At 40.6% G+C, this 230,686-nt stretch carries 205 protein-coding genes, 1 tRNA gene, 1 other RNA gene and 1 riboswitch (1 of these 208 only partly in view); of the genes, 127 read left to right on the top strand and 80 right to left on the bottom strand.

Features of this window, described 5'->3' with window-relative positions; genetic code table 11:
* The first annotated feature begins 63 nt into the window (after positions 1-63).
* From QVH07_RS05195 to QVH07_RS05165, 7 genes are all read left to right on the top strand, one after another.
* Positions 64-1,179, top strand: coding sequence for an exo-beta-N-acetylmuramidase NamZ family protein (locus QVH07_RS05195; RefSeq protein ID WP_289999345.1), 1,116 nt, complete (start codon positions 64-66; stop codon positions 1,177-1,179).
* Positions 1,180-1,193: 14 nt separating this feature from the next.
* On the top strand, positions 1,194-2,117 hold the full coding sequence (gene fmt / locus QVH07_RS05190) for a methionyl-tRNA formyltransferase (RefSeq protein WP_289999089.1): 924 nt from the start codon (positions 1,194-1,196) through the stop codon (positions 2,115-2,117).
* Between the two features lie 76 nt (positions 2,118-2,193).
* A complete protein-coding gene (locus QVH07_RS05185) occupies positions 2,194-3,120 on the top strand; it encodes a DUF4412 domain-containing protein (protein WP_289999088.1) in 927 nt (308 codons plus the stop codon).
* A gap of 58 nt (positions 3,121-3,178) precedes the next feature.
* Complete coding sequence (locus QVH07_RS05180) at positions 3,179-3,682, top strand: dihydrofolate reductase (RefSeq protein WP_289999087.1); 504 nt, start codon at positions 3,179-3,181, stop codon at positions 3,680-3,682.
* Positions 3,683-4,468 (top strand): SDR family oxidoreductase, encoded by a 786-nt coding sequence (locus QVH07_RS05175; RefSeq protein ID WP_289999086.1) that lies wholly within the window; start codon positions 3,683-3,685, stop codon positions 4,466-4,468. It begins immediately after the preceding gene.
* Positions 4,469-4,471: 3 nt separating this feature from the next.
* Positions 4,472-5,728 carry a competence/damage-inducible protein A gene (locus QVH07_RS05170; RefSeq protein ID WP_289999085.1) on the top strand — a complete coding sequence of 419 codons (1,257 nt, stop codon included), beginning with the start codon at positions 4,472-4,474 and terminating at the stop codon, positions 5,726-5,728.
* A gap of 85 nt (positions 5,729-5,813) precedes the next feature.
* The gene (locus tag QVH07_RS05165) at positions 5,814-7,133 is read left to right on the top strand and encodes a dihydrolipoamide acetyltransferase family protein (protein WP_289999084.1); all 1,320 of its coding nucleotides are present in this window, start codon (positions 5,814-5,816) and stop codon (positions 7,131-7,133) included.
* 13 nt (positions 7,134-7,146) lie between these two features.
* Here the strand turns inward: QVH07_RS05165 and QVH07_RS05160 are convergent, their stop codons facing one another.
* Genes QVH07_RS05160 through QVH07_RS05140 form a run of 5 tightly spaced genes read right to left on the bottom strand, consistent with a single transcriptional unit; the run spans position 7,147 to position 15,075 of the window.
* The gene (locus QVH07_RS05160; RefSeq protein WP_289999083.1) at positions 7,147-10,017 is read right to left on the bottom strand and encodes a PAS domain-containing hybrid sensor histidine kinase/response regulator; all 2,871 of its coding nucleotides are present in this window, start codon (positions 10,015-10,017) and stop codon (positions 7,147-7,149) included.
* Positions 10,014-11,009 carry a PDC sensor domain-containing protein gene (locus tag QVH07_RS05155; RefSeq protein WP_289999082.1) on the bottom strand — a complete coding sequence of 332 codons (996 nt, stop codon included), beginning with the start codon at positions 11,007-11,009 and terminating at the stop codon, positions 10,014-10,016. The genes QVH07_RS05160 and QVH07_RS05155 overlap by 4 nt, the downstream gene beginning before the upstream one ends.
* 23 nt (positions 11,010-11,032) lie before the next feature.
* Positions 11,033-11,272 carry a hypothetical protein gene (locus tag QVH07_RS05150; protein ID WP_289999081.1) on the bottom strand — a complete coding sequence of 80 codons (240 nt, stop codon included), beginning with the start codon at positions 11,270-11,272 and terminating at the stop codon, positions 11,033-11,035.
* Positions 11,269-11,688 carry an OsmC family protein gene (locus QVH07_RS05145; RefSeq protein ID WP_289999080.1) on the bottom strand — a complete coding sequence of 140 codons (420 nt, stop codon included), beginning with the start codon at positions 11,686-11,688 and terminating at the stop codon, positions 11,269-11,271. The genes QVH07_RS05150 and QVH07_RS05145 overlap by 4 nt, the downstream gene beginning before the upstream one ends.
* Positions 11,689-11,703: 15 nt before the next feature.
* Complete coding sequence (locus tag QVH07_RS05140) at positions 11,704-15,075, bottom strand: methylmalonyl-CoA mutase family protein (RefSeq protein ID WP_289999079.1); 3,372 nt, start codon at positions 15,073-15,075, stop codon at positions 11,704-11,706.
* Between the two features lie 295 nt (positions 15,076-15,370).
* Between QVH07_RS05140 and QVH07_RS05135 the strand changes: the two genes are divergently transcribed.
* A complete protein-coding gene (locus tag QVH07_RS05135) occupies positions 15,371-16,705 on the top strand; it encodes a sugar porter family MFS transporter (RefSeq protein WP_289999078.1) in 1,335 nt (444 codons plus the stop codon).
* A gap of 1 nt (position 16,706) precedes the next feature.
* The gene (locus QVH07_RS05130) at positions 16,707-17,594 is read left to right on the top strand and encodes a carbohydrate kinase family protein (RefSeq protein ID WP_289999077.1); all 888 of its coding nucleotides are present in this window, start codon (positions 16,707-16,709) and stop codon (positions 17,592-17,594) included.
* Here the strand turns inward: QVH07_RS05130 and QVH07_RS05125 are convergent.
* The 5 genes from QVH07_RS05125 to rsmA form a co-directional block, all read right to left on the bottom strand.
* Positions 17,591-17,986 (bottom strand): HIT family protein, encoded by a 396-nt coding sequence (locus QVH07_RS05125; RefSeq protein WP_289999076.1) that lies wholly within the window; start codon positions 17,984-17,986, stop codon positions 17,591-17,593. The genes QVH07_RS05130 and QVH07_RS05125 overlap by 4 nt on opposite strands.
* 38 nt (positions 17,987-18,024) lie before the next feature.
* A complete protein-coding gene (gene greA / locus QVH07_RS05120) occupies positions 18,025-18,495 on the bottom strand; it encodes a transcription elongation factor GreA (RefSeq protein WP_289999075.1) in 471 nt (156 codons plus the stop codon).
* 141 nt (positions 18,496-18,636) lie between these two features.
* Positions 18,637-19,569, bottom strand: coding sequence for an NAD(P)-dependent oxidoreductase (locus QVH07_RS05115; protein ID WP_289999074.1), 933 nt, complete (start codon positions 19,567-19,569; stop codon positions 18,637-18,639).
* A gap of 11 nt (positions 19,570-19,580) precedes the next feature.
* Positions 19,581-20,948: a magnesium transporter gene (gene mgtE / locus QVH07_RS05110; RefSeq protein WP_289999073.1), complete on the bottom strand. Its 1,368-nt coding sequence runs from the start codon at positions 20,946-20,948 to the stop codon at positions 19,581-19,583.
* A complete protein-coding gene (gene rsmA / locus QVH07_RS05105; RefSeq protein ID WP_289999072.1) occupies positions 20,935-21,720 on the bottom strand; it encodes a 16S rRNA (adenine(1518)-N(6)/adenine(1519)-N(6))-dimethyltransferase RsmA in 786 nt (261 codons plus the stop codon). The genes mgtE and rsmA overlap by 14 nt, the downstream gene beginning before the upstream one ends.
* A gap of 103 nt (positions 21,721-21,823) precedes the next feature.
* Between rsmA and pdxA the strand changes: the two genes are divergently transcribed.
* The 7 genes from pdxA to accC all read left to right on the top strand — a co-directional run bounded on the left by pdxA (position 21,824) and on the right by accC (position 27,416).
* On the top strand, positions 21,824-22,849 hold the full coding sequence (gene pdxA, locus QVH07_RS05100; protein ID WP_289999071.1) for a 4-hydroxythreonine-4-phosphate dehydrogenase PdxA: 1,026 nt from the start codon (positions 21,824-21,826) through the stop codon (positions 22,847-22,849).
* 93 nt (positions 22,850-22,942) lie between these two features.
* Positions 22,943-23,485 carry a YceD family protein gene (locus QVH07_RS05095; protein ID WP_289999070.1) on the top strand — a complete coding sequence of 181 codons (543 nt, stop codon included), beginning with the start codon at positions 22,943-22,945 and terminating at the stop codon, positions 23,483-23,485.
* 24 nt (positions 23,486-23,509) lie between these two features.
* Positions 23,510-23,701: a 50S ribosomal protein L32 gene (gene rpmF, locus QVH07_RS05090; protein WP_289999069.1), complete on the top strand. Its 192-nt coding sequence runs from the start codon at positions 23,510-23,512 to the stop codon at positions 23,699-23,701.
* Positions 23,702-23,914: 213 nt separating this feature from the next.
* Positions 23,915-24,913, top strand: a complete 999-nt coding sequence (locus QVH07_RS05085; protein ID WP_289999068.1) for a beta-ketoacyl-ACP synthase III — start codon at positions 23,915-23,917, stop codon at positions 24,911-24,913.
* 22 nt (positions 24,914-24,935) lie between these two features.
* A complete protein-coding gene (gene efp, locus QVH07_RS05080) occupies positions 24,936-25,499 on the top strand; it encodes an elongation factor P (protein ID WP_289999067.1) in 564 nt (187 codons plus the stop codon).
* Between the two features lie 73 nt (positions 25,500-25,572).
* Entirely contained in the window at positions 25,573-26,043 is a 471-nt protein-coding gene (accB, locus tag QVH07_RS05075; RefSeq protein WP_289999066.1) for an acetyl-CoA carboxylase biotin carboxyl carrier protein, read from the top strand.
* A gap of 26 nt (positions 26,044-26,069) precedes the next feature.
* Positions 26,070-27,416: an acetyl-CoA carboxylase biotin carboxylase subunit gene (accC, locus tag QVH07_RS05070; RefSeq protein WP_289999065.1), complete on the top strand. Its 1,347-nt coding sequence runs from the start codon at positions 26,070-26,072 to the stop codon at positions 27,414-27,416.
* 107 nt (positions 27,417-27,523) lie between these two features.
* Here accC and QVH07_RS05065 read toward each other — a convergent pair whose 3' ends face one another.
* The gene (locus QVH07_RS05065) at positions 27,524-27,949 is read right to left on the bottom strand and encodes a hypothetical protein (RefSeq protein WP_289999064.1); all 426 of its coding nucleotides are present in this window, start codon (positions 27,947-27,949) and stop codon (positions 27,524-27,526) included.
* 281 nt (positions 27,950-28,230) lie between these two features.
* Here QVH07_RS05065 and QVH07_RS05060 point away from each other — a divergent pair, with 281 nt between their 5' ends.
* The 7 genes from QVH07_RS05060 (at position 28,231) to QVH07_RS05030 (ending at position 37,705) form a co-directional block, all read left to right on the top strand.
* Positions 28,231-30,543, top strand: a complete 2,313-nt coding sequence (locus QVH07_RS05060; RefSeq protein ID WP_289999063.1) for a PSD1 and planctomycete cytochrome C domain-containing protein — start codon at positions 28,231-28,233, stop codon at positions 30,541-30,543.
* A gap of 1 nt (position 30,544) precedes the next feature.
* On the top strand, positions 30,545-31,999 hold the full coding sequence (locus QVH07_RS05055) for a DUF1501 domain-containing protein (RefSeq protein ID WP_289999062.1): 1,455 nt from the start codon (positions 30,545-30,547) through the stop codon (positions 31,997-31,999).
* 1 nt (position 32,000) lies between these two features.
* Entirely contained in the window at positions 32,001-34,130 is a 2,130-nt protein-coding gene (locus QVH07_RS05050; protein WP_289999061.1) for an FN3 associated domain-containing protein, read from the top strand.
* Positions 34,130-34,870 (top strand): SIS domain-containing protein, encoded by a 741-nt coding sequence (locus QVH07_RS05045; protein ID WP_289999060.1) that lies wholly within the window; start codon positions 34,130-34,132, stop codon positions 34,868-34,870. Before QVH07_RS05050 ends, QVH07_RS05045 begins: the two co-directional genes overlap by 1 nt.
* Positions 34,871-34,986: 116 nt before the next feature.
* A complete protein-coding gene (locus tag QVH07_RS05040) occupies positions 34,987-36,129 on the top strand; it encodes an acyltransferase family protein (RefSeq protein ID WP_289999059.1) in 1,143 nt (380 codons plus the stop codon).
* 27 nt (positions 36,130-36,156) lie between these two features.
* Positions 36,157-37,155, top strand: a complete 999-nt coding sequence (locus QVH07_RS05035; RefSeq protein WP_289999058.1) for an endonuclease/exonuclease/phosphatase family protein — start codon at positions 36,157-36,159, stop codon at positions 37,153-37,155.
* Between the two features lies 1 nt (position 37,156).
* Positions 37,157-37,705, top strand: a complete 549-nt coding sequence (locus QVH07_RS05030; protein WP_289999057.1) for a DUF4287 domain-containing protein — start codon at positions 37,157-37,159, stop codon at positions 37,703-37,705.
* Here the strand turns inward: QVH07_RS05030 and QVH07_RS05025 are convergent.
* Positions 37,702-38,268: a DUF3109 family protein gene (locus QVH07_RS05025; RefSeq protein WP_289999056.1), complete on the bottom strand. Its 567-nt coding sequence runs from the start codon at positions 38,266-38,268 to the stop codon at positions 37,702-37,704. The genes QVH07_RS05030 and QVH07_RS05025 overlap by 4 nt on opposite strands.
* A gap of 317 nt (positions 38,269-38,585) precedes the next feature.
* Between QVH07_RS05025 and rnpB the strand changes: the two genes are divergently transcribed.
* Together rnpB and QVH07_RS05015 are read left to right on the top strand one after the other, a co-directional pair.
* An RNA gene (gene rnpB / locus QVH07_RS05020) (RNase P RNA component class A) lies at positions 38,586-38,997 on the top strand.
* 18 nt (positions 38,998-39,015) lie between these two features.
* Positions 39,016-40,173: a sigma-54-dependent transcriptional regulator gene (locus QVH07_RS05015; protein ID WP_289999055.1), complete on the top strand. Its 1,158-nt coding sequence runs from the start codon at positions 39,016-39,018 to the stop codon at positions 40,171-40,173.
* 186 nt (positions 40,174-40,359) lie between these two features.
* Here QVH07_RS05015 and QVH07_RS05010 read toward each other — a convergent pair whose 3' ends face one another.
* Complete coding sequence (locus QVH07_RS05010; protein ID WP_289999054.1) at positions 40,360-41,352, bottom strand: LuxE/PaaK family acyltransferase; 993 nt, start codon at positions 41,350-41,352, stop codon at positions 40,360-40,362.
* 65 nt (positions 41,353-41,417) lie between these two features.
* Between QVH07_RS05010 and QVH07_RS05005 the strand changes: the two genes are divergently transcribed.
* Complete coding sequence (locus tag QVH07_RS05005) at positions 41,418-42,092, top strand: hypothetical protein (RefSeq protein WP_289999053.1); 675 nt, start codon at positions 41,418-41,420, stop codon at positions 42,090-42,092.
* Between the two features lie 54 nt (positions 42,093-42,146).
* Here the strand turns inward: QVH07_RS05005 and QVH07_RS05000 are convergent, their stop codons facing one another.
* A complete protein-coding gene (locus QVH07_RS05000; protein WP_289999052.1) occupies positions 42,147-44,561 on the bottom strand; it encodes an alpha-ketoacid dehydrogenase subunit alpha/beta in 2,415 nt (804 codons plus the stop codon).
* Positions 44,562-44,985: 424 nt separating this feature from the next.
* Here QVH07_RS05000 and ald point away from each other — a divergent pair, with 424 nt between their 5' ends.
* The 28 genes from ald to QVH07_RS04865 all read left to right on the top strand — a co-directional run bounded on the left by ald (position 44,986) and on the right by QVH07_RS04865 (position 74,418).
* Entirely contained in the window at positions 44,986-46,110 is a 1,125-nt protein-coding gene (gene ald, locus QVH07_RS04995) for an alanine dehydrogenase (RefSeq protein ID WP_289999051.1), read from the top strand.
* A 136-nt stretch (positions 46,111-46,246) separates the two neighbouring features.
* A complete protein-coding gene (locus tag QVH07_RS04990; RefSeq protein WP_289999050.1) occupies positions 46,247-46,930 on the top strand; it encodes a YggS family pyridoxal phosphate-dependent enzyme in 684 nt (227 codons plus the stop codon).
* Positions 46,931-46,933: 3 nt separating this feature from the next.
* Entirely contained in the window at positions 46,934-47,317 is a 384-nt protein-coding gene (locus tag QVH07_RS04985; protein WP_289999049.1) for a DUF423 domain-containing protein, read from the top strand.
* Positions 47,314-48,603 carry a D-alanyl-D-alanine carboxypeptidase/D-alanyl-D-alanine-endopeptidase gene (locus QVH07_RS04980; protein WP_289999048.1) on the top strand — a complete coding sequence of 430 codons (1,290 nt, stop codon included), beginning with the start codon at positions 47,314-47,316 and terminating at the stop codon, positions 48,601-48,603. The genes QVH07_RS04985 and QVH07_RS04980 overlap by 4 nt, the downstream gene beginning before the upstream one ends.
* Positions 48,604-48,697: 94 nt before the next feature.
* Positions 48,698-49,738, top strand: coding sequence for a S66 peptidase family protein (locus tag QVH07_RS04975; protein WP_289999047.1), 1,041 nt, complete (start codon positions 48,698-48,700; stop codon positions 49,736-49,738).
* A gap of 81 nt (positions 49,739-49,819) precedes the next feature.
* A complete protein-coding gene (locus QVH07_RS04970) occupies positions 49,820-50,437 on the top strand; it encodes an SGNH/GDSL hydrolase family protein (RefSeq protein ID WP_289999046.1) in 618 nt (205 codons plus the stop codon).
* Between the two features lie 3 nt (positions 50,438-50,440).
* On the top strand, positions 50,441-51,127 hold the full coding sequence (locus QVH07_RS04965) for a DUF4377 domain-containing protein (protein WP_289999045.1): 687 nt from the start codon (positions 50,441-50,443) through the stop codon (positions 51,125-51,127).
* Between the two features lie 7 nt (positions 51,128-51,134).
* Positions 51,135-51,746, top strand: coding sequence for a fumarylacetoacetate hydrolase family protein (locus QVH07_RS04960; protein ID WP_289999044.1), 612 nt, complete (start codon positions 51,135-51,137; stop codon positions 51,744-51,746).
* Positions 51,733-53,604, top strand: coding sequence for a M23 family metallopeptidase (locus QVH07_RS04955; RefSeq protein WP_289999043.1), 1,872 nt, complete (start codon positions 51,733-51,735; stop codon positions 53,602-53,604). The genes QVH07_RS04960 and QVH07_RS04955 overlap by 14 nt, the downstream gene beginning before the upstream one ends.
* Before the next feature lie 22 nt (positions 53,605-53,626).
* Positions 53,627-54,076 (top strand): thioredoxin-dependent thiol peroxidase, encoded by a 450-nt coding sequence (bcp, locus tag QVH07_RS04950; RefSeq protein WP_289999042.1) that lies wholly within the window; start codon positions 53,627-53,629, stop codon positions 54,074-54,076.
* A gap of 14 nt (positions 54,077-54,090) precedes the next feature.
* Positions 54,091-54,942 (top strand): transketolase, encoded by an 852-nt coding sequence (locus tag QVH07_RS04945; RefSeq protein WP_289999041.1) that lies wholly within the window; start codon positions 54,091-54,093, stop codon positions 54,940-54,942.
* A gap of 18 nt (positions 54,943-54,960) precedes the next feature.
* Positions 54,961-55,929 (top strand): transketolase family protein, encoded by a 969-nt coding sequence (locus tag QVH07_RS04940; protein WP_289999040.1) that lies wholly within the window; start codon positions 54,961-54,963, stop codon positions 55,927-55,929.
* 375 nt (positions 55,930-56,304) lie between these two features.
* Positions 56,305-56,520 (top strand): helix-turn-helix transcriptional regulator, encoded by a 216-nt coding sequence (locus tag QVH07_RS04935; RefSeq protein ID WP_289999039.1) that lies wholly within the window; start codon positions 56,305-56,307, stop codon positions 56,518-56,520.
* Positions 56,520-58,478 carry a site-specific DNA-methyltransferase gene (locus tag QVH07_RS04930; protein WP_289999038.1) on the top strand — a complete coding sequence of 653 codons (1,959 nt, stop codon included), beginning with the start codon at positions 56,520-56,522 and terminating at the stop codon, positions 58,476-58,478. The genes QVH07_RS04935 and QVH07_RS04930 overlap by 1 nt, the downstream gene beginning before the upstream one ends.
* A complete protein-coding gene (locus tag QVH07_RS04925; RefSeq protein WP_289999037.1) occupies positions 58,475-60,943 on the top strand; it encodes a DEAD/DEAH box helicase in 2,469 nt (822 codons plus the stop codon). The genes QVH07_RS04930 and QVH07_RS04925 overlap by 4 nt, the downstream gene beginning before the upstream one ends.
* A 267-nt stretch (positions 60,944-61,210) precedes the next feature.
* Positions 61,211-61,957 (top strand): hypothetical protein, encoded by a 747-nt coding sequence (locus QVH07_RS04920; protein WP_289999036.1) that lies wholly within the window; start codon positions 61,211-61,213, stop codon positions 61,955-61,957.
* Between the two features lie 266 nt (positions 61,958-62,223).
* Positions 62,224-62,793, top strand: coding sequence for a hypothetical protein (locus QVH07_RS04915; RefSeq protein WP_289999035.1), 570 nt, complete (start codon positions 62,224-62,226; stop codon positions 62,791-62,793).
* Positions 62,794-63,119: 326 nt separating this feature from the next.
* On the top strand, positions 63,120-63,314 hold the full coding sequence (locus tag QVH07_RS04910; protein ID WP_289999034.1) for a hypothetical protein: 195 nt from the start codon (positions 63,120-63,122) through the stop codon (positions 63,312-63,314).
* Between the two features lie 1,150 nt (positions 63,315-64,464).
* The gene (locus tag QVH07_RS17720) at positions 64,465-64,647 is read left to right on the top strand and encodes a DsrE family protein (RefSeq protein WP_353890980.1); all 183 of its coding nucleotides are present in this window, start codon (positions 64,465-64,467) and stop codon (positions 64,645-64,647) included.
* Positions 64,648-64,687: 40 nt separating this feature from the next.
* Positions 64,688-65,896 carry an MFS transporter gene (locus tag QVH07_RS04905; RefSeq protein WP_289999033.1) on the top strand — a complete coding sequence of 403 codons (1,209 nt, stop codon included), beginning with the start codon at positions 64,688-64,690 and terminating at the stop codon, positions 65,894-65,896.
* A 212-nt stretch (positions 65,897-66,108) separates the two neighbouring features.
* The gene (locus QVH07_RS04900; protein WP_289999032.1) at positions 66,109-66,639 is read left to right on the top strand and encodes a GNAT family N-acetyltransferase; all 531 of its coding nucleotides are present in this window, start codon (positions 66,109-66,111) and stop codon (positions 66,637-66,639) included.
* 55 nt (positions 66,640-66,694) lie between these two features.
* Positions 66,695-68,218 (top strand): glycoside hydrolase family 99-like domain-containing protein, encoded by a 1,524-nt coding sequence (locus QVH07_RS04895; RefSeq protein WP_289999031.1) that lies wholly within the window; start codon positions 66,695-66,697, stop codon positions 68,216-68,218.
* 75 nt (positions 68,219-68,293) lie between these two features.
* A complete protein-coding gene (locus tag QVH07_RS04890) occupies positions 68,294-71,530 on the top strand; it encodes a S41 family peptidase (RefSeq protein WP_289999030.1) in 3,237 nt (1,078 codons plus the stop codon).
* Positions 71,531-71,627: 97 nt separating this feature from the next.
* Positions 71,628-72,128, top strand: a complete 501-nt coding sequence (locus QVH07_RS04885; RefSeq protein ID WP_289999029.1) for a DUF937 domain-containing protein — start codon at positions 71,628-71,630, stop codon at positions 72,126-72,128.
* 36 nt (positions 72,129-72,164) lie between these two features.
* The gene (locus QVH07_RS04880; protein ID WP_289999028.1) at positions 72,165-72,560 is read left to right on the top strand and encodes a hypothetical protein; all 396 of its coding nucleotides are present in this window, start codon (positions 72,165-72,167) and stop codon (positions 72,558-72,560) included.
* Positions 72,557-72,952 carry a hypothetical protein gene (locus QVH07_RS04875; RefSeq protein ID WP_289999027.1) on the top strand — a complete coding sequence of 132 codons (396 nt, stop codon included), beginning with the start codon at positions 72,557-72,559 and terminating at the stop codon, positions 72,950-72,952. The genes QVH07_RS04880 and QVH07_RS04875 overlap by 4 nt, the downstream gene beginning before the upstream one ends.
* Before the next feature lie 60 nt (positions 72,953-73,012).
* Positions 73,013-73,846 carry a cyclase family protein gene (locus tag QVH07_RS04870; protein WP_289999026.1) on the top strand — a complete coding sequence of 278 codons (834 nt, stop codon included), beginning with the start codon at positions 73,013-73,015 and terminating at the stop codon, positions 73,844-73,846.
* Between the two features lie 161 nt (positions 73,847-74,007).
* Positions 74,008-74,418: a DUF4399 domain-containing protein gene (locus tag QVH07_RS04865; protein ID WP_289999025.1), complete on the top strand. Its 411-nt coding sequence runs from the start codon at positions 74,008-74,010 to the stop codon at positions 74,416-74,418.
* 68 nt (positions 74,419-74,486) lie between these two features.
* On the opposite strand, the gene QVH07_RS04860 is transcribed toward QVH07_RS04865, so the two are convergent.
* The 3 genes from QVH07_RS04860 to QVH07_RS04850 form a co-directional block, all read right to left on the bottom strand.
* Entirely contained in the window at positions 74,487-75,707 is a 1,221-nt protein-coding gene (locus QVH07_RS04860) for a M14 family metallopeptidase (RefSeq protein ID WP_289999024.1), read from the bottom strand.
* A gap of 54 nt (positions 75,708-75,761) precedes the next feature.
* Positions 75,762-77,102, bottom strand: coding sequence for a Gfo/Idh/MocA family protein (locus QVH07_RS04855; RefSeq protein WP_289999023.1), 1,341 nt, complete (start codon positions 77,100-77,102; stop codon positions 75,762-75,764).
* 63 nt (positions 77,103-77,165) lie between these two features.
* Positions 77,166-77,927, bottom strand: coding sequence for a 3-keto-disaccharide hydrolase (locus QVH07_RS04850; protein WP_289999022.1), 762 nt, complete (start codon positions 77,925-77,927; stop codon positions 77,166-77,168).
* Between the two features lie 124 nt (positions 77,928-78,051).
* Here QVH07_RS04850 and QVH07_RS04845 point away from each other — a divergent pair, with 124 nt between their 5' ends.
* The 3 genes from QVH07_RS04845 (at position 78,052) to QVH07_RS04835 (ending at position 82,530) form a co-directional block, all read left to right on the top strand.
* Entirely contained in the window at positions 78,052-80,595 is a 2,544-nt protein-coding gene (locus tag QVH07_RS04845) for a M14 family zinc carboxypeptidase (protein ID WP_289999021.1), read from the top strand.
* Positions 80,596-80,728: 133 nt separating this feature from the next.
* A complete protein-coding gene (locus tag QVH07_RS04840; protein WP_289999020.1) occupies positions 80,729-81,934 on the top strand; it encodes a DUF2254 domain-containing protein in 1,206 nt (401 codons plus the stop codon).
* A 146-nt stretch (positions 81,935-82,080) separates the two neighbouring features.
* Positions 82,081-82,530: a cold-shock protein gene (locus QVH07_RS04835; RefSeq protein ID WP_289999019.1), complete on the top strand. Its 450-nt coding sequence runs from the start codon at positions 82,081-82,083 to the stop codon at positions 82,528-82,530.
* Between the two features lie 26 nt (positions 82,531-82,556).
* Here QVH07_RS04835 and QVH07_RS04830 read toward each other — a convergent pair whose 3' ends face one another.
* From QVH07_RS04830 to QVH07_RS04805, 6 genes are all read right to left on the bottom strand, one after another.
* Positions 82,557-82,994 carry a lipocalin family protein gene (locus QVH07_RS04830; RefSeq protein WP_289999018.1) on the bottom strand — a complete coding sequence of 146 codons (438 nt, stop codon included), beginning with the start codon at positions 82,992-82,994 and terminating at the stop codon, positions 82,557-82,559.
* 78 nt (positions 82,995-83,072) lie between these two features.
* On the bottom strand, positions 83,073-83,483 hold the full coding sequence (locus QVH07_RS04825; RefSeq protein WP_289999017.1) for an energy transducer TonB: 411 nt from the start codon (positions 83,481-83,483) through the stop codon (positions 83,073-83,075).
* Between the two features lie 29 nt (positions 83,484-83,512).
* Positions 83,513-84,937, bottom strand: coding sequence for a M56 family metallopeptidase (locus tag QVH07_RS04820; protein WP_289999016.1), 1,425 nt, complete (start codon positions 84,935-84,937; stop codon positions 83,513-83,515).
* Positions 84,934-85,308, bottom strand: coding sequence for a BlaI/MecI/CopY family transcriptional regulator (locus QVH07_RS04815; protein ID WP_289999015.1), 375 nt, complete (start codon positions 85,306-85,308; stop codon positions 84,934-84,936). Before QVH07_RS04815 ends, QVH07_RS04820 begins: the two co-directional genes overlap by 4 nt.
* A gap of 109 nt (positions 85,309-85,417) precedes the next feature.
* Positions 85,418-86,266 carry a DUF4249 family protein gene (locus tag QVH07_RS04810; RefSeq protein ID WP_289999014.1) on the bottom strand — a complete coding sequence of 283 codons (849 nt, stop codon included), beginning with the start codon at positions 86,264-86,266 and terminating at the stop codon, positions 85,418-85,420.
* 1 nt (position 86,267) lies between these two features.
* Positions 86,268-88,676 carry a TonB-dependent receptor gene (locus QVH07_RS04805; RefSeq protein ID WP_289999013.1) on the bottom strand — a complete coding sequence of 803 codons (2,409 nt, stop codon included), beginning with the start codon at positions 88,674-88,676 and terminating at the stop codon, positions 86,268-86,270.
* A gap of 134 nt (positions 88,677-88,810) precedes the next feature.
* Between QVH07_RS04805 and QVH07_RS04800 the strand changes: the two genes are divergently transcribed.
* From QVH07_RS04800 to dprA, 13 genes are all read left to right on the top strand, one after another.
* Complete coding sequence (locus QVH07_RS04800) at positions 88,811-89,776, top strand: VWA domain-containing protein (protein WP_289999012.1); 966 nt, start codon at positions 88,811-88,813, stop codon at positions 89,774-89,776.
* The gene (locus tag QVH07_RS04795; protein WP_289999011.1) at positions 89,776-90,414 is read left to right on the top strand and encodes a tetratricopeptide repeat protein; all 639 of its coding nucleotides are present in this window, start codon (positions 89,776-89,778) and stop codon (positions 90,412-90,414) included. The genes QVH07_RS04800 and QVH07_RS04795 overlap by 1 nt, the downstream gene beginning before the upstream one ends.
* Positions 90,404-91,015, top strand: coding sequence for a hypothetical protein (locus QVH07_RS04790; protein ID WP_289999010.1), 612 nt, complete (start codon positions 90,404-90,406; stop codon positions 91,013-91,015). Before QVH07_RS04795 ends, QVH07_RS04790 begins: the two co-directional genes overlap by 11 nt.
* Before the next feature lie 26 nt (positions 91,016-91,041).
* Positions 91,042-92,217, top strand: coding sequence for an acetyl-CoA C-acyltransferase (locus QVH07_RS04785; RefSeq protein WP_289999344.1), 1,176 nt, complete (start codon positions 91,042-91,044; stop codon positions 92,215-92,217).
* A gap of 88 nt (positions 92,218-92,305) precedes the next feature.
* Positions 92,306-93,340, top strand: a complete 1,035-nt coding sequence (locus QVH07_RS04780; RefSeq protein WP_289999009.1) for a toxin-antitoxin system YwqK family antitoxin — start codon at positions 92,306-92,308, stop codon at positions 93,338-93,340.
* A gap of 57 nt (positions 93,341-93,397) precedes the next feature.
* Positions 93,398-94,339 carry a phosphoribosylaminoimidazolesuccinocarboxamide synthase gene (locus QVH07_RS04775; protein ID WP_289999008.1) on the top strand — a complete coding sequence of 314 codons (942 nt, stop codon included), beginning with the start codon at positions 93,398-93,400 and terminating at the stop codon, positions 94,337-94,339.
* 8 nt (positions 94,340-94,347) lie between these two features.
* The gene (locus QVH07_RS04770; RefSeq protein WP_289999007.1) at positions 94,348-94,740 is read left to right on the top strand and encodes an STAS domain-containing protein; all 393 of its coding nucleotides are present in this window, start codon (positions 94,348-94,350) and stop codon (positions 94,738-94,740) included.
* Complete coding sequence (locus QVH07_RS04765) at positions 94,737-95,657, top strand: ribonuclease Z (RefSeq protein ID WP_289999006.1); 921 nt, start codon at positions 94,737-94,739, stop codon at positions 95,655-95,657. Before QVH07_RS04770 ends, QVH07_RS04765 begins: the two co-directional genes overlap by 4 nt.
* Positions 95,654-96,445 (top strand): queuosine precursor transporter, encoded by a 792-nt coding sequence (locus QVH07_RS04760; RefSeq protein ID WP_289999005.1) that lies wholly within the window; start codon positions 95,654-95,656, stop codon positions 96,443-96,445. The genes QVH07_RS04765 and QVH07_RS04760 overlap by 4 nt, the downstream gene beginning before the upstream one ends.
* A gap of 241 nt (positions 96,446-96,686) precedes the next feature.
* Entirely contained in the window at positions 96,687-98,417 is a 1,731-nt protein-coding gene (locus tag QVH07_RS04755) for a DEAD/DEAH box helicase (protein WP_289999004.1), read from the top strand.
* 94 nt (positions 98,418-98,511) lie between these two features.
* Positions 98,512-99,222, top strand: coding sequence for a 16S rRNA (uracil(1498)-N(3))-methyltransferase (locus QVH07_RS04750; RefSeq protein WP_289999003.1), 711 nt, complete (start codon positions 98,512-98,514; stop codon positions 99,220-99,222).
* Positions 99,223-99,301: 79 nt separating this feature from the next.
* Positions 99,302-99,658, top strand: a complete 357-nt coding sequence (locus QVH07_RS04745; RefSeq protein WP_289999002.1) for a MerR family transcriptional regulator — start codon at positions 99,302-99,304, stop codon at positions 99,656-99,658.
* The gene (dprA, locus tag QVH07_RS04740; RefSeq protein WP_289999001.1) at positions 99,627-100,754 is read left to right on the top strand and encodes a DNA-processing protein DprA; all 1,128 of its coding nucleotides are present in this window, start codon (positions 99,627-99,629) and stop codon (positions 100,752-100,754) included. Before QVH07_RS04745 ends, dprA begins: the two co-directional genes overlap by 32 nt.
* Here dprA and QVH07_RS04735 read toward each other — a convergent pair.
* The 5 genes from QVH07_RS04735 to QVH07_RS04715 all read right to left on the bottom strand — a co-directional run bounded on the left by QVH07_RS04735 (position 100,751) and on the right by QVH07_RS04715 (position 104,212).
* On the bottom strand, positions 100,751-101,308 hold the full coding sequence (locus QVH07_RS04735; RefSeq protein ID WP_289999000.1) for a PepSY-associated TM helix domain-containing protein: 558 nt from the start codon (positions 101,306-101,308) through the stop codon (positions 100,751-100,753). The two genes, dprA and QVH07_RS04735, sit on opposite strands and share 4 nt — an antisense overlap.
* Positions 101,309-101,310: 2 nt before the next feature.
* Positions 101,311-102,159 carry a hydroxymethylglutaryl-CoA lyase gene (locus tag QVH07_RS04730; RefSeq protein ID WP_289998999.1) on the bottom strand — a complete coding sequence of 283 codons (849 nt, stop codon included), beginning with the start codon at positions 102,157-102,159 and terminating at the stop codon, positions 101,311-101,313.
* Between the two features lie 100 nt (positions 102,160-102,259).
* On the bottom strand, positions 102,260-102,760 hold the full coding sequence (locus QVH07_RS04725) for a fasciclin domain-containing protein (protein WP_289998998.1): 501 nt from the start codon (positions 102,758-102,760) through the stop codon (positions 102,260-102,262).
* Positions 102,761-102,838: 78 nt separating this feature from the next.
* Entirely contained in the window at positions 102,839-103,693 is an 855-nt protein-coding gene (locus QVH07_RS04720) for an anti-sigma factor (RefSeq protein WP_289998997.1), read from the bottom strand.
* Positions 103,694-104,212: an RNA polymerase sigma factor gene (locus QVH07_RS04715; protein WP_289998996.1), complete on the bottom strand. Its 519-nt coding sequence runs from the start codon at positions 104,210-104,212 to the stop codon at positions 103,694-103,696.
* A gap of 139 nt (positions 104,213-104,351) precedes the next feature.
* On the opposite strand from QVH07_RS04715, the gene QVH07_RS04710 reads away from it, so the two are divergent.
* Positions 104,352-105,605: an aminotransferase class V-fold PLP-dependent enzyme gene (locus QVH07_RS04710; protein ID WP_289998995.1), complete on the top strand. Its 1,254-nt coding sequence runs from the start codon at positions 104,352-104,354 to the stop codon at positions 105,603-105,605.
* Between the two features lie 2 nt (positions 105,606-105,607).
* Here QVH07_RS04710 and QVH07_RS04705 read toward each other — a convergent pair whose 3' ends face one another.
* From QVH07_RS04705 to QVH07_RS04680, 6 genes are all read right to left on the bottom strand, one after another.
* Positions 105,608-106,345 (bottom strand): energy transducer TonB, encoded by a 738-nt coding sequence (locus QVH07_RS04705; RefSeq protein ID WP_289998994.1) that lies wholly within the window; start codon positions 106,343-106,345, stop codon positions 105,608-105,610.
* A gap of 19 nt (positions 106,346-106,364) precedes the next feature.
* Positions 106,365-107,318 (bottom strand): methylenetetrahydrofolate reductase [NAD(P)H], encoded by a 954-nt coding sequence (gene metF, locus QVH07_RS04700; protein ID WP_289998993.1) that lies wholly within the window; start codon positions 107,316-107,318, stop codon positions 106,365-106,367.
* Positions 107,315-110,011: a methionine synthase gene (gene metH, locus QVH07_RS04695; protein ID WP_289998992.1), complete on the bottom strand. Its 2,697-nt coding sequence runs from the start codon at positions 110,009-110,011 to the stop codon at positions 107,315-107,317. The genes metF and metH overlap by 4 nt, the downstream gene beginning before the upstream one ends.
* 4 nt (positions 110,012-110,015) lie before the next feature.
* Complete coding sequence (locus QVH07_RS04690; protein ID WP_289998991.1) at positions 110,016-111,062, bottom strand: homocysteine S-methyltransferase family protein; 1,047 nt, start codon at positions 111,060-111,062, stop codon at positions 110,016-110,018.
* A 49-nt stretch (positions 111,063-111,111) separates the two neighbouring features.
* A riboswitch (SAM riboswitch) is annotated at positions 111,112-111,211 on the bottom strand.
* 67 nt (positions 111,212-111,278) lie between these two features.
* Positions 111,279-112,601, bottom strand: coding sequence for a hypothetical protein (locus QVH07_RS04685; RefSeq protein ID WP_289998990.1), 1,323 nt, complete (start codon positions 112,599-112,601; stop codon positions 111,279-111,281).
* Positions 112,602-112,663: 62 nt separating this feature from the next.
* A complete protein-coding gene (locus QVH07_RS04680) occupies positions 112,664-114,967 on the bottom strand; it encodes a PAS domain-containing hybrid sensor histidine kinase/response regulator (RefSeq protein WP_289998989.1) in 2,304 nt (767 codons plus the stop codon).
* A gap of 166 nt (positions 114,968-115,133) precedes the next feature.
* Between QVH07_RS04680 and QVH07_RS04675 the strand changes: the two genes are divergently transcribed.
* Positions 115,134-115,454 carry a YbjQ family protein gene (locus tag QVH07_RS04675; RefSeq protein WP_289998988.1) on the top strand — a complete coding sequence of 107 codons (321 nt, stop codon included), beginning with the start codon at positions 115,134-115,136 and terminating at the stop codon, positions 115,452-115,454.
* 12 nt (positions 115,455-115,466) lie between these two features.
* Here QVH07_RS04675 and QVH07_RS04670 read toward each other — a convergent pair whose 3' ends face one another.
* The 3 genes from QVH07_RS04670 to QVH07_RS04660 are packed head-to-tail and all read right to left on the bottom strand — an operon-like array spanning position 115,467 to position 117,652.
* Positions 115,467-115,709, bottom strand: a complete 243-nt coding sequence (locus tag QVH07_RS04670; RefSeq protein ID WP_289998987.1) for a (2Fe-2S) ferredoxin domain-containing protein — start codon at positions 115,707-115,709, stop codon at positions 115,467-115,469.
* On the bottom strand, positions 115,709-116,962 hold the full coding sequence (locus QVH07_RS04665) for a DUF819 family protein (RefSeq protein WP_289998986.1): 1,254 nt from the start codon (positions 116,960-116,962) through the stop codon (positions 115,709-115,711). The genes QVH07_RS04670 and QVH07_RS04665 overlap by 1 nt, the downstream gene beginning before the upstream one ends.
* 57 nt (positions 116,963-117,019) lie before the next feature.
* Complete coding sequence (locus tag QVH07_RS04660; RefSeq protein WP_289998985.1) at positions 117,020-117,652, bottom strand: NUDIX hydrolase; 633 nt, start codon at positions 117,650-117,652, stop codon at positions 117,020-117,022.
* A 391-nt stretch (positions 117,653-118,043) separates the two neighbouring features.
* Here QVH07_RS04660 and aceK point away from each other — a divergent pair, with 391 nt between their 5' ends.
* The 4 genes from aceK to QVH07_RS04640 all read left to right on the top strand — a co-directional run bounded on the left by aceK (position 118,044) and on the right by QVH07_RS04640 (position 123,619).
* Positions 118,044-119,792 carry a bifunctional isocitrate dehydrogenase kinase/phosphatase gene (gene aceK, locus QVH07_RS04655; protein ID WP_289998984.1) on the top strand — a complete coding sequence of 583 codons (1,749 nt, stop codon included), beginning with the start codon at positions 118,044-118,046 and terminating at the stop codon, positions 119,790-119,792.
* Positions 119,793-119,867: 75 nt separating this feature from the next.
* Positions 119,868-120,992: an alpha/beta hydrolase gene (locus tag QVH07_RS04650; RefSeq protein ID WP_289998983.1), complete on the top strand. Its 1,125-nt coding sequence runs from the start codon at positions 119,868-119,870 to the stop codon at positions 120,990-120,992.
* A gap of 1 nt (position 120,993) precedes the next feature.
* Positions 120,994-122,412, top strand: a complete 1,419-nt coding sequence (locus QVH07_RS04645; RefSeq protein ID WP_289998982.1) for a leucyl aminopeptidase family protein — start codon at positions 120,994-120,996, stop codon at positions 122,410-122,412.
* Positions 122,402-123,619, top strand: a complete 1,218-nt coding sequence (locus tag QVH07_RS04640; protein WP_289998981.1) for an ATP-grasp domain-containing protein — start codon at positions 122,402-122,404, stop codon at positions 123,617-123,619. The genes QVH07_RS04645 and QVH07_RS04640 overlap by 11 nt, the downstream gene beginning before the upstream one ends.
* Here QVH07_RS04640 and QVH07_RS04635 read toward each other — a convergent pair.
* From QVH07_RS04635 to QVH07_RS04625, 3 genes are all read right to left on the bottom strand, one after another.
* Positions 123,616-124,380: a TIGR02757 family protein gene (locus QVH07_RS04635; RefSeq protein WP_289998980.1), complete on the bottom strand. Its 765-nt coding sequence runs from the start codon at positions 124,378-124,380 to the stop codon at positions 123,616-123,618. The two genes, QVH07_RS04640 and QVH07_RS04635, sit on opposite strands and share 4 nt — an antisense overlap.
* Positions 124,380-124,934, bottom strand: a complete 555-nt coding sequence (locus tag QVH07_RS04630; protein WP_289998979.1) for a hypothetical protein — start codon at positions 124,932-124,934, stop codon at positions 124,380-124,382. Before QVH07_RS04630 ends, QVH07_RS04635 begins: the two co-directional genes overlap by 1 nt.
* Before the next feature lie 87 nt (positions 124,935-125,021).
* Positions 125,022-126,203, bottom strand: a complete 1,182-nt coding sequence (locus QVH07_RS04625) for a LysM peptidoglycan-binding domain-containing protein (RefSeq protein WP_289998978.1) — start codon at positions 126,201-126,203, stop codon at positions 125,022-125,024.
* Positions 126,204-126,396: 193 nt separating this feature from the next.
* Between QVH07_RS04625 and QVH07_RS04620 the strand changes: the two genes are divergently transcribed.
* The 15 genes from QVH07_RS04620 (at position 126,397) to QVH07_RS04550 (ending at position 141,237) form a co-directional block, all read left to right on the top strand.
* Positions 126,397-127,752 (top strand): NfeD family protein, encoded by a 1,356-nt coding sequence (locus tag QVH07_RS04620; RefSeq protein ID WP_289998977.1) that lies wholly within the window; start codon positions 126,397-126,399, stop codon positions 127,750-127,752.
* Between the two features lie 24 nt (positions 127,753-127,776).
* Positions 127,777-128,151, top strand: a complete 375-nt coding sequence (locus tag QVH07_RS04615) for a globin domain-containing protein (RefSeq protein ID WP_289998976.1) — start codon at positions 127,777-127,779, stop codon at positions 128,149-128,151.
* The gene (locus QVH07_RS04610) at positions 128,144-128,881 is read left to right on the top strand and encodes a lysophospholipid acyltransferase family protein (RefSeq protein WP_289998975.1); all 738 of its coding nucleotides are present in this window, start codon (positions 128,144-128,146) and stop codon (positions 128,879-128,881) included. The genes QVH07_RS04615 and QVH07_RS04610 overlap by 8 nt, the downstream gene beginning before the upstream one ends.
* Positions 128,868-129,155 carry an Asp-tRNA(Asn)/Glu-tRNA(Gln) amidotransferase subunit GatC gene (gene gatC, locus QVH07_RS04605; RefSeq protein WP_289998974.1) on the top strand — a complete coding sequence of 96 codons (288 nt, stop codon included), beginning with the start codon at positions 128,868-128,870 and terminating at the stop codon, positions 129,153-129,155. Before QVH07_RS04610 ends, gatC begins: the two co-directional genes overlap by 14 nt.
* Positions 129,155-131,920, top strand: a complete 2,766-nt coding sequence (locus QVH07_RS04600; RefSeq protein ID WP_289998973.1) for a hypothetical protein — start codon at positions 129,155-129,157, stop codon at positions 131,918-131,920. The genes gatC and QVH07_RS04600 overlap by 1 nt, the downstream gene beginning before the upstream one ends.
* A gap of 79 nt (positions 131,921-131,999) precedes the next feature.
* Positions 132,000-132,716: an ABC transporter ATP-binding protein gene (locus QVH07_RS04595; protein WP_289998972.1), complete on the top strand. Its 717-nt coding sequence runs from the start codon at positions 132,000-132,002 to the stop codon at positions 132,714-132,716.
* Between the two features lie 52 nt (positions 132,717-132,768).
* Positions 132,769-133,320, top strand: coding sequence for a cob(I)yrinic acid a,c-diamide adenosyltransferase (locus QVH07_RS04590; RefSeq protein WP_289998971.1), 552 nt, complete (start codon positions 132,769-132,771; stop codon positions 133,318-133,320).
* A 31-nt stretch (positions 133,321-133,351) separates the two neighbouring features.
* Positions 133,352-134,419: a branched-chain amino acid aminotransferase gene (locus QVH07_RS04585; RefSeq protein WP_289998970.1), complete on the top strand. Its 1,068-nt coding sequence runs from the start codon at positions 133,352-133,354 to the stop codon at positions 134,417-134,419.
* Between the two features lie 38 nt (positions 134,420-134,457).
* Positions 134,458-134,964, top strand: coding sequence for a hypothetical protein (locus QVH07_RS04580; RefSeq protein WP_289998969.1), 507 nt, complete (start codon positions 134,458-134,460; stop codon positions 134,962-134,964).
* A gap of 65 nt (positions 134,965-135,029) precedes the next feature.
* Positions 135,030-136,131, top strand: a protein-coding gene (gene prfB, locus QVH07_RS04575) for a peptide chain release factor 2 (protein WP_289998968.1) whose coding sequence is annotated in 2 segments (ribosomal slippage) — positions 135,030-135,089 and positions 135,091-136,131 — 1,101 coding nt in all. Because the reading frame shifts where the segments join, the coding sequence is not laid out codon by codon here.
* A 229-nt stretch (positions 136,132-136,360) separates the two neighbouring features.
* Positions 136,361-136,894 (top strand): hypothetical protein, encoded by a 534-nt coding sequence (locus QVH07_RS04570; RefSeq protein ID WP_289998967.1) that lies wholly within the window; start codon positions 136,361-136,363, stop codon positions 136,892-136,894.
* 285 nt (positions 136,895-137,179) lie between these two features.
* Positions 137,180-139,000, top strand: a complete 1,821-nt coding sequence (locus tag QVH07_RS04565; protein ID WP_289998966.1) for an ATP-binding protein — start codon at positions 137,180-137,182, stop codon at positions 138,998-139,000.
* Positions 139,001-139,130: 130 nt separating this feature from the next.
* A complete protein-coding gene (locus QVH07_RS04560) occupies positions 139,131-140,063 on the top strand; it encodes an RHS repeat domain-containing protein (protein ID WP_289998965.1) in 933 nt (310 codons plus the stop codon).
* Between the two features lie 185 nt (positions 140,064-140,248).
* Positions 140,249-140,773, top strand: coding sequence for a GNAT family N-acetyltransferase (locus QVH07_RS04555; RefSeq protein ID WP_289998964.1), 525 nt, complete (start codon positions 140,249-140,251; stop codon positions 140,771-140,773).
* 152 nt (positions 140,774-140,925) lie between these two features.
* Positions 140,926-141,237 carry a phosphoribosylpyrophosphate synthetase gene (locus tag QVH07_RS04550; RefSeq protein WP_289998963.1) on the top strand — a complete coding sequence of 104 codons (312 nt, stop codon included), beginning with the start codon at positions 140,926-140,928 and terminating at the stop codon, positions 141,235-141,237.
* A 102-nt stretch (positions 141,238-141,339) separates the two neighbouring features.
* Here the strand turns inward: QVH07_RS04550 and QVH07_RS04545 are convergent, their stop codons facing one another.
* The gene (locus QVH07_RS04545) at positions 141,340-144,918 is read right to left on the bottom strand and encodes a hypothetical protein (RefSeq protein WP_289998962.1); all 3,579 of its coding nucleotides are present in this window, start codon (positions 144,916-144,918) and stop codon (positions 141,340-141,342) included.
* A 487-nt stretch (positions 144,919-145,405) separates the two neighbouring features.
* Here QVH07_RS04545 and QVH07_RS04540 point away from each other — a divergent pair, with 487 nt between their 5' ends.
* Positions 145,406-146,572: an MFS transporter gene (locus QVH07_RS04540; RefSeq protein WP_289998961.1), complete on the top strand. Its 1,167-nt coding sequence runs from the start codon at positions 145,406-145,408 to the stop codon at positions 146,570-146,572.
* Here QVH07_RS04540 and QVH07_RS04535 read toward each other — a convergent pair.
* The 5 genes from QVH07_RS04535 to QVH07_RS04515 all read right to left on the bottom strand — a co-directional run bounded on the left by QVH07_RS04535 (position 146,569) and on the right by QVH07_RS04515 (position 151,763).
* Positions 146,569-147,921 (bottom strand): M24 family metallopeptidase, encoded by a 1,353-nt coding sequence (locus tag QVH07_RS04535; RefSeq protein ID WP_289998960.1) that lies wholly within the window; start codon positions 147,919-147,921, stop codon positions 146,569-146,571. The two genes, QVH07_RS04540 and QVH07_RS04535, sit on opposite strands and share 4 nt — an antisense overlap.
* A gap of 55 nt (positions 147,922-147,976) precedes the next feature.
* Positions 147,977-149,344 carry an MATE family efflux transporter gene (locus QVH07_RS04530; RefSeq protein WP_289998959.1) on the bottom strand — a complete coding sequence of 456 codons (1,368 nt, stop codon included), beginning with the start codon at positions 149,342-149,344 and terminating at the stop codon, positions 147,977-147,979.
* Between the two features lie 4 nt (positions 149,345-149,348).
* Positions 149,349-149,891, bottom strand: coding sequence for an NUDIX domain-containing protein (locus tag QVH07_RS04525; RefSeq protein ID WP_289998958.1), 543 nt, complete (start codon positions 149,889-149,891; stop codon positions 149,349-149,351).
* Positions 149,892-149,944: 53 nt separating this feature from the next.
* The gene (locus QVH07_RS04520; RefSeq protein ID WP_289998957.1) at positions 149,945-150,427 is read right to left on the bottom strand and encodes an Lrp/AsnC family transcriptional regulator; all 483 of its coding nucleotides are present in this window, start codon (positions 150,425-150,427) and stop codon (positions 149,945-149,947) included.
* Positions 150,428-150,635: 208 nt separating this feature from the next.
* Positions 150,636-151,763, bottom strand: coding sequence for a tetratricopeptide repeat protein (locus QVH07_RS04515; protein ID WP_289998956.1), 1,128 nt, complete (start codon positions 151,761-151,763; stop codon positions 150,636-150,638).
* A 147-nt stretch (positions 151,764-151,910) separates the two neighbouring features.
* On the opposite strand from QVH07_RS04515, the gene QVH07_RS04510 reads away from it, so the two are divergent.
* Positions 151,911-152,558, top strand: coding sequence for a sulfate ABC transporter permease (locus QVH07_RS04510; RefSeq protein ID WP_289998955.1), 648 nt, complete (start codon positions 151,911-151,913; stop codon positions 152,556-152,558).
* Here QVH07_RS04510 and QVH07_RS04505 read toward each other — a convergent pair.
* Together QVH07_RS04505 and QVH07_RS04500 are read right to left on the bottom strand one after the other, a co-directional pair.
* Positions 152,521-152,697, bottom strand: a complete 177-nt coding sequence (locus QVH07_RS04505; RefSeq protein ID WP_289998954.1) for a DUF2256 domain-containing protein — start codon at positions 152,695-152,697, stop codon at positions 152,521-152,523. The two genes, QVH07_RS04510 and QVH07_RS04505, sit on opposite strands and share 38 nt — an antisense overlap.
* Positions 152,694-154,166 carry an FAD-binding domain-containing protein gene (locus QVH07_RS04500; RefSeq protein WP_289998953.1) on the bottom strand — a complete coding sequence of 491 codons (1,473 nt, stop codon included), beginning with the start codon at positions 154,164-154,166 and terminating at the stop codon, positions 152,694-152,696. The genes QVH07_RS04505 and QVH07_RS04500 overlap by 4 nt, the downstream gene beginning before the upstream one ends.
* A gap of 39 nt (positions 154,167-154,205) precedes the next feature.
* On the opposite strand from QVH07_RS04500, the gene QVH07_RS04495 reads away from it, so the two are divergent.
* The gene (locus QVH07_RS04495; protein WP_289998952.1) at positions 154,206-154,490 is read left to right on the top strand and encodes a TIGR03643 family protein; all 285 of its coding nucleotides are present in this window, start codon (positions 154,206-154,208) and stop codon (positions 154,488-154,490) included.
* A gap of 16 nt (positions 154,491-154,506) precedes the next feature.
* On the opposite strand, the gene QVH07_RS04490 is transcribed toward QVH07_RS04495, so the two are convergent.
* The 4 genes from QVH07_RS04490 to QVH07_RS04475 are packed head-to-tail and all read right to left on the bottom strand — an operon-like array spanning position 154,507 to position 156,818.
* Positions 154,507-154,839: a rhodanese-like domain-containing protein gene (locus QVH07_RS04490; RefSeq protein ID WP_289998951.1), complete on the bottom strand. Its 333-nt coding sequence runs from the start codon at positions 154,837-154,839 to the stop codon at positions 154,507-154,509.
* A 59-nt stretch (positions 154,840-154,898) separates the two neighbouring features.
* Positions 154,899-155,159, bottom strand: a complete 261-nt coding sequence (locus QVH07_RS04485) for a hypothetical protein (RefSeq protein WP_289998950.1) — start codon at positions 155,157-155,159, stop codon at positions 154,899-154,901.
* The gene (locus QVH07_RS04480) at positions 155,135-156,010 is read right to left on the bottom strand and encodes a sterol desaturase family protein (RefSeq protein WP_289998949.1); all 876 of its coding nucleotides are present in this window, start codon (positions 156,008-156,010) and stop codon (positions 155,135-155,137) included. Before QVH07_RS04480 ends, QVH07_RS04485 begins: the two co-directional genes overlap by 25 nt.
* A gap of 1 nt (position 156,011) precedes the next feature.
* Positions 156,012-156,818, bottom strand: coding sequence for a sulfite exporter TauE/SafE family protein (locus QVH07_RS04475; RefSeq protein ID WP_289998948.1), 807 nt, complete (start codon positions 156,816-156,818; stop codon positions 156,012-156,014).
* Positions 156,819-157,003: 185 nt separating this feature from the next.
* On the opposite strand from QVH07_RS04475, the gene QVH07_RS04470 reads away from it, so the two are divergent.
* On the top strand, positions 157,004-157,807 hold the full coding sequence (locus QVH07_RS04470) for a universal stress protein (protein ID WP_289998947.1): 804 nt from the start codon (positions 157,004-157,006) through the stop codon (positions 157,805-157,807).
* Here the strand turns inward: QVH07_RS04470 and QVH07_RS04465 are convergent, their stop codons facing one another.
* Entirely contained in the window at positions 157,808-158,464 is a 657-nt protein-coding gene (locus QVH07_RS04465) for a Crp/Fnr family transcriptional regulator (protein WP_289998946.1), read from the bottom strand. It abuts the gene before it with no gap.
* Between the two features lie 185 nt (positions 158,465-158,649).
* On the opposite strand from QVH07_RS04465, the gene QVH07_RS04460 reads away from it, so the two are divergent.
* The 9 genes from QVH07_RS04460 (at position 158,650) to QVH07_RS04420 (ending at position 168,613) form a co-directional block, all read left to right on the top strand.
* Complete coding sequence (locus QVH07_RS04460; RefSeq protein ID WP_289998945.1) at positions 158,650-161,061, top strand: TonB-dependent receptor plug domain-containing protein; 2,412 nt, start codon at positions 158,650-158,652, stop codon at positions 161,059-161,061.
* Between the two features lie 89 nt (positions 161,062-161,150).
* The gene (locus QVH07_RS04455; protein WP_289998944.1) at positions 161,151-161,777 is read left to right on the top strand and encodes a hypothetical protein; all 627 of its coding nucleotides are present in this window, start codon (positions 161,151-161,153) and stop codon (positions 161,775-161,777) included.
* 42 nt (positions 161,778-161,819) lie between these two features.
* Positions 161,820-162,074: a FeoA family protein gene (locus QVH07_RS04450; RefSeq protein WP_289998943.1), complete on the top strand. Its 255-nt coding sequence runs from the start codon at positions 161,820-161,822 to the stop codon at positions 162,072-162,074.
* Positions 162,074-164,206: a ferrous iron transport protein B gene (feoB, locus tag QVH07_RS04445; RefSeq protein WP_289998942.1), complete on the top strand. Its 2,133-nt coding sequence runs from the start codon at positions 162,074-162,076 to the stop codon at positions 164,204-164,206. The genes QVH07_RS04450 and feoB overlap by 1 nt, the downstream gene beginning before the upstream one ends.
* A gap of 156 nt (positions 164,207-164,362) precedes the next feature.
* Positions 164,363-165,832 carry a lipopolysaccharide biosynthesis protein gene (locus tag QVH07_RS04440; protein WP_289998941.1) on the top strand — a complete coding sequence of 490 codons (1,470 nt, stop codon included), beginning with the start codon at positions 164,363-164,365 and terminating at the stop codon, positions 165,830-165,832.
* A 398-nt stretch (positions 165,833-166,230) separates the two neighbouring features.
* A complete protein-coding gene (locus QVH07_RS04435) occupies positions 166,231-167,151 on the top strand; it encodes a universal stress protein (RefSeq protein WP_289998940.1) in 921 nt (306 codons plus the stop codon).
* Between the two features lie 78 nt (positions 167,152-167,229).
* Positions 167,230-167,778, top strand: a complete 549-nt coding sequence (locus QVH07_RS04430; RefSeq protein WP_289998939.1) for an RNA polymerase sigma factor — start codon at positions 167,230-167,232, stop codon at positions 167,776-167,778.
* A gap of 31 nt (positions 167,779-167,809) precedes the next feature.
* Positions 167,810-168,163 (top strand): hypothetical protein, encoded by a 354-nt coding sequence (locus QVH07_RS04425; protein ID WP_289998938.1) that lies wholly within the window; start codon positions 167,810-167,812, stop codon positions 168,161-168,163.
* Positions 168,164-168,172: 9 nt separating this feature from the next.
* A complete protein-coding gene (locus QVH07_RS04420; RefSeq protein ID WP_289998937.1) occupies positions 168,173-168,613 on the top strand; it encodes a hypothetical protein in 441 nt (146 codons plus the stop codon).
* Between the two features lie 29 nt (positions 168,614-168,642).
* Here the strand turns inward: QVH07_RS04420 and mscL are convergent, their stop codons facing one another.
* Complete coding sequence (gene mscL / locus QVH07_RS04415) at positions 168,643-169,056, bottom strand: large-conductance mechanosensitive channel protein MscL (RefSeq protein ID WP_289998936.1); 414 nt, start codon at positions 169,054-169,056, stop codon at positions 168,643-168,645.
* A gap of 138 nt (positions 169,057-169,194) precedes the next feature.
* Between mscL and QVH07_RS04410 the strand changes: the two genes are divergently transcribed.
* From QVH07_RS04410 to pfkA, 3 genes are all read left to right on the top strand, one after another.
* Positions 169,195-171,255: a S9 family peptidase gene (locus QVH07_RS04410; protein ID WP_289998935.1), complete on the top strand. Its 2,061-nt coding sequence runs from the start codon at positions 169,195-169,197 to the stop codon at positions 171,253-171,255.
* Positions 171,256-171,360: 105 nt separating this feature from the next.
* Positions 171,361-171,753: a methylglyoxal synthase gene (locus QVH07_RS04405; protein ID WP_289998934.1), complete on the top strand. Its 393-nt coding sequence runs from the start codon at positions 171,361-171,363 to the stop codon at positions 171,751-171,753.
* Positions 171,734-172,720: a 6-phosphofructokinase gene (gene pfkA, locus QVH07_RS04400; protein WP_289998933.1), complete on the top strand. Its 987-nt coding sequence runs from the start codon at positions 171,734-171,736 to the stop codon at positions 172,718-172,720. Before QVH07_RS04405 ends, pfkA begins: the two co-directional genes overlap by 20 nt.
* Before the next feature lie 320 nt (positions 172,721-173,040).
* Here the strand turns inward: pfkA and QVH07_RS04395 are convergent, their stop codons facing one another.
* The 4 genes from QVH07_RS04395 to QVH07_RS04380 form a co-directional block, all read right to left on the bottom strand.
* Positions 173,041-174,612: an alpha-amylase family glycosyl hydrolase gene (locus tag QVH07_RS04395; protein ID WP_435367054.1), complete on the bottom strand. Its 1,572-nt coding sequence runs from the start codon at positions 174,610-174,612 to the stop codon at positions 173,041-173,043.
* 83 nt (positions 174,613-174,695) lie between these two features.
* Positions 174,696-175,757: a class II fructose-bisphosphate aldolase gene (gene fbaA, locus QVH07_RS04390; protein WP_289998932.1), complete on the bottom strand. Its 1,062-nt coding sequence runs from the start codon at positions 175,755-175,757 to the stop codon at positions 174,696-174,698.
* Between the two features lie 11 nt (positions 175,758-175,768).
* Complete coding sequence (locus QVH07_RS04385) at positions 175,769-178,561, bottom strand: alpha-amylase family glycosyl hydrolase (protein WP_289998931.1); 2,793 nt, start codon at positions 178,559-178,561, stop codon at positions 175,769-175,771.
* Positions 178,562-178,630: 69 nt separating this feature from the next.
* Positions 178,631-179,674 (bottom strand): SusE domain-containing protein, encoded by a 1,044-nt coding sequence (locus tag QVH07_RS04380; protein ID WP_289998930.1) that lies wholly within the window; start codon positions 179,672-179,674, stop codon positions 178,631-178,633.
* A 335-nt stretch (positions 179,675-180,009) separates the two neighbouring features.
* On the opposite strand from QVH07_RS04380, the gene QVH07_RS04375 reads away from it, so the two are divergent.
* The 4 genes from QVH07_RS04375 to QVH07_RS04360 all read left to right on the top strand — a co-directional run bounded on the left by QVH07_RS04375 (position 180,010) and on the right by QVH07_RS04360 (position 185,930).
* Entirely contained in the window at positions 180,010-181,041 is a 1,032-nt protein-coding gene (locus QVH07_RS04375; protein WP_289998929.1) for a LacI family DNA-binding transcriptional regulator, read from the top strand.
* 182 nt (positions 181,042-181,223) lie between these two features.
* Positions 181,224-183,656, top strand: a complete 2,433-nt coding sequence (locus QVH07_RS04370; RefSeq protein ID WP_289998928.1) for a glycoside hydrolase family 31 protein — start codon at positions 181,224-181,226, stop codon at positions 183,654-183,656.
* A gap of 29 nt (positions 183,657-183,685) precedes the next feature.
* Positions 183,686-185,008: an MFS transporter gene (locus tag QVH07_RS04365; protein WP_289998927.1), complete on the top strand. Its 1,323-nt coding sequence runs from the start codon at positions 183,686-183,688 to the stop codon at positions 185,006-185,008.
* A gap of 52 nt (positions 185,009-185,060) precedes the next feature.
* Entirely contained in the window at positions 185,061-185,930 is an 870-nt protein-coding gene (locus tag QVH07_RS04360; RefSeq protein ID WP_289998926.1) for a type 2 periplasmic-binding domain-containing protein, read from the top strand.
* Between the two features lies 1 nt (position 185,931).
* Here the strand turns inward: QVH07_RS04360 and surE are convergent, their stop codons facing one another.
* From surE to dnaG, 4 genes are all read right to left on the bottom strand, one after another.
* Positions 185,932-186,717: a 5'/3'-nucleotidase SurE gene (surE, locus tag QVH07_RS04355; RefSeq protein WP_289998925.1), complete on the bottom strand. Its 786-nt coding sequence runs from the start codon at positions 186,715-186,717 to the stop codon at positions 185,932-185,934.
* Positions 186,717-187,367 (bottom strand): hypothetical protein, encoded by a 651-nt coding sequence (locus QVH07_RS04350; RefSeq protein WP_289998924.1) that lies wholly within the window; start codon positions 187,365-187,367, stop codon positions 186,717-186,719. The genes surE and QVH07_RS04350 overlap by 1 nt, the downstream gene beginning before the upstream one ends.
* A 76-nt stretch (positions 187,368-187,443) precedes the next feature.
* A complete protein-coding gene (locus QVH07_RS04345; RefSeq protein WP_289999342.1) occupies positions 187,444-188,658 on the bottom strand; it encodes a bifunctional 3,4-dihydroxy-2-butanone-4-phosphate synthase/GTP cyclohydrolase II in 1,215 nt (404 codons plus the stop codon).
* Between the two features lie 78 nt (positions 188,659-188,736).
* On the bottom strand, positions 188,737-190,674 hold the full coding sequence (dnaG, locus tag QVH07_RS04340; protein ID WP_289998923.1) for a DNA primase: 1,938 nt from the start codon (positions 190,672-190,674) through the stop codon (positions 188,737-188,739).
* 142 nt (positions 190,675-190,816) lie between these two features.
* On the opposite strand from dnaG, the gene QVH07_RS04335 reads away from it, so the two are divergent.
* From QVH07_RS04335 to QVH07_RS04310, 6 genes are all read left to right on the top strand, one after another.
* Positions 190,817-191,911, top strand: coding sequence for an Mrp/NBP35 family ATP-binding protein (locus QVH07_RS04335; protein ID WP_289998922.1), 1,095 nt, complete (start codon positions 190,817-190,819; stop codon positions 191,909-191,911).
* 3 nt (positions 191,912-191,914) lie between these two features.
* Complete coding sequence (locus tag QVH07_RS04330; RefSeq protein WP_289998921.1) at positions 191,915-192,163, top strand: NifU family protein; 249 nt, start codon at positions 191,915-191,917, stop codon at positions 192,161-192,163.
* Positions 192,164-192,173: 10 nt separating this feature from the next.
* Positions 192,174-195,242, top strand: a complete 3,069-nt coding sequence (locus tag QVH07_RS04325; protein ID WP_289998920.1) for a T9SS-dependent choice-of-anchor J family protein — start codon at positions 192,174-192,176, stop codon at positions 195,240-195,242.
* 126 nt (positions 195,243-195,368) lie between these two features.
* Entirely contained in the window at positions 195,369-196,115 is a 747-nt protein-coding gene (locus QVH07_RS04320) for a PASTA domain-containing protein (protein ID WP_289998919.1), read from the top strand.
* Positions 196,108-197,943, top strand: a complete 1,836-nt coding sequence (locus QVH07_RS04315; protein WP_289998918.1) for a T9SS type A sorting domain-containing protein — start codon at positions 196,108-196,110, stop codon at positions 197,941-197,943. The genes QVH07_RS04320 and QVH07_RS04315 overlap by 8 nt, the downstream gene beginning before the upstream one ends.
* 2 nt (positions 197,944-197,945) lie before the next feature.
* A complete protein-coding gene (locus QVH07_RS04310) occupies positions 197,946-198,242 on the top strand; it encodes a rhodanese-like domain-containing protein (protein WP_289998917.1) in 297 nt (98 codons plus the stop codon).
* Positions 198,243-198,250: 8 nt separating this feature from the next.
* On the opposite strand, the gene QVH07_RS04305 is transcribed toward QVH07_RS04310, so the two are convergent.
* Complete coding sequence (locus QVH07_RS04305) at positions 198,251-199,360, bottom strand: site-2 protease family protein (protein ID WP_289998916.1); 1,110 nt, start codon at positions 199,358-199,360, stop codon at positions 198,251-198,253.
* Positions 199,353-199,982, bottom strand: a complete 630-nt coding sequence (locus QVH07_RS04300) for an HAD family hydrolase (RefSeq protein WP_289998915.1) — start codon at positions 199,980-199,982, stop codon at positions 199,353-199,355. The genes QVH07_RS04305 and QVH07_RS04300 overlap by 8 nt, the downstream gene beginning before the upstream one ends.
* Before the next feature lie 101 nt (positions 199,983-200,083).
* Between QVH07_RS04300 and QVH07_RS04295 the strand changes: the two genes are divergently transcribed.
* The 3 genes from QVH07_RS04295 (at position 200,084) to mmuM (ending at position 202,617) form a co-directional block, all read left to right on the top strand.
* Positions 200,084-200,157, top strand: a tRNA-Ile gene (locus QVH07_RS04295).
* Positions 200,158-200,338: 181 nt separating this feature from the next.
* On the top strand, positions 200,339-201,697 hold the full coding sequence (locus QVH07_RS04290) for a S41 family peptidase (protein WP_289998914.1): 1,359 nt from the start codon (positions 200,339-200,341) through the stop codon (positions 201,695-201,697).
* On the top strand, positions 201,694-202,617 hold the full coding sequence (gene mmuM, locus QVH07_RS04285) for a homocysteine S-methyltransferase (RefSeq protein ID WP_289998913.1): 924 nt from the start codon (positions 201,694-201,696) through the stop codon (positions 202,615-202,617). The genes QVH07_RS04290 and mmuM overlap by 4 nt, the downstream gene beginning before the upstream one ends.
* On the opposite strand, the gene QVH07_RS04280 is transcribed toward mmuM, so the two are convergent.
* The 4 genes from QVH07_RS04280 to QVH07_RS04265 form a co-directional block, all read right to left on the bottom strand.
* A complete protein-coding gene (locus QVH07_RS04280) occupies positions 202,606-203,397 on the bottom strand; it encodes a CPBP family intramembrane glutamic endopeptidase (RefSeq protein ID WP_289998912.1) in 792 nt (263 codons plus the stop codon). The two genes, mmuM and QVH07_RS04280, sit on opposite strands and share 12 nt — an antisense overlap.
* 131 nt (positions 203,398-203,528) lie before the next feature.
* Positions 203,529-204,368 (bottom strand): LytR/AlgR family response regulator transcription factor, encoded by an 840-nt coding sequence (locus QVH07_RS04275; RefSeq protein ID WP_289998911.1) that lies wholly within the window; start codon positions 204,366-204,368, stop codon positions 203,529-203,531.
* 54 nt (positions 204,369-204,422) lie between these two features.
* On the bottom strand, positions 204,423-205,199 hold the full coding sequence (locus QVH07_RS04270) for a bestrophin-like domain (protein ID WP_289998910.1): 777 nt from the start codon (positions 205,197-205,199) through the stop codon (positions 204,423-204,425).
* Positions 205,200-205,327: 128 nt separating this feature from the next.
* Positions 205,328-205,999: a hypothetical protein gene (locus QVH07_RS04265; RefSeq protein WP_289998909.1), complete on the bottom strand. Its 672-nt coding sequence runs from the start codon at positions 205,997-205,999 to the stop codon at positions 205,328-205,330.
* Between the two features lie 269 nt (positions 206,000-206,268).
* On the opposite strand from QVH07_RS04265, the gene QVH07_RS04260 reads away from it, so the two are divergent.
* From QVH07_RS04260 to QVH07_RS04240, 5 genes are read left to right on the top strand one after another with little or no spacing between them, the layout of a single operon-like run.
* Entirely contained in the window at positions 206,269-206,685 is a 417-nt protein-coding gene (locus QVH07_RS04260; RefSeq protein ID WP_289998908.1) for a DUF3052 domain-containing protein, read from the top strand.
* A gap of 18 nt (positions 206,686-206,703) precedes the next feature.
* A complete protein-coding gene (locus QVH07_RS04255; RefSeq protein ID WP_289998907.1) occupies positions 206,704-207,102 on the top strand; it encodes a hypothetical protein in 399 nt (132 codons plus the stop codon).
* Positions 207,103-207,119: 17 nt separating this feature from the next.
* Positions 207,120-207,716 carry a YdeI/OmpD-associated family protein gene (locus QVH07_RS04250; RefSeq protein WP_289998906.1) on the top strand — a complete coding sequence of 199 codons (597 nt, stop codon included), beginning with the start codon at positions 207,120-207,122 and terminating at the stop codon, positions 207,714-207,716.
* 42 nt (positions 207,717-207,758) lie between these two features.
* Positions 207,759-208,385, top strand: a complete 627-nt coding sequence (locus QVH07_RS04245) for a DUF998 domain-containing protein (RefSeq protein ID WP_289998905.1) — start codon at positions 207,759-207,761, stop codon at positions 208,383-208,385.
* Positions 208,369-208,839 (top strand): ClbS/DfsB family four-helix bundle protein, encoded by a 471-nt coding sequence (locus QVH07_RS04240; protein ID WP_289998904.1) that lies wholly within the window; start codon positions 208,369-208,371, stop codon positions 208,837-208,839. The genes QVH07_RS04245 and QVH07_RS04240 overlap by 17 nt, the downstream gene beginning before the upstream one ends.
* Positions 208,840-208,960: 121 nt before the next feature.
* Here QVH07_RS04240 and QVH07_RS04235 read toward each other — a convergent pair whose 3' ends face one another.
* Both QVH07_RS04235 and QVH07_RS04230 read right to left on the bottom strand, forming a co-directional pair.
* The gene (locus tag QVH07_RS04235; RefSeq protein WP_289998903.1) at positions 208,961-211,567 is read right to left on the bottom strand and encodes an FtsX-like permease family protein; all 2,607 of its coding nucleotides are present in this window, start codon (positions 211,565-211,567) and stop codon (positions 208,961-208,963) included.
* The gene (locus QVH07_RS04230; protein ID WP_289998902.1) at positions 211,557-211,898 is read right to left on the bottom strand and encodes a PadR family transcriptional regulator; all 342 of its coding nucleotides are present in this window, start codon (positions 211,896-211,898) and stop codon (positions 211,557-211,559) included. The genes QVH07_RS04235 and QVH07_RS04230 overlap by 11 nt, the downstream gene beginning before the upstream one ends.
* A gap of 123 nt (positions 211,899-212,021) precedes the next feature.
* Here QVH07_RS04230 and QVH07_RS04225 point away from each other — a divergent pair, with 123 nt between their 5' ends.
* Complete coding sequence (locus QVH07_RS04225) at positions 212,022-212,951, top strand: NAD-dependent epimerase/dehydratase family protein (RefSeq protein WP_289998901.1); 930 nt, start codon at positions 212,022-212,024, stop codon at positions 212,949-212,951.
* 182 nt (positions 212,952-213,133) lie between these two features.
* The gene (locus QVH07_RS04220; protein WP_289998900.1) at positions 213,134-213,721 is read left to right on the top strand and encodes a DUF4136 domain-containing protein; all 588 of its coding nucleotides are present in this window, start codon (positions 213,134-213,136) and stop codon (positions 213,719-213,721) included.
* 21 nt (positions 213,722-213,742) lie between these two features.
* On the opposite strand, the gene QVH07_RS04215 is transcribed toward QVH07_RS04220, so the two are convergent.
* The 10 genes from QVH07_RS04215 to QVH07_RS04170 form a co-directional block, all read right to left on the bottom strand.
* Positions 213,743-215,083 carry a TolC family protein gene (locus tag QVH07_RS04215; protein ID WP_289998899.1) on the bottom strand — a complete coding sequence of 447 codons (1,341 nt, stop codon included), beginning with the start codon at positions 215,081-215,083 and terminating at the stop codon, positions 213,743-213,745.
* Positions 215,076-215,759, bottom strand: coding sequence for an ABC transporter ATP-binding protein (locus QVH07_RS04210; RefSeq protein WP_289998898.1), 684 nt, complete (start codon positions 215,757-215,759; stop codon positions 215,076-215,078). The genes QVH07_RS04215 and QVH07_RS04210 overlap by 8 nt, the downstream gene beginning before the upstream one ends.
* Positions 215,760-215,775: 16 nt before the next feature.
* Positions 215,776-218,175 carry an ABC transporter permease gene (locus QVH07_RS04205; protein ID WP_289998897.1) on the bottom strand — a complete coding sequence of 800 codons (2,400 nt, stop codon included), beginning with the start codon at positions 218,173-218,175 and terminating at the stop codon, positions 215,776-215,778.
* Positions 218,176-218,371: 196 nt separating this feature from the next.
* The gene (locus QVH07_RS04200) at positions 218,372-219,721 is read right to left on the bottom strand and encodes a Gfo/Idh/MocA family protein (protein ID WP_289998896.1); all 1,350 of its coding nucleotides are present in this window, start codon (positions 219,719-219,721) and stop codon (positions 218,372-218,374) included.
* A gap of 16 nt (positions 219,722-219,737) precedes the next feature.
* Positions 219,738-220,400, bottom strand: coding sequence for a 3-keto-disaccharide hydrolase (locus QVH07_RS04195; protein ID WP_289998895.1), 663 nt, complete (start codon positions 220,398-220,400; stop codon positions 219,738-219,740).
* 93 nt (positions 220,401-220,493) lie between these two features.
* A complete protein-coding gene (locus QVH07_RS04190) occupies positions 220,494-222,902 on the bottom strand; it encodes an ABC transporter permease (protein WP_289998894.1) in 2,409 nt (802 codons plus the stop codon).
* 55 nt (positions 222,903-222,957) lie between these two features.
* Complete coding sequence (locus QVH07_RS04185) at positions 222,958-225,402, bottom strand: ABC transporter permease (protein ID WP_289998893.1); 2,445 nt, start codon at positions 225,400-225,402, stop codon at positions 222,958-222,960.
* A gap of 25 nt (positions 225,403-225,427) precedes the next feature.
* Complete coding sequence (locus QVH07_RS04180; protein ID WP_289998892.1) at positions 225,428-227,899, bottom strand: ABC transporter permease; 2,472 nt, start codon at positions 227,897-227,899, stop codon at positions 225,428-225,430.
* Positions 227,900-227,922: 23 nt separating this feature from the next.
* Positions 227,923-230,283, bottom strand: coding sequence for an ABC transporter permease (locus QVH07_RS04175; RefSeq protein WP_289998891.1), 2,361 nt, complete (start codon positions 230,281-230,283; stop codon positions 227,923-227,925).
* Positions 230,284-230,501: 218 nt separating this feature from the next.
* Positions 230,502-230,686: the 3' end of a hypothetical protein gene (locus tag QVH07_RS04170; protein WP_289998890.1), read on the bottom strand. The gene runs 379 nt beyond the window's last position; the window shows 185 of its 564 coding nt (coding positions 380-564); its start codon lies off the right edge, out of view; the stop codon is at positions 230,502-230,504.

Here is a 230,686-nt window from a genome sequence, read left to right as displayed (position 1 = left end):
CCTCACTATAAATTGAAAAACAACTTCATAAGAAACTTCTTCTTCGTATTCTTTTTGCCCTATATGGCCTTGGCTCAATCCGGTAATATAATGGTGGGTGCAGAACGTTCTGAACTTTATCTAAATGATTTAAAGGGAAAGTCGGTTGGAGTCGTGGGAAATCAAACCAGTATACTTCCCGGCATGAATAATATGCACCTGGTGGATTATCTGCTTTCCGAAAATATAAATGTGGCCAAGGTATTTGTTCCTGAGCATGGATTTAGAGGCCAGGCTGATGCAGGTGAGGTCATAGACAACTCGGTGGATGAAAAAACTGGTCTACCAATTGTATCACTTTATGGATCAAACAAAAAACCTTCTTCAGAGCAGCTGGAAGGGCTTGATATAATCATTTTTGATCTTCAGGATGTGGGAACCAGGTTTTATACCTACATAAGCACAATGCACTATATCATGGAGGCTGGAAGTGAAAATGGGGTTGAAGTGATGGTAATGGACCGACCAAATCCAAATGGTGATTATGTGGATGGCCCCATTCGGAAGGAAGGGTTTAAAAGCTTCGTTGGCATGCACCCGGTACCCATAGTCCATGGTCTTACTGTGGGCGAGCTAGCGCAAATGATCAATGGTGAAATGTGGTTGAAAGATGGAATTCAAGCAGATTTGACCGTGATTCCGATAGAAAACTGGAATCACTCGATGCCTTACTCTTTACCCGTGAAGCCTTCTCCAAACCTACCAAATGACCTTTCGATCCGACTTTATCCGAGTACTTGTTTTTTTGAAGGAACAAATTTTTCAGTGGGTAGAGGTACCTATTTTCCTTTTCAGGTCTATGGATACCCGAATTCAGATTATGGCGATTTTGAGTTTACCCCAGTAAGTATTAACGGGATGGCCAAATCCCCAAGATACCAAGATCAAACCTGTTATGGAGTGGATTTGAGAAATGAACCCTTAACCTCAAAATTCACCTTGTCTTACATATTAGACGCTTATAACAGAAGTCAGGAAAAGGATAAATTTTTTACAAATTGGTTCAACACACTTGCTGGTACAGATGAATTGATGAAAATGATCAAAGCTGGAAAGAGTGAAGAGGAGATACGGGCTTCATGGAAAAAGGAACTGGATGAATTCAAAAAACTCCGTGAAAAATATCTGATTTACAACTAGACTATCCTTCGATCATGTCAAAAGATTTGAGAATTATTTACATGGGTACTCCGGAGTTTGCTGTTCCTTCTCTGGAGAAACTTGTCGATGCTGGCTGGAACGTTGTGGCTGTAATTACCGCACCTGACAAACCAAAAGGAAGAGGCCAGAAACTGATTCCTTCGCCAGTTAAGGTTACTGCTGAAAAATTGAATATCCCTGTCCTTCAGCCAAAAAACCTCAAATCAGAGGGTTTCCTGGAAGAGCTTCGTTCCTATCATGCAGATTTACAAATTGTAGTGGCTTTTCGAATGCTTCCTGTTGTAGTCTGGGATATGCCCAGACTTGGAACTTTTAACTTACATGCCTCTCTTCTACCTGATTATCGAGGAGCCGCTCCGATTAACTGGGCCATCATTAATGGTGAAAAAGAAACCGGTGTCACTACCTTCTTTCTGAAACATGAAATAGATACAGGAAGTCTACTGCTTCAGGAAAAAACCCCAATTGGATCGGATGAAAATCTAGGTGATCTTTATGAAAGATTGATGGAAATGGGTTCAGACTTGGTGCTAAAAACAGTGGAAAACATTGCCACAGGCAAAGCTAATCCTATTCCACAGGACGAGTCTAAAGCAAAAAATCATGCACCTAAAATCTTCAAAGAAACTTGTGAAATAAACTGGTCTAAAAATGCCAAGGATATACATAATCTAGTGCGGGGCCTTTCCCCATTCCCATCTGCTTTTACGAAAATAAATGGTAAAAACTGCAAAATTTTTCGAACCGCTTTGGAATCAGGCTCCTTGGCTAATTCAAATCCTGGAGAATGGGAAACTGACCAAAAATCATTTCTGAAATTTCAAACAGGAGATGGTGTAATAAGTGTTGAAGAACTACAATTGGAAGGAAAAAAAAGAATGAAAATTCAAGATTTCCTCAGAGGTAATTCCCTTTAGGCCAAGTCAATAGGAATTTTGAATTCGAATCCATTTTTAGGATATTTATACTTACACCACTAATTCATTTTTAGCCATGAAACTTAAATTCATTTCATCTTTCCTGATTTTAATATTTTTATCTGTTTTCAACCCTTCTTCGGCGCAGTTCATTAAAAAGCTGAAAAAAGCAGCTTCCAGAGGCGTGGAAAATGCACTTGAAGAAAAGGTCGAAGAAGAAGTCAATAAATACGTCCAAAAGCAGCTTGAGAAGCAACTTGCAGGCCTTTATAGCGAAGATGGCGAAAGCACACCTGTCACGCTTGACATGAATAAAATTCTGGCAGGTATAGGAGAAGAGGTACCCACAAAGGATTCTTACTCTTTTAATGGTTTCTCCAGAATGGAGGTTCAAACCACGGAAAAAAACGGGAAAGCTGACGAGCCGATGGAGTTAATTTCATTTCTGACAGAAGAACCTACCTACACTGCCATGCAAATTGAAGATGTTGATGATCAAAATAATACGGTGATAATGATTTTTGATCTTGATAACAATGCCAATATCCTATTAATGGAAAATGAAGGTCAAAAGTCATCTTTCGCTTATGGTTTGGATCTTGAGGCCGCCATAGATGAGGCTGTGGAGGAAAACCCTGAAGAATTTGAAATGGAAAATTTCTCAATTGAAAAAACGGGAAATACCAAGGATATTTTGGGTTATGCTTGTGAAGAGTTTGAGGTGAAAACCGAAGATGGTGAGGGAACTTACTGGATGACCGTAGATCCTATTGAAGGCTTTTCTTCTTTCTGGGGAAAGAACAGTCCTTTTGTCACCACAAAAACTCGCCAGATGTATGGTGACCAATTTTCAAATTTACCAGAGGGAAACTTCATGGAGATGGATTTTAAATCAAATGATGGAAGTAGCATGACTATGAAAGTTTTAGAGATCGATTTAGACTCTAAGAAAGAGTTTGTCATGGCTGAATATCCTAACCTGATGACTTCCCAGCAAAAATAAAAGCCTCTATATTTACTAAAGACTTGTCTCAACCATACATACTATACGCAATTCTTTAATGAAAATATCATTAATCGCAGCTGTTGCTAAAAATGGGGTAATCGGGAAAAACAACGAATTGCTTTGGAGGCTTCCAGATGATTTCAAAAGGTTTAAGAAACTCACAGAAGGGCACCATATTCTTATGGGTAGGAAAACATTCGAATCCCTAGGTAGAATCCTTCCCAACAGAACACACCTTGTAGTTACCAGAAATAAGGATTTCAAAATGCCCGAGGGGCATCATGTGTTTCATAGTATCCAAGATGCTTTTATTTTTGCTCTTAAACAGGACCTTAAAAAGCTTTATGTCATAGGTGGAGGTGAAATTTACAAGGAATCAATCGATGTAGCAGATCAGCTCGAGCTCACCCTAGTGGATGCCGAACCTGATGGCGACGCTTTTTTCCCAGAATGGAATGAGGAAAGCTGGGAAGAAACCTTTAGAGAATTCCATCCTGCAGATGATAGGCACGACCACTCTTTCACTTTTTTAGATTTAAAAAGAATCAATCATGATTAAATGAATGACAAGGTAATTTGGATTACAGGTGCGTCCTCAGGGATTGGTGAAGCCTGCGCAAAAAAATACATTGAAGAAGGCTGGAAAGTAATTCTTTCAGCAAGGAATGAGCGGGAACTAGATCGAGTGAGATCCGAATCTGCACACCCTGAAAATGCCAAGGTGTTAATTTTGGACCTAACCGAAACCGAGGAAATTGTAGAAAAAACTACCATAGCAATTGAGCTTTTCGGGCATATTGATGTCGTTTTGCATTCCGGAGGGATCAGCCAAAGGTCATTGATCAAGGATACAACAATAGAGGTAGATCGGAGACTAATGGAAGTAAATTTCTTTGGGACTGTTGCACTTTCCAAAGCTATTTTGCCTCATTTTTTAGATAGAAAATCTGGAGCCTTTGGTATAATAAGTTCGCTAGTTGGGAAATTCGGGACTCCTTATCGGAGCTCGTACTCTGCCTCTAAACATGCCCTGCATGGATTTTTCGACACCTTAAGAGCTGAGCTTTACAAGGATAAAATACAGGTAACCATAATCTGTCCTGGCTTCATCAAAACGAATGTTTCTGTTAATGCCTTGACAGAAGATGGGAGTCCTTTGAATAAAATGGATGATGCACAAGCCAACGGGATGAGTCCTGAAAAATGTGCGGAGAAAATATTCTCAGCTATGAAAAAGAAAAAACGCGAGGTATATATTGGTGGCAAGGAAGTCTTTGGCGTTTATGCCAAACGCTTTTTCCCAGGATTATTTAGCAAACTAATCCAGACGGCCAAAGTTAGATAAAGCATGAATCAAGTCAGAGCAGAAATTATTGCCATTGGTGATGAGCTACTTTACGGCCATATAATTGATACAAACAGCCATTGGATTAGTCAGGAGCTAAGCCAAGTTGGAGTTAGGGTGGTTAGGAGAACTACAGTTGGAGACAATCGATTAGATATTTTAAGTGCATTTAAAGAAGCAGAATACAGGGCAGATATCATTCTCATCACAGGCGGTCTGGGACCTACCAATGATGATCTGACTAAACCACTACTCGCAGAGTATTTTAATACGGAAATCGTGGAATTTCCAGAGGCGGTGGAAGCGATCACGGCTTTTTTCAAAAGTCGGGGAAGAGAAATGACACCTTTGAATACCCTTCAAGGTCACCTTCCAAAAATATGTAAATATGTCCCAAATGAACTCGGCACTGCACCGGGAATGTGGTTTGAAAGAAATAAAACCTGCTGGATGAGTATGCCAGGGGTACCTCATGAGATGAAAAAACTCATGCTTGATTTTGTTCTGCCAAAATTAGGTGAGGTATTTTCTCTTCCGGTTATATCTCATAAAATGATTAAAACCGTCGGAATTGGAGAAAGCTGGCTTTCCGACTTAATCAAGGACTGGGAATTGGGACTTCCAAAGCATATCAAACTTGCATACCTCCCCTCTCTTGGTCATGTAAAACTGAGATTGACGGCTTTTGGACATAATAAAAAGGAGCTCGAAAGGGAAATAGATTTAGAAATCGAAAAGGTCTTTCCCACCATTTCCAAATATGTTTATGGGTATGATTCGGATACCCTAGAGCAATCAATAGGCAAATTACTCAAGGAAAGGAAAAAGCGAGTAGCTGTCGCAGAAAGCTGTTCTGGAGGCTATGTAGCTCATCAAATCACCAGTATTCCAGGAAGTAGTGAATATTTCGATGGAGGAGTGATTCCCTATCACAATCAATTCAAAGAAAAAATCATAGAAGTCAATTCTGAAACCTTGAAAAATCATGGTGCAGTAAGTGAAGAAACTGTGACAGAAATGGCCCGAGGAGTGAAAAAGTTGTTTTCTTCAGACTTTGGATTGGCTAGCAGTGGAGTCGCAGGTCCAGATGGTGGATCAAAAGATAAGCCAGTTGGAACAATCTGGATTGCCTGTGCTACTGATGAGTTTATCAAAACCAAAAAACTTCAGTTGACACAAGATCGAATATTGAATATTCGGCTGACAAGTGTAGCTTTGTTAAACCTCCTGAGAATTTGCATTCTCGAATCCAGCAAATAAAATTTTATCGATATGGTTTGGGATAGTCTTATTTAGAATATAATTTTATAGGAAGAATAAATACCCAATTTAATTATAGAGTGTTATGGCAAGTGTAGAAATGCTGATGCCCAAAATGGGAGAAAGTATCGTAGAAGGAACCGTACTTACCTGGCTTAAAAAAGAAGGTGATTCGATCGAAGAAGATGAATCAGTTTTGGAAGTGGCTACAGATAAGGTAGACACGGAAGTTCCAGCCACCCATCAGGGCACCCTTAAGAAAATTTTGGTGAAGGAAGGTGAAGTAGTCGCCGTAGGAGCTCCGATCGCTGTGATTGAAACTTCGGGAGAAGCTTCCTCAGAACCAGAAAAAAATGTTGAGATTGCTGAATCTGATTTAAAGGATGAACTTCTGGAAGCTGTTCCTGAGGGAACAGCGAATCTACTAGGTTCAACTTTGGCGGAGCCAAAAGAAAAAGAATCTTCTACAGATGAGCGCTTCTACTCTCCACTAGTAAAAAATATAGCGAAGAAAGAAGGGATAGGTGCGGCAGAACTCGCTTCCATTCCAGGAACCGGTAAAGATGGTCGAGTGACCAAAAAAGATATGCTCGACTATTTAAAAACTAGAAACGAGCCTAAGGCTACTCCTTCACAGGGTGCAAATCCTAGTGCACCCTCCATTTCGCAGCCTCAAGCCAAATCAAGCATTTCTGCTCAGGACGAGATTATAGAAATGGATCGAATGCGAAAAATGATTGCTAACCGAATGGTAGAATCAAAACGCATTTCACCTCATGTCACCTCATTTGTGGAGGCAGATATGACAAATATTGTGCTTTGGAGAAATAAGCACAAGGAAGCATACAAAGAGAAATTTGGGGAGCCAATTACGTTTACTCCTTTCTTTATTGAGGCTATTGCGAAAGCAATAGGGGATTTTCCAATGATTAACATTTCCGTAGATGGAGAAAAGATCATAGTCAAAAAGGATATAAATATCGGAATGGCTGTGGCACTTCCTTCTGGAAACTTGATCGTCCCTGTGATCAAAAATGCCGATCAATTAAACTTGGTTGGAATTTCTAAAAAGGTAAATGACCTCGCTTCAAGAGGAAGAGCAAATAAACTCTCAGCAGACGATTTAGCGGGCGGTACTTACACCGTATCCAATGTGGGCTCCTTTGGTAACGTAATGGGTACTCCGATCATTGCACAGCCGCAAGTAGCGATAATGGCTGTAGGAGCGATTGTCAAAAAGCCAGCAGTTGTGGAAACACCTACCGGCGATGTGATCGCCATTAGGCATAAAATGTTCCTTTCCCATTCCTACGATCATCGTGTGGTAGACGGGTCGCTCGGCGGCATGTTTGTACGAAGAGTAGCAGATTATTTGGAAGGCTTCGATATCAACACTGGCCTATAAAAAAAAGCAAACTTTAATGTTCGCTTTTACTCTTTTGCTCACCTTCTAGAGTCAAATATGTATTCTTAAGGATTTTGGCCAATTCAGCCAATCGTATAGGTTTGGTCAAGTAAAAATCCATTCCCATCTCTTCTGCTTTTTTAAAGTCTTCATCAAAAACATTTGCCGACAAGCCAACAATGATCACATCCTTTTGGATTTGGCCTTGTCTAATTCTTTTTGTTGCCTCAAGTCCATTAAGCAATGGCATTTGAACATCCATTAGAATGACATCGAATGCTTTTTGGTCCAAAGAGCTTAAAACGTCCAGTCCATTTCTTGCCACATCAAATTCATAATTTAGCTGTTCAAGCATCAGGCTCATCAGCTCTAAATTCAGATCATTATCCTCAGCCAATAAAATACGAAGCGGATACTCCTGCCCTTGATTCGAATCGATATCCTCATCTACCAATTCTACCACCCCGGAATCATTAAATTGATTCTCAGATTTACCCAGAAGGACACTAAATGAAAAAACAGATCCCTCTCCGACCGAACTCTCTATATTCAAATCACCTCCCATAATTTGAATAATCTTTTTGGCTATGGCCAAACCTAATCCTGTACCCTGATAGGTCCTGTCAGAAGCACTTTCCACCTGGAAAAATGGATCAGTCAAAAATGGAATTTCCTCGGGAGAAATACCTATTCCAGAATCATGGACCTCACAATTAATGAAATAGGCCGAATCAGTTAGGTATTCGGTACTTAATTTTACCAAAATTTCTCCTCCTTCTGGGGTGAACTTGGTAGCATTTCCCAAAAGGTTCATTAGGACTTGCTGCCACTTATCCTTATCTCCAATAAACCATCCATTTGCTTCCTCCTCAATTTCGTAAACCAGGTTTATTTTCTTCTTCTTTGTTAGACCAAGGAAGATATCGATCATTTTTATGAGCTCAATCCCAGGACTGAACTTTTGATCATTTAATTCAATTTTACCAGCCTCTATTTTTGAGTAATCAAGAATGTCCTTGATGATTCCCAAAAGACTGTTTCCTGAGTTCTTAATAATACTTAAATACTGTTTTTGCTGATCATTAAGGTCCGTCTGTTCTAGTAAATCGATTATCCCAAGAAGACCATTGAGCGGGGTTCTGATCTCATGGCTCATATTGGCTAGAAACTCTGATTTGGCTTGATTAGCCTTTTCTGCTGCATTCATCGCTTCCACCAATCCCTTCTCCCAAATCTTTTGAGTGGTTATGTCCTTGGATAAGGACATCATTTGGCTATCATCAAGAGGGAAAAACCGAACTTCAAAATATTTTTTAGTATCATCAATACGAATCGGCCACTCTACAGTCTTTATTCTACCGGTTCGCCTGGATTCTGAGAATGCTTTTAAAACTTCATCCTTCATCTTTGTCCCTACCAGCTCATCTAGCCTTTTCCCTACAAACTCGCTCGAATTCGCCACAAATTCTGATTGATCTTTTACGTCAAGTGATAAAATTTTACCACTATTATCATAAATCGAAATCACATCAGGGATATTCCTAATTACATTTCGAAGTCTATTTTCACTATTTATCAGTTCTTTTCGAGCCTCATACTGGTTGGTGATGTCTGTACATATCCCATTTCCCCCCTTGAAATTTCCCTCTTCATCATAAACTAGTTTTTCGAAAATCCTGAGCCTTAATTTTTTTCCATCCCTTCGTAGATAGTCATATTCAAAATCCAGATAGGGAAGCTTGTTATCAACTGCCTTAAGAACAAAATTCCTGACTCTCTTGACGTCTTCATACGGGCTGTTTTTTTGAAATGCTTCATAAAATTCATTTAGATCTCTTCCCAGAATAGCTTCCATCTCTTGTGTGACTCGCGTAATTTTTCCTTGATAATCATGAAAAAAGACGAAACCCCTTAGCTCCTGCAAAAGAAGACTTTGTCGCTCAAAGAGATCTGAAATCTCTTCTGTTTTCTGCATTAATTCTTTCCTGGATTTTTCGTTATTCCCGATCGAAAGAGAGAAAATAACTATCGTTCCGATAAGAATCAGAATCAAGACACAGAACAAAAAGAAATAGGTTGAATAAATCCCGGAGTTTAAATCATCAGTTTTCAAAAGGAAAACCAGTGAAGCATCTCGTTCTATATCTCCAAAATCAAAAGGATACTGGGCTGCTTGGGCCATACCTTCCATTCCTGAACTTATCCAGTTTACAGAATATAGTCCTTTCAGTCCTTCCGAAACATCCTTGAAAATTTCATTTCTTGATTCTTCAGCAATGGAAATAGGTTCTTGGGAGAATCCAGAATTCAGATAAATAATTGAATCCCTGATTATTAGAAACTTAGATCCATTCGGATCAAGGTAAAAGTCCTGTACAAATCTTACCGTGTAAGCGGGTAGATTCAGAAAGAATTCAATTTTAATTTCTGTATCACCTTCTACTTCTAGGTAGTTGAGATTATTTTTTTCTGATACCTCATAAATCTGACGCCTGATAAAATTATTTCTTTGCGTCATTTGAAACGAAATCAAAGAATCCGAAAAATGAACATGGGCTGAATCTATTAAATCAGGATAAGAGTTAAATACACGTCTAATGGTTTCAGTAAACTCCTGTCGGTAGTCTTCTTCATCCATATCCTGATCATCCACGAAGGCTCTTACGACTTTAGCATCTCCTTCAAATTCATCCATTTTCATCTCCAGTTGCCTGGAAACCAGCTCAGTCTGCTTCTGCAAAAACTCCTTTCTTGAGGATAATTGAGAGTTTCGAATGGCTATAAAAAAATTAACAGCAAGTACCACCACAGATATGACTATCACCGACCCCATGATGATGGTCACCCAAAAATCTTGCTGATATTTTGACTTAAACCATTTCAATTCTTTACTATTTCAATCAAAACCCAGCCGATAAGCTGAAACCTTGATACGATTGCACAGCAAAGGTCAGGTTCTTGCTCAAAATAAAATCGGTCTTCTCCAAAATTAAGTAGAGTGCTGGCCATTTTTCTGACTTCGGCGCTCTTGCTGTTGTACAAATTATAGTCAGAGATCCTAAAGTTGTCAGTTTTAATGGTCTCAGTGTAGACATGATTCTTTAGCGGGGGAAACCCCAAAGCATTTATGGCAACCGGAGATCCAGAAACAATATCCCCTTTGGCTGTTACAACTAAAAATTCACCCGCACTGGGTCGCATATACGGCTCTAAAATTTCAGAAAGTTTGAAATCAATCCCTACAACCAACTTAAGTTGGTCATTCACATAAACTGGTGAAACCAATGAGACAATCCAGCCCAGTCCAGCGGGATCTATGTATGCGTCCGGCAACCACCTAGGCACACGTTCAGGGTTATTAGTTTCATCAGCACCATAGTAGAAATTAAATGCTGTAAGATCCAAGTCAGGTTCTAGGAGATTGACTGCATCGTATTCTGGATAAACTCTAGAGATTTGATCGGCAGAATTTGTATAAATCTGAGCGATCTGAGGGTATTTTGTACGAATACTTCGGAAAAGGGAATCCAATGGATTTGTAATTCGAATCTCCTTGTATATCAATTCCTGATCAGTTTGGAGAGAGGAAATATAGATGGTGCTTTTATCGTCAGAATCTCCAGGCCTATTATTGGAAATACCATTTGTAAACGTATAGCTAAGGGGAACTTCAAAATCAACGGTATCCTGATTTTCGTAAAGTGAAGTGATGAATTCTGAAACGAAAGCTATTTCCTCCATCATATCTCGACCATCCCTTTCCACACTACTAATTATCAGATCAAGATCAGCCGGATCCAAGTCTTTTTTTACTTTTTCTTTTGACTCACAGGAAAAGAAAAATAGTACCAGAACTGTCCAAAAGATTTTTCTCATGAAGCCAAAATAAAGCTTTTCGCTCAAAGCTTTATCAGCTCTTCCCTAAATGAGGTACCCATTTCGTGGAATCTTGTCTTTACCTTCTCAAAAAAATCTCCCTTCCAAAACGTTTCTAACTCCGATTGATCTAAAACATCCATTTCGGGAACCTTGAAAGTCTGCTCCATTGGACCAAGCTCAAATTTGATAATGTATTTATTGTTCCAAGAAAATAAACTAATACGAATTTCCTCTTGTAACCATTCCCGAATTACTCTCATGATGGCCTTTGAATTTCAGTGGTGTAAGTGATATTTGACTTTAAGGATGAAGCAACCGAGCAATACTTATCAACAGCCAATGCAATAACTTTCTGAAATTCTTGTTCCTTGGCATCAGGAGAAACCAGAACAAACCTCATGGTGATATCTTTGAAAAACTCAGGAACCCCATCATTTCTACTTCCCTCTATCTCCACAAAAAAATCTAAAATTGTTTTTCTTTTCTTCTTCATCATCAAAACGGCATCAACGGAAGCACAGCCTCCAAGAGCTGAAAGGAGTAAGTCCATTGGCGATTGAGCTTTCTTTTTTTCATAATCATACATGTCAATCTGCACCTTATTACCTTGGGCATTCACACCTTCGTATTCATAGTCGGCCTTCATGGTGACCTTTACACTTTTCTTATTTGCCATAACCTTTAAATCTGATTACATATTTCTTCTGTATTGCCCTCCTACCTCGTAAAGCGCATTCGTGATTTCTCCTAGGGAACAATACTTCGATACCTCCATCAGTTCTTTGAAAACATTATCATTTTTCAATGCTGTAACTTTCAATTGAGATAACAATTTATCCGATCTTTCTCTCTGACTCCCGTGAAGATTTTTTAGAGTTTGAATCTGGTTCTCTTTCTCAGATTCATTAGCCCGAATGACTTCTCCAGGTATGACTGTTGGAGACCCTTCTGAGGAAAGGAATGTATTCACTCCAATAATTGGATACTCTCCGGTGTGTTTTAGCATTTCGTAGTGCAAGCTTTCCTCCTGAATTTTTCCTCTTTGGTACATTGTCTCCATGGCCCCTAGAACCCCACCTCTTTCTGTGATTCGATCAAATTCCAAATAAACAGCCTCTTCCACTAAATCCGTTAACTCCTCAATGATAAATCCACCCTGAATTGGGTTCTCGTTTTTGGCCAAGCCAAGCTCTTTGTTGATGATCAATTGGATGGCCATTGCACGCCGCACTGAAGCTTCTGTTGGGGTGGTGATAGCCTCGTCATATGCATTGGTGTGGAGAGAATTACAATTATCATAAATAGCGTAAAGCGCCTGCAATGTGGTTCTTATATCATTGAAATCGATCTCTTGTGCGTGTAAGGACCTACCCGAAGTCTGGATGTGGTATTTAAGCATCTGTGACCTCTCATTAGCACCATATTTTAACTTCATGGCTTTAGCCCAAATCCTCCTAGCCACTCTTCCGATTACCGCATATTCAGGATCAATCCCATTAGAGAAAAAGAAGGATAGATTTGGCGCAAATTTATTGATATCCATTCCTCGGCTCACATAATACTCCACATAGGTGAAACCATTAGAAAGAGTCAGTGCCAGCTGAGTGATCGGGTTTGCACCGGCTTCTGCGATGTGATATCCTGAAATAGAAACAGAATAGAAGTTTCTAATCTGATTTTGGATAAAATATTCCTGAACATCTCCCATGAGTCTAAGAGAAAATTCCGTTGAGAAAATACAAGTATTTTGAGCCTGGTCTTCTTTTAATATATCGGCTTGGACCGTACCTCTGACTTTCGAAATAGTGTCAGCTTTGATCTTTTCATACACATCTTTTGGTAAAACCTGATCACCAGTTACTCCCAATAGCATCAGCCCCAAACCATCATTTCCTTTTGGGATTTCGGCATTGTACTTCGGTCTCGGATTATCCTTGTAGATTACCGAAATCTTTTTCTCTACTTCCTTTTCCAGGCCATTCTCTTTAATGTAAACCTCGCATTGCTGGTCAATGGCTGCATTCATGAAAAAGGCAGTCATGGTCGCTGCCGGTCCATTAATCGTCATGGAAACCGATGTTTTGGGGTCAACCAAATTGAAGCCTGAGTAAAGCTTTTTGGCATCATCAAGACAGCATACATTGACTCCCGAATTTCCGATTTTTCCGTAAATATCAGGTCGGTAATCTGGATCCTCTCCATAAAGGGTTACCGAATCAAATGCGGTAGAAAGCCGCTTTGCAGGCATATCCTGAGAAACATAATGGAAACGCTTATTCGTCCTTTCTGGCCCACCTTCACCTGCAAACATCCGGGTCGGATCTTCTCCTTCTCTTTTAAATGGGAAAACTCCCGCAGTGTATGGGAACTTTCCAGGAACATTTTCCTTAAGCCCCCATTTCAATAGATCACCCCAAGCCTCATATTTCGGAAGGGAAACCTTCGGAATTCTAGACTCGGAAAGAGAAGTATGGTAGGTCTTAACTTTGATTTCTTTATCACGAACCTTGAAGATGTAGTATTCATCAGAATAGCGCTGCTCCTCGGTTTTCCAGTTTTCTAACCAAAGCTTGTTTTTTGGATCAAGTTCAAGTTCCACTTGAGAATAAACCTCCTCAAGTTCTTTGATCATTCTGTCCTTGTCCTCCATCCTACTTTCAGAAATGGTTTCTATGGATTTCCTTATGCTATAGAGCTTTTGGGCTATCTCCTTCTGCTCCTCCACCCACCGATCATAGTTTCTGTTTGTTTCTGTGATTTCAGATAGATATCTGGTTCTGGATGGGGGAATGATGTAAATTTTTTCTGACTGACCTCCGGTCAATTCAAAATTACTTCCCCATCCCTCATGCCTTTCTCCGATGTGATGAATAAGGGCCCGGTAGAGCTCATTCATACCCGGATCATTAAATTGTGAGGCAATTGTGCCAAAAACAGGTATGTCTTCATCTTTGGTTTCCCAAAGATTATGATTTCGTTTATACTGCTTTTTGACGTCCCTAATGGCATCTAGAGCACCTCTCTTGTCGAACTTGTTCAAAGCAATTACATCTGCAAAATCAAGCATGTCAATCTTTTCCAACTGGGATGCAGCTCCGTATTCGGGAGTCATTACGTAAAGAGAAAGATCTGAATGTTCGATAATTTCTGTGTCGGACTGACCTATCCCGGATGTCTCCAGAATGACCAAATCAAAGTCTGCGGCTTTTACTGTATCCACAGCATCTTGAACGTATCTAGATAAAGCCAAATTGGACTGACGGGTTGCCAAAGATCGCATATACACCCTTGGGTGATTGATGGCATTCATTCTGATTCTATCTCCAAGTAATGCACCTCCCGTCTTTCTTTTAGAAGGGTCTACAGAGATAATCGCCAAAGTTTTATCCTCAAAATCAATTAAAAATCTTCTTACCAATTCGTCCACCAAAGATGATTTTCCTGCTCCTCCTGTACCGGTAATTCCCAAAACTGGAGTAGTAGATTCCTTGCTTTGCTTTCTGACAGTATCAAGTAGATTTTTGGCACTTTCGGGAAAATTCTCAAATGAAGAAATAGCCCTGGCTATGTAACCCTTGTTTTCTCTATCTAGCGAAAAACCTTCTGGAAGTTCATTTCCAATCGGAAAATCACACTTCTTCACCAAGTCATTAATCATCCCTTGGAGACCAAGAGCTCTACCATCATCTGGAGAGTAAATTCGGTCAATCCCGTATTCCTCGAGTTCGTTAATCTCCTCAGGAAGGATGGTTCCTCCTCCTCCACCGAAGATTTTTATGTGTCCTGCACCATTTTCTCTGAGCAGGTCATACATGTATTTAAAAAACTCCACGTGCCCACCCTGGTAAGAGGTAATGGCTATGGCTTGCACATCTTCCTGAATGGCACAGTTCACAATTTCCTGTACAGAACGGTTGTGCCCCAAATGAATCACTTCGCAGCCAGTTGACTGGATGATTCTTCTCATGATATTTATAGCCGCATCATGTCCATCAAAAAGGGATGCAGCAGTCACGATTCGAATATGATTCTTTGGCGTGTAAGTTTCGACTTGATTTGTCATTGTTTGGGTCTATAGCTTGGTTCAGTGATAAAATTCGATCTTTCGGATGAACTATCTTACTACGCGAAGATAGGAAATTTTATACAGGCCATCAGTTCAGTTTTTGATGAAAACCAAATATTCTTCTGTGAGTAGTACAACCCTCAAAGGGCTCAAAGTTCCCTGGGAAATTCACCTTTTTTTGGTTACAAATTAATTCAGTCGAAACCCGGCCAAAATATCAAATGCCAATTTCTCCTTTTTGATATTTGAGGGTTCTGGTTAGATTCGTGCATCATCTCAAACCCATTCAAGCATGTCCATAGGAAAGTATGCCATTTTTGTATCAATAACAGCCGCTTTGGGTGGCTTTCTTTTCGGTTTTGATACAGCAGTAATTTCCGGTGCCGAAAGACAAATTCAGGAAGTTTGGCAGCTAAGTGATTGGATGCATGGTTTGGCTATCGCCTCTGCCCTTTACGGAACCGTGATCGGTGCTTTATTCGGAGGTATTCCTGCTGATAAATTTGGGAGAAAGAAAAGCCTGCTTTGGATTGGCTTACTCTATTTCATTTCAGCATTCGGGTCTGCTGCTGCCTGGGATGTTACATCATTTACCCTTTTTCGATTCATTGGTGGCTTAGGCGTAGGAGCTTCATCTGTGGTTGCCCCAATGTATATTTCAGAAATTGCTCCCGCAAAAAACCGTGGGTTCCTAGTGGCTTTGTACCAATTCAATATCGTTTTTGGGATTGTAATTGCTTATGTTTCCAATTACCTTATTGGCACTGCAGACCTAATCAACGAATGGAGATGGATGCTGGGCGTGGAAGCAATACCTGCCTTAATTTATTCTATTATGATTTTCAGAATTCCCGAAAGTCCAAGGTGGATTTTGGCCAAACTGGGGGATGAAAGTAAAGCAAGACAAATACTTACTAAAACAGATCCGGATGGTGTGGACGAAGCTATTGCCCTAGCAATTGAGGAAGAAAACGAAATCCATCAAAAAGGAAGTTTCTCAGCGATTTTTACCAAAACATTTTTACCTACCACCATCCTGGCAATCATGTTTGCCTTCTTTAATCAGCTTTCTGGAATCAATGCCATAATCTACTTCGCTCCCAGAGTTTTTGAAATGGCTGGAATTTCCACTGAAAATGCGCTTATTTCCACCATTGGAATTGGGTTGGTGAATTTGGCAGGTACCTTCCTCGGGCTTTATTTGATCGATAGAATAGGCCGTAAAAAACTAATGTATATTGGTTCGGTAGGCTATATTGTTTCACTTTGCCTCATGGCTTTTAATTTCCTTGGACCTGGAATTTCTTCTTCATGGTTACCTTTCTTTGTTTTTGGCTTTATTATCTCCCATGCAATAGGACAGGGTTCTGTGATTTGGGTTTTCATCTCTGAAATGTTCCCAAATGATCTCCGCGCTTATGGCCAATCTATTGGGTCATTCACACATTGGATTCTTGCCGCCATCATTGCAAATGTATTCCCCTTCTTTGCCAATCAATTTGGACCAGGCTATATCTTCCTGTTCTTTGCTACTATGATGGTATGGCAACTTCTCTGGGTAATTTTCAAAATGCCTGAAACCAAAGGGAAAACTTTGGAACAGATTCATAAAAACATACACAATTGAGATGAAAAAGCGAGTAGTGTTATTTGGTGAAATGCTCTGGGATTGTCTTAGAACAGGATCTATTCCTGGGGGTGCTCCGATGAATGTGGCTTTAAATCTACACCAACTTGGACATCATTCCCAACTAATTTCTTCAGTAGGGCATGATAAACTGGGGTCTGACCTTTTGGAATTCCTCCATTCCTTTTGCAAAGACACCTCACTAATTCAAACCCTTCCAAACCTAGAGACCTCAAGGGTTTTAATTGATGATAGTGACCCGGAGAACATCCGGTATGATATTCTGGAAAATGTGGCGTGGGACCACATAAAAATCACCACTGAAGCCATGGAGGCTGTGAAAAAATCCGATACCTTGATTTTCGGATCACTTGCGGTGAGAAGTGCAGAAAGCTTTAAAACACTTCTTGCCATCTTACCTCATGCAAAATGGAAGATTTTTGATGCGAATCTCCGCCCTCCATATGTTGATTTTGATAAAATAACTACCCTATTAGCCCAAACAGACCTGTTAAAAATCAATGAGGATGAATTGGTCGAGTTTGCTAAGTACTTTGAAATAAGCAAAGAAATAAAACCGTTTTGTGATCATATCTCTAAGGAATTCGAAATAGAAAAAATATGTATCACCTTAGGTTCAAAGGGTGCCCTAATTTATGATAGAGGTAAAATATTCCAACACGCTGGCTATCAAGTAAAAGTGAGTGATACTATTGGTGCTGGAGATGCCTTTCTAAGCGGGTTTATTTATCGAATCCTTGATGGAAAAGAACCAATTAAAGCCCTTGATTTTGGGTGTAAACTTGGAGCTTATGTAGCCACCCAAAAGGGAGGAACCCCCAAGTACTCATTGAGAATAATTGAAGAATTTGACCCAAGGTCAAATTAGCCGAGACCAGCTTTTATCGTTTCAGCTATGCTATCCAGTTCTTCGGAACTCAATTTCAGCTTTGGCCTAGTAAAATTAATGTCCTCCATACTGTTAAGAGGAACTAAGTGCACATGAACGTGGGGCACTTCCAGCCCGATGACAGCTACACCTACTCTCGTACATTTGATGGTTTTATCTATTGCCTTGGCCACCTTTTGAGCGAAAACGGTAAGACCTTGAAGAATTTCTGGCTCCAGGTCAAAAATGTAATCCACTTCCACTTTAGGTACTACGAGTACATGTCCTTTGACTAGGGGCATGATGTCCAAAAAAGCAATGTAATGATCGTCTTCAGCGATGATATTTGCTGGAATTTCTCGATTTATAATTTTGGTAAAAATTGTTGCCATCCCTAAAAATAAAAAATCCCGGTTAGACCGGGATTCAATTAGTAAGTTATTTCTAATACTTCAAATTGAAGTTTTCCTGCCGGGGCATTAATCTCGGCTATTTCACCCACTTTCTTTCCATTCAACCCTTTTCCAAAAGGTGATGCCAGAGATATTTTCCCCGCCTTCAAGTCAGCCTCTTCTTCTGAAACCAAAGTGTAGGCTACTTCCATCCCGTTTTTAATGTTTTTAATTTTCACGGTACTTAGAATTCCAGCCTTTGAAGGATCCATTATAGAATTATCCAGGACACGGGCATTGCCCACTACAGCTTCAAGTTTTGCAATCTTTAGCTCTAAATGCCCTTGAGCATCCTTTGCTGCATCGTACTCAGCATTTTCACTTAAATCTCCTTTGTCTCGGGCTTCAGCAATTTGCTTAGCTATGTCCTGCCTTCCTTTTCCTTTGAGTTCCGCAAGCTCCTCTTTAAGCTTTCTGAGTCCTTCCTCAGTGTAATATTGCACTCCCATATTTGATAAGTTTGATTTGGGTATTAAAACAAAGTAACGGCTACCTCTCAGCACCGTTACCGTGGATTTTGTCTTTATTTATGGGGCAAAGATACGAAAGCTTTGCCATTTAGCAAGTTTGTATTTTCACTCCTGTCGCCTTTAAAGGCCAAATTTTTTCCGAATTTGTTTGACCAAAACCTCATTTATTTTTTCGTAGGACTCAAAAGTCCAACCTGCAACATGAGGAGTGAACAAAACATTTTCACGTGAAGCCAGACGATCAAATTCTTCCTTTTGAGCCGGGGTAAATTGGTCAAACTTCTCATTCTCGAGTACATCTAAAATAGCACCTAAAATCTGACCTTTATCGAGGGCTCTATTGATGCTCGAAAAAGAAATAACTTCTCCCCTTGCGGTATTGATCAGCCAAATTGGCTTTTTAAAGCCAGAAATAACCTTATCATCAAAAAACATACGGGTTTCATCCGTAAGCGGTACATGAATACTCAGAATTTCGGCTTTTTCTTGCAGTTCTTCCATACTCACTTCCTTCACGTCACGATCGCCAAAACCTGACTTATATTTGTCATAGGCTAAAACTTCCACATCGAAACCTTTGAGTCTTTTGGCGAAGGCTTTACCCATATTTCCATAGCCGAAAATCCCGACGGTTTTTCCTTTCAGCTCAATCCCCCGATTACCTTCACGGTCCCAGACACCTTTTCTTACCTCTCTATCGGCTTTCAATAAGTGATTGAAAAGAGCCAGAAGACCACCTATGGCCTGCTCGGCTACTGCATCCCGGTTTCCTTTTGCTGCATGGAACAGTTCTATATTCCTTGATTTTACATAGTCCTGGTCTATTTTTTCCAGCCCTGCTCCAGCTCTGGCTATAAACTTTAGGTTTTTTCCTTTTTCAAGTAACTCCCTATCCATTGAGGTTTTGGAACGAATAAAAATCCCCTCATACCCGTCTATGATTTCTAAAATCTCTTCCCTTTTAATCAATGGACGGTAGTCTGCCTTTAAATTAATCTCTTCGAGCAAAGTTATTATGCTCTTATGCATTTCATCAATAATCAGCACTTTCATGGTAGCAATCCTTATAGATTCAAAAGTGACATAGCCACGAGGAAATAAACTGCTAAGCCTAGCAGATCGTTCGCAGTAGTAATAAAGGGACCTGATGCCAATGCTGGGTTTATTCCCATTCGGTCCAAAACAATGGGTGTTACAGTCCCCATAAAAGAAGCCAGTAGAACGACTGAGAAAAGGGCAATTGAGACAACCATGGCAAATCTGGCGCCATTACCATAAAATAAAACTACCATTCCGAAAACAAACAAAGCTAAAATCAACCCATTAAGAATGGCAACCAGAAGTCCTTTAAGAAAACGTTTCGAAAGACTATCATCAAAGGCAGATTTGCTTGCTAAGGACTGAACCACCAAAGAGGAGGATTGAATACCTACATTTCCTCCGGTAGCGGTGATCAGAGGAATAAAAAATGCGAGTGCAGTAACTTTACTGAGCCCACCTTCAAAGAAACCAATGAATCCCGCGCCCATCAGTCCGCCGATAATACCAATCAAAAGCCAGGGTAAACGAGCTTTGGTCAGTTTAATTACGGAATCATACTCATCAACGGTATCGGTAATACCGGTCATCGCCTGCATGTCTTCTTCTGCTTCCTCCCGCAATACATCAAGGATATCATCTACCGTAATTCTACCTACGAGTACATTTTTAGCATTCACCACCGGGATTGATTCCAAATCATATCTACGCATGATTTCAGCCACTTCCTCCTGGTCGGTATCTGTAGTTACAGAGATCAGCTCTTCTTCATATATATCCTGAATCAACGTCTGATCAGAGGCCAGCACAATTTTTTTAAGGGAAACCCTTCCAAGAAGATGCTGACGATTATTCACTACATAAATGGAAAAAATCTTTTCCACATTTTCAGCCTGCCTTCTTATTTCATTTATTGTTTGGACCACTGTCCAATTCTTATTGGCACGGATATATTCCTTTGCCATGATACCGCCAGCAGTGTCCTCTTCGTATTTTAAAAGGTCTATGACCTGAAGAGATTTAGCCTTGTCATCAAAATAGCCGATGATCTCCTGACTTTCCTTATCATCAAAGAGATTGAGCATATCAGCGGCGTCATCCGAATCCATTAATTGGATGTATGAAGCCAGCTCTTGGTAATCCATCTCTTTGATAACCTTATCCAGGGTATCATCCTCCAGCTCTGTTAAAATATCGGAGGCTACCTGCTTATCGATGGTTTTAAAAACGAAAAGAGCCTCTTCCATGGTCAGCTCCTCCAGCATTGAAGCAATATCAGCTACATTGACACCTTCGAAGGACTCCTGAATAAAAGACCCATCCTCGCCTTCAATAGCGATTCGAAGGCTTTCCAGATACTCTTTGGATAGTTCGAATTGCTTAATTGTTTCCACGCGACTTCTCGATTTGTGAGGTTAGAAATACAAAATCATCCACAGACAATTGCTCCGCCCTTAAGTCCATCAAGGGATGCTGCTTCAAATCATCTGCAAGATCAAAAGATTTTAATGAGTTTCTAAGGGTTTTCCTACGATTCCCAAAACCTCCTTTCACAACTTTAAAAAAAAGCTTCTCATCACAGTCCAGTTTTTCAACTGAATTCCTCAGGAGCCTGATGACCCCCGAATTAACTTTAGGAGGTGGATCGAAAACATGAGGAGGGACTGAAAAAAGATATTCGATATCGTAAAAGGCCTGTAAAAGTACTGACAGAATGCCATAGCTTTTATTTCCCTTAGGAGAAGCTATTCTCTCAGCCACTTCCTTTTGCAGCATGCAGACCACCTCGGTTACCTTATGTCTTTGCTCCAGGATTCTAAAAAAAATTTGTGTAGAAATATTATATGGAAAATTACCTGCCACGATGTATGGATCAGGAAGCATTTCTCTAAAATCGTAATCGAGAAAATCTCCATAAATTATTTTCCCCGCTAGCTGCAGGTATTTTTCAGATAGAAATGCAATGGATTCTTTATCAATGTCGATCAGTAAAAGCTCTTGATCCAATTCAAGTAAAAAATCGGTCAGCACTCCCATTCCAGGTCCGATCTCGAGAATGGTCTGAGCACCACCATGACCGGTTATGGCTTTTGCGATATCCTCAGCGATCGACAAATCCTTCAAGAAATGTTGCCCCAGGTGTTTTTTTGCTTTTACCTTTTTCATCGATCCCCTCGTAATTTTTATAACTTGCAGCTAAAATTAAGAGAATATTCTCAAAGGATTTCAGCGCCTCAAAGATTGATTTAGAGGCGGCATTTTGCAGAAAATGAACTTGAAAGATAATAAACCTAAGATCGGCATCAGTATAGGAGATTGTAACGGAGTGGGACCCGAAGTTATCATGAAGTCCTTAATGGACGCAAGAATGACAAGAAGTTTCACTCCTGTGATTTATGGCCATGGAAAAATTTTATCCTACTACAGAAAGGCACTTTCTCTTGAGGATTTTAATTTCCATCAGACCAGAGACCTAAACTCACTTCAGTGGAAAAAAGTGAATGTGATCAATGTTTCGGAGGACTGCCCTGAACTCAATCCTGGTACCGAAACAGAACTTGCAGGTCAGTTTGCCCTGAAAGCTTTCGAAGCAGGAATTAAGGATTTACAGCAGGGAAATATTGATGCTTTGGTTACTGCTCCTGTTAGCAAAAACAACATTAATACTCCCGAAGCACCATTTTTGGGACATACAGAGCATATAGCAAGAGCTGTTGGTGCTAAAAAGAGTCTTATGATGATGGTGTCAGAGAGTCAGCGTGTTGGTTTGGTTACTGCACATATGCCATTAGCTCAAGTAGCTTCCAGTATCAGCAAGGAATTAATCAAAGAAAAATGCGAGATCATGCTTTCCAGTCTGGAAAAAGATTTCGGAATTAATAAGCCAAAAATTGCTGTTTTGGGGTTAAATCCGCACGCGGGAGAGGAAGGAATTCTTGGCAATGAAGAAATAGAAATTATAAAACCCGCTATCAATGAATTAAAGGATAAAGGTCATTATGTTTTCGGACCTTATGCGGCTGATGGATTCTATGGAATGATGCAGCAAAATCGATTTGATGGGGTCATGGCAATGTATCATGATCAGGGATTAATCCCATTCAAAGCCATGAATTTTGGACAAGGAGTGAACTACACAGCTGGCCTTCCGGTAGTACGAACCTCCCCAGATCATGGTACAGCATTTGGGATAGCAGGAAAAAATTTAGCCGACCCAGGTTCCATGAGGTCAGCATTGTTTTTAGCTTTTGACATAGTCAAAACTCAAAGTCAAGAGTCAGAATATGTCGAATAGTCTGAAAAACCTTCAAAAACAGAAGAATATTCCTAAATAAAATTCAAAGATTGAGATTTAATCTCTAAATTTGCGGTCTTAAATCCGGGGAGCATGGATAAGTTCTGGAAGAGCTTCGAAATAGAAGTGATTAAGTATACAGAGGGAGTTCACGAGATTGATTTCCAGATTGATGATTCCTTTTTCAGCCATTTTGAAGAAAATGAAATCGCCGAAAAAGGAAATTTGACCGCACGGGTCAGATTAAATATAGGAGCAAACCTTATTGAAGCTGATTTCTTTATCAAAGGAACAGTCGAGTTAGTATGTGATCGAAGCCTGGAAAGCTTTGATTATCCACTTGATCTCCAAGAAACCATTATTTATAAGTTTGGTGGAGAGGAGAAAGAAATCAATGAAGAAGTGTTTATGATTACCAGAGACACACCTTCCATTAATGTTGCTCAATTGATTTATGAATTCATTTTGCTATCCATACCATCAAAAAGAATTCATCCGGATTATAAAAATGAATTGGATAATGATGACCCAAGTATTCAGGGTGGGTTTATCATATTAGATAGAGAAGAAGAAAGTCAGAAAAAAGAAAATACGGTGGACCCGAGATGGGCAGCACTGAAAAATTTAAAGAAGTAAGAATAATCATAAACCACAGATACAATGGCACATCCTAAACGAAAAATTTCAAAGACCAGAAGAGACAAGCGAAGAACGCACTATAAATTGGAAGCCAAAGGAATGGCGAAGTGTCCTACTACTGGTGAATACCACCTACCTCACAGAGCATTCTGGTTAGACGGAAAGCTTTATTACAAAGGTCAGGTAATCATGGAAAAAGAAGTGTTGGCTTAAGCCAAAACCAATTTTATTTAATCCATCCTCCATCGAGGATGGATTTTTTTTGCACTTTCCCAAGATGTCTCCAATACCCGATTGATTTCCGGTTCTAAGAATTCTTTTGGTGGTAAGAGACAATTGTAATATTTTTGACACTTATCTTGGAGCGATGACTCCATCCTAGAATTCAGCACGAGCCTTCTGATTGGCTTAAAAACACAAAATTGAATGGACAAAACAAGAGCCATGATCACCGGAATTCAGGGCTATGTACCTGATTACGTTTTGACTAACAAAGAGCTTGAAACTTTGGTAGAGACAAACGATGAGTGGATACTATCTCGAACCGGCATCAGGGAAAGAAGAATCCTCAAAGGCGAAGACCAAGGGACTTCTGTCATGGGAATAGAGGCGGTTAAAGGCCTACTTGAAAAAACAAACACCAAGGCCGAAGACATAGATTTGATCATTTGTGCCACCGTAACACCTGACCTACCCTTTCCAGCTACAGCAAATATTATCGCCGACAAGGTAGGTGCAAAAAACAGTTTTAGTTTCGACTTGGCTGCAGCTTGTTCAGGTTTCTTATTTGCCTTAAACACCGGAGCCCAATACATTGAATCCGGAATGCATAAAAAGGTAATCATTGTAGGGGCTGATAAAATGTCATCCATAGTAGACTACACCGACAGGACTACTTGTATTTTATTCGGTGATGGCGCCGGTGCGGTTCTTTTAGAACCTACTACTGAGGATATGGGGATCATGGATTCTATTTTGAAATCAGACGGTTCCGGAGAACCTTTCCTTCATATGAAGGCAGGTGGAAGTCGTCGACCAGCCACTCACGACACCGTAGAAAAAAGGGAACATTTTGCCTATCAGGAAGGAGCTACCGTATTTAAGTTTGCTGTTACAAACATGGCCGATGTGAGTGCAGAAGTGATGGAAAGAAATGGACTTAAGGGCGATGATGTGGCATGGTTAGTTCCACATCAGGCGAATAAGAGAATTATTGATGCTACGGCAAACCGAATGGGAATTGGGCCCGAAAAAGTAATGATGAATATCGAGCGCTATGGAAACACCACGGCGGCTACTATCCCTCTTTGCCTTTGGGAGTACGAGAAGCAACTGAAAAAAGGAGATAACCTTATTCTTGCTGCCTTTGGTGGAGGCTTTACCTGGGGCGCGACTTATGTAAAATGGGCATACAACCCAAAATAATTTAAGATAAACTCAAATAAATATGGCTAGTACGGCTGATTTTAAAAATGGCTTGTGTCTGGAAATGAACAATGACATTTACACCATTGTAGAATTCCAGCATGTTAAACCGGGAAAAGGAGCTGCCTTTGTAAGAACCAAACTGAAAGGAATGAAAAGTGGTAAAACCCTGGACAAAACTTTCAACGCGGGAGAAAAAGTAGTGACTGCGAGAGTAGAAAGAAGGCCACATCAGTTTTTATATAAAGACGATATGGGCTTCCACTTTATGGATTCAAATACTTTTGAGCAGATAGCAATTCAAGATGAGCTTATCGAGAGGGCTGACCTGATGAAAGAAGGGCAAATGGCGGATATTTTAATCCATGATGAAACCGAAACCCCATTAGCAGTGGAGCTCCCTCCATTTGTCGAGCTCATGATTACCTATACAGAACCAGGAATAAAAGGTGATACTGCCACGAATACATTAAAACCTGCTACATTGGAGACAGGTGCAACTGTCATGGTCCCACTTTTTGTGGATCAGGACACCCTGATCAAAGTAGATACTCGTGATGGTTCATACTCTGAACGAGTAAAGTAATTCGTATATTAAAAGGCTTTGTAGCCAATAACCTGATTAAAAATCAGTAAACCACTTTAAAACCTTAATCTTCATGAAAGCAAAAGAGATTCAAGAACTAATCGATTATATCTCAAATTCAGGCTTGGCTGAGGTAAAAATCAAAACCGGTGAATTCGAACTTTCTATTAAAAAATACGCAGACTCCGCACCTGTAAAAACAGTAGAAGTCAACTCTGCTCCTGCTCCAAGTCCAGTGGCAGCACCAGCTCCTGCACCTGCAGCAACCCCAGAGACAAGCACATCTGAAACTCCGTCTAATCTTGTGGAAATCAAATCTCCCATGATTGGAACCTTCTACCAGACTCCTAACCCTGATGCTGATCCATTTGTAAGCGAAGGAAGTAAAATCAAGGCAGGTGACACAGTTTGTATCATCGAAGCCATGAAACTATTCAATGAAATCGAATCAGAGATTTCTGGAAAAATTGTAAAGATTCTTGTCGCTAATGCCACTCCAGTGGAGTATGATCAGCCACTTTTCCTTGTAGATCCTGCAGGATAAACTCATTTTTCACCTAACTCATTGTTGTGTTTAATAAAGTCTTAATTGCAAATAGAGGAGAAATCGCCCTTAGGGTCATTCGCTCATGTAAAGAAATGGGGGTTAAAACCGTCGCAGTTTATTCCACTGCGGACAAAGATAGCCTCCATGTTAGATTTGCTGATGAAGCTGTCTGCATTGGGCCTGCTCCAAGCAAAAATTCCTATCTGAATATCCCAAACATAATTGCAGCAGCCGAAATTACTAATGCTGATGCCATTCATCCGGGCTATGGATTTTTGTCCGAAAACGCGGAGTTTTCAAAAATTTGTGATGAATATAATATCAAGTTCATCGGTGCCAGCGCGGATATGATTAATCGAATGGGCGATAAAGCCACCGCTAAGGAAACCATGAAAAAGGCAGGTGTTCCGACGATTCCCGGTTCCGAGGGACTCTTGGAATCTGCTGAGCAGGGAATGAAACTGGCCAAAGAAATCGGTTATCCCGTAATCCTTAAAGCTACTGCTGGTGGTGGAGGCCGTGGGATGAGAATAGTAAAAGAAGAGGCCGGATTCAAAAAGGCTTGGGATGATGCCCGAATGGAATCAAGTGCTGCATTTGGAAATGACGGCATGTATCTTGAAAAATTCATAGAAGAACCTAGACACATTGAAATTCAAATTATCGGTGATCGTAGGGGAAAGGCATGCCACCTTTCAGAGAGAGATTGTTCGATTCAGAGGCGTCACCAAAAACTTGTTGAGGAAACCCCATCCCCTTTTATCACAGATGAATTGAGGGAAGAGATGGGAAAAGCTGCCATCAAGGGAGCTGAAGCCATAAAATATGAAGGAGCAGGTACCATAGAGTTTCTAGTGGATAAACACAGGAATTTCTACTTCATGGAAATGAATACCCGAATCCAGGTAGAACACCCTATTACAGAAGAAGTGACCGATTTTGATTTGATCAAGGAGCAAATCAAAGTTGCGGCTGGGGAAAATATCAGTGGACGAAACTACTACCCAAAGCTATTTGCTATGGAATGTAGGATCAATGCTGAAGATCCTGCCAACGGCTTCCGACCTAGCCCGGGTTTAATCAAAAACCTGCATATACCGGGTGGCCGTGGAGTGAGGGTGGACTCTCACGTATACGCTGGATACATTATCCCCCCAAATTATGATTCAATGATCGCTAAGCTTATTGTCAGTGGACAAAGCCGTGAAGAAGTAATCGTAAGAATGAAGCGTTCCTTGGAAGAATTCGTGATCGAAGGGGTGAAGACCACCATTCCTTTCCACATTGCATTGCTGAATGATAAACAGTTCAATGCAGGAAACTTTACGACGAAGTTTCTGGAAGATTTCGATTTTAGTCAAATCAAATGACAAATAAAGAAAAGCTAACCGATCGGTTAGCTTTTCTTCATTCAACCCAAAAATAGGGTTGAGCTGGCCAAATTGCGAATTCCGATTAGGAAGTTTATGAGTTAAGCTCAAATGAGTCCATTTCGATAGAAATCAACCAACGCAATTGTACTGTAGGTAACTAAAATTCCGCCTCCAATCAACAAAATTGTTTCGGCCGCCTTGAATTCATAAACTTCTATTTCCTGAAGACTATCCCTGTGAATGGATAAAGGTAAAGGTTCGGCATACTTATGCTTATTATAATTTAAAAGAAGGCCTTTTATTGAGTCATTTTCATAAGACCTGAATTTCAATAGAAGTTCTTTCCCATCTTCTACTTTTGTCAACCTTAACTTCTTGTTAGGCTCAAGCCTTTCGAGTTGTTCAGCAGTAGAGATGGTACTCTCCTCTTTCTCCTCACCCTTTATTTTAATTTCTTCAATAGGCTTGTATGTTGCACAGGCAGATACCGCAAAAAGTGCAATTAATAAGTAAAATCTAGCTGAATTCATTTGCATTTCGGATGATGATATTCAATCTAGATTCTTAATGATTTCCTGAGAAATTTTAATTAGGTTGAAAATTTCAGTTTTGACCAATTCGGAAATTCATTTTGGCAAAAAATAATAAAGTGGCCTAATTCGAAAATTCAAGCATATAATTAAAAGTTATCATCCCTGAATTTTTCATAGGCAAATTCTTGCCATTTGCATAAATAATCTAAAATTGGAAGGAAGGCTCAGGGACTTTCTTCATTTTTTTCCATAACTTATTCTTTGCTATTCTGGTATCTATGAAACAAAATCAAGCCCATTTCTTCGTTACCCTGCTATCTCTTGTTTTTCTTTGGTCATGCGACCAAAAAAAAGCAGAAAACATGGCACTTCAGGGAGATGGACAGCTGAGTTACAATTTCCACATCAGGCCGATTTTATCTGATAAGTGTTTTGCATGCCATGGACCAGATGCGAATAAACGAGAAGCAGAATTAAGACTGGATACCGAAGAAGGTGCATTTTCTACACTAAAGGAAAGTCCCGGGAAATTCGCTTTAGTATCTGGAAACCCTCAAAGTTCTGAAGTTTATCACAGAATAGTCTCCACGGATCCGAGCGAGGTAATGCCTCCACCTGAGTCCAATTTAGTACTGACTGAGGAGGAAAAAGAGTTGATAACCAAGTGGATTGAACAAGGTGCAGAATATGAGCCCCACTGGGCATTTGAAAAACCTGAAAAAATCACACCACCAGAAGCTGAAAATTGGGCGGTGAATGAAATAGATCAGTTCATCTATGCCAAAATGAGACAAAAAGGGCTTGAACCAAATCCCGAGGCCAAGCCACATGAACTGATTAAAAGAGCTTCCCTTGATCTTACTGGCCTCCCTCCCAGCCCAGAATTATTGGATAAGTTCGAGGATTTAACGGATGAATCCTATCAGGAACTACTAGATGGATTGCTGAGCGAACCTGCTTTTGGAGAAAAATTAGGGATTCTTTGGATGGATATTTCAAGGTATTCAGATAGTTATGGATATCAGGATGACAATATCCGAACTCAATGGCCTTACCGTGATTGGGTGATTCATGTATTAAATGAAAATATGCCTTATGATCAGTTTATTACTTGGCAATTGGCAGGTGATTTACTTCCCAACCCTACCAAAGAGCAAATACTAGCAACAGCCTTTAACCGAAATCACAAATACACCGAAGAAGGTGGAGTGATCGATGAGGAATATCGAATCGAGTACGTTTTAGACAAAACAAATACAGTTAGCAAGGGCCTATTGGGAATTACGATGGAATGTGCTCAGTGTCACGATCATAAGTATGACCCTCTTTCACAGAAAGAATACTATGAATTTTTTGCCTTTTTCAACAACAGCCCGGAAAAAGGATATGAAGGAGATGTAAGTCAATCCAAGCCGGCTAAAACGCCAATTCTTTGGGTAGATCAAGAAGACCTCTCAGGGGTTATGGCATTCATTAACCATAAGGATACGACCGACCTCAGTATTTCTGTCATGGATGAATTGGAAGGTGAAAATACCAGAACCACTTATATCTTAGACCGTGGGGTGTACGACGCACCGACAGTACCTGTTAGCCCAAACACTCCATCTTCAATTCTTGAATTTGATAAAAACCTGGAAAAAAACAGATTGGGACTCGCTAAGTGGATCACCAGCCCTGATAATCCACTGACAGCAAGAGTTTTTGTGAATCTTATATGGCAAGAAATATTCGGAACAGGCATTGTGAAATCAGCTGGTGATTTTGGAATGCAGGGTGACCTTCCCACTCATCCAGAGTTATTGGATTGGCTGGCGGTAGATTTCATGGAAAACGGCTGGGATATCAAAAGGCTTTTGAAGCAAATTCTTTCTTCAGCGACCTATAAACAATCTGCTCAAATCAATAAAGATCATCTGGCCATTGATCCGGAGAATTTGTACCTCGCCAGGGCCTCTAGGCTAAGGCTTCCTGCGGAAAATATTCAAGATTTGGTTCTGGCAAGTAGTGGCCTTTTGGTTCGCGAAATTGGTGGACCAAGTGTAAAACCTTATCAGCCTGATGGTATTTGGGAGTCGGCCACTTCAGGGCGAGGAGTTTTGGCAAAATATGTTCAAGATCATGGAGAAAAACTTTATCGAAGAGGACTTTATAATTTCATAAAGCTGACCGTCCCTCCACCAAAGGCCATCATTTTTGATTCAAGTAATAGAGATCGTTGTGAGCTAAGTCGGGGTAGAACCAATACCCCTCTTCAAGCCTTAGTCATGTTAAATGACCCTATGGTATTAGAGGCGTCCAGAGTTTTGGCAAGCAATCTGATCAATGAATCAAGTAATCCTGAAGATGCCATTCAAAATGCCTTCAAGAGAATTGTTTGTCGAGAGATAAGAGACTCGGAAGAAGATATTCTAGCGGATTATTATGAAGATCAGTTAGAACGTTTTGAAAATAATCCAGATCAGATACGGGCGAGTTTAGAGGTTGGTGAGTACCCTCTTGAAGAGTCCGACGTGAAGGCGGAGACAGCAGCCTTGATGCAGGTCATTGTCACAATTTATAATTTAGAAGAAACGATAACTAAGAGCTAAGATGGAGAAGGAAATACTAGAACATGGCCTAGGCATGAACCGAAGGAAATTTCTCTCCAGGCTCAGTTTGGGTGTCGGTAGTGCCGCTTTGGGTTCTTTGCTCATCCCGGATTTGTTTTCGGGCGGTAAGCCAAATGAAGATGCCATAATGGATGCTTTACCTCACTTTGCCCCAAAGGCAAAACGGGTAATCTACCTCTTTCAGAATGGTGCTCCGAGTCAACTTGAATCTTTTGATTATAAGCCTTTGCTGAGAGCAAATATGGGTATGGAGCTTCCTGCATCCATTCGAGGGGAACAGCGACTCACAGGTATGACCTCCGGCCAGGATTCATTCCCATTAGTAGGTTCTTATTATGATTTCGAGCAGTATGGACAATCAAGAGCCTGGATATCTTCCCTCTTCCCACATACTGCAAGCGTTGTGGATGATTTATGTATAGTGAAATCAATGCACACCGAGGCAATAAACCATGATCCTGCATTAACCTTTTTTCAGACAGGTGCCCAAGTCGGTAATCGACCAAGTATGGGGTCCTGGCTGAGCTACGGATTGGGAAGTGAGAACAGTAACCTGCCTGCATTCTGTGTTCTTCTAAGTCGTGGAAAAGGGAATGGTCAGGGGGTTTATTCCAAACTTTGGAGCAATGGATTTTTAGATGCCACACATCAAGGTGTTCAATTCTCAAATTCAGAGGACCCGGTTTTATACCTCAAGGATCCAGAATCAATGTCCAGAGCCGAAAGGCGCAAAATGCTTGATCATTTAGCTGAGATGAACGAATTGAATTTCAATGAATTCAATGACCCTGAAATCTCTGCAAAAGTGGCTCAGTATGAAATGGCCTTTAGAATGCAGACAGCTGTCCCGGAAATAACCGATGTTTCCAAAGAGCCTGATAGCATCGTGAAACTGTATGGACCGGAATGTTTGGTTCCGGGTACTTATGCTGCTAATTGTCTTTTGGCAAGAAAGCTTTCAGAAAACGGGGTTCGCTTTGTGCAACTCTATCATCAAGGATGGGATCAACATGGAAATCTCCCAAATGAAATGGCTCTTCAGGCAAAAGATGTGGATCAGGCATCTGCAGCCTTGATTACCGATCTAAAACAAAGAGGATTACTAGATGAGACATTAGTCATTTGGGGAGGAGAGTTTGGAAGAACCAACTATTGTCAAGGACAAATTCAGGCTGATAATTATGGTCGTGATCATCACCCTAGAGCATTTTCCATCTGGATGGCTGGCGGTGGCGTCAAATCCGGAATTGTATATGGAGAAACGGATGAATTTGGATATAACATTGTTGAAAACCCTGTACATGTTCATGATTTCCAGGCTACGGTCCTTCATCTTCTAGGCATCGATCACGAAAAACTGAATTTCAAGCATCTTGGAAGGAGATACAGACTTACCGATGTTTCTGGCCATGTAGTCAAAGATATTTTGGTCTGATATGATGAGTAGCAAAAGATTCAGAGGTATTTTCGAAAACCTCCTTTTTGTCTGGCTTGGCCTTTCGGTTGTTTTACTCTTAGGTGGGCAAAATTTGGTTTTACCAAACTGGCTGCAAATAATCGGAAGAAGCCATCCCCTACTCCTTCATTTTCCAATTGTGCTGATTCTTTTTGGGGTCTTATTCCAGTGGATTCCAGGGATTGATAATAACGCTGACTTAAAAAATTTCGGAGAATTATCTCTGCTCGTAGGAGTTAATTTTGCAGGGCTGACAGTAATAGCAGGTCTGATTTTGGCCCAAGAAGATTACTCTGGAAACACATTCGATCTTCATCAATATTCAGGTTTCGGAGTATTTATTCTCGGGGCATTATTTTATTTTTTTCGAAATCTGCCTAAAACATATCTAAAAGCGACTTCCCTGGTCTTGGCGATAGGAATAACATTTACCGGGCACTGGGGCGCCAATCTTACCCATGGAGAGGATTTTCTATTGGCCCCTATTCTTCAAGAAGAAGTGCCAACCCTGGCAATTAACGATGCTCAAGTTTTCGAAGATGTGGTAATGCCTATCCTAGAAACAAAATGTGTGGGTTGCCACAAGGAAGGTAAAATCAAAGGAAAGCTTCGCCTGGATCATATAACTGGAATCCAAACAGGGGGTAAGACAGGTCCCTTTGTAGTGGCTGGAAATCTGGATGAATCTCTGATGGTTCAGCGAATAAACCTACCACTTGAACATGATGATCACATGCCGCCCAAGAATAAAGCCCAGCTAACAGATGAGGAAAAGAAAATCTTGGTGAATTGGGTTTTGGCAGGTGCTGAATTCGATAAGAAACTCATTGAAATGGAGCCTGAAAGTGAGTTTTTCAAACTAGCCTCCTTGAATTTTGATGAATCGGATAATTATAATTTTGAGGAGGCTGATCCTTCAACTGTCGAAGAGTTAAATAATTTTTTTAGAAAGGTAGAACCCCTTTATCCCGGTTCTCCGGCATTAGTGGTTTCTTATTTTGGAATCGCAGCTTTTGATCCCTCTTCATTGAATGAGTTAGATAAAATCAGGACGCAGGTCGTCCAGCTGAATTTAAACAAAATGCCTCTAGCTGGGACTGACCTTAGTATTTTGCAAAACTTCATAAACCTGGAAGAGCTGCAGGCCAGTTTTACAGATTTAGATTCAGAACAAATTCTTAGTATATCACAGATTCCCTCCCTCAAGGACCTTTCAATTTCTGGAAATAAATTGTCTGAAAAGTCCCTAGATTATTTATCCGGAATGAGTGATCTCAGAAACCTTTATCTATGGGAAACTGGTTTGAGCGATGACCAGCAAAAACAACTTTCCAGTACCCTGAAATACACCAATGTTGAATTTGGGTTTGACAGTAAAAAAGTGGTTTACGAACTGAACCCTCCACTTTTAAAAAGTGAGAAGGACATGTTTGGGGATAGCACTTTATTGGAGATAAACCACCCAATCCCTTCAGTAGAAATTAGATACACATTAGATGGTTCTGAACCAGACAGTATTAATTCACTAAAGTATGAAGCGCCTTTTTGGGTAAAGAAAACCGCTGAGATCAAAGCAAGAGCTTTTGCTGATGATTGGAAAGGAAGTCCAGAAGCCAGCACTTTGGTTTTTAAAGCTGGTAATCCACCTAAAGAATTGAAGCTCCTGACACAGCCAAATGCCATCTACTTTGGGAAAGGGAATCTGACCTTGATCGACCAGATAAAAGGCAAGCCAAATCACACTTCCGGCGAATGGCTAGGTTATCAGGATAACCATGCTGAGTTTGTGATCACTCTCGCTGAAAATCAAAAACCAAAGGAGATAACCATCAGCCTTTTGTACAATGAAGGAGCCTATATTTTCCCACCCACTCAGGTAGAAATCTGGCAAGGTGATGGCTCTAATTGGAACAAGGTCATAGATGAAAAACCGCTTCAGCCAAAGAATATTCAACCCACCAGATTCGAGGCGCTCACCTACGGACTTCCAGAAACAGATTTTGATCAAATACGAGTAAGGTTAAAAAGAATCGCTTCTTTACCCCCCTGGCATCCTGGGGCTGGCTCGAAAGGTTGGGTGTTTCTAGACGAGGTATCCTTACTTGAATAATGGGAACTGAAGACCTGAACAAAGCCTTTCTGTCCTCGATTTATAGGAAGCTCGAACTCGCAGCAAACCAAAAAAGTATTGATGAAGCAGGAAATATTATTGCTGGAAGCCTTGAGAAGAATGGGTGGATTTATGCTTTTGGCACGGGACATTCCCATATGATGGCCGAGGAGATTTTTTACAGGGCTGGAGGGTTAGCAAGGGTAAGACCCATTCTGCATCCTAAACTAATGCTACATGAAGATGCATCGGCAAGTACCGATTTAGAAAGAGAGGAAGGAAAAGCCAAAGATTATCTTGGTGGCTACCAGATGACAAATAAGGATGTGATCCTCATTGCCTCCAATTCTGGGAGAAATGCCGTGACTATTGATTTGGCTCTTCTGGCCAAAGCAAAGAAGGGTAAAATCATCGCACTTACCAGTCTAAATCACAGTAAGTCGGTAGAGTCCAGACACACCTCGGGATTAAAGCTTTTTCAATTGGCTGATGTTGTATTGGACAACTTTGGTGAAATCGGAGACACCAGCATCACGTTGCAGAAGAGCAACATCAGGACAAGCCCATCTTCCACCATTGTGGGGAGTTTTATCCTGAATTTAGTGATCACAAAGGCTATCGAATTGCTCATTTCGAAAGGCTTAAGTCCTGAAGTTTTTCAAAGCTCCAATCTAGATTCTGGGGGAGCTCATAATGAAAATTTGATTAATAAATACAAGTCAAAGGTTAAGGGCTTGTAAGCATGATTTAAACCGTTTCATGGTTTATTTCGCTAATGGTCAGCCTAGAAAATGAGTCGAAAGAAAAAATATCCTATATTCATCTTATCCACTTTATCACCTTAATCCTTTTTTAAATGTCACCAGCAGACACTTTAAACCCAATCAATAAGCGCTATCTGGCTCTGGATGTTCTCCGAGGAATGACCATTGCCTTTATGATAATTGTGAATACCCCGGGAAGCTGGAGCTCGCTTTATGCTCCATTAGCACATGCCAGCTGGCATGGGTTCACACCAACAGACTTAGTATTCCCTACATTTCTTTTTGTGGTTGGAAATGCCATGAGCTTTTCCATGAAAAAAATGCAACTCATGGATGGTTCGGCCTTTTATAAAAAAGTTTTCAAAAGAACTTTTCTGATCTTCCTAATCGGATGGTTATTGAATGCATTTCCATTCGTGGAATTTACAGAATCAGGTACGAGCTTCATTGATTTATCAGAGGTCCGAACCTTTGGGGTTCTTCAAAGGATAGCTTTAGCTTATTGTTTTGCAGCCTTAGTCCTTTACTGGGGAGGCGAAAAGTTTGGTTGGTTTTTTGGAGGTGCTGCTTTGATTTTGTATTGGGCAATAATGTACTTTTTCGGAGAAGGGTCTGACCCATATGCTTTAGAAACAAATGCAGCCATCCGCCTGGACTTGGCTGTTATTGGTGCCGAAAGAATGTACGGTGGAGAGGGTATTCCTTTTGATCCTGAAGGTATTCTGAGCACACTACCAGCAATTGTCAATGTCTTGGCCGGATATATTGCAGGTAAGGCTATTCAAAAATGGGGAAACACAGTTGAAACGGTTAAGCGTTTGCTCATCGCAGGGGTCATTCTAGTTGCCGGTGCTTACGTGTGGGATCTGGGCTTTCCAATCAATAAAAAAATATGGACAAGCTCTTATGTGTTATTGACTGTTGGCTGGGATTTAATTCTTATTGCTGGATTGATTTTGATCATTGAAGTTTGGAAAAAGGTAAAATGGACCTATTTCTTTGAGGTTTTTGGTCGAAACCCTCTGATTCTCTACGTTTTATCCGGTGTTATAATAACTCTATTTTTTATGGTCAAAATTGGAGACCAAAGTCTTCAAGGTTATATTTATCAGAGTGCGTTTACGAGCTGGCTAAGTCCAAAAAACGCTTCCTTCCTATTTGCGATTTCCTATATGCTTTTGATCTGGTTGATTGGGCTCTGGATGGATAAAAGGAAGATTTACATCAAAGTTTAAACTGAGTTTTAACTAAATTTTTTAACTATGAACTTGAAAATTGCAGTCTATAATGTTCAGTGGATGCGTGATCTGTTCAATACTGACGGCTCCCCGAACACCAGTGGAAAAGACCATGAGAGAAGCCTTCAATTGGCACAAGTTATTTCCGCCATCAATCCAGACTTTCTTGGCGTCGTCGAGGGACCAAACACCTTGGTGGATAGATCAAAAACAGCCTCAGACCAATTGATGAATTGGCTTGCTGAATATATGCCTGGATCAAATCTTCAGGCTATTCATGGCTTCCCTTCACCGGGTCAACAGGAACTTTGTGCTCTTTATAATCCTGATAAAATTAAAGTCCTCTTTACGCCAGAAACAGATGAAAGGAAGCGTTTTGATGAACCATTCCTAATGGATACCACAAACAGGCTTATCAAGGAACAGTACAAGCACTATAGACCTCCATTGGAGCTCACCATTTTAGGTACTGACGATACCTTTATCAGCCGTGTCATCATAGCACATACCAAGTCCAAAGGGATTTTTGATATGGTGGACTATGCCAGGTTTGAGCAAATTTCAGAAAGAGATAGGTTAAAACTTTTTGCAGAATGCATGTCCATTCGTCAGCGCTGTGATGAGTATCTTGAAAAAGGCCAAGAGGTAATGGTCATGGGAGATATCAATGACGGTTTCGAATTGGATTTTTATGAAAACAGGTTTAGCAAAAGCGCAGTGGAGATTCTGCTTGGAGATATTTGGAAACCAGAATGGGTTCTAAAATCTGTTCTTCCAAAACCTAAACTAAATTCCTATGGTTGGACGCCAAATTCAAGTAGATATAAAGACCGAATCACAGGAGACCGGGTCAATGTACTTATTGATCACATATTGGCCAGCCAAGGGTTAGAAATAAACAATGGAAAGGTCTGGAACCCATATCTTGAACGGGAGGACGCCCTTATTTATGGATTGAAAGATGAGCTTCTCGATGCTTCAGATCACTTTCCGGTAGTGTGTGAAATAAAAACCCAAGACTAATATGGATCAGGAACAGAAAATGATTCAAAATCTGAAAGAAAAATATTCCAAAAGCCTTTCAGAGTGGATCGAGATTGTAAAAGCTGAAAATCTTGAAAAACATGGACAGATTGTGAAATACCTGAAGTCAGAACATGGCTTTACTCATGGTTTTGCTAATCTTGTTGCCCACAAAACCCTGAAGTCAGATGCCGGATCCAGTGATGCTACAGATCTAATATCTCAACAGTACAAAGGAAAAGAACATTTTAAACCTCTTTATGAAAGCCTGAAAAGTGAAATAGGAAAGTTTGGATCAGACATAGAATTCTTACCAAAAAAGGCATATACAAGTGTTAAAAGGAAAAAGCAATTTGCTATGCTTATACCAGCCACGAAAACTAGGTTTGATGTAGGAATTAATTTGAAGGGTGTCGAACCTCAGGGGATTCTTGAAGCTGACACTAAATCAAGCGGAATGGTAAGTCATAGAGTTGTGATCAACCACGAGGAACAGTATTCAAGGGAATTGATCGATTGGTTGAAAAAAGCCTATGAGGCTGCCGGTTAAGATCTTGCTACTTCTTCTTCCAATTCTGCATACCAGGCTTCCCCATACTTCCTGATCAGTGCTTCTTTTAAAAATTTATATACCGGCACCCCCAATTCGGCACCCAAATCACAGGCTGGATTACAAATTTCCCATCGATCATAGTTCAAAGCATCGTATTGATCATACTTTGTAATCCGGATCGGATATAAATGACAGGAAATCGGTTTTTTAAACTCTATCTGTTTATCCATATATGCCTGCTCTATGCCACACTTTAGGATTCCGCGTTCATCTTTTATAGCGTAAGCACACTCTGCATTGTCGCCAATCGTCGGAGTACCCATATCCCCTTCCTTGTCTATTACCCAAGCTCCTTGTTTTTCAATGGCCTTCTGTCCCTCTTCAGTTATGTAAGGTTTAACCTTCGGATAAATCTCTTCTAGAATTTTGGTCTCTTCCTCCTCAAGGGGTGCCCCAGCATCTCCTTCGACACAACAAGCTCCTTTGCATGCCTCCAAATTGCACACAAAAAACTTTTCTTTCACATCATCTGAGATGACAGCATTTTCTACGATAATCATAATCAGCTTTTCACAAAGTTAAGTAATCCTGCCATTAGACTAGTTTAAATTTTATTGGCCCTTCTAACTCAGCAAAAGAAAAGGGCAAAAAAAAGAACCGCTCCTATCGGAGCGGCTCAACCCAGCACTATGAAGAAAAGCTATTTTTTAGCCTTTGGTATTAAGAACACAAAGTCCATGACTTTGTTCATCTTTGATTAAAAATTTTTACAAAAAGTTTAACAAGGAGAGAAATAAGCCTTCAGAGGTATTAAATAAGCCTATTTCTTAAAATAAAGATCTACTAATTTTTTGAATTAATTGGATTAATTTTGTCAAGTGCAAGTCGGCTTGTCGCTCCGTTCCGAATTAATCGGAATCGGTGAGGAAAGTCCGGGCAACATAGAGCACCATACTTCCTAACGGGAAGGGCTTTGGCTGGTGACAGCCAAAGTACAGATAGTGCCACAGAAAATATACCGCCATGAAGTAAAGCGACGCTTTCACTTCACGGTAAGGGTGAAAAGGTGAGGTAAGAGCTCCCCGCTTTGGCAGTGATGTCGAAGGCATGGCAAACCTTATGGGTTGAAAGATCAAATAGGCTCCGGGCAAAACGCTGCTCGTGTGATTTCTGACTTGTCAGAATTCCGGAGTGGGTAGATCGATAGAGGCTGAGTGTGAACTCAGTCCCAGATAAATGACAAGATTCCTTTAGGGAAACAGAACCCGGCTTACAGACTTGCACATTTTTTATTTTATATTCGAAGCATGTCTAAAATATTGATTATTGATGACGAAAAAGTCATCAGATCCACCCTGAAAGAAATATTAGAGTACGAAAAATTTCAAGTCGATGAGGCCCAAGATGGCGCTGAGGGACTTGCTAAAATTCAAGAGGGGGACTATGATCTTGTACTTTGTGATGTAAAGATGCCGAAGATGGATGGTCTGGAGGTGCTGGCCAAAGTGAAAGACTTCGATAAAGCACCCCAATTCATCATGATTTCTGCACATGGGAGCATAGAAACTGCCGTAGAAGCAACCAAAAAAGGCGCATTTGATTTTATCCCAAAACCTCCGGATTTAAATAGGCTCCTTCTTACAGTTAGGAATGCTCTGGACAAGAAAAACCTGGTGACAGAAACCAAAGTTCTTAAGAAGAAGCTTTCCAAAAAATTAGATATGGTGGGAGAATCTCCCGCCATTCTTCATGTGAAAGAAACGATAGAAAAAGTCGCTCCTACAGATGCACGGGTTTTAATCACAGGGCCAAATGGTACTGGTAAGGAACTAGTTGCCCATTGGCTTCATAGCAAAAGCAATAGATCCAGCGGGCCTTTTATCGCAGTAAACTGTGCTGCAATTCCTTCGGAGCTGATTGAAAGCGAGCTTTTCGGACATGAGAAAGGAGCCTTTACTTCAGCTCACAAACAGCGTACTGGGAAATTCGAACAAGCTCAGGGAGGAACACTTTTCTTAGATGAGATTGGTGATATGTCACTCTCCGCTCAATCCAAAGTTCTTCGAGCTCTTCAGGAGAATTTAATTAATCGCGTAGGGAGTGATAAAAATATCAAAGTGGATGTTCGCGTTTTGGCAGCCACGAACAAAGACCTAAAAACCGAGATTCAGGAGAAAAAATTCAGAGAAGATTTATACCATAGGCTCAGTGTGATTTTGGTTCAGGTTCCTGCACTTAAGGATCGGAAGGAGGATATTCCTCTTTTGGTTGAAAAATTCCTGAAAGATATTGCCCAAGAAAATGGTACAACACCTAAAACCATTGCGAAGAATGCGATTAAAAGATTACAGGAATTTCCATGGACAGGAAATATCCGTGAGCTTCGAAATGTAGTGGAAAGGCTGGTAATTCTTGGACAGAATGAAATTACCCTGGATGATATAAAAAAATATGCTGACTATTGAGTCAGCATATTTTTAGCCTCTACCCTGCTCTAGAGGCTCCGCTGAAGCGTATGCCGGACATGGCTTGCTTGATGCGCAAGATGCTAAAGCCAAAATTCCAAGTACAAGGGCGATAGTTGCTAATCGTTTCATGTTTTTTGTTTTATTCAAGTCAAATATGTTCAATAATATCTGGTAAAGCAATAACTATACTAACAAGTTACATCCGCGGATTTCACTGTTATCTATTCTTCCTAAAACCTCTAACATTCCGAGGTCATCTATACTCCCCAGGTCTTGTGTTTCAATAAATGCGCAGGAATGAATGTTTGCCAGATCAATAATATTTATTCCTCCTCTTTGGCCTTCAGCCAAAGAAAATGGATCATTTAGATCACGTAAAATAACGTCCATAGTTCTCGGAATCTTGTATTTCCCCTGACCTTTAGAATAAGACTGGGAAAATAGTTCTGTCATTCCATATTCTGAATGGATTTCAGAAACCCCAAAAAAAGGCTTTAAAACCTCGTGAACTTCTTCTCGAATCATCTCTTTCCTTCTTCCTTTCATTCCTCCGGTCTCCATCACAATTAGATTCTCCGGAGGGCTAAACTTTATCCCAGACTCAACCAGATCTAACAAAGCGAAAGTAACCCCAAGAAGAAGGATTTTCCTTTGATCCTGCGCCAACTCCTCAATTCTACTTATCAAGTCCTGATGATTATATAAATAAAATCCGGAGTATGGAGAACCCGATTCCTGTATCCAATGATTGGCCATACTTACAAGGCTACTACCCTTTCGTTCTAGGTATGCAGGCAATAAAGCTAGAATATGGTAATCCTTGATTGAGCCATATTCCTCCTGAAAGAGTGAAACCGTGTGGTCCAAATACTCATTTTCGTTAAGAAAATAATGCCTACTCGTAATCATACCAGTAGTTCCACTACTAGAGAAGAACTCAGAAAACTGATCTTCTGAGCCAGAAACAACTTTAAAATTTTTGAAAAATTGAATCGGGAGGAATGGAATTTCTTCTACAGTGGAAATTTTTTTTGGGTCTATTTCTCTGGCCGAGAGGTAGTTTGTGTACACTTTGTTTTCACATGCCTGAAACTGAAAGAGTCTAAGTGCAAAATCATCAAAAGAATCCGGAGTCAATTTTCTTAGGTCATTCCAAAAACTTTTAAAATGTTGCATCGTTTTATAATTTGCACTCGGGCAGAGCACCGTTTAGGGTGCATCTCGTAAATTTAACGTCCCCTATGCGTTTGAAAAATTATTCTGGAATTATCTTAGTAGCACTGGTCGCATTTAGTTGTGTGAATCCACCTGATAACTTTCCTTCAGTTCCTCAAATAGAGTTTGAATCTATTGAATTTGTACCTGTTCAAGGGCCGGATTCATTAATTTTTGGTCTTGATTTTAAAGATGCCGAAGGGGATTTGGGACTTTCCGCTACAGATATTAATCCTCCATTTAATGCAGTGACCTATTTGCGGGATAATGCGGGAAACTTAATCACCTATTCCGAACGTCCACCTGAAGCACCAGATTATAATCCCATTGATTGGGTCATTGATCCTATAATTAATAACCAAACGGTCAAGGACACCATTTGGGTTGAACAAAACCCTAACCAGTACAATATTTTTGTGAAATTCTTTATCAAAAGAGATGGAACCTTTACTGAATTTAAATGGGAGGATCCACCATTCTTTACGACCTTCAATGGTCGATTTCCACGTGTTTTGACTACTGAAGAAGGTCAGGCAGTGGAAGGTAATATTAAATACGGAATGCTTTCTTCGGGTTGGGAATCGATTTTTAGGACGGATACCATCAGAGTAGATGTAGAGATTCAGGACCGACAGCTTAACCGAAGTAACCTTATCTCCTCACCGGAAGTTACACTGAGGCAAATCACCAGACCTGACTAAAAAAAGCCATCTTGGAATTCTCAGGATGGCTTTTTTAAGGTCGTTTTTATGCTTTTATAATTTCGGGAATTCTTTAGGATTTGCTTCATGCAGGATGCCATAAACCTTTTCTACTACATCATCCTCGCTAGGTTTTGAGAAATAATCCCCATCAGATGAATAAGCTGGTCTATGAGGCTTCGCAGCCAAAGTTTGAGGTGCTGAATCCAGGTAATGGTACAAATCCTGCTCTTCAATAGCTTGCTGAAGCATAAAAGCTGAAGCTCCTCCGGGTACATCCTCATCTGCAAAAAGTACTCTACTTGTCTTGCTCACAGACTTCCCTATTTCTCCAGAGAGATCAAATGGAAGCAAGGTTTGAACATCAATTACTTCAATGCTAATTCCAATCTCTTCCAATTCTTCAGCCGCAGCCATAACAATTCGACACATAGAACCATAGGTCACTACGGTACAGTAAGTACCCTCTCTTAAAACTTCAGCCTGACCAACCGGAACGGTAAACTCACCAAGGTTTGACGGAAGCTTTTCTTTCAACCTATATCCATTGAGACACTCTATGACCATGGCAGGTTCGTCAGATTGAAGTAATGTATTATACATTCCTGCTGCCTGAGTCATATTTCGCGGAACACAAATAACCATCCCTCGAAGTGAGGAAAGAATCATTCCCATGGGAGAACCTGCATGCCATACCCCCTCAAGTCTATGTCCTCGTGTACGGACGATCATTGGAGCCTTTTGACCACCTTTAGTCCTGTAAGTCAAAGAGGCCAGATCATCAGAAAGCATTTGTAAGCCGTAAAGCAAATAGTCCAGGTATTGGATTTCTGCAACAGGTCTCAACCCTCTTAGCGCTGTTCCTATTCCCTGACCAATGATGGTACATTCCCGAATTCCGGTATCAGCCACCCTATTTGGTCCATACTTATCCTGCAAACCAGCGAAAGCCTGATTCACGTCACCTATCTTCCCTACATCTTCACCGAAAGCAAAAAAGGCTGGGTTCGATTCTAAAGTTTTATCAAAAAACGCTTGAAGAACCTCTCTTCCATCAACCAGAGTTGAGGTTTCATCATACACAACAGGTACTTCCTTAATATTGCTTACACTCCATTCGGTCTGACTGTACAAGTGACTGTTGTATCGATCATAATTAAGTTCTTCCTGATTATCCAACCACTTTCTTAGATCTGCCTTGGTGGCAAAACTTTCCTTCCTTAATGTCAAAAGCGCCTTTCGAACAGCACTAATCACATCTTTTCGGATTGGATTTAAGGTTTTGGAGAGGTCATTTGCCAACTGCTCAAGAACTACCTTTCTGTTACTCTTTTGAGCGGCTTCCTTGATCAATTGCACTGCCTCCTGAAGTTCAGTTTTGATTTCTAAAGAGAAAGCCTTCCAGGCAGCCTCTTTCTCAGATTTAGCCTGAGCTTTTGCCTCCGCATCTATTTTATCTAATTCGTCAGCGGTAGCTATTTCATTCTCAAGAATGAATTCTCTAAACTTAGCATTACAGTCCCAATTTTTCTCCCAATCCAATCTCTCTTTAGATTTATACCTTTCGTGAGAACCTGAAGTGGAGTGGCCCTGCGGCTGTGTTACTTCTTCAACATGAATTAGTACCGGGGTATGACTATTTCTGGCAATTTTTCCTGCCTGCTCATATGCGTTTAAAAGCGCTTCATAATCCCATCCTTTGACACGGATTATTTCAATTCCCGCCTGATCATCATTTCTTTCAAATCCGGACAGAACCTCGGAAATACTTCCTTTGGTAGTATGAAATTCCTGTGGCACGGATATTCCATAAGCATCATCCCAAACAGAAACTACCATTGGAACCTGCATCACCCCTGCGGCATTAATGGTTTCAAAGAACATTCCTTCCGAAGTAGAGGCATTTCCAATTGTACCCCATGCTACTTCATTTCCATTATTTGAAAATTTCTTAAAGGACTTCAGCCCCTTATTTTGGCGATAAAGTTTTGAGGCATAAGCCAAACCTAAAAGCTTTGGCATCTGGGCTGCCGTGGGTGAAATATCTGCGGCACTATTGTACTTCTTTGTTAAATCCTTCCAGCTCCCATCCTCATTTAAAGACCTCGTTGCAAAGTGACCATTCATCAATCTCCCCGCACTAGCTGGCTCTTTTTCCACATCAGTATGAGCATAAAGCTGGGCAAAATATTCCTGCACACTCAACTCACCCAAAGCCATCATAAAGGTCTGATCCCTATAATAGCCTGATCTAAAGTCACCCAGTTGGAAAGCTCGAGCCATCGCTATTTGTGCAAGCTCCTTTCCATCTCCAAATATTCCAAACTTAGCCTTACCCATAAAAACCTCTTTTCTTCCCATCAAGGAAGCATGGCGGCTTAGTTGAGCAATTCGGAAGTCTTCAAGGATTTCCTCCTTACTCAATTTTCCGAGGATATCACTAGGATTTAATGAAGTGGTATTTGACATAATTTTTTAACTAAAGCATATTTGGGTTTATCCAGTTTACGGACTGTTCAAAAATAAGAAAATTCAACTGGTATGCAAAGATACTTGTTAAAATTTACTTATGAAAAATTTGGAATATGTTGATTTATTATGTCTATATCAAAATATTATTTTGTCATAATGAAAAAACAAAATATAATTCTAAAGTATTTGTATTGAATTTAGGATCTGCTGGCTATAAATTGTACCGAAAAACCTTAAGTAAAAACCCCATTATGGGGTAAATAATTTGGTTGTTTTAGCTTTGACAGAATTGATAATCTGTATGAAAAGAAAATTGACAAATATCATTTATTGACACTACCAAACTTGTAAATTATTCCTTTTCTCTTAAAAGAGTACTGCTATCTTTGCGCAAAATATTCAATCTCCAAATCCAAATATCATGATAATTGGTGTCCCAAAAGAAATTAAGAACAATGAGAACCGAGTGGCGCTGACTCCAGCAGGTGCCAAAGAACTCGTAAAAAGAGGCCATATCGTATACATTCAGCATACTGCAGGTGACGGTAGTGGATTCTCTGATGATGAATATGTGAGCGCAGGTGCGCAAATCCTCCCAACCATCGAGGACACTTACGCGATTGCAGAGATGATCATGAAGGTGAAGGAGCCAATCGAGCCAGAGTATGGTTTGATAAAAGAGGATCAGCTTTTATTCACGTATTTCCACTTTGCTTCTCATGAACCCTTGACAAAGGCAATGATTGATAGCAAATCAGTTTGCCTGGCTTATGAAACTGTAGAAGCACCTGACAGAAGTCTTCCCCTTTTGGTGCCTATGTCAGAAGTGGCCGGAAGAATGTCAGTTCAAAAAGGAGCAAACTATCTCGAAAAGCCTCTTAAAGGAAGAGGAATTCTCCTCGGAGGTGTACCAGGTGTCCTTCCTGCAAAGGTTTTAATTCTTGGAGGGGGTGTGGTAGGAACTCAGGCTGCATGGATGGCAGCTGGGCTTGGTGCTGATGTTACCATTATGGATGTTTCTTTGCCGAGAATGAGATATCTGGAAGATGTGATGCCGGCAAATGTCAATACCATGATGTCCAATGAGTATAACATTCGGGATATGATCAAAGATGCAGATCTAATTATTGGAGCTGTTTTGATCCCAGGTGCTAAAGCTCCTCATCTGATTACCCGAGATATGCTGAAGGATATGAAGCCGGGAACAGTACTTGTGGACGTAGCAGTAGACCAGGGAGGTTGTATAGAAACTTGTAAGCCCACTACTCATGAAAATCCTACTTTCATCATTGATGATGTGGTTCATTACTGTGTAGCAAATATGCCAGGAGCAGTTCCTTATACTTCTACCCTGGCACTAACTAACGCCACTCTTCCTTATGCTATTCAATTGGCGGATAAGGGCTGGAAGCAAGCATGTAATGATAATGAAAATTTAAAACCAGGATTGAATATCATTCAGGGTGAGATTGTATATAAGGCAGTGGCTGACGCATTTGATTTGCCATTTGCATTAGTAGACAAGTACCTGATGGATTTGGATTAAACCTGAAAGAGTGTTTTAGAATCCCCTGGAAATTATTTCAGGGGATTTTTTTTGTTCAAAGAACAATATGAATTCATTCTACTTATTCTTTTACAGGCTTTATATTTACCAAAACTAGAAAATAGGCTTATCCCGCATGTCACTGAGAGAAAACCTCGAAAAAACACAAGAATCTTTTATTAACCCGGATTGCACACTTGTCGCAGTTTCCAAAACCAAACCCATTGAATTACTGGAGGAAGCCTATGAAGCTGGTGTCAGGGATTTTGGGGAAAACAAGGTACAGGAACTCCAGTGGAAGCAGCCAAAAATGCCAAATGATGTTCGCTGGCACATGATTGGTCATCTCCAGCGAAACAAGGTAAAATATATAGCCCCCTACGTGGCTTTAATTCATGGAGTGGATTCCGGGAGGTTACTGAAAGAAATAAATAAGCAAGGGGAAAAAGTAAATCGAAAAATCCCCGTTCTTCTACAAATCCATATTGCCGAAGAAGAAAGTAAATTCGGATTCGATAAAGAGGAGGTGCTAGAGCTTTTGAATTCAGAAATGTTTTCTAGCCTCAAAAATGTTGAAGTAAAAGGTCTAATGGGGATGGCCACCAACACAGATGATGAAGCCCAGATAAGAAAAGAATTTCGAGGGCTAAAAAATCTATTTGAAGAGATAAAATCAATGGATTCCCCCCTGCTATCAAACTTCACAGAACTTTCCATGGGCATGAGTGGAGATTACAAAATCGCCCAGGAAGAAGGAAGTACCATGGTCAGAATTGGTTCTGCTATTTTCGGCCCAAGAAATTACCCTAACAAAGAATAGGAAATGAAAGGAAGACAAATAATCCAGCTTGCCGCAGTTTTTGGAGCTTTATCCGTCGCTATTGGTGCCTTTGGTGCTCATAGCTTACAAGAGGTTCTGGAGGAATCAGGAAGGACTGAAACTTTCCAAACCGCTGTTTCCTATCAATTTTTCCATTCTCTGCTACTTGTCGCTGTTGGAATTACCTATGTGGTAAAGCCCCACTGGAAGAAATTAAGATGGGCGGCTTTATTTATTGTAATCGGAATCCTGTTTTTCTCAGGATCTCTTTACGCCCTTTCGCTGACAGGAATCTCTAGATTTGGAGCCGTGGCACCTTTTGGAGGTCTATCTCTCATTCTAGGTTGGATGACCATCATTTTTGCAGTTAAAAAACGCGTGCAATGAAAAGACTTATTCTTTTCATTTTTTCCGTCTTCATTCTAAACTTTTCCTTTGCTCAGCTGAGCAAAGATCAGTTCTCAAAACTTGAGTTGGCACTGGGGGAAAGAAGCTTTTTTAATGGACATCTCACAGGGTTTATGCTGTATGACCTGGACAGTCAGATGGTACTTTATGAGAAAAACAGCCAACTGCGATTTATCCCTGCATCCACGACAAAACTTTTCACTCTCTTTTCAAGCATAGCCATTCTGGGTGATAGCACACAGACGGCACGCTATGTGAGTTCGGGGGACACGTTGAGAATCTGGGGATCTGGTGATCCCACCTGGGGATATTTGGACTTTGAAAATGAAGCTCTCACAAAGCTTATTCTGGCCCATGAAACAGTGATTTTTTCAGATTCCAATATGGACAGCCCGGCTTTTGGATATGGCTGGCAATGGGATGATTACTACTATGACTATTCTGCAGAGCGAAGTCCCCTACCACTCCGGGGAAATCTTCTGAATGTTCGAAAAGTAAACGGAAGGCCTCAAGTATTTCCAGCACGATTCCAGAAGGATATAAACATCACAAATCGAACCATCAGGGAATTGGAGAGAGATTTCCACAGCAACACCTTTTCTTATAATCCAAATAATTTCCGAGGCCGGGAAGAATATATTCCCTTGATCATGAGTCCAGAGTTGTTTGTTTCATTGGCAGCAGAAGAGACCAACAGAAACTGGTTCTACAGCCCGGATAGTTTACCTGAAAGCCATACCCTTTTGAGGGGAGAACCTTTATTCCCTATTTTAAAAGAAATGATGTTGGAAAGCGATAATTTCCTCGCAGAACAACTGATGCTAATGGTCTCTGACCGGCTTTTTGAACGACTGGATACAGAAAGGGCCATTGAATATATGCTCAAAACATATTTGTTTGATTTACCAGACATTCCAAACTGGGTGGATGGAAGTGGACTCAGCAGACATAATTTATTCACTCCAAGATCGATGATCGCTCTTTTTGAGAAATTGTACCGAATGGTACCTGATGAACAATTGTTTGAGATACTTCCCACGGGCGGAGTTTCCGGCACCTTGGAAACCAGCTACCAAGCTCAAGAACCTTACATTTTTGCTAAAACGGGAACCATGAGTAATAACCACAGTCTGGTTGGCCTAATTAAAACCAAAAGTGGTAAAACCTTTGCCTTTGCATTCATGAATACTAATTACCCCTACAAGGCCTCAGTGGTCCGAAGGGAAATGGAAAAAGTGATGGTGATGATTAGGGATATGCTTTGATAGTGTCCAAACCACTGGTACAAAAAGCACGTTTCTAATTTCCTGAAAGGTCGAAAAAAGCTAACTTCAGGTCTTATATCACCAGCCATCAAACATGCAAAAAAGGACCTTCCTAAAATCACTTCTTTTAGCTTCAGCAGCAGCACCTTTTTCCTCCCTTGCAGGGCAAAAGAAAGTAAATGTTGCAGATCAAATCTTACCTAGATCTCTCGCTAAAGGCGATACAGTGGGATTAATTAGCCCATCGGCTGCCACAGCTGATCGTATGCAATTTACTTTTGCAAAGGAGGCTATGGAAGGTCTTGGCTTTCAAGTAAAAGAAGGGGCTAATTTAAAAAACAGAAGAGGTCACTTGGCAGGCACCGATGAAGAAAGAGCCGCGGACCTGAATGGCATGTTTGCAGATCCTGAAATTGCAGCGGTGGTTTGCATTCGCGGGGGTTCGGGAGCTGCTCGGATTCTACCCTTCCTGGATTATGATTTGATTAAGAAAAACCCAAAACCACTTCTGGGTTATTCTGATATCACAGCTCTTCACTGTGCCATTCAATCACAAACTGGGCTGGTAAGTTTTCATGGCCCAAATGGCTCAGGAAGTTGGAATAGTTTCAATGTGGATCAATTTGAAAAAATATTTTTTGATCAAGAGCAGGCCACTTTTGAAAACGTCATGCCAAAAGGAGATGATTTAGTGGTGAAAGCCAATCGAATTCAAACTTTGAAAGGAGGCACTGCTTCTGGTAAGTTATTGGGCGGAAACTTAACTGTTTTAACGGCTTTATCAGGAACTCCGTATTACCCTGATTTTCAAGATTCTATATTATTTATTGAAGACATTGGAGAAGATCCCTATCGAATCGATCGAATGATGAGTACCTTGAAATTAAATGGTACTCTTGATGCTGTAAGAGGGGTGGTTTTCGGACAATGTACGGACTGTACCCCAGGTGGTGGATATGGTTCTCTAACCGTAGATCAGGTGATGGATGACTATCTTCTGCCCCTTGGAGTCCCTGCTTACACTGGTGCCATGATCGGTCATGTTCCCAAGCAGTTCATTATTCCTGTTGGAGCCATGGCAACAATGGATGCAGATAATGGAAGAATCTCTCTTGATCAAAAGTTATTCTCTTAAACCATGGTGAAAACAGTTCTAATATTCACATTCATTTTAGCAAGCCTTTTTGGCTGTAGCCAAAACCCAAAAAGCGATCAAATGGAAGAAAGAAAGCTAACGTATTTAGCATTAGGTGACAGCTATACCATTGGGGAAAGTGTGGAGGAAGATCAGCGCTACCCTAATCAACTTATGCCCCTGCTCGAACAACCAGATGCATGGGACAATCCAAGAATTATAGCCAAAACCGGATGGACTGTTGATGAGCTTGATGCCGGAATTAATGAGGCAGAAGATCTTTCGGAATCTTATGATTTAGTTACTTTATTAATTGGAGTAAACAATCAATATAGAGGACGTCCCGTTGAAGATTATGCGGTTGATTTTGAGAAAATGCTTCTCAGAGCAATAGGATTTGCAGGTGATCTTCCAAACCACGTGGTAGTTTTATCCATTCCTGATTGGGGAGTGACTCCATTTGCTACTTCCAGGGGCACCGATAAGGAGAAAAACGCAGCGGAGATAGATGAGTACAATCAGAAGAAAAAGGAGATCTGTGATAAGTATGGCGTAGCCTACATCGATATCACTGAGGAGTACCGAGTAAAAGGAGCTTTGCCGGAAGGCGTAGCAAGTGATGGCCTCCACCCTAGCGGAGCCATATATGCCGACTGGGCTGAAAAGCTCTCTAAAAAAGTGAACCAAATAAACTTCTAGACTATGAAAAAGTACACGTACAGCCTTTGTTTTTTAGTATTATTAATTATTTCATGCAACACACCGATGGAAGAGGAAAATATAGAAACCTGGTGGATCAATAGTTCCAAAGTGGACTGTGAAGGGGTTGGACCGATGACCTGCTTCCAGGTACAATCAAACGAAACTCTGGATCCTGAAGGATGGACCCTTCATTATGCTGGAATAAAAGGTTTCGACTATCAGCCTGGCAACATCTATCAAATCAAGGTTAAAGTCACCGATCGGCCTGAGCCCATTCCAGCTGATGCTAGTTCCAAGATCTATGAATTGATTGAAGTGATTAGCTCAAATCCGGATCCTGCCCTCCGACTGACTAATATTTACAAGGTCACCTCTGTTGGGGAATTCACAGACCCAAAAAACCCGAATTCTGGAGAAGCACTCAGCTTTGAATTTAATGCCAGTGATAAGAACTATTTTGGAAATATGGGCTGCAACACGGTCAGAGGTGGAATCAAAGTGAATGATGGCAAAAACCTTGAGCTGAGTCCCGGGATGGCTACGCTTATGGCTTGTGAAAATATGGAGTTAGAAAACGCAGTTTCTCAAGCCTTGATCAACACTCGCTCGTATGAAATTTCGAATGGTGAAATGAAATTCTTCAATGAATCTGGCGAAGTTGTGATCACTTTTATGCCTGTTGACTAAAACCAAAATGAAAGTAGTAGCCATAGGCAGAAACTATGCCGCTCACATTGAGGAGTTGAAGAATGAAAAGCCCTCGAAACCGGTGGTTTTTCTGAAACCAGAAACGGCCATTCTTAAGCCGGGAATGCCTTTTTATTATCCGGATTTTTCAAACAATGTTCATCATGAGATTGAATTGGTTTTGAAGATTTGTAAACCGGGAAAATTTATTCAAAAAAAATTCGCCCATAGGTACTTCGAAGAAATCGGTTTGGGAATTGATTTCACTGCAAGAGACTTGCAGCAAGAGTGCAAGGAGAAAGGTTTACCCTGGGAAATTGCAAAAGGTTTCAATGGTTCTGCCCCAATTGGTGAATTTATGCCGGTTTCTGAATTTCAGGATTTGGGCAATATTGATTTTCATTTAGACGTGAATGGAGAGACCCGGCAAAAAGGAAATACAAGCCATTTACTTTTTGATTTCGGAACCATCATCGAATACGTTTCACAGTTTTTTCTACTTAAAAAAGGAGACTTGATTTACACGGGTACTCCAGCGGGTGTGGGTCCTGTACAAATCGGTGATCATTTGGAAGGGTTTATTGGGGATAAAAAAATGCTTGAACTTGAAATTAAATAGACTCCTTTTCTTCAGTCTATTTTTAGCTTTTTCTACCTCCCTCTTGGCGCAAGAGGTGGTACAAGACTACTATATCTCTCCTGTTAGGCCTGGCGATAGAAACTACCTTTCTGGGAACTTTGCGGAGCTCCGACCAAACCACTTTCATGCTGGTCTGGACTTCAAGTTTGGCGGGCAATCAGGTGAACCGATTTTTGCTGCTGCTGACGGTTGGGTACAAAGAATAAAGATATCCACATATGGGTATGGGAATGTGATTTATCTCAAGCACCCAAATGGCCAAATCACAGTGTATGGACACCTAAGAAACTTCAATGATAAGCTGACCAAGTACATCCTAAGCAAAATGTATGAGGCAGAGCAAAACTCACTTGAAGTGTACCCAGAGCCAGGAGAGCTTCCTGTGAAGCAAGGCGAGCAAATAGCCAATGGAGGAAACACGGGTAGCTCAGGAGGACCTCATCTCCATTTTGAAATCCGCGACAGTTTAGATCGGGCCATGGACCCTCTCCTATTCGGTTTTCCGGAAATCATAGATCAAACCGCACCCACTCCTCAGTCCATTGCCTTTGTACCTCTGGACATAAACTCCAGAATAAATGGAAGATTCGAAAGGCTGGAGATTACCCCTCAATCTACCGGACGTGATTATAAACTTCCCAGCACCATCCAAATTACCGGTAAGGTCGGAATAGAAGTACGAAGCTTTGATCGCTTGGATGGAGCTAGCAATCGCAATGGCTTCCCAAATTTTCAAATTATCGAAGAGGATTCCTTATTGCTCAATTTGACTGTAGATAAGGTCGATTATAATTTGACCCGCCAATTTTTACTTCATACCCATAGAAACCGATTCACAAAACTATACAAGCAGAAGTCGCTTAAATACGACTTCATTTCTCCAAAACATGATTCAGCGGGTCATATTTCTCTTGAAAATGGTGAAAGTAAAGATTATGAATTAAAGCTCATTGATGCATTAGGAAATCAAAGAACTGTGTCATTCACTATGGAGGGAAGAGCTCTGGAAACTCAGGTCAATAGTAAAACGGCTTCGAGCAGAGCACAAATCGACTACCATAAAAACATCATGGAAATCACTGCTCCCATCTCGTCAGAAGGTGGACTCGCTAAATTTTTTGTGGGAGAAAATACTTTTGAGATGCTTCCCGCCTATCAGGATTCCAGAAGCCGAACCTATTTATGGGATATGAATTTTGGAATTCCGGATATGGTGGATATTTGTTCGGAAGTACTGGAGCCAGAGGTTCTTGGAAGAATTCCCTATGAAACGGAATTACTCTTTGCAAGCCCTGAAGCCCAAGTGACTTTTGAAGAAGAAAGCCTTTTGGAAGACCTTTTCCTCCGAATGAGTTCTTCTGGAAGCGGAAATGCCAAAAGACTCCATTTGCATACATCTGAAGAATTTCTTTGGAACCCAATTAAAGTAGACTGGAACATATCACCTGGTAGTTTTCAGCGGGACAAAACTCATGTTTACAGAGTCTCTGGAAATGGAAGTAAATCCTTTGCGGGTGGGCAATGGAAAGAAGGAAGTATTGAGTTTGAAACGCGTAATTTCGGAAACTTTGCACTAGCACAGGATCTAGAAAAACCAAGTATCAAGCCCATTCGAATCAATTCCTCTCAAATAAGATTTGTGATCCGAGATAATCTCTCTGGAATTAATAACTTTGAAGCAAGGGTAAACGGAGAATGGGTGCTTATGAGATACGAACATAAGCAAGCCGTGATTTGGTCTGAAACATTGGATAAACAACCCTTAAAAGGTGAAGTTGTATTGAAGGTTACCGATGAAGCTGGCAATGTGGCTGAGTGGACCGGAACCATTAATTAATCATTCATTAAAAAAGTAAAACATGTCATTAGAAGTCGGCCAAATGGCCCCAGATTTTGAAGCTCCCATCGAAAGCGGAGAAACCATCAAACTATCGGATTACAGAGGCAAAAAAGTGGTCCTCTATTTTTACCCTAAAGACAATACCCCTGGATGTACAGCTCAATCCTGTAACCTCAGAGATAATTATGAGGCTTTGCAGAAAGCTGGATATGTGGTACTTGGGATCAGCAGTGATTCTGAAAAATCACATGTAAAATTTATTGAGAAGCAGTCCCTGCCATTCTCTTTGATCTCCGATCCAGACAAAAAGGTCCATGATCTATATGGTACCTGGGTGGAAAAGTCCATGTACGGAAGAAAATACATGGGTACTGCACGTACCACTTTTATCATTGACGAAGAAGGTAAGATCGAGGAGATTATCTCCAAGGTGAAAACCAAAGATCATACCGGCCAGATTTTAAAATAAACCTTACTAAGCACATGCAGAAAAAATCTATTGAAGAATTGGAAAGCATCTGTTCTCAGGTACGTCGAGACTGCCTGAGGATGGTGCATGCTGTCCAATCTGGACACCCTGGAGCTTCTCTAGGCTGTACCGAATTTTTTGTCGGTCTTTACTTTGACCAGATGGATCATGACCCTCAGTTCAATATGAACGCCTTGAATGAGGATGTCTTTTTCCTATCAAACGGTCATATTTCACCTGTATTCTATAGTGTACTTTCACGTTCGGGCTACTTCCCTATCGATGAAATGAAGACTTTTAGGAAAATCAATTCCAGGCTTCAGGGCCATCCAGCTACCCATGAGCATCTTCCTGGAATCAGAATAGCCTCCGGATCATTAGGTCAGGGTCTTTCTGTAGCCATCGGGGCAGCTCAGGCAAAGAAGCTAAACAAGGATGATAAAACCGTTTACATCCTGATGGGAGACGGTGAGCAGGAAGAAGGTCAAATCTGGGAAGCAGCCATGTATGCAGCTCACTGGAAGGTGGATAATCTGATCGCAACTATTGACCTGAATCGTCAACAAATCGACGGGCCTACCAAAGAAATCATGGATTTGATTGATTTGCGGGCAAAGTATGAATCCTTCGGTTGGACCGTGATCGATACCCATGAGGGGAATGACATGAAGTCTGTATTGGAGGGATTAGAAAAAGCCAAGGAGCTTTCTAGAAAAGGAAAACCAGTATTGAACTTGCTTCACACCGAAATGGGCTATGGAGTGGATTTTATGGTTGGAACGCACAAATGGCATGGTATCGCCCCTAGCGATGAGCAGCTTGCTGATGCCTTAGGACAGCTTCCGGAAACTCTTGGTGATTATTGATTTTTTGACAAAACAGACATGGAAAATTCATTGGATTTAAAATTCAACTATACAGAAAAGAAGGATACCCGATCCGGATTCGGAGATGGAATCCTTGAGCTAGGAAGAACTAACCCAAATGTGGTGGGACTTTGTGCCGACCTTATTGGGTCATTGAAAATGGGAGCCTTCCAAAAAGAATTCCCAGACCGATTCTTTCAAACCGGAATAGCAGAGGCCAACATGATGGGAATAGCCGCTGGACTAACGATTGGCGGGAAGATTCCATTTACAGGAACCTTCGCAAATTTCTCTACCGGGCGAGTGTATGATCAAATCAGACAGTCCATAGCCTATTCAGGCAAGAACGTAAAAATCTGTGCTTCACACGCTGGTTTGACTTTGGGAGAAGATGGTGCCACGCACCAAATTCTGGAAGATCTAGGCATGATGAAGATGCTTCCTCATATGACTGTAATCAACCCTTGCGATTATAATCAGACCAAGGCAGCCACCATTGCCATTGCGGATCATGAAGGTCCTGTTTATTTAAGATTTGGTAGACCAAAGTGGCCCATCTTTACTGATCCAGCTCAAAAGTTTGAAATCGGCAAGGCCTGGAAAATGATAGAGGGAACGGACGTAACCATCTTCGCCACCGGTCATTTGGTTTGGGAAGCAGTCCTGGCAGAAGCAGCTTTGAGACAGGATGGGATTTCGGCTGAGGTAATCAATATCCATACGATCAAGCCATTGGATACAGATTCTATTCTTGAATCAGTATTCAAAACCAAATGCGCTGTGTCTGCGGAAGAGCATCAGATCAATGGAGGTTTGGGTGACAGCATCGCACAGACCCTTTCCAGACATCAACCTTCTCCGCTGGAATATGTGGGAGTTAATGACAGCTTTGGTGAATCCGGGACTCCTACCGCCCTTTTGGAGAAATACGGATTAAATGCAGCCAACATCGTCACTGCTGCCAAAAAAGCCATCGATAGAAAGTAAGACATTTAGCGTCTAAACCTAAGAAACCACAGTTCTTAAGAGCTGTGGTTTTTTTGTTTCAAATGGGTTTATGACTTATCTTTTAGGCAGACTCAGATGAATCATCAAGAAATTCAGAGAGTTCCCATTAGCGCGCCAAATAGGCCGGCTAATGGGAACTTTTCATTATTTATATGAAATATAAACGCCACTTAGTGGCGGATACATAAACGTTGTGCGGCATACTAAAAAAAGCCAACGCTCGGTCAAGCACATTTGGTTTTTGCCAACACTAAAAGCCAACGCTGAAAAACCAAAAGAGCTTGCCCTTTCCCACCGCTGACAAAAACAAAATTTCATAAAATGTTTATATATTTGCATTAGATGCTAATAAATATGAATAGAAAAGCAATAAACAGGCTGAAAGTTGTTTTGGTAGAGCAAGGAAAGACCAATAAATGGCTTGCCGAAAAACTCGACAAAAATGAAACGACTGTTTCAAGATGGTGTACAAATGAAGTGCAACCGTCATTAGAAACCTTAATTCAAATTAGCGAACTACTTCACATTGACGTGAAAGAATTGATAATATCTAATAAAGAGAAAAATTAATGGCAACGGAGAAAGAACTACTTGCTGAAATAGAGGCACTCAAAAAGAAATTGGAAGTTGCCAACAACCGAATTAAAACCGAGAAATACGGAATTACTTGGTTGGATGTGCCAGAAGCATTTGAAGAAGAAAGCGAAAACCAACTACCTATTTTAACAGAGGTAAAAGAAAAAGCAATAAAAAATGATGATGGAAAACCAACTCATATTTTGATTGAGGGCGACAATTATCATTCGCTTACTTGCCTAAATTATACTCACAAAGGAAAAATTGACCTAATCTATATTGACCCACCTTACAATACAGGTTCGGATGGTTTTAGATATAAGGACAAACGAGTTTTAGACAAGTATCCTGATGGAACAGAAGTTCCAAAAGACCACCCTTTGAGACATAGTTATTGGTTGTCTTTTATGAGTAAAAGATTGGAATTAGCATACAATCTATTAAAGGATGATGCTGTTATGTTTATTTCAATCAACGAAGAAGAATATGCTTCTTTAAAACTACTATGTGACCGAATATTCCAAGAGTCAAACTACTTAACAACATTTACAGTTAAGGTTAGACACGAAGACCGTATTCTTAAAGGAGACAAAGATTACCACGAAACAACGGAACAACTTCTGCTTTATCGAAAATCAAATAAGTTCAAAACAATTAAAAGACTACAAGACAATACTTCAATAGACAAATATGTATATCAAGTAGAAGAACTCATTGACAATCCAGAGAAAATAACTTTTGGGAATAAGGAGGTTGAAATTTTCAAACCGAATGAATATAAAGTCATAAAAACAGAGGCTTCAAGTGACAATTTCCAAAAAATAAATATTCGAGGGTCTATAAAAGAAGGAAATAGTTCAGGAAGATTTCATATGAAATATCTTGAAGAGAGAAATAATCTTTTCAATTATTTATACAAAGTTCCAAATATTGGAGATGACCAATATGACTACAGATATTTTTTAACAAGAAAATCTGAAAACAATGCCAATGGATTTTATTTCCAAGGAGTACCGCAAAGCAAAAACGATATAAAAGAAGTTCCTTACCCAAATTTTTTAGACTTCGAAGAAACATTCAATAACGTAGGTTATGAAGGTGGAATAACCTTTAGAAATGGAAAAAAACCAACTGACTTTATTAAATTCTTAATTAGTATTGGATGTCTAAAAAAGAACGCTATTATTCTCGATTTCTTTGCAGGAAGTGGTTCAACAGGTCAAGCTGTTATGGAACAAAATAACATAGACAAAGGAAAAAGACAGGTAATCCTTTGCACAAACAACGAAGCAAATATTGCAACAGAGGTTACATATCCAAGAGTAAGAAATGTAATTGGTGGATATAGTCAAACAAAAAACCAAAAAGAAATACTTTTTGAACTACCATTAAAGCCTACAAACCTTAAAAATAATACTGCTATTCTAAAAGCGATTGATGATTTTGATACTGATGAACAAAAAGAAAGATATGACCAAATAAAACAAGAAGTCAGAAAAGACAAATTCGTAATAAGTGGTATAATCAAAAAAGAAAATCAAATTCAAGGTCTTGGCAATTCATTAAAATATTATCAAACTGAATTTGTAGGTTCAAATAATATTCTCTCGGCTACTGATGAAGATAAATCTTCATTAGCTCACAAAGCAGGTTATTTACTTTCGATTGCCGAAAACACATTGGAAGAAATTGAATTGAGTAGTTGTTTCCAGCTTTTTGAAAATGACAAAAAAGTAACCGCCATTTATTTCAAAGAGGAATTGACCGAAATGGAAACTTTTTTAGAAAAAGTTGAAAATATAGAAAAACCAATCTCTTTATATCTTTTTAGTTGGGGAAATAGAAGCGAATTTGAATCCTTGTTCGACCACTTGGAACACATTACAATCAAAACCATTCCACAACCCATTTTAGAGATTTACAAGAAGATTTACAACATAGTTACCGTATGAGCAGATTTAGTCCATTAGACTTTCAAAAGAAAGCCATAGATAAATTAGTTACCACTTTTACCAATTTGTGGGGAAATGCAGAACCGCAAAGGTTGTTAGCTTTTAAATCGCCAACAGGAAGTGGTAAAACTTTTATGGTTGCCAATTTTGTGCATAGCTTAAATGGTATGCCAACTTGGGATTATGATAAAGCCTTCATTTGGATTACGTTTTCAGAGGACTTGGCAATGCAGAGCAAAGACAAGTTTCAAGAATATTTTGACACAAACCTCGAAAATGGCTTGCTTACAGTTAATGATTTCAAACAAGGTAAACTTCACAAAAACGATATACTGTTTATCAATTGGCAAAAATTAGTTGCTTCTAAAAAAGAGAGCCGATTGTTAAGACGACCAGATGAAGAAGAATTTTTAAAAGAGCAAGGTTATTACTTCGAAGACTTAATAGAAAATACGCATAAAGAAGGCAGAGAATTTGTTTTAATCATTGACGAAAGCCATAAAAACCGAGATACAGATTTAGCTCAAGAAATTATAGACATAATCAACCCTAAAGTAATTCTAAACGTTTCGGCAACACCCAAAAATATTCCAAGAGGAGACGAAATTGCCGAAGGTAAAGCAGGATATGTTGGAGTAAATCGTGAAGAAGTAGTTGAAGAAGGATTAATCAAAGAAAAAATTGCGGTACAAACTGAAGAAGATTTAGCAAAATATCCAAACAAGGATTTAGACGAATTGCTTTTGGATTTAGCTATTGAACGTCAAAAAGAACTCAAAGAAGAATACAAATCAATAGGCAAAGAAATAAATCCTTTGGTTTTAATCCAATTGCCAAATGACGATAGCCGTTTAAAAGATGCAGGACAAAAAACCAAAGAAGAAATTGTTTTAGACTATTTGCAGAAAAACAAGATAGACATTGAGCGAAAAGTAGCTTTATGGTTTGATGGCAAACAGAAAAATATGGACTTCATTACTCACAACGAGAGTGATATTGACTTTATGCTGTTTAAACAAGCAGCAGGTACAGGTTGGGACTGTCCGAGAGCTCATATTTTGGTAATGTTCAGAGAAATAAATTCGGCTTCTTTTTATGTTCAAACTATTGGTAGGATTTTGCGAATGGCAGAACCAAATCAGAAAGATGATTACAAAAACAATCCGAATTTAAGAACAGGCTATTTATATACCAACTACAAACGGAATGATGTAGAAATTCCAGACCAAGGCACTAAAAACAAACCATTTATCTATACTTCTAAACGAAAGGAAGATTTAGAAAACATTGAAGGACTTTATTCAGATTTCGTTTCTCGTGTTGATTATGGCGATTTAGGTCACGCAGTAAAATTTCAAATGAGTTTCTTAAAATCATTTGACAATTATTTTGGCTTTGAAGAGCAAGACCACCCAGCCATAATGCGAGAAAAAATACAAGCAAAAGGCATAGATATAAACCCAACTTTGACAAACAAATTAATTGTTGATGCAGAATTTACAGATTACGATAAAATCAATTTAGACTTTGCCAAAAAAGGACACGAAGAAGATTATGAGATTTCAAGAAATGACGTTGAGAAATTATTTAATTGGTATTGCTTTCAACTACTTTCAGAACAAACAGAAACAGAGGCAAAAGTTTCAAACGTTTCACGTTCTTGGTCGCCTTTAAAGTCTGCATTTAGAGTTTGGTTTAAAAGCATTTTTGACCAAGACAGTAATTTGTATTATCGCATTTTAATCAACGATTTAAACAAAGAGCAATCAAGTATTTTCAGACAAGCATTGACCAAAACCTTGAAGGATTATTACCTAGTAAAAAAGGAATATCTTGAAAAGCGTAAAAAGGACATAGAAAAAAGAGAAGCACCACTATTTGAAATAAAAGAAGAATACACATTTACAGAAGATTATGCGGAGTTAACCGTAGATGAAGGAACTTCTGAATTGAGTGCAATTCAACCTTTCTACTTGAAAAAAGAATACAAAGGAAGAGATAACGAATTGAGATTTTTAAAATACCTCGAACAGAAAAAAGACAAGTTAGATTGGTGGTTTAAAAATGGTGATTCAGGAAAAGAATATTACTGTTTAAAATATTTCAACACTGCCAAAAAAGAAGAAGCACTCTTCTACCCTGATTGGATTTTGAAATTCAAAGATGGTAGAATTGGAATTTTTGATACGAAAAGCGGAAATACAGCACAAAACCCTGAAGGACGTGCTGAAGGACTTGCTAATAAACTGAAAGAATTAAATGCAGAAGGTGGAAATTATGTTGGCGGACTTGTAGTGTTGGAGAATAACCAATGGTATTATTTCAACAACGAAAAGTATTTATTGGAACCAACTGTAAGCGGAGTTGAGGAACCACAAACGGAATACGGAGTGAAATTTGACTACGATTACACACCAGGAAAACTGACTGAAAATTGGAAACCATTTAATGAACTGTTTGAATAATGCCAACGCTTAAAGCCTTACACATTTGCAATTCGCACCAGCCAACGCAGCAACCAAAAATTGCAAAAGAGTATGTCTTTGCCAACGCTGACGGACTGAAAAATAAAAAGTACGACCGCACAACAATGGCTATACGTAATGCGGGTTTAAGTGCTAATATTAAAGTAATTACATCAAATAAACTAACTGCTAAACGGAAAGTGAAGTGCCTTGAAATCCCGCACTACGCATAGCCGAGACCGTTATGCTCCATAATCTGACTTAAGAATGTTCTGGAATAAAAAGAAATCGCCTATTACTCTAGAAGATGAAGAATGGATAACATCATGCTTCAAATGGTTCGAGTTAGCTTTTGACACAAATCTAAAAGAGCAAGAGATTTTCACATCATCAAATGACTTTCTTGACTTTGAATATCAAGGCTCAGAAGACGATGTTTTATCCATTGTAGACTTAATAGGTGATAAAATGCAGGTCAGCTCAAGTAGCTCAATCAGTATCTACTTTTATGATGAATTTCAGCAACTAGAGTTTACAGATGAAGGTACCTATGCCAATTATGAAGAAGGCACACAATTGACCGATGGACAGTTTTCGAAACTTGTCGATGGCATTTATGAAATAGGAATAGAAAGATCGCTACTAAACAATCTAGATCGGCTAATAGCCACCATAGCTCATGAAGTTGCGCACATCAAACTAATTGGAGAAGAAAGAATAGAAGAAAATGATGAGCCACTAACAGATATAACTGCATCCCTTTTTGGGTTTGCAATCTTTCTGGCCAATTCATCAATTTCAAAAATGACCACCTGGAATGGAAACACTCATACGGGTTGGAAAATTTCTGGAGCAAGTGGCTATCTGCATCATAAAATGTATGCCTTTCTACTTGGATATTGGCTCGTACAGAAAGGAATGACCTCAGATAAATGGTTCGATTATTTGGATAAAGAAATACTTAATGATGTGAAGAAAACAATTAAATATCTTGAAGTAAAAGACGGAGCATAACACAACCTATACGCAATGCGGATCCGGTGGTACTGAAGCTTAAGTGCTTACCATCCGCCAAAGCTGCGCTTTGACGTTTATGATTTATAAATTTAACTTAAACCACAGCTTTGGCTTACTACCGTGCTCGATTCAAAACTAGCGCTTTTGAATCACGCACTTGCGCATAGCCAGACCGTTAGCCACAATAAATAAGTATGCATTATAGGTCAGAAAGTTTCATAGAATTTGTGAGGAAAACCAAGATGCCGTTTTTCTGGGGCTGGATGATGAATATAGGATTTGTCGGAATTCTTATTTTACTCTTCTTTCAGATATATGATCTCAACCCGAATAGTTTTTGGGTTGGATCTGCATTTATGACAGTCGGATTCATGGGACTCAAGACATTTCTTTATGGTTCTTTGTATAAAATCTACAAATATGGCAATCATGCGTACAATGATATTCAGAGTGACAACAAAGAAGTTTTGAAGGATATAAAAGTTTACGTAAAAGGATTTGATTTATTCAAACAAAAATCATCTTTTTCTCCAGGTATATCGAAAACCATTTACTCCTTTAATCTGACTGATTTAATTCTTTCTGAACAGTCAATTATACTACTTGGCAAAGACAAATCATGGGGTTCGACATTATATGCTTCTCCAGTAGAAATAACAAATGGTCACGGACAAACTCGACTTGTAAATGTAAATTTGAAAGGATGGAAGAAGATAAACGGAAATGTGGAAATGGAGTTGAATGATCCAAATTACAAAGACCCTATTCGGATTGAATTCAAGGAAGAAATAGACAAATTAAAACAGTGGCTAACAAAAAATAAACCACATTAAAACGTGGTTTATTAAGGTCGTTGTGTGCCATTTGAAAAAACGACCTATTGACAAAGACAATTCAAATAATATTTAAGCATTACCTAATTGGATTGACGGCCTTAATAATTGGAACGTGGATAATTGGAGAAATCCCAAGATGGTACACGATAGAACGAGAGCTTATGCAGTGGATTGTTTCCATTCTATCAATTCCGTTAATCGGACTGTTCTTCTCATGGAGGACAAACGTCCGACTGCAACGAACTGAACGAAAACTGTATCTCTATTCGGTTCTTATTCTCTTCATGGCTTGGATATTGACATTATATTCAAAAGCGGTTGTCATGGGACTTTACGCGACTTTTGAAAAAGGACAAGAGCAAGTTCTTGAAGCTATTGCAGGATATACAATTTATCAGCTTTGGATTTATGGCGGACTCGGACTAATCCATGGTTTATTAGGCGGAATATTATTGAATTACGACTTGAAAAATAATTTAGAAAAAATAAAAAACGGCACACAACAACGGCTTCCATGAATAATCAAAAGTTCATTTTCTAGCATTTTTTCTTTGTTTAGCCTGCCACAGCTGGGCGTAGTTGAAAGTTTGTTTGGACAAGGTGTAGTCCGTGACAATTGTCGGGAGTACCTACGCTTTCCTATTCTAAGGAATTTGTGATTCCTGCCTTTCCACCCTTTCAGTCCACCACAGCGATAATTCAGTAAAGAGCTGCAAAGAATCCCTTAAGAACAGCTATTTAGTAGCAGATAGCATCCTTAGAGCAGTGATAAGCAGCTAATTTTCTGATCAGAACAAATACGTATCAGTTCGAAACAGATAAGTCGCAGAAAATAACAGCAAAATATCAGTTCAGAACACATATTTTCCTGATCAGAGCAGCAGGATAAAAGATCTATTCTGAAGTGCCGGAGTCATTAACTGAAAAGGCATTGAGAACCCGGATAAACTAATCGTATTCTTGCGGGTGGGTGGTCATGGCAGCGGGCCATGCGAAGGCCAAGTGGGTGGAAGCTTTGCCATGACTTGATCTTTTGGTGCTTTTGCATCAAGGCAAAAGCACGTAATTTATTTATTAAAGTCCTTTTGGCTTGACCCAAGGCTAGGCGTTAAAAATTGATTCAGTGAATCAATTAAGCCTAGAGCCAGGTTGGGGGCAGCAAAAAGTCAAGGCTGTGATCTTTGCTATCTGTCTGGAGACAGATTTTTTGATCATTCGCTCAGCCTAAAAATGCCCGGATTCCCGAAGCAAGTTCGGGACTAGCACATTTTTTTTTGGCTTCGCTCCCTCTCAAAAACCTCAAATATCAAGGCCGATTCAACGGAAAAAAGAACTAGTAAATGCCCTTGTTGGGTATGGTAAAGCTTTAAATAGGATTAGGCTTGGTCAGACTGTTACTGTCAGGGCAGGTTGGGTGGAGAAACCGGAGGAATACCTCTATTCAAGTGCAAGAAACTACTCTGGACTCAAGGGTTTGATTGAAATAGATTATTGGTGATTTCATGATCATTGCCAATTACAAATTGGTCTTGATATTAGGGTGATTTACAAACTTCACCCAGCCCCTACTTAAACCTCAGAGCTGCTGAGAAGAATCTACGCCTAGGAGGGGTGAATTGTGTTATTCCCAACCAAAACACTCCAAATGGATAGCACAACATTGAACAAATGCTGAATCTTTCAACAAGAAAAGGAAAACGCCTTTTACTTTGTGGAAGTTGTTTGGAAGCTCGTTGTTTAAAAAGTATTGAACTTGTTGAGCAAGCTGAAATTAGTACAATGGCAGAATTGACAAAAGAAATAACGGATAGCAATAAAGTTCTCAATTTCTATAGTAACGAAGGTCACTGACTTAACGATGTTATAAATCCAACTTTGCAGTAAAAAACGGGTGAAAGAAAATATCAAACTCGGATTAAAAGAAAATTGGAAGCAGTTTACGCTTTTAGTTGTCCTGAACGCTTTCGTTGGCGGTATGATTGGAATGGAGCGTTCTATTTTTCCACAGTTTGCCGAATTGGAGTTTGGTGTAGCCTCTAAAACTGCCATACTTTCTTTTATTACAGCTTTCGGTATTACAAAAGCAATAGCGAACTATTATACAGGACGACTTGCCAACAAATTTGGTCGTAGAAATTTATTATTATTTGGTTGGCTTCTCGCAATTCCAATTCCGTTTATACTCATTTATGCACCCAATTGGAGTTTTGTGATTCTCGCAAATGTACTTTTGGGTATAAGTCAAGGCTTGACTTGGAGCAGTACTGTAGTGATGAAAATTGACCTTGTTGGCGAAAAAGACCGTGGTTTTGCAATGGGCTTAAACGAATTTGCAGGATATTTTGCAGTTGGAATTGTTGCATTTCTAACAGGATATATTGCCAACACCATTGGCATTACGCCTTACCCGTTTTACATTGGGATTGTCATCTCTATGGTAGGCTTTATTTTGACCGCTTTGTGGGTGAAAGACACCCGAGTATTTGTCCATAAAGAAAGTGCAACTGACAGCACCCCTCAACTTGACAATGTATTTTTAGAAACTACTTTTAAAAACAAGACTTTGAGTTCTGTTACTCAGGCAGGACTTGTCAATAACTTGAATGACGGAATGATATGGGGATTGCTTCCAATTGTCCTTTTGTCGTTGAACTATAATAATGAAAATATCGGAATCATAACGGCCATTTATCCAACAGTATGGGGTATAGGACAGCTTTTTACAGGAAAAATGTCCGACCATTATTCAAAAAAAGCAATGCTTTTTTGGGGGATGTTTTTGCAAGGTATAGCCATTTTACTAATTCCATTCAGCAACGACTTTTATGTTTTGGCTTCCATTTCGGCAATTTTAGGATTAGGAACAGCATTGGTTTACCCGACATTCTTATCCACCATTGCACAAGCTACAAGTCCCAGACAACGAGCAGAAAGTATTGGTTCTTTCAGACTGTGGAGAGATTTAGGTTATGCCTTTGGTGCTGTGATTTCAGGCATTACCGCTGACTTGTTTGGAGTCGAATATGCCATTTTCCTAATTGGTGGGCTGACCATTGTATCTTCATTAATTATTAAGTTCCGTATGCCAGAACAAATTTAAAGAATCAAAGAATGTATTGAAGTTGACGAAGTATAACAGGCCCCGCTAAGCGTAGTTGAAAGTTTGTTAGGACAAGGTGTAGTCCGCGACAATTGTCGGGAGCATTTACACTTTTTTATTTTCTGGAAATTATAATTCTTACTTACCTCTACAAAGCCTAATTCAAGAATCAATTCACTTGTGGTTTTTTATCTTTGTCGCAACCTTAATCAATGATCAGAGATTTTTCACTTCAGGCTATTACATTTCAAGATCAGGAAAGACTATTGAAATTGATGCAGAAAATCTATCCGACTGCCTACGCGCACTTCTGGCAGGAGTCTACGGATTGGTATCTGGATCTTTGCTACAATCCACAGAATCTAAAGAAGGAGCTAGCGGAAAAGAGCACGAACTATTTTCTGGTGGTCCAAGAAAACCGAGAAGTGGGAATCCTGAAATATGATTATCCTTCCTCCCCTTCTCAAATTGAAATCAAAAATGCGGTAAAACTTCACAGGCTTTATCTGGCACCTGAAACCCATGGCTCAGGACTTGCCAAGGCTTTAATGGAGCATGTGGAAGAAGATTCTGCTGCAAAAGGTGCGGATAGAATCTGGCTTGAAGTGATGCAGAAATCAGATCAGGCTCAAAAGTTCTATTCAAAAATGGGATATGAAAAGGTATTAGAATACCGATTAGACTTTGAAAAATTAAAACCTGAGTATCGAGGAATAGAAATTTGGAACAAGGATATTGGCTGAGATGGTCTTTTCCATTTGAATTTTTATCTTGATTGAGTTTTAAAATTCAGAATCCATGATACTTTTTCTTCCCTTCCTTTTTTGGTTTCAAACATGGCAAGCTTTGGCTGATCAGCCAGACAAAACCAATCTTGTTCCTTCCGAAAACGCTGAAGATTTCCGAGCCGATGAAATGGTTGGAGTTTATTTTATGCCTTCATGGAATACTTCTCCTGATCCCAATGTCGACCGGGATAGTTTTTGGTCCTGCCTTCAAGACCCAAAAAACTGTGCAAGCCTTTCGAATCCGGGAATCTGGGGATCTCAGGGAAGAATCTATAACAACCGATACCCCTATGAAGGCCCCTATTTAAACCGAAAGCCAATAGCGGAACTCGGTGGGTTTTATAAAAGAGATGATCCCAAAACCGTCAAAAAACAACTTCAATTAATGAAGGAGTATGGCATTGATTTTTTTGCTTATGACTGGTTTTATGGCAGAAATTATTACTACCATTTATATTTTGGACCACAGTCAAAAATCTTCTATCCTGAGGGCTGGAAAATCGATCCACAGCGGGATGGACGGGTTGCTGTTCCCGGACTTGAGGAGTGGAATGATCAGTTAAAAGTTCTTCTCGATGAAAATGCCAAGCTTCCCAAGGATCAACAAATGAAATGGGCGATCAACTGGTGTGATGATTCTCATGAAAGATGGATGGCCTGGTTAAAAATTGGCTCCCCAGATGAACTAGCCAGAAAGGCAAACTATGAGGGAGAAAAGCCTGATAAAAACCTCTATTTGAAGGTGCACGAAAAGATCACTAGACAGTGGACTGATACTTATTTCAATCGCCCGGATTACCTCAAAGGCGAAGACGGAAGACCCATCGTCTATTTTTACTTTCCACAAGATGCAGAATCCAGAGCAGCCTATTATGGATTGGGGCTAAATGATCTACTGAGCCTTTCACAGAAAGTCGCCAAAGAACAAGGCTATCCGGGGATTAAATTTATTGCGGTGACTGCCGGTCCTATGATGCCAAATGAAAAGGCTTATGGACTCCCTACAAAATGGGTGGCCAATAATCCCAACCGCCCCTGGGAAGGAGGAGAATACAGAGACAAGCTTCTTCTGCAGGATTACGTCCCCAGACTAAAGGCCATGGGTTTCGAAGGCATGACGGCTTATGTATACCATAATTTCATGGAGAAGTCAAATCGCTCTTATGCAGATATGAGGGAAACTTATCGCGGTCATTGGAATATGTGGTCTGAAAAATTTAAGAATGACCCGAACTTTGAATATCAGGTCCCAGTGGCTATGGGTTGGGATATGAGACCGGCTGGTGGCACCTGGCCTCAACAGACAGGGTTTCCTTCCGAACCAGAGAAAGACCGTGTTCACTCCACAAAAGCCACTTTCAAGGCAAAACTGGAAGAAGCGAAAGCTCTGTCCCAAAAATACAGAGATAGCAATGGCAAAACCTTAATGGTCTGTTGCTGGAATGAGTATCTGGAAGGAAACTATATCGAACCCACTGAAGGGCACGGGTATGATTATTTGGAAGCCATAAAAGAAGTTTTTGACCAGGATTAAAAGAGGCTTTTATACGGTCGGTTAGTATGGTTTCGACGGATCATCTAATTTTAATTATCCCAAATAATAAATTAGATGAAAAGACTACTGATTTTACCTTTCCTTGTTTGCATTTCGACCATTGTGCTTTCGCAGGGAACCCAATTACTCAGAGAACCTACTTTAAGCGATTCAGAAATTGCCTTTGTTTATGCCAACGACCTTTGGAAAGTTTCCAAGGCTGGTGGTGATGCGATACGGCTTACCAGCAATGAAGGTGCAGAAAGCTTACCTCATTTTTCTCCAGATGGGAAACATATAGCTTTTACAGGGCAATATGATGGAAATACGGATGTCTATGTGATTCCTTCTGAAGGTGGTGAACCAAAACGCCTTACCTGGCATCCTTCAAGTGATAATGTCACTGGATGGACTCCTGACGGTTCTTCGATAATTTTTGCTTCCGGACGAGAAGGTCATGCCACTAAGGAGTCTAAGTTTTTCAAAATATCTCTTGAAGGTGGAATGCCTGAAGCCTTGGTAGTTCCAAGGGCAATCAATGGTGAAATGTCAGCTGATGGCAGACATATGGCTTATCAGCAAATTGGATTCTGGGATCCGGAATGGAGAAACCATCGTGGTGGGCAAGCTAAACCTATTTGGATTTTAGACTTGGAAACCTACGATCTTCAGGAAACTCCTCAATTGGATAACGAGAGGCATACGGATCCGATCTGGCTCAATGGTAAGGTTTACTACATTTCGGAAAGAGACTATTTAGCAAACCTCTGGTCTTACGATCCATCTACCAAACAGGAGCAGCAAGAAACTTTCCTCAAAGATTTTGATATCAAAAGCATTGATGCCGGCAATGGAGAAATAATCATTGAACAAGGAGGATATCTGCACATTTTTAATCCTGATTCGAAGGAGTTAACCCAACTGGAAATAAATGTTAGAGGAGACTTCCAATGGGCTCGAGAACGATGGGTAGACGTTCGGGCCAATCAGCTTCGAAATCCTCAGCTTTCTCCAACAGGTCAAAGAGCCATCTTCGAGTTTAGAGGTGAAATTTTGACTTTCCCAAAGGAAAATGGTGCAGGCCGGAATATCACCAACCAATCCTCCTCTGCCGAAAGATCTCCGGTTTGGTCACCGAAAGGTGACAAAATAGCTTACTTCAGCGATGCAAGCGGAGAGTATCAACTCATCATTAGCGATCAGCTTGGGACAGAGATTTTAAAAACAATTTCTCTTCCTGACCCCACCTTCTTTTTCCAGCCAGAATGGTCTTCGGATGGCATACACATCGCATTTACAGATACGGATTATAACATTTGGGTAGTGAATACAGAGAGCGGTTCGGCGGAAATAGTTGAAACGGATCTTTTTGCTCATCCTAACCGAAGCATGAACCCTGTCTGGTCTCCGGACGGAAAATGGATCACCTATGTGAAGCTGATGGAAAATCAATTCAAGTCAGTCTTTGCCTATGAAATTGCGACCCAAAGGAAGGTGCAAATCACTGATAACATGGCAGATGCCATCTCCCCAATTTGGGATGAGAGTGGTAAATATCTTTACTTTCTTGCGAGCACAGATTATGGTTTAAGCACGGGATGGCTCGATATGAGTAGTTATGATCGTCCTGTCACCAGAGGCCTATATATGGCCATTCTAAAGGAAGATGATTCTTCCCCCCTTTTACCGGAAATTGATGAAGAAGAAGTCAGCGAAGAGAAAGAGGAGGAAGAAAAGAAGGAAGAGGAATCTTCGGACACGGTAATTGATGAGGATGGGCTCATGCAAAGAATAATTGCTTTAGATATTCCTCTTCGCAATTATGTGGGGCTGGCCGCGGCACCAGAAAACCAGGTTTTCTATATGGAACAAATACCCAATCAGGGTACAGTTCTAAAGAGATACGATGTAAAGGAGAAAAAATCGGAAGATTTTATGTCAGGAGTATCAACTGCAGTGATATCATTTGATAGAAAATCAATTCTTTATAGATCAGGAAACACCTGGGGAATAACAAGCACATCAGGATCAAATAAAAAGCCAGGTGACGGTTCAATAAAAGCCATATCCTCAACAAAGGTGAAGGTAGTACCTCAAGATGAATGGCAGCAGATCTACCGGGAGGGCTGGAGATATCAGAGAGATTTTCTTTACGTAGATAATGTTCATGGCGCTCCATGGGATGAAATTTATGAATGGTACAAGCCATGGGTTTCTCATGTGAGACACCGAACTGATCTGAACTATATCGTGGATATTATTGGTGGTGAAGTTGCCGTGGGGCACTCCTACACCAGTGGCGGTGACTTACCTTCCGTAGAAAGAATTCCAATTGGATTGCTTGGAGCTGATTTTGAAATGGTAGACGGCTACGCCAAAATCAAAAAAATCTACACTGGGGAGGATTGGAACCCAAACATGTCCGCTCCCTTGGCTCAGCCTGGCGCCAAAGCTAAGGCTGGAGAATACATAGTAGCTATCGATGGAGTTCCTGTAGAGAGAAATACAAATATCTATTCTTTCCTCGAGGGAAAAGCAGGTCAGCCCACCTACATTTCTCTCAATTCTTCACCTCAAATTGAAGGCTCCAGAGAGATTCTGGTAGAGCCAGTAAGCAGCGAAAATCAACTCAGATTTATGGATTGGGTGGAAGGAAACAGAAGAAAGGTGGAAGAGTTATCTGACGGTCAACTGGCATATGTCTACCTTCCTAATACTTCTAGACCTGGATATAGCTTCTTTAACCGATATTATTTCTCTCAGCAGGATAAGAAGGGTGCAGTAATAGACGAGCGTAATAATGGCGGAGGGTCTGCGGCAGATTACATGGTGGATATCATGAGTAGGGAATTGATGGGTTATTTCAATTCCAGAGTTGAAGGAAACAGGCCGTTCACCCAGCCTATTTCAGGCATTTGGGGTCCTAAGGTTATGATCATCAATGGTCGTGCCGGTTCGGGTGGTGACCTTCTCCCCTATCTGTTCAATAAAATGGAAATCGGACCGCTCGTGGGAGTTAAAACATGGGGTGGCTTGGTTGGCACCTGGGACACTCCTCCTTTTGTAGACGGTGGGCGCATGGTAGCACCCCGTGGAGGTTTTTACGATGTAAATGGTGAATGGGCCGTAGAAGGTGTAGGAATCTCACCGGATATAGAAGTAGAACAGCTTCCAAAGGATGTCATCGCAGGACGTGATCCACAATTGGAAAAAGCAGTTGAAGAGGCCTTGCGACTAATGGAGACAGAGGGCATTGAACTCAAACCTGAGCCTGCCGCACCTATTCGTTACTTTAGACCGAAGGGAAATTGACCTCAATCATATTTGGGATATAACAAAGAATTAATTGCATCCATTCGGGCTAAATAGAAAAATTGTTGATCTTAGACTTTGAAATAAATTTTGTGATATGTTAGATCAATTATTAAAAGCAGCAGATGGTCCCCTTCAGGAAATGTTGGCAGGGATGAATCAGGACAACCCAAGTAAAACCGCAAATGCTTTAGAAAGCAGCTTAGGTTCCATCTTGCAAAACAAAGTGGCTTCCGGAGATACCTCTGCTTTGATGGAGATGTTTTCTGGAAAGGAAACCAATGCGGGTAGTTCTGTAGTACAGGCACTTCAAGGTGATGTGGCTACTGATTTAATAGGAAAACTCGGGATCAGCAAAGAGCAGGCTATGAGTATCGTTTCTGCGGCCCTTCCGATGCTGATGAATTTCTTTAACAAGCGGGTGAATGATGCCCCTCAGGCAAATGAAGATATTATGTCATCTGTAGTTTCCGCTCTTCAGGGAAATCAAGGTAAGGTTAATCCAGCAGATTTAGCCGGTTCTTTATTGGGAGGTGGAAATGGAGGCGGAATGGACCTAGGCGGTTTAATGGATTTAGGAAAAGGACTATTCAAGTAAAATTTTTAAATTAAACACATTAAAAAATTAAAGCGTATGAAATTTTATAAACAACTAATTTTCCTAGGTGCACTTATGTTCTCTCTAGTACTAAGCTCAAGTGCCCAAATTTCTTTACCTAACCCGAAAGAATTCAAAAGCGACATGCTTGGCGCCATGATTCCTACCGGAGACTTAAGCCTAAACAATGACCAAAAAGAAGAGCTCAAAAAGCAAAACGAAAGCTTTCTTGATAACGTCATTAAAATCGCACAGGGGGATGATTCAGAAGACAAAAAGATATCATCCATAAAGGACTTAGCTGGGAAAAACAACAAGGCCTTAGAAGGAATTTTTGGCGATCCGGGGGTTGTAAAAAAGTATAAAAAGAAAGTAAAAAAATCAATCAGACCCTTCAAACGAAAATATAAACTTGCCACTCTCATATTATGAAAAAACTCATATTAGCAACCTTAGTTTTGTTTCTGGTGGGTATTGGAACTACTCAGGCTCAAGGTCTTAAAGTTCCAAGTACAAAGGAACTTGGAATGGCTAAAGACCTTTTGGATATTCTTAATAACACGGAAGGAATGGACATCTCATCGGATCAGAAATCAAAGCTTGAATCGAATAATAAAGACTTCGTAGCAGATCTTCTGAAAACGAATGAAAGCAAGCTTTCTGACGATGAGAAAAAAGAAGCTTTTTTGGGGTTAAAGAATAAAAGAGTCAAGTTCCTGACTGACCTTTTAGGAAGTGATTTATTTAAAAAATACTCAGGTCAAATTCTTAAAGCCATCAACCCGTTGAAAAGTAAATTAGGCTTAGCCGCCCTTGCTTTTTAGATTAATTGAAAACACTTTAAGCCATCTCAAATTTGGGATGGCTTTTTTATTTCTATTATTATGAAAAAACTACACTTTGGACAACTTTGGCTGATCCTATTTACAGGAATAATTCTCTCATGTACTTTTTCAAAGAAAAGTGAAACCGTGGTCAAACCCTTCTCCTTGGAGAATATGGAGTGGATAGACCTTACCCATTCTTTCGATTCAACTACCCTTTACTGGCCTAATAATCCAACTGATTTCGAGCATAAAGAGGATGCCTATGGAATGACAGAATTTGGGTATTTCTATTCATCCTACTCCTTGTCCACTCCTGAGCATGGCGGTACTCATTTGGATGCGCCGATTCATTTTGCAAAGGGAAAGCAGACGGTAAGTCAAATCCCCTTAGATCGCTTAATTGGGAAGGCTGAAATTATTGACGTGTCAACAAATGCCCTTCAGGATAGGGATTACCTTATAAGTGCAAAAGACATCCTGGATTGGGAAAAAGAAAATGGTTCGCTGGAAGAAGACCGAATTATAATATTCAAAACTGGATATGGAAAGTTCTATCCAGATCGTGAAAAGTATTTTGGTACAAGTAAAAAGGGAGACGAAGCTATTCCCGAATTACATTTTCCTGGAATTTCAGAGGAAGCTGCAAAATTGCTTGTCAACAAAAAAATAAAAGCGGTGGGAATAGATACCCCAAGTTTAGATTACGGTCAGTCTGCTGATTTCATCGCCCATCAAATTCTTATGGGAGCAAATATTCCAGGCTTTGAAAATGTGGCGAATCTGGAACAGCTCAACGCGGAAAGTGAAGTTTATATTTTGGCATTACCCATGAAAATAAAAAATGGAAGTGGAGGCCCACTCCGGATTATTGCTGGGAAAGTACCCCAATAGTACCTTTTGGGTGAAGCACCCATTTTTATCAAAGTGAAAGTAATTCCCAATGGACAGTCAAGGAAATACTAGTTTTCGAACCATTCATCTCTTATTTTTATTATTAAGAATATATGGTCCATTAGGGGCTATTTAAATCAAATCGAAATTAAGTTCAAATCATGCTAAAATCAATCACCAAATTATTCGTACTTGTAATGCTCGTTTCTCTCATGACCTCCTGTGGCGGTGGAGAAGAAAAGGGAGTATATTTTGTAAATCTTAGTGATGGCGATACAGTAACTTCTCCGTTCAAAGTAGAGATGGGTGTCACTGGAATGGAAGTAGAACCAGCAGGAGCAGTAAATGAAGGCAAAGGTCATCACCATTTAATTATCGATGGAAGTTGGTTGGAAAAAGGTGAAGTAGTACCCGCTGATGATAAGAATATTCATTATGGCGGAGGCCAAACAGTGACAGAGGATATCACTTTAGCACCAGGAACCCATACACTCACGCTTCAGTTTGCCGATGGCTTTCATGCATCCTATGGTAAAGAAATGAGTAAGACCATAACTATTACAGTAGAATAAAAATCCAGCCGGTTTTCTGGCCATTAATTAAAAATGATCCTATTTGGAAGTGCCTCTTCTGAGTAGGATCATTTTAATATTTTCATCAAAGTTCGTGCGGTGGATTCTCCTTTTTGCCGAATCAAATCCCTTGGGGTATTATCTCCCACTTCGAAAGTCATACTTTCTGCTCCATGGACAAAGAAAAAGTAACTATTCGAAGTCACACTTCTTTGGTTTGTCTCTGTCGGACGTATGTTTGGAACATAATCTGGGATTTTTTTGGAGGATCTCTTAATAAGCTTAGGGATCAAACCTGGCCTATTCCCTTTTAGGTCCTCATTTATGGTGTAAAAAATATCCTCCCAGGTAGAATGAAAATCTGCTGCAAAAATAAATTGGCCACCAGTTTCCTCCACTTTTGATTCCATAAAGCGCGTCAAAGCTTGAACCTCAGGCTGATTTAAATTCACCCAATCTCTGTTGGTATCAACTCCACCTACATTATGCCTCCAGTGGCCATTAGCCACTCCATCTGGATTCATTTGCGGCATCAAATACAGGTTATACTTACTTCTGAATTTTTCAGCTTCTGGTGAATCTTCAATAATAGTTTCCACAAAAGCCTTCATGGCTAAATAGCCTGTCACTTCAGGTGGGTGCTGCTGAGAAATCACCATAAGCATTTCTTTATCCTCAGCACGTCCGATTTTTAATACCTCCAGATTTCTTCCTTGTGTGCTTTTCCCGATTACCTGAGTAGAAACGAAGCTAAGCTTTTCTAATTCATCTTTCCAGGCTTCCACATCATGAGTTCCCACCAGGTCCTGAGCTGCCACCCAAAGAGTATCTGTTCCAGATTTAACTTTGAGCATAGCTGTTTTTGGTCGCTCTCCTTCTGAAATAAAGTCTAATGAATCCACCAAATAAAACTCAATTCCGTCCTGACTTACTTTTGGGTAATAGCGATGAAAGCCAGTTTCTCCATAAGTAAATTCTAACCATAAATTCTTTGGTCCTTCAGACCAAAGCTTAAAGGCATACCATGGGCTTGGGTTAATCGGTGTGTTCTCGGGGAGTATTTCTAATCGAAACAAAGTGTCATTGACTTGCTCCACCCCGTTCAGTCTTGCCCCTTCAAAGTCATTGGAAAAATGAACTCCGGAGGGTGTTCGGAATACCTGTTTTTCCTGAAATGAAACCTCTTTGTTTTCAGTCGCAACTACCTGGATAGGCCCCTGACCTTCCCACTGCTGACTAGATTTGCAGGCGAATAAAAGAATTAAAAAAACCAACGGGGCTAATTTCATGCGGATGAAAATAGCATTCATTTGAATCCTGATCGCCTTCATTTAAAGTCTAATTTACACTTTGGGTAACTTCCAACCATTATTGTATTGAGCCTTCATTAGAGCATTTGCTTTTGAACTTGTAAAGCGATTTTTGTCTGCTTCCCAATAGATTTTCTCCCCTGTTTTATAGGCAATATTTCCCATCTGTGCATTAATGGCTGCAATAGACCCTGTTTGGATACCACAGTGCAACATGCTATGATCTTGTGCTTTGATAGCATCTACAAAGTTCTGAGCGTGTAGTCCCAAAGCATTCCCTTCGGGCCGGGTATGAGGAACCTCTTCGATTAAAGCAACTCGCTCACCGTCCACATTCTTGGTCTCTGGGATTACTTTCCAGCCCCCTCTGTTTACCACTAAGGTCGCATTGTTGCCTATGAAAGCAATCCCTTCCGTGGTCCCATAGTTTCCGCCATCTATACCCGTTGCATGCTCCCAAAGCATGTTAAAGCCATCATACTCATAGACAGTCTGCAGCGTATCAGGAGTTTCTGATGCATCATCTGGATAAGCAAACTTTCCCCCAGAAGCCATAACTGATTTCGGGGCGGATACACCCATTGCGTATAAAGCAATATCAATTTCATGAACTCCCCAATCAGTCATTAGTCCACCCGCATAGTCCCAAAACCACCTAAAGGTAAAATGAAACCTATTTCGATTGAATGGTCGCATGGGAGCCGGGCCTAGCCACATGTTGTAATCTACTCCAGGTGGAGGGGTTCCATTGGGTACTACGTCGACCGGATTCATCCAGCCCTGATAAGCCCAGCACTTCACCAATCGTATTTGACCAAGCTTGCCGGAGTTCACGTAATCTATAGCCTGAGCGTATTGAGATCCAGAACGCTGCCATTGTCCCACCTGAACTACCTTACCGTATCGCTCCTGAGCGGCAACCATTATTTGACATTCTTCGATGGTGTTCGCAATTGGTTTCTCCACATAAACATCCTTTCCGGCTGAGACAGCATCCACCATGGTAAGGCAATGCCAATGGTCCGGAGTCCCAATTATGACAGCATCGATATCCGGGTCTTCGAGCAATTTTCTGTAGTCTGTGTATTGCTTTGGTCTGGTATTTCTCAGTTTATAAACATCCTCAGTTCTTCTGTCCAAAACACTTTGGTCCACATCTGCCAAAGCGACACAGTTTACTTCTGGAAGTTGTAAATGGGCATTCATATTTGACCATCCCATGCCATTGCACCCTATTACTCCAAAATTCAATTGATCCGAGGGTTTAACTTTTCTGGTAAAGGTGCCGAAGTCACTGGCAGTCAGTGCGCCAGGGAGACTCAAACCAGCACCGAGGAGCATCGTGTTTTGTAAAAATTTTCTTCTTGAGGACATTTTATGAAGGTTTTAAAATTAGAGAAAGAGTAAAAAGGTCAGCAAAATCCACTGATATCGTTCTTACAAGGGTCTGACCCAAATATTTCTGAATCTTACGGGATTACCATGATCCTGCAATTTGATAGGCAGCTTCTCGGCATGTGCCTTGTAGTTCGGTATTCCGATATATTCTGTAGGGCCCCTGAGAATCACATTATTTTGAACCAATACTCCATTGATTAGAACCGTTACCGTAGCAGGTGAGGTAAGCATCCCATTTTCATCGAAGCGAGGGGCTTTAAAGATTATATCATAATAGTTCCATTCCCCTGGAGCCCTAAGTGGGTTTACCAAAGGTGGATACTGCTTGTAAATACTTCCTGCTTGACCATTTGTATAGGTTTTACTCTCATAGCTATCTAAAATCTGGACCTCATATAATCCCATAAGGAAAAAACCGGAGTTACCCCTTCCCTGTCCTTCTCCTACGATCTCTGTAGGCGCAGACCATTCCACATGATACTGAGCATCTCCGAAAGCCATTTTGGATTGAAGGTCTCCCTTACCTCTTTGAACCACCAGTTCACCGTTATCAATTACCCATTCTGCTGGGCTTTCTCCATCGCGTGCACTGACAAAAGCATCTAAACCGCTTCCATCAAAAAGAACTATTGCATCTGAAGGAGGAAGATTGTTTTCGGCTCCTGGAGTTATTTTTGGAGGTACTGGTGTATAAAACTCTGTCGCTTCAGGTTTCATTGGAGGTGGAGTTTGTTCCTGAGCACTTGTGAAGTTTGCGATGCCAATAAGAACAAAAGTTAAAAGAAGGGGTATCTTTTTCATAAGGAAAATTGATTTTGAGTTTATGTGGAAATGAAAATAGTTGAAAATGTGAGGAATGTGAAATAGGTATTGGATTTTTGATGAGGGGCTTGGCAGTTTACATCATTTAGTGACAAATTAGGCTATGAAAAAATCACTACTCTTTGTTTTTGCCTTTTTGGTATCCATATCTTTAGTTTTCTCTCAAGAGGAGTATTATTTCCCAGGAGAAACTTTTAAAAACAATGTTCCCTCCCCTTCTGATTTCTTAGGATATGAAATTGGAGAATGGCACACCAGATACGACTTGATTGTCAAGTATTTTGAAAAGCTAGATGAGTTAAGTCCTATGGCTGAACTTATAGTAATCGGACAATCCCATGAGTTGAGACCAAAAGTCATTCTTACTATTTCCAATGAATCCAACATGAATTCATTGGAGGAGATCAGACTGAAGCAGGTACAGCTCGCAGACCCTAGAGCCGAAATGCCCGATATTTCAGAAATGCCATCAATCATTCATCTAGGTTATGGGGTACATGGAAATGAGCCTTCATCTGCTGAGGCTGCTATGCTAACAGCCTATTGGCTGTTGGCTTCTGAGTCTGATCTTGCGAAAAATTTGCTGGATAATGCAGTCGTTCATATTGATCCGACATTGAACCCTGATGGCAGGGATCGACATAGCCTTTGGGCAAATAGTAACAAGGGATTTCCACCTGTAGCGGATCCAGCAGATCGAGAACATAACGAGGCTTGGCCTCGAGGTCGTACGAATCATTATTGGTTCGACCTGAATAGAGATTGGCTGCCTTTGGCACATCCAGAAACTCAATCCAAAGTAGAGTGGTATCACGAATGGTACCCAAATGTCACGACCGATTTTCATGAAATGGGAACGAATAGCACCTATTTCTTTGAACCCACGAAACCATACGGCAGTGAGAACCCGGTCGTTCCACGAAAGAATTACGACGATATCAATGTTCGCTTCGCAAAGTATTTTGAGAAATACATGAACGAAATTAAGAGCCTCTACTGGACGAAAGAAGTTTTTGACAACAGCTACCCAGGTTATGGTTCCACCTATCCCGATATTCAGGGAGGCCTAGGCCTTGTATTCGAAACGGCAAGCAGCCGTGGTCATGTACAGGAAAGTCAAAGAGGAGAAATAACTTTTGCTTTTACTATTCGGAATCATGTGGTCAATTCACTGGCAACAATGGAAGCGGCCCTCGATAACCGAGAGTATATGAATGAATATCTAAGGGAGTTTTTTGATACCGCACTATCCGAGGCTCGCAGCTCATCTGTGAAAAACTATCTGTTTGGTGACCAATACGATCCAAATAGAAATGTTCTTTTCGTGAAGTTCCTAATGGATCATCAGATTGAAGTATATGAAAATACTGCTGATAAGACTGTCGGCGGGGTTGAATATAAAGCCGGACAATCTTGGATTGTCCCTACTGAACAACCACAATATAGAATGGTCCGAACCATGTTTGAGTATGTGGGAGAATTTGCCGATTCTGTTTTTTATGATGCTTCTGCATGGACCATGGCCGCGGCTTATGGAATGCCTTTCGCCGAAAACGGTGGAGGGAGCAGAGGAGAACTGGTTGAATCTATCGATTTTGAATCACATGCATTCCCTGAGGGAGATGCATACGCATATTTAATTGATTGGTCAGATTATTATGCACCAAAATTCCTTTACCATGCACAGAAAGAAGGAATACATGTCGAGCAGGTGAACAGGCCATTTACTTCTGAAACCCATGAAGGCCCAGTGGATTTCCCCGCAGGAACACTCATGATTCCTATGGGCTTTCAGCAAAAGTCAAATGAAGAAGTTCTGGCCTCACTGGAAAAAGTGGCCAGAGAAACCCATCAGAAAGTTTATGCCACTAACACGGGACTTAACCTGAAAGGCATTGATCTAGGATCAAATTTGGTAGGTGCACTAGAAATGCCGAAAGTGCTTATGCCTGTCGGAAACGGTGTTTCATCCTACGATGCAGGCGCCATTTGGTATTTGACAGATAATCAACTAGGTATGCCCATCACGAAAGTTGATACGGATGCTTTGGGCAGAATAAACCTATTCGACTACAATACAGTAATTCTACCCGCAGGTAATTATTCAGGCCTTTCTGATCGCTTTGTCGAACACTTTAAGGATTGGGTAAGCAGAGGTGGCACGGTAATCTCAATAGGTAGCGCAAGCCTTTGGTTACAAAGAGAAGGGATTACTAAGGAAAAACCCGTAGAAATCGAGGATCTTCCAGATGATCCTAAAGAATTACCCTTCGCAGATAGACGAAATTTCGAGGGAGCGAAAGCAGTAGGCGGAAGCATATATATGGCTGAACTTGATCTCACTCATCCGATAGCCTATGGCTACCAGAGAAATACTTTACCTGTTTATCGGAACACAAGTATATTTATCCAGCCGAGCCAAAATAAATATCTCACACCAGTGCGCTACGCAGATGAACCTTATTTAGGAGGCTATATTTCTGATACAAACTTGGAAAGGCTAAAGGAAAGCTCAAGTATCATCATCTCACCTTCAGGAGGTGGTCGGGTGATTCACTTCTTCGATAACCCAGTTTTCAGAGGAACCTGGTTTGGAACCAATAAGCTTTTGTTCAATGCCATCTTCTTTGGAAATCAGATGGATTAAGCACTAAAATGGGCTTTCTCATTTTCATTCTTATTCGAAATAGAAAAGGCATCCACAAAGGATGCCTTTTCTATTTCAGATTAATTGATCCATTTCAAAAAAGAATTTGAAGATAAACCTTAAATTAAATCCTATGGATAAAATTAGGCTTTGGTTAATTCGGAAATATGAAGAGACTGTTTCAAGTATAGCTTTTTTGCCTGCAGTGATAAGTCTGGCATTCCTGGTTATCGCTATTCTAATCTTTTCATTCGATGTCTCGGAAACTGGTAAACAATTAAAATCTGAGTTACCCTTTTTGTCCTTAAAGGACACTTCTACAGCAAGAAGCATTCTGGGAGCTGTGGCAGGTGGGGTAATTTCCTTGACAGTTTTCAGCTTCTCGATGGTGATGATTGTGCTTAACCAAGCTGCATCTCAAATGAGCAACAGGGTCCTGGATAAACTCATTGGAAATAGATTTCAGCAAATAGTTTTAGGGTTTTACATCGGGACCATTGTTTATACTTTTTTCATTTTTAGTACAATTCGGGACACCGAATCCAGGTTTCAGCTCCCATCCATCAGCATTTTTTTACTCACCGTCCTTACAGTCATTGATATTTTCATCTTTATCTATTTTCTCCACTTCATCACCCAATCGGTCAAATACGATGTAATTATCCAAAGGATAAAATCTTCCACCTTTGAAGGAATGAGAAAATTCTGCTCTGTTACGACAGAAATGAATGAGGAAGTAAAATTTGCAGCCAGGTCAGTGATAAAGGCGAATACCTCAGGAATTTTTGAGGGCTTTGACCAAAAGGAAATCATAGATTTTTGTGAAGAAAATGCTTGTAGTCTTCAGGCTTTACACCCCATGGGGACCTTTATTCTAAGAGGACAGCCACTGATGGAATGTAGCAAAAGCCTTTCAGAAGATGAGATGACCGAGGCACTTCAGGGAGTAATTCTCAGCGATCAGGAATCTGTGACCCGAAATTATGAATACGGTTTGCGGCAGCTTAGTGAAATAGCCTTAAAAGCATTAAGCCCAGGAATAAATGATCCGGGAACCGCCATCATCAGTCTCCGTGCTTTGATCGATCTTTTCCAATACAGAGGAAGGAATTTCCCACCCCATACCTTGGCAAAAGAGGATTCTCTCCATGTCTTATACAGAAAAGAGTTAAGCTTTGATCAACTATTTGAAATAATCATTTTCCCAATCTGGGATTATGGGAAAAAAGATCGAATGCTTGGACTGGAATTTCAAACATTACTGAAACAGCTTTCTTTGATCCTTTCTTCAAAACCGGTATTCGATTTATTAAAAAAGGTCCAAAGCCAAACTTACTAATCAGCCGATTATCCTAGGTTCCTAATCAGCATTGAAAGACTTAAACTTTATAGCCTAATGTTGGCTCAGTTTATTTTGCTACCTTTGTAGCCAGCTTAGACTAAGGAAGTCTAGCGGAAATTTATCCTACATCCGAAATACATTTAATGGGAAGATCACAAGAAACATTTAACAAAAAAGAGAGAGAGAAAAAGAGACAAAAGAAGGCCAAAGAAAAAATGGAGCGCCGTGAAGAGCGCAAAGATCAAGCAGTAAAAGGTACTCTTGACAACATGATGGCCTACGTAGACGAATTCGGTAACATCACCGATACTCCCCCAGATCCTGAGAAAAAACCAAAAAAGATCAAAGCTGAGAATATTGAAATAGGTATCCCTAAACGCGAAGAAGAAGAGGAAGTAGTAAGAACCGGGAAAATCGACTTTTTCAATACCTCAAAAGGATTCGGTTTTATCATCGAATCAGGAACAGGAGATAAATACTTTTTCCATGTCAATGGTCTCATTGATGCTGTAGATGAAGGGGACAAAGTCACCTACGATTTAGAAAAAGGCATGAAAGGCATGAATGCCGTCAATGTCAAACTTGTTGAATAAATGAAAACCGGCTTCAGCCGGTTTTTTTATTTCACATATCCTAGAGTGATTTTTCCTGAAAAATTACCCATCGGAGTCTCCATTGCCACCTCATGCAGGGTGGTTAAACCAGAAGCAGAAATCTCCAAAATTTCGTAAACCACTTCATTGTCCTGCTCATCCATCATGGTTAGTTCATTTCCTTCTATGGTCCATTTACCCTTTCCATTAATAACATTATCAGGGGCAGAAATGGTGTAAGTTCCAGCCTCATCAAGGGTTAGCTTGCCATCAATATGCAAAGCTTCTCCCCCTCTGACCATGTCTCCTAAATCTGGTCCGGCGGTTTGCTCAAAAGAAAATTCAGTCCCAGTCCAGGTTCCTACAAGTAGCTCTTTGTTACTTGGTCCACAGGAAATTAAGATCAATAGAATAATTAAGAAAGACCCTTTAGAAAGGAAAGAATACGTTTTTGATAGATTCATGGTGCCGGTTTTTTTGGGAAAGATAAAAAAAAACTCCCGACAAAATCGGGAGCATTTTCTTCTTTTCCTCTTATAAATTTATAAAGCAAACTTCACAGGAAGGGTGAGTTTGGTTATTACATCTTTTCCATCTTTTTTGCCAGGAGTCCAGTTTTCCATTTGATTTACAATCCTTAGGGCCTCATTATCGCAAGAACTTGCGATTCCTTTGGCAATCTGGGCATTGCTCACAGATCCATCTTTCTCCACATGGAAGGTAATCATGACGGTGCCTTGTACCCCGGCTTCCTTAGCTTCCTTTGGGTATTTTAAATTCTGTACCATGAAATCTACCAGCCCTTGCATTCCTCCTGGATACTCAGGCATTTGATCTACCTCCTCGTAAACTGTTTCATTGGATTGGGCTTGAACATCTTGAGGTGCAAGCATGAATAAACAGGCGATGAGTAATCCGAAGAAAGCAAATTGAATAGTTGGTTTAGTTTTCATTTTATGTTGTTTTGAGTTGGTTTATAGTTTTAACATGCTCCCTGTGAAACCATTGGTTTAACAGAAGCCTGAGCTGGTTTTAATCCATTTGGGGAAAGTTCAAAGCCTGCGAATTTATGCTCGAAAAGACCAAGAGAACTCAATCCCTTTTCCCCTGAACCCAATTTGAAATTAATGGGTAATCTCATTCTGACCTTCACATTCTTACCTCTTTGAAGACCTGGCTGCCAATTTGGAGCTTGATTAATTACTCTTAGAGCCTCTGCATCACATCCTGCACCAATGCCTCTTAGTACTTCAGTATTTGAGATGGAGCCATCTTCATTTACAATGAAAGAGAGCATCACCATACCTTCAATTCCCATTTTCCGAGCTTGCTCAGGATATTCTAAATTTGAGGTGAGATATTCAATCCATCCTTCCATTCCTCCACTTGGTAGTGGCGGCTGCTCGACTACGTCAAATACTTCGGCGTCTGGACTAATCTGTTCAATAATTACTTCCTCAGGAGTAGAATTTTCAAGAATGATGGTTTCTTCTGAGTTAGGTTGAATGTCTGAAATTTCCTCGGTCACTACTGGTGAAGAATCTGAAAGTTCTTGCTCACAGGCGAAAGCAAATATGAGTATTGCAACCAATGGAATGACCATTAGGAATCGCCCTTTTTGATTTTGATCTGATTTCTTTTTGTTCATCATAATTATCCTCTTTTTGGTTTGAAATTGACTAAAGTGATGGATGCATTGAATACTTCGCTGGCCAGAGACCAAGCGAACTAGCAACCGTGAATAATCAAAAGAGGAATAAGATTGTGTGACCCCTTGGTCAGCTTGAAATTCATGAACTTCCCGAAGAGACTGTTCGAAAAGGTAGACAACTGGATTAAACCACAATACCACCTTGGCAATCTGGACAAGTAACAGGTCTACACTATGTTTTTTCTCGACGTGAATGGATTCATGAAGAATTATTTGTCTTTGCTCCGAATCATTTGGTTTGAACTCAGGGAGCAAAATGTAATGAAAGAAAGATGCGGGTTGAAATTGATCGTGAATAGCAAAAGTAACCCTTTCGGTCTTTATTCTTTTGGCTAATTTCAAAAGAAGAAATGACTTCACTAGCCCAATCAGAAAGTGAATAAATGAGACGGAGAAACCAACAAGATAAATAGCAAGAAGCGCTTCAGTCCAGTTAAATGAACTCCAAATCCCAGGACTGGAATCCACTGCCTCTCCTATGAAAACGGTAGGCAAAGTGATCTCGCGGATAATGTCGGGACCAGTAAAAAACTTGAAGGATAAAAAAGGAGTAATTAGCGCCAAGAGTAAGGTACCTATCAAAAAGCTCCTGTTCAATTCAAAGAAGGTAAGCTTCTCCAGAACGAGTTTATAAAAGCCCCAGCAAATGATCAGAATAAGACTGAACTCCCACAGATAATTTATAATACCGTTCATGACTTCTCTCCTTTCTCAAATTTATCTATCAATTGCTGCAATTCTTCGAGCTCACTGTCAGAGACTTTATTCTCTTTTACCATAAAGGATAAAAAGTTTCCAACTGAACCATTGAAATAGTTTTTCAACATATGGTTAGCTGAATTCTTGCTGTACTCGCTTTGAGAAATCACTGGGTAGTACTGGTTGACATTACCATAGCTCTTATGGGCCAAGTATCCTTTAGATTCCAAGAGGCGAATAGAAGAAGCCAATGTAGTGTAAGGAGGTTTCGGCTCAGGAAGGAGTTCAAGAACTTCACGAACCATGGCCTTCTCTTTGTTCCAGAAGATCTGCATGATCCGCTCTTCGTGCATTGATAATTCTTTCATGTCCCTAAGGTAGAAACAGCAAATGAAATATCCTACTATTTTTTCGTAGTTCTACGAAAATTTAATAGAAATTTAGAAATAATGTCACTCAAATTGATTTAAAGGAGGATTATTCCTCTTCTTTATCTTCTTCGGGTGCAATAAAAATATTCTCACTGATAATAGGGGAAACCATAAAATACCCTTCAGGTCTAGCCTCTCCTTGCAATAGCACGATATTGGTTTCAGGATTTTGCGGAGGTGGACTGAAGAGTCCTCCATCTGTGAAGAGCAGCCCCACGAGTTGGTTGAAATAATCGAAGACAGATTCATTCAACCTAAATAAAACCAGCCGAATTCTATCATTCTCTTCAAAGGCATAATTCAATTCCAGCCCTTCCTCAAAAAAAGATAGTCCAAAGGTATCGTCAAAAAGTAAATAATCATCACGATCATTCAGCAGCGTGTCATTTTGAACGATTTTTATCCTGTAAAAATTATCCTCCTCAAATGGAATTTTACCGAAAGCGGTGATGAAATAACCTTCGTCTCTGAATGTCCTTTCTTCTTCAAATTTATAGGTAAGACTATCCAAAACCGGGGGCTCTAACATCAGACCTCTCGCAACATAGAAGTTTTCTTCCCAAGCTATCTGAAGTTCGTAGGTATTGCCAATTTCGGCTACCATCCTATCTGAAATCGGTCTATAACTCTCTGAGGCACCTACATAAATAAACGGAATCACCACCTCGGTACCAGGGATTGCAATATTGACCTCAGCATTTTCGATTACTCTTCTACTGGTAGTATCAAAGTAATTTTGAGCCAGAGAAATCTTTACTTCATTGAAATTGGGTTGATCCGTCCATTCGCCTTCTATGATAATCACCTCACCATCTATGGTAGCCAAGGGTAAATCCACCTGCTCTTGGCATGCCATCATAATCAATCCCAAAAGGGCTATGGCTAATTTTCTCATCTTAGAACTGAAAATTATAAGTTATTGAAGGAAGGAAGGTGAAGAGGTAAGTCATCACTATCCCCGGTTCTACAGAAGTAATTGGCTCACCAGAGTCTGAATCAAAATTGATATCGCCATTAGTGATCTCCCTGAATTCATAGGCAAATGGATTCTTCCTTCCGTAGAGATTGTAAATGCTGAAGTTCCAGCTTCCTCTCCATTTTTTACCCTTGTTAGGGTTTTTCCAACTGATGGAAGCGTCCATTCTGTGATAATTTGGAAACCTATCCTCATTTCTAAATTCAGAATAAAGGCTTAAAGTTTGATTATCCGACTCATAAAGACCAATAGGAAATGAAACTGCCTGTCCTGTAGTATAAACGAAAGTCACGCCTGCCGACCAAGCGGGAGAAAATTCATGATTTAATACCAAAGTGACATCGTGTGGCCGATCATATCTCGGATTATATTTTTGACCAAGGGAAACTCCATCAATTTGCCTCCAGGTTCGTGACCAGGTATAAGCCAACCAACCTGTAGTTTTCCCCACATTTTTGCGCAGCAAAAATTCTAATCCATAAGCCCATCCATCACCGACAAGAATTTCTGTCTCCGCATTATCCGCAAATAGAACATTGGCTCCATTCTTTAAATCAATAATATTTCTTAAGTCTTTATAGTAACCCTCTACTGAAAACTCCCATCGGTTTTCATCAAAATTCTTGAAAAAGCCCAAGGAAACCTGGTCGGATCTAATCGGAGGAACATAACGTCCGGCAAGTAACCAGCGATCGATTGGTAATCCTGCCGAGCTATTTGAGGCGATCTGCAAATACTGAAAGTTACGGTTGTAGGCTGCCTTTATGGAAGATGTCTCATTAAGGAGATAGCGGAAAGCTACTCGTGGCTCGAGACCCTGATAAAACTTAATACTTTCAAATCGGTCATATGCAACCGAGTCAATAATTGTTTCATTTTCGGATGGGATTTCGCCTGGATAAATATAATCCACTCCTGGGCCTACCTGATTATATAAGCCCCATCGGAGGCCTGCCTCAGCGCTTAACTTCGGATTGAAACTGTAACTAAACCCTGCGAAAAGATTATTAAGAATCCCATTTTTTGGATTCGTGGTCAAAGATTCCACGGCACTCCCTCCTGCAGGGTCTACTGTGATCGGTGCCAGGTTGTAGTATTGGCTATGAAAACCCCAATAGGTTTGGAGATTTTCTCCCCGAAGTTTGGTCCATTGAGCTTTGACACCAGATTCTGAAAGTTTATTATTCCACTCGAATCCAGCCTCAGGGTCCTCGAATTCCACGAAATAGTTATAGGCCGAATGATAGGCCTCCAAGTCAAAGAAATAATTACTTGAGATATTTCGGTTCCATTTGAAGGAACTGACCCAGTTTTGCCAGCCCAGTCCAAAGTCTTCATCAAGACCTAGAAAATCCCGGCCTTGATACGTGCTGAAGGACAGCTTGTCTTTATCATTTAAATAAAAGGTAAACTTTCCGCTGAGATCATGAAAGTTCAGTCGATTATTCCGTAAATCTTCATCATTTGATAATTGCAGAAAAACGTCAGCGTAGGTTCTCCTGGCGGAAATGGCAAAAGTAGAATTAGAATTAAATAAAGGCCCATCGACGGTAAGTCTAGAAGAAATAGTACCAATTCCACCTTCCCCATGAACTTGATCTCTATTCCCTTCTTTTAGAGTGACATCGATAAGAGAAGAAAGCCTTCCGCCAAATGAAGCAGGCATATTTCCTTTATACAACTCCACTTGATCTAAAGCATCGGGATTGAAAACAGAGAAAAATCCAAAGAAATGAGACGGATTATAAACCGGTGCCCCATCGATCTGAACCAGATTTTGGTCGGCAGACCCACCTCTTACAAAAAGTCCTGTGGTCCCCTCTCCTGCCGTCTGAACTCCAGGAAGGAGCTGAAGACTTCTCAATAAATCCACCTCCCCAAACAAAGCTGGGATATTCTTTATCGATTCGATTGGCAGACGAACGATCCCGGTTTCCAAATTTTTGACCTGTTCATCTGGTCTTACCTCGGCAATTATTATTTCGTCAAGAGACAATTCATCAGGGCTCAGAAAAAATTTCAAGTCCTTATCCAAGTCTTTTGGATTAATTACCCTATTTGAAGTTTGGTACCCGACAAAAGAGATAATCAATCTGGCAGGAAGTTCTACTGCTCTAATTCTAAAACTTCCATCAATATCAGAAACAACTCCAGTACTCACATCTCCTTCCCAATAGATACTCGCCCCGGGCATAGGCTCTGAATTATTGACGTCTGCCACGGTTCCCCGAATCCAAATATCCTGGGCTCTGGCCCCCATCAAAAGAAAAGGAAGAAAAAAGACAATCAGAACACCGAAAAACCGTCTGAGATAAAGAGAGTGGTGCATTTTCAATAATGGTTCTATAGGAAGACGAACTACAAAGATTAATGTTTGTTAATTCTCGAAAAACAAGGATAAATAGTTAGTAGCATTATCTGAACGGAACTGTGAAAGTAAGTTGGATTTTATAATTTCGAACTATGATTTGGGCATATCCTGATTTAAAGTTAATCCTTATCCTCGCCGGGATATTTATTATCCTTTACACCCTGTATTTAGTTCGATTTTGGCGGATCAATAAGCGATTGACCGTGGAGAAACGAAGACTATTCTTGAAGCTGGTGATAAGAACAATTTATTTTGCTCTATTCCTCATTGCCATGGCTGGACCTTCCATTGGAGTTTCCACCAAAGAAATAACCGAAGAGGGCAAGGATATTTTTATCGCTGTGGATCTTTCTCAAAGTATGAATGCTCAAGATATCGGCCCAAGCCGCCTACAACGGATAAAATTTGAGCTTAAAAACCTGACCAAGAACTTTCCTTCCGATCGAATCGGTTTGATAATTTTCAGCTCGGAGGCATTTATGCAATGTCCTTTAACTTTTGATCAAAGCGTTTTACAACTATATATCGATGGCCTGAATACGGGTCTGGTGCCAAACTTTGGAACTGACTTAAATGGGCCCCTTTACATGGCCTTGGATAGATTTGAAAAAGACCAAAGCCAGGAAATCAAATCAAAATCTATTATTCTCATCTCTGATGGAGAGAATTTTGGAGATGATGTAAGCACTGTTGCGACCAGGCTTTCCGATTTAGGAATTAAAGTATTTAGTCTGGGAGTGGGAACGGAGGAAGGTTCCACCATCCCAAGAGGAAATGGAGTGGTAATGGATCCGTCCATAGGCCAACCAGCAATTACAGTCTTGGATCGTGAACCTTTACAAAGGATAGCCTCAGAAACAGGCGGCCAATATTTTGAGATTTCCGACGATGTCCAGGAAGTAGGGAATCTGACGGCAGCAATTGAAAGACTGGAAGGTGGAGTGACAGGTTCCAGAACTGTAGAGGCATCAGCAAATAAATACTTTTATTTCCTGCTTGTTGCCTTTGCGTTGACTCTTTTGGATATGATGATTCCTATTAAAACGATCAAACTCTAATGAACTGGAAAGCGCTTTTCATATTGCTTTTTCTTCCCGCATCCTGGACATTTATTTCCAGACTAAATGCGGCCATTGATGCTGCAGAAGAGGCTTATGCCAAAACTGAATACGAAGAATCGATAGCAGCTCATTTAAGACTGATTGAAGAATTTCAATTTTCCTCTGAAAACCTGGATTTTGATTTGGGGCTAAGCTATCAGTATGCTGAGAAATTAGAAGAAGCCACGGCAAACTATGATAAAGCTATTATGGCTCAGAATTCATTCATTTCCTCCATGGCCTTCAACCAGGGTGGCGTTTTACTCGGAAACAAACAGGAAAATGAAGCCGCTTTGAGTAAATTCAAATCAGCCTTAATCAAAAATCCACTGAACGAAGAAGCTAGACATAATTACGAGCTTTTGGCCAGATGGATGAAAAGGGATGAAGAAAGGCAGCAGCAAGATCAAGACAGGCCCGAACCTTCTGAGTTTGCAAAGCAAAAGAAAGCTGAAGCGGATCGACTCGTGGAGCAGTTCCGATTCAGGGATGCTCTGAATGTGATGACCCAGGCTTTAGAGCAGGATGAAACTGTTGCGGCCTATCAGGAGTTTATTACTAACCTTCAAGAAGTGACCGAAATCAATGAAAAATAAATTTATCATAAGCCTTTTCGTCTTCTTTTTGATTTTTGGCTTCGCCAAAGCTCAACAAGCAACTGACTATTTCAATCAGGCGGCACGCTCTTATGTTAAAACTGACAGAGAGCAGGCTCTATCCAAAGTGAATGAAGGTTTGCAGAAGTTTCCAGGTGATGAAAAATTAAAAGCTCTAAAGGAAAAATTAGAGCAAGAACAGGAAGAAGAAGATCAACAGCAGCAACAACAAGAGCAAGAGCAGCAGCAACAGCAACAAGATTCTGAAAATCAGCAAAGCGAAGGCGAGCAGTCAGATGAGCAACAACAAAATCAGGATGGTGAGCAGACTGAAGATGATAACGCTGAAGAATCGCAGGAAGGCGATCCTCAGAATCAGTCAGAAGATGAACCTGAAAATGCCAATGACCAGATGGATGCCAATCTAGCAGACCGCGAAAAAGCCATGGAGGAGTTTAGGGAAAAACTGAAAGCAATGAACTTAACTCCGGAACAGGCTGCACAGATCTTGGAAAACATGAATGCCGCTGAGCTTAGGTACATTCAGCAAAATAAAAAACGACCAACCGAAAGGCCTAAAAAAGGCATTCCTGATTGGTAAAATCTAAACTAAACCCAAATAGAATGATTAAAGAAGTTTACATCGTTTCCGCAGTTCGGACTCCCATTGGTAGTTATGGAGGGGGATTATCCAGCTTAACTGCCGTCCAACTCGGCAGCCATGCCATCAAAGGAGCCTTAGAAAAGGCCGGAGTGGACAGCAAGGAAGTTCAGGAAGTATTTATGGGAAATGTAATCTCGGCAAATCTTGGCCAGGCTCCGGCACGGCAGGCTGCAATTGGAGCCGGAATAAGTTACAATGTACCATGTACCACCGTGAATAAGGTATGTGCTTCAGGAATGAAGTCCATCATGTTTGGCGCACAATCCATTATGCTTGGGATAAACGATGTGGTAGTTGCAGGTGGAATGGAAAGTATGTCAAACGTCCCATTCTACGTTCCGAAAGCCAGATTCGGATATAAATATGGTAATGCAGAATTCGTGGACGGATTGGTGAAGGATGGACTTTTTGAGGCGTATTATAATTTTCCAATGGGAAATTGCGCGGATAACACCGCCAAAGAAATGAATATCAGCCGTGAAGATCAGGATGCCTATGCGATCCAATCCTATGAGCGTTCCGCCAAAGCTTGGAAAGAAGGCAAATTCAACGAAGAGGTGATCCCCGTGGAAATCCAGGGAAGAAAAGGAACAATTACGGTTTCCGAGGATGAAGAATTTAAGAATGTGATGTTTGAAAAGATTCCTTCACTTCGCCCAGTTTTTGAGAAAGATGGAACAGTAACAGCGGCTAATGCATCTACCATGAATGATGGAGCTTCAGCCTTGGTATTGGTGAGTAAAGAAAAGGCGGAGGAGTTAGGATTGAAGCCATTGGCAAAAATCAGAGGCTTCGCGGATGCAGCTACAGATCCGATTTGGTTTACCACTGCTCCTTCTTTAGCTATTCCTAAGGCAATCCAAAACGCTGGAATTACCGAAAGCGATGTGGATTTCTATGAAATTAATGAGGCCTTTTCGGCAGTGGCTTTGGCAAACCAAAGAAAACTAAACCTGGATAACGATAAGATAAATGTTTACGGAGGTGCTGTTTCGCTTGGTCATCCACTGGGTGCTTCAGGTGCGAGAATTATTTCTACTCTCAATACAGTTTTACATTCTGAGAATGCTAAAATTGGGGTAGCAGGAATTTGTAACGGAGGTGGAGGAGCCTCTGCTCTGGTGATCGAAAAACTTTAAATCCATTTAGCCGCAAGTGAAGCTTGCGGCATTTTTATTTATGCGAATCGTTTTTCTTTTCATTTTCTCCCTTTGTTCGGTCCAACTCATGGCCCAGGATACGGTAAGAACATATTATGATGAAGAGCAAACTCTCATCAGGGAAGAATATGTAGTGGTGAATGGAGTGGCTGAAGGAGTTGTGAAGCGTTTTTCATTGGAAGGTGACCTTGTCCAAATTGGTGAGCTGAGAAATAATGAGCGGCATGGCCTTTTTGTGGATTTGGATGAAAAGTCCGGAGATACGCTAAAGACCACTCTATTTGTGAATAATATGAGAAATGGGGAGTCGATCAGCTATTTCCCGAGCGGTCTGGTTCAGCAAAGAAGTCATTTCGTGAATAACGAACTTCAGGGTGAGGTAAGTAGTTTTTACCCTTCTGGAGAACTTCAGGACAAAACATTTTTTGAAGCAAACAAACCAAACGGTGCCTCCATTAGCTACTTTGAATCGGGACAGATTCAGAAAAAGGCAAATTATAAGGAGGGTGTCTTGGATGGGCCCTACGAAGAGTTTAATGAGGCTGGAGAGATCATTCTTTCGACTACCTATTCAGACGGTGAATTGGATGGAATGGAAACAAAATACTACGATGATGGCACCATAGAATCTCAACGGGAATACCGAAGAGGAGTGTTAGATGGGGTTTTCCTATTAAACTATCCAAGTGGGAAGAAATCGAGGGAGGGAACCTACCGTAGAGGTAATCCTGATGGAGAAATGCTCGCCTATTATGAGAATGGAAAGCTTAAGGAAAGAGCTGTTTTCAAAAAAGGTTCTCCTACTGAAGAGATTAGAAAATATCATCCAAATGGAGAGCTTGAAATGCTCGGAGAATATAATGAGGATGGAAACCTTCTTAGAGAAACCTATTATCATGACAATGGCAATCTAAACTATGAGGCGAACTATGTGGACAACATGATTCAGGGTGAGCTTAGGATCTTTAGAAAGGATAAAACTCTAGAGGAGATCAGAAATTACCGAGATGGTAAATTGGAGGGGAAACGGGAATATTTTGATCGAAACGGTGAACCTCTAAAAACTGAATTCTATCGTGAGGGACGAAGAGTTAATAATTAGTCAGCCAAATCATCTTTAACCGACTCCTTTTTTTATTTTTGCCAAAAGCCAGTTTTTATGCCCAAAGCCATTAAAGAAACTCAATTCAACTTTCCCGGACAGCAAGGATTTTATAAAGGAAAGGTACGCGATGTATACATTTTTGAAAAGGAACTGGTGGTGGTGGCATCAGACAGAATTTCTGCTTTCGATGTGGTTTTACCCAGAGCCATTCCTTTCAAAGGCCAGGTACTGAATCAAATCGCTGCAAAATTTCTTGAATCCACTTCTGATCTGGTTCCCAATTGGGTTTCATCAGTTCCCGATCCAAATGTGACTATTGGGAAAAAATGTGAGCCTTTCAAAGTGGAAATGGTGATTCGGGGTTATTTGGCAGGGCATGCTGCCAGAGAATATAAGGCTGGGAAAAGATCACTTTGCGGAGTAGCTTTGGCCGAAGGCTTAAAAGAAAATGACAAACTTCCGGAGCCCATCATCACTCCCACCACCAAGGCCGATGAGGGACATGATGAGGATATTTCGAGAGAGGATATTTTGGCAAAGGGAATTGTCAGTGAGTCAGATTATGTGCAATTGGAATCGTACACAAGGGCTTTATTCCAAAGAGGTCAGGAAATGGCCGCTGAAAAAGGACTGATTTTGGTCGACACCAAATACGAGTTCGGGAAATTTGGTGAAAAAATCTACCTAATTGATGAGATCCATACACCCGATTCATCCAGATATTTTTATGCTGATAAGTACGAGGAGAATCAGGCGCAGGGCTTACCTCAAAAACAGCTTTCTAAAGAATTCGTAAGGCAGTGGCTCATATCTAATGGATTCCAAGGGAAAGAAGGTCAACAAGTACCCGAAATGGATGATGAAATTGTAGAAAGCATCTCCGATCGCTATATTGAGCTTTTCGAAAAAATTACTGGAGAAAAATTTATAAAAGCAGATACCACAAATATTCAGGAAAGGATAGAAAAATCGATCCTGGCTGAACTAAACCAATAAAAATAATTATGAAGTACACCATCGATAAAAAAGAGCAGTATGTGATTTTCACTCCCATGGAGGAAAAACTTGATTCACTTCTGGCACCAAAGCTTAAGTCAGAACTTCTTACCATCCATGCTGAAGGATTTGCTAATCTGGTTTTAGACATGGCCCAAGTTAAGTACGTTGATTCCAGCGGACTGAGTGCTCTTTTAGTGGGTGACCGCGAATTTGGAAATACTGGAGGAATATTCCTTATCAGTGGAGTACAGGATCACGTAATGAAGCTTTTAAAAATTTCCATGCTGGACAAAAAACTAAATCTCGTCAATAACCTAGAAGAGGCAGGCGAGGCAATTTTTATGCATGAAATTGAAAACGGCGAAGATTCTGAAGAAACCGAAGAAGAGGAAGATTGATCCCTGATTTTGAAGTAACGATTCTGGGGAATACCTCCTCGATTCCGGTTCACGGAAGAAACCCAACGGCTCAGGTCGTAAGGTACCATAAGGATTACTTTTTAATCGATTGTGGCGAAGGCACCCAGATCCAACTTCAAAGATTTAAAGTCAAGTCATCCAGAATCGAGAACATCTTCATCTCGCATCTGCATGGCGATCACTATTTAGGCTTGGTAGGCTTACTTTCAAGTTACAACTTGAATGGGCGTACCAAGCCTTTAACTATTTTCGGCCCCAAGGGTCTCGATGAAATCATCACGACCCAATTTCGCTGGAGCAATACACGCTTGGGTTATCCTTTGGAATTTATCCAAACAAATCCGCATCACTCGGAGGTTATCTTAGAGAAACAGGGCGTCAAGGTGATCTCATTTCCTATGAAGCATCGCTTGCCTACTACTGGATTTAAAGTTTTGGAGAAAGAAAGGAAACGCAGGTTGATCAAAGAAAAACTAGAAGAAGCTAACCCACCAATCGAGGCTATAAAGGCCTTCAGAGAGGGAAAGGACTATTCTTCGGATTCGGGTAAAACATACTTGGTGGATGATTTTGCTTATCCAGAGCCAAAGCTCAGGTCCTATGCCTTTTGCTCGGATACCATTTATGATGAGGGCCTTGTCCCCTACCTTCAGGATATGTCATTGCTCTATCATGAATCTACCTTTATGGATGACCAGCAGGAACGTGCCAAAATCACCTATCATTCAACAGCTCGTGAAGCGGCAAAAATTGCTAAAATGGCCAATGTGGGAGAGTTGTTACTCGGCCATTTCTCCTCCAGATACAATGACCTCTCGGAAATGCTCGTAGAAGCTAAATCTGAGTTTGAAAAATCAATCCTAAGTGAGCAAGGCCAAACCTACTCTATTTCATGAGTCGATCTGATAATAAAAAACGCACCAATTTATTCGTGATTTTGGCCGGGATCTTTCTCACCAATGCCATACTTGCGGAAATCATCGGAGTTAAGATTTTCTCTGGCGAGAAAACTTTGGGATTTGAACCAGTGAACTGGGATTTCTTTGGTCAATATATCCTTGATTTCAATCTCACAGCGGGAGCCGTGATCTGGCCAATAGTATTCATTACTACAGATATTATCAATGAGTATTTCGGAAAGAAGGGTGTAAGGAAGATCAGTTTTATGACTGCAGGACTTATTGCTTATGTTTTTGTTGTCATAAGCCTGGTTACTATGCTGGCTCCTGCAGATTTTTGGCTTGATGTGAATTCTACGACTCCTGATGGGGAAAGCTTCGACATCAATTATGCCTTTAACCTGATCTTTACTCAAGGCTTGGGAATTATCATTGGATCCCTCACCGCATTTCTTTTGGGGCAGTTAATTGATGTATTCGTGTTTCAAAAACTCAGAGCGGTCACTGGTCCCAAGATGATATGGTTACGGGCCACTGGGTCAACATTTGTTTCTCAGTTTATCGATTCCTTTGTCGTTTTGGGTATTGCCTTTTATATATTCGGGAATTGGGAATTGAGCCAGGTTTTGGCCGTGGGGATTATCAATTACATCTACAAATTTACGGTTGCCATTGTACTGACTCCTTTACTTTATGTAGGACATGGTTTAATTGATCGCTATCTCGGAGAGGAGTTAGCCCATGAAATGATGGAAGAAGCTTCAGAAGACACCGCTTTTCTTTAAACCCAAGGATATTCGCCTTAGGGGCTATTCAATCGGTTGCGACCAAATTATTATTCTTAAATCAGGAAATATGCTGAATAATATTCTACTGACTTTAGGGTGATGGTAGGAAAATAAAATATTATTTCATACCTTTGCACCCGTCAATAAGACAAAGAACATTTTTTCGAGCCGTGAGTCCTTACTGTCGCTTTGTTTGGGAATCACTAGGATACATGGCGAGAAAAGTAAGGACAACATCATGGAACAAACACTCAAGTTTTCTGACTTGGGAATTTCACAGGAAATTCTTAAGTCAGTGGAAGAGATGGGCTATATCGAGCCATCTCAAATTCAGGCGGAAGCCATCCCACACGTTTTACAAGGTAGAGATGTCATAGGACAGGCTCAAACAGGAACCGGTAAGACGGCCGCATTTGCAATACCCATTATCGATCTGGTAGATGCGGATTATAATAAGCCACAGGCAATCATCTTATGTCCCACCCGTGAACTTGCGGTGCAGGTAGAAGGAGAATTCCAGAAGCTGGCTAAGCATTACAAAAAAATCAATTCTTTAGCCATTTATGGTGGAGAGTCTATTGATAAGCAGATTAGAGTGCTTCGCAAAGGAGTACAAATCGTGGTAGGTACACCAGGCAGAGTTCAGGATCACATTAAGAGAGGAACCCTTAAACTTAATGATGTAGGAATCATTGTTCTGGATGAGGCAGACGAAATGCTTGATATGGGCTTCAGGGATGATATCGAGGCGGTATTGAAGGAAATGCCTGAGGAAAGACAAACTGTTTTCTTCTCGGCAACTATGCCTAAGCCTATCATGGACCTGACCAAAAAATATCAGGTAGATCCAGTGATAGTAAAAATTGCCAAGAAGGAACTTACGGTTTCGAATATTGAGCAAGTTTATTACGAAGTCAAATCATCTCTAAAGGTAGATTTGATGGCCAGGCTTATAAAAGTTCACCAATATGGATTAAGTGTGGTTTTCTGTAATACAAAGCGAATGACTGATGAAGCTACCGAAAGGCTAGCTGCACATGGAATCGCTGCTGAAGCTCTTCACGGTGACCTTTCTCAGGTACAGCGTGATAAAGTGATGAACAAATTCCGTAAAGGATTTTGCTCTGTACTTGTAGCAACTGATGTGGCTGCAAGAGGAATCGACGTGGATAATGTGGAGGCTGTATTCAATTATGATCTTCCACTTGACGAGGAAAACTACGTTCACCGAATCGGTCGTACAGGTCGTGCTGGAAAATCAGGTACAGCCATCAATTTTATCACTGGAAGAAGAGACGGATATCGTCTTAGAGACCTTGAAAAATTCACCAAAGCAAGCATCCAAAAAATGGATCCTCCATCGGTGTCTGAACTTATCCAAATGAAAAAGGATCAGTTGGCACTTGAGGTTCAAAATAAAATTTCAGAGACCGAAGACAATCAGCTTTTCGAGGAAACTATCGGTCAAATGCTAGCTCAGGGCCTTACTATGGAGCAAATCACTTTAGGCCTGACCAAATTGGTATTAGGTGATTCAGTGAAAGAACTGAAGGAACAGAATTTCAGCATAGGAAATCCTAGAGAAAGATCAAGAGATGATTCTGGCAGAAGTGAGGGACGTAGAGATGGAGGTCGCAGAGATCGTTTCGAACGTGCTCCTAGAGGTGAAAGAGGAAGAAGAGATGGAGGTCGCAGAGAAGGTGGACGTCGTGGAGAAAGACGAACAGATGCCAATATGGCTCGACTTTTCCTAAATCTTGGAAAGAAAGACAGAATTCGTCCAAATGACATAGTAGGTGCCATCGCAGGAGAAGCGGGTGTACCTGGAAAGAGCATTGGAGGAATAGATATTTATGACAACTTCTCTTTTGTGGATGTACCTCAGAAGGATGCTGCTCATGTGATCAAGGTCATGAAGACTAATACGATCAAGGGCAGAGAAGTCAATATGGAAATTTCAAAAGGTTAAAATTTGGTTATATGGTTTAAAAGCGTGATTTGAAAAAGTCACGTTTTTTTTTGTCCAAATTTCAAATCCAGAGACTCTGGTTAACTTTGCTTGAATGCAGTTATTCTATCAGGAAAATATCACCCCTCCTAACATCACCTTGGATGCTGAAGAATCCAGGCATCTGGTAAAAGTCTTGAGAAAGCGAGTTGGTGATTCGGTTGAGGTTACGGATGGAAAAGGGACATTGCATCACTGCAAAGTTTCTGAAATTGGTAAGAGGGAAGCGACTCTTCAAATCGAAAATCAAACCGTTTTCCCAAAATCAAATCATTTCATTCATTTGGTCATTGCTCCTACCAAAAGCCCCGATAGAATGGAATGGCTGGTGGAAAAAGCCGCTGAAATTGGTTTTGATGAGCTGAGCCTCATCCAAACTGAGAACTCAGAAAGAAGTAGACTTAAACTGGATCGTTTAGAAAAAAAGGTAGTTTCTGCCTGTAAGCAAAGTTTGAAATATTACTTCCCGAGAATCAATGATCTCAAAGAATTCAGTGAATTCCTGGATAATTCATCGGATTTTTCAGGGCAAAAATTTATTGCCTACGTGGATGATAATCACACGGATCATCTGATTAATTTGGCGAAACCATCTGGAGAATATATGATTCTGATTGGCCCAGAAGGAGATTTTACCCCAAAAGAAATCAACCTGGCAACTGAAAGCGGCTTTGCCCCTGTATCCTTGGGATCGGCAAGATTAAGAACAGAAACAGCTGGACTGGCATCGGTCCATATTTTACAATTGATTCAAGAGCAGAAATAAAAATTCTAAAGTGTTAAAGTTTTGCTTGAACTATCCAGCACTTTTTTCTTAACTTAAATTGCATTTTTAAATCAAGGTTGTGCCGTACAAAGAACGAGAAATTGAGAAAAAATACTTTTCGATAAGTGAGGTTGCAAAGCAGTTTGACGTGGCGCCTTCTCTGATCCGTTACTGGGAAAGCGAGTTTGATATGCTTCGCCCCAGAAAGGACAAGAAGGGTAATCGCCGGTTCACAAAAGAGGACATTAAAAAACTGAAGTACATCTACCATCTCGTCAAAGAAAAAGGTTACACCCTACAAGGGGCCAAGGAAGTGATTAAAACGGGTAAAAAAGATGATTTTGACAAAGTCGCCGCCGTTCAAAACCTTCAGGGTCTTAAAGACTTTTTAATCAAAATCAGAGATGGATTCGAAAAGAACCCTGACACCAAATGAGTATCGTTATTTTCTAGCCTTAGCTCTAGCTCCGAAAATCGGTCCATCAGTTTTTAAGGCAATTCTTGCCTATTCAGGTTCCGCTAAAGGCTTTTTTGAGATCCCCAAAGGAAAAGTATCCAAAACTCCCGGAGTGAGACCTAAATTACTTTCACTTAGAAATGAAAAAGATACCCTCCTAAAGAAGGCTGATAAGGTACTGGATCAGGCGGAAAAAGGTGCATTCACTATCACTACCTATTTGGATGAGGCTTTCCCTCAGCGACTTAAGCTTCAAGAGGACGGCCCCGTACTTCTTTTTTCCAAAGGAAAATCAAATCTGAATTTTCCGCGAACAATTGGAATTGTGGGTACGCGAAGTGCGACCTCCTATGGGAAGGAAGCCACCAAGAAAATGATCCAAGATCTCAGCCCCTACGGTGCCACAATCATCTCTGGACTGGCCTATGGTATAGATATTCAAGCACATCGATCTGCAATGGAAAATGGCCTTCCCACTATTGCTGTTCTTGGTTCCCCGATCAATAAGATTTACCCATCCATTCATGAAAAAGTGGCTGAGGAACTTCAGTTGAATGGTGCCTTAATCAGTGAGTACCCGCCTGGGTCCACCATGGTTCCCGGAAATTTTCCCGCCCGGAATAGAATAATTGCTGGAATGTCAGATGCTTTGATTGTCGTGGAAGCTGCGAAAAAAGGAGGAGCATTGATTACCGCTGAAATAGCTTATTCTTATGATAAACCTGTATTTGCCGTACCCGGAAACCTCCAATCTAAATACAGCGAGGGCTGTAATCATCTGATTCAGAAAATGAAGGCAAGCATTTACACCGGACCTCGGGATATAGCACAGGCTTTATTTTGGGAGGAACCTGGTAAAAAGCAGCGAATCAAACCAAGTTTGGATTTCAGTAATAGAGATCCAGAAGAACAGAAAATCCTAAAGTTTTTACAGGAGAATAAGGAAATGGATATCGATCAGCTGAGTTATCAGACTGAAATTGGGCTCGGAGTGTTGGCTTCTATTTTATTGACTTTGGAGTTTGAAGGCATAGTGAAATCCCTACCGGGGAAGAAATATAAACTTTTGGTCTAACTCTGTTTTAGCTTCCTTATTCGCTTTGGGAAGTACCACAAATAAAACCCACTGATACTCATCAAGATCAACCCAAAGGCTGTAGCACTGGAGTAGGTTAATTTGGCTGTCTCCGACTGCCAAAAGTAATAATCCACAATACTTCCATCGTGGACCTTCTCAATCCAATCTGAATGTCGGGTTTCTACAGACAGAACCTCCCCGGAAAACCCATCCAGTTGGACTTCTGAAAAATGGGTCTTAAAAGTAACCTTGGCTATTCCCTTATCAGGTCGAATATCAATTCGGTCCACCTCAGTGGACTCCCCCTTCTTCATCATTTCCGATTTGGCTATTTCTATCATCTGCACCGGAGATATCCATTCCTTCTGATCAGATAAAAGCTCACTTTTCTGGGTAGCGGGTAATAACTCCATCTTCTTCTTCCAGGCAAGTAAGACCGAGGTAACCCCAATAACCAAAAAGAACAACATCAATGGAATACCCAGCCAGCGATGTAAGCGCCTCAAACGCCTAAGAAGAATCACTTTTGATTTTACCCTTGCCTGACTCATACTCATTGATCAAAGACAAAACTCGTCAGCTTCATTGCCTCTTGAAGCTCCGCCTTATTCAAGCCTAAATCATAGCCCAACCCTTCTAAAGTTTCGATCATCTGCTCCGTCGCCATATTTCCTACAAGATCATCCTTTGCCATGGGGCAACCTCCAAAACCGTTTAAAGCTCCATCAAACCGAGTACAACCAGCTTCTACTCCGGCCTTCACCTTGGCTGAGACATCCTCTTTACGACTGTGAAGATGAGCCCCAAACTCGATATGTGGGAAAGAGGGAATCTGCACTTCAAAAAGTTCGGTAATCAAGGCAGGACTCGCGGAACCAATTGTATCAGAAAGAGAGATAATTTTTATTCCCAACTCATCTAGTTTTTCTACAAATTCGGCTACTAATTCTGGGGAATAAGGGTCCCCATAAGGGTTACCAAAGCCCATACTGAGATAAGTCACTAGGGCTTTTCCTTTTACTTCGCAGCGATTTTGAATTTCCTCCACAGTTTTTAAAGCCTCTGTAATAGAAGCATTTGTGTTTCGCTTTTGGAAAGTTTCGGAGATGGAAAGTGGAAAACCCAAATAATCAATTTCTTCGAACTGTAAGGCATCTTCAGCCCCACGAACATTTGCCACGATTGCAAGAAGCTTTGACTCCGTATCATGAAGATCCAAAAGCTCAAGAACCTCAGCAGTATCACGCATCTGAGGTATTGCTTTTGGGCTCACAAAACTGCCAAAATCGATGGTATCAAAGCCAACATGAGCCAGCTGGTTGATATAGGCTGCCTTGATGGCTGTATCAATAAAATTGGGTATGCCTTGCATGGCATCTCTGGGGCATTCGATCAGTTTCACATCACAATCTTACAACCTAGCTTTTGAATAAAAAATCCGGACATAAAAAACCCCTGAACAATGCCAGGGGTTTAGTGCAAAATCTAACTTGGGTTTCAGCTTATCTCATACTTGGTGGTAGAATCACCTGATCGATTACGTGTACTACTCCATTCGAGGCGTTGACATCCGCTGCTACCACATTAGCTCCGCTGATTTTCACTCCTCCACCAGAAATGGCTACGTCCACATTTTCTCCCTGAACCGTAGCAGCTTTTTGGCCATTGCTCAAATCACCTGACATGACTTTGCCTGGTACCACGTGATAAGTTAAAATAGCCACTAACTGATCCTTATTCTCTGGCTTCAAAAGAGTTTCTAAGGTGCCTGCGGGTAATGCTGCAAATGCTTCATTGGTAGGTGCAAAAACGGTAAAAGGACCATTTCCAGAAAGTGTTTCTACCAAACCACCAGCCTTTACAGCGGCCACCAAAGTGGATAGATTGTCATTTCCTACCGCAAGTTCAACGATGTTTTTGCTTTGCGCCTGCGCAGTAGATACCATCATAAATAGTGCAACTACTGCACCCAAGGCGAAATTGAATAGTTTTTGAGTTTTCATTCTAGGTTAGTTTAAATGATGTTTTTGATTAAATCTACCCTAGATACGACCTGAAAATGGCCAGTGGATTTTTGAAGCTTAACTTTTTCCCAAAAATCCTTTCACATAGGTTTGATCCACAGTTGCGACGGGACTTCCTCCCTCCTTTTCCAGGGTGACTGCAAAAGCTTGTACATCGCCCTTAATGACCTTGAGTTCCTGCACAAGAAGGCTGTGATCGAAAATTCCTGCATCAATAGGTGCCTGACCAGCCTTTATAGCCCAAAGCTGATATTGGTGACCATGAGGTGGTTCAGGAAGATTATCCACACTAATAAAAACTGCATTGGTCTTTACATTCCAGAAAACATTTGCAAATGACTCCGGAGAAATATCCAGCCCATCCATCCTCACATGGATGTTGTCCTTATTCAAAAAATGCGCAATTCTGAGATCAGCATAAGCAAGTTCTTGCTTTTGCTCTTGTGCTAAATCTACTAAGGATGATTGCTGATTTCTGATTACTTCTAGATCATTTTGCAAAGCTATCAGCTGCTCATTCGAGGATTGAAACTTAGAAAAGAAATAGAAATTAAAGGCAAGGCTTATCAGAAGAAGTATTGATGCAGCCACCGACCAAAATGGAAGTTTCGAGGTTTTGATTTGGGATTTAGTTTCCTCTGGACTTTCTTCCTCATTAAACACTTCCTTCAAAAATTCAGATTGCTCATCTTCTTTAATTTCACTCAAGGCAGCAGAAAGCACATTTCGATTTGGATCTTTTCTAGTGGACTTGCCATAAGATTCCAAGGCTTCTTTGATTCCATCTAATTCTGCTTTTACCTTTGGATGAATGGAGGCAATGCGATCCACTTCTTTCATCTCCTCTTCACTGAGTTCACCTGCCCAATAGGCCTCTAGTATTCCTGACGCTATGTATTCTTTTATATCCACTTAAATTACCCCTCTAAGATGATTAATGGCTAACCTGATTCTAGTCTTCACCGTTCCTAATGGCATGTCCAATGAATCGGAAATCTCTCGGTGAGAATATCCTTCAAAAAAAGACATACTTATCAACTTTTTCTGCTCCTCTGGCAACTGATTGACTAATTGATCAACATACATTTTTTCAATTGGGTCCTCAGCAATTTTCCTTTCAGTAATATTTACGAGTTCAACACTCCTTTCAGATTCCTGAGTAAGCCTAAAATCCTTTGTTCGTGTTTTATCTATTGCAGCATTTCGAGAGATGGTTACCAACCAGGTAAAAATAGAACCTTTATTAGAATCGAAGGTATTGGAATGATTCCAAACCTTGATCAATACCTGCTGGAGCACATCCTCTGCCATCATGCGGTCCTTGATTACTCGCATGATCACATTTAGCAACAAAGAACCATAATTATCGAAAATCAGAGTCAGAGCTTTTTTATCCTGATCAGCCATAAGATAGGTTATTCTTTCTTCCACAGTACTCTCTGATGTTAAATATGGTAATTGTTCAGCCACATAGGAGAAAACCCCGCATTCAGGTATTTGTTTATCTCTTGGTCAAAGCAAATTTGAAATCTGAAAAAGAAGTTCCTATTTTAATCCAAACCCTGCATTTATGAATAAAAGAACCTTCTTGAAACAAGCCACCTTAGGCACCCTAGGCACCTTCCCTTTTCTGGACCAGATATCTCAACTCATTGAGCAATACGAGGGGAAATCAAACCTTGCAGAGAATGAAGATTTTTGGGGTAAAATCCGTTCAGACTATTTGCTCAAACCGGATTATATCAACCTTGAAAATGGCTTTTACTGCATGATTCCCCAGCCCACCCTGGAAAGACTGGTCGATCATATCCGAGAGGTTAACTATCAAGCCTCCTACTATATGAGGACCGTTCAGTGGGACAATAAGAATAAAATTGCTGCTCGCTTGGCAGAAATGGCCGGGTGTAGTGAAGAGGAACTTTGTATCACAAGGAACACCACAGAGTCCCTAGATCTGATCATTGCCGGCTTCCCATGGAAAGAAGGCGATGAAGCCATTATGGCAAATCAGGATTATGGGGCCATGCTTAACCATTTCAAAATGGTGGAACAGAGATTCGGGATCAAAAGGAAGGTTATCGATGTGCCCATGCATCCAGCCAATGATGAGGAAGTAGTTCAGGCCTATGCCAATGCGATTACTCCAAACACTAAGCTGATAATGGTTTGCCATATTGTCAATATCACTGGACATATACTACCTATTCGCAAAATCTGCGATATGGCCCATGCCAGAGGTGTGGAGGTAATGGTGGATGGAGCGCATGCTTTCGGGCAATTCCAATTCTCCATTGATGATTTAGATTGTGATTACTATGGCACGAGTCTCCATAAATGGCTCAGTGCTCCTTTGGGCGCTGGATTCCTATATGTGAGAAAAGAGCATATTGATAAAATCTGGCCGCTTTTGGCGGAAGGCAAAACTGAGCCTGGAGATATCCGAAGGTTAAATCATATAGGAACACATCCGGTTCATAATGATCTCGCGATTGGCGATGCTATTGACTTCCATAATGCTATTGGAGGAAAAAGGAAGGAGGACCGATTAAGATATCTTCAAAATTACTGGATCGATAAGGCCAGAGAACTGGATCATGTGGTGATCAATACGCCGGAAGATAAAGCCCGCTCTTGTGGAATCGGAAACGTAGGAATCAAGGGCATGAAACCGGCCGAAATGGCTAAGACTTTACTTGATGAGCATCAAATCTGGACTGTGGCGATAGATGGCCAGGGAGTTCATGGTTGCCGAATCTGTCCTAATGTTTATACCTCGACCGCCGAATTGGATCATTTTGTGGAGGCCCTGAGGAAAATGGGGTAGAACTAGCTTAACTTAAACCTTATTGGGATTTTAATCTCAGTTTTTACTGGAACCCCATTTTCCATTTTCGGTTCCCAAGCTTCCGGATAAAACTTCACCACCCTTATGGCTTCTTTTTCAAGTTCAAACCTCTCGATTGCAGGATTCGCAACTTTGAAATCTGTCATTTTGCCCTGCTCATCCAAATCAAAAACAATAACCACAGTTCCTTCCAAACCTCCCGCCATTGAAATCTTAGGATATCTCAAATTTTGGGTGAGGTACTTATTCCAGGCTTTTGACCCACCTTTAGGTGAAGGCTCCTGAAAATCTTTTGCATCTGCAGGATTACCATCTGGATCAAAATATTTCTCTGAAATCGTGTCTCCCTTCTTTTTGATGCGTTCGAGCTTTAAAGCTCCATTTGGATAGTAATGCTTTTCTTCGCTCGTCTTCTCATCAAAATTTTGTCTGAGATTAGATTTCATGACCCCATCTTCATAATACCTCAAAACCCTTTCACTGCTTGCTTCACCTTTATCATTCAGTAAAGTTGTAGCATGATAAACCTTAATGGTATCCAGGTTAAAAATTTGAGTTTGAATGACATTCCCCTTAGTGGAAGTCGACTTCACATAGGAATAGGAATACTCTGAAATATCCTCTACAGGATACTCATAGGCATTTAAGTATTCCAGCTCTTGGGCAGTTAACAAAGAAGACTGAAAAAGAATCAGAATTCCAATAAATACTCTCTTCATAATTTTAATCAGGCCATTTCTAAAATACCGCCTCAGCAATTTTATAAGTGGAATGAGCTTTACTCATCGTATAAAAATGTAGAGAAGGGACATTGGCAGCGATCAGCTCCTTACTTTGGGTGATCGCCCATTCAATCCCTACTTCTTTTACTTCCTGGTTGGTTTTGCACTTCTCCAACTCATCCATCAAGGCATCCGGTAGATCCAAAAAGAAGGTTCTTGGAAGCATGGTGATTTGGTTAATAGTACTGATAGGTTTAATGCCCGGAATAATCGGCACATCAATTCCAGCTGCACGGACATCTTCTACAAACTTAAAGTACTTCGCATTATCGAAAAACATCTGAGTGACGATATACTCAGCTCCTTGATTCACTTTTTCCTTCAGATATTTCAAGTCAAATTTCATGGACGGAGCCTCAAAGTGTTTTTCAGGATAGCCTGCCACACCTACACAAAAATCCGTGTGAAAAGCCGGCTCCGTTTCCTCATGTAGATATTTACCATTATTCATTTGCACAATTTGCTTCACTAGTTCACTTGCATAATGATGACCACCTTCCTCCGCCACAAATCTTCCTTCCGTCTTTGGAGCATCCCCACGAAGCGCGAGGACATTTTCCACCCCGATAAAATTCAGATCAATCAGAGCATTTTCAGTTTCTTCTTTGGTGAAACCTCCACAAAGCAAATGAGGTACCGCATCAATTTTAAATTGATTCATAATGGCTGCGCAAATCCCAACCGTTCCAGGACGCTTTTTGGTGCTAATCCTCTCTAAGAGCCCATTAGGGTGTTTTTTATAGATGTATTCCTCCCGATGATAGGTAACATCCACAAAGGGAGGTTTGAACTCCATTAAGGGCTCAATTCCCTTCATCAGGTCTTTTAAGCTTTGCCCTTTTAAGGGCGGAAGAATCTCAAAGGAGAAAAGCGTTTTATTTGAACTCGCTAAATGCTCGGTTATTTTCATAAAACTGTTTCAGTAGAAATGGGCGTCGGACTGTACGCCAAATTGGGTGATAATAATTTTTCAGCTTCGGTTAAAGAAATCCCTTTTCTATCGGCATAACTAGCCACCTGGTCTTGGCCGATTTTTCCAAGTCCAAAATACTTCGAATCTGGATGAGCAAAATAAAATCCAGATACCGAACTAGTAGGATACATGGCGTAGCTACTAGTCAATTTGATCCCTATAGAATTCTCAAGGTCCAAAAGCTTTGAAATGGTCTCCTTTTCGGAATGCTCAGGGCATGCCGGATAGCCTGGAGCAGGCCTGATTCCTTGATATTCCTCCCGAATCAGTGAGTCATTTTCCAGTGACTCCTGACTGGCATACCCCCAATCTTCCTTCCGAACCTTTTCATGAAGGTACTCAGCCGCGGCCTCCGCCAGCCTGTCGGCCAAAGCTTTGAATAAAATATCATTGTAATCGTCTCCGGAAGCTTTGAATTCCTCTAGTTTGGATTCCATTCCCAGCCCGGCAGTCACTGCAAAGCACCCGATAAAATCTTTATGCTCCGGAGCCAGGTAATCAGCTAAAGACCTGTTTGGTACTCCGCTGCCTTTCTTACCCTGCTGTCGCAAAAAATGGAACTTTCCAAGTTCCAAACCTGAGTTCGGATCGTACACAATCGTATCGTCGCCTTTTCTTTCCGTAGGATAAAGACCGAAAGTACCTTTAGCTGAGAGCCACTTTTCAGCGATAATCTTATCCAACATTTCATTGGCATCGACATAAAGTTTCTTAGCCTCCTCTCCTACTACTGCATCCTCAAGGATTTTGGGAAAGCGCCCGCTGAGCATCCAGGTGCTGAAGAATGGAGTCCAGTCAATGTATTCTCTTAATGTTTGTAGATCTAGATCTAAAATCTTCCTTCCTAAAAACTTTGGCTCCACAGGTTCATAATTTTCCCATTCTATCTGAACAGGATTTCCCTTAGCTTCTTCATAGCTCACCATTTTTTTCACAGACTGCCTGGCGGCATGGGCTTCTCGTAGTTCCTTATAAGTTGCCTTGATTTTCTTATGATAAGCCTCCCGAGTCTCTTCTGAAATCGCCTCACCAGCTATTGGCACGGATTTACTAGCATCGGTCACATGCACCACTGTACCTGAGTAAACCGGATCGATTTTTACCGCTGTGTGAATCCGTGAAGTCGTAGCCCCTCCGATAAGCAATGGAATTTTAAGACCTTGCCTTTCCATTTCCGAGGCCACATTCACCATCTCATCCAGAGAAGGAGTAATTAACCCACTCAAACCGATGATATCCACTTTATTTTTCAAGGCTTCATCAATAATTTTTTGTGCATCCACCATCACACCAAGATCAATGATCTGGTAGCTGTTGCATGCCAAAACCACACCGACGATATTTTTCCCGATATCGTGTACATCACCTTTCACAGTAGCTATTAGAATCTTTTTTAGATTTGATCCCTCTTGACCCTCTTCAGGCAAAGGCATAAAAGGTTCTAAATAAGCCACCGCCTTTTTCATCACTCGAGCGGATTTCACTACCTGTGGCAGAAACATTTTCCCTTCACCAAATAGGTCTCCCACTACATTCATCCCATCCATTAAAGGACCCTCGATGACTTTCAAAGGGTTTTCTAATTCCAATCTGGCCGCTTCAGTGTCCTCAATGATGTAATCCAGAATCCCTTTCACAAGCGCATGTTCCAACCTCTTGGCTACCGGATCCTTTCTCCATGCTTCATCGGCTACTTGCTTTTTGCCAGAAGACTTTACCGTTTCTGCAAAATCTAGCAGCTGCTCCGTGGCATCCTCTTTCCGATCAAAAAGTACATCCTCCACCTTCTCAAGCAGGTCCTTGGGAATATCATCATATACTTCAAGCATGGACGGATTCACAATGCCCATATCCATACCATGATGAATAGCATGATAAAGAAAAGCCGCGTGCATGGCCTCCCTAACGGTATTATTTCCTCTAAACGAGAAGCTAACATTACTCACTCCTCCACTGACTTTGGCTCCTGGGAGATTGGTCTTGATCCATTTTGTAGCCAGGAAAAAGTCCAGAGCATTTTTTCTATGCTCATCCATTCCTGTTGCTACAGGGAAAATATTCGGGTCAAAAATGATGTCCTGAGGATTGAATTTAGCTTTATGAACAAGCAGCTCATAACTCCTTTTACAAATTTCGATTCGACGCTCATAGGTATCTGCTTGACCATCTTCATCAAAGGCCATGACGACCACAGCAGCGCCAAATTTCTTGATCATTTTAGCCTGATCCAGAAACTCCTGCTCTCCATTCTTCAGGGAGATAGAATTGACAATTCCCTTACCCTGAACACATTTGAGACCCGCCAGGATTATACTCCATTTCGAACTGTCAATCATGATGGGAATTCGGCTGATTTCAGGTTCAGAGGCAATTAGATTCAAAAATCTAATCATCGCAGCTTCGCCATCCAGCATCCCTTCATCCATGCAGACATCCAAAATTTGCGCACCACCACGGACCTGATCTAGGGCTACCTCAAGGGCTTCATCATATTGGTCATTCAGGATTAGCCGAGCAAATCTCTTAGACCCAGTCACATTTGTCCTTTCCCCAATATTGACGAAGTTCAATTCTGGAGTAAAGACCAACGGCTCAAGGCCAGAAAGCTTTAAATAATTCCGCGTATTCATTTGATTAATTCTCTACTGCAGGTTCAAAGTTTAAAATCCTTGGCTCATACTTTGAAGCCAGGTTGGACAGAGCTTTCACATGCTCAGGAGTGGTACCGCAGCAGCCTCCTAGTATATTCAGTAAGCCATCTTTAAGAAACTCCTCTACCTGATCTGCCATTTCTTGAGCACTCTGGTCATAAGCACCAAATTCATTTGGAAGACCCGCATTGGGATAGGCACTAACAAAAAATGGAGCTTTCTGTGCCAAAACTTTCAAATAAGGCCTTAACTCCTTTGCCCCTAAGGCACAATTCAATCCCACCGAAAGCAGTGGAACATGTGAAACCGAAATCAAAAAAGCTTCTGTGGTTTGACCTGACAATGTCCTTCCAGAAGCATCGGTGATAGTTCCCGAAATCATGATTGGTATTCCTCCTTCTAAAGGATCCAGAGGAATATTTCTTTCCTCAAACACCTCCTGAATGGCATATAGTGCAGCCTTGGCATTCAGTGTGTCAAAAATAGTTTCTACCAAAAGAATGTCTACCCCACCTTCAAGTAGACCCCGAGTTTGTTCTGCATAAGCCTCGGCTAGCTGATCAAAAGTAACTGCACGAAACCCAGGATCATTGACATCAGGAGAAATCGAGGCCGTTCGGTTAGTCGGCCCAAGAGCTCCTGCCACAAAACGAGGACGATCTGGAGTTTTCTGACTCATTTCCAAAGCTGCTGCTTTGGCTATTTTAGCTGATTCGAAATTTATCTCGTAAGCGAGATGTGATAATTCATAATCAGCCTGGGCGATAGAGGTCCCACTAAACGTATTTGTCTCAATAATATCCGCACCGGCTTCAAGATATTCCATGTGGATTTCTCGAATTATGTCTGGTCTTGAAAGAGATAATAGATCATTATTTCCCTTCAAAGCTTTGGGGTGATCAGAAAGCTCTTCGGTTCTAAAATCTCCTTCAGTAAGAGTATGGCGTTGAATCATGGTACCCATGGCACCATCCAGGATCAAAATGCGTCGAGTGAGTTGATCCAGAAGTAAATCAGTTCTATTTTCCATATTTTCAAATCTCCTCGAGTTCGACCACGGAAAAATTAATCTACTTCTCCGCTCATCTCTTTCCGATCCAATCGGAATGGGAGTTAGCACCTTGTAATCAGGTTGCTAAGACGTCGTAGGGCCCTTCCCTCGGTCTTTCTCGATAAGCCTACCAAAGGTAATATCAAATCCCATAAAAACCACTCATTCGGTAACTTTGGTGAAAAAACGAAAATATTAAGGTCTGATACCGATGGCTAGATTCCAATAGGGTGCAGCCATGTACTTTGCCATGGATAAATCAGCGAGTCTATAGTTAGAAAGCGGAAACTCATATCCAAAAGATGTACTAAAAACCAAATCAAAAAGTCGTCCATCCTGTATAGGTAGCCCATATTCAAAAAACACCTCCGGCTTACCCATTAGGCCACCATTTCTCAGATACCCGTCAAAGTCTCGCTCTTCAAAAAGCTGGGGAAAGTCTGGTTTGTTATCCTGTGTTATAGTATAGCGGATATTCCCATATCCTAACCCTCCCAAAACTCCGGTCGCAAAGTTATCTACCTGAAAAATTTTCCATCCGAAATCACCATAAAGCCTTAGACTATTCAAACTGTGGGACTGAAAATCACTAGCTCTCCCGTCTAAAGCAAGGTTGTAGATTTCCAATCCATAAAGAAGTTTTTCGTTTTGGCCCAAGATTTTTAAGCCAAGATTTGAAGGCGTCCCTTCAAATGGGTTCAATCCAGCTTCTGATAATCTGGAGTTTAATTGATCAGGTTTAGAAAAATGAAAACCGTTCAAAAGGGAAAAACTTATACTGGCATCCTTGTAGAAAAAATTTCTATCAGGAATAGTAATTCCGGCTCCAACCCTCAGAAATGCTCCTTCTTGGGTATTCTCAAAGGAGACTCCATTCATGGTCCACTCACCTTGAAAAGGACTAAACGAGTAGCCGAATTTTCCAATCAAAGAAATAGCTTCCTCCCTACCTGGCAATGCAAAATCATAACTCAGGTGGAACCCAATCTCCGTTAGAAAATTCCCATATTTCGAAGTTCCTTTTTGAATGTCATTTTCTCTCAAGACAAAACCACGAGCAGGGTCTTCCAGAAATTGATCGATCTGACTGGGCTCCTCTAGGGGAAGCATTTGGAAATTTAAAAACCCCACTCCAAGGGACATGTAATGGATCAGTTGAAATCTGGATTCTTCAGTAAAAGAATAACCGATATTCACCAAAGCTCTAGAAGTTCTGTAGTCGATGCGATAATCATCCAGTTTTCCATTTCCTCCGCTATTTTGATAGATCTCAAAACCTACTACCAAATCATTTAATCTGGATTGAACACCCAACCCTACCGTCTGATATCGATTTGGTAATCCGGTAATTCCTCGCTCCGTTAAAATTTGATCAAACTGATTTAATCTTGCCCCTGAAGTCCCAGCAACAGCATAAACCGAACTTCTCTTTTCATAGAATTTCTGAGAAAAACCAGGCCCGGATGAGGCCATTGAAATAAAAAAAATTAGGAAAACGTACTGGAGTATTTTACGCATTAAATCGAAGAAAATAGGATTAATGAGGCCTAGAGGGCAAAATTAATGCTAGAGTGGAAAAATCAATCCTTATTCTTCAATTGACCTAAAATTTTGTCGTATAGGCTTTCTGGGGTAAATGGCTTCGGTACGAAATCGTTGATGCCGATCTCCTGCATCTTATCGTTAACTTCATGAATAGACGCAGCAGTCAGAACCAAAATAGGAATCTCCTTTTTTTTAGAGTCCGAATGTTCCCGGATAAACTTTGCTACCTCAAAACCATCAAAAACAGGCATCTGAATATCCAATAGCACCAAATCAAAATTGTGTTTCTTGAAAGCTTCTATGGCTTCCTGTCCATCAGAACAAAGCACCAACTCACCCACATCCCATTTTGTAAGGAATTTTTGAATGAGAATTTGATTCACCATATTATCCTCAGCCACTAAAATCTTGGCCTCCTGAAGGGATTTTTTCATTTGTCCTTTTTCCTCCTTGTTATCCTCCATTTTGATATTTGGAATATCAAAACTAACCACAAAATTAAACTCAGTCCCACCGTTCACCCTAGGCTCGACATTTATTTCTGAGCGGTGAAGCTCTACAAGGCGTTTAACAATTGCAAGCCCAAGGCCGGTTCCACCATATTTTCTTGTGGTGTCGGTTGATGCTTGGGTAAATAGCTCAAAAATCTTATCTCTTTTATCCTGCGGAATTCCGATTCCAGTATCCAAACATCTAAACTTAACCTGAACTGACTTATCGATTTCCCCAACCAATTCCAGCCTAAGAATTATTTCTCCCTTTTCGGTAAACTTAATCGCATTTGAAATCAGGTTATTCACAATTTGACTTATCCGTACCGGGTCACCAATGAGCATTTCCGGAATATCCTCATCAATCTCGCAGGTCAGATCCAAATTTTTCTCGGATGCCAAAAAGCTGTAAGAGTGAACGATCCTATTCAAGGTAGTCCTGAGATCAAATGGCACTAATTCCAATTCAATTTTTCCTGAATCAATTTTGGAGAAGTCCAGAATATCATTGATTAAGCCGGTTAGATTCTCAGCTGAAAATTGAAGAGTTCTTAGATTTTCAAGCTGATCCTCCCGAGGGTTTTCATTCATGAGAATGTGAGCGATCCCAACCACAGCATTAAGTGGAGTACGGATTTCATGACTCATTATGGATAAAAACTGGGACTTTATTGCCGCTGCATGTTCAGCCTTTTCTTTCTGTTCTAAGAGCGCGTGCTGAGCTTCCTTTAATTCTGTAATATCTCTGGCGATTCCAGTGTAGGTTCGTTCAGAAGTTAGCCTATTGGTGCTCACCTTACCATTTGAACTGAATACTCTATACCCCCCGAATTTATGTCGCAGTCTAAATTGTAGGAATTGATTCTCCGATAGGAAGTCCTGGTCACTAGAAGACATTTCCTGAAACTTAACAATGTCCTCTTCACTCATGTAATCAAAAATACTATTCCCTATTACCTCATCAGATTGGTATCCTAGAAATTGGGTAACGTTAGGTGAGACATACTTTAGGATAAAATTATCTGATATGGAAAAAATGATCTCTGTAGAATCCTCCACCAGGCGTCTATATTTCTCCTCGGATTTCAAAAGACTTTCCTTTATTTCCTCCAGCTCAGTAATATCCCGCGCACTAAAAAGGATCCCCTTGATGTAGGGATCATCCAATAGGTTTTTGGCAAAGCTCTCTATGTACATTCTCTGCCCATTTCTACCTCTAATCCAGAAATTAATATTTACCTCATCTTTTGATTCTAGGACAGATTTATAGTCTCCTGTAGTGACCTCTAAGACCCCAAGGGAAATAAAATCCTGGAAATTTCTACCTACAATTTCATTGACTGAAAACCCTAATTTCTCACCTACAGAAGGTGAAATGAACTTGTAGTTACCATCCTTGTCCAGAATGGCTATCAGATCATGAGTATTATTTAGGATGGTCCTCAAATATTGAATTTCCTGCTGAGAATAATCCTCGGGATTTTCTATAAACAAAGCAGGCTTCTCCGGAATGACTTCTTTTTCCTCCCCGATAGCAACCAGAAAGCGACTGTCATAACTTGATGGAAGATTTGTGAAGTCCCACTGAAAGCTTCTTTTGATTCCTTCTTTGTCAACAATAGTTTGGAAGGTTTTTGCTTTGATGATTTTACCACATTTAAAAAAGTCTTCTAGTAGTTTCTGATGATCAGGTTTTTTAAAAATATCCCTCCAGGATCCTGATGGCTCCTGGAAATTCTCTTTAAAGAATACATTGAGGAAAATGATTTCATTTTCATCAAACATTATTACAGGTGCTCGCACCTCGTCAAAAAAATTAGATATGTCGAAACTTTCGAATCGTTTCATGATGCCATCTAACTCATAGTTCTTTTCAGAAACTAATATGTCTATTAGTTAAACAAATACCTATCAAAAAAAAGTTTGTTTCTCAGGTTTAAGAAATTTTCGTTTCTTTAATTGCCTTCCAAGGCAAGATTGATCAATTATATTCGAGAAATTAAACCAATAAAAAATGATTGTAACCACAACCAACACACTTGAAGGGCATACCATTACCGAATACATGGGAATAGTCTCAGGAGAAACCATTATAGGAGCTAATGTCTTTAAAGATTTCTTTGCGAGCATTACCGACATCGTAGGCGGGAGATCAGGTTCTTACGAAAGGGTTTTGCGTGAAGCAAAAGCTACCGCCATGTCAGAAATGGAAATGCAGGCAAGAGCATTTGGTGCAACAGCCGTCATAGGAATTGATTTGGATTATGAGACTATACGGGATGGTATGCTTATGGTAACCGTAGCCGGAACTGCTGTTAAAGCCGTAAAAGATTAAAAAAAGCCCTTTTTAGGGCTTTTTTAAATGGTCAAGTAATTTTTCAATTTCTACTTTTTTAAAAAAGTGATCTTGCACCACCGCTACAGGTGCCGACTTACACATATCTAGGCAGTGGGTCTTTATTAATTTATACTTGCCTTTGTACTCCTGATTCTTGAATTCCTTTTTTAGGCTTTTGTAAAAGCCTTTTGCTCCTTCTTTTTTACAATCAGATCCGCAGCAAATTAGGACTAGTTTTCTTGAATGCTTCATCAACCCATGGATATTGCCTGCATCATCAAACCACACAAGTATGCCCCATATGTTCCTGCGGCATATCCCAATACTGCAAGCAAAACGCCCACAGATGCCAAAGAAGGATCAAAAGCCGAGGCAATAATTGGAGCGGAAGCCGCTCCTCCTACATTTGCCTGAGACCCAACTGCCACGTAGAAAAAAGGAGCTTTAATGATAAAGGCTACAATAAGCATTATCACAATGTGGAAGAACATCCAAACAATGCCTATCAAAAAGAGGATTGGATTATCAAACACAGCTCCGAGGTCCATTTGCATTCCAATGGTAGCTACCAAAACATAAAGTAAAACCGATCCCATCCGGGAAGCCCCAACTCCTTCGAGATTTCGGGCTTTGGTAAAGGATAAAATGAGCCCTGCAGTCGTTGCAATTACAACAATCCAAAAGAATTTAGAATCTAAGGAATATTGACTCAAAGCAGGGTAATTATCCCCTATATAAGGTGCCAGAGTGTCGGCCACCAAATGGGAAATTCCGGTAATACCAAAACCCACCCCAAGCATAATCATAACGTCAGAAAGAGTCGGAATTTTCATAATTCCCTTTCTAAAATCGGATATTTTATCTCTCAAATCATAGATAGCCGAACTGTCACCTTTAAATATTCGATCGATCACTTCGGGCTTGGCAGCCCAATAAAGTAAAATAGCCAACCAAAGATTTGCAACTAAAACATCCACGGCAATCATTTGACTGAAAAGTGCCGGACTCGCACCAAATACTTCAAGCATTGCAGTCTGATTGGCTCCTCCTCCTATCCACGAACCTGCGATGGTAGATAACCCTCTCCAAACCTCATCAGGGCCATTTCCTCCCAAAAGATCCGGCTGGATAAAACTTACTGTAAATAGAGCTAATGGTCCCCCGAGCATGATTCCAACTGTTCCAGCCAGGAACATGGTCAATGCCTTTGGACCGAGCTTTACAATCCCCTTGATGTCTATGCTCAAGGTGAATAGTATCAGAGAAGTGGGTAGTAAATATCGACTAGCAACGTGATAAAGTCCTGATTCCTCTCCCGAAATAAGCCCAAAAGAATTCAGCAAGGCAGGAAGAAAATAAGCTAATAGCACAACAGGGACGACCCCGTAAAACTTTTTTAGATAAGGATTTTGGCTTGATGATGTACCAAAAATAAGGGCTAATACCGCCATCAAAATGCCAAAAACAATAGCATCATTCGTAATTAGAGCTGAACTTTCTTCCATAGGTTTTTTGCTAATCCACAAGGTTAAGGACAAAAATCAATTCTCCAAAGCCAACCATCATTCCTCTTGAAGGATATGGAGAAGTTCACTGATCATCATGGCGGTGGCTCCCCAAACTACCTCTCCATTGATTTCAAAATATGGTGTATCCAAAACCATGTTGGAAGAAAAGTGAAACTTTTTCTCTTTTTTGATTTCTGGGTCTAAAATTCCCTTAAGACTAGGTAAAAGAATCGACTCCACTTCTTTTTCTTCAGCCACAAAGTTCGGCTTGACAGGTGTAATTCCGATATAAGGACTTACCAGAAAATTACTTGGAGGAATGAACAGGTTAGTCAGCTCCCCTAAAATCTTTACTCTTTCCGGGTTTACCCCAACCTCCTCTTGCGCTTCGCGCAAAGCTGTAAAACTCAAATTCGGATCCTCTTTCTCAACTTTTCCTCCTGGAAAGGCAATTTGCCCACTGTGTACTCCCTCATATTTTGGTCGCTTGATCAGAGGAAAATAAACCTCTCCATCCTGAGGATAAAAAAGTATGAGAACTGCACCTTTCCTATGATTTTCCGGAATTTCGGGGTAGAAGCGTCTCTCGTCAATGGGACTGGGAGCCATGGCCAAATGGGCTAGCTTCCCTGGCAAGGGTTTATTGAGACCTCTTTCAATCCGCAAAATTAAATCTGTGAAATTCATGGTTTTCAAATAACAACCAAAGCTAAGAAGCAGAAGCTATAAATGAGCCTTTAGAATTTGATTTTTGATAAAGAATAAGGGAGAACTGGCTAAGCTTGGAAAACAAATAGAAGAGGCAGAACTAGAGGGATTTACTCTTCTAGAGAAAAAATGAAAAAAGGCCAAAATATAACTTTGGCCTTTTCTTGCTCTCAAACCTATTAAACCTATTTAGATATTCAATATTGAATATGGTCCGAAAGTATAAATTGTTTTCATATAGTCCAAACAATCGATTGCGAAAGATTTTCAAAATTTTATTTTCCTTGACTTTTTACGTGAAAAAAGTACTCTAGAAGGCCATTTTTACGCAAAATTTCAGGTAAAAAATTTCTGTTATATTTAAAGAGAAATGGAAGATATGCCGGGTAAATCCAGTAAAATCCCAGCAGAGTATTTAGCCGAAGAAATCCTAAATGGCTTCAACGAATACCGAGCTCGTTTTGGGAAATACACAAGTGAAGCTCCCAGGTTGTTTGCGGAGAGAAATTGGCAACAAACCCAAATAAATCATCTCGAGAGACTAAGGGTTTACAAAAGAGTCCTTCGCGAACTATGTGCTGGATTGAGAGAAAAGCTTGGTGAAGACCAATCCAATCCAGATATCTGGAAATCGATAAAAAGCTTTTATCAAAACCTGATCATTGATAAACCAGATAGTGAGCTAGCAGAAACTTTTTTTAACTCCACCATTCGAAAAAGCTTCCCAGGCCTTTCTATTGATGAAAACCTAATGTTTGTACAAGAGGGTCATCAGCCCAAAGAGCTTAAAATCAATTTAGAATTACTAAATATCTACCCATCAGCCATGGGTCTGGAGAAAATCATCAGAAAAATTCTAGAGGATTATGACTTTGGGGTTCCTTTTATGGATAAAGAACAGGATATCCAATACTTGATAAATAGTGTTCAAGAAGTGATTTTGACCAGATACAAAGTTGCTCCGGAAACTGAAACCCAAATTCTGAAATCCGTTTTTTACCGAAATAAGGCAGCTTATCTAATTGGGCGAACCTATCTCGGCCATAAATGGATGCCATTCATAATTCCAATTGCCAATGGGCCCAAAGGTATTTTTGTGGACACCCTGATTTTTGACCCTGATATGATGAGTCACCTTTTCAGCTTCACCAGGTCATATTTTATGGTGGAGGCAAAAGTCCCCTCGCAAGTGGTTGGTTTTTTACATGATGTCATTCCACACAAGAAAACGCATGAGCTTTATAATGCCATAGGATTTAACAAGCATGGTAAAACTCTTCTTTACCGGGATTTTCTGAGACACTTAAGCCAAAGCCAAGATAAGTTTGAGGTAGCTCCTGGAGTAAAAGGAATGGTTATGACTGTTTTTGCCTTGCCTTCATTGAACCTGGTTTTTAAAATAATCAAGGATCATTTTGAACCACCCAAGAACATGACCAGAGCTGAGGTAAGAGATAAATACCGCCTCGTTTCATGGCATGACCGAGTAGGAAGAATGGCAGACACTCATGAGTTTGAGGACTTTGCCATACCTCTAGACCGCATCAGTGAAGAATTAAAGAATGAGCTCAAAAACACTGTCAATTCACTTTTAAGAGTTGAAGGAGACAAATTGATAATCAAACATTTATACACTGAACGGAAAATGATTCCTCTTAATGTCTTCTTGGAAGACTGTGAGACTGAAGAAGGAATTCCAGTGATTGAAGATTACGGAAGAGCCATTTTGCAGTTAGCTCAGGCAAACATTTTTCCAGGGGATATGCTGACAAAAAACTTTGGTCTAACCCGCCAAAAAAGGGTGGTTTTCTATGACTATGATGAAATTGAGTTTTTAGAAGCAATGAATTTTAGAGAAAAGCCCAAGGCTGAAACTTATGAGCAAATTTATGCCTCAGAACCATGGTATACCATTGCAAAAAATGATGTCTTCCCCGAGGATTTTAAAAGATGGATGATAGGACGCGAAGATCTTCGGTCACATTTTATAGAATATCATAATGATCTTTTTGATCCGGTTTATTGGCAATCCATCCAGAACCTTTTAAAAGCTGGTGAACTGATTCATGCCTTTCCATACCCGGAAGAAATTAGATTCAGACCAGAGGAAAAGATCTGAAATAGGTTTAGAAAATAGAAGGATTTCCCAACAAAGTGTACCTTTGCCGGAGAGGTGAAAAACCTCCATTGCCTAATGAAAACCGAAGTAAAAAAGCCTAATTCCACCCAAATTAAAACAAGAACCATCGAGCTTACCACTCCTGATGATGATGCTCGTCCGGTTTATTTGGCAGGGAATTTCAATAATTGGGTGACTCAAGATCACAGGTTTAAAATGAACAAGATTTCCAAAGGAAAATACGAGTTCATTTTTCCTGACGAAGAAGCCTTTAAGGGTGAATTGATTTACAAATTCACCAAAGGAGATTGGTCGGAGGTGGAGATCGACCGTTATGGAAATAAAACCCCTAATCGTATCTGGAATGACGAACAGCCAATACGTAAGGAGAGAGTCCCAAAATGGCGTAAAAATTGGCTTCCATATCGCCCCAGTCAGCTTCCCCAAATCCACCTTCTTTCAGAGGAGTTTGAAATTCCTCAATTGAATAAAAAGCGCAGAGTTTGGTCCCTACTCCCGCATGACTACGATACAAGTAACGAGCGTTATCCTGTGCTTTATCTTCAGGATGCCCAAAATCTTTTCAATGAGAAGGCAGAGTTTGGAAACTGGCAAATAGATAAAAAGCTAGCTGTAATGTCAGATTATGGGATCGGAAAAATTATCGTGATCGCTGTGGAACACGGTGAAGACGATAGACTGGAAGAATATAATGTAGGAAAAACTGTACTCGGCTCGGGAAGTGGAAAGCAATACATTCGATTTGTCGCGGATACCCTGAAGCATTTTGTGGATGAAACCTATCGCACAAAACCCGAAAGAGAATTTACCGGAATTGGTGGGAGCTCAATGGGTGGTTTGGTGAGTATTTTCTCGGGAATCATGTATCCTGAAGTCTTTGGTAAGCTGATGATTTTCTCCCCGTCCCTTTGGGTGTTACCCAAGATTAAACTGGGTTTTCTGGACCTTTTTGATCCCATGGAAACCAGAATCTATATCTATGCGGGCGGAGACGAAAGTGCTGACATGGTGAAACATGTAAATAAACTTCAGAAGAAACTCATGAAAAGGGATGCACTTCATGGAAACATGAAGGTTCATTTAAGTATTAATCCAGAGGGGAAACATTCCGAAACCTACTGGAGCGACGAGTTTCCAAAGGCCATAGAGTGGCTTTTTTACAGCAATAAAGAAAACTAGAATGAATATAATTTCAGCGAAAGCAACAGGCTCAGCCACACAAATAATTGCTGTTTTAGAAAAAGATCTGGAAAAGCTAAGCAGCGATTTCCCTAAGCTTTCCAATAAACTTTTTGACGCCAAAAAGGACTCTGTTTATTGGACGGAAAAGGATGGAAAACTGTTAGGGTATATAGGTCTTGGTGAGGGGAAAAGTCCAAAATCCATTCAAAACAGTTTCAGAAAACTACTCTCCAAGAGTGCGGATAAATTTGATTCTGATTGCTCTATTTCCTTTTTAGGGGAGCTGAATGAAGAACAAGTAATAAATGCGTTGATTGGCTTTCAACTTGGAGGGTATCATGCGGATTTTTATAGAAAGGAGCGAAAAAACTCTTTCACCGACCTTTTGGTAAAAGTAGATGCTAACCTGGATGAACTAGAATCTACAATCAAGAAGTCAGAAATAATTTCAGGTTCAATGATGGAAGCTATGAAACTTGTAGATCTTCCTCCTTCGGTGAAGACTCCTGAATATCTGGCAGACTGGGCTTTGCGTCTTAAGGGATTGGAAAATCTCAGTGTTCAGGTTTTTGATGAGAAAAAAGCCAAAGAGGAAGGTTTAGATGCATTTCTCTCGGTAGGCCAAGGAAGCGGTAAACCATCGAAATTCATCATTATTGATTACCATCCTAAAGATGCTAAAGCTCACCTTGGTTTGGTAGGCAAAGGCGTAACTTTTGACACAGGTGGTTTGAGTATAAAAACTCAAGGAATGCATCATATGAAGTCAGATATGGGTGGAGCTGCTGCTGTATTGGCAGCAACGAAAATGATTGCCGATCTTAAGCTTCCCATTAGGCTTACTACCATCGTTCCTGCTGTGGAAAATGCCGTGAGTCGGGACGCATTCCTGCCCAGTGAAGTGATTTCCAGTTTTTCAGGTCTAAGCATTGAAGTGATCGATACTGATGCTGAAGGAAGATTAATTTTAGCGGATGGGCTTTCTTACATGAATAAAAACTTTTCTCCGGAAAAAATTCTTGATTTCGCCACCCTGACTGGTAGCAGCGTAGGAACTTTTGGATATGCCTGTGGAGCTCTATTTACGAAAAACAATGAACTGGAGAAAAAGCTGAGATTGGCATCAGAACAAAGCGAAGATAAGCTTTGGCCGCTGCCACTCTGGGATGAGTATGGTAAAGAAATGGATAGTGATATCGCCGATATCAAAAACTACCATGGCAAACCAATCGCCGGAGCGATTACAGCGGCAAAATTCCTCGAAGCATTCACGGATAATCACCCTTCTTGGGCTCATATGGATATAGCAGGTGTTGCTTATGGAGACAGTGATTTTTCAAAGAGCAAAACCGGAACTGCCTTTGGCGTTCAATTATTACTTAAATTCATAGAAAACGAATTGAATCATGAACAGTAATCCTTCTACTTTTCTTTGCATTTCCAATTATTTCAAAGGAAGTGACTTTTTGATTTCCCTAAAAGAGCAGGGAAACAAGGTGTTTTTAGTGACGAGTGAGCAATTAAAGGACAAGCCCTGGCCGTTTGACCATATTGATGAGGTGTTTTATATGCCTGGTCAAGATCTGGACTGGAATCTGGATACCCTTTTGAAAGGGGTTGGTGGATTGATGAAGGATAATAAGATCGATAGTATTGTAGCGCTCGATGATTACGATGTGGAAAAGGCCACTTTCTTAAGGGAGAACCTAAGAATCCCAGGTATGGGCCAAACTACAGGACGCTTCTTCAGAGACAAACTTGCAATGCGAATTAAAGCCCATGATGAAGGCATCAACGTTCCGGATTTTGCACCGCTCTTTAATGATGACGACATCAACCAATTCGCAGATCATGTACCTGCTCCATGGGTTTTAAAACCAAGATCTGAGGCTTCTGCGCATGGAATAATTAAAGTCCACGATAAGGAGTCCTTATGGAATCATATTCATGGGCTTGGTGAAAATCGACTTTACTATTTAGTGGAAAAATTTGAGCCAGGAGATGTTTATCACGCTGACGGATTGATTTTGGAAGGTAAAGTTTTATTCTGCACAGTTTCCAGATATTTGGCCACTCCAATGGAAATTTCTCAGGGTGGTGGAATTTTCCGAAGCGCGAATGTAGAATATGGCTCTGAAGATGACTTAGAAATCAGAAAGTCCAATAAGCAGGTGATGAAGGCATTTGGAATGAAATCCGGAGCCACTCACACAGAATTCATCAAAAGTAAAAAAACCGGAAAGATTTATTTTCTGGAGACCTCATCAAGGGTTGGAGGTGCACACTTAGCCGAAATGGTGGCTTCAGCGACCAATGTTAACCTTTGGGCTGAATGGGCAAAAATCGAAGATTCACTAGCCAAGGATAAGAAATACAAACTACCAAAAGTCAAAAAAGGCTATGCGGGAATAGTACTTACTCTTTCTTCTCATGAGCACCCGGATTTAAGCGGATTTGATGATCCTGAGGTATGCTTTAGAGTTCCTCTTGAGTATCACGCCGGACTTATCGTGAAATCAGATAATCACCAAAGGGTCAGAGATTTATTGGATGACTACGCCAAGCGATTAGGAGAAGGAATTGCAGCAGTAGCAAACGCCCCTGAAGTGAAGAAGTTTCACTAGAATTTCTCCTCAACCCCAAGTCCAAAAAGCGCGAAGTCATACTTCACGGGGTCTGAAGGATCCATTTCCTTCAGCCTTTCTGTGAGTTCAAGAGCAGTAAGCCAATCGGTTTGTTTTCTTGTGATCAGACCTAGTTTTCTAGCCACTCGATCCACATGCAAATCACAGGGACAGATCAATGTGGAAGGACTGATTTTAGACCAAAGTCCAAAATCTACTCCCTTATTATCCTTTCGGACCATCCACCTCAGGAACATGTTTAGTCGTTTACAGACTGACTTTCTGGCTGGAGTTGCAATGTGCTTTCGTGTCCTTTGTGGTGCATCGGGATCTGAAAAGAAAAGTTGATGGAAAGAGATAAGTCGGGTTTCCATAGTTATTTCTCCAGATGACTTGGTCAAAAAAGCCTCCTCCATAGAGCTATGTTCCTTGTAAAACTTACTCAAGAACTCTATAAAATAGAGAGTATCTGTGGCATTAAAGGTTCTATGTTTGAAATTTAAAAATACCTTTAAATCGGAGTCCTGATGGTTAATCAAAAAGTCATGAGGAGCATTGTCCATTAATTCAAAAAGCTCATGACACTTGTTTATGATAGTTTTTCTTTGGCCCCAGGCCAAAACCGCAGCAAAAAAAGCAGTGATTTCGATATCCTGCTTTTTACTGTATTCATGAGGAATGGAAATAGGATCTAAAGGAATAAATCCCGGTTGGTTGTACTCCTCAACTTTGCTGTCAAGGAAATCTTTCAGATCGCTCATTAAAGCGCAACTTTCACCTCTCCGCCTTGGGTCCCGTCAAACCACTTAAACATGAGCTCATTATCGATGCGCTCAGAAACATGCCAGTCAAAACATTTCATCTGGGTGAGGGAGCGTAAGGAGTCTTGGTCGGGGTCATAAAGACAGATGTCAAAATCAGGTAAATCTTTGGATTCAGTGGTATTCCACTTCTCCAAAATCAACCCCTCTTCCATCACACGAACTTTCTTTCCGAAGATGAAATCACTAAGAATCGTTGGAACGCCATCCTTTCTTCTGATTCGAAACCCAGACGGTCCAAACATGATTTGCTTTTCCAGCTTAGCTTCCAGTAAATCTTCAGTATGTGGCAAAGGCTCCCATACCGTATCCTTGATGACCACTCTTTTACCCTCTGGTTTGATTCTGGTCAGAATACGAGATAGTAAAGAAAACAAATAGGTCAGGCCTACGAAAAGCAACCCAAAAGTGGCTAGAACAGGATAACAAATGATGAAAATCAAGTTCCAGACAAATCTGAAAATGTGGTGAAAGATGAGTTGTACTTTATTCATGGCCTAGTTTCTATTACAAAAGTAAGATGCTTTCAGCCATAATCAAAGGTGCATCTACTAAGTAAACCGGAATTAAAGAAACCCGGTCTAATACATTATTTCAACAGGAAATCTCGAATTCACTGCTTTCAGCTGATCAAAAGCCGCCTGAGAAAGCTTTATCACAAGCTTTTCATTATCACCAGTTTCAGGTAAGGCGCCAACCACTCTGGCGAAAATCGTGACATCGTTCTCTTCATTTTTTACTCTCATGATAGTCCCGATAGGTGCTGTTCGGTGTAGCACCAAATATTTCTTATGAGAACCAGTCCCTACAATCAATTCTGCCTGCCCAGTCTCCTTGATGTTTTTAAAGCCACCAGAACTCACATTCACATCGGATCCAGTAAAAGCCTCCTCGGCATTACTTACGACTCTTGGTGTACCATAAACTGGGACGGTTGATTCTTGAATCGGTCCCCTACCCACCTTAAGGACCTGACCTTGAGTAAGGTTATTTGAGCTAAGCGCATTCCAGGAAATTAAATCCTCCACCCTTGCATTGTATTGGTTGGCTATGGAAAAGAGGGTTTCACCCGATTGCACGGTATGGGATTGCCAGTCTCCAGGTACTAACGGGGTTTGATTTTCAACTTTTGCTTCAGCAACCTCACTTTCATCGTTCACCGATGCTTCTACTGCAATCTCGGCACTTTCCTTTACCGCTTCCTTTTTTGTTGCTTCCTTGGAAGCTACCGGAGTTTCTTTTACAGCTTCTGGTTTTGATACCTCAACTGTTGTGCTGGCTACGGCAGCCACTGCAGGTTCTGGGGTTTCTTCCACTACAGGAGCCACATCTTTGATAATCAATCCTTGCCCAATACTCAAGTCATTTCCAAGAAGTCCGTTCCACTCTTTTATGTCATCTACGGTTACCTCGTAGGCTTTTGAAATAGAAAATAAGGTTTCTCCGGCACCCACCTTATGCAGCTTAGCGCCTTCAGGAAGGGCCTCTTGAGGAATAAATGGAACTTTAATAGTCTGACCAATCTTAAGTCCGGCTTTCAATTCAGCATTGGAATCCACAATATCCCCAACCGGAGTCTGATATCTTCTGGAAATCCCAAAAAGCGTTTCTTTTGGCTCCACTTCATGAAGGATGTAAGAGTTTCCATTTTCTTTAAGCACTCCTACCGAATCAGGAGCAAAGTTCTCATTAGCTAAAACAAGGCTAGAAGCAAGTGAAATGAAAAGGGTTAGGATAAAATTTTTCTTAAATCCAGATAACATATTTTTTGGAATTTTGTAGTTGGTTTCGCCTTCAGGCGATGATTTCAGCAAAGTTCAAATTTGCAAGAATTATGCTAGAAAGTACAGGGATTAGCTTTTTTTAAAATATTGCTCCATTGTGTGGCTTTCCTTCAAAATAGATCAAAAAACTAAGCCTTTTCGTATATTGAATTCCAGTAATCATCCGATGAATATGCGTCTCAAAGTCACTCTTGCTATACTTTCTTTTTTGCTGTTTTCCTTCCTACTCAGCGCTCAGGAATCGCCAAACACCCAAAAAACCATATTGACATTCAAGATTGATGAAGATATCGATCCCGGAATGAATCGCAGGGTGATGTTGGCATTAGAAGAAGCGGAAAGTATAGAGGCTGATCTGATAATTATCGAAATGGATACTTATGGAGGTGCAGTGAATGATGCTGATGATATTCGAACGATGATTTTAGAGTCAGAAATTCCGATTTATGTCTTTATCAATAAGGATGCAGCATCAGCAGGAGCTTTGATTTCCATCGCAACAGATAGCATATACATGGCTCCCGGAGCGAGTATTGGGGCGGCGACGGTGGTGAATGGTGTGGATGGTGCCGCTGCACCAGATAAGTATCAGTCTTATATGAGGTCAATGATGAGGAGCACAGCAGAGGCAAAGGGACGTGATCCCAAAATAGCAGAGGCCATGGTGGATGAAAAAATAGCTATCGAGGGAATCACTGAAGAAGGCTCGGTGATTACTTTTTCGGTTTCTGAGGCCATGGAATATGGGTTTTGCGATGGTGAATATGAGAGCATTGATGCGATTCTGGCGAGTCAAAACTTACTCGGGGATGAGGTCGTGGCTTATGAGCCCAGCGGTGTGGAAGATGTGATCAACTTCTTCCTGAATCCAGCCGTGAGTGGATTTCTAATCTTGATTATTATTGGTGGAATTTATTTTGAACTTCAAACTCCTGGGGTAGGATTTCCACTAGCCGCTTCGATACTAGCTGTGATTCTTTATTTCATTCCTTACTACTTAAACGGTCTTGCTGAAAACTGGGAAATCATCTTGTTCATCGTCGGGGTGATACTTCTGGCGGTTGAGATTTTTGTCATTCCTGGATTCGGCGTATTTGGGATTTTGGGTATTCTTGCCATCCTTACCAGCTTGGTTTTGGGGATGCTACCGAACCAGAATTTCAACTTTGATTACGTTCCATCGGCTGAATTATTTACCGCTTTACTGACCGTAATTTTAGCCGCTATAGTCGCGGTGAGTTTAATTTTTTGGTTAACTCCAAAAGTAAACCAATGGAAGGCATTCAGCGCCATAGCTTTGGCAGACACCCAAAACTCTTCCGAAGGCTACACCTCTACGGTTTACCAAAACACCCTGATGGGGCAAATAGGAATAGTCCATTCCAGACTTAGACCCAGTGGCAAAGTTGAGATTGCTGGAGAAATCTATGATGCCTACTCTCGAGGAGAATTCATTGACAAAGGGGAGTCGATTATTGTGATCTCGACAGAAGGGACCTCCATCAAAGTAAAAAAGCACGAAGCCTGATCCGGAATTGATTATGTTTACCGCATGAATCCTTTCCAGTCGATTTACGAGGAAATTGGGGAAGAGAAAATCAAACTTCTTGTGAAAAATTTCTATGAAGAGGTTTCAAATAACCCTGAGCTAAGAAAGCTGTATCCGGAAGATTTAGCACCAGCAGAAGACCGGCTTTTTCTTTTCCTTGTTCAGGTTTTCGGTGGTCCACAAACCTATTCTGAGCAGCGAGGTCATCCAAGACTCAGGATGCGTCACATGCAATGGAAAATCGATGGAAAGCTCAGAAATCATTGGCTGAATGCCATGCTTAGTTCCATGGATCAGTTGGAATTGGAGCAATCCACACGGGAAAAAATGATGGGGTATTTTATCAAGGTCGCAAACCATATGGTGAACCATGCGTGATTTTTTTGCCAGACTATATTCGATTTATGCCGGGGTACTTTTCTTAATCAGTTTCCTGCTTATTTATCCGTTTTTTCTTCTTTGCATCTGGATTCCCGGATGGGATCGGGCAGGACGCAAAGCGACCCAATATTGGGCTCGAGTGTACTTTACCCTGATCTTTCTCCCAGTGAAAAAGGAAATGCATGCCAAAATAGAAAAAGGTAAGCCTTACCTTTTTTTACCTAATCATTTCAGCTATCTGGATATTGCGATGATGGGCTACACTCCTACCGAGATCATGTATGTTGGAAAGGCCTCCATTCGTAAAGCCCCACTTTTTGGTTATTATTTTAAAAAGCTTCACATCGCAGTAGAACGAACCAAAACTAGCAGTCGGGTGGAAACCATGCGAAGGGCTGGAGTAGCTTTGGATAATAAAACCAGTGTGGTACTTTTTCCTGAGGGAGGGATCTACACGGAAAATCCACCCCAAATGGTTCCCTTTAAAAATGGGGCCTTTCGATTATCCATAAAGAAACAAATTCCCATTATCCCTGTCACTATTTCATATAATCACATAATTTTGCCCGAAGGGCCAAAGCTTTTGCTATACTGGCATCCTGCAAAGCTCGTTTATCATAAGGAGATACTGCCTGGGCCTGAGGATACGGAAGAAACACTGAAGAAAAAGTGTTTTGATGTGATTCAAAATCAGCTCAGATTAGACCAAGCCAATGAAAATCGATAAAGAAACCATAAAGAAAATAGCTCACCTTGCCAGGCTGGAATTTGATGAAAAGGGTGTAGAAAAAATGTCAAAAGACATGACTCAGATTCTGGATTGGGTGGAACAGCTCGAAGAAGTGGACACCACGGATGTGGAGCCTTTAACGACGATGTCTGAAGAGGTGAATGTTTTCAGAAAAGATGAGGTGGCCGATCAAATCACCCGAGATGAAGCCTTAAAAAATGCTCCCAAAACTGATGGAGAATATTTCCGGGTTCCAAAGGTTCTCGAGTAATGCTTAAGAAACTGGGTAATTCATTTGGAAACGGGGAATCCGTATTTCTATTATTTTTCTTAATCGGAGGGCTGCTCGCTTTCCTTTACACCTTCCTGTTTTCGAGTGCAGAATACGCCGTTTTCAGCCCCTATCTGTTTACAGATACCATAGCAGTGCCTTTCGCTACTTTAGATCTCAGCGGACTTGAAATACCCATTGAAGTAGACAACTTTCTGATTTTTCAGGAATTCAAAGCTCTACCCCCGCTAAAAAGAGTATTTGAATCCCAGGCATTCGGAATCCTCTTAAGCCTGATCGCTATTACGGGGTTTTCCTATTTCATTTCATTGCAAAGGCTATACTTCGTAGCAGGCGGAGCTCTCTGGATCATCCTCACCACGCTGGGTAATTTTAATGGACTCAACATAGGAGGACCCAGTTCAAATTTTGCACTGATCATTCTGCTCTCCGGAACCATTCTTCCGATGATCGGAATCTACATTTGGAAGCCTATGCTTGCTTTTTGGAAGCGATGGCTGATAATTGCCCTGGGATTCATTTTAGCTTGGATTACCCTGACCCTGCTCAGTCCGGTACCCAATCCCGAACTATTCCTTTCCCAGCATTTATTAGTCCCTGCCATAGGATTCTCTCTAATGTGGCTTTTCTGGTCTGGACCAGCAGTAATGAACGGGGTTTATGTGCTTTTGGCCAAAGCCAATCAATCACTTGGACTTAAAATCTCTATCCAACTTGTTCTCATTGCCATAGTCTATCTGACTTTGCTTTTTAATTCTCTTCTCCAAATCACTGGAGATTCTACTCTTCCGATCCCGTCAATTAATCCACTCCTCGTGATTCCAATTATTGGTTTTTTTGGATGGATTGGGATAAAAAATAAGGTAGAGACAAACCCTGAAATTTCAGACTATCCAAATGTGGTCAAGGCACTTTACTTGCTGGGTTTATCTTTGGTCTTTTGGACCATTTGGAAAATCAATATGGCATCCAATGAACCCGCTGCCGAATTCATCAAACATGTGACTCTATATAGTCAAATAGCATTTTCGATCTTTTTCCTGGTTTACCTGTACAGCAATTTCTTATCAGTAATGGACAGCGGAAAAGCGGTAGAAAAGATAATTTATAAACCTTATTCTCTCCCCTTTTATCACGTTCGAATTGGTGGTCTGATTGGAATGATGGTGCTAATCATTTATGCGGATGGAATTATCGGTGTTCAGGTGAACTCACTTTCGAATAATATTCTAGGAGATTACTATTATGAGTCGGACCAAAAGCTAGAAGCAAGTATTCTTTATGAAAACAGTTGGTTTCGCTACCGAAGAAATGATAAGGCCAAACAAGCCACCGCACAAATCCTTTTTGAATTAAATCAACCCACTCTAGCCAAAAGACATCTTGAAGAAAGCTTTGCAGAAAACCCTCAAGTAGACAATATCTTACTTTTGGCAGATCGCTTGCACCTCGAGAATAAACCACTGGAGGCTGTTTACTATTTGGAAAATGGTCTGGCCTATTTTCCAAACAGTTCCAAAATCGCTAATTCTCTTGCTCTTTTCTACACGAAAATTGGCCGCAGTGAAGAAGCCATCGCTATTCTCCAGGACTTCGATGATGAAGTTTCCTTTTCAAATTTAATGAGTCTGAAGGCTAAGGCAGGGGAATTGGATTTAGAAGATTGGGAAAACGCTAAAGCCCTGATCCATCAGATCAATTCCATCCCTTACCAGCGTCTTAAGGGAGGCAATCTGGATAGCAATACAGCTGATGAATTGGCTTTACTTGCCGAAGACACAAACAACCCCATAATTATTCAATCGGCCCTGCGAAATATCTTTTCACAGAAAACCTCTTCTGAAATCGAGAAGGACATAAAGCTTTTAGACTCCTTAACCCGTAACCCAGGTTACCAAGATTACATTTTGGATCTGCAGGAAACCGCTTCTATCAGAAGTCTGGGAGCCCAGAGAGTAGCAGAAAGTGTAAAAAACCTCAAAGGCTTGGCTTTCAGAAATTCAGGTGATGCCGCCTATTATTTGCAGCTTTCAGCCGATATCCTTGCTTATCAATTAGATTTCGAAAAAGCAGCGATTGATCTACTTGAGGCTATTGGAAAAGGGTTTCAAAATATTCAGCCCTATCATCTTGATATTCTGAAGCTGGCTGAGGAAGAAGCCGAGGCAGAAAAACTGGCTTTAGAGTATGGATTAAATACCAAGGACACTTTAAACGCGGAGCTTCTGATCTGGAAAAATTTCCATGAATTGACACCCTCTAAAGCTTTCGACCGATGGGAGAATATCGAAGCCAAAGCACTCAAATCGGATTTTGGTCAGAGAGTCCTGATGCATAAATCGCATGGGCTTTCGGATGCTCAGGTTTCGAGAATAGGAAATCAGATTCTGGAGAGTTCAGGTCCAAATGATTTTCTCAGGGAATTCATCTCCAATCCCGATTTCAGTAATCAAGATCAGTTAATTTTGTTTATGAGTTGGCTGGAGATGGGTGAAGAGTTATCTGCCAATCCCTACTTGACTCCACTCATCTTTGCGGCAGCAGACCGGGTTCCTGATTCCTTGGAGCGTTATAATCTATTAAACAGTGCGAGTGAATTCAACAAGGACCCTGTCCTGTGGGCTGCCAAAGCAGATGCTGCCCGTAAGGTGGGTTTACCGAACTACGCCACTGCTACTCTGGAAGAAATGAAGGAGTGGGTCAGTGAAACAGACCTTATCAGACTGCAATCCATCAACTTCTAACAACCTTTCACGTATTTTCGAAAAGGGAAAACCACAAATTCAGGCTAATGCCTTATCTTGAGGAAAATTTGCTAAACCAATGACGAAAATTATTGAAACCCACGAAATCAATAAGACCTACAAAATGGGAGCTGAAATTATTCAGGCCCTAAAGTCGATCAGCATCACTGTAGAAAAGGGCGAATATGTAGCCTTTATGGGACCTTCGGGATCCGGAAAATCTACCTTGATGAATATTATTGGATGTCTTGATACCCCGACTGCCGGAACTTACATTTTGAATAATAAAGATGTAAGTGACATGACAGAGAATGAACTTGCGGACATTCGTAATCGTGAAATTGGTTTCGTTTTTCAGACATTTAATCTTTTACCGAGAGCGTCCTGTCTGGACAATGTGGCTCTTCCTTTGGTGTATGCAGGTCTAAGCAAATCTGATCGTGAAGAACGTGCGCATCAGGCCCTGGTAAATGTAGGATTGGGAGATAGGACAAAGCATAGACCAAATGAACTTTCAGGTGGACAGCGTCAACGTGTAGCCATAGCAAGAGCTTTGGTAAATGACCCAAGTATTATTCTAGCTGATGAGCCTACCGGAAACCTGGATTCCAAAACTTCCTATGATATCATGGAGCTATTTCATGAATTGCACTCCAAGGGAAATACCATCATTATGGTAACGCACGAGGACGATATTGCACATTATGCCCACAGGATTATTAGGCTAAGAGATGGATTAGTGGAATCTGATGTCCATAATCCAAACCCAACCCGTGCAGCTGAGGTTACAGCTTAAATCAATTCTTTTTTCAGAGTAAAATGTTGCTTTGCCAGCGGCAAATACACAAATGAAAGTATATACCAAAACAGGAGATAAAGGTCAAACAGCCCTGCTGGGAGGTTCAAGAGTTCCAAAGTCTGATGTCCGAATAGAGGCTTATGGCACGGTGGATGAACTGAATTCCTATATCGGGCTTTTGAGAGATCAGGAGGTAAATGAAAATAGAAAAGAGATCCTGAAGGAAATTCAGGATAGACTGTTTACCATTGGTTCGGATCTGGCGACTGTCCCTGGAAAAGATAAGGTGAAAAAGCCAGATCTGGAGGAAAGAGATATCCTATTATTGGAAAAAGGGATAGACCATATGGAGGAAGAACTTCCCCCATTGACCGCATTTATTCTACCTGGCGGTCATCAGTCTGTGTCTTTTGCTCATATCGCAAGAACGGTTTGTAGAAGAGCGGAAAGAACAGTGGTGAGATTACATGAAGAAGAATACGTTTCAGATTTAGTCATTAAATACCTAAACAGGCTATCAGATTATCTATTTGTACTAGGCAGAAAAATGGCCCAAGAACTTCAAGTAGATGAAGTCACCTGGCAACCAAGAATTAAGTAAATTTGCCCACTGGCAATGAATGAGTAGAGTTATGAAGACGACATTGACTTTCCCGATACACAAAACCAAAAATTCAAAACTTCCTGAAACCGATTTTTCCAATCTGGTTTTCGGAAGGACTATCAGCGATCACATGTTTGTGGCGGATTATAAAAATGGGGAGTGGACCGACCTGAGCGTTGAGGAGTATAAGCCTCTTGAGTTAAACCCTGCAAATGCTACCCTGCATTATGGCCAGTCCATCTTTGAGGGGATGAAAGCCTATCGTACTTCAGATGGGAAAATCTCGGTATTTCGTGGAGATGCAAACTGGGCAAGATTAAATGAATCTGCCGAAAGAATGTGCATGCCTACTCTTCCAGAAGAGATATTTATGGAAGGTCTGATGCAATTGCTGGAATTGGATAGAGACTGGGTTCCTACTGCAAATGGCGCCTCCCTTTATGTTCGTCCATTTATGTTTGCAACGGATGACTACATCGGAGTGAAACCCTCTGAAACCTACAAATTCATGATTTTTACTTGCCCCGTTGGGATGTATTATTCCAAACCGGTAAGCGTGAAAGTGGAGACAAAATTTACACGTGCCACTGAAGGTGGAACCGGATATGCTAAAACTGCGGGTAACTATGCAGCGAGCCTCTACCCTGCCCTTCAGGCCCAAAAAGCAGGTTATGATCAATTGCTTTGGACTGATGGAAAGAACCATAGCCAAATCGAAGAGAGCGGAACCATGAACGTCATGTTCAAAATCAATGGTAAACTCATCACTGCTCCTACCCATACAGGAACTATTCTTAAAGGAATTACCCGAGACTCCGTAATTCAGCTTGCCAAAGATTGGGGAGAGCCATTGGAAGAGCGATTTTTAGGCATCAAAGAACTGGAGGAAGCTTTAAAATCAGGTGATTTGGAAGAAGCCTTTGGAACGGGAACTGCGGCCACTATCGCCCATATTGAGCGCATTCATGTTAATGGCACAGATTATTACCTTCCGGAAAAAGGAAGCGATGCCTTTTCAAATCGGGTTTTGCGAGAGCTGGACGGAATCAAGTATGGAGAGCTTCCTGATCCACATGGCTGGATTATTAAAATATAGTTTTTCGCTTTGCAAAGCCAATTGATCATACTTACCGAATGAAGAAAATCCTCACCCTGCTATTATTTTTCTTCATTGGTTTCCATGGCTTTGCCCAAAGCAATGACTTCTTACTTCTTAAACGAGGATCCAATCAAAAATCTCAAATTCGATATTACGTCGGGGAGGAAATCACCTACAAAAGCAAAAAGATAGGATTTTTTGTCACGGATGTGATCACGGGGTTTGAAGATGACTTTATCTATCTGCGGGAAAATATCATCAGTCCGGAAGACATTCTGGAGATTGATATTCGAAGAAAGGATAAAAGGAATGGTAGACTTACCGCTCTAAACAGCCTGGTGCTTGGCGCTGGCGTCATTTTGATCTCTGTAGAAGTAATCAATAGTTTGTACCAAACAGGCTCTGTGGATGTGGATGATGGTGTAGGACTCACCTCGGCTATTCTGGTAGGAACAGGCCTTGCCATGCTACCCCTCAGGTATAAAACTTTTAAGCTCAAAGGAAATAATAGAATTCAGATCGTTTTAATGCGAATGGATTAGCGAAAAGTGTAGCATTATCGGTTTTTTTTGGCAATTTTTGCCTCTCAATTTTCAACCAAAAAATCATGACTTCGGACCAACTGAAAGACTTGAAAGCTCGCACCTCGGCTTTAAGGAGGTATCTTTGACTACGATAAGAAGAAAGCAGAAATAGAAGACCTGGAGGCTGTATCTGCGCAGCCGGATTTCTGGAACAACCCTGAGGAAGCTGAAAAAACCATGAAGCAGATTCAGCTAAGAAAAGGATGGACCAAATCCTTTGAAGATGTAGACCAGATCGTCCAGGATCTAGAAGTACTCAGTGAATTTTTCGCACTCGGTGAGGTCGAAGAATCTGAAATCACAGCCGAGTACCAAAAGGCAGAAGCGGCAGTGGAGGATTTAGAACTCCAGAAAATGCTGTCTGCTGAAGAAGATCAGCTGAATGCAGTAATCGAAATCAATCCCGGAGCAGGAGGTACAGAGAGTAACGACTGGGCCTCTATCCTCATGAGAATGTACATCATGTGGGGAGAGAAAAACGGATACAAGGTTCGGGAAGTGGATGTTCAGCCGGGAGATGTGGCAGGAATTAAATCCTGTACGCTGGAATTCGATGGACCTCTTGCCTATGGCTACCTAAAATCCGAAACAGGCGTACATCGCTTGGTGAGGATTTCTCCGTTCGATTCCGGGGGAAGAAGACATACCTCCTTTGCATCGGTCTATGCTTATCCTCAGGTGGACGATTCTATAGAAATCGAAATCAACCCTGCGGATGTGGAGCTTCAGACTTCAAGATCCGGAGGTGCCGGTGGACAGAATGTAAACAAGGTGGAGACCAAAGTCCAGCTGACCCATAAACCCACTGGAATCGTGGTGGTCTGTCAGGTGGAGCGTTCTCAGCTTGCCAACCGGGAGCGGGCGATGCAGATGCTAAAATCCCGACTTTATCAGATGGAAATCGAGAAGCGAAATGCCGAGATCGATAAGATCGAGTCTTCCAAGCTTAGAGTAGACTTCGGTTCGCAGATCAGAAATTATGTTTTGCATCCCTATAAACTGGTAAAAGACAATAGAACCAATTACGAAACCTCAGATACCCAAGCGGTACTGGATGGAGGGTTAAATGAATTTATGAAAGCCTACCTCCTCGCCCAGAGCGAAGAGGAAGCGAATAAAGAGTAATTAATGGCCGGTTTTTCCGGCCATTTTCTTTATCTGATAGTTCAAGCTGAGAAGGAATCACCTTTACAAATGGGTGAAGGCCTGAACGCTTTGCTCAAATTAATTTTTTAACCGAACTTATAGGAGTTCCTAATAGCCTTCCAAATACGTGGGCTAACGGGAACTTTCAGTATTTATATGAAATATAAACGCCACTGAGTGGCTGATAGCCTACGTTGTAAACAATACGATGATGCGAATTGGAAAATTCAAACATAGAAAAATCGGCTTGTTTCTAATTACAATACTGATGTTAAGTTGTTCAGAAGGTAAAAATGGCAACCAGGATGTAGTTAAGGAGAAAGAAGTAAATAACGAGGCAGAAGCTGCTATTGACATCGTTTTGAATAGTGATACTGCAGATTCCAATATAATACAAGGTCATATTAATTTTTATCGTAAGGTTAGTGACTCCTTGAAGTTATTGAGTCAAGATGAAAGGAGAATAATATTTGCTGTAGGGTTAAAACCTTACAATGATTCTGAGTTCGAGATAGACACAGATGATATATTTCAAGAAAATATCAATCTTCAATTGAAGAAGCATAATGACACAATAACTCTACCTTTTAGTTTGACTAAACAGTTTAATGGTAAGGCTGTAGTTAGTGGCGTTGTTGATGACATTTTTATTCTAAAGCATCCTGATTATGCAGAGAGTCCAGACCTTGTCAGAATGTTATCTGCCCTATTTGAATTTGATGAAATTGTTCATTTAGAATAGAAAAGACACTCAATAGTCTGATTTACTCAATGTGATTATAAATAGTTAGCTGCAAAGTTTATTGAATAATGACAGTACTGTTTACAACAACGGGTATGACCAATGCTCTGCTCATCCTCCGATAGGAAAAGTGAAAAAGAAAGTAGAAAACTAAACGATAAAACAACCCAACTCGTGTGAGCACTGCTCATACCCAAACCGTTATCTGCCATAACTCAGAACCGCAAATGCTATTAAGCGAATTGTATATTTCGTAACTTTATCCCGAACTGAAATACAAAAAAATTGAGCATTGATCATTTACTTAGGTTAACAGAAAGAGTAGAAATAGCAGTTGAGCTTGGCGAAAGTTATTACCGAGAATTCAAAAGTGGCTATCAAGGTGCTCCCAGCGACAAAAAGCCTCGAGATTTTAAAGACATATGCTATAATGTAGCCAAGGAACTCGTTGCATTTGCAAATGCCGATGGAGGTGAACTTTTTATTGGAATTGAAGATGATAATCAAATCACCGGATTGCCACATTCTGATGAACAACTTAATCAGATTTTGCAGGCCTCTTCAAATTATATACTAAAAGAAACTCCGCTTCCAATCAAAAGGAGAAACATCATTGAATACCAAGGAAAAAAGGTAATCTACTTCTCTGTTGATAAAGGTTCAAAATTTATTCATCAAACTAGTAAAGGCGAATGCTTTAAAAGAGAGGATAAAGACAGTATTCCAACTTCGGCAGATAATATTCGATTTGTAAGAGAAGAAGCCTCATCAAGACAATATGATAGAGAATTTGAGGATTTAGCTACTGTTACTGACTTAGATTTATCTCTAGTTTCATCCGTAGCTTTTGAATGTACAAAAATAAAGGACATCTCGCCTGAAAAGTTTCTGCAATATATGGAACTGGCAGAATTTGATGGTGATCGACTTAGGTTAAGAAAAGCCGCTTTGCTGTTATTCGCAAAGAATCCTAATAAATGGCATCCTAGATCAAGGGTGAGGATATTAAAAGTTAATGGACTTGAAGAAAAGTCAGCACCCGAATATAATGTAACGGAAATAGCAGATGTTTCAGGAAACGTCTTTCAACTTGCGGCTGACAGTTGGGAGGCATTAAGACCGGCTTTAAGTGAAACTCGCTATTCGGAAGATGGGCTATTCAAGACACAGGTAATTTACCCTGAACCTGCATGTCGAGAAGCATTGATAAATGCAATTACTCATAGAGACTATAGTCTTGAAGGTAGAGGAATAGAAATAAGAATATTCACAGATCGGCTGGAAGTATTGAGTCCTGGAAAGCTTCTATCAAAATTGACAATTGAAGATTTAAAAGAATTAAAAGGGGCACATGAAACCAGGAATGCGTATGTCGCTAGGGTCTTAAGAGAGTACGGATACATTAGAGAGCTAGGAGAAGGAATTAGAAGGATGTTTGAGGTTATGAAAAGTAATGAACTGATAGAGCCTCAAATTGCATCACCTAACAAATCATTTATTGTAACACTTTTCTATAAATTCATTTATTCCAAGGAAGAAAAACTTTGGCTGGATAATTTCAAAGAATTTAATCTATCAAGAGAACAGAAGACGGTAATTAAACTCGGAGTTAATGACCGACTAGTATCCCCTAAAGAGATATTTGAAAATGTAGGGATTGTTGACACTGAAAAGTACCGTCAATTAGTTGAAAGTCTTGCTGAATTAGGAATTTTAAAAAGAGAGGTAACTGCTAACAAAGCTTATAGTCTTGCTAGATCTAATTCGGTATCTAAAAAAAGTATAGGTATTTATAAAATTTGTGTACCAGATAATTCCAGCGATCAATCTAAACAAGAGAAACGAGAGAAAGACAATTCAGATTACGCTAAAGTATTTGTAAGAGGATTGGACTGGTTTGCAACAGAATCAGATTTGGAAAAAGCTCTATCTAAATTTGGGAATATTGCCGAGATTTCAATTCCCAAAAATAGATACACCGGTAAGTCAAAGGGATTTGCGTTCGTGGAGTTTGACGAAAATGAATCGGTTAAGAAAGCCCTTAACTCTGATGAGAGGCTGGAAGTAAAAGGAAGGAGAATATTCTTGCAAGAATTCAAAGAATGAGGCAGATAACAGACACTAAAATGAATATGCGAACTGAGCTATCTGAAAGGAAAATGCGAGACAAAAACTTCGGTGCTTCAAGTAACTGGGGCGCATACTCATTTTAGTTAGACGTTGGCACTAATTAGCAATGCGTAAAATCCTTCTATTCTTATTTCTAAACTGCACAACTCTCATTGTATGTTTTGCGCAAACAGATGAGTTCCAGTACTTCTATCACCCGCAGTACTTTAACAATGGCACGGTAACCGACAATAAGATCAGCAAAATAACTGTTACAAGTTTTTGGACTAGACCAAAGGGTACAATCTATCAAGATCAACAAACAGTTTATACATATAACAGATCAGGAGAACCTATCTGCTCAGAGTCCTATTATTTCAAACCTCATGAACCAGAGATTATAACTCAACAAACTATCGACTGCAATGAATATGAAGACGGATTGCAGATTAGACACTTAAGATATCATAACAATAAAGATTCTGCCGAATGGATTGAAGAATTCGATTACAAATTTGATGATCGAGGAAATATCATCCAGACAACTACTAATGATCTGAGCTATCCACACAATTCAAGCGAGACATTTAAGGAATATGATGACCTAAACAGATTAATCAAATCATGGACTAGTTACGACTACTTAACCGAGTATTCATACGACCAGAATGGTAATCTAACAGAAAGAATTTGGGGACCAAAGGATGGTCGAAGAAACAGGAATATTTACAAGTATGATGATGCAGGTAACATGATCGAATATGAATTTAAGGGTACGGCCTTTGACAACTTTGACATAGTGCGAACTACGAATGAATATGACGCACTGGGAAGAATAATAGAAACGGAGAACGAGAGCATGGATGGGGTTAGATCAAAGAGTAAGTTCTTCTATTCGGATGACTCAACTATTAAATCAGAGCACTATGATGAGGACATGAAACTACAAAGCGTAACTATCAAATCTTATGAAGATGGACTTATTCAATCCGTAATAACGAAACGAGATGGCACTGTACATTCGAAAGAGATTTATGAATACGTTTTTTATAAAAACTAGTGCCAACATATGCTATGAATGAATGGGGTTTCATCGGTCACGAAATTTTGGTGGGGATTGGAAAGTCCGCCACAAGTTTTAAATTTAAATCAAGGTGTGGCTATGTGCGAGACGAGAGGTTAGTGCTTTCTAATCCCCACTCATCATAGCTGGTCGTTGTGGTGTGTAGGAAGATAACATTAGAAATGATAATAAGACAAGAAACTGAAAATGACCATAACGAAGTCTTTAGCGTAATTGAAAGTGCCTTTAATGATGCTGAGTTCGCAGATCACGACGAACAGTTTTTAGTCCAACGATTAAGAAAATCGGACGCTTTTATTCCTGAACTATCAATCGTAGCTGAAATTGATGGAAAAATAGTTGGACATATTCTATTAACTAAAATCAAAATCAAGAACAAGTCCAATGAATTCGATTCATTGGCATTGGCACCTATCTCTGTCCTGCCTGAATTTCAAGGAAAAGGAATTGGTGGAAAACTAATACTTGAATCACACAATAAAGCAAAAGAATTAGGGTTTGAATCAATCGTTCTTTTAGGTCACGAGAAATACTATCCAAGATTCGGATATGAACAAGCGGATAAATACGGAATAGGATTGCCATTTGAAGTTCCGAAAGAGAATTGTATGGTAATTGAATTAGTTGAAAACGGACTGCAAGGAGTAAATGGAATGGTTGAATATCCTAAAGAGTTTAACGTATAAAAATACGATACCACTAAATCGTGTTCCATAAACAGTAAAAAGTTCATTTTCTAGCAATCCCCCTTAGTTTGACCTTGGCTGGGATAATTCGTATTTTAAGTAAAAGGCTAGAGGCCAGAAGAAATAGATACGCACATTAAATCAATAGGAATATGCTAGAACATGGATATGAAACGCTTTCTCAAGCTACAAATGCCCTTACCCAACATGGGTATTCAGCGGGCTTTAAGGCTGTTGAAAATAAAATGGTGAATACTACTTCTAAAAAGGAATACCTTCCGGAGGAGTTAAAAATCATCCATACCTATCGTTTTGAAGGCATGTCAAACCCACAGGATGATGCTGTGGTTTTTGCCCTGGAAGCAAATGATGGTGCAAAGGGTACTCTTATCATGTCACACAGTTCAAAACACAGTCAAAATGTAGATCTAATCAAAAAAATTCCTGAGCAGAAAAAGGACTGACCACAGAGATCAACTTTGGAGAAACCAGATAAACAAAATGACCGATTTGCATCGGTCATTTTTTGTCAATTAATTCAAGGCTTCAATTTACCTTGATCCCAATTACACCTTCGCTAAGGACTTTAATTCATCAAACAGCTTGGTATAAATGGTATGAATGAAGTCTGTGACGTTTTTAACATCTAGATCCACTTTCCAGTCAAACGGTGCTCCGGTTATGGTCCCTTTGACTTCCGCATCGAACAAGTCTCCGGATTCCACCGCTTTCAGTCCGGCTGAAAATGTGAAGGAAGTAATGTCAATCATCTTCTCCGCTTGCTCAGCGAGATAGGCCGAAACCGCCTCGACTCCTTCTGCGCCGAGCTTTGCAGCTGCTAAGGCTGCCTGTGCTGTTTTCACTGCTATCGCCAAAGGTCCATTTTGTACTGCTTCCAAGGCTTTTTTCGCAGCTTCCAGAGCAACATACGCTGCTGTACTACCGATATTCGTAATAGCCGAGTTCGCCGCATCAATGGCCTGCTGACCAGCCACTTGAACTCCGGAAAGAGTTTTTTGTGCTGCTTGCCAGGCAGTATACTCGGTTCCGGTCTGTACTGCTTTTAATGCTGCTTTTGCTGTTTGTAAGGCTCCATAGTCCACACCAGTCTGTGCCGCAGAAAGAGCTGATTTTGCAGCTTGCAAAGCAGTATAGTTAACACCCGTTTGGGCAGCTGAAAGTGCAGCTTTGGCAGATTGGAAGGCGGCATAATCTCCACCCTTTTCTATTCCTTCTAATACAAGTTTAGCCGCTTTCAATGCTGCATAAGCCACGCCATATGCCGCTAGTGTAGTACCATAGTGATAATGGTCTTTTTTAAGGTCATGACATTTTTTTAGTAAACTATCCACCTTTTTTTCTGCGGCACCAAATGAATCATCATATGCTTTTTGAGCTGCGTTTAACTTGCTCTGTGCATCTTGCACTCCTTTATTAAATGTATCCTGGGCCTGATTTAGTTTATCCTGTGCTGCTGCCACTCCATTGTCGAATTTTTGCTGGGCAGCAGTGACCGCACCCTCTGCATTTGAAAACGCCTTGTCATAAGCTCCTTTTGCCGTGTTCACGGAATTTTGAGCATCACTTATTTTTCCCGCCCATTCAGACTTCGTGGCAGTTAATGCATCCTGAAGCTTTTTCAGTTCGGCATCAGCGGTGTTTTGCGCATCGGTTAGTTTTGAGTTTGCCGCATCAAAAGCCGCCTCATATTCTTTCTGTGCCTGATCAACTTGCTGCTGGGCTTTGGTGATATCCTCTTCTCCCTTATCCAGTGTGTTTTTGATTTGCTCCTCTACCGTGGTCTCCAGATACTCGATTATATCCTGTTCCATTGAGCCGGATAGCTCAAAATCCAATGAAGAAGGATCGCTTATTTTACCGGAACTGGCTGCATGAATATCGAATTCAAGAGCTTCCGCAAAATGCAGGGAAAACTGAAAAGTCAATCCATGATTTGAGATAGATAGGTACAATCCTTCGGATGAATTTAGGAAGGAAAAGCAACCATCAATGAGAACTTCCTGATTCGAGGTAGTCAGTTCAAGATCCACTTGAGCATCTTTTCCATTTTCCCCGCTGATTTTCAAGGGTCCCAACGTCATACCCTCGATTTTTCCAGAACCTTTAATTCCGGAATCCGAAATCGAAGTGTACATGGCTATTTCCTCCCCTGCGATCACCATATCTGCCGCAAAGCTAAATCCCTGTTGATATACGATGGTTCCGATGGTACCTCCTGCCGGAGCGATGTAGATTTCCAGTTTCTTGAGATCGAAAAAGTCTGGAACCTCAGGAATGTTTAAACCAAAGATCTGGGAAGCAAAATTTATCAGATCTGCGGGCTTTAAGTTATCAAGCTCTCCAGACAGAATCTCATCCATGGGATCTTCCGAAATCGCTACAGCCATGTTTACCGTAGTTCCTGCTATTTCCAAGCCTCCGGCCAAACCAAAGCCTGACGGAATGCCGGTACTTACGAATTGCTCATAAATGATATCTAACTGTAGGGCCACATGAGGTCCGATTTTCAGTCCATTTACTCCGAATGGATTTTTCCAGTAGTTATCCATTTGCACCGCACCTTTAGCTTCTAGTTCATCCACGGTGAGGGACATGGCAAAATGAAGTGGGGTATTTTGATTCGGAATATCCACGTCTAAGCCAAACTCCAAAACCAGCGCGGGCTCAGGAGTGATATTGATTTGAATTTTCAGAGGATCTGTCGTGACCGATTTACCCAAATGCAATCTTGTATCCGGAAGTGCAATGCTTATGTCTGTAGGCGTACCAAAATGAGCGCTAAGCTCCAATCCTATTTGCTTCTCTCGTGTCAGTTCGGATAGTGCAGGAATTTCTTCTAAAATGGCCATTAGCTGAAGGCCCTGCTGCACATCAAAATCAAAGCCTTCATTCTGAGTCTTACATGCAGCAGAAGCATAGACGAAGCCTATTTTTGAAAAGCTGAGCTCATTCACAAAGGTACCTTTAGCTGCTGGAATAATCTGTGCAAAATTAAATGAGGAAGCATCGATCAGCGCATAAAGCACAGTGGTCGTGGTGGTGTCTTTTTCAAAGTAAACTCCACAATCAAGGGTGAGTCCTTCAATGACAGCTTCGCCTTTGATCATGAATTTTGCAGGTTTCTGCAGAGATTTCTTGTACAGCTGAAAGTCCAAGTTCGTCTTCTTCAAATCAACTGGTCCGAACTTCAGATCTCCCAATTCCCCATCAAAAACTACCCCACCACTACTAATCTGGGCATTGCTTTGAAAAGTATAGGAATGCGCCGTGATGGTACTTGAAACCACCAGACCTTTTTCAATAGATTTGCCATCTATGGTACAGGCCGCAGTGGCCAGGGAAATGGATGTGTCTTTGAACTGTACATCGAAATCAGGTAAGGCTAGACCTGCAGGCGATATTTCATTGAATATGTTAGTGATATCAGTAAGGCTGAATGAGGTAGCACTTGCTTTGATTCCTATGCCTGTGGCATTGATAACTCCCGAAAAATCAAATTCATTGGTTCCCGAAGTAAACTTGGAGTTCAATGAAAAAGAAGAAGCTGAAGCTAAAGCCCCTTTGATCACAATATTCTCTAAAATCAGATTAGGGATACCGAATGGACTTGTGATGGAGGCTGCGGTAGCAGTTAATTGGAGGGCATTGCTCTCAGCAAAGATTTGAAGTTGCAATGTGCTCTGATCAGAATCTGTGAGGCCATCTACATCAAAAGTTCCTGAAATCTCAGGGGTTATGCTCCATGCCGAAGCATTCTGACTGATGCTCAATTGGAGATTCACCTGGGTTAAAGTTACTCCTGAAAATATTTCTTTGAAGGATGAGTCTGTAGCCATAAAAATCACAGACTGGGGTTTGAGTTTAGTACTCAGGTCTTTGTTCACAGTTTTCAGCGTGGCTGTCACTGCCACTGAATCACCCAAGGAAAGGTAATTTTGAAAAACTTTTAATGGGCCATCCATTTTAAGGTTGCCTGAAAATGTGATCGTCCCCTTGTCTAAGGAAAGCACCACACCGTCAAAAACAAATTCACCCACATCCGGACAGTTAAACTGATCAAACAAATCCGTTAGCTTGAAATTATTCAAGGGATTTGAAGAAGTAGCATTCATAAGATTTGCCATAATCGTAAGAGATAAAAATTAAGTTGAAAACAATATTTATGGCAAAGCTCAAAAGGGATAGCAGAAATGAAAGGACATCCTGAAGGGAGACTCTCCGCTTCGGTTAACTTTAAAAAGATGTCATTTATCCGGCCAAAACAATTCTGGTTATTTGCCAGCCAATTTTTAAAAAATGGGAATTTAAGTACACTGATTTTAACAGATTTCGAAAACCAAAAAATCGTCTAAACCTCTTTCAATGAGATAAAAATGAATTTGGAAATTAAAAAAATGCTGAACACATACATTTGATACAAAAATGCCCTAACTAATTAAAAATTAGATAGTTATAAGCTATTCATTTATTCTTAGAATATCAATAAATGACTGACTTTTAGGATATTATTTAATTATGAAGATCAGGGGTTCAGTACTATTCGAAACACAAGATTAATTCCAAACTGAGAAAGGTTTCCATTCTATCTGCCTTTTTCCTTACTTTCGCCGGATGGGTAAGCTGCTACCTTCATTTTTTACGATAAACTTCTTTCTGCTTTGTCTGAGCTCCTTTATGTTTTTTAGCTCATTCAATATGATAATTCCTGAACTCCCGGCCTACCTAACTTCTCTGGGTGGTGAGGATTATAAAGGATTAATCATTGCTCTTTTCACACTTTCTGCAGGACTTTCCAGACCCTTTAGCGGAAAGCTAGCGGATAAGGTTGGAAGAATTCCTGTCATGATGTTTGGAGCATCTGTTTGTTTTGTAGTTGGGCTGCTTTACCCACTACTGAGCTTTGTGGGTGGATTTCTTTTCCTTCGGTTTGTTCATGGTTTTTCGGCAGGCTTCACTCCTACGGGAGCTTCTGCGTATGTTGCAGATATCGTCCCATTCCAAAAGCGTGGTGAGGCTATGGGAATCCAATCTCTTTTTGGTTCTTTGGGAATGGCAGCCGGGCCTGCTATTGGAGGATGGGTGGCCACTTTCTGGCCTGTAGAAACCTTGTTTTATCTATCTGCTTTTACGGCTATTGGATCCATAATTATCCTCTGGAGATTAAAAGAAACCCTCGAAGACAGAGAGCCCTTGAAGTTCAGTCTTTTCAAATTAAAGCGGGATGAGATCATAGAAAAAAGGGTTTTGACCCCTTCCGTGATTTTACTGTTTTCGGTTTTTTCCTTCGGTGTGGTCCTGACCATTGTTCCAGACTTTTCAGCACATCTGGGAATTGAAAATAAGGGATTATTTTTCGCTGTATTCACCCTTTCTTCATTGGGAATCCGGCTGATTGCTGGCAAGACTTCAGATCGATACGGTCGGGTACCTGTGATGCGGGTGGCTAGTGTTACCATGATTTTAGCCATGGTCCTGATGGCATTTGCTGAGACCAAGACCGCCCTTCTTTTTTCAGGAGTTCTATTTGGCTCTGCCGTAGGAATGTACAGTCCTACCACTGCGGCCTGGGTAGTGGACCGATCTCTTGACAAGTTTCGTGGAAGAGCTTTGGCCACCATGTACATAGCCCTGGAGGCTGGAATAGGGATTGGCGCCGTAGTTTCCGGTTATCTCTTTGCAAACGAGGCAGAGAATTTCCCGCTTGTATTCCTAACCAGTGCCGGAACAGCATTTATCGCATTTGTGGCTTTGCTTTTTGTAAAAAAGGATAAAGCCTAGTAACCCATATAATTGCTCACTCTGGGAATAGCCATAATCTTCTTTTGGCGGCCATTGTAATAAACTACCTTTTCACCATCAAAGAGGGCCCCTTCCTCCAGCATTATTCTTACGTCTTTGTTCCATTCTTCCACAAAGACCACGGCATTTAATTCAATGGCATAACCCGTATTCGCATGAAGCGGAAAATCCCCTGCCCCAGGAGTATCTCCTTGATTATCCCACATGCCAATGGTTGGGCCGGCAGAATGTCCGTAAAAACCTAAAGGATGAGTGTAAATACTTCCCCGGATTCCTTCGGCTTCCATCATTCTTCTGGTTTCACGAAGAATTTCATTTCCAGTTCTTCCTTCCACAAAGTTTTGCGTCAGCAAATCCTGAACCCTGTTCCCAGCTTTAAATGCCTCCTGTAAGTATTCAGGAACATCCGTCTCCCCTGCTTTAAGGACATAAGCCAACTGTTGCGTATCAGTGTTCAATCGCAAATAGGTAATTCCAAAATCAATATGCAGGAGATCTCCAGGCATAATAGTCATCTCTGAAGGTCGTGAATCAAAGCTCCTTTGGGCTTCTTTTGAAGAAGGATCTGGACGCTGAATGTCCACTGTGGGATGAAACCAGGTGACCAGCTTCATTTCTTTAATCTTTTCTCTGTACCACCAGACCACATCCTCCGTGGTAGTAACCCCAGGAGTGATCACTCGTTCTGATAGACCCTCCGAGATAATGTAATGAGCAAGTTCCTGAATGTGCTTGTATGTTGCCATCTCACTTGCGGTCCTGGTTTCCAACCATCTCACGGCAAGAGTCTGAGCCGATACTACTCTATTTTGTAATTCAGTAGGCAAATTTTCCATGAAGGCTTTATGCTCCGAATAGGTAATCCCATCTGCATGGCCATAATCTTCTCCGAAGTTCAATCCAATCTTTTGTGGGTCTTTGGAAGAAATAAGTTGCATCAAAGCTTCCCATTGATCGGGTTGGGCTTCTGGATCCCATGCCCGTTTGAATGCCTTACCCACATCGTATCTGGCTACAGCATAAGTTTCCACTGCAGCATTTGGACTTGGTTGATACATGACCAAAATTGTTCTTCTTCTTGCAGCCTTCCAGGTGGCTGGGAGTAGCGTTCGAATGACCGGGTCTTCATTGTATTCACGGGAAATCACCACCCACATATCTACCCCAGTTTCTGTCATCAGGCTTGGAAGCAGGTTTTGGATTCTGTCGTCAAGCCAGCGATCGATGGTCTCTGCTTGTTCCCTTTGGGACAAAACGGCTAAATCCTGAGACTTGGCCTCAGACAACAGAATCAAAATGAAAATGACTGAAAGTAACTTTTTGAGCATAAGAAAAGAATTAAAGCCCTGAAGTTAGGCTTTTTCACTCTTCCTCAAAATCAATTTATTTTAGGCTTTGCGCAGCTGTGGAAATTTCTTCTCCTGCTATCAATTTATTACTTAGCCTCTTGAAACGGACAAATAACAAAACTGCGGTGACACTAAGGCCGATCAGCAAGCCATACCAAATCCCAACTTCATTTAGGCCTAAGGGGAATGCCAAAATGTAAGCCAAGGGAAGAGCGAAAACCCAATAGGCCAGCAATGTGACTATAGTTGGAACGCGAACATCTTCCATCCCCCGTAACACTCCCAACCCAACTACCTGAGCACCATCTGAAAGCTGGAAAAGCCCAGCAATAACCAATAGAGTACCAGCAAGTGAAATCACCTCAGCATCATCGATATACAGCGAAGGAAGGAAGAAGCGGCCTAAAACGAAGATAATTGCCGACATAGACATAAAAACCAGAACCATTTTAAACACCATCATCCCAGCTTCCTGCATAGTTTTCATGTCACCTCTCCCAATCTGATTACCTACTCTGATCATACCTGCCGTCGATAATCCTGAAGCCATCATATAGCTAATGGCTGCTAAATTCAAAGCAATTTGATGCGCCGCAAGAGCATTCACCCCAATCCAACCCATCATAATAGCTGCAGCACTGAAGGCGCTAACCTCAAAAATATATTGGAAACCAGTGGGCAAGCCGATATTCATAATCCTTCCAAAAAGTAGTCTGGAAAAGCTTTTGAGCTTTAAGCTCAAATCAAATAACTCATACCTCTTAGAATTAAGTACATACCACCCCATCATGATCGGCATCAGGATTCTGGAAATTAGCGTGGCATATCCCGCTCCCATCAAGCCTAGTTCTGGGAATCCTAGTTTCCCGAAAATTAGGATCCAATTGAGGATTATGTTGATCACATTGCAGAATATGGTGATGAACATAGCTTGTCTCGTTTGAGCCAAACCTTCGGCAAATTGCTTGAAGGTCTGAAAAATCATAAAGGGAAAAAGTGAAGCAGTGATCACCCACAAATAAGGTATCGCCTGATCCACCACTTGATCAGGTTGATCCAGGAAATAAAGAATTTCACCGAACCCAATAAGGAGTATAGTGAGGGCGACACTAGTCGCAATATTCAACCAGAGTCCATGTTGGAATAGCTTACTGATTCTCTTCTTTGCCCCTCTTCCGTCAGCTTTGGAAACCAAAGGAGTAATCCCCATACTTACTCCCATCCCAAACATCAACACGACAAAAAAGATACTATTGGCAAGGGAGGAAGCAGCCAAAGGTACCGCTCCCAGTTGTCCCACCATCATAGAATCAGCTACCCCTACCAGGACCTGCCCCAGTTGGCTAAGCATAACAGGATAAGCCAAATTGAAGGTGATTCTGAAGTGTTCCTTGGTAGTCATTTGTTCATATTCCTAGGAGCCTGCCTACTTTAAGCAGACCGGCAATACTTATGGCATCAGTAATTTCTCCAGAAATCACCATTTCAATAGCCTCAGCTAGCGGCAGTTTTTTAATGGCCAATTTTTCAGTCTCCTCGAATTCAGTTTCACCCTCTTCCAGATCTTTAGCAAGATACACCCAACCCACCTCATCTGTAGCGGAATTTGAGGTATGAATCTTAAGAATTTCCGTCCAGCTTCTTGCGGTTAAACCTGTCTCTTCTTTCAATTCTCTCTGTGCACTTTCAAGGCAATCCTTCCCTTCGGGGCCTCCACCCATTGGAATCTCCCAACTATACCCATCCAGAGTGTATCTGAACTGACCGATAAGCCAGGTATTGAGATCTTCATCAATAGGTATTATCCCCAGGGCATAATTCTTAAAATGCACCTTACCATAAATTCCCCGCTTTCCTGCTGGGTTAACGACTTGATGCTCTTCCACCCTTATCCATGGGTTTTCATACTCCGTCTTTTTGGATAAAGTTTTCCAGGGGTTTTCTGACATTTTCTCAAAAAAAAAGGGTGACTTTCGCCACCCTGTATTGTTAAAATTCTTGATTACATCGGGATAGGCAATACCTTCGAATCTTTGAAAGTAGACAAAATTACCATGGATTGCATGGAGTCCACTTCTTTGATTTCTGAGACTTGCTCCAGCATCAATTTTTGGTAGGCTGTGATATCCTTAGCAATAATCTTAAGGATGAAATCACCTGAACCTGTGATATGATGGCACTCAATTACTTCAGGAATGGAATTAATTTCCTTCATGAAAGCATCGATGTTTGCCTTATTGTGACCAATCAAACTTACCAACACAAAAGTACTTACACCTAAACCAATTTTCTCTGGATCAAGCTTCGCATGGTAGCTCTTGATGATTCCAGACTGCTCTAGTTTCTTTACTCTTTCCAAAGTAGGAGCAGGTGAAAGCCCGATATCCTTGGAAAGTTGTGCATTGGTTATTTTGGCATTTGCCTGAAGAATTTCAAGAATTGCCCGGTCAATTTTATCAAATTTTATTCTTACACTATTATCCATCTCTACGTCAATTACAAAATATTATCTTGTACAAATTTAATATAATTCCATTTTATTTTAAAACCATTCATCCGAATAAAAATAAGAAATACAAAACTTTCTTATGGATTCAGGTCATTTTAGCGAAGAAATAAATGAAACTTTCCTTACCACAGGGAAAATATCAAATTTTCTCTTGTAACAGAAGTATTGAACGTAAAATCCTGACTTAAAGTTTATTCTTTCGGAAATATTCCCTTGCCTCCTTGTGGGCAGGATGCTTGCGCTTGGCATATTTCCTTACTCTTTTAAAGTAGGCCTTGGCCTCCTTTTTATTTCCGGCCTCTGCCTCCATCTCTCCTAAATGCAGAAGGGAAAATAAATAGTAACCACTTTCTTGCGATTCAGACTCTTCTCCATAGGAAACTGTCTTGAGGTAATATTCTTTTGCTCCTTCCTCATCACCAACTCTGTCATAATATTGTGCAATGTAAAAAGCAGCGTATCTGCCACTATTCGACTCATATCCCTCCTGCCCTTTTTCTATCCTTTCCAAGATCTCAAAGGATTCCTGAACAGATTCATTCCATCTTCCCACCGTGTATAAATGCCTTGCATAAGATCGGTGGAAATAAGGATTATCAGGAAATTTTTCGTGAAGATAAGTTGTAATCCTTAAGGCTTCATATGGCTTTTTCTCTTGCGAAGCATACAAGCGAAAAAGAAAGTACATTGCTTCTATTCTTGTATAAAAAGCATTTGATGCTACTTCCTCAAGTTGCTTCAAACCAAGATCTTTATCTCCTTTTGGGAAAAGTGCCATCACTGGCCTTAGCAAGGGGTAGTTGTCTGGAATCCAGACCGAGAAATAATTAAACAAGGCATCTCCTAGAAGGAGTTCGGGATTAAATTCAGCCTCTCCCCTGCTCAGATCCATATATTTTAGAGCGTTCTTTCCTGCGAAAGCCGCTCTAGTCCAGCTTTTTCTTTCACTGAAAAGTCTTCCCTGAAAGCCGTAACCTGCAGCTAAAAAGAAAGCTGCCTCCTTGTTGGTTTCATCAGCTTCAAACATTCTTTCTGCCTTTTCAGTGGCTCGCTCCAAATATGACAGGAAAATGTCATCATATTTTTCATTGGTCACATCTACCTCAATCCTCCACCAATAACCCAAAGCCATCAAAAAATCCGGAAGTGGATGATTAGGATATTGATAACCAATCACCGCAAAATCTCTCTCTGCTTCCGTAAAGTCGAAATTGTACATCTGATTAATTGATTCTGTAATCCGAAATTGTAGACCTTTATCCAAAAGCAAATAATTATTGGGGTTTGCAGGGTCCACAAATATGGAGTCCATCCCTTGTGCTTTTAGCTGGTTTACAGTACAAATCAGAATAAATACGAACAGCAATATCCTTTTCAAAACTTTCTCAAATATTTCTAGCGGCACAAAATTATACTATTGTCAAACATTCTTTAGCTTTATCTCACACTTGAGTAATAAATGGCCTTACCACTTTCTCCTGAAGCACAACGTCTCAAAGAAATAATAGATTTCGATAAACGAGTTTATTTTGTTCTTCTTGTCTTAATTTTTCTAGTCATACGCTATTTCACCGATGTTTTGGTGGTAGAGGCCATACCAGAATCGGACCGGGTGAGTGCCGAAGGAGGTCTGACCTTCTTTTATATTTTCAATGCTCTCAATTATCTCTGGACTCCATTCGCCCTGCTTTGGAAATTCACGGTTATCTCATTTTTATTTTGGTTTGGGGCCTTTATGCTGGGCTACAAAGTTTCCTACAGAGAACTCTGGCAATTCGCCCTGGTTGCTGAGGTTGTTTTTATTTTTCCTGAACTCATCAGGCTTTTGGTTTATTTAGAGCCAAACACTGGGGTTACCTACAAGGAAATTGAGGAATACAGAGCACTGTCAGTTCTTTCGCTGATTGGTGCAGAAAATGTAGAGCCACAGTATAGATATGCGCTTGCCACCATCAATGTCTTCGAAGTCATTTACGGGGTTCTTTGGGTTTATGGATTCCACATGATTAGCAGAAGATCCCTTTCCGCATCAGCTATAGTGGTCCTTGTTTCTTATTTTTTACCATTGGCTATTTGGCTGGTTTGGTACGTTCTGGCATACCGCTAGCTCGAGTATTTTTTGCTTCACGAGAACAGCGTTTTGAGCAATACTTCACCTTATCCCAGTCCCTTTCCCATTTCTTTCTCCAGCTAAAAGGACGCCCGCAATGAAGACAATCTTTGCTTGGTAAATCTGATTTTTTCATGCCCATCTATTTGGGAATGTATGCTTTTTCAAAATCCTTGAAGCCTCTTTTCTTACTTCAGGATCTTTTTGATTCTTCCAGATAGTTTCCCTTGCCTTCTTTCCTGCTGCCTCCAAATCCACAATAGGAAAAGGGTAATCCATGCCTAATTTGAAATTCAAAAAACCTTCTTCTATCGGGGTGATTTTCCAGGGTTCATGAAGGTATTTTTTCGGAAGAGAAGAGAGTTCAGGAACCCATTTTTTTATGAACTGACCTTCAGGGTCATGATCTTGGGATTGCTTCACTGGATTGTATATCCGTACCGTATTGATTCCTGTGACTCCAGCCTGCATCTGAAGCTGAGGATAATGAATTCCCGGCTCAAAATCCAAAAACATGCGAGCCAGATGATCTGCACCGCTTTTCCAACTTTGGCCCAAATGATGGGTTAAAAAGGAAACAAGCATAGCTCTCATCCGAAAATTCAGATATCCAGTCTCATTGAGGCATCGCATACAGGCATCCACCAAAGGGTATCCTGTCTGTCCGATTTTCCATTTTTCAATAAACTCTTCATTTTCAGCTCCTTCAAATTGAAGAAATCCTCGGTTTATGGATTCAAACTCCATTCTTGATTCCATCTCGAACTTTTGTATAAAATGGCAATGCCATCTAAGCCTCGACTGGAAATTGACCAGATTTCGAGATTTTTTCTCTTCAGATTTGGTCAGTTTTTCTGAGGCCTGATAGACCTGACGAATGGATAAGTTACCCCAAGCCAGATATGGAGAAATCCTCCCGCATGATATCCGACTTTGCTCAGGTTTGCTGATGTATCGATTGTACGTAGAAATTCTCCCATCTAGAAAAGACCTCAAATACCTATTCGCCATCTTCTCCCCACCTTTTTGCATAGCTGGGTGTTCTTGTTCCCAAATCTTGACCTCGTCTCCCAATGGGAATATTTCACTAATAGCTTCAACTTCTTTGGCCCAAGCAGCCGTGGACAAGGAAATTTCTTCAATGGACTGCTTTGCATAGGCAAACCATTCTTTTCTCCATCCTTCTCGGTTTTTCCTTCCTCTCCTTACGCCTTGCTGGGCGAATTCAAACCAGGGAATATTATTTTCAGCCAAGAACTTCTTCACCCAAATATCCCTCTGAAAGGTAAAATCTATTCCAGTTTCCTGATGAGAATAAACCGCCTGAACGTCATAAGAGCTAAAAAGGTCTTTGAATAACTGAGGTATATCAGCTTTGTAAACATGAATCTTACCACCGTATTCTTCGAGTCGTGAATTAAGATCCTGAAGACTCTGCCAAATAAATCTGAAGTGCCTAAGATGCATTTGCGGAGCCGAAATCAATCCTGGTTCAAAAGCATATATCATCAATACCGGAAACCCGGAATCAATCGCAGTTTTTAAGGGAGGGTGATCATTAAGCCTTAAATCTCTTTTGAGCCATACCAAGCATATTTTTTCCACAGCTTTAAAACTTTAGCCCTAGCTCAAAGTTTTTAAAATGTGAAAAAAGAAAAGACACTTTCCGTCGAAGAGATAGACCGAGTTATAGAAATGGCCTGGGAGGACAGAACTCCTTTTGATGCTATTGAGTCTCAGTTTGGTCTACCGGAAAAAGAGGTAATCAAACTGATGCGTAAAAATATGAAGGAAAGCTCCTTCAAGATGTGGAGAAAAAGGGTTCAGGGCCGGAGTACGAAGCATAGGTCGAAATCCAACCCTGAAACCGATAGGTTCAAATCCGACATGCAAAGGAGCATCTCGGGAAATAAAATCAGCAAACGCTGATTCTTCCTATCTTATCTTAGGCCAGATCATAAGGCCAAGAGATGATCCCTCCTCTGAGGTTTGATACATCTTCGAAACCCAGGTCACCCATGATCTGACAGGCACTTGCACTTCTATTTCCGCTTCTGCAGTATATTAAGTACTTTTTATCTTTTGGAAGATTTTGAACTTGCCCTTTAAAATTACCCATGATGTTGATATTTCTTGCGCCAGGAATTTTTCCTGAGGAAACCTCGGCTGGCATTCTCACATCAATCACGACAGCATTTGAGCTAGTCATCTCATTTAGGAAATCTTCTGAATTGATATCCTTGTATTTTTTCTCTGTTCTTTGGAAAATATTAAACATGGTTTTATTCTTTTTTTTCCAAAGATAGAAGCCAATAGCTAGAAAAAATGTAACCTAAATCACTTAACCACAGGGACTTTCTTACGGTCTAAAAGGATAGCAATAAGTGAAAAGAGAAGTAGTATCCAAGGTGTGCCATGAAGTAGCAGATCAAACCAATCCATTGCCTGCATTCCTTTGGCACCACCCATTACCCATTTGATTTTCCCAAAAAGATGTGGTTCTGGTTTGAATGGAGCCAAGCCTAAGGTCAAACTGATCACTAAAAAGAAGGACCAGCTTTTTTTAAGCCAAGTTATGAAGCCTTTTTTCTTGTCCATGGATAAGTAATTTGTTTCCAGAAGGTATCTGGATATTCTTCATCATTTTCAAACCCCAGTGGCTCATCACGCCCAGAATTTGGAATATAAGCGGTACCAAAAAGATAATCCCAGAGACTTAGGGTTATCCCAAAATTAACCCCATAGCTTCCCTTAGGAAGGGTTTTGGCATGATGCCAAGTGTGCATCACAGGGTTATTGAGTACATATTTGAAAGGCCCATAAGTCAGATTAATATTCGCATGATTCAAGTGGCCAATCAGGATGGTGAAAATATTCAGAAGCAAGAAGTCATCGAGACCAAAACCAATCATGGCTAAGGGAATGTATTGAATAGACTTATACACGATGGTCTCCATCCAGTGATATCTAAGATGTGCTGCGAAGCCCATTTCCTTTACAGAGTGATGCAGTTTATGAAACTCCCAAAGCCATGGCACATAGTGCAACATTCTATGAACATTCCACTGAATAAAGTCGGCTGCGATGAACATCAGTAAGAACTGAAGAATCACCGGCCAGGAGCTTACCTCAATCGCCACAAGATTAGTCACCCCAAACAGGCCCAGAAAATCATTAAAGCCTTCTACCGCGACATTTGAAATCGCATTATATCCGACTAAGGAAAAAAGGAAGAAATTGAAGAACATGTAGAAGGCATCTTGCCAAAAATCTTTTCGGAATGCCCCTCTGTTTTTTCTCCAGGGGAAAAGCAGCTCAAGGGCATACACAAAAAGTGACAGCCCTATTAACCAATAGAAATAATTACCCCAGGAAGGATGAAGGATTTCATTTTTGAGATAATCCCAATACCCATAATATCCATCCAGGAAAGTTTGGAAATATTTCATTTTAGAAATTTAAAACCTCTTTGAATAGTATAAATAAGCCCATCACCACCACAAACCAACCAAATGCACGCTTTAACGCCTGATCCTGGATCCTCTTAGAGAGGGCACTACCTATAAATATTCCTACAATTGATAATCCTGAGAAGATTAACAGCAATTGCCAATCAATGGTTTGATTGCCTAAGTCCCCTAAAAACCCGATCAAAGATTTCACTGAAATGATAAGCAGGGATGTTCCTACAGCCATCTTCATAGGAAGCTTGGCTAATAACACCAAAGCTGGAATGATTAAGAATCCACCTCCTGCACCTACAATCCCAGTCAATACTCCTACCAACATTCCTTCCAAAGCAATCATTGGGTAATTGTACTTAATCTCTTCACTTTCTGAGGCCTCTTTTACTTTTGGCTTTTTGATCATGGAATAAGCTGCCGCTAACATAATTAATGCAAAGAATATCATGATCGCTGCGTCTTTTGATACATCAACCGACCCCAGTGAAAATAGAGGATCTGGTAAAGCAGGCACCAAATAAAGTCGAGTAAGAAACACTGCAATGAATGAAGGAATAGCAAAGACTACAGCAGTCCTGTAATTCACCAATTTCTTCTTCATAAAGGTAAAAGAACCAACAAGAGAAGTACTTCCTACCACAAACAAGGAATAGGCTGTAGCTAAAACAGGTTGGATACCCAAAATATAGACAAACACCGGTACGGTGAGAATGGAGCCGCCTCCACCAATTAATCCCAAACTGATTCCGATTAGTACGGCTGCCAAAAATCCAAGTATTGTTATTAAATCCATTTATTTCTCATTTTGATGTCACAAAAGTATCTCTAACACCTCAAGTTTGGGGTGACTTTTGTCACTCCCGGTTTGTTAAAACTAGGAATTAAAATCGCCAGTGGATTCCCGAAGAAATCTTTTTATAAATCTTTGAAATACTCTTAACTTAAGGCAAATCGGAAAAGATTATACCCCCATAGAACATGAATATTATCGTACCGATAGATTTTTCAAAGGACGCTGAAAAGGCTCTTGAATATGCTATCTACCTTGCCCAGAAGAAAAAGGCCACCGTGGAGATGATACACATTATCGATTTGGTTTATGATTTTGCCAGCCAGGCGGCGATTGCTTTAGATAGTATGTACTCTGATGCTGACAAAATCCTCACTGGACTAAAAGAAAAATATGCCTCTTCTGGAGTCCCCATTTCATTTACCATCAAAGAAGGCTCTCCCTCCATTAATATTTCCAAATACGCGGAAGAAACAGATAAGAATTTAATCGTAATGGGGACTAAAGGGGCTGGAGGCGCTGCGAAAATTATTTTTGGATCCACTACAGTAAATCTTATTAAAGAATCGAAAATCCCAGTTTTGGTGATTCCAAAGGCAGCTAATCTGAGCCAGATTTATGGTCTGACTCTGGCTTTGGATTTTTCCGATCATGAAAAGCAATTCCTGGCTTGGGTGGTAGAAATCTGTAAATCCTGGGAATTTAAGCTCTCCTTCCTTCATATCCTTTCTAATCCTACTTTCAAGGAAGAATTGGCCTGTATGGGCTTGAAAAGCTATGTTGGAAAAAACTTTCCTGGGGAAGATTTTAATTTTCTTACCGAAAAAGCCGAATCAGCTACCGATGGATTGAATAAGTACTTGGAGCAACATCCAGAAACAATTCTAGTGGTATGTCACGAGCATAAGAATTTTTGGAATCAGCTTACGAAAAAAAGCCAATCCCTAGAATTGGCCTATGCTTGTAATACTCCGATATTAGTCTTGATCTAACTAGTGGCTAATGAGTTCCTCGAAATCGTCTCGAATATAAATTACGTTCCTGCCTAGTTCAATCCACTTTTTCTTTTCCAGCTGCTTAAGAAGCCTGGAAATTACCTCCCTGGAAGTCCCCAGCTCAGTAGCGATCTCTAAATGAGTAGTCGCAAGTTCATTTGAACCTGCTTGCTTCATTCTGGTCAAGATGTATTGCATCAAACGCTGATCCATCCTTTTAAAGGCTACTGCATCCAGGGCAATCAGCATTTCATTGAAGCGGTTTTGGTAAGTGGAAGAAACAAAATCTTTCCATTGCTTGAACCTCGAGGTCCATTCTTCATGAATGTGAATAGGGATACCAATCATGAGTGTTTTTTCTTCTGCCACTGCCTTGATTTCACTTGGCTTTGAAGCTGAGCAGCAGGTGAGTGACAACGCACAAGTCTCTCCGGGGTCCAGATAATAGAGAAAAAGCTCTTTACCATCCTCGTCTACTCTTAGAATTTTTATATATCCTTCTAATACGATTGGTACCATTTTCACATATTGACCTGGTTCCATTAGAATATGACCCTGCTCTAGGCTCATAATTTTTCCTTCTTTAAGAATCTCCTCAAGCAATGCTGGATCTGTAAATCCTGGTAAATATTTCTTAAGCTCTTCTATGCTCATTTCTTTATCAATTCAAGATGCAAAAGTCTAATTATGGGAAACTGTTTTGTATCAAAAGTTACAATTCCGTGAAAATATAGCTTCATTACCTTTTAGACCAAAGTTTTAACGCTTGTACAAAGCTTTTTTTTCACAATCCTGTTTCGACTAGCTTTGTTTAGATTAACTTCAACCGATCCTGATATATGCTGCGTGGCCTTTTTCTACTTTGCCTTTTGGCTTTTTCCATCCAGACTGTCGCTCAAAGAATCAAAATATTAGATTCAGAGACCGAGCTACCCGTATCAGGGGTTTTGGTGTTCGGTGCAAATCCTCAAAATAGCGAGATATCAGATGCAAACGGGGAGGTAGACTTTCCACGTTTTGCTGATGAGGAGATTATTTATTTCCAGTTTTTCGGATACCAAAGTCAATCTTTCGAGCCCTCGGAAATAGTCGAAGCTGATTTTCAGGTTTTGCTGTCGCAAAGCCTAATAGCAATGGATATGGCTGTCGTCTCCGCAAATCGCTGGCGACAAAATGATCATGACATTGCCACAAAAACCCGTGTGATTTCCAGCGATAACCTTACACTCAGAAATCCTTCAAATGCAGCGGATTGGTTGGGAAGCTCAGGAGAAGTCTTTATCCAAAAAAGTCAGCAAGGAGGAGGAAGTCCGATGATCCGTGGATTCTCTGCAAATCGCCTGCTGTATGCCGTAGACGGAGTTCGGATGAACACGGCCATTTTCAGAAGTGGTAATCTTCAAAATGTTATCTCTCTGGATCCTTTTGCCCTGGCAAACACCGAAGTTCTCTTTGGACCAGGATCAGTGATGTATGGAAGCGATGCAATTGGAGGGGTAATGTCTTTTCAAACATTAAATCCAGATTTCAGCGAGACTGAAAAAGCTGATTGGTCAGGAAATCTAAACACAAGGGTCGCCTCCGCCAATGATGAGCGAGTGATACATGGAGATATTGCTTTAGGACTGAAAAAATGGGCTTTTCTTTCAAGCCTTTCCTATGTGGATTATGGTGATTTGCGAATGGGAACCAATGGTCCTGATGAATATCTCAGACCTAGCTTTGCGGCCAGAGTAAATGGTCAGGATGTAATCGTCCAAAATGAAGATCCGGAAATCCAAAGATTCAGCGGTTACGAACAACTGAATCTCATGCAGAAAATACGCTTTGAGGCTAATTCCAAATTAAACTTCGACTATGGGTTCCATTACAGCAACACAGGTAACATTCCCAGATATGACCGACTCATAGAAGGTGATGAGGATAATATAAGATCAGCAAGATGGGATTATGGCCCCCAAACCTGGATTATGAATACCCTGGGAGTCAATTTCCAAAACAAGTCCAAGCTTTTTGACCAGGCCAAAGTCCGATTTGCCCATCAGTTTTTTGAAGAAAGTCGAATTACTCGAAGATTTGGGAGAGTAATTGAAACCAATAGAATTGAAAAAATTAACGCCCTATCCCTAAATGCCGACTTCATAAAAAGTCTTCAGGGAGAAGATTTCTTAAGCTATGGGACTGAAGTGGTGCATAACGATGTGAACTCGGAAGCATTCCAAACAAACATAGACACTGAAGACCTTGAGGATGCTTCCAGAAGATATCCGGATTCTAATTGGCTTTCCGCTGCCATTTATGGAACCTATCATAGGCAGTTTTCTAAAAAAGTGAAACTACAGGCAGGCCTACGATATAATTACAATCGTATTGAAGCAGATTTTACAGAGAACCTCCCCTTCTTTCCTCTCCCGTTTGAAAATACATCATCTGATTTTGCTGCCCTGACAGGAAGTTTAGGGATAATCTTTGCAGCGAGCGAAGCCATTAGCTTTTCCCCTGTTTTTTCTACCGGATTTAGAGCGCCCAATGTTGACGATATCGGTAAAATCTTTGACTCTGAACCCGGGGCAGTTTTGGTTCCAAACCCTGACCTGAAACCAGAATATGCTTACAACTGGGAGCTAAATATCAATGGGCGGGTGAATCAGAGATTTCGATTTGAATTGACTGGTTTTTACACCATTTTGGATCAGGCCCTCGTGAGAAGAAACTTCACACTAGATGGAGAATCTGAAATAATCTATGACGGTGAGTTGAGCCAGGTTTTGGCAATACAAAATGCCGCCTCCACTACAGTTTATGGAATCCAGGCAGGAGTAGAATATTCCATTTTGCCTGGATTGCTTTTTACCTCCAGGTATAACTGGCAAAAAGGAACTGAAGAGTTGGATGATGAAAGCACAAGTCCCTCAAGACATGCTGCTCCTGCTTTTGGGTTAACCAGAATTACCTATCGCAAAGGAAAATTCAAGGCTGAAATAAGCTCTCAATATGCCGCTCAGTTTGATTTTGAGGATATGCCCATTGAGGAGATTTCCAAACCTCAACTTTATGCAAAAGATGAAAACGGAAACCCCTTCAGCCCAAACTGGATTATTTTCTCTGCTAATTCCACACTCAATCTTAGTGAAGTCATTCAGATTTCAGCCTCAATTGAAAACATAGCAAATCAACGGTACCGGACTTACAGTTCAGGAATTACGGCCCCAGGACGCAATTTTATTCTTGGAATCAATGCGCGTTTCTAAATTCGATCTCCTTATTTTAAATTAATCTTCAACTTTTTATGAAGAATGCTAGTTCTTAGGATATTAAGATCAACAGTGCAACTCCGACAATGAATCACCTCTCAAAGAAAATATTCGCTTCCTTAGGCATCCTAATTTTTATGGGTTTGCTTCCAATAAGTTGTGGAATCACATGCAACGATCCATGTGGTTGTGGACCTGAATTTGAAGTGAAGGATTTTAAGATCACAGAGATGGAAGCCCTCACTTTGGTTGGAGATGGTCAGCAGGTAAGTCCTAATGGGGTTTATGATTATGATTTAGTGGTGAAGGGCATAAGAATAAAGAGCTTCCAAACTGTTGCACAAGCTCAGGTTCCAGATTCTTCAATCCCAGGCTTAGCTTATGCGTGCTCTCCAAAAATTCCTCAATCCGTAGAAAATCTTACAGATATAAAAATTATTAACCTTCAGGAGTTCGTGGCGCCTGATGGCAAAACATACGGAACAGGTGATGATTTAAGCCATTTCTTTGGAATGAATTACTATTTCGAAGAAGGCACAGATTCCATTGAAGATTTTTTAGAAGGAACCCTGGAGCTTTATCCGGATGATTTATTTAAGCTCGCTTGGCTGGTGGAGCCAAAGGAGGAATTAAACCTGAAATTTACAATTAGAGTACAGCTTGAAAATGGGTTAGAATTCGCCCTGACTGATGAGATCTTGAATATTAGATAAATTTAGAACTTTACTTTAGAATAAGTCTAAATAATCTTATTTTTGCCAGACCAAATAGGAAATATGTCCCTTTCTGCTGACCAGCTAAAGCTTGCCGAGTATGGCTTAATCATCGAAATTTCAGATTCACCCCTGAAAATTAACCTGTTAGAAATGGGTTTTTTACCTGGCAAAAAGATCATGCTTAGTCATGCTGCACCGGCTAATGGGCCATTGGCCTTCCAAATAGATGGAAGCACCTTGGCCTTGAGAAAATCTGAGGCTGCTCTAATTCAAATTGAATCCACTCAAAGCTAATGGCAGAGGTTTCTATCCAAAATGTTGATCAAAAAGTTCGGATAGCCATCATTGGAAATCCAAATGTGGGAAAATCCACCATTTTCAATCATCTGACTGGATTAAGGCAGAAAATCGGGAATTATCCCGGAGTAACGGTCGATAAAAAAATCGGGACAATGAATTTCAAAGGTCAGACTTATGAAATCATTGATCTTCCTGGCACCTATAGTCTTTTCCCAAATTCTGAGGATGAAATTATTGCACATCGTGTACTGAATCAGTTGAGCACCAAAGTCAAGCCAGATTATGTCTTGATGGTAATCGACTCCACCCAGATTTCAAGAGGACTCTTTCTGGCGACGCAACTCATCGACCTAGGAGTTAAGCTCACCCTAATAATGAATATGGCTGATATTGCGACCAAGCAAAAAATCAGTATCAAAACTTTCGAAATTTTTAAAGAGCTGGGTGTTCCTATCATTACGACAGATGCCAGAGGAGCAAAAGGTCTGGACCCTCTCAAAGAACATATCTACTCAGGTAATTTCAGCTCGCCATCTGAGTTTCTTAGAATGGACGAAATTGTTCCGGTAGATTTGCTTGAGAAAGTTCGCACTCATTTTGGATTCGAAAACAACTATCAGGCTTATCAAATGCTCAGGTTTGGTCTTGTGGATAAGGCTGTTTCTGCAGAAGATAAAACTTTTATAAGGAGTCTTTTGGATGAGGTAGGATTTGACCTAGAAAGAGCCCAAATCGAGGAAACCAGAATTCGATATGAAAAAATCGATAGACTAGTCCAGAAGTCAGTTAAGACTGACATCGTTAATAGGCCCAAATCAAACAAATGGGACAAGGTGTTTTTACACCCTGTGTTCGGCTATTTAGTCTTTGCGGGAATACTGCTTTTGATATTTCAGGCCATTTTTGCTTGGTCTTCTGTTCCCATGGATTTAATCGATGGGCTGTTTGCCAACATTAGTGGTTGGGTGGCAGGTGCTTTGCCAGAAGGGCCATTAACTTCTTTAATCGCTGAAGGCTTAGTGCCAGGTATAGGTGGTGTGGTGATTTTCATCCCACAGATAGCCCTACTTTTCGCCTTCCTGGCCATTTTAGAGGATACAGGTTATATGTCCCGGGTTGTATTCTTGATGGATAGATGGATGCGTCCTTTCGGACTTCATGGAAAAAGTATAGTTCCACTTGTCTCTGGCGTCGCATGTGCCATTCCTGGTGTGATGGCAGCCAGAAATATTGGTAACTGGAAAGAAAAAATGATCACCATCATGGTAACTCCTCTGATGAGTTGCTCGGCTAGACTACCTGTATATGTGATTTTGATCGGACTGACAGTACCAGATCGATTTGTCATTGGATTTGTGAACCTTCAGGCTTTAGCCTTGCTTGGTTTGTATTTTCTAGGGGTAATTGGAGTGCTCATAACATCCTTTGGTTTAAAGAAAATTCTTAAAACTGAGGAAAAAAGCTTCCTGATGGTGGAATTGCCTTCCTACCGAACTCCGAGATGGAAGGATGTCCTGCTTACTATGTACAATAAATCCAAAACCTTTGTAGTAGAAGCCGGTAAAGTGATTTTAGCCATTTCAATTATTCTTTGGGTCCTGGCATCCTATGGCCCACCATCTAGAATGGATGCTGTTCGATCCGAAGGGGAGCTTAGAATAGCTCAGGCCACCGAAGAAGAGATTCCAGAAATTGAAGCAGAAATAAGCTCTCAGCTTTTAGAGAATTCCTTTATCGGAATTATGGGTCGAACAATTGAGCCTGTGATCAAGCCCTTAGGTTATGATTGGAAAATTGGAATTGCATTGATCACATCATTTGCTGCTAGAGAAGTTTTTGTCTCAACCGTTGCTACCATTTACAGCATAGAAGGCGATGTGGAAGATGATCTAACTATCAGGGAAAAGCTTGAGCAACAGACGTGGCCGGACACAGGAGAAAAGGTTTATACGGCAGCAACCGCGTTCTCATTAATGGTGTTTTACGCCTTTGCTATGCAATGTATGAGCACACTCGCAGTGGTCTACAGAGAAACTAAAGGTTGGAAATGGCCGTTAATTCAAACAGTTTACATGACCGCATTAGCCTATATTTCGGCCTTTGCAGTTTACCAAATCTTCTCCTGATATGTGGCAATATGTACTTACTGGACTTTTATTCCTTGCTGCAGGTATCTATTTGGTAAGAAAATTTTTCTTCCAGAAACAATCGGCATCAGGTTGCGATAAATGCGCCAAATAATGATCTCTTGCTAATCAGCATTTTTTCATACTTTTAGTTTCATGGGCAAAGTAGCCAAGCAAAGTATTCAGACAAGTCTGTTTTCCTACATTGGTGTCGTAGTTGGATATATAAATGTACTCTGGCTTTATCCCTATGCATTCGATCCCAATGAGCTTGGTATTTTCCGCACCATCCAGGATTTGGGGCTTCTTTTTGTCCCTTTTGCCCAGCTAGGTTTAGGCCATGGAATCACCAGGTTCTTCCCAAGGTTAGAAAAGAATCAATCAGCATTCCTGAGTTACAGCCTCTTAATTTCCTTACTTGGTTTTCTCTTTGTGGCAATTATTTTTTTTGGATTTAGATCACAAATAGTAAACCTTTTTGCTGTCAATTCACCTCAGATAATCGATTTCCTTGGTGTGGTTCTGTTGATCACCCTCTTTGCTCTGCTCAACAGTATTCTGGATGCTTATAGCCGCTCTTATTTGAAGGTTGCGGTTCCTACTTTTTTCAGAGAGGTGTTTCTCAGACTTTTAACTGGGCTTTTGGTAGCAACTTATCTTTTGGATTGGATCGATTTCAATCAGGTAATGATGGGGCTGGCAGTGGTATATTTTCTGGCTCTTTTCGGTGTGATTGTCTATCTGGTTTGGTTGGGTGTTTTGAAGTTTGATTTCAGCTGGAAAAGTTTTCCTGAAGGATTCAGAAGCTCATTTCTCAAGTTCAGCCTTATTACATTTCTTGGAACGGCCGCCTCTACACTTATTATGAAAATTGACAGTATCATGGTTACTTCCATGATCAGTCTGGAGGCGAATGCGATTTACACGATAGCATTTAGTATGGCTCTGGTGATCGAGTTGCCCAGAAGGGCAATCTCTCAAGTCGTAATGCCTGTAATTGCAGAGCATTTCAATAAAAAAGAACATAAGGAGATCGACACATTATATAAGCAAGTGGCTAATAGGCAGTTTTATGTTTGCCTTCTTTTATTTGCCTTGCTCGTAAATAACCTTAACAGCATTTACTTTTTCATACCAAACCGGGAAGTTTATGAAGCTGGGAGAAATGTGGTTTTGCTTATAGGATTTGGAAAGCTAATCGATGCCGTTTTCTCTTCGAACAGCGAGATTTTAGTCTTTTCCAAATATTATAAATTCAACCTTGTTCTAACTGTTTTGATGAGTATTCTCATAATTCTATTCAATTATCTGCTCATACCTATTTACGGAATTGAAGGGGCCGCGGTAGCCTCGGTAGCCGTGATTTTACTTTTTAATTTGGTCAAGTTTATCTTCTTAAAAGTAAAACTGAACTTCAGTCCATTCACGGATGAAACCTTTAGAATTTTGGTAGTGGGTTTTTTCTCAGTTTCCAGTTATGATTTTCTAGATCTTCATCCTGTACTCGAAATCCTTATTAATTCGGTCCTTGTGATCTTACGTTTTGCCTTTTTTTCAATGCTCCTTGAAGTGGGCAAAACTGAGTGGGAATGGTTAAAAAATAAAATAAAATTGTCCGGATCTTAGAGTGTTACAAACCTCCTTACAGACAAGATTTGAGCTGCCTTGAAACCGCAAACTTCCACTGTTATCCTATCTTTCGATGAGGCCCCGATTCCGATTGCTATCGTAACGGGGTGAGGCCTGTTTTTGGAGAGGGCTTCACTCGGTATTTTGTTAAATTGTGAAGTTTGAACATGTCAGCGACCCGGACAATGCAAATATACGGTATTCAATGGACTTGGGTTAGATATTTGGACAATGAATTATTTTTTGAAACCAAATTTTTATAAAGCTCAGGAATCTATTAAATTCTCAAAATTACCAGAGAAGGAAAAGAAGCTTTTGAGTCATAAAAAGGAGATAAAACTCCAAGTTCAATAGAATCCCTTTACCTTTGTCCAAAAAATTTTTAGCACCACACTATGTACCTGATCAAAAAACTGATTGTATGCCTGGATCAAACTGAATTAGACGATACTCTCATCGAGTTTGCCTCTTTTATCAGTAAAGTTAATCAAACTAAGAAAGTCTATTTTGTCAATGTGATCAGAAATTTATCCATTCCAAAGGAAGTACTCGAGGAGTTCCCAAACCTGGTTGACAACATGATTTCAGAGCGGAAAAAAGCAATGAAATCAAAGGTCAAAGCCAATTTTAATGGATATGAAAAGACTGATGTGAGCTTTGTGGTACGAGAAGGTTCTCTTTCTAAAAAGATCTTGAAACTTGCCGAAGATAAGTCAGCAGATATGATCGTCATGGGGAGGAAAGTGAATCTTCCCGGAACAGGAATAGCGTCTTTACGATTGGCAAGAAGAGCGAGCTGTTCCCTGCTAATAGTTCCCGAAGGATCCACTCCAAAGGTAGATAAGCTTTTGGTGCCCATTGACTTTTCAGAGTATTCAAAAGATGCTTTAGAAGAAGCCGTGCTGATTGCCAAAAAGTATGGAAACACCCAGATTATTTGTCAAAATGTCTATCATGTTCCATCTGGATATCACTTCACGGGAAAGACTTACGAGGAGTTTGCCGCTGTGATGGAAAAAAATGCTAAGGCCAATTTTGCAAAATTCATCAAAAAAATAGACACCAAAAGCGTTTCCATTACGCCTGTTTATACTGTGGATGAAGATGAAGATCCTGTTCAGGATATTGTAAGTCTCGCTGTTGAATTACAGGTAGGAGGAATTATCATTGGTGCCAAGGGTCGTACAGCCGCTACCGCCCTCTTCATTGGGAGCATGGCAGAGCGACTGATCCAAGTGAATGAAAGCATGCCGCTTTTGGTCACCAGGCCCAAAGGGAAAAACGCCGGAATTTTAGAATATATTTTAGAGATCTAGGCCATAAAAGCTTAGGCCTTGGGTCAAAAAAATGAAATAGACTCTAAACCTTTGCCTGATCAAGTAGTCTAAGCCGCAATGAGTAAATCCGTAGATCAGGAGATTTTAAATCTTGTAAGGCAAGAAGTAACCAAGGAAAAAGGATTTAAACTTTTGATGGAAACTCATCAGGAGAGGGTGTATCAACTCGTGAGACGAATGGTGATTATTCATGAGGATGCTGATGACTTAACCCAAAACACCTTTATCAAAGCCTTCAAGTACATTGGTAATTTCGAAGGTCAATCAAGCATTTTCACCTGGCTTTACAGGATTGCGGTCAATGAGTCTTTAACTTTTCTGGAAAAAAAGAAAAAGCGTTTTTTCTTATCCTCGGATGATCATGAAGAAAAAATGCAGAATTATCTAGATAGTGGTATTCTGATGTCTGCAGATGCCATTCAACAAAAACTTCAAAAGGCCTTACTTAGCTTACCTGAAAAACAAAGGCTGGTTTTTCACCTGAAGTATCAGGAAGATTTACAATATCAAGAAATAGCAGAAATCACCGAGACTAGCGTGGGAGCATTAAAAGCCAGCTATCATCATGCAGTGAAGAAAATCAAAGAAATACTGACTGAGGAATAAACCAAAGCCAAAAAATTAAGTCTAATCAACAATGAAAGATCTACCAAAAATAGAAGACTTCAAGACTCCCGAAGGATATTTTGACCGATTGCCAGAGGAGACATTGTCCCGAAGAACTTCAGAGACTCCCTTTAGATGGTACAAATATGCTGCTTCAGCCATTTTAGCCATAGGGATAAGCTTTGGGATTTATGAGTTTTCTACTCCAGAATCAGACCCATTAATCGCGTTAGACTCCGATGTAAACCTATACATCGAGGGAGATTATTGGTCTGCGGAGGATATTCTCAGTTTATCTGATGATCCGGATGAAATCCTGGATCAAATTTTAGAAGAAGAATCGTTTATTATGGAAGACGATTCAGAGGTAGAGTTTCTATTTTGATCTAATACTATGAAAAGAATTACACTCATATTCTTATTTGCAGCTTTGTCTTACACCAGCTTTGCCCAAAGGGGCACAAGGCAAATAGACCGTGAAAAACTGGAAGCAGCACGCGTTGCATTCATTTCTACAAGGCTAGACCTAAGCACTGAACAAGCTCAGGTATTTTGGCCAATTTTCAATGAATTTGACGATCAGAGAAGAGAAACATTGAGGGAGCTATCAAGGCTTTCCCGTGACACTGAATCCCTGTCTGAAGACGATGCAAAGAATCGAATCGAAAGAAGATTCAATCTTCAGGCCTTATTGATAGAGCAAGAAAAGGATTTTGTGCAAAAGGCAGCGGATGTACTGAGCTATAAGCAGATTCTACTTCTGAACGATATCAACAAAGATTTTACTCGCAGCCTGTATCAAAGGCAGAGGCGAGGAAACAATGATAACCTTTAGCAAAAAAGAGCAGCAGAGCTGCTCTTTTTTTATTTCTTCAACAAATCCCTGATTTCTTCCAATAGAACCTCAGATTTTGAAGGTGCTGGTGGGGGTGCAGGAGCTGCTTCCTCTTTCTTTTTTGACGCATTTATAGCTTTTATGGCAAGGAAAATCACAAAAGCCACAATGATAAAATCAACCACATTTTGGAAAAACAAACCATAATTGATGGTGACAGCCGCCACAGCCTCCCCGGCATCATTCATCTGCTCGGGTTTTAATTCATACTTAAGTTCGGTAAAATTCACCCCTCCTAAAAGGAGACCAATAGGTGGCATTATTACGTCTTTTACAAAAGAAGAAACAATTTTCCCGAAAGCTCCACCGATAATCACGGCTACGGCCAGATCGACTACATTGCCCTTCATGGCAAAGTCTTTAAACTCTTTTAGCATTCCCATAAGTTTTAAATTGATGGTTGATTAAACAAGATTTGCATTTAATATAGCAATCTTCTTAAATGAAATCATAATTTTTTTATGACCTCAAAGTGAAAGCCAAATTTCTTAAAACCACCCTAAATCCACTATCATTGCAACATGATTGAAAAAATTAAGCCACCAGTTGCTAAGAAAATTCCTTTTAAAATGGAGGAACATGGTCATGTTCGAATGGATAATTACTATTGGTTGCGGGAAAGGGAAAACCCGGAAGTAATAAATTATCTAGAATCTGAAAACCAGTATCTCGCCTCTAAGATGGCATCTACAAACGAGTTTCAGGAGTCGCTTTTTCAGGAAATGAAATCCCGGATTAAGGAAGATGATGAATCAGTTCCTTTTTTTAAATCGGGATATTTTTGGTATACACGGTTTGAAACTGGAAAGCAGTACCCTCTGTATTGCAGAAAAAAAGAAAGTTTAGAAGCGACAGAAGAAATAATTCTTGATGTAAATATTCTCGCTGAAGGAAATAGTTTCTATCAAGTTGGTGCTGCATCTACTAGTTACGATCAAAATATTCTTGCGTATGCAGCAGATGAAGTGGGAAGGAGAATTTACACCTTATATTTCAAGGATTTGAGTTCAGGTGAGTTGGTATTCGAGACCATTCCTGAGATCACAGGAAATATCGCTTGGGCTACCGACAACAAAAGTATTTTTTACACTAAACAAGATCCACAGACTTTACGCTCAAATCAGGTTTTTCTCCATGTTTTAGGTACGCATCCTTCTAAAGACAAACTAATCTTCGAAGAAAAAGATGAAGAATTCACTTGTGGGGTCCATAGAACTAAATCCATGGATTATATCCTGATTCATTCTCAGAGTACAATATCATCAGAAATTCGCTTCCTGGAATCAAACAATCCTCAAGGTCAATTCAAGCTTATTCAAGCCAGACAGGATGATTTGGAGTATACAGCCGATCATTTTGGAGATCACTTTTGGATCAGGACTAACGAAGGAAATGCCACAAATTTCAAGATGGTTAAAGCACCTATCCTAAACCCAGGTAAGGAAAACTGGGAAGAAGTAATATCCCATAGAAAAGAAGTCTTATTTGAAAATTTCGATTTGTTCTCAGATTATTTTGTAACCGAGGAAAGGAAAAACGGGCTTACCGAACTTCATATTCATTTTTGGGATGGCAAGGAGTCAAAGAAGTTAGATTTTCCAGAAACTACCTACTCAGCCTGGATTGGGAATAACCCAGAATTCGATAGCAAGACATTTAGATTTGGATACAATTCACTGACCACCCCAGCCAGCACTTTTGAATTCGATCCAATAACCGAAAAAAGAATCTTACTGAAGCAGAAGGAAATTTTAGGAGGTTTTGACCCGAAAGAATACTATTCAGAGAGAATTTGGGCTCGGTCTCATGATGAGGTAGAAGTCCCAATCTCCTTAGTTTATAAAAAGTCCGAGTTCAGAAATGATGGTTCGAATCCTCTTCTCTTATACGCATATGGTTCTTACGGTTATAGCATGGATGCCTATTTCTCCTCCAGCCGATTGAGTTTGTTAGATCGAGGTTTCGTCTATGCCATTGCTCATGTTCGTGGTGGTGAAGATCTTGGCAGGCAATGGTATGAAGGCGGAAAGCTATTGAACAAGAAAAATACTTTTGAGGATTTTATCTCCTGTGCCAAGCACCTCATAAATGAAAACTATACCAGCTCAGCCCATTTATATGCTCAGGGAGGTAGTGCCGGAGGTTTACTGATAGGAGCAGTGATGAATGAATCTCCCGAACTATTTAATGGGATGGTGGCAAATGTCCCTTTTGTAGATGTGGTCACCACGATGCTTGATGAGAGCATTCCCCTCACTACCGGGGAGTTCAAAGAATGGGGTAATCCCAAGGAGAAAAAATTCTATGAGTATATGCTATCCTACTCTCCTTATGATCAGGTATCAAAGAAGGACTATCCAAATCTTCTTGTAACTTCAGGTTTGCATGATAGTCAGGTCCAGTATTGGGAACCCACAAAATGGGTAGCAAAGCTCAGGGAGCTAAAGACAGATAAAAACCTCTTACTTCTCCATACCAATATGGAAGCTGGACACGGAGGGGCTTCTGGTAGATTTAATGCCCTCAAGGAGCTGGCATTGGACTATACCTTTTTACTAAGACTTGAAAATCTTACCACTTGAAAAATAATTTTCTTACAGCCCCCAGACTTAAAGCAGAATTAATCTTATACCCATAGCACAAAGGGAATTTTTTCTAACTTTGACAGCAACCTATAGAACCTATTTATGAAGATTGCCCTCATTGCCCACGATGGCAAAAAAGCAGATATGGTCCATTTTCTGAGTGGATTTAAGGACGAGCTCGGCAGAAGGGACATCGAGCTGGTGGCCACAGGCACAACCGGTTCGCATATCGAAAAATCAGGATTTCGAGTAAATAAAATGTTATCTGGTCCTCTAGGTGGAGATGCTCAGATTGCTGCGATGGCCGCTCAAAAAGAATTGGGAATGGTGATTTTTTTCAGAGATCCTTTAGACAAGCACCCGCATGAGCCGGATGTGCAAATGCTGATGAGGATTTGTGATGTTCACAACATTCCTTTGGCCACCAATCCTGCATCCGCAGACCTTATGTTTAAAGCACTTACTCATACCTTTGATGGAATTGAAGACGATTAAAAAAATTGGAGTTTTAACTTCGGGTGGGGATTCTCCCGGAATGAACGCGGCTATTCGTGCGGCGGTTCGGGCAGGATTTTACTACGACATAGAAATGTATGGTATCTATCGGGGATACGAGGGCATGATCAATAATGACATCAAGAAGCTAGATTCTGGTCATATTGCTCATGTCTTGGAAAGAGGGGGTACGTTTTTGAAATCAGCGAGGAGTGCTGATTTTCGTACGGTCGAAGGCCGTCAAAAAGCCTATGAAAATCTGAAGTCACATGGAATTGATGCCTTGGTGGTAATCGGTGGTGATGGTTCTTTGACAGGTGCTCATTTGTTTTATAAAGAACATGGAATTCCAGCAATCGGTCTTCCAGGAACCATTGATAATGACCTTTCTGGAACTGATCTCACCATTGGATTTGATACGGCATGTAACACGGCTATTGAGGCTATTGATAAAATCAGGGATACAGCCACCTCCCATGATCGACTGTTCTTTGTGGAAGTTATGGGAAGAGATGCAGGATTTATCGCGATTAATGCAGGTATTGGCAGTGCTGCTGCAGCGATTCTAATTCCGGAAAAGAAAATGCAGATTGAAGAGCTGGTAGATAAGCTGAAAGCTCGCCGAAAGAGAAAAAAGACCTCAAATATCGTAATTGTGGCAGAAGGAGGAAAAAGTGGAGGTGCAGCTGAAATAGCCAAGAAAGTTCATAAGTTCCTTCCTTTTTACGATACTAAAGTTACTATTCTTGGACATCTTCAAAGAGGTGGAGCTCCTTCCTCTTACGACCGGCTTCTAGCCTCAAAACTTGGAGTGATGGCAGTAGAAGGATTACTTGCAGGTAAGTATGATGTCATGGCTGGAATTATAAATAATAAAGTAGTTTATACTCCAATCAAAAGAGCTATTGTGGATGATAAGACAGTGGATGAGGATGACTTTCGTATTGCGAAAATCTTATCCACCTAACTGGGTCTCAAGCTTAAAAAATCAAAGCCCGAAGAAAATTCTTCGGGCTTTTTTCGTGGGTCAGTTTCAATGTAAATTTATAAACTAATTTATCAATGTTAAGCTTTCCATCTTGAGCTGATTCTTAACACACTTTACTTGTATATGAAGTTAATGTTAAGCTATTTTTACGTCAAAATTACCAAACAGTCCTTTCTTTGCATCCAGTAGCTATTGTAATTGTCATCGTGATGGCAATCATCTTTATCGATCTTATCTACAATTGGTACAAAAACAGTAGAAAAGGAAAAAAGGGCTGATTCAATCAGCCCTTTCTCTAATCAATTCAAAACAATTGAGGAATTTGGTCCAAGGGTCAAAGAAGAGCCTTCTAATTTTGTATTCCCTAGTTTGAAAATACTTTCTACATATCCTTCCGGAATATTCAGGACCACTTCTTCTTTGCCAAGATTATGGAATATGGCAAGGCTAGTATTCTCAAGATTTCGTGAATAAGCCATCACACTCTCTGGAAAGCTTTGCTCGAAGAGCTCTAAATCTCCAATGGCAAGGGCAGGAGTAGAATTCCGAAGAGCTATCAGATTCTTATAGTGATTAAAATAACTATTAGGATCGTTTTTTTGAACTTCCAAAGGAGTTACCGTTTCATCTGTGGAATATTCTGCATCGATCCAGGTCGCTCTACCAGTATCCTTTTCTTCAACATCCCATAGAAACGGTTCCCTAATATTTTCATCCGGCTTCAAACCTAGCATCCCGATTTCTTCACCATAGTATAAATATGGCGCTCCAGGCATGGTCAGGAGGACCGTGCTCGCCTGCTTGTAAACAGCTGGGTCTGATCCCAACTCATTCAAAAGTCTAGGTTGATCATGGTTTGAGGAAATAGTGGCATCAATGAAAGATGGAGTAATCCCTTGATAGAAGTCCAAAATTTCCTTTTGTTTCTTAGGAAGAAGCATTCCATCCTGATTATTCAAAGCATCCAAGAGTGTGTAATGGAAGTCAAAATTGAACAAAGCGGGCAAACCAGGTAAATAAGGTGCGACCACCTCTTTCTTGTCATATACCTCTCCTACCAAATAAACGTCTGGTTTGATTTCCTCCATTTTAGCCCGAAATTCCTTCCAAAACTCATGGTTATCAAGGGGGCGATCATCCGGGAAAATATGTTTTGCGGCATCGAGCCTGAATCCATCCACTCCTACTTCTTCTAGCCAAAACCTTCCGATCTCATAAATCTCTTCACGGACCTTTGGGTTGTCAAAGTTAAGATCCGGCATACCACCCCAGAAAAACCCATAGTAATAATCTTCTCCTAAGCCAGGGTCATGCCACTGACGAATATTGTCTGAATCCAAAGTGATTACCTTTTTATCGAGGAAATCTGCGATGGTGTCTTTTTGGGCCCAAACGTAATAGTCACGATAGGGATTATCACGGCTCTTTTTTGACTCCAGAAACCAAGGATGCTGATTGCTGGTATGATTGATAATCATATCAATCACAATTTTGATATCCCTTTTATGAGCTTCCTCTAAGAGCCTCTTAAAATCTTCCATAGAACCATAATCCGGATGCACAGATTTATAATCGGTCACATCATATTTATGGTAGGTCGGAGACTCCATGATTGGCATAAACCAAATAGCCTCAGCACCTAGCTCGCTCACATAATCGAGCTTTTCTATGACCCCATTAAAATCTCCAATGCCATCCCCATTTGAATCATAGAAGGATTGGACAAAGATCTCATAGGTCACCCCAGCCTGCGGCCAATAGTTTTGAGGACCTTTAAAAGCCACTTCTTCCTCCATTTGATTTTCAGGTGTAGCGCAGCTACCAAAAACAGCCATAAGCAAAGCAATCAGATAAAATTTCGGGTTCTTCATTTTCTACTTGGGTATACTAATTTTTAATTTCTTACAAATGAAAAAAGCCACACAATGTGGCTTTTTTCAGTGAGAATGCCAGTTTAATTTCTGTTTAACGCATTCAGCATATCAAAAGCGGTCTCAAGTCGCTTTACAAAGTTTTCTTCGCCTTTGCGCAGCCAGTTTCTCGGATCATAAAACTTCTTATTAGGACTATCAGGACCATTTGGGTTACCCAATTGAGTCTGAAGGAAAGCCTCGTTGCTTTTATAATTCAGCAAAACACCTTCCCAGAATGCCCACTGCAAATCCGTATCAATATTCATTTTAATGGACCCGTAACTGTTTGCTTCTCTGATTTCTTCAACTGAAGACCCAGAACCACCGTGGAAAACAAAGTTTAGTGGTTTACCACTTGTTCCATATTTTTCGTTGATGAAGTCTTGAGAATTTTTGAGGATTATTGGCTTCAACTCCACATTTCCTGGCTTGTAAACACCATGAACATTTCCGAAGGCAGCAGCGATTGTAAATAAATCACCAATTTCCTTAAGATGCTCATAAGCATAAGCTACCTCTTCAGGCTGGGTATAAAGTTTGGAAGAATCCACATCAGTGTTATCCACTCCATCTTCCTCACCTCCTGTTACTCCAAGCTCGATTTCTATAGCCATATCAAGCTTTTCGAACTCCTTGAAATAATTACAGGAAATCTCCACGTTTTCATTCAATGGCTCTTCGGAAAGATCCAACATATGAGAACTAAAAAGAGGTCTTCCATTTGCCGCATGATAGGCTTTACCAGCCTCCAATAACCCGTCAATCCAAGGTAAAAGTTTTTTTGCGGCATGATCAGTATGAAGAATCACTGGAACTCCATAGGCCTCGGCCATTTGATGAACGTGATGAGCACCGGAAATCCCGCCTGCTATACTGGCTTGCTGCTTATCGTTAGGTAAAGATTTACCAGCAAAGAACTGAGCACCACCGTTTGAAAACTGAATGATCACTGGAGAGTTCACCTTCTTTGCTGTTTCCAAAACGGAATTGACAGAGTTAGTACCGATCACATTCACTGCCGGCATCGCAAACTCATTTTCCTTGGCATAAGCATAAAGGTCTCTTAGCTCTTCACCGTACTTTACTCCTGGTTTGAATTTCATAATTTATAGGTTTAAATCTTAATGAAGCGTTTGATGAGCACACGCTTGTTATCGTAAACTTCAAAGATATAAATCCCTGCATTAAAATTCCGTACATCTAATTCTAAAATGTCCGAACCCATTTGAGTACCTCCTTCTCTCATCACTTGCCCTTGCATATCAATGATACGATAATTGGCACCTTGCATTTCTATGGGTAAATCCACGAAAAGCTGAGCTTGGGTAGGATTAGGGAAGACGCGGAATTCTCCTTCTGGAATTACTTCTTCAGGAATGCTTGTGATATAGTCTTCTTGGATAATTCCAGGTTCAGGCGTAGGTAATCTTTCACTTGTCAAAAGCACAAACTCAGAAGGTCTGAAATCCAGATTCATGGTCGCACTTGTCACCTCAAATTCTTCACCAGTGAAGTAATTATACCAAGTTCCTGTGCTAGGAAAGGATACGGGAATATTGGTTGCGCTATTCAGGCCAAAGTTTCCATGAAGCACTACATCCATGCTTTCATCTTCCAAAATAATGGACTTGATCGTACTGCTAAGTGTCATGGTGGTGGATTCAGGATTTTTAAAAGCTGAATGCTCCAACTTAAGCTTAATCATTTCCTGATAAAGCTTGAATAACCTCATTCGCTCCGGATTATCTAGATATTCCCATCGGGTAGGTTTGATACCCAAGCGATCATTATTCAACTCTTCATCATAGCCAAACTCTCCAAACTGCCATAGCATTTTAGGTCCCGGAATTGCAAAATAGAAAGCACTCAGAAGTTGGTTTCTGTTTACCGCATTTTCAAGCTGGCGAATATTGATTGGGGAAGTTGCACCAAAATTGACTGATTCCCACATCACCCGCTCTTCGTCATGACTCTCCTGATAGGAAACTAAATGTGGGTCATCCCATCCCCTATTTCCATAATAGGCCCAGCTGATGTCCTTATTTTGGCCCTTCGCCATTTCACGGAAATCAAAGTTCATATTGCCCCAAAACATCATTCCATAATCAGCGAGCTCTTGTTCTTCAGAGTTTACTGAAAGATGCTCCAGAATGATGTAGGCTTCAGGATGCTCATCTTTAATCCGGTCATAGATTCCTTTCCAAATTTCAATCCTAGATGGGTCATATTGTGACCAAAGTCCAACATCATTTCCGGTGTTAACCTGGGTAAAGCCCTTACTTAAGTCGAATCTAAAACCATCAACTTTATATTCTGTGAGCCAGTAATTATTTACAGAATCCACAAAGGCCTTGGTGTATTCGCTTTCGTGGTTAAAATCATATCCTACATTGAATGGGTGCTTAGCTACTCTGTTAAACCAAGGGTTATCTTCTGTGGGTGCACCAAAGTCTCCATCGTTATAAAGCCTAACCATTGGGTTTTGGCCAAAGGCATGGTTTAATACCATATCCAAAATGATCATGATTCCCTTTCCATGGGCTTCATCAATAAGCTCTTTCAGGTCTTCCTCCGTTCCATAATATTTATCAGGAGCAAAAAAGAAAGACGGATTATAGCCCCAGGATAGATTTCCCTCGAATTCGCCTACAGGCATTAGCTCAATCGCATTTACTCCCAAATCCTTCAAATAATCTAGACGCTCCGTTACCGCTTTATAGGTTCTTCGATCATCGAAATCACGGACGAGTAATTCATAAACGACCAGGTCTTCAGGGTCAGGTCTTTCGTAATTAAGATTCTTCCATTGATACTCCTCCTGAGCAGTTTGTAAGTAAGTGGCCTGATAAACAGCTTTGCCAGAAGGGTATGGCATTAAACCGGGATATCTACCCTCATTTATGATTTCATCATCATGATCCGGATCGGATGTTTTTTCCGCATATGGATCTCCTATTCGGATGACTCCATCCACTAGATACTGAAAAATGTATTCTTTTTTGGGCTCAAGGTTATCAATCTGTAACCAAAAGATTTCCCCATCAGGAGTCCTTTTCATTTGGTACTCAGGACGTCTTTCCCAATTATTGAAGTCTCCAAGCACCTCAACAAGCTTTTTGCCTGGTGCATTTAGCGCAAGAATTACCTGAGTGTCAGAAATATAATTGATTCCTAATCTTATTCCAGACGGTAAAGGTGCCACTTCAGAAGGAGCAAAAACTTCAATCTGGGCCACTTCAGAATCACTTGCACTCCCGGTCTCCGCTTTGACTTCTAATTCAAAAGTTCCAGAACCTTCTGCAGTATACAGATAAGATAATTCGGTTACATTCTCTTCCTTTTTTACTTCATCACCTTCCAGAATGAAGGAGATGGTGGCCGCTTCGGAAGCTTCAGCTCTAAATTCGTATTGTTCTCCCTGATCAAGAGAAACCCGTCCAGAACTTGGATCGGTAAATGTCACTGCAAAGCCCTGAGCAAGGTCTACAAAAATATCCCCGTTTGTATCGGTTTTGCCTTCCAGGCTTCCATCCCCATTTCTAAAAACAAGGCCTAAACGGTATATCGTCAGGCCATTGGGATTATCAAAAAAATCGTTTGGCGTAAGTTCGAAAGAATATAGATTTTCTTCGCCATCCACTTTGGTCATGAGGGCATCGGGATCCTCCGTTCCCCAAGCAAAGGGAACAATCGACCATGTGGTAGATTCTGGGCTTTCTGTGACTGCTCCTATGTGAACATACACTTCACAATTACAGTCCTCGAGACCCGCGGAGCCTTTCGAAGCATCATAGGTGATGACAAGCGGTTGGTCAGCTCTGGCTATGACAGGATCAGTAGTGACCTGAGCAACAGTGCTTAAACTGATTAATAAAAAAAGGATCGAAAGGCTTAATCTACTCTTCATACCAAACAAATAAAGACCGGTTCTGGGTTACCCCAAAACCGATCTAACAATTCAAACTATTCGATTAAATTAATTCTTGGTGAGTGTGTAAGTCACTTCACCTGGTTCAGTGAAATTCAAAGTAATGGTATAATTGCCTGCTTCAGCAACGGGAATATTATCACCTCCAGCAGTTAACTCTCCATCTGCTCCACCATAATTATAGTCCCAATTTTGGTTAGCTCTGAACTTCATTTCACCAGCATTAAGATCTGCGGTGATGGTCAAGACATTCTCGTCTCTATCAAAGTTCATAGGGGTCTCAGCATCCCATCCTCCTGGGGTAGCATCACCTATGATTCCCCAAAGAAGTGGATCAGACATGGTGTAAGTTTTTGCGCCCATGTCTACAGTTACTTCAAAAGTACCGAACTCTTCAACTTTGATGTTTGCGGCGTCAGAAGGGTTATCTAAGGTACCATCAGCACCATTGTCACCCCAGTTTTTGTCATCTACCCAATTGTTCTCCTCAGTGAACTTAAATTCTCCTGATCCACTCAAAATGTGAACAAAACCCGTAAAGGTTTTATCAAAGTTTACAGACTTCAATACAGTCTTTTCGTTTGCTGGATTCCATCCTTGATAGTCACCTGGCACATAAAGAACTGGGAAATCAACAAAAGCATCATAAGGAGTTACAGATACTGTAGTAGTAGCTCCATAAAGAGGGCTAAATCCAGCGTCGGTAGAAGCTTTAACTCTAAACTCCACATCAGATGGAGTTCCCAATGGAAGACCTTTTGCTACAAGTTCATCATTTAAGTCACTGGTCAAAACGTCTACTGTAGTAGTTTCGGAAGTTCCGATTTCCACTGCATTTGCAAATCCTGCTCCTGCCATATCCATTTCGACAGCATACGTTACGTTTCCATCCTTGGCAAAATCAGCAATAGTCACTTCAAAAGGAATCGTCGCTTCTGCATTTTCAACAGCTAGGACAAGGTTACCACCATTTTCTGGACTGATTACCGCAGAACCTGTTTGTGGGATAATTGGCGGCGCTTCATACGCCTCACATGCAATTAGGAAGGGAATCAATGTCGCTACCCAACCGATCTTTCTCAAACTTCTCATAAGGTTACTCTAAATTAATTGAAACTTGTTTTAATTATATTTTTTAATGAAATAGTTTAATAAAAACATTCGCTAAGCCACTCATTTTGCTGGGCTCACACTCTTTCACACATTTATATTAAATCAAGAAATTGGACCGCGCAACAGATAGAGGGCATTATATGCCTAATTTTTTCGTGCAATCGTTTGCGTTGACGTTTGCATAAAAAAAATATTTTTGGACATTTTTGGTTATCACTCCAAAAGACCTCTTAAAACCAGGAAAAAAGTTTTCCTTGCAAAGGCAAAAACAAGGAGTTATACTAGTGAAGATAATTCTAGGAATAATATAATTTATGAAAATAGGGCAAGCCACGATCAAGGATATCGCCAAAGAACTTGGGGTCTCCTCTTCTACCGTTTCCCGGGCTTTGAAGGATTACCCTGGGATCAGTGAAGAAACGAAAAGGAAGGTGAAAGAGGTAGCGGAACGATTAAACTATCGGCCAAATGCCGTAGCCCTTTCATTAAGGAAAAGTAGATCCTTTACCATCGGGGTGATTATCCCCGAAGTAGTCCATTTTTTCTTTTCAACTGTGATTAGTGGAATTGAGGAAGTGGCCCAGGCTCGTGGATACAATGTCATACTAACTCAGAGCAATGAAAGTGTTGACAGGGAAAAAAGCAGTATTGAAGCCATGCTATCTAATCAAATCGATGGATTCTTGGTTTGTTTCACAAAGGAAACGAAAGACTTTGATCATTTTTCAAAACTTATGGATTTTGGCTTTCCTATAGTTTTTTTCGATCGAATCCCCAAACTTGAAGGTGCAGTATCCGTGGCTGTGGATGATTATAAGGGAGGCTATGAAGCAGTTAGTCATTTGATAGAGCAAGGATTTCAGAATATAGCCCACCTTTCTGGTCCAAAAAGTTTAAAAATAAGTCAAAATAGAGAGCGCGGTTATCGCGATGCCCTTTATAATCATGGGATGCAGGTAAATGAGGAATTCATAAGAGAATGTCCTACTGGCACCACCGAAGAGGCATTCTCGGTTGCCATGGATCTTTTGGAAAATTCTAAGTCAAAACCCGATGCATTTTTTGCAAGTAATGACATGGCCGCAGTTGGAGCCATGCGAGCTGCAAGAAAACTTGGGTTAAGGATCCCGGATGAAATGGGAATTGTAGGTTTCAGCAATTGGCAGTTTTGTTCTATGCTCGAGCCGAGTCTTAGTTCCGTAGCACAACCAGGATTCAAAATGGGTTCTGAATCAGCTACCTTGCTTCTGGACCTGATAGAAAAGAAAATTGAAGGTTCTTCAATAAAGGATCCCATTATCCTGAATACTGAGCTTTTGGTTAGAAACTCGTCTGTCCGCCGATAATTTTTTCAAATTTTAAAAAAAAATGCGCAATCGATTGAATAGGCCTTGATTGAAATTTCAAAAGGATTTTAAGCTCAATTTTCGGCGAATGAAGCCAATAGGGGCTGATTTTTATTTTTCAGATTGGTTTAGGTTTTCAATATTAGTGCCTGCAGTTCTCTACCCAACTAGCACTTAATACTATGAGTACAACTGATTTAAGTACAAAAGAAAGGCAACAGTCTTCGAGATTTTCCGCATTTGGCGCCATTGATTTTTGGCAAGAAAAAGATTACGGAATCGAAGGGAACACCATTTCTGGCAGATTTAGGTTCTCTGTTTTCGATTCAGGAGTAATCCGTGTTCAGGCGTCTAGGTTTACAGAATTTGAGGAGAACCCATACTCTGTAGTCTCCAAACCCAAACCAACTTCATTTGAGGTCGAAGAGGATCAGATGAACATCATTATCAGGACCGAGAAACTGTCGCTTACGATTCAAAAAAGTAATTTCCAACTGACCTTTGCTGATAGTGAGGGTAATATTCTAAATCAGGACGATTCTTTGGGAATTAGCTGGATAGGAACAGAAGTAAATTCTTATAAAAAAGTACAGGCTAATGAGAAATTTGTAGGCCTTGGTGAAAAAACGGGTGGCTTAAACCGTTTTGGTAACGCATACACCAATTGGAACACAGATTACTTTGGTTATGGAATCGGTGATGATCCGCTGTACATGTCGATTCCTTTTTATCTGGGAATTCATGATAAAGGACAATATGGAATCTTCTTTGACAATACACATAAATCCGTTTTCAACTTTGGTGCCTCCACCAATAGATTCATCTATTTCGGTGCGGAAGACGGGGATATGGATTACTACTTTTTCCATGAAGATTCGGTAGGCAAAATAATTTCTTCATATACGGCCTTAACAGGAAGGATGGAAATGCCTCCCAAGTGGGCTCTCGGCTTCCAGCAATGCCGATACTCATACTATCCTGATAGCGAAGTATATACTCTTGCAAAGACTTTCCGAGATAAGGATATGCCTGCAGATGTGATCTACCTGGATATTCATCATATGGAAGAATATAAGGTGTTCACTTTCGATGGTATCAAGTTTCCTGACCCAAAATCTATGATTGCCCATTTGAAATCCCAAGGGTTCAGAGTGGTGGTGATTATGGATCCAGGAGTCAAAACACAAAAAGGGTATCTCCCTTATGATGAGGGGAAGGAAAAGGATCTCTTTGTCAAATATCCTGATGGGCAAGAATACGAAGCTCAGGTTTGGCCTGGCTGGTGTGCCTTTCCTGATTTCACCAAGCCAGAGACCCGGGATTGGTGGGTAGAGAAAATGAAATTTTATACAGATGCGGGAGTTGATGGGTTCTGGACCGATATGAACGAACCCGCCTCATGGGGACAGTTCACACCAAATCTAATTGAGTTCGACTATGAAGGTGAGGGCGCCTCACATCGGAAGGCAAGGAATGTTTACGGGATGCAAATGGCCAGAAGTGCTCAGGAGGGTTCCAAGTTCCAGAATCCTCATGAAAGGTCTTTTGTACTAACCAGAGCTGGTTTTGCAGGCATTCAAAGATTTGCAGCCGCATGGACAGGTGATAATGTTGCCTCTGAAGAGCACATGCTTGCCGGGGTAAGACTTGTCAATAGTTTGGGATTGAGCGGTGTAGCATTCTCGGGTTATGATGTAGGGGGCTTTGCTGGCGAAGCTAGCAAGAGTCTATTTGCCAGATGGATGAGTATTGCGGCCTTCTCTCCTTTCTACCGTGCGCATTCTATGATAAATAGCAATGACGCCGAACCATGGGCCTTTGGGGAAGAAGTGGAAGAAATTTCCAGAAATTACATGAAGCTTCGATACAGACTCCTTCCGACCATTTATAGTTCCTTCTTTGAAGCTTCGCAAAGCGGAAAAGCTATTTCCGCAAGTTTGGCGATAGACTATCCAGAAGATGAAAATATTTATTCCCAGGATTTCCAGAACCAGTACCTCTTCTGTGATCGTTTTCTGGTAACTCCGGTGGAATCCACAAAGGAGCTAATGAAGGTGTACCTTCCTAAAGGAACCTGGACTTCTCTTTACACGGATCAAAAGTACGAAGGCGGTAAAATTCACCTTGTTGAATGCCCATTGAATTACCTTCCTGTTTTTGTGAAAGAATCGAGCGTATTTACACAGCAATCGGATATTTCAAATGTGACCGAGAAACCCAAATCCACCTTATGTATTCATGTTTACCCAGGGTCAATTGATAGCCAAAATGTTCACTACGAGGATGATGGAATAAGCCACAATCATAAAACAGGAGATTTCCTGAAAAGAAAAATAGAGTATTCAGCACAATCAAAATCCCTTGTGTTTAGCAAAACCGAAGGAGGTTTTCCAAGTGATTTTTCAAGCCTGAAAATTTATCTTCACCATTTTGATGAACCAAGTGTAGAGGTCAATGGTAAACCAACCCAAGTGAAAAATGAAGACTTTGCTTTCCTGGGTAGGTTGACTGAATTCGATCCTTTACCGGATAATCTCCATCCGTATCACGAAATCAAAAACTTGAGTTTTATTGAAATTCCAAATACCAACGAAGCAATCAAAATCCAGCTTTAAGCTGGTTTATCCAACCCTAATCACCCAAAATGACGGAAAAGAAAAAACTTAGCTTTTGGCAAATCTGGAACATGAGCTTCGGATTTCTGGGCATACAGTTTGGCTTTGCTCTTCAGGGAGGATTCATGTCCAGAATCTTCCAAACACTTGGAGCAGACAAGGATGCCATACCTCTCCTATGGATCGCTGCTCCTCTCACGGGTTTACTCGTGCAGCCTATTGTTGGATATCTAAGTGATAGAACCTGGCATCCAAAATTTGGACGAAGGAAGCCATTCTTCTTTTTTGGTGCGCTTTTCAGCACCATAGCTTTATTCTTTGCGCCCTATTCGTCAGCCCTTTGGATGGCGGCGGGTTCGCTTTGGATTCTGGATGCTTCAATCAATATTAGTATGGAACCTTTCCGTGCATTGGTTGCTGACAAACTACCAGATTCCCAAAGATCTTACGGCTTTGTGGTGCAAACATTGATCATTGGAATAGGAACTTGGGTTGCTTCGAACCTGCCATGGTTTATGACTCAAATCGGGATTCCCAATACAGCGCCAGAGGGGGTTGTCCCGGATTCCGTGAAATATGCCTTTGCTATCGGTGCGGTGGTCCTATTCACTTCGATTATGTATACCATTCTGACCACTGAGGAGTATCCACCGGAAGATATGGATGCTTTTCAGAAGGAAAAGGAAGAGAATAAAGGTTTTTTGGTGGGGGTTAAAGAAATCTTTAGTAACATTTCGGGAATGCCAAAGGTCATGCGTCAACTCGGCTTGGTTCAATTTTTCTCCTGGTTTGCATTCTTTACGATGTGGAGCTTTGCCACACCAGCCATCACTGAGCATGTTTTTGGTGCAACTGATACCAGTTCAGCCGCTTACAACGATGCAGCAGATAGCGTTGGAAATTACCTCGGAACCTATGGATTAGTTTCAATGGTGTTTGCCCTAGGACTTGCCTTTGTAGCAAGCAAGATCAAAATCAATCGAAAGCTCGTCCATCTTTCCAGTTTAGTTCTTGGAGGCTTCGGATTTATATTAATCTACTTCATCTCAGAACCCTGGATGCTCCATATTTGCTTTTCTTTAGTCGGTATTGCCTGGGCCAGCATTCTTTCCATGCCTTATGCCATGCTTTCCAGTTCTGTAGAGCCAAAGAAAATGGGAGTTTACATGGGGATATTCAATATGTTTATCGTGATTCCACAGATTTTGGCAGCGCTGGGTGGTGTAAATCTTTTGTACAAACTTATCTTTGGTGAGGCGGTTGTGAATACCATGCTCCTCGCAGGCTCTTCTCTAATCGTCGCCGGACTTTGTAATCTTCTGATCACGGATCGAAGTGTGACCCACGATTAAATTTGAAATTAAAGATGAGGGCCGGATCTTGGATTCGGCTTTTTTTATACACATGATAAAATTTACCATCACCGGAGTTCCAGAGCACTTTAATTACCCCTGGCGTCAATTAATCAAAAAACAACCCTTTAGGGATTTGGGGCTAGAGTTGGTTTGGAAAGACGAATCACGAGGCTCCGGAAAAATGCTGGAGCAATTGGATTCAGGCGAAACAAATATCGCCATCGTGTTGACCGAGAGTTTTTTTAAAAGATATGAGGAAAAACCGGACTTGAAGTTATTGGGGATGTATGTCAAAAGCCCACTGGTTTGGGGAATCCATACTTCATCCTCTTCAAAATTCACTTCTCCAGAAGAAATTTCAGATCCTCATTTTCTAATCAGCCGCAAAGGTTCAGGGTCTGACTTGATGAGCAAAGTTCTTGCTGATCGCGAAGGGTGGGATTTAGAAAAGGCAGAATATGAAATTGTGAACAATCTTCCTGGAGCCTTGGAGGCCATGAAGAACCAAAAGAACAGTCTCTTTCTCTGGGAAAAATTCACCACAAAACCTTTTGTAGATTCTGGAGCAATGAGGAGAATTGGTGAGATCCCAAGCCCGTGGCCTTGTTTTGTTATTGCTACCAAAAACGAGATCGATAAAGCAACTTTTTCTTTTTTTCAGAAATTAATGAATGAGCTTTACAAAGAGACTAGTGCCGTACAAAACAGCGAAAACAGTAGCTTCTACATCTCAAAATTCTACCATCTCGACATGAAAGATATCGAGGAATGGAAAGCTCAAACCAGGTGGCAAACTGACGAAGTAATATCTAAGAACCTCATGGAGAATGCCATCCAGATCATGCTGAGATTCAAGATTCTGAAATCTGAACTTGACTGGAAATCAGCATTTGTAAATGACTTGGTTAAAGTCCAATAGATCAAGGCTTTAACTCATCCCAGTTCCACTCTTTGTTCATATGAGTGATTGCATAATGGGCAGTTAGATCATATTGACATGGAACTATCGAGACATAGTTGTTTGCAATGGCCCATTCGTCATTATCTTCACCCTTATCGAAGTTGACGAAATTACCTGCTAGCCAGAAATATTTTCTGCCAGTCGGGTCAAATCTCTCATCAAACTCTTCTTGCCATTTAGCATCAGCCTGACGGCAAACTTTGACACCTTTAAGGTCTTCATTTTGCTTAGGGGGGAAATTTACATTGAGAGCTACCCCTTTGCTCAACCCATTTGAAAGAACCTGCTTGGCTATTTTTTCAATCCAATCTTCTGTATGGGAGAAGTCAGCTTTGGACGAATAGTCACAAAGACTAAAACCAATAGATGGATAACCCTCAAGGGCTCCTTCTATAGCAGCGGACATGGTTCCAGAGTAGAGCACAGAAATGGATGTATTTGCTCCGTGATTCACTCCGCTCACTACAAGGTCAGGGGTTTTTCCTTTCAGAACATAATGCTTCGCAAGCTTCACACAATCCGCTGGAGTCCCACTGCATTTATATGCTTCCACTCCTTCAAAAATATCGACTTCGGTGAGCCGAAGAGTTTCGCCTATAGTAATGGCATGCCCCATTCCTGACTGGGGACTATCGGGTGCCACCACCACAACTTCACCAAGTTTCTTCATTACCGAAACTAAAATTCGGATTCCTTTGGAGGTGATTCCATCGTCATTGGAGACGAGGATAAGAGGTTTTGGCATTAGTTGCTGTCTAATTCGTTGTAATAAGCAGTAATTCTAAGCAAATCTCCTCTTTTATCATGCTCGAGACGATTTTTTCTCATGAAAAGGCTAATCTCATCCTTGTAGCCAGGCAGCATTTCGAAAAGATCTCTTTTTTTCTGACTGTAACGCTCAATCCGGCCGTTTTTGAAAAAATAGTAATTAAAGGCAAGCCTGTATCCCATCATGGTTTGAGGGCCAAAAAAAGGATTCATCCCCATTCCACCCATGGTATTCAGATTTCTGGCATCAGTGGCAATGTATTCACGGCAGAGAAGAGCAATTTCATTACCCTCTGTTAGGACCTCAAAGAAAACAGGGGTTTCATAATCCCCATTAATCGCATAAGGAAGGCTGTAGAATTTTCTAATTCCCCCGTACACTTCATCATATATTTCAAAAAAAGAAACATTTGCAGCAGTAAGAGTCTGGATAACATCTCCTTTTACTTGGATGAGATTGTTATCCAAATCGTACTTTAATAATCCTGAAAATCCTTGACCATCGGTATCATAGACATTCCCTTTATGCCAAATCTGGGATGGAAATTCGTTTTGAGCTTTGGCAGAAAATGCCAAAAACAAGACAAAAAACGCTAACAAACCGATTCCTGAAATTACTTTCTTCATATCTATAATTTACGAAGTTTATTCCAAAGGGTTGATCCAAATAATGTTCAATTGAACCAAGTGAACCCAACTCTGTCTATTTCAAAATATTATGCCCCATTTTATCCCGTTTGGTGGCGAGATACTTTTCATTGTGCTTATTTGGCTTGATCTCAATGGCAACCTGCTCAACGATTTCAAGACCATAGCCCAAAAGACCCACACGCTTTTTAGGATTATTAGAGATCAATCTAATCTTACTCACTCCCAAATCACGTAATATTTGGGCTCCAACACCATAATCTCGAGCATCCATTGGTAAGCCCAGAGCCAAGTTTGCTTGCACAGTATCCATACCTTCCTCCTGGAGTTTGTAGGCCTTCAGCTTATTGATCAAACCAATTCCTCTACCTTCCTGATTCATGTATAGCACTACTCCTTTTCCTTCCTTCTCGACCATTTCCAAGGCAGCATGGAGTTGTGGTCCGCAATCACAACGACAAGACCCAAATATATCCCCCGTCATACAGGAGGAATGCACTCTTACCAGAACTGGTTCATTCTCTTCCCACTCTCCTTTGATCATGGCAAGGTGAATTTCATCTGTATTTGTCTGCCTGTAAGCGATTAACTCAAAATCACCAGAAACAGTGGGCATATCCACCCCTATTTCTCGTTTGATAAGTGTTTCCTTCTTTAATCTATAAGCTATCAGGTCCTTTATCGAAATCAGCTTAAGATTGAATTTTTTAGCAACCAACGCCAAGTCAGGCAGCCTTGCCATACTTCCATCCTCATTCATGATTTCCACCAAAACACCAGCTGGTTTTAACCCTGCAAGCCTAGCCAGGTCAATCGCAGCTTCAGTATGACCAGCTCGTCTGAGCACACCTCCACGTTTTGCTTTCAAAGGGAAGATATGCCCGGGCTTTCCTAATTCACTTGGGTCTATGGTGTCATCCACCAAGGCTTGAATAGTCTTTGCCCTGTCTGATGCAGAAATACCTGTGGTACATCCATGACCAATCAAATCCACTGATACGGTGAAAGGAGTTTCAAAAGCGGCTGTATTTTGGCCCACCATCATTTCAAGTCCTAGTTCCTCACAACGATCTTCGATCAAAGGAGTACAAATAAGCCCTCTTCCATGGGTGGCCATGAAATTCACAATTTCTGGAGTTACTTTTTCGGCGGCACAAACAAAATCGCCTTCATTTTCACGATCCTCGTCGTCCACCACGATGATTACTTCACCTTTAGCGATGGCTTCAATTGCCTCTTCGATGGGATCTAACTTGATATTTTCCAAAATGAATTGGGTTTATTTGTTTCAGATGCAAAGGTACATCTTTGAGTAGTAAAACACCGCCGAGCCAAAGAAAGTTTGGTTCTAGCCAATCACTATACCTAGTTCTTTATCAATTTTTAACTGATATTTCTTCAACGTAAAGTATATCTGCTGGAGCTCCTGGATTTTATCTTCATTCAAATTATCCATCTCTCCCGCTTTAAGCTTTTCCTTGGCCTCACCCATCATTTTTTGGACGATTCTTCTCTTTAAGCGTAAGATCGATTTGTATCCGGTCTGGGAAAGATCATCCGTCTCGGAATTGATGAAAATTTGAAATCTTTCAGTCCAATGGTTAGAAACTTCATGTCGATTAGTGATCAGGTCTATGACCTCCTTCTGGATTTCACGGTCTCCCATTTGAACAAAATAATCGACACCTGGACTTTCACCCTGCTCCGAAAATTCACGGTATACATTTAAAATGCGTTGATAGACTGGAGATTGAAACTCTACGTCGACCACCTCATCTAAAAGATAAGTAGAAAGATTTGGGCCTTCTTCGTCGATTTGATTTGATCCATAATTTAAGAGAAGTCGAATCAACTCCCTTTCTTGAATTCTGAGAATTTCAATGTCGGAAGTGGCTCTCTCTGGTCCCAACAAATCCTGAACCGCCTCTTCTGCTTTTTTCTCTTGAGTAATTTTTTTGGCTTCCTGTTTCTGATTTTGAAGAAGAGATTTATTCAACTCAGTAAAGAGGATATCCTCACCAATTTCCAAGAGCCCTGCAGCCTCTTTGGAAAAAACCGATCTCAAAATTGGATCTGGAATCTTGCTGATACTTTGCACCACCTCCTTGATCAAATTGGCCTTTTTTAGGGGATCAGACTCCATCTCATCCCTATATAAATCAATCTTGAAGCCAATGAAATTCCTGCTCTTTTCCTCCAGATAAGCCGCAAAAGCTTCTGACCCTACCTTTTGCGAATAACTGTCAGGGTCCTCTCCTTCAGGGAAAACTACAGCTTTTACATTTAGCCCACCTTCTAGGAGCAAATCAATTCCTCGTAAGGAAGCTTTAATACCAGCCGGATCTCCGTCGTAAAGAACTGTAACCTGATCAGCAAAGCGTTTAATGAGTTTTATTTGACCTTCGGTCAATGACGTTCCCGATGATGCCACAACATTCTCTATTCCAGAGAGATGCAAAGAAACAACATCCGTATACCCCTCTACGAGGTAGCAGTTTCCAGTATTCCTGATAGCCTGCTTTGCCTGAAACATTCCATAAAGAACATCAGACTTGTGGTAGACTGGAGTTTCTGGAGAGTTTATGTATTTGGGCTGATTTTTATCCTTTTTCAGAATTCGAGCCCCGAAACCAATGGGCTTCCCTCCTACATTATGAATGGTGAAAGTCACTCGACCTCGAAAGCGGTCGTACTTTCTATTGGCATCAGATTCACTTTGTAAAATAAGCCCTGCTTTCAGCATGACATCCTCGGAAAAGCCAGCTTCCTTGCCTGCAGTTAAAAGATGATCCCATCCCTCCAGAGCATACCCCAAATCAAACTTCTCAATAATTTGCTGGGTAAATCCTCTCTCTTTGAAATAACTCAGACCGATTGACCGCCCCTCTTCAGTTCTCAAATTTTTTACAAAAAAGTCCCTGGCAAAGGACAAGGCGATGTAAAGGCTCTCTTTTTCCTTATACAGTTCTTCCTGTTCAGGAGTCCTATTCTCCTCCTCTTCTACTTCTATTCCGTATTTCCCGGCGAGTTGGCGAATGGCTTCCTGGAACCCCACGCCCTCGATATCCATGATAAATTGAATGGGGTCACCTGCTTTACCACAGCCGAAACATTTATAAATCTGCTTAGCCGGTGAAACTGAGAAGGAAGGCGTTTTTTCACCATGAAATGGACAGTTTGCCCAGAGATTTTGACCTTTTTTCTTTAAAGTTAAGTAGTCACCCAATACCTCTTCGATATCCATTCGGCTTTTGACCGCATCTGTCGTGACTTTACTTATACTCATAATTGATTAGGAAATTCCCTTGCCTTAGCCCGGCATTCAGAACTATTTATACGATCCGAAAGTTAGTCCTTTTAAAAGCAAACGCCCTCCTTTTTTTAGAGAAGGATTGGGGCTAAATTTGTAGAAATTTCTTCAAAATCGCATGAAATTAAATAAAGAGTCACTTTTAAAAACACTTTCCAGAGTCGAAGATCCAGATTTAAAAAAAGATTTGGTTACACTTGGAATGATTCAAAAGGTGAATATTGATGGGCAAAAGGTGAGTTTCAATGTAGTTTTAACTACCCCAGCCTGTCCACTGAAAGAGGTAATTAAAAACAACTGCATAGAAGTCCTTGAAGAGGATTATGGCAAAGAATATGAGTGGGAGATTTTTATGACTTCCCAGGTGACTACCGTACGAGAGGCAGCACCAGTTTTACCTGAGGTAAAAAACATTATAGCCATTGCTTCCGGAAAAGGCGGAGTGGGAAAATCTACCACAGCAGTAAATCTCGCTGTTGCTCTGGCCGATTTAGGTGCCAAAGTCGGACTAATCGATGCGGATATTTCAGGGCCATCAATCCCTACCATGTTTAATGTGGAAGGAGAGCAACCCACTGTTAAAAAAGTTGGTGAAAAAAATGTAATCATTCCAATTACCCAATACAGTGTAAAACTTATGTCGATAGGGTTCTTAACTCCTGCAGAGAGTGCTGTGGTGTGGAGAGGACCAATGGCTAGTTCGGCTTTGAGGCAGTTCATTTCTGATGTGGAATGGGGAGAACTGGACTATTTGCTTATTGACCTACCACCAGGAACATCAGATATCCATTTAACTATGGTGCAAACTGTCCCCGTTACTGGAGCTATTATCGTGACTACCCCTCAGAAGGTGGCTTTAGCGGATGCTACTAAAGGTCTAACCATGTTTAAGCAGCCTCAAATTAATGTACCTGTTTTAGGTGTTGTTGAAAATATGGCTTATTTTTCACCCGAGGAATTACCTGATAATAAATACTACTTATTTGGAAAAGAAGGCGGGCAAAAATTAGCCGAGAAATATAAAGTACCGTTTTTAGGTGAAATACCCATAGTTCAGAGCATTCGTGAAAGTGGAGACACAGGATTTCCGGCGGTTTATAAAAACGGTATCACTCAAAAAGCGTACACAGAATTAGCAGAAACTGTAGCAAGACAAGTGGCAATCAGAAATGCGAATTCCGAAAAAACCCAAAAAGTAGAGATTACGACATAAAAAATGGACGAGATTTTAAAAAATAAGATAGAAACCGCGTTAGATTCCATAAGACCTTATCTGGAAGCAGATGGGGGCAATGTTCGAATTGTAGAACTCACCTCAGATATGGTGCTTAAATTGGAACTACTCGGAAACTGTGGATCATGTCCAATGTCTACCATGACTCTCAAGGCGGGAGTGGAAGAAGCTATCAAGCGGGCTATTCCTGAAATCACAAAGGTAGAGGCGATTAACCTTACTGCGGCTTAAAATACTATTGGTGTATAAGTCATTCCTAAAGTCTAGATTTCTTTTGCTCCTTCTGGGAGCATTTTTTGCAATCACCTCACTTTATTCTCAAAACTTTGAGGTGAAGCCTTTTGGGATGGTAAATCATACCCATGCAGGCCCCCATACAGAGCGCTGCGGGCATACCATTCTAGAACAAAAGATTGAAAAAGAATTAGGACCTCTTGGTTCCAAAGACGCTTTTGAAAACTGGATTGATCAGAAAATCCAAACCAGGCGGAATTCGCCAAAAACTTTGGCAAGGACCCAGAATGACCCGATCAAGATCCCTGTGGTGGTTCACATTATCCATTCGGGTACCAGCATAGGGCAAGGAGCAAATATTCCCGATTCTCAGGTTTTCGAACAGATTCGCGTTCTAAATGAAGATTTTAATCGCACAAATGCAGACGCTGTAAATACTCCTGCGGAGTTTCTACCAGTGGCTGGCACAGCAGGAATTGAATTTGTTTTGGCTAAACAGGATGAAGATGGACTTCCCACCAATGGTATCGTGAGGGTTCAAGGTCCACAGCCAACTTACAGCCCCAATGACGCCACCCTCATTGGGCAAATATCACAATGGAATCCTGAGGAATACATGAATATTTGGGTTGTACCCTTGGTACAGCCATTTATTGGCTACGCTTCATTTCCAATTTCGGATTTACCTGGACTTAATTTTCCGGCTGTTTCAGCCATTACAGATGGGGTTACGGTAGATTATCGGTTCTTCGGAGTTGGTGGTAATTCTGTGTCTTCTACTAGCGGACGAACGGCAACCCATGAGGTCGGCCATTACCTTGGCTTGAGGCACATCTGGGGTGATGGAGGATGTGGTGTTGATGACTTTGTGGAAGACACACCAGAGCAGGATAATTCAAACAACAATTGCTCTCCGAATGTGTCCAGATTCAGCTGTGGAAGTAATGATATGATCCAGAATTACATGGATTACACCCCGGATGCATGCATGAATTTATTCACCATGGGCCAAGTAGAGAGATTCCATGTTGTATTGGAAAACAGCCCCAGAAGAATAACCCTTGTCAATAATCGGGCGACTGAAGACCCTGAATTGCCTAATCGGGATCTTGGAATATCCAGAGTTTTAGAACCAAGTGACTTCGCCTGTGATGCATTGATCCAGCCGAGCATTGAAGTTCTCAATGCTGGCGAGGACAGAGTTACAAATGCCACCATTACCCTAACAGTTAATGGCAATTTGGTAGAAACCAGAAATAGTGAACTGGATTTGATCACTGGAGAGCATGCTATCATCGATTTCAATGATTTCAACTTACCTCAAAATTCCAATACGGTAGAATTTGAGATCATTTCAGTAAATGATAATACTGATGAAAATCCTGATAATAATCTGGCAGTAACAAATCCAGTGATCCAAAGAGATTTGGATTTACCTTACTCCTTTGATATCAGCGATTTTCCTGAAAGATGGACTGTTGATAATCCCGATGGGCTATTAACATGGGATCAAACCACCATTAACATAACAGGACAATTAGAGGATGCGATTTTTATCAATAATTATGACTATGAGGCTCCTGGTCAACTTGATTACTTGATATCACCAAAAATAGATTTAGAAAGATACCCCAATGCGCAGGTCGTATTTGAGCTGTCCTATGGTCCATATGCTCAGCCAGGGTTTGATGATAGATTGGTTGTTGCAATTTCCGAAGATTGCGGAGGCACTTTTGATGTAAACTCTGCTGTTTTTGATAAGACACGGACAAGGTTAGAAACCTCCCAACCTACTCTTGATGCATTTATCCCTAGTGATCCTAGTCAGTTTAGAACAGAACTTCTCAATTTGAACAGGTATTCGGATCTAGGGCAAATCCGCTTAGCTATAGTGAACGAAAATGGCTTTGGTAACAACCTTTACATTAAGAATATCAGGATACTTCCTAATGAGGAATTCAATTACAACTTAGAATTAGTAGACCTCCTCGCTCCAAGCCCTGTGGTAGATGGAACCCAAGAAGATGAGCAGGTGATCTTGAAAAACACAGGAAATCTTCCAATCACAGGATTTCTGTTTACTAGGAGTACTAATGGCTCTACTCCTGAAACATTCGTAGCCCAAGGTTCAACTGTTTTACCTGGCGAAACAACCATCCTAAATGGAAGCCGAACGACTCGAGCCGGAAAGAATAGATTGGATTTTACTGTTTTCGATCCAAACTTCGACGTGAATGGAAACAATAGAAATTCCTTCACAAGGTTTATCATCGAGGATGATCAAACAATAGTGAGTCCCTGGAGACAAAATTTCAATGATGTAAATGTTCTTAATTCCTGGACGGTTCTCAACCCTCAGCAGGACGGCAACACATGGAGGCTAGAACCAGTTTCTTCAGGTTCAGGTCCCGGAAATGTGGTTGTAATGGAAAACAACATCGCTGGACAATCTCATTGGTTGGCCTCTCCGATTTTTGACCTAACCAAAAGAAGGGAAGCGAGCTTCTTCTTTGATGTTTCGGCTGGGGAAGTAAACCCTGAAGCTATTTTAACCCTTCTGGCATCGGATAATGGTGGTGAAACGTATTCGGAGGTTTGGTCGGCTGCTGGTTCAAGTCTATCCAATGTAGGAGTAGGAGAATCAAACCCTAACGCTGCAGGAGATTTTGTTCGAAACTATGTAAATCTTACAGACTTTGCGGGAGCAGGAAAAACTGAAATCAGGCTTGCCTTTGTGCTAACAGGAGCCACAGCAAATGATTCCCCGATCTATCTGGACAATTTCGAAGTTTTCCTCAGTGCGAATCCCAACCCGGTAATTCCAACAGAAGGAATGACCATCTTGTACCCTAACCCAGCAAGAGATTTCTTTAATCTGGCATTTAACCTAGCTAGGTTGGAAACTGTCAACATTAAGGTTATTTCCGCTTCTGGCACAGTGGTTCAGGATATTGATTATCCACAGACCTTGAACCAGACTTATACATTCTCCACTGAATTATTCAGGCCTGGGGTTTATATTATTCAGATTAGCAGTGAGAGTATTCAAGAAATCAAGAGATTGATTGTTAATTAACAATTAAAAGGCTTGAACTTCCCCTTTCGGCTTATTTTTTGCCATTAGAATATCCCAATTGTAGTTACCTCTCGTTGTAGGGTAGTTAAATCCAACTTATCTTTAGCATTACTATAAGGACCTTCCATGAAGAAAGTACTGATCCATTTAGTTATCATATTCGGTTTGACCGCGTTATTGGGTTACCTATTTTTAAAAGTCTATCTGCCGGCATATACCAATCACGGAGAGACTGTATCCGTACCTGATTTGAATGGTTACACCTTCGATGAGGTGAAAACTCAGCTGGAAGCTGCTGGACTACAATATGAAGTTTCTCCTGATTCAGGTTATAGTACTGATTTAAAGCCTCTTGCAGTTTTAAAGCATATCCCAGGACCGAATGCATTGGTGAAAAACGATCGAAAGATTTACCTCACCCTAAATGCTCAAAATGCACCACTTCTCCGAATGCCGAATTTGGTGAACACTCCATTAAAAAACGTTCAGGAAATACTCGCGAATATGGGGCTTGAAAGAGGTGATATTGTCTATGTTCCGGATATAGGAATCAACGTGGTCTTGGAACAGAAGTATCGAGGTCAAAACATAGTGGAGGGAGCGGAAATCCCAAAAGGTGCCCGGATAGATTTAGTCGTTGGGGACGGATTAGGTAATCAGATTCTTTCGGTGCCAAATATGGTGGGTATGGAAATCTCCGAAGCTGAATTTGTTATTTTAGGTTCCGGTCTACGAGTGGGAGAGAAAAGATTTTTGCCGAACGACACGATCCCCGCTGGATATGTATTCAACCAAATTCCGGAGGCAGGATCACAAGTTAAAACTGGAGAAATAATTGAGCTCTGGGTTTCAGAATTAGGAATTGATGGATAAAAGTCTCCGAATATTCATACTGTGCATTTTCGTTTCGGGTGTTTTTCTTTCTCTCCCTGCCAAAGCACAGTTTGTCGAATTCGGTCCTATCCATAAAATCAAAAATCCTAGGTCTCAAATATCTCGGACTAATGCGAGGACATCTGAAACTTTAAAATTACCCTTCTGGGATGATTTTTCTCTCGGAATTGATACCCTTATTTGGGAAGTAAAAGGTACTTCATATACCGAAACCATCGGTGTCAATCCTCCATCTATTGGTATGCTACTTTTGGACGGTGTGGATGAAAACGGTCGTCCCTACTCTTTTGTGAACATTGATCAGGGGGTCACTGATATGATTTCGTCGAAGCCATTTGACCTATCAAATCTCTCCGCCTCTGAGAGCACATCTTTATACCTGAGTTTCTTTTGGCAAGCTGGTGGAAGAGCTGAATCCCCCGATGAGGGAGATCAAATTTCACTTCAGTTTCTTGGACCTGAAGGCAATTGGATCCCTGTTTGGACAGAGCGAGGCTCAGCTGATCATCCTTTAGAAAGCTTTACTCAGGAATTTATCCAAGTCTTACCGGTATTCCAGCATCCGAATTTTCAATTTCGATTTGAAACCAGAGGAAGACAATCAGGACCATTTGATTCCTGGATAGTGGACTATGTTTTTTTGAATACCAATCGGGACTCTGAAGAAATTGACTATCCCGACAGAAGCTTAACCCAAAGAAATAATCTTCGGTTTGGTGATTATGGTGCCTATCCAAAGGACCTGTTGGAGTCAAACCAAGAAGAAAACTGGAGTACAGTAAAAAATGAGTTTCTCAACTTAGAGGATCGATTTCGAGCCATGGAATATAGTATCCAGATTACAGATTTGGAGTCAGGACAAGTATTACCGATAAACTCAAACACTCCGTTTAATCCTGTTCCCAATGCTGGCGAAAGAAGGATATTTGAAAGCCTGGAATTCGATGAAATTCCTCCTCCCCAACTAGAGACGGACCTTGAAATAAAAACCACTCTCCTTTCAGGTGATGACATATGGTTTGAGATAGATAACGGGGATACCACATTTTTTGAAAATGTGGATTTAAGGTCAAATGACACGGTAAGAACGGTTTTTCCAATCCGGGATTATTTTGCCTATGATAATGGCTCACCAGATTATTCTGCTGGAATTAACCAAAGAGCAGGTCAACTGGCCGTAGAATACAATACCCCTGAAGAGGTTTATCTCAAAGGGATTTCTATAAATTTCACCAATCCTAATCAGGCCGAGCAGGCCATTGATATTCTGGTCTGGGATGATCTGGAACAAGAGCCTATTTTTAGGCGGGAAGAACTCATTCCAAGATTTCCTTCAGCAGATAGTCTGGTCTATTTCTCCCTTGACACAAATCTTCAGGTCAGAGGTAATTTTTATGTAGGCTATGCCCAGTTCACAGATGATTTCATCTATGTGGGTCTTGATAAACTGAATGATAATGGAGATAGAATTTTCTACAATGTGGGTAGAGGTTGGACACCAAATGAAGAAGTAGAGGGGTCTCTTTTGGTCAGAGCTCATGTGAGTTTAGCCACACCGTTCACCGAAAACATCCTGCCTGAGGAGAACTTAAGGATTTACCCTAACCCAGTTCAAAATCAGCTGAAGATCGAAGGTTCATTTTCAGAGCTTAGGATCTTTGACCCCTTCGGTCGCGAGATATTTTTAGAGAGACAGCAAGGTGCAAAAGGAGAAATCATTAATTTTAGAGGACAAAGGCCTGGAATTTACATAGTCCAGGTACTTACAGAAGCAGGTTTACAAAGCAGTAGAATTTTAGTTCAATAATCATGGAAGACATCAATGTTCAGGATTTGAAATCGCGATTAGATGCCGGTGACAAATTCGTTTTTTTAGACGTGAGGGAGGAATGGGAATATGAAGAAGATAACCTTGGGGCAAAAAATATTCCTTTAGGAGATTTGCCTAACCGTCTTGAGGAGCTGGAGGATTATCAGGATAGTGAAATCATCGTACACTGTAGATCAGGTGCCAGAAGTGGCAATGCCAAAAGATTCCTAGAAACCAAGGGCTTTTCTAAAGTAAGAAATGTCCTAGGTGGAATCATGGCCTATCGAAACTTATAAAGCTTTTATCAGGAGAAAATAAAGGGTTTTGGGGAGAAGCAAAGGATGAAAATGGCCAATGCTATCCATCCCAAGACCTTTCTTTTTTGGTCCAGTTCCTTGAAACCGGTTACTTCAGGGTGCTTTGTACCCATGATTCTTCCTATCAAAAAAGCGAAAAATAACCAGCCTTGATAGCCTTCCCAGTCAGGTTTTATAAACACTATTGCGTATTGCAATGCTGCAATGGATAAAGCCAGTGTCAATTTATTTTGTGGGCTGAGGCCCGACTTGTGAAGGCATATATATAAGAACCCTAAATAAAGAGGAATTCTAAACAGAAGATCATCACCTGGCATAAAGGGGGAGATTACCCCCAATCCTGCATACCCAATAAAAACACAAAAAGCAGCTAAGGATATTTCCTTGTGTCGCTTTGGAAACAAGCCAAAAACCACATGACCTCCATCAAGCTGCCCAATGGGAAGTAAGTTTAGGGCTGTAAAAAACAATGCTAAATAACCTGCAAACAAATACGGATAGTGGATGACTTCAGACATTTCCGGCATTCGATTAGGGTCCGCCAGCGTCTCACTCATCACGTAAAAAAGGAGGTTGTTTCCGAGTTCAAAATTCAGAACATCCTCACCATATCCTTCGAAGTTTGGGTCCGCATATTCTGGGTGAACTTCATACAAGTATGACAACTCGGGTAGTGACACAAAACCATAAGCCAAAACTCCAAGTGCAACTACGAATCCGGCTAATGGACCGGCTATTCCAATATCGAAAAATTTCCTTCTGCTATTTACCAGGGATTTCATCCGAATCACCGCTCCGAGAGTACCTATAGATGGGGCCCCAATAAATCCAAACCACGCAGGTATAAAGTAAGGCAGGGAGCTTTTCACCCTATTTCTAATGGAAACAAGTAAGTGTCCCATTTCATGGACAAAAAGAATCCCGATAAATGAAAAGGAAAAAGCCGTAGATCTCCAGAAATATTCCCAAGTAAGCATAGTATCTTCTTCGCCCAAAACAGATTTTCCGAAGAGCCACTCTGAACCCGCAAGAGTGGTGGTAATGATCGTCAAAACAAGTAAAACCCCATGCCGGAGGTATTCTTTGGGACTATACATGCTTAAAAAAATCAAAAATTACATTAGGTCCGGTGACCTGATGGGCCTGTATGCCTATTTCCCTGGCACTTTCCACATTAGCTTTAAGGTCATCAAAGAATATTACTTTTTCGGGTGTGGTATTTAGGTCTTCGACCAAAGCTTTATAGATCAAAGGATCTGGTTTGGATAGGTTCATTTCGTGGCTGAAATAGACATGCTCAAATAAATCATGTAATGATTCCAGGCCATGATCCTCCTTTAGAATCTTATTCAAAGCCTGGATATGAATTTCATTTGTATTGCTTAAAACTCCGGTTCTGTAATGTTCTTTAAGGTTTTTTGCCAATTCTAATCTTTCCACAGGAATCTTTCCTAGAAGGTAATTCCATAAATGATCTACAAATTCATCAGACCAATCCTCCTCAAAATAGTTTTTGATTTCCTGTCTGAACTCATCAGAACTGATCAGACCTTTTTCATAATCCTTGTGAAAATCAGTGAGGTAGAAACTCGCAACTCTTTCATGATGTATTGGAGCTACTTTTTGCTTGATGTAATCGAGCGTCTCAGTATAGAAAATATCGACGATGACATTCCCAAGATCAAAAATAACAAAGTCAGCCTCCGGCTTCTTTTTCATCGCAAAAGTTGGTTGTGAATATGAATTCAAATATGTAACATTGCACTCCCAAAACCAAGGTTTGCGAAGTTTAGAATCTAAACTTCAATGTGAACTAAATTGGGCCTATAACTCAGTTGGTTAGAGTATCTGACTCATAATCAGAAAGTCCCTGGTTCGAGCCCAGGTGGGCCCACAGAAGTTAAGAGCTCTGTCTTTGGACAGGGCTTTTTGCGTTTCAAATGATCTGGACGAGAAGTTTATTTAGATTAACGAAGTTAGTCAGGAGGCCGGGTAACATCAAAAGAAAATCTGAGAGGAAAGTCTGTGGCTTTTTTATTTTATTGTAATAATAAACCAACTATAATTTACCTGCCATGAAGTCAATTTTTATCGCCTTCCTGCTATTTTTCTGTGTCTCAGCTTTTGGACAGGATCTTACAAAAGAACAAGTGATGGAAGATTTGATTCAACTCAAAGAAGCCATTGAAGAATTCAACCCTGCTTTGGAGGCATATAATCCTGACTTTCAAAGTAGCACCGATAGCCTTTTCTCCACCATCTCTACACCCACTTATTCAGCCTTTGAAGCATTTGATTTGGTGAGTCAGCTCTGTGCTTTTAGCAACGAGGGCCACTTTTCATTGGGTAATTGGGAGGATCCAGTGCATTCTGGATTCATTGAAAATAAGTTTGAATATATCCCACTTTCGGTAAAAATCGCCGATGAAAAACTTTGGGTCTGGCTTGATCTGTCTAAAGAACAGAAGTTAATCAGAGGTCATGAAATTCTATCGATCAATGGTATGAGGAGTTCAGATATTTTGAGAAAAATCTACTTAAATACACCTACGGATGGGGACATTAGAACCTATGCTCAGCGAACCATTGAAAATAATTTTTCATGGATGTATTACCTCTACGTGGATCGGGAAAATAGATTTGAAATCGAAACCAAGTCAGGATCAGGGGAAATCCAGAAAACCCGTATTCAGGCTTTAACAAGAGAAAAACATTTTGAAAACTATGCTGAATACTATCCAAACCGGGCGCGAGCCCAGGAAATGGAAGAAACAGATGCCTTTTATTCCTTAGAATTTGAAGGACTAACATCTTTTCTCACTATCCCCTCCTTTGATAGAGCTCGGGTCGAAGAAAATGACATTAATTCAAAAAGACTTTATAAAACCATATTTGAGGAATTGAAGCAAAATGAGATTCAAAACCTAATCATCGACTTAAGAGGAAATACAGGTGGTCTAAATGAATTTGCTGATGACATCGTTCCTTTTATTCAAAAAAAACCATCTGATTCCCCCTTACTTAAAAGAACGATTTCTTGGGAAGGTAAAATCAGGAATTATCGCTTTCCCAAGGCTTCTAATTTGGCTTTTACAGGTAGTATCATCGTCCTGGTTGACGGGAGAACCTATTCAGCCGGAAATACCATAGCCAGGTATCTAAAGGAATATGGAGATGCTATCTTTATTGGTGAAGAGACTGGTACACGTTATGAAGGCTTTGCCGCAGGATCCAAGCAATATGTGACGTTGAAAAATACTCAGTTCAGGATAGGTATTCCCAGATATCATATCACATTTGATCCATCCAAAAAGCAACTTACTTCCAACAGAGGACTCCTGCCTGATTACGAAATTGAGCCTAATATTCAGGATTTACTCGAAGAAAAAGATCTTCATATGGAAAAAGCCAAGATTTTAATTTCACAAAATTGACATTGGATCTTAATCAAATATCCTTTCCTTTAATCCTCGACGGTGGCCTTTCCAATGTGCTTGAATCTCAAGGTAATGACCTGAACCACAAACTTTGGACGGCAAAACTTCTAGTGGAAAAACCCGAAGCCCTAATTCAAACTCATTACGAATACATCAAGGCTGGAGCCCAAATTATTACCACTTCAAGCTACCAGGTATCAGGGCAAGGTCTATTGGACCTAGGCTTTCCGGCGAAGGCCTTGGAAGCTTTATTGCTTAAATCCATCGAACTTGTTCAAAGTGCCATCCTCAGAGCCGAAGAGCAAGGCTTGATTAAACAAAGACCATTAATTGCTGCCAGCCTTGGACCGTATGGTGCATACCTGGCAGATGGATCAGAATACCGAGGGAACTATCAGGTTTCAGAAAAAGTCATTCGAAAATTCCATCAAGAAAGAATTGAAATCCTGGATAATTCCGAATCTGACTTCTTGGCTTTTGAAACTATTCCAAGCTTTGGCGAAGCCAAAGTACTTTCAGAAATACTCCGGGAAGCAGCAAAACCTTCCTGGGTCTCTTTCTCCTGTAAAAGTGGAAGCGAGATCAATGATGGAACCCAGATAGAGCTCGCCATTGAACTATTTAGAGATCATCCTGCTGTTTTTGCTATCGGTGTGAACTGTACCAAGCCAAAATACATTTCAGAGTTAATCAAAAGAATCAAAAAGGGAAACACCGGAAAAAGGATAATTGTATACCCTAATTCCGGTGAGGCTTTTAATGCAACAAATAAAACCTGGATGGGAACAGCCGACCCCAATCTTTTCGTTGAGATGGCCAAAGAATGGATTGACCTGGGTGCAGACATCATCGGAGGATGCTGCAGAATTGGTCCAGGCCACATTTCTCAATTGAGAGATAAGTATCTAAAAGGATAAACCCAGTTTTTCGGGTTTTTTCTCTGATTCTTCTTCGCCTGTTATTGGCTTCATTGGAGGGGTATACTTAAGGGTAAGGTAAATGGACACCGCAATCACGGAAGCCCTGGCGACATAGGAAATCACGCCTCCACCTGCGGTTCCATCTGCTACTGAAAAGAGATGCCAGCTTAAATTCATTAAAGTGTGCAAGACCATCGGCACCCATATGGAATAATTCCATCTGATATAAAGCCAAGCAAACCAAATCGCCCCAATACTAGTCACGAAAATGGTCAGGAAGCTGGAAAGAAAATCATGGGCTTGGTATAGGTGACCATAGCTGAAAATCGCAGCATTGAGCAGAACTGCCGGCCAAAATCTCCATCGAAGTAGTCCATAAAGTGCTCCAAAAAAGAAGGTTCTGAATATCAGTTCTTCAAAGAACCCTGATAATAAAGAATTTTGAAAAACATAAAATGGATTGAAATTTTCATTCATGGGAAAAGCAAATGCAAAAATTATAAAAAGAGGAACGCAACAAGTTAAGCCTATAAATAATCCCTTTAACGGAGATCTCATTATACCAGAAATTTCCAGAGCTTCTTTTCCAAATAAAAGGAATGAAGTGATCACAACTGGGGCTGCCCAAAGGCAATTGAAAAGAAAGGAATCCAAGTATGGATTCGTTACTATTTGAACTGAATCAAGCGAAAAGTAACTCACAATGTTCCAGAAGTTATAGGATAATAACACCGATGCAAATACTGCTAAACTCTTTAAAATTTGATTTGTGCTCATGACTTATTGATTTGATGATGACACAAACAAAATCCTCTTATCGATCTCTTGCAACTTTAAGTGGCGAGGTGACGAAATGTGTGTTTTAATGCAACTGATAGGGATAATTTGCCGATTTCAGGGATGAAATGTCAGCGAAAATCTTTTACTATTTGTTCTGCTACATTTAGATTTCCTCGGGATACCGGGACTTCAACTCCGAGATTTTCCGAAATAAGCGAACCCTTTCCCTGGTCTTTTTTAAGCCTCGAAAAATGGGGTCGGTTGATTAAATATGAACGATGGACATTTATGAAATTCTCTCCCGGAAGCTGTTTCGATATAAGGGCCAAGGTACTTCTGATGAGGACACTTCTTATTTCTGAATCTTTTGTAAAAAATACTTCTACATAATTTCCACTGGACTGAAAATAGATTAAATCAAATTCCAAAAACCGATACGTTTCACCTCTATTTTGCCCATGAATTTCAATCGTTTTTTCTTCTGTTTTTTGGGTAACCGATTTTGATTTTTCCAGAAGTGCCTTTTGCTCAGCATCAAAATATCGCCAAAACAGGATGAGCATTAAAGGAAGAATTCCAATGGCGAATGAAAAAATTATAAAATCCGTAAAGTGTGTCCATGCGGTGTCAGGACTGATGAATGCAATAAAGTAGATAAAGCAAACAATCGAGATCAGAAAGAAAATCAAACTTAGATTCAGAGTTTCCCTTAAGAGGGTTGGGCTATCCTCTTTCTGCAGAAACAAAAATCCAGTCTTTAATGGAAAATAAGCGATAAAAACAACCACACCGTAACCCAAAAGGAGTTGATCTTTATAAAGAAAATTGTCCTCATAAGTTCCAAATGGCTGGAAAACATAAATAAAGGCCCCAACGAATAATCCCAAAAACAAAGCCTCAAAAAACTGAGATCTAACAGTTTGCTGGGGAAGCTTTTGGGTAAATATATCAACAATGCGTTTTAGCATTTATTTCTATTAGAGTTTCTGACTGCTAACATTTCAAATGTCAGCACCCCATATTTATTGTCTCAATTCTGCTGCTTCCTTCAAAATCAAAAATGGTTCAGCTCGAATTTGCATTGGTCCTTGCAGTGGCTGACTCATGACGATTAGGAAATAAATAATTGTACCTATAAATCCAGAATACAGAGCTAAGAAAAAAATCGTAATTCTATCCGGGCGATAAACCGCAAACAAAATCATGGTAATAAAAAGGCCTCCAGCGGAAGTAATAAAGACTTGTGGGATCGACTGTCTGGTTTGATATATTCTCACTTGCATGTAATTCGAGAGGAAATCTACATCTTCAAGCATGGCCGACTTTAAATACTCCTGTTGTGGACTCTTAGGTTCTAAATCCTGCAAGCTGTAATAAATTTGTCTATAAGTTTCAGTGGTTTTGGTATCGAAAAGACTTTTACTATCAGGAATCCACCCCTCCTCTAAAACAGAATCTACATATTCAACGAGTAAATCTTTTATTGTTTCCGCATTTTGACCACCGTACGCATTTAAATCTACATAAATATCAACTAGATGTGTGGCTTCGGAAATCAGGGCATCCTTTATTTGATAATAAACGATTCGTTCATTGGCAAAAGTGAAAGAAAGAATAAGTGCCAAAAGAGAGGCTGAGGTACGGAATAGTACCCTTCCGGCTCGTTCATGCTCTTTGGTTAGATACTTTTTAAAAAGTCTGTGAGAGATGAGATAAACAGATACTGCAAAAGCAACAACCATTAGCACAAATAGAACTAATCCGGTTATTAAAGGAGTGTCTAGAAAAAATGAATACATTTTGTTGTTAACTCAATGCTTAAATAAAGCAGTCTTTATTCTCATTTCAAAAAAATAACGTTGGATACAGGGCACTAAAAACCCCGAAGAATTAATCTCCAGGGTTTAACGGGTGATCAACAAATTAATTAAAACTGAATCTTACCAATTATTATACTTGAGCCCTCTCCGGTGGTAGGATTAAAGAAGCCTCTTACTTTTCCTTTTCCGGTAGCCCCATCAAACCTTCCCGTACCTCCTATTATCTCCACCTCTGCTTCGAAATTAAATCGTATCTCAGAAATGGGAGTCACCGCATTTCCTATATTCTTAAACCACACGGAGTTCCCCCTCTTATCTGTAGTAATAGAACTCACTTCATCAGGTATATTTTTAATTCCTAATGCAGCTAGCTCGTCAGCATAAAATTGAGTAACAGGTGCAGCTATTGTTCCTTGTTGACCATTTTCATCTATGGTGGCCTGCTGATTAATAAAGGTTAGAGCTTTGCCCATGAAAGTGGCATTTCCCTCACCTACCCCAGGAAAGAAAAGGGCGAAGTCATCGGGAGAAGTTACTCGATCACCGTTTGGTTGCCTGGGATCGAGTTGATTGCTGAATCTTTCAAAATAAAAGCGGGTTGCTTTCTTGTCAAAATTCCATCGTCTTTCATTTTCTCCACCTTGGGATTCATCAATTTCAATAAGTTCAGATTCAGGTTCAACTGGCTCCTGATTCACATCCATGTTGCTCATACAGGAGGACACAACAAATATCAAAACCAGGGCGATAATGGAATTAAAAGTTAATAATCTTCTCATTTTACAGTTATTAGGGTGATGGTTAAGTCAATAATGAAAAAACTAGCTTTTCATATAAATATTTTCGCATTTGATATCAATAAAAATGCCAATAACTCAAAATAATACAATTTTCAAGGCTGAAAACCCCAAATAAAGATTAGCGACATAACAAATGTAATTTTTCAAAGATAATTTCAACAGTATCTTAGATTCGTAATCCTTTGATAATCAGTAGTAAGCCAGCAAGAAAGTTTTTTTTATCTTGGTAAACCAATGACAGATTTTAGATGAATTCCTCCGGATATTCAGGCACTCCTCTCGTGAAAAAACTTGGAATTAAGGAAGGTTTTAGGCTTAGAATAGTCCATCCACCAGATGGGTATTTTAGTTTTTTCGCAGATTTACCTCAAAACTTAGAGTTTCTTGAAGACGATGAATCAAAAGTAGACTTCATCCATTATTTTGTAATCGACGCATCAAAACTCCAAAATGAAATTGGTTTTCTGAAGGGTCTGATAGAGGAAAGTGGGATGATCTGGATTTCCTGGCCTAAAAAATCATCAAAAATCAAATCAAACCTTGATGGTAATAAAGTAAGAGAAATCGGTCTTAAAGCAGGGTTAGTGGATATAAAAGTCTGTGCGGTAAATGAAATTTGGTCGGGATTGAAGTTTGTGATCCCTGTAAAGGATAGAGGTTTGTAAAGTCTGATTGAATCAAAAATGGAATTAAAAGAATTTTACAACCGTCTAAGCGAGCAAGATAGAGCACTATTTATGACCATAAGTGATGTTATTCATTTAATGGATAAAACAGTAAACTCAACCGTTGGAGATGTAATGGGCAAGGAGGGTTTGGTCTTTAATCAGGATGGAGTTTTTAAATATGGTCTGGTCAAAACCCAAAAACATTACACGTTCCATTCCATGGTGATGTATGCCTTCCCGGATACTATTGAGGAATTCAAGGCAGGTTCAAAAGGAATTAAATTTCAAAAAGGCTGTTTTAATTTTTCTTCAGCGGATAGGCTAGACCTGGACCTTTTTGAAGCATTTATAGAAAAATCAGCAGAGAAGGACTTCACCCCTATCGTAAAAAAGTATCAGGCCAAACGAAAATAATCCAAACAATAAAAAGATTGATCGACCACTCAAAGATTTTCATCAATAGCATAGCCGAATTGAGGGCATGGTTAGAAAAAAATCATGACTTGAAAGAAAGCATTTGGCTGGTAAGGTGGAAAAAGGGGGCTGGTAAAAACTATGTCAGCTACTCTGATATAGTCGATGAATTGTTGTGTTTTGGCTGGGTAGACAGTTTGCCTCGAAAACTCAATGAAGAACAAACCATGATCAGGATTTCACCTCGAAATCCTAGAAGCAATTGGTCCAAAATAAACAAAGAAAAAGCAGAGCGGCTGATAAAAACAAATCGAATGGAAAAAGCCGGATTCACTTCGATAAAAAAGGCAAAGGAAAATGGGTCATGGGATTTTCTCGATGATGTTGAGGCCTTGATTATCCCTCATGATTTAAAAATAGCCCTCAAAGAATATCCGGAAGCAGAAAGGTTTTTCAAAAAGTTTCCAAAGTCTTCAAAACGGGGAATTCTAAAGTGGATTAAATCTGCAAAAACTGACTCCACAAGACAGAAAAGAATTAGGCAGACTGCCGAAAAAGCAGCTTTAAACATTAAAGCCAATCATCCCAAGGGAAGAGATAAAGGACCCGTTTAAGGATTTTTTTTAAATTGTTGGTTTCAACCCACCCTTCCCACTGTGAAAGAAAAAACCGTTGGTCTTACCGGATTACTTTCAGTAGTTATTCTGATTTTATCCCTGCTGGTCTTTGGGGTTTTAAATAATCAATTCAGCTTTTTGAATGATTTTATTAGTATGCTTGGTGCCAAAGGCCAACCAAACTCCGTACTTTTTAATTTTTTTGGTTTTGTCATTGTTGGATTTCTCTTGTTTCTCTTTGGCTGGGGCTACGGACAACTCCAGAATGATCGTTTATTAGCTATCCTTCTATCCATTTTCGGATTAGGATTTGCCGTTACGGCAATTCCCATAGATTTTGATCAAGAGACCTCTCCGGTTTCCAAAGCTCATATAGTTTCCATTTGCATTGGCTTGGCTTTTTGGTTTTTTGGACTGTCTAGAATGGGTTCAAATCCTAATCTCCCTCAGAAAATTAGAAAAAGGGCAAATTTAACGGCCGGAGTTTTAGCAACAGCAATGATTGGATTCACCCTTGGCTTTTGGTCAATGCCTATCACTCACCGTTTGATTTTTGGAATTGTATTCGGCTGGACAGGATGGACTTCAATCGAATTAGTGCTGAACAAAAATAAATCTTCACATGCCCAGGCCAAAATCCAAGGAGGAAATGCTTCTCTTAAGTGAAGAAAATTTTAAGAAACTTAAGAAACTGGTGGACTCTTTATCACCAGAGGAGCAAAAGATGGAATTCAAAACAAACACTTTAAATCGAAATATCAGGGATGTTTTAGCTCACCTTCATCATTGGCATCTTATGGTGATGGATTGGTATGAGGTAGGCATGCGGGGTGAGAAACCAAGCATTCCTGCAAAGGGCTACACTTGGAAAACCTTGCCTGAATTCAATAAATGGATTAATGACAAGTACACCCAAACTGATCTGGAGAAGGTAAAAAAAATGCTTGATCGTTCTTTTGGGCAAGTTCGTAACATCATTGATTCACATAGCAATGAAGAGCTTTTTGAAAAGAAAAGGTATAATTGGACGGGTTCAACTTCTCTTGGAGCCTACCTAATTTCAGCTACTTCCAGCCATTATGATTGGGCTATCAAGTTGATAAAAAGAGGAATCAAATAATAAAACGAATTTCTCAACAGTTCCAAAACACAGCAACCTTGAAGGTAAAAAGCAATCTTCCAGAATTCGTTTCTTTGAGTTCTTTGGATGAAAAAGTGAACACATCACGGACCATGGAATTCTATTCCGACTTCAAAACGACCGAAGGGTTTGCCTTATTTAAATAAATCATTTGATAGGCTCCTGTAAGCAAAACTACAATGAACAATAAGGCAATACTTACACCTACCGGAAAAAGACCTACTCCACTGTGAAAAGCGAAAAAACTGTCCAAAAATCCTCCAACGGCATACCATGCAAGCCCTCCACCTAGAACAGCTGAGAGGCTTCCTAATAAAAGATACCGACGAACCAAACCTACTGCCAGCCCCGGAGTACCGGCTCCATAAACCTTCCTCACACAGTAGTCCTTGATTCTGGCTTTTAGATTCAATGAAACAAGGCCAAACAAACCCATGGCAGCTAAAATTATACACAATCCTGCAGCCACCAAGAGAACATTCTGAACTCCCCGAGCATCATTTATAGCGCCGTCAAAAACCTGCGACTGGAATTGCCCCGTGAATAGGTCTTTTGGGAAAATTTCTCGCCAAATCGCTCTGACTTCTTCCATGGCTTCCTGGTCATTTCCAGCGCTAAAACTCAGAGTCAAATGGTCAAAATCTTTGGTATTGCTTGCTTTCATAACCATAGGCTCCACTTCAGACTGGAAGTAGATCGTATGAAAATCTTTAACCACACCAACTATCCTATGGTCCACGCTATCGATTTCTACAATAGACTCAATTGGATACAAGAGCCCTGATTCCTTGACAAAAGTCTCATTGACCAGGATGGAAGTTTCGTGATCAGCAGGAACCAATTCGTCCAGAGATTGACCCGTAAGAAGTTCTACACCCATTTCGGTTAAGTAATCTGGATCTGACAAAAGAAATTGAGTAGAAATTTCAGTATCCCCAACTTTCATCTCATTTGTATTAATCCAATTTCCGATAAATGAATTACTCCCTGCAGTACTGATCACCTTAGAATTGTTTTGAATTTGGTTTTCCAAAACCTGAAATTTAGTTGGATCAGGAACATTCAAAATGATTTTATTCTCGCTGTCATATCCCCATTCGCGTTCAGCATTTTGGGCATTTGTTTGCACGAAAGCCAATCCTCCAATTATCCCGATAATAGCCAGAGTGAATTGCAAAGTGAGAAGAGTTTGAGTTATCCAACCTTTTTTACCAACTGCCGCCTTCTGCTTGAGAATGGTAATTGGCTTAAACGAAGAGATGTATATGGCGGGATAGATTCCAGAAGCGATGGTAAGAAAAAGTAAAAGTGCACCTAACCAAGCCCAGACCATCCAATTACCAAGTAAGTCCAATTGGAGATTTTTGAATGCAATGGAATTAAATCCCGGTAAGAAGAAGGCACTCGCTATCAAGCAACCAAATACAATTGCCCCAAGGCAAACAAGAAAATTCTCACTCAGATATTGTAGGATCAATTGGAACCGACTGACACCAATTACTTTTCTCACTCCGATTTCCTTTAGCCTTTTTGTGGCCATAAGAATCGAAATATTAACATAATTGAAAATGGCCAAAACCAGAATAAACCCGGCTATGGTGGCTAAAAGGATGATTGGACCCTGCCCCATAAAACCAATCACTCCATTATCAATTTTGGAAGCCATAGGAACCAATTCTGTGAATGGTATGGTACTTATTTCCAAATATGGTTGATCCAAATTAATCCGGTTTTGACTGGACTGAATTTGATCAAAAGTCGATTTCAGGTTAGCAAGCTCTGATTCATTCTTTAACTGGATAAAAGTCCAGCACTCTTTCTTCCATTGATCCTGTAAGATCAAATCTTCATTTTTGGACCAAATCAAATCAAATCGGGCCAACACCTCAAATTCAAAAATCTCAATATCCTTCAAGGGCTCCAAAACTGCAGCTACTTTAAAGAATTTCTCTTCTTCTGCGATGACCAATGAAATTTCTTGCCCTATGGCAGGAGAATCGCCGAAAAGTCTTTCTGCAAATTCAGAAGATAAAATAACTTGGGTAGGATCTTCCAAGGCGCCAGAATAACCGCTTTGAATGTCATAACTGAACATCTCCATGTAATCAGAGTCTACAAATTGAGTCCTTGGGAAATAGGTTTCATTGTTATGGATTAACACATTGGATCCCCTCCAAACCCTGGTTAAGCCCTGATATTTTGAAGATGAAGCATTTAGTAATTCATAGGCTGGCTCCGCAATCGTTCCTTTTGTGACTATTCCTTCATCTTGCTCTACCTTGTACACAATTTGATAGAGCTCATTCTTATTTTTCTGATTTACACCCTTAAACCAAATCTGCTCAGTAAAAAGGTAAGCCACAAGACTGCAGGCCACGGCAGTTGATAGCCCAAAAACAGAAATAAAAGTGGTTAGTTTTTGATTGCGGAGATTTCTCCAGCCTAATTTGAAATAGCTTTTGAACATGGCAGCTTGGGTATAGGATTGGTAAGTTGGTTTTCGTCTTCTAATATTGCTCCACCTGAAAAAAGTGATCACATGCCAGATGAATTTCCAACGGGCATAGGAAAGACCCTTTTCCTGGAGATTTAAATTGAAAAGTTCATAAGCATCACCTTCTATTTCCTCAAGCTTTTCTGGGTTGCAGTACCACTCCAAAAATCGAATGGCTAGCTTCGGCGGCTCATGTGAATGCTTAGTATCCATTAGAAAAATCTAGAGCAAAAGGCGGGAGTTGATCAAAAAGCTTATTCCTCATATTCCTCACGTCTTCCAGAGCCAAACGACCTGCTGAAGAAAGGACAAAAAGTCTTTTCCTTCTTCCGCCTCTTTCTTCAGTTGCACCACCCATCTTCGAGGTAAGCAAGCCCTTATCTTCCAAACGATTTAATACGGTATGAACAGCGCTGATATTAACTTTTCTACCCGTCTGTGCCTTAATCTCTTCCAATACAGAAACTCCATAAGCTTCTTGATCCAATATGCCAACAGTGAGTAAAACAAGTTCCTCAAACTCTCCTAAGTGGTATCTTTTCATTTATTCTACAAATATGAATCTAATATATTACTTTCATATTTGTAAAACAAAAAATCATAGAGAACACCTTTAATTAAATCACTTTTTTATCCTTATATTTTATTTAACCTTTTTCAACCGCCTATGAAAACCTATACCATCCTCGGAGCGAATGGAAACATTGCCAAATCGGTATCCAAACATCTCGCAGGAACTGAAAACCGAATCCGTCAATTCAGTCGAAATCCAAAAAAAACTAACCCTAACGACGAATTATTGTCTGGCGATCTACTAAATCCTAAAGATGTAAAAAAGGCAACTGACGGAAGCGATGTGGTCTTTCTTCTGGCGGGTCTTCAGTATTCTACTAAGGTTTGGAAGGATCAATGGCCTAAGGTCATGAAAAATACGATCGATGCTTGTGAGGTCTCTAATTCCAAACTAGTTTTTTTTGACAATATGTATGCCTTAGATCCGGAGCATATTGGTCATATCACAGAGGAGACTCCGTTTGGGGCGAAAGGACCAAAGGGAAAGGTCAGACAGGAAATCCTTGAGATGCTTTGGAAAGCTATAGATGAAAAAAGAGTTACTGCACTGGTAGCTCGGGCAGCTGACTTTTATGGTCCTGATGCACAAAATAGTATCCCGAATGAAATGATCTTTAATAAAATTCAAACTGGCAAAAACCCACAATGGCTTTATTCTGGAGATCGAGCACATTCTTTCACTTATATTCCAGATGCAGGATATGCTACCGCATTCTTATCCCAGCAAGATGATTCCTGGAATCAGACATGGAATCTTCCCACGTGCGAAGACTTTCCCTCCGCCAGTCAACTGGTAGATGAGGTAAATAAGCTTTTGGGATCAAATAAAAAATTAACAGTCCTACCTGCTCTAGGGGTGAATATCTTGGGTTTATTTGTCCCTATACTCAAAGAAATGAAAGAAAACCGATATCAATTGGATCAAGACTATCGGTTTTACTCAGGAAAAATCGCAAAAAAATATAACCTCCACCCTACTCCTCTAGAAATAGGTTTGAAAAGAAGTTTAAACCTAATGGAATGATCATTAGTTACTTATACACGAATTTTTGGCCTCGGTAAATTCATTATTGAAATGAGTCCGTTGCTTTACAAATAAGTTAAGGTTTAAATCATGAGTTGCGCTTTTTTACTTATTGAATTATCTTATGAGGCTGATCCCCAAATAGTTTCTCCAGTAAAACAAAACATTAACCGTCAATAGGGATGAAAAAAACTCTACTTTACCTCTTATCCATTGGGCTTTTAGCTTCTGGTTGTTTTGGTCAGAAGGATTACGTAGCTGAATATGATTACAACTACCAAGGCTCTTTCAAAAACTACAAAACTTATTCTTTTCTCGAGTCTGAGGTTAAAGACACTTTGTTGATTACCCCCATCATGAATTCCACCATCGGAGCAAGGCTTGGGTCTCAGGGATATATAGAAAAGGAAGAGAGACCAGACATGCTGGTAAGTTATAAGGTGTTTTTTGACTCCATCCGCTACAGGGGGTATGTTCAGCCTGAGCTGGAATATTGGCTTCAAAGAACGGGTTACACGTACCGAGATGAAAATGGAGAATTACAAAAGGAGCAGGAAAAGGACGAAACCTACAACATGGTGAGATACAGCGAGAATAATGGTATGCTGGTGATTTATGTAATTGACAACAAGTATGGTAATACCATTTGGCAAGGGTACACTGCAGCTGCTTTCGATCCTTATTCTCCTGATTTTCAAGCGGACCTTACCCGTGCAGCATATAGGGTAATGAATGAATTCAAATTATTAAATCGGGAGAAAGGAGAATAACTTTGATTTCTTCCTTATTTTTTACTCTATCCCAAGAGGGTTCAACGTACCTAATGCATGCCTCATAATTACTTCTTGGAAGAAAAGCGTATAAATAGCCTGAGCAGCATCACCTTTGGCAGCCACTAGCTGTTGATTCGCGGTAGATAAGTCTACAAAGTTTGATAAACCAAGCCTGAATCGCTCACTTACTGCAGTTTGTGCCTCTTCGGCAGCCACCACCTGAACTCGTGTATTTTTCTCTTTTCGTATGGCAGCCTGATAATTTTGGTTAGCTAATCTTACGTCTTGATAAATACTTCTATCCAAAGCTTCTTTCCTCAATTCTTGATTTTTAAGCTGAACTCTGCTTCTCGTTACATTAAGTCTATTGTTCAGATTATTGAAAATGGGAATGCTTAATCTCATTCCAAGATTATTTTGTGGATAGATTGTAAGCAATTGTTCCTGGATGGACCGATCGTCCAGAGAAGTAAAAAAGGTACTGTAGTTGTAAAAGGCATTCAACCTTGGATAATACATGGCTTTATTTGCTTTTAGACTCTTCTCAGCAGAGTTGGTGAGTAGCTCCTGTTGTTTGATATCAACTCTATTTCCTAGGGCAATATCATAAAGCTCTACTGTGCTCATTCCCTCATAACTCATAGAATTTACAGCAGGATCCACTTCTATAATATCAGGAATGACTCCAGGTTCGAGCTGAAGGTATTCGCTCAAGTCCCAAAGATCATTTTCATACTGAATCTCTGCATCCACCACTGTGGATTCGACCCGAGCTACTTCAGACTGCTGATTATACTGATCCGCCAGAGTTCTGAGCCCTGCCTCTGTAAATCCGGTAATTTGCTCCAAAAGTGCCTTCTGGTTTTCAAGATTTTCATTGGCAATTCTAAGCAATTCCTTATCCAGCAAAACCTGAAGATATCTTCGAGCCACATCAAAAACTACTTGCTGAGCTGCTCTTTCCAGACCCATCTCACCAGCCTCCCAGGCTAGTTTTGAAGATTGGGTATCAAAAATTCTACGACCGGAATTAAATAAAGGCATCTCCAAATTCAGCCCACCAGAAATGATTTCATTGGTCACATTGGTCACCACTATCTCCCCTTCGATCTGCTGAAACTGCTGTCCAGACTGTCTTGAAAATGTAGTACCCACATTGACAGAAGGAAAGTGGGAAGCCAAGGCAGTTTGCTTCTCCTTTTTCAGAACTTCCTGCTGATTGGATTGGATTTGATAATCAAGATTTGCCTCCAGCGCGAGATTCACAGCAGTGGCAAAATCCATTTTTAAAGTGTCCTGAACAGCAAAAACAGGAGCACTAAATGAAAGGCAATAAATAAATATGAACAGCTTACGCATGTTGTATCGTTTCATCAGTTGTAACTTTACCATCTACAAGGTTGATCAATCTTGTTCCATAATCTGCATTGGAACGTGCGTGTGTGGCTTGAATTATCGTAGCCCCTTCACGATGTAATTCCTGGAAAACTTCCATGATTTCCTGTGCTTGTGCAGAGTGTAGGTTACCCGTAGGTTCATCCGCTAAAAGTACCTTTGGCTTACCCGCGATAGCTCTCGCGATGCCAACTAGCTGCTGCTGTCCACCAGAAAGCTGAGAAGGGAATAGATCTTTTTTGGCTACCATATTAAAGCGATCCAAAAGATTCGCGATAATACTTTTTCGCTCAGAGCTCGGCACCTTTCTATAAAGCAAAGGAGTCTCAATATTTTCGAAAACCGTCAGTTCATCGATTAGATGATAAGCCTGAAAAATATAGCCAAACTCACTCTTGTGAAGAGAGGATCGTTCCCTTTCCTTCATCCTGTGAATAGGTCTCCCATCAATCAGATACTCACCCTTATAATCATCATCGAGTAAACCGAGTATGTTCAATAGCGTGGACTTACCTGCTCCAGAAGGGCCCATAAGGGTAACAAACTCCCCTTCATTAATAGTCAGGTTTATGCCTTTAAGTATAAAAATCCGTTGGAATCTGGATTCGATGAACTTATCGAGTTCTCTTAATTCAATCATTGGTGAATGGTGTTAATTATTCGGTTTTTAAAGTTTTTGCTGGGTTGAGCTTGAAGACTTTCCAGGCCCGGTAAGAAATGGTTATGGTGGCCAAAGCTAGAACAACAAGTATTGAAATAACATAGGGCAAAGCGCCAATCTGTGTTCTATTTGCGAAATCCTGTAACCAGCTACTTGCAAACCACATCCCGAAACCAATGGCCATGACAGATGATACCAGGAGTAATTTGAAGAAGTCAGCTGATAAGACCTGAATGACATTGATTTGAGTAGCACCTAGTACTTTTCTGATACTTATTTCTCTTGTTCTTCTTAAGGCCACATATGAAACCAAGCCAAACAGTCCCATACATGCAATAAATATGGCAATACCTGAAAACAGTCCAAAAACCTGGCTAATCCTTTGTTCAGCATTATACATTTGACCATAAGCTGAATCCACAAATTCATAATTAAAGGGTCTACCTGGTGCAGTTTCCTTCCAGATTTCCTCAAGCTTAGCGAGATGTGGTGCAGGGTTTCCACCTGGAAGTCTTAGCAAAAGCACATTTGAATTATTAGGGTCGTTGAATATGACAAGTGGACCCACTGAATAGTGAAGGGAGTTGAAATAGAAGTCTTTCACTACACCTTTCACTCTTCCCATTCCAAATCCAAGGTTCACCGTCTTGCCTATCGCTTCCTCAGGGTCCCACCCCATCCGTCGAATGGCATTCTCATTGAATAAGACCGGATGGATAGATTCCCTTTCTTGGGCTTGCTGTCTAGTAGGGTCTGCATCAGAAAAATCTTCACCTGCCAATAACTCCAAGTCAAGAGTCTGGACAATATCCTTATCAACAGAATATCCTGTAATGGAAAAATCTTCAGGATTATCCCCTCCCGACATAATTGAGTATCCTGCTTGAATAAAAATAGGACTATTAGCCGCCTGAGCCCCCGAAATCGCAGAGCCAGAGCGCTTCATTTCTTCTACAAGAGTTCCTGCTTTATCTCTTAAAGAATAAGGATAATTGATCGAGATCAACTGTTCTTGATTGTAGCCAAGATTCACTTCTCGCATAAATGACAGCTGTGACTCAACCACAAATGTGGCTATCAAAAGTCCCATTGAAACAAAAAATTGAAAAACGACAAGTCCTTTTCTCACCCAGGCCCCTCCACCGAGTTTAATATTATTACCCAATGCCTTTATAGGCTCCATTCCTGAAAGAATTAGGGAAGGATAAATTCCAGCCAACAAACCTACCAGAACAACCAATCCAATCATCCCAAGAATGGAAATTGGACTAAGGAGATTTTGTGCTCCCACTTCAAATCCTACAAAATTTGAAAATTGTGGTGCCAAAACATAAATGGCGAGCAAGCTAAATAATAAGGAAGCAAATGTGAGAATCATCGACTCAGAAACAAACTGTCCGAAAAGCTGCCCCCTCATCGCTCCTAAAACTTTGCGAAGCCCAACTTCTTTGTTCCGCTCAGTGGCTTCAGCGGTAGCTAGATTCACATAATTTATAACACCAATGGCTATAAGAAGTAATGCTACGACTGCAAAAATATACAGGTACTTAATATCCGTGGTTGGCTTAATATTATTTAAAGATTGATCTCCAAGGTGTATATCAATCACCGGCTGCAGAAAAAATCCAGTTTCAATACCATATTCCCGCATCTCCTTTCCCAGATACTTTTCGCTCATGGTCGCAAGCTTTGACTCAAAAGCCTCCATATTGGTTCCCTCTTTTACCTTGACATAGGTATAGTAGTTACTGGGAGACCATTCAGGTTCTCTTCCATGTCGATGAGATTTGAAGGAAACGATAAAGTCAAAATCAATATGACTGTTTGAAGGGAAGTCTTCCATTACCCCTGTGATCAGGTATTCGCTGGTTTCCACCTTTAAGGTTTTTCCTTCAGCAGCGAATTCGGAACCAAAGTATCTCCGAGCGGTGGATTTAGTAAGCACCATTTGCCTGGGTTCAGAAAGGAAGGTTTGAGGATTGCCGACCAATACTTCAAAATCAAAAACATCAAAGAAATTTTCATCAGCATAGGCAAACTTCTTCTCTTCCTGCTGTTCGCCCTGATATTCGATGACCACCGATTGGAAAATGCTCAAGTCAAAAAGTAAAGTCGCCGCTTCTGCTTCATCAAACTCTTCCATGACTGTGGGTGGCAAGGAAGAAGGAGTACTACTCACCATTTCTCTTTCCTGAGAATCCGCAAAAAGCTGTGTAAAGCGATAAATTCGTTCAGAACCGGTATACATTCGATCATAACTCCACTCATGATGGATATACAAAGAAATCAGAATGAAACTCACCAAAGCCACGGTCAGCCCAAGTAAGTTAATCGCTGTGTAAAGCTTTCTCTTCTTGAGATTCCTAAAAGAAATTTTTAAATAGTTCTTCCACATGGATGGTCAGGTTAGCTGATTTTAGGTTTTCTGTAGTAGTAATAGTTGGTTTAGCTCTCAAAAGCATTTTCCTTATACCCCACTTTTGTGCCATAAAAAAAGCCCCAGAATATGCTTCTGAGGCTATTTTTTGGCTTAAGTGCCCGAATTCAGACGAACATTTTTGTTCGCTAACGAACAAAACTCATCCAACCAATCAGAACTTTCGGTATTTCGAATCCAAAAATTTGTTGGCTTCCTTCTCATCAAACTTTGCCTTTTTACTGTTCCAGTGCAAAGTCTGATTCGGAAATCTACCAGCTATAACTCCAAGGAGTATGGTTTCAGTCAATCGGGCTGAATAAGAGAATGGAGCGGTGGTCTCCCCAGTACCTAAGCAGGCATCCACAAACTGATGGTAATGCTTCTTGCTCTCGGATGCGTAATCCTTAACTGGCTTACCTAAATTATATTTCTCGATATCCATTTCCACATATTTCCCATCCACTATTTTTCGTGGTAATTGCTGAAAATGTGGTAAGAGTAACCTGCCCTTTTCTCCTAAAAACATAGCCCCCTGATCTGGCAATGGGTCTCCATTTGGAAGTTTCAAATCCTCATGCTCAGGTGGAGCACCGGGTCCGTCATACCATACCCATTTCAAAGTTTCTGCGGTGTATGGGGTAGATGGAAATTCATAAGTAACTGTATTATTTACAGGATAGCCAAAACCATTTGGTTCCCTGCATTCATTAATGATGGTCATTGGTACATCCAGTTGTAAGGCATTATACGGAGTATCAAAAATATGAACACCCATATCGCCTAGCGTTCCACAGCCGTAGTCCACCAACTGACGCCAATTTCCCGGATGATACACTCCTTCTTTGTATGGGCGTTCAGCTGAAGTTCCGAGCCAAAGATTCCAATCTAATGTCTCCGGAATCGGGTCACTACCTACTGGAGGAGGACCATCATATCCCCAATTTTTAGGTGACCAGGCCCGCACAGTGTGGACCTTTCCAATTATTCCATCTTGAATCAAAAGGGTCGCTAATTTATAATCATAAAAAGAGTGTACCTGGATGCCCATTTGGGTTACCAAATTCTTTTTAGCCGCCAATTTATTCATCGCGCGAGCCTCCTTGACGTGGTGAGTAAGCGGTTTTTGACAATAGACAGGCTTATCCATTTTCATGGCCATCATAGAAGCCGGTGCATGAGTGTGATCAGGAGTAGAAACAATAACCGCATCAATCTCATCTTTCATATCCTTCAGCATTTCCCGGTAATCAGCATACGTCTTGGCATTAGGAAACATGGCTTTGGCAGCATCAAGATTATTTTTATCTACATCCACCAAAGCGGTGACATCCACCAGTTCATGAGAGGAGATAGCTTTCAAGTCTTCCATTCCCATATTTCCCACTCCGATGTGAGCTGTTCTAAGTCTTCCATTCGCTTTGGCTTGCGCCAAAAGACTTGGGGCCAAAGCCAATCCCATTAAGCCTATGCCTGACTTCTTCAGAAATTCGCGCCTTTCCTGAGGCAGATTTTTATTACTCATTTGTCTATGATTTATGTTAATTCAATTCTTTGATTTGGATGTTTTTGAAGTATAGCACATCTCCGTGACCTAAAAACCCGATATGGCCCGAGCTTCTTTCCAGACCTGGATGTTCTCTCCCATCTGGAGTCCCACTTTTACTTGCCTCAAGATAATCCCCTTTAAGTATAGTAGTTCCATTTAAGATTACTTCAATTTTAGGATGTCTAACAATAACAGTTTGCTGGTTCCATTCCCCTACTGGTTTCAAGAACCCTCTTCTGGCAGGAATCACCCCGTACACTGAACCATGAAACTGATATTCTTTTAATTCAGCATACTTCGCTGCTCGATTATCCAATATTTGAAGTTCTTTCCCCACGTAAGCAGCATCTCCTTCTAATGGCGCATGAATTCCCAATCCGTTATTCGCACCTGGAGTGAGTTTGAATTCAAACTTCAAAATGAAATTGTCGTATTCCTTCTCGGTGTATAAATTTCCTCCACCATTATCCTCTGGATTAATAGCGATTACTCCATTTTCTACCGAATAGGATGTTTTGTTACCTACCCATCCTTCTAGATCCTTACCATTAAATAAGGAGGTAAATCCCTCATCTATTTTGCTTTGGCCGAAAGCCGGCAAAGCTGAAAAAATCATAAAAACACAAGCGAAAAACCGGAATTTTCGGGAAAACATAGGCTATTGGGTTGGGAATTCTCTAAAATAGGATAGATTTTTTTCAAATCATCCCAGCCTGCCAATTTTTATGTCAATGGACCCTTAGGAAGCCTATTCACTTTTTAGGACCTTCGCCGGATTTTCTCTGGAAGCAAAGTAAGAGTGCGACCCTACTATTAGCAAACATATCAATAACACCCCTAAACCAGAAAGTAGGAACATAATGTATGGCATGTTGATCCTGTTTTCAAAATCCTGCAACCAATCATTGAGGAAATAATAGGCAGGGTAAATAGCCAACAGAAAGGATATCCCAACCAAAAAAATGTATTCCTTACTGATTAAGAATAAGATTTGACCTAGGGATGCACCAAGTACTTTTCGAATGCTGATTTCTTTTGTTCTCTGTGCAATAGTAAAGCTGGACAATCCAAAAAGTCCTAGACAGGAAATAAGAATTGCCAATCCACAGGCCCAAGCCAGAATGTTCCTAATTTTCACATCCTGTAGATAAAATCTCTCTATTTCATCATCAAGAAACTTAAGTTCGGTGGTCTCCAGAGGAAAGTATTCCTTGAAAAGACCTTCTAATTGTGTTTTGGCCATGGCTAGATTTTGATCCCCACTTAGCTTTACATTCAGTTTCTGTACATATTCAGGATCATAAAAAATCAGCATCGGCCTGATTTCCTCTCGCAAGGTCCGGCTATGATAGTCATTGATCACACCAGCTACCTTTCTCGGTATTTCATTGAATGTGAGTGGCTGTCCTATAGCTTCAGATGGATCTTCAAAACCCATTTCTTTTGAAAGTGTCTCGTTAATTAAAACTTCAGCAGGAGAGTTATTATGTACGTTTCCAGCCAGTAACCTAAGCCCATTTACCCCAACGAAAGCTGAATCAGCATTTTTAACTTGGACATATAATTCCGATTCAGCGTTATCTTTTTGCATCATCAAATCCGAAGTCCAAAGACTAGTAGAAGAAACCAAGTCATTGCTTGGGCTAGCTCCTGATACAAAGGTTTGCTGTCGGACTCGATCTGTTAACTGCTCCACCTTATCAGTATTCGCCATAAAGGGAATTTCTAAATAAACCACAGCAGCTTTATCAAACCCTAATGGCCGATTAGACAAGAAGCTCATCTGATAGCTAATCGCGGAAACCAGGATAATGAATGTGATGGAGCTGGCAAACTGCAAAACAGTAAGGTTTTTACGAAGAAAAATCCCCAAGGAGAATTTATGTGATTGCTTTACCTCACCCATCAAAGCTCTTTGAGCTTGATATCCACCCAAAATGAGAGCAGGATATAAACCTGAAATCAAAGTCAAAACCACCACGAACCCAATAATGAAAGCTACATTTGGAGCAGTGATTAAGGTCAAATGGAATCCACCTGGTAAATAATCTTCAAAGGCTAGGCTCAGAACCTGTACCAAACCCATACCCAACAAAGTGGCTATAATCACAATCAGCAGTGTTTCAGTCAAAAACTGAAAAACCAACTGGACTCTATTGCTACCTAAGGTTTTCCTGATTCCTACCTCCTTAGATCTATTTATAGATTGGGCAGTTTCCAGATTAATAAAGTTCAGGCAAGCAAGGACTAGAATAATTACTCCAATCACTACCATCCCTTGTAGAAAGGATCTGGACACCCCCTGATTATTATATGTACCCTCAAAATGCATCTCTGAAAGAGGATGCATATCATGAGACCTACTGCTGCCTTCCTCGAAATCAGTATTCTTTTCGGTCACAGTCATGATGTCGGATAAGACTGATTCGACTGAGACATCTTTTGATTTCTTGATGAAAAGTTGATTGCTTGAATTGACATTAGTCCATGAATCTATTCCATACCAATTTTTTAATTCTGAACCCTCTATAGTGGCGAATGAAATAAAGTTCTTGAAAATAAAGTTGGAATTCGATTCTAAATCTTTCACTATTCCTGTGACTGTGGCGGGGATAGAATCCTGAGTATAAAAAATCAATTCTCGACCTAGTATCTCGTCCCATGTGGTATTTGGGAAATAGGAACTTGCCTGACTCTCTGCAAGGACTACTGAATTGGGATTTTCAAGTGCAGTTTCAGGATTGCCGGCCAGCCACTCGTAGTCAAAAAATCTAAAATATGAAGGCTCCATAAATGCAGTCTCATTATTTCTTCCCATGCTTTTATTTTGTTCGGGAAGAAGAACCATTGTTTGGTAGAGATAATAAAATGTGGTTTTATCCTCTATTCCTTTGACTTCATCCTGAATGACCTGTGCCAAGGGACCCGGAACACCTGAGTTCGGGTATTCATCCTCGACGAAGTAGGAAGTGGTAGTAACCCGATAAATTTGATCTACATCCTCATGGAAACTATCGAAACTATATGCAAACCAATTTACATTGAAAATCAAGAAGCAGATCGCAATACCTATGGATAAGCCAAGCACATGAATAATCGTCCTGACTTTATTCCGAAGGATATTTCTAAATCCAATTTTGAAGAAGTTAAAAAGCATAGGTCTCGCGTTTTATATGACTAAAGGAAGACTGAAGACAGAGATTCGACAAAGCTTACTCGTCCTTCAAGGTCTTTACAGGGTTCATCTTGGTAGCTCTGAAGGATTGACTTGAGACGATTAAAGCAGTGAAAAGAATTCCTCCTAAGGCTAAAAGGCCGAAGCTCACCCATGATGGCCAAGCGCGCACTGCAAACTGAGATATCCAATCACGCATGACATAAAGACTTAGAGGTAATCCGACGATCACGCCCGCTATGGTGATCATCAGGAACTCACGGTTAAACATCCAAGAAATACTCCAGCTTGAAGCTCCCAGTACTTTTCTGATCCCGATCTCTTTGGTTCTACCCGCTATGGAAAGTGCTACCATGGCAAATAAGCCCATTGAAGCAATCAGTATAGCAATACAGGCCGCGATCAAAACCATTTTCCCCAACCTATCATCTGACTGGTATTGTCTCTCTACTTCCTCATTTAGGAATTTGAAATCAAATGCTTCTCCAGGAAACACTTCTGACCATTCAGATTCCAAAAGATTTCTTAATTCATTGATCGGAACTCCATTTGATCTCACCACCACTTTAGGGTTGGTGCTGGAGTTAATCATGAGGTTTGAAATTCCGCTAAAGACCGCATCTGGAGTTTTGGCAATCAAAAGGGGTTCCACGGGCTGGTATAAACTTGCATGGTGAAAATCTTTGATCACCCCTACTATTGAATGCGGATCAAAACGGCTGCTGGGGATAATTTCACCGGTTGGATCATCCCATCCAAAAGCTTCCGCAAAGGTCTGATTGATTATAAACGCGCTGCTGTCCGCACCAGCTGAAGGATTGAGATTTCTTCCCTCTATCAGCTCCAGCCCCAAAGTTTCTAAGTAATCACCTGCTATAAAATTCACTTTGAAATTAAATGCTGTTCCGTCCTCTTGTGGATAAGCCACATCCCAGAAGGCATCATCCCCATAGGTGGCAATAGTGATTCCTGCTGCTGCAACTTCAGACCTGGAGGCCAAAGCCTGTCGATAAACCTCTGCCTTCTTAAAGCTTTCTTTCAAAGAAGTGATAAAGCTGGTAGATGGAAAATCAGGTACCTCCACTACGATCACCTCGTCTTTAGTAAAACCTAAATCATAATTTCTGATGGTGTTCATCTGATTCAGCATAATCAGAGTCGTAGTCACCAGGAGAAATGAAATGAAAAACTGAAATGCCACTAGTCCTTTTCTTAGACCTTGCTTCCCAAAATGAATAGAAAGATTGCCTTTAAGTACTTTAATAGGTCTCAGGCTCGATAGGAAAAAGGCTGGGTAGGCTCCTGCCAAAGCTGTAATAAACACAACCAAACCGATCAAAATCAAAATTTGTACTGGTCCATAAACCAAGTCCATTTCCTTTTGAAACAACTGATTAAATGTAGGAACCAGTAATTCAGCCAAAGCTACTCCCAGAATTAGTGCAAAAAGAACAATCAAAAATGCCTCAGTTAAAAATTGAAAGGTTAATTGAGAAAAGTTCGCACCCATGGTCTTTCTAACTCCAACTTCCTTGGCGCGGGTGGTAGATCTTCCAATGGCCATAGTGGTGAAATTGATACATGCGATCAGCAAAACCAGAAGAGCAATCCCAGCAAGGATCCAAAGTAAAGAGGCCTTGGTCGTTTCCAAACTTCCATTGCCACGACCTTCTGAAAAATGCATTTCCGAAATTGGAACCAAAGTGAAATAGAACTCCCCCTCCACATATTGATCACCAAGAGCTCTTTTCATGATGGCATTCATGCTTTCGTGAATACTTTGGACCTGATCCTCAGATTGAAGTTTAACCACATTGGAGCCCCATACGCTATACCAGGAAGTCATACCCTCTGGATCCGAGAAGAAATCCATATTGGTAATGGGCATTAATATTTCAAATTTCAAAGAAGAGTTTGCAGGGATGTCAGCCATGACTCCGGTTACCTGATAATCAATAAACTCTTCCGCCATTTTCAATTGGATAGATTTTCCGATAGGAGCTTCACCCCCGAAATATTTTTCGGCTACACTTTCTGTGATGACGATACTATACTTATCCTGAAGTTGAGTGGACCGATCACCCTGGATTAAATCGAAACTGAAGATGTCCAAAAAGTCAGGATGGACCATGTTGAAGCCTTGCGTCTCCCTACTATCATCAGGTAGAATGGCTTGTGCTTGCCCATTATTGATATTGGTTATGGATTCTATTTGAGTAAACTCTTCCCTGAAAGTGGCTTCCACAATCATTGGCGAAGAAAATGATTCCACCATTTCTCCATCCACCATTTCATGGCTTTGCACCCTGAATATCCGATCACTATCCGCATGGAAGTTATCGAAGCTCAATTCGAACTGCACAAAGAAAAAGATCAGGATACTCACACCCAGACCGAGGGTAAGTCCCACCAGATTGATTCCCGTGTGAAGCTTATGCTTCAGTAGGTTTCGAAATGCGATTTTGAAAAAATTTTTCCACATAATGTTCAGGTATTATTCGTTGGATTTATTCGTTCTTGATAGAATCTACAGGGTTCGATGAGGCAGCTTTGAGGGACTGAATTGATACGGTGCTGTAAGCCAGCAATAAGGAGATAAAACCTGCTGCTAAAAAGAAGCCCGCTCCAATAGTGACCTTATATGCAAATTGATCTAGCCACTGATTCATAAGATAAAAGCCTATCGGCAAAGCTATAATCAGGGAAATCATCACGAGGATTAAAAACTCGTAAGAAAGCTTGTTCACAATGCCCATTACAGAAGCACCAAGAACCCGTCTGATTCCAATTTCTTTTCTTCTGGATTCGGATGAGAATATAGAGAGTCCTAAGATTCCAAGACAAGAAATAAGCAAGGTCAAAAATGCGAACCCTCCCAATAGAGCACTGGTTTTTTGCTGCTGCTCATACTGTAAATTAATAGCTTCGTCCATGAATGAATATTCAAATGGTAAACCTGGAATCACCGACTTCCAAGTTGCCTGGAGTTGTTCGAGCATTTCAGAATTGAAATCCGAATCGGCTTTGATCAGCATGGTTCTAGCCTGATTACTCCAATCATTTTTAACGGGCATGTAAATGGTTGGAGCAATTTCATATCTCAAATCTCTGGTGTGATAATCCTTTACTACTCCGACTATGTTTCCTTTGAAATTGGAAAAAAGCTGACCATTCTCTTCCGTGTAAACCCTTAGTGGCTGTTCAAGGGCATTTTCCAGATTCATCCCGAAAAGTTCGAGAGCTGATTCATTAACCATCATAGCCACATTATCCATTCCAGCAAACTGTTCTCGGATAGGGTAATAGACACCTCCATCACCACTTTGATCCATGAATTCTCGACCGGTAATCAAAGGGATATTCATGGTTTCAAAAAACCCAAAATCCACATATTGGACGTTGACATTTACCTCTTCCCCTTCCGGAAGATTTGGATAATCCACATTTGGATTCCAGCCGGAGTCTATGCCCGGTCTATCGCTTGTGTACATTACCCTTTCCACGCCTGGAACTTTCTCTAATTCCTGAGCTAGAGTTTCATCATTTGCGAGAGCTAATTGACCCATCTTTACTGAAACTAGACCCTTCGGGTCAAAGCCCATGGAGGAGTTTCTCATAAACTCATGCTGGACAAAGGCCACCGATCCACAGAAAACCAGAATAGTAGAAAGTACAAATTGAAAAACTACCAACCCCTTTCTTAAACCTGATCTCCCCTTTCCGATACTCGATTCTTTCAGGATCATTTCCGGCTTCAATCCTGATAAATAAAATGCCGGGAAAATTCCAGATGCTAGAGAAGACACCATCCAGATTCCAAGTAGAATCAACTGAAGCTGGGAATCATTAAGAAAATCAAAAGGAATTTCTAAACCTATGCTGCTCTGAATGACTGGAATCAGCAAGATGGCCAACAACAATCCAATGAGAATGGAAATACCATTAATCAGAACTGACTCCATCAGAAATTGAGCAATTAACTGTCCTCTTTGCGCTCCATTTACTTTTCGAATGCCAATTTCCTTCATTCGTTTTATAGCCCTTGCCGTGGCTAGGTTCACATAATTGATGCAAGCAAGGACTAAAACAAAAACTCCGATAGACAGGAAAATCCAGAGGGTATTATTACTCATGGAAGGCGTCCATTCACCTCTGAAACTATCATTGGTATGAATATCTGCAATAGGCTGAAGGAAGTGAATGTAGGACTTTGCCTCTTCCGCATTTCTGTAGTCAGGCGTAATTTCAGGTATTCTGTCACTGATATGATCCGCTGCTTGATTCTCATTCACTTTTACATAAGTGTAGGTCTGAGGCCACCAAAAACTCCCAAAATCCGCAGTCACGGGGAAGTCTTCAGTCACTTTGAATGAGACCATGGACGAGACAAAATCAAAATCCATGTGGGAATTTGGAGCAGGATTTTTCAAAACCCCTTTGATCTCAAAATCCAAATCTCCTGTTAAGGTGAGAACTTCTCCTATCGGGTTTTTATCACCAAAATACTTTTTGGCGATCCGCTCCGTAATTACCATTTGATAAGGATTATCAAAGACTCCTTCCCATGATCCAGATTTCAGTTCAAATCCGAAAACCTGATCAAAACCTTTGTCAGCGAAGAGAAATTTATCCTCCCTGAAGCGATCTTCTGGGTATAGCCCCTCAGGTGCCTTTGCGTAAGTAGCTATTTTGATTATGCTCACTACTTCGTCAAGCTGATCTGAAAATTCTTTACGAAGCATAGGTGCAACAGCCCCACCTACCCAAGCCCATTGCTGCTCATTTCTGACATCCTGAACTACCCGATAAACCCGTTCATTTTCAGAATGGAAATTATCATAGGACCTTTCGAATTTTACGAAAGCCATCAGGATTAAGAAGCAGGTCAGGCCTATCGATAAACCAAAGATATTGATCATAGAAAAGGTCCTCTGTCTCCAAAGGCTTCTCCACGCAATTTTAAAGTAGTTCTTAATCATCTTCCAGTTGGTTTAGTTTGCGATTATTCACTCTTCAAAGTTTTGGCAGGATTAATCAAAGCTGCCTTAATAGCTTGCGAGCTTACCGTAAGCAAAGCAATAAACAAGGTCAAAATTCCCGTCCAAAGAAAGAGCGACCAGTTGATGGAGGTGTGGTAGTCAAAAGTCATCAACCAATCACTCATAAAGTACCAGGTGACTGGAACTCCAATGACCACTGATATAAAGACGAGGCGTGTAAATTCTTTGGAAATAAGGGCAACCACTCCGATGACAGAAGCACCGAGTACCTTCCTGACAGATATTTCTTTCTTTCTTCTTTCTGCGATAAATGTAGCAAGACCAAAAAGACCCATGCAGGAAATCAAGATAGCGAGAGATGTGAACAGCGTAGTCAGAAGTGAAACTCTCTCCTCTGATCTGAACTTTCTAGCATGCTCGGCATCCACAAAAGTAGCTTCAAAAGGCGTGTTGGGATCCAGTTGGAGAAATACTTCTTCGGTCTGTGCCAGGGCTTCCTGAATATCTGCATTTTCATGATAACGGATATGGGCATGGTTACCACCACGAATCGGACCACTTACCAAAGTGGGAAAAGCCTTTTGAAATGGAGAGTTCATGATAAAATCCTTAACCACTCCCACTATCCTGAACTCAATCTCATCATCGATGATAATTTGCCCGACAGGGTCTTCAAAACCCATGAGCTCAGCGGCACTTTCATTAATCAAGGCAGCGGTACTATCTGAAGGATAGGTCAAAACATCGATATCACGGCCCTCCAAAATCTCGAAGCCAAGTGTCTCGGCAACTTTGACATCCCCAGAATACCTAGATATTTCAGGCCTAAAATCCGGGTCCTTACCCTGCCAGTTCATCATGTTGGTGTTACTCCAGATTTGAGTAATCGGAGAAAAAGTAAAAGAAACCGCACTGACTTCAGGAATACTCATGATTTTTTCCCGGACCGTGGTCGCCTTCTGCATGGCCTCTTCAGAAATTTGATGAAAGACCAGATTCTCCTTTTTTATCCCTAAATCCCGGTTTTGAACAAACTGAATTTGATCGCGAACTATCCAGACACTAGAGACTAGGATTACCACCACGGCAAACTGAAATACCACCAAAACCTCTCTTGGCTTTACACCGAAACTGCGATTGACATTCAGTTTTGATTTGATGGCCAAAGCTGGCTTAAATGAACTGAGTAAAAATGCCGGATAACTCCCTGCCAATACTCCAATAACTAGCACATAAATCACCGATATAACCCAAAAGGAATTTTGAGAGAAAGGGTTTGGAAGTTCTTGTTGAACTAAATTCTGAAAACTATCAAAAGAAACCGATACTAAAATGACGGCCACTCCGTAAGCAGCAACAGCGATCAGGATTGACTCTGCAAGAAACTGCCCAATTAACATCCCCCAATTTGCTCCTGAAATCTTTCTGATTCCTACTTCCTTCGAACGCTGATCACTCTGGGCGGTGCTTAGGTTGACAAAATTGATTCCTGCGATGGTCAAAACCAAGATAGAAACAACTAAAAATATTTGAAGCATATCAATCCTTCCTCCCACTGCTACTCCATTTTCGAATTCAGACTTTAGATACAAGTCCTTCATGGGATATAAGAAGTCAGTAATTTCAGGTTGATCAGATTGTGAGGCTGTGAAACCTTTAAATTTTTCGTTAAAAGAACTGAGGTCAGTTCCTTTGGCTAATTTGACGAATGTTCTGTAAGAATTATTTAGCCAATAGTCGTCCACCCAGCCTAGTTGTTCCAGCTTCTTAAAGGGTAAGAATACAGTGAAAGGGAAGTTTGTGTTTTCAGGGAGATCTCTAATCACAGCTTTGACCTCCAGTTCAAGTTGATTTTGTGCCAAAACACTCTCGCCTATCGCATCAGTCCTTCCAAATAGTTTTAAAGCCACAGACTCCGTCAACACGATAGAATTTGGCTCTTCGAGGGCCGCTACCGGGTCGCCATATAATTCTTCAAAGGTGAAAATCCTGAAGAAGGATGGCATGGTAAAAGTACTTTCTTCGTAAAAGGAATTTTCGCCAACCGCAAGAAGGAGTTGATCCCATTCGGTGATATGTGTGGCCTCTTCCACCTCTGGGTAATTCTCCTTTACTGCAGCCACATAGGGTGCCGGCGTATAATCCCAGGATGCTATTTCTCCATTAAATTCTCCCGATCTCCAAACTGCATAGATATCGTCTATATCCTCGTGAAAACGATCCACAGACATTTCAAACTGTACCCATATCAACAAAAGAATGGAAGCAGCCATACCGATTCCCAGCCCTCCTATATTTATTAAAGCATAGCCTTTACTTCTTTTGATATTTCTCCAGGCAATTTTTAGGTAATTTTTCCACATGGCATTCGCGATTACATGCCAGTTTATTCCAGATTAATGCCATTAAAAATCGGCCCAATTACCTAGAAAAGCGGTACTTGATCAAATAGACCCCAATTTCCCCGAACAATTTTGTGCGATTTCGGACAAAGAGAAGGCTTGGACTAAGGCTTATAAAAAAATAACCCTGGGTTTAAACCTAGGGCTACAATTATCCGACTAAAAAGGTTCTGAGAATCCTAGTCAAAAGCCCTTCTTACAAAGGTTTCACTCATAAAATTACCCATCAGGCCTTTAAGCTCATTTTTGATCTCCAGCCCATAAAGCTTTTCATCCCCTGATTTTTTTAGAACTGCCAGTTTATTATTCGCCAAAATATTCAAAGTGGAACCAGAAACAGTCACATTTTCTTCTCCGAATTGGG

Origin of the sequence: Algoriphagus sediminis (assembly GCF_030403435.1) — a bacterium.
Classification (GTDB): Bacteria; Bacteroidota; Bacteroidia; order Cytophagales; family Cyclobacteriaceae; genus Algoriphagus; species Algoriphagus sediminis.
Note: the sequence above shows the minus strand (reverse complement) of the source record. Positions and strands in the feature narration are given on the sequence as shown.

What these genes read in the sequence shown, in the direction of transcription:
- QVH07_RS05195 (WP_289999345.1), top strand. Translation starts at nt 64, where the DNA reads ATGGCCTTGGCTCAATCCGGTAATATAATGGTGGGTGCAGAACGTTCT.
- fmt (WP_289999089.1), top strand. Translation starts at nt 1,194, where the DNA reads ATGTCAAAAGATTTGAGAATTATTTACATGGGTACTCCGGAGTTTGCT.
- QVH07_RS05185 (WP_289999088.1), top strand. Translation starts at nt 2,194, where the DNA reads ATGAAACTTAAATTCATTTCATCTTTCCTGATTTTAATATTTTTATCT.
- QVH07_RS05180 (WP_289999087.1), top strand. Translation starts at nt 3,179, where the DNA reads ATGAAAATATCATTAATCGCAGCTGTTGCTAAAAATGGGGTAATCGGG.
- QVH07_RS05175 (WP_289999086.1), top strand. Translation starts at nt 3,683, where the DNA reads ATGAATGACAAGGTAATTTGGATTACAGGTGCGTCCTCAGGGATTGGT.
- QVH07_RS05170 (WP_289999085.1), top strand. Translation starts at nt 4,472, where the DNA reads ATGAATCAAGTCAGAGCAGAAATTATTGCCATTGGTGATGAGCTACTT.
- QVH07_RS05165 (WP_289999084.1), top strand. Translation starts at nt 5,814, where the DNA reads ATGGCAAGTGTAGAAATGCTGATGCCCAAAATGGGAGAAAGTATCGTA.
- QVH07_RS05155 (WP_289999082.1), bottom strand. Translation starts at nt 11,009, where the DNA reads ATGAGAAAAATCTTTTGGACAGTTCTGGTACTATTTTTCTTTTCCTGT.
- QVH07_RS05150 (WP_289999081.1), bottom strand. Translation starts at nt 11,272, where the DNA reads ATGAGAGTAATTCGGGAATGGTTACAAGAGGAAATTCGTATTAGTTTA.
- QVH07_RS05145 (WP_289999080.1), bottom strand. Translation starts at nt 11,688, where the DNA reads ATGGCAAATAAGAAAAGTGTAAAGGTCACCATGAAGGCCGACTATGAA.
- QVH07_RS05140 (WP_289999079.1), bottom strand. Translation starts at nt 15,075, where the DNA reads ATGACAAATCAAGTCGAAACTTACACGCCAAAGAATCATATTCGAATC.
- QVH07_RS05135 (WP_289999078.1), top strand. Translation starts at nt 15,371, where the DNA reads ATGTCCATAGGAAAGTATGCCATTTTTGTATCAATAACAGCCGCTTTG.
- QVH07_RS05130 (WP_289999077.1), top strand. Translation starts at nt 16,707, where the DNA reads ATGAAAAAGCGAGTAGTGTTATTTGGTGAAATGCTCTGGGATTGTCTT.
- QVH07_RS05125 (WP_289999076.1), bottom strand. Translation starts at nt 17,986, where the DNA reads ATGGCAACAATTTTTACCAAAATTATAAATCGAGAAATTCCAGCAAAT.
- greA (WP_289999075.1), bottom strand. Translation starts at nt 18,495, where the DNA reads ATGGGAGTGCAATATTACACTGAGGAAGGACTCAGAAAGCTTAAAGAG.
- QVH07_RS05115 (WP_289999074.1), bottom strand. Translation starts at nt 19,569, where the DNA reads ATGAAAGTGCTGATTATTGATGAAATGCATAAGAGCATAATAACTTTG.
- rsmA (WP_289999072.1), bottom strand. Translation starts at nt 21,720, where the DNA reads ATGAAAAAGGTAAAAGCAAAAAAACACCTGGGGCAACATTTCTTGAAG.
- pdxA (WP_289999071.1), top strand. Translation starts at nt 21,824, where the DNA reads ATGAACTTGAAAGATAATAAACCTAAGATCGGCATCAGTATAGGAGAT.
- QVH07_RS05095 (WP_289999070.1), top strand. Translation starts at nt 22,943, where the DNA reads ATGGATAAGTTCTGGAAGAGCTTCGAAATAGAAGTGATTAAGTATACA.
- rpmF (WP_289999069.1), top strand. Translation starts at nt 23,510, where the DNA reads ATGGCACATCCTAAACGAAAAATTTCAAAGACCAGAAGAGACAAGCGA.
- QVH07_RS05085 (WP_289999068.1), top strand. Translation starts at nt 23,915, where the DNA reads ATGGACAAAACAAGAGCCATGATCACCGGAATTCAGGGCTATGTACCT.
- efp (WP_289999067.1), top strand. Translation starts at nt 24,936, where the DNA reads ATGGCTAGTACGGCTGATTTTAAAAATGGCTTGTGTCTGGAAATGAAC.
- accB (WP_289999066.1), top strand. Translation starts at nt 25,573, where the DNA reads ATGAAAGCAAAAGAGATTCAAGAACTAATCGATTATATCTCAAATTCA.
- QVH07_RS05065 (WP_289999064.1), bottom strand. Translation starts at nt 27,949, where the DNA reads ATGAATTCAGCTAGATTTTACTTATTAATTGCACTTTTTGCGGTATCT.
- QVH07_RS05060 (WP_289999063.1), top strand. Translation starts at nt 28,231, where the DNA reads ATGAAACAAAATCAAGCCCATTTCTTCGTTACCCTGCTATCTCTTGTT.
- QVH07_RS05055 (WP_289999062.1), top strand. Translation starts at nt 30,545, where the DNA reads ATGGAGAAGGAAATACTAGAACATGGCCTAGGCATGAACCGAAGGAAA.
- QVH07_RS05050 (WP_289999061.1), top strand. Translation starts at nt 32,001, where the DNA reads ATGATGAGTAGCAAAAGATTCAGAGGTATTTTCGAAAACCTCCTTTTT.
- QVH07_RS05045 (WP_289999060.1), top strand. Translation starts at nt 34,130, where the DNA reads ATGGGAACTGAAGACCTGAACAAAGCCTTTCTGTCCTCGATTTATAGG.
- QVH07_RS05040 (WP_289999059.1), top strand. Translation starts at nt 34,987, where the DNA reads ATGTCACCAGCAGACACTTTAAACCCAATCAATAAGCGCTATCTGGCT.
- QVH07_RS05035 (WP_289999058.1), top strand. Translation starts at nt 36,157, where the DNA reads ATGAACTTGAAAATTGCAGTCTATAATGTTCAGTGGATGCGTGATCTG.
- QVH07_RS05030 (WP_289999057.1), top strand. Translation starts at nt 37,157, where the DNA reads ATGGATCAGGAACAGAAAATGATTCAAAATCTGAAAGAAAAATATTCC.
- QVH07_RS05025 (WP_289999056.1), bottom strand. Translation starts at nt 38,268, where the DNA reads ATGATTATCGTAGAAAATGCTGTCATCTCAGATGATGTGAAAGAAAAG.
- QVH07_RS05015 (WP_289999055.1), top strand. Translation starts at nt 39,016, where the DNA reads ATGTCTAAAATATTGATTATTGATGACGAAAAAGTCATCAGATCCACC.
- QVH07_RS05010 (WP_289999054.1), bottom strand. Translation starts at nt 41,352, where the DNA reads ATGCAACATTTTAAAAGTTTTTGGAATGACCTAAGAAAATTGACTCCG.
- QVH07_RS05005 (WP_289999053.1), top strand. Translation starts at nt 41,418, where the DNA reads ATGCGTTTGAAAAATTATTCTGGAATTATCTTAGTAGCACTGGTCGCA.
- QVH07_RS05000 (WP_289999052.1), bottom strand. Translation starts at nt 44,561, where the DNA reads ATGTCAAATACCACTTCATTAAATCCTAGTGATATCCTCGGAAAATTG.
- ald (WP_289999051.1), top strand. Translation starts at nt 44,986, where the DNA reads ATGATAATTGGTGTCCCAAAAGAAATTAAGAACAATGAGAACCGAGTG.
- QVH07_RS04990 (WP_289999050.1), top strand. Translation starts at nt 46,247, where the DNA reads ATGTCACTGAGAGAAAACCTCGAAAAAACACAAGAATCTTTTATTAAC.
- QVH07_RS04985 (WP_289999049.1), top strand. Translation starts at nt 46,934, where the DNA reads ATGAAAGGAAGACAAATAATCCAGCTTGCCGCAGTTTTTGGAGCTTTA.
- QVH07_RS04980 (WP_289999048.1), top strand. Translation starts at nt 47,314, where the DNA reads ATGAAAAGACTTATTCTTTTCATTTTTTCCGTCTTCATTCTAAACTTT.
- QVH07_RS04975 (WP_289999047.1), top strand. Translation starts at nt 48,698, where the DNA reads ATGCAAAAAAGGACCTTCCTAAAATCACTTCTTTTAGCTTCAGCAGCA.
- QVH07_RS04970 (WP_289999046.1), top strand. Translation starts at nt 49,820, where the DNA reads ATGGAAGAAAGAAAGCTAACGTATTTAGCATTAGGTGACAGCTATACC.
- QVH07_RS04965 (WP_289999045.1), top strand. Translation starts at nt 50,441, where the DNA reads ATGAAAAAGTACACGTACAGCCTTTGTTTTTTAGTATTATTAATTATT.
- QVH07_RS04960 (WP_289999044.1), top strand. Translation starts at nt 51,135, where the DNA reads ATGAAAGTAGTAGCCATAGGCAGAAACTATGCCGCTCACATTGAGGAG.
- bcp (WP_289999042.1), top strand. Translation starts at nt 53,627, where the DNA reads ATGTCATTAGAAGTCGGCCAAATGGCCCCAGATTTTGAAGCTCCCATC.
- QVH07_RS04945 (WP_289999041.1), top strand. Translation starts at nt 54,091, where the DNA reads ATGCAGAAAAAATCTATTGAAGAATTGGAAAGCATCTGTTCTCAGGTA.
- QVH07_RS04940 (WP_289999040.1), top strand. Translation starts at nt 54,961, where the DNA reads ATGGAAAATTCATTGGATTTAAAATTCAACTATACAGAAAAGAAGGAT.
- QVH07_RS04935 (WP_289999039.1), top strand. Translation starts at nt 56,305, where the DNA reads ATGAATAGAAAAGCAATAAACAGGCTGAAAGTTGTTTTGGTAGAGCAA.
- QVH07_RS04930 (WP_289999038.1), top strand. Translation starts at nt 56,520, where the DNA reads ATGGCAACGGAGAAAGAACTACTTGCTGAAATAGAGGCACTCAAAAAG.
- QVH07_RS04925 (WP_289999037.1), top strand. Translation starts at nt 58,475, where the DNA reads ATGAGCAGATTTAGTCCATTAGACTTTCAAAAGAAAGCCATAGATAAA.
- QVH07_RS04920 (WP_289999036.1), top strand. Translation starts at nt 61,211, where the DNA reads ATGTTCTGGAATAAAAAGAAATCGCCTATTACTCTAGAAGATGAAGAA.
- QVH07_RS04915 (WP_289999035.1), top strand. Translation starts at nt 62,224, where the DNA reads ATGATGAATATAGGATTTGTCGGAATTCTTATTTTACTCTTCTTTCAG.
- QVH07_RS04910 (WP_289999034.1), top strand. Translation starts at nt 63,120, where the DNA reads ATGGGACTTTACGCGACTTTTGAAAAAGGACAAGAGCAAGTTCTTGAA.
- QVH07_RS17720 (WP_353890980.1), top strand. Translation starts at nt 64,465, where the DNA reads ATGCTGAATCTTTCAACAAGAAAAGGAAAACGCCTTTTACTTTGTGGA.
- QVH07_RS04900 (WP_289999032.1), top strand. Translation starts at nt 66,109, where the DNA reads ATGATCAGAGATTTTTCACTTCAGGCTATTACATTTCAAGATCAGGAA.
- QVH07_RS04895 (WP_289999031.1), top strand. Translation starts at nt 66,695, where the DNA reads ATGATACTTTTTCTTCCCTTCCTTTTTTGGTTTCAAACATGGCAAGCT.
- QVH07_RS04890 (WP_289999030.1), top strand. Translation starts at nt 68,294, where the DNA reads ATGAAAAGACTACTGATTTTACCTTTCCTTGTTTGCATTTCGACCATT.
- QVH07_RS04885 (WP_289999029.1), top strand. Translation starts at nt 71,628, where the DNA reads ATGTTAGATCAATTATTAAAAGCAGCAGATGGTCCCCTTCAGGAAATG.
- QVH07_RS04880 (WP_289999028.1), top strand. Translation starts at nt 72,165, where the DNA reads ATGAAATTTTATAAACAACTAATTTTCCTAGGTGCACTTATGTTCTCT.
- QVH07_RS04875 (WP_289999027.1), top strand. Translation starts at nt 72,557, where the DNA reads ATGAAAAAACTCATATTAGCAACCTTAGTTTTGTTTCTGGTGGGTATT.
- QVH07_RS04870 (WP_289999026.1), top strand. Translation starts at nt 73,013, where the DNA reads ATGAAAAAACTACACTTTGGACAACTTTGGCTGATCCTATTTACAGGA.
- QVH07_RS04865 (WP_289999025.1), top strand. Translation starts at nt 74,008, where the DNA reads ATGCTAAAATCAATCACCAAATTATTCGTACTTGTAATGCTCGTTTCT.
- QVH07_RS04860 (WP_289999024.1), bottom strand. Translation starts at nt 75,707, where the DNA reads ATGAAATTAGCCCCGTTGGTTTTTTTAATTCTTTTATTCGCCTGCAAA.
- QVH07_RS04855 (WP_289999023.1), bottom strand. Translation starts at nt 77,102, where the DNA reads ATGTCCTCAAGAAGAAAATTTTTACAAAACACGATGCTCCTCGGTGCT.
- QVH07_RS04850 (WP_289999022.1), bottom strand. Translation starts at nt 77,927, where the DNA reads ATGAAAAAGATACCCCTTCTTTTAACTTTTGTTCTTATTGGCATCGCA.
- QVH07_RS04845 (WP_289999021.1), top strand. Translation starts at nt 78,052, where the DNA reads ATGAAAAAATCACTACTCTTTGTTTTTGCCTTTTTGGTATCCATATCT.
- QVH07_RS04840 (WP_289999020.1), top strand. Translation starts at nt 80,729, where the DNA reads ATGGATAAAATTAGGCTTTGGTTAATTCGGAAATATGAAGAGACTGTT.
- QVH07_RS04835 (WP_289999019.1), top strand. Translation starts at nt 82,081, where the DNA reads ATGGGAAGATCACAAGAAACATTTAACAAAAAAGAGAGAGAGAAAAAG.
- QVH07_RS04830 (WP_289999018.1), bottom strand. Translation starts at nt 82,994, where the DNA reads ATGAATCTATCAAAAACGTATTCTTTCCTTTCTAAAGGGTCTTTCTTA.
- QVH07_RS04825 (WP_289999017.1), bottom strand. Translation starts at nt 83,483, where the DNA reads ATGAAAACTAAACCAACTATTCAATTTGCTTTCTTCGGATTACTCATC.
- QVH07_RS04820 (WP_289999016.1), bottom strand. Translation starts at nt 84,937, where the DNA reads ATGAACGGTATTATAAATTATCTGTGGGAGTTCAGTCTTATTCTGATC.
- QVH07_RS04815 (WP_289999015.1), bottom strand. Translation starts at nt 85,308, where the DNA reads ATGAAAGAATTATCAATGCACGAAGAGCGGATCATGCAGATCTTCTGG.
- QVH07_RS04810 (WP_289999014.1), bottom strand. Translation starts at nt 86,266, where the DNA reads ATGAGAAAATTAGCCATAGCCCTTTTGGGATTGATTATGATGGCATGC.
- QVH07_RS04805 (WP_289999013.1), bottom strand. Translation starts at nt 88,676, where the DNA reads ATGCACCACTCTCTTTATCTCAGACGGTTTTTCGGTGTTCTGATTGTC.
- QVH07_RS04800 (WP_289999012.1), top strand. Translation starts at nt 88,811, where the DNA reads ATGATTTGGGCATATCCTGATTTAAAGTTAATCCTTATCCTCGCCGGG.
- QVH07_RS04795 (WP_289999011.1), top strand. Translation starts at nt 89,776, where the DNA reads ATGAACTGGAAAGCGCTTTTCATATTGCTTTTTCTTCCCGCATCCTGG.
- QVH07_RS04790 (WP_289999010.1), top strand. Translation starts at nt 90,404, where the DNA reads ATGAAAAATAAATTTATCATAAGCCTTTTCGTCTTCTTTTTGATTTTT.
- QVH07_RS04780 (WP_289999009.1), top strand. Translation starts at nt 92,306, where the DNA reads ATGGCCCAGGATACGGTAAGAACATATTATGATGAAGAGCAAACTCTC.
- QVH07_RS04775 (WP_289999008.1), top strand. Translation starts at nt 93,398, where the DNA reads ATGCCCAAAGCCATTAAAGAAACTCAATTCAACTTTCCCGGACAGCAA.
- QVH07_RS04770 (WP_289999007.1), top strand. Translation starts at nt 94,348, where the DNA reads ATGAAGTACACCATCGATAAAAAAGAGCAGTATGTGATTTTCACTCCC.
- QVH07_RS04760 (WP_289999005.1), top strand. Translation starts at nt 95,654, where the DNA reads ATGAGTCGATCTGATAATAAAAAACGCACCAATTTATTCGTGATTTTG.
- QVH07_RS04755 (WP_289999004.1), top strand. Translation starts at nt 96,687, where the DNA reads ATGGAACAAACACTCAAGTTTTCTGACTTGGGAATTTCACAGGAAATT.
- QVH07_RS04750 (WP_289999003.1), top strand. Translation starts at nt 98,512, where the DNA reads ATGCAGTTATTCTATCAGGAAAATATCACCCCTCCTAACATCACCTTG.
- dprA (WP_289999001.1), top strand. Translation starts at nt 99,627, where the DNA reads ATGGATTCGAAAAGAACCCTGACACCAAATGAGTATCGTTATTTTCTA.
- QVH07_RS04735 (WP_289999000.1), bottom strand. Translation starts at nt 101,308, where the DNA reads ATGAGTCAGGCAAGGGTAAAATCAAAAGTGATTCTTCTTAGGCGTTTG.
- QVH07_RS04725 (WP_289998998.1), bottom strand. Translation starts at nt 102,760, where the DNA reads ATGAAAACTCAAAAACTATTCAATTTCGCCTTGGGTGCAGTAGTTGCA.
- QVH07_RS04710 (WP_289998995.1), top strand. Translation starts at nt 104,352, where the DNA reads ATGAATAAAAGAACCTTCTTGAAACAAGCCACCTTAGGCACCCTAGGC.
- QVH07_RS04705 (WP_289998994.1), bottom strand. Translation starts at nt 106,345, where the DNA reads ATGAAGAGAGTATTTATTGGAATTCTGATTCTTTTTCAGTCTTCTTTG.
- metF (WP_289998993.1), bottom strand. Translation starts at nt 107,318, where the DNA reads ATGAAAATAACCGAGCATTTAGCGAGTTCAAATAAAACGCTTTTCTCC.
- metH (WP_289998992.1), bottom strand. Translation starts at nt 110,011, where the DNA reads ATGAATACGCGGAATTATTTAAAGCTTTCTGGCCTTGAGCCGTTGGTC.
- QVH07_RS04690 (WP_289998991.1), bottom strand. Translation starts at nt 111,062, where the DNA reads ATGGAAAATAGAACTGATTTACTTCTGGATCAACTCACTCGACGCATT.
- QVH07_RS04685 (WP_289998990.1), bottom strand. Translation starts at nt 112,601, where the DNA reads ATGCGTAAAATACTCCAGTACGTTTTCCTAATTTTTTTTATTTCAATG.
- QVH07_RS04680 (WP_289998989.1), bottom strand. Translation starts at nt 114,967, where the DNA reads ATGAAACGATTCGAAAGTTTCGACATATCTAATTTTTTTGACGAGGTG.
- QVH07_RS04675 (WP_289998988.1), top strand. Translation starts at nt 115,134, where the DNA reads ATGATTGTAACCACAACCAACACACTTGAAGGGCATACCATTACCGAA.
- QVH07_RS04670 (WP_289998987.1), bottom strand. Translation starts at nt 115,709, where the DNA reads ATGAAGCATTCAAGAAAACTAGTCCTAATTTGCTGCGGATCTGATTGT.
- QVH07_RS04665 (WP_289998986.1), bottom strand. Translation starts at nt 116,962, where the DNA reads ATGGAAGAAAGTTCAGCTCTAATTACGAATGATGCTATTGTTTTTGGC.
- QVH07_RS04660 (WP_289998985.1), bottom strand. Translation starts at nt 117,652, where the DNA reads ATGAATTTCACAGATTTAATTTTGCGGATTGAAAGAGGTCTCAATAAA.
- aceK (WP_289998984.1), top strand. Translation starts at nt 118,044, where the DNA reads ATGGAAGATATGCCGGGTAAATCCAGTAAAATCCCAGCAGAGTATTTA.
- QVH07_RS04650 (WP_289998983.1), top strand. Translation starts at nt 119,868, where the DNA reads ATGAAAACCGAAGTAAAAAAGCCTAATTCCACCCAAATTAAAACAAGA.
- QVH07_RS04645 (WP_289998982.1), top strand. Translation starts at nt 120,994, where the DNA reads ATGAATATAATTTCAGCGAAAGCAACAGGCTCAGCCACACAAATAATT.
- QVH07_RS04640 (WP_289998981.1), top strand. Translation starts at nt 122,402, where the DNA reads ATGAACAGTAATCCTTCTACTTTTCTTTGCATTTCCAATTATTTCAAA.
- QVH07_RS04635 (WP_289998980.1), bottom strand. Translation starts at nt 124,380, where the DNA reads ATGAGCGATCTGAAAGATTTCCTTGACAGCAAAGTTGAGGAGTACAAC.
- QVH07_RS04630 (WP_289998979.1), bottom strand. Translation starts at nt 124,934, where the DNA reads ATGAATAAAGTACAACTCATCTTTCACCACATTTTCAGATTTGTCTGG.
- QVH07_RS04625 (WP_289998978.1), bottom strand. Translation starts at nt 126,203, where the DNA reads ATGTTATCTGGATTTAAGAAAAATTTTATCCTAACCCTTTTCATTTCA.
- QVH07_RS04620 (WP_289998977.1), top strand. Translation starts at nt 126,397, where the DNA reads ATGCGTCTCAAAGTCACTCTTGCTATACTTTCTTTTTTGCTGTTTTCC.
- QVH07_RS04615 (WP_289998976.1), top strand. Translation starts at nt 127,777, where the DNA reads ATGAATCCTTTCCAGTCGATTTACGAGGAAATTGGGGAAGAGAAAATC.
- QVH07_RS04610 (WP_289998975.1), top strand. Translation starts at nt 128,144, where the DNA reads ATGCGTGATTTTTTTGCCAGACTATATTCGATTTATGCCGGGGTACTT.
- gatC (WP_289998974.1), top strand. Translation starts at nt 128,868, where the DNA reads ATGAAAATCGATAAAGAAACCATAAAGAAAATAGCTCACCTTGCCAGG.
- QVH07_RS04600 (WP_289998973.1), top strand. Translation starts at nt 129,155, where the DNA reads ATGCTTAAGAAACTGGGTAATTCATTTGGAAACGGGGAATCCGTATTT.
- QVH07_RS04595 (WP_289998972.1), top strand. Translation starts at nt 132,000, where the DNA reads ATGACGAAAATTATTGAAACCCACGAAATCAATAAGACCTACAAAATG.
- QVH07_RS04590 (WP_289998971.1), top strand. Translation starts at nt 132,769, where the DNA reads ATGAAAGTATATACCAAAACAGGAGATAAAGGTCAAACAGCCCTGCTG.
- QVH07_RS04585 (WP_289998970.1), top strand. Translation starts at nt 133,352, where the DNA reads ATGAAGACGACATTGACTTTCCCGATACACAAAACCAAAAATTCAAAA.
- QVH07_RS04580 (WP_289998969.1), top strand. Translation starts at nt 134,458, where the DNA reads ATGAAGAAAATCCTCACCCTGCTATTATTTTTCTTCATTGGTTTCCAT.
- QVH07_RS04570 (WP_289998967.1), top strand. Translation starts at nt 136,361, where the DNA reads ATGATGCGAATTGGAAAATTCAAACATAGAAAAATCGGCTTGTTTCTA.
- QVH07_RS04560 (WP_289998965.1), top strand. Translation starts at nt 139,131, where the DNA reads ATGCGTAAAATCCTTCTATTCTTATTTCTAAACTGCACAACTCTCATT.
- QVH07_RS04555 (WP_289998964.1), top strand. Translation starts at nt 140,249, where the DNA reads ATGATAATAAGACAAGAAACTGAAAATGACCATAACGAAGTCTTTAGC.
- QVH07_RS04550 (WP_289998963.1), top strand. Translation starts at nt 140,926, where the DNA reads ATGCTAGAACATGGATATGAAACGCTTTCTCAAGCTACAAATGCCCTT.
- QVH07_RS04545 (WP_289998962.1), bottom strand. Translation starts at nt 144,918, where the DNA reads ATGGCAAATCTTATGAATGCTACTTCTTCAAATCCCTTGAATAATTTC.
- QVH07_RS04540 (WP_289998961.1), top strand. Translation starts at nt 145,406, where the DNA reads ATGGGTAAGCTGCTACCTTCATTTTTTACGATAAACTTCTTTCTGCTT.
- QVH07_RS04535 (WP_289998960.1), bottom strand. Translation starts at nt 147,921, where the DNA reads ATGCTCAAAAAGTTACTTTCAGTCATTTTCATTTTGATTCTGTTGTCT.
- QVH07_RS04530 (WP_289998959.1), bottom strand. Translation starts at nt 149,344, where the DNA reads ATGACTACCAAGGAACACTTCAGAATCACCTTCAATTTGGCTTATCCT.
- QVH07_RS04525 (WP_289998958.1), bottom strand. Translation starts at nt 149,891, where the DNA reads ATGTCAGAAAACCCCTGGAAAACTTTATCCAAAAAGACGGAGTATGAA.
- QVH07_RS04520 (WP_289998957.1), bottom strand. Translation starts at nt 150,427, where the DNA reads ATGGATAATAGTGTAAGAATAAAATTTGATAAAATTGACCGGGCAATT.
- QVH07_RS04515 (WP_289998956.1), bottom strand. Translation starts at nt 151,763, where the DNA reads ATGGACTCCATATTTGTGGACCCTGCAAACCCCAATAATTATTTGCTT.
- QVH07_RS04510 (WP_289998955.1), top strand. Translation starts at nt 151,911, where the DNA reads ATGGCCTTACCACTTTCTCCTGAAGCACAACGTCTCAAAGAAATAATA.
- QVH07_RS04505 (WP_289998954.1), bottom strand. Translation starts at nt 152,697, where the DNA reads ATGAAAAAATCAGATTTACCAAGCAAAGATTGTCTTCATTGCGGGCGT.
- QVH07_RS04490 (WP_289998951.1), bottom strand. Translation starts at nt 154,839, where the DNA reads ATGTTTAATATTTTCCAAAGAACAGAGAAAAAATACAAGGATATCAAT.
- QVH07_RS04485 (WP_289998950.1), bottom strand. Translation starts at nt 155,159, where the DNA reads ATGGACAAGAAAAAAGGCTTCATAACTTGGCTTAAAAAAAGCTGGTCC.
- QVH07_RS04480 (WP_289998949.1), bottom strand. Translation starts at nt 156,010, where the DNA reads ATGAAATATTTCCAAACTTTCCTGGATGGATATTATGGGTATTGGGAT.
- QVH07_RS04475 (WP_289998948.1), bottom strand. Translation starts at nt 156,818, where the DNA reads ATGGATTTAATAACAATACTTGGATTTTTGGCAGCCGTACTAATCGGA.
- QVH07_RS04470 (WP_289998947.1), top strand. Translation starts at nt 157,004, where the DNA reads ATGAATATTATCGTACCGATAGATTTTTCAAAGGACGCTGAAAAGGCT.
- QVH07_RS04465 (WP_289998946.1), bottom strand. Translation starts at nt 158,464, where the DNA reads ATGAGCATAGAAGAGCTTAAGAAATATTTACCAGGATTTACAGATCCA.
- QVH07_RS04460 (WP_289998945.1), top strand. Translation starts at nt 158,650, where the DNA reads ATGCTGCGTGGCCTTTTTCTACTTTGCCTTTTGGCTTTTTCCATCCAG.
- QVH07_RS04455 (WP_289998944.1), top strand. Translation starts at nt 161,151, where the DNA reads ATGAATCACCTCTCAAAGAAAATATTCGCTTCCTTAGGCATCCTAATT.
- feoB (WP_289998942.1), top strand. Translation starts at nt 162,074, where the DNA reads ATGGCAGAGGTTTCTATCCAAAATGTTGATCAAAAAGTTCGGATAGCC.
- QVH07_RS04440 (WP_289998941.1), top strand. Translation starts at nt 164,363, where the DNA reads ATGGGCAAAGTAGCCAAGCAAAGTATTCAGACAAGTCTGTTTTCCTAC.
- QVH07_RS04435 (WP_289998940.1), top strand. Translation starts at nt 166,231, where the DNA reads ATGTACCTGATCAAAAAACTGATTGTATGCCTGGATCAAACTGAATTA.
- QVH07_RS04430 (WP_289998939.1), top strand. Translation starts at nt 167,230, where the DNA reads ATGAGTAAATCCGTAGATCAGGAGATTTTAAATCTTGTAAGGCAAGAA.
- QVH07_RS04425 (WP_289998938.1), top strand. Translation starts at nt 167,810, where the DNA reads ATGAAAGATCTACCAAAAATAGAAGACTTCAAGACTCCCGAAGGATAT.
- QVH07_RS04420 (WP_289998937.1), top strand. Translation starts at nt 168,173, where the DNA reads ATGAAAAGAATTACACTCATATTCTTATTTGCAGCTTTGTCTTACACC.
- mscL (WP_289998936.1), bottom strand. Translation starts at nt 169,056, where the DNA reads ATGGGAATGCTAAAAGAGTTTAAAGACTTTGCCATGAAGGGCAATGTA.
- QVH07_RS04410 (WP_289998935.1), top strand. Translation starts at nt 169,195, where the DNA reads ATGATTGAAAAAATTAAGCCACCAGTTGCTAAGAAAATTCCTTTTAAA.
- QVH07_RS04405 (WP_289998934.1), top strand. Translation starts at nt 171,361, where the DNA reads ATGAAGATTGCCCTCATTGCCCACGATGGCAAAAAAGCAGATATGGTC.
- pfkA (WP_289998933.1), top strand. Translation starts at nt 171,734, where the DNA reads ATGGAATTGAAGACGATTAAAAAAATTGGAGTTTTAACTTCGGGTGGG.
- QVH07_RS04395 (WP_435367054.1), bottom strand. Translation starts at nt 174,612, where the DNA reads ATGAAGAACCCGAAATTTTATCTGATTGCTTTGCTTATGGCTGTTTTT.
- fbaA (WP_289998932.1), bottom strand. Translation starts at nt 175,757, where the DNA reads ATGAAATTCAAACCAGGAGTAAAGTACGGTGAAGAGCTAAGAGACCTT.
- QVH07_RS04385 (WP_289998931.1), bottom strand. Translation starts at nt 178,561, where the DNA reads ATGAAGAGTAGATTAAGCCTTTCGATCCTTTTTTTATTAATCAGTTTA.
- QVH07_RS04380 (WP_289998930.1), bottom strand. Translation starts at nt 179,674, where the DNA reads ATGAGAAGTTTGAGAAAGATCGGTTGGGTAGCGACATTGATTCCCTTC.
- QVH07_RS04375 (WP_289998929.1), top strand. Translation starts at nt 180,010, where the DNA reads ATGAAAATAGGGCAAGCCACGATCAAGGATATCGCCAAAGAACTTGGG.
- QVH07_RS04370 (WP_289998928.1), top strand. Translation starts at nt 181,224, where the DNA reads ATGAGTACAACTGATTTAAGTACAAAAGAAAGGCAACAGTCTTCGAGA.
- QVH07_RS04365 (WP_289998927.1), top strand. Translation starts at nt 183,686, where the DNA reads ATGACGGAAAAGAAAAAACTTAGCTTTTGGCAAATCTGGAACATGAGC.
- QVH07_RS04360 (WP_289998926.1), top strand. Translation starts at nt 185,061, where the DNA reads ATGATAAAATTTACCATCACCGGAGTTCCAGAGCACTTTAATTACCCC.
- surE (WP_289998925.1), bottom strand. Translation starts at nt 186,717, where the DNA reads ATGCCAAAACCTCTTATCCTCGTCTCCAATGACGATGGAATCACCTCC.
- QVH07_RS04350 (WP_289998924.1), bottom strand. Translation starts at nt 187,367, where the DNA reads ATGAAGAAAGTAATTTCAGGAATCGGTTTGTTAGCGTTTTTTGTCTTG.
- dnaG (WP_289998923.1), bottom strand. Translation starts at nt 190,674, where the DNA reads ATGAGTATAAGTAAAGTCACGACAGATGCGGTCAAAAGCCGAATGGAT.
- QVH07_RS04335 (WP_289998922.1), top strand. Translation starts at nt 190,817, where the DNA reads ATGAAATTAAATAAAGAGTCACTTTTAAAAACACTTTCCAGAGTCGAA.
- QVH07_RS04330 (WP_289998921.1), top strand. Translation starts at nt 191,915, where the DNA reads ATGGACGAGATTTTAAAAAATAAGATAGAAACCGCGTTAGATTCCATA.
- QVH07_RS04320 (WP_289998919.1), top strand. Translation starts at nt 195,369, where the DNA reads ATGAAGAAAGTACTGATCCATTTAGTTATCATATTCGGTTTGACCGCG.
- QVH07_RS04315 (WP_289998918.1), top strand. Translation starts at nt 196,108, where the DNA reads ATGGATAAAAGTCTCCGAATATTCATACTGTGCATTTTCGTTTCGGGT.
- QVH07_RS04310 (WP_289998917.1), top strand. Translation starts at nt 197,946, where the DNA reads ATGGAAGACATCAATGTTCAGGATTTGAAATCGCGATTAGATGCCGGT.
- QVH07_RS04305 (WP_289998916.1), bottom strand. Translation starts at nt 199,360, where the DNA reads ATGTATAGTCCCAAAGAATACCTCCGGCATGGGGTTTTACTTGTTTTG.
- QVH07_RS04300 (WP_289998915.1), bottom strand. Translation starts at nt 199,982, where the DNA reads ATGAAAAAGAAGCCGGAGGCTGACTTTGTTATTTTTGATCTTGGGAAT.
- QVH07_RS04290 (WP_289998914.1), top strand. Translation starts at nt 200,339, where the DNA reads ATGAAGTCAATTTTTATCGCCTTCCTGCTATTTTTCTGTGTCTCAGCT.
- QVH07_RS04280 (WP_289998912.1), bottom strand. Translation starts at nt 203,397, where the DNA reads ATGAGCACAAATCAAATTTTAAAGAGTTTAGCAGTATTTGCATCGGTG.
- QVH07_RS04275 (WP_289998911.1), bottom strand. Translation starts at nt 204,368, where the DNA reads ATGCTAAAACGCATTGTTGATATATTTACCCAAAAGCTTCCCCAGCAA.
- QVH07_RS04270 (WP_289998910.1), bottom strand. Translation starts at nt 205,199, where the DNA reads ATGTATTCATTTTTTCTAGACACTCCTTTAATAACCGGATTAGTTCTA.
- QVH07_RS04265 (WP_289998909.1), bottom strand. Translation starts at nt 205,999, where the DNA reads ATGAGAAGATTATTAACTTTTAATTCCATTATCGCCCTGGTTTTGATA.
- QVH07_RS04260 (WP_289998908.1), top strand. Translation starts at nt 206,269, where the DNA reads ATGAATTCCTCCGGATATTCAGGCACTCCTCTCGTGAAAAAACTTGGA.
- QVH07_RS04255 (WP_289998907.1), top strand. Translation starts at nt 206,704, where the DNA reads ATGGAATTAAAAGAATTTTACAACCGTCTAAGCGAGCAAGATAGAGCA.
- QVH07_RS04240 (WP_289998904.1), top strand. Translation starts at nt 208,369, where the DNA reads ATGCTTCTCTTAAGTGAAGAAAATTTTAAGAAACTTAAGAAACTGGTG.
- QVH07_RS04235 (WP_289998903.1), bottom strand. Translation starts at nt 211,567, where the DNA reads ATGGATACTAAGCATTCACATGAGCCGCCGAAGCTAGCCATTCGATTT.
- QVH07_RS04230 (WP_289998902.1), bottom strand. Translation starts at nt 211,898, where the DNA reads ATGAAAAGATACCACTTAGGAGAGTTTGAGGAACTTGTTTTACTCACT.
- QVH07_RS04225 (WP_289998901.1), top strand. Translation starts at nt 212,022, where the DNA reads ATGAAAACCTATACCATCCTCGGAGCGAATGGAAACATTGCCAAATCG.
- QVH07_RS04220 (WP_289998900.1), top strand. Translation starts at nt 213,134, where the DNA reads ATGAAAAAAACTCTACTTTACCTCTTATCCATTGGGCTTTTAGCTTCT.
- QVH07_RS04215 (WP_289998899.1), bottom strand. Translation starts at nt 215,083, where the DNA reads ATGCGTAAGCTGTTCATATTTATTTATTGCCTTTCATTTAGTGCTCCT.
- QVH07_RS04210 (WP_289998898.1), bottom strand. Translation starts at nt 215,759, where the DNA reads ATGATTGAATTAAGAGAACTCGATAAGTTCATCGAATCCAGATTCCAA.
- QVH07_RS04205 (WP_289998897.1), bottom strand. Translation starts at nt 218,175, where the DNA reads ATGTGGAAGAACTATTTAAAAATTTCTTTTAGGAATCTCAAGAAGAGA.
- QVH07_RS04200 (WP_289998896.1), bottom strand. Translation starts at nt 219,721, where the DNA reads ATGAGTAATAAAAATCTGCCTCAGGAAAGGCGCGAATTTCTGAAGAAG.
- QVH07_RS04195 (WP_289998895.1), bottom strand. Translation starts at nt 220,400, where the DNA reads ATGTTTTCCCGAAAATTCCGGTTTTTCGCTTGTGTTTTTATGATTTTT.
- QVH07_RS04190 (WP_289998894.1), bottom strand. Translation starts at nt 222,902, where the DNA reads ATGCTTTTTAACTTCTTCAAAATTGGATTTAGAAATATCCTTCGGAAT.
- QVH07_RS04185 (WP_289998893.1), bottom strand. Translation starts at nt 225,402, where the DNA reads ATGTGGAAAAATTTTTTCAAAATCGCATTTCGAAACCTACTGAAGCAT.
- QVH07_RS04180 (WP_289998892.1), bottom strand. Translation starts at nt 227,899, where the DNA reads ATGATTAAGAACTACTTTAAAATTGCGTGGAGAAGCCTTTGGAGACAG.
- QVH07_RS04175 (WP_289998891.1), bottom strand. Translation starts at nt 230,283, where the DNA reads ATGTGGAAAAATTACCTAAAAATTGCCTGGAGAAATATCAAAAGAAGT.